Origin of the sequence: Klebsiella sp. AqSCr (assembly GCF_008452795.1) — a bacterium.
Classification (GTDB): domain Bacteria; phylum Pseudomonadota; class Gammaproteobacteria; order Enterobacterales; family Enterobacteriaceae; genus Klebsiella; species Klebsiella pneumoniae.
In genome coordinates this window covers 2,355,704-2,581,028 of the sequence record NZ_MJDM01000005.1, presented here as the reverse complement: position 1 = coordinate 2,581,028, position 225,325 = coordinate 2,355,704, and the positions used below count along the sequence as shown (strand labels likewise).

At 56.6% G+C, this 225,325-nt stretch carries 236 protein-coding genes, 3 tRNA genes, 1 other RNA gene and 1 pseudogene (1 of these 241 only partly in view); 132 read left to right on the top strand and 109 right to left on the bottom strand.

The window, feature by feature from the left end; genetic code table 11:
* The 7 genes from panF to msrP form a co-directional block, all read right to left on the bottom strand.
* A protein-coding gene (gene panF, locus BHE81_RS16685) for a sodium/pantothenate symporter (RefSeq protein WP_004185876.1) crosses the window boundary here: on the bottom strand, positions 1-200 show its beginning. 1,252 nt of this gene lie to the left of the window's left edge; the window shows 200 of its 1,452 coding nt (coding positions 1-200); the start codon lies at positions 198-200; its stop codon lies beyond the left edge, outside the window.
* Positions 190-432, bottom strand: coding sequence for a YhdT family protein (locus BHE81_RS16680; protein WP_002918740.1), 243 nt, complete (start codon positions 430-432; stop codon positions 190-192). Before BHE81_RS16680 ends, panF begins: the two co-directional genes overlap by 11 nt.
* A 110-nt stretch (positions 433-542) precedes the next feature.
* Entirely contained in the window at positions 543-1,892 is a 1,350-nt protein-coding gene (gene accC / locus BHE81_RS16675) for an acetyl-CoA carboxylase biotin carboxylase subunit (protein ID WP_004174096.1), read from the bottom strand.
* 10 nt (positions 1,893-1,902) lie between these two features.
* Positions 1,903-2,370, bottom strand: coding sequence for an acetyl-CoA carboxylase biotin carboxyl carrier protein (gene accB, locus BHE81_RS16670; RefSeq protein WP_002918736.1), 468 nt, complete (start codon positions 2,368-2,370; stop codon positions 1,903-1,905).
* 22 nt (positions 2,371-2,392) lie between these two features.
* Positions 2,393-2,845: a type II 3-dehydroquinate dehydratase gene (gene aroQ, locus BHE81_RS16665; RefSeq protein ID WP_004174104.1), complete on the bottom strand. Its 453-nt coding sequence runs from the start codon at positions 2,843-2,845 to the stop codon at positions 2,393-2,395.
* A 223-nt stretch (positions 2,846-3,068) separates the two neighbouring features.
* The gene (msrQ, locus tag BHE81_RS16660; RefSeq protein WP_004889547.1) at positions 3,069-3,677 is read right to left on the bottom strand and encodes a protein-methionine-sulfoxide reductase heme-binding subunit MsrQ; all 609 of its coding nucleotides are present in this window, start codon (positions 3,675-3,677) and stop codon (positions 3,069-3,071) included.
* Positions 3,677-4,678 carry a protein-methionine-sulfoxide reductase catalytic subunit MsrP gene (gene msrP / locus BHE81_RS16655; protein ID WP_004174108.1) on the bottom strand — a complete coding sequence of 334 codons (1,002 nt, stop codon included), beginning with the start codon at positions 4,676-4,678 and terminating at the stop codon, positions 3,677-3,679. Before msrP ends, msrQ begins: the two co-directional genes overlap by 1 nt.
* A 229-nt stretch (positions 4,679-4,907) precedes the next feature.
* Here msrP and BHE81_RS16650 point away from each other — a divergent pair, with 229 nt between their 5' ends.
* From BHE81_RS16650 to tldD, 9 genes are all read left to right on the top strand, one after another.
* Positions 4,908-5,099: a hypothetical protein gene (locus BHE81_RS16650; RefSeq protein WP_004211674.1), complete on the top strand. Its 192-nt coding sequence runs from the start codon at positions 4,908-4,910 to the stop codon at positions 5,097-5,099.
* A gap of 79 nt (positions 5,100-5,178) precedes the next feature.
* Positions 5,179-7,119, top strand: coding sequence for an RNase E specificity factor CsrD (gene csrD / locus BHE81_RS16645; protein WP_004181432.1), 1,941 nt, complete (start codon positions 5,179-5,181; stop codon positions 7,117-7,119).
* A 305-nt stretch (positions 7,120-7,424) separates the two neighbouring features.
* Positions 7,425-8,468, top strand: coding sequence for a rod shape-determining protein MreB (gene mreB, locus BHE81_RS16640; protein ID WP_002918653.1), 1,044 nt, complete (start codon positions 7,425-7,427; stop codon positions 8,466-8,468).
* 70 nt (positions 8,469-8,538) lie between these two features.
* On the top strand, positions 8,539-9,531 hold the full coding sequence (mreC, locus tag BHE81_RS16635; RefSeq protein WP_004149974.1) for a rod shape-determining protein MreC: 993 nt from the start codon (positions 8,539-8,541) through the stop codon (positions 9,529-9,531).
* A complete protein-coding gene (mreD, locus tag BHE81_RS16630) occupies positions 9,531-10,019 on the top strand; it encodes a rod shape-determining protein MreD (RefSeq protein ID WP_002918648.1) in 489 nt (162 codons plus the stop codon). Before mreC ends, mreD begins: the two co-directional genes overlap by 1 nt.
* 7 nt (positions 10,020-10,026) lie before the next feature.
* On the top strand, positions 10,027-10,608 hold the full coding sequence (locus BHE81_RS16625) for a Maf family protein (protein WP_002918646.1): 582 nt from the start codon (positions 10,027-10,029) through the stop codon (positions 10,606-10,608).
* 2 nt (positions 10,609-10,610) lie between these two features.
* The gene (gene rng / locus BHE81_RS16620; RefSeq protein ID WP_002918644.1) at positions 10,611-12,080 is read left to right on the top strand and encodes a ribonuclease G; all 1,470 of its coding nucleotides are present in this window, start codon (positions 10,611-10,613) and stop codon (positions 12,078-12,080) included.
* 37 nt (positions 12,081-12,117) lie between these two features.
* Entirely contained in the window at positions 12,118-15,915 is a 3,798-nt protein-coding gene (gene yhdP / locus BHE81_RS16615) for an AsmA2 domain-containing protein YhdP (protein WP_023301468.1), read from the top strand.
* 88 nt (positions 15,916-16,003) lie between these two features.
* The gene (gene tldD / locus BHE81_RS16610; RefSeq protein ID WP_149888812.1) at positions 16,004-17,440 is read left to right on the top strand and encodes a metalloprotease TldD; all 1,437 of its coding nucleotides are present in this window, start codon (positions 16,004-16,006) and stop codon (positions 17,438-17,440) included.
* 35 nt (positions 17,441-17,475) lie between these two features.
* Here the strand turns inward: tldD and aaeR are convergent, their stop codons facing one another.
* Positions 17,476-18,405: an HTH-type transcriptional activator AaeR gene (aaeR, locus tag BHE81_RS16605; RefSeq protein ID WP_002918641.1), complete on the bottom strand. Its 930-nt coding sequence runs from the start codon at positions 18,403-18,405 to the stop codon at positions 17,476-17,478.
* Positions 18,406-18,536: 131 nt separating this feature from the next.
* Between aaeR and aaeX the strand changes: the two genes are divergently transcribed.
* The 4 genes from aaeX to BHE81_RS16585 all read left to right on the top strand — a co-directional run bounded on the left by aaeX (position 18,537) and on the right by BHE81_RS16585 (position 22,008).
* Complete coding sequence (gene aaeX / locus BHE81_RS16600) at positions 18,537-18,740, top strand: p-hydroxybenzoic acid efflux pump operon protein AaeX (protein ID WP_002918640.1); 204 nt, start codon at positions 18,537-18,539, stop codon at positions 18,738-18,740.
* Positions 18,741-18,747: 7 nt separating this feature from the next.
* Positions 18,748-19,680: a p-hydroxybenzoic acid efflux pump subunit AaeA gene (gene aaeA, locus BHE81_RS16595; RefSeq protein ID WP_002918639.1), complete on the top strand. Its 933-nt coding sequence runs from the start codon at positions 18,748-18,750 to the stop codon at positions 19,678-19,680.
* Positions 19,681-19,685: 5 nt separating this feature from the next.
* The gene (gene aaeB / locus BHE81_RS16590; protein WP_002918632.1) at positions 19,686-21,653 is read left to right on the top strand and encodes a p-hydroxybenzoic acid efflux pump subunit AaeB; all 1,968 of its coding nucleotides are present in this window, start codon (positions 19,686-19,688) and stop codon (positions 21,651-21,653) included.
* A 79-nt stretch (positions 21,654-21,732) separates the two neighbouring features.
* Entirely contained in the window at positions 21,733-22,008 is a 276-nt protein-coding gene (locus BHE81_RS16585; RefSeq protein WP_002918629.1) for a barstar family protein, read from the top strand.
* Between the two features lie 50 nt (positions 22,009-22,058).
* On the opposite strand, the gene yhcN-B is transcribed toward BHE81_RS16585, so the two are convergent.
* The 3 genes from yhcN-B to argR all read right to left on the bottom strand — a co-directional run bounded on the left by yhcN-B (position 22,059) and on the right by argR (position 23,533).
* On the bottom strand, positions 22,059-22,325 hold the full coding sequence (gene yhcN-B, locus BHE81_RS16580; protein WP_002918627.1) for a DUF1471 family stress response protein YhcN-B: 267 nt from the start codon (positions 22,323-22,325) through the stop codon (positions 22,059-22,061).
* 98 nt (positions 22,326-22,423) lie between these two features.
* Positions 22,424-22,687 (bottom strand): peroxide/acid stress response protein YhcN, encoded by a 264-nt coding sequence (gene yhcN / locus BHE81_RS16575; protein WP_149888811.1) that lies wholly within the window; start codon positions 22,685-22,687, stop codon positions 22,424-22,426.
* Positions 22,688-23,062: 375 nt separating this feature from the next.
* Positions 23,063-23,533, bottom strand: a complete 471-nt coding sequence (gene argR, locus BHE81_RS16570) for a transcriptional regulator ArgR (RefSeq protein WP_002918625.1) — start codon at positions 23,531-23,533, stop codon at positions 23,063-23,065.
* A gap of 414 nt (positions 23,534-23,947) precedes the next feature.
* Here argR and mdh point away from each other — a divergent pair, with 414 nt between their 5' ends.
* Complete coding sequence (gene mdh / locus BHE81_RS16565) at positions 23,948-24,886, top strand: malate dehydrogenase (RefSeq protein WP_002918570.1); 939 nt, start codon at positions 23,948-23,950, stop codon at positions 24,884-24,886.
* A gap of 136 nt (positions 24,887-25,022) precedes the next feature.
* On the opposite strand, the gene degS is transcribed toward mdh, so the two are convergent.
* From degS to zapG, 3 genes are all read right to left on the bottom strand, one after another.
* Entirely contained in the window at positions 25,023-26,081 is a 1,059-nt protein-coding gene (degS, locus tag BHE81_RS16560; protein WP_002918568.1) for an outer membrane-stress sensor serine endopeptidase DegS, read from the bottom strand.
* Between the two features lie 87 nt (positions 26,082-26,168).
* A complete protein-coding gene (gene degQ, locus BHE81_RS16555) occupies positions 26,169-27,536 on the bottom strand; it encodes a serine endoprotease DegQ (protein ID WP_004174125.1) in 1,368 nt (455 codons plus the stop codon).
* A 173-nt stretch (positions 27,537-27,709) separates the two neighbouring features.
* A complete protein-coding gene (zapG, locus tag BHE81_RS16550; protein WP_002918565.1) occupies positions 27,710-28,108 on the bottom strand; it encodes a Z-ring associated protein ZapG in 399 nt (132 codons plus the stop codon).
* 190 nt (positions 28,109-28,298) lie between these two features.
* On the opposite strand from zapG, the gene zapE reads away from it, so the two are divergent.
* From zapE to BHE81_RS16520, 7 genes are all read left to right on the top strand, one after another.
* The gene (zapE, locus tag BHE81_RS16545) at positions 28,299-29,426 is read left to right on the top strand and encodes a cell division protein ZapE (protein ID WP_004144945.1); all 1,128 of its coding nucleotides are present in this window, start codon (positions 28,299-28,301) and stop codon (positions 29,424-29,426) included.
* Between the two features lie 265 nt (positions 29,427-29,691).
* Entirely contained in the window at positions 29,692-30,120 is a 429-nt protein-coding gene (gene rplM, locus BHE81_RS16540) for a 50S ribosomal protein L13 (RefSeq protein WP_002918559.1), read from the top strand.
* Between the two features lie 15 nt (positions 30,121-30,135).
* Entirely contained in the window at positions 30,136-30,528 is a 393-nt protein-coding gene (rpsI, locus tag BHE81_RS16535) for a 30S ribosomal protein S9 (RefSeq protein ID WP_000829818.1), read from the top strand.
* A 57-nt stretch (positions 30,529-30,585) separates the two neighbouring features.
* Positions 30,586-30,870 (top strand): hypothetical protein, encoded by a 285-nt coding sequence (locus BHE81_RS28285; RefSeq protein WP_135801240.1) that lies wholly within the window; start codon positions 30,586-30,588, stop codon positions 30,868-30,870.
* Complete coding sequence (gene sspA, locus BHE81_RS16530; protein WP_002918467.1) at positions 30,840-31,478, top strand: stringent starvation protein SspA; 639 nt, start codon at positions 30,840-30,842, stop codon at positions 31,476-31,478. The genes BHE81_RS28285 and sspA overlap by 31 nt, the downstream gene beginning before the upstream one ends.
* A gap of 3 nt (positions 31,479-31,481) precedes the next feature.
* A complete protein-coding gene (gene sspB, locus BHE81_RS16525; protein ID WP_002918465.1) occupies positions 31,482-31,976 on the top strand; it encodes a ClpXP protease specificity-enhancing factor in 495 nt (164 codons plus the stop codon).
* Positions 31,977-32,100: 124 nt separating this feature from the next.
* Positions 32,101-32,805, top strand: a complete 705-nt coding sequence (locus tag BHE81_RS16520) for an N-acetylmannosamine-6-phosphate 2-epimerase (RefSeq protein WP_004174129.1) — start codon at positions 32,101-32,103, stop codon at positions 32,803-32,805.
* Positions 32,806-32,859: 54 nt separating this feature from the next.
* Here BHE81_RS16520 and BHE81_RS16515 read toward each other — a convergent pair whose 3' ends face one another.
* A complete protein-coding gene (locus BHE81_RS16515) occupies positions 32,860-34,278 on the bottom strand; it encodes a glutamate synthase small subunit (RefSeq protein WP_002918461.1) in 1,419 nt (472 codons plus the stop codon).
* Positions 34,279-34,287: 9 nt separating this feature from the next.
* Positions 34,288-38,748 carry a glutamate synthase large subunit gene (gltB, locus tag BHE81_RS16510; RefSeq protein WP_004144939.1) on the bottom strand — a complete coding sequence of 1,487 codons (4,461 nt, stop codon included), beginning with the start codon at positions 38,746-38,748 and terminating at the stop codon, positions 34,288-34,290.
* Between the two features lie 673 nt (positions 38,749-39,421).
* On the opposite strand from gltB, the gene BHE81_RS16505 reads away from it, so the two are divergent.
* Entirely contained in the window at positions 39,422-40,354 is a 933-nt protein-coding gene (locus BHE81_RS16505; protein WP_002918455.1) for a TIGR01212 family radical SAM protein, read from the top strand.
* A 51-nt stretch (positions 40,355-40,405) separates the two neighbouring features.
* Here BHE81_RS16505 and BHE81_RS16500 read toward each other — a convergent pair whose 3' ends face one another.
* A complete protein-coding gene (locus BHE81_RS16500) occupies positions 40,406-41,689 on the bottom strand; it encodes an MFS transporter (protein WP_002918453.1) in 1,284 nt (427 codons plus the stop codon).
* 85 nt (positions 41,690-41,774) lie between these two features.
* Positions 41,775-42,791 carry a Zn-dependent oxidoreductase gene (locus BHE81_RS16495; protein ID WP_002918451.1) on the bottom strand — a complete coding sequence of 339 codons (1,017 nt, stop codon included), beginning with the start codon at positions 42,789-42,791 and terminating at the stop codon, positions 41,775-41,777.
* Between the two features lie 296 nt (positions 42,792-43,087).
* On the opposite strand from BHE81_RS16495, the gene uxuA reads away from it, so the two are divergent.
* The 4 genes from uxuA to mtgA all read left to right on the top strand — a co-directional run bounded on the left by uxuA (position 43,088) and on the right by mtgA (position 48,247).
* A complete protein-coding gene (uxuA, locus tag BHE81_RS16490; protein ID WP_023342587.1) occupies positions 43,088-44,152 on the top strand; it encodes a mannonate dehydratase in 1,065 nt (354 codons plus the stop codon).
* Positions 44,153-44,298: 146 nt separating this feature from the next.
* Positions 44,299-46,638, top strand: coding sequence for an aerobic respiration two-component sensor histidine kinase ArcB (gene arcB / locus BHE81_RS16485; RefSeq protein ID WP_002918444.1), 2,340 nt, complete (start codon positions 44,299-44,301; stop codon positions 46,636-46,638).
* Positions 46,639-46,871: 233 nt separating this feature from the next.
* Entirely contained in the window at positions 46,872-47,525 is a 654-nt protein-coding gene (gene elbB, locus BHE81_RS16480) for an isoprenoid biosynthesis glyoxalase ElbB (protein ID WP_004181418.1), read from the top strand.
* The gene (mtgA, locus tag BHE81_RS16475) at positions 47,522-48,247 is read left to right on the top strand and encodes a monofunctional biosynthetic peptidoglycan transglycosylase (protein ID WP_004174135.1); all 726 of its coding nucleotides are present in this window, start codon (positions 47,522-47,524) and stop codon (positions 48,245-48,247) included. The genes elbB and mtgA overlap by 4 nt, the downstream gene beginning before the upstream one ends.
* A 63-nt stretch (positions 48,248-48,310) precedes the next feature.
* Here the strand turns inward: mtgA and npr are convergent, their stop codons facing one another.
* From npr to BHE81_RS16420, 11 genes are all read right to left on the bottom strand, one after another.
* Positions 48,311-48,583 (bottom strand): PTS phosphocarrier protein NPr, encoded by a 273-nt coding sequence (gene npr, locus BHE81_RS16470; protein WP_002918431.1) that lies wholly within the window; start codon positions 48,581-48,583, stop codon positions 48,311-48,313.
* The gene (rapZ, locus tag BHE81_RS16465; protein ID WP_002918428.1) at positions 48,580-49,434 is read right to left on the bottom strand and encodes an RNase adapter RapZ; all 855 of its coding nucleotides are present in this window, start codon (positions 49,432-49,434) and stop codon (positions 48,580-48,582) included. The genes npr and rapZ overlap by 4 nt, the downstream gene beginning before the upstream one ends.
* Positions 49,435-49,479: 45 nt before the next feature.
* A complete protein-coding gene (gene ptsN, locus BHE81_RS16460) occupies positions 49,480-49,968 on the bottom strand; it encodes a PTS IIA-like nitrogen regulatory protein PtsN (RefSeq protein WP_004144926.1) in 489 nt (162 codons plus the stop codon).
* A 70-nt stretch (positions 49,969-50,038) separates the two neighbouring features.
* Positions 50,039-50,326: a ribosome hibernation promoting factor gene (gene hpf / locus BHE81_RS16455; RefSeq protein WP_110246561.1), complete on the bottom strand. Its 288-nt coding sequence runs from the start codon at positions 50,324-50,326 to the stop codon at positions 50,039-50,041.
* A 22-nt stretch (positions 50,327-50,348) separates the two neighbouring features.
* Positions 50,349-51,782, bottom strand: coding sequence for an RNA polymerase factor sigma-54 (rpoN, locus tag BHE81_RS16450; protein ID WP_004149952.1), 1,434 nt, complete (start codon positions 51,780-51,782; stop codon positions 50,349-50,351).
* 47 nt (positions 51,783-51,829) lie between these two features.
* Positions 51,830-52,555 (bottom strand): LPS export ABC transporter ATP-binding protein, encoded by a 726-nt coding sequence (gene lptB / locus BHE81_RS16445; protein ID WP_002918417.1) that lies wholly within the window; start codon positions 52,553-52,555, stop codon positions 51,830-51,832.
* A gap of 6 nt (positions 52,556-52,561) precedes the next feature.
* The gene (lptA, locus tag BHE81_RS16440) at positions 52,562-53,107 is read right to left on the bottom strand and encodes a lipopolysaccharide ABC transporter substrate-binding protein LptA (RefSeq protein ID WP_002918415.1); all 546 of its coding nucleotides are present in this window, start codon (positions 53,105-53,107) and stop codon (positions 52,562-52,564) included.
* Positions 53,076-53,651, bottom strand: a complete 576-nt coding sequence (gene lptC, locus BHE81_RS16435; protein ID WP_002918413.1) for an LPS export ABC transporter periplasmic protein LptC — start codon at positions 53,649-53,651, stop codon at positions 53,076-53,078. Before lptC ends, lptA begins: the two co-directional genes overlap by 32 nt.
* Complete coding sequence (gene kdsC, locus BHE81_RS16430) at positions 53,648-54,214, bottom strand: 3-deoxy-manno-octulosonate-8-phosphatase KdsC (RefSeq protein ID WP_002918405.1); 567 nt, start codon at positions 54,212-54,214, stop codon at positions 53,648-53,650. Before kdsC ends, lptC begins: the two co-directional genes overlap by 4 nt.
* Positions 54,215-54,228: 14 nt before the next feature.
* Positions 54,229-55,233: an arabinose-5-phosphate isomerase KdsD gene (gene kdsD, locus BHE81_RS16425; RefSeq protein WP_004144922.1), complete on the bottom strand. Its 1,005-nt coding sequence runs from the start codon at positions 55,231-55,233 to the stop codon at positions 54,229-54,231.
* Complete coding sequence (locus BHE81_RS16420) at positions 55,230-56,207, bottom strand: calcium/sodium antiporter (RefSeq protein WP_002918397.1); 978 nt, start codon at positions 56,205-56,207, stop codon at positions 55,230-55,232. Before BHE81_RS16420 ends, kdsD begins: the two co-directional genes overlap by 4 nt.
* A gap of 209 nt (positions 56,208-56,416) precedes the next feature.
* Here BHE81_RS16420 and mlaF point away from each other — a divergent pair, with 209 nt between their 5' ends.
* The 7 genes from mlaF to murA all read left to right on the top strand — a co-directional run bounded on the left by mlaF (position 56,417) and on the right by murA (position 61,223).
* Positions 56,417-57,229 carry a phospholipid ABC transporter ATP-binding protein MlaF gene (gene mlaF / locus BHE81_RS16410; RefSeq protein ID WP_004150950.1) on the top strand — a complete coding sequence of 271 codons (813 nt, stop codon included), beginning with the start codon at positions 56,417-56,419 and terminating at the stop codon, positions 57,227-57,229.
* 7 nt (positions 57,230-57,236) lie between these two features.
* A complete protein-coding gene (gene mlaE, locus BHE81_RS16405; protein WP_004150949.1) occupies positions 57,237-58,019 on the top strand; it encodes a lipid asymmetry maintenance ABC transporter permease subunit MlaE in 783 nt (260 codons plus the stop codon).
* Between the two features lie 4 nt (positions 58,020-58,023).
* Positions 58,024-58,575: an outer membrane lipid asymmetry maintenance protein MlaD gene (gene mlaD, locus BHE81_RS16400; RefSeq protein ID WP_002918387.1), complete on the top strand. Its 552-nt coding sequence runs from the start codon at positions 58,024-58,026 to the stop codon at positions 58,573-58,575.
* A gap of 18 nt (positions 58,576-58,593) precedes the next feature.
* The gene (mlaC, locus tag BHE81_RS16395) at positions 58,594-59,229 is read left to right on the top strand and encodes a phospholipid-binding protein MlaC (protein WP_002918386.1); all 636 of its coding nucleotides are present in this window, start codon (positions 58,594-58,596) and stop codon (positions 59,227-59,229) included.
* Positions 59,229-59,519 (top strand): lipid asymmetry maintenance protein MlaB, encoded by a 291-nt coding sequence (gene mlaB, locus BHE81_RS16390; RefSeq protein ID WP_023301470.1) that lies wholly within the window; start codon positions 59,229-59,231, stop codon positions 59,517-59,519. The genes mlaC and mlaB overlap by 1 nt, the downstream gene beginning before the upstream one ends.
* A gap of 136 nt (positions 59,520-59,655) precedes the next feature.
* Positions 59,656-59,910, top strand: a complete 255-nt coding sequence (ibaG, locus tag BHE81_RS16385) for a BolA family iron metabolism protein IbaG (protein ID WP_004144910.1) — start codon at positions 59,656-59,658, stop codon at positions 59,908-59,910.
* 53 nt (positions 59,911-59,963) lie between these two features.
* Positions 59,964-61,223, top strand: a complete 1,260-nt coding sequence (murA, locus tag BHE81_RS16380) for a UDP-N-acetylglucosamine 1-carboxyvinyltransferase (protein ID WP_002918382.1) — start codon at positions 59,964-59,966, stop codon at positions 61,221-61,223.
* 55 nt (positions 61,224-61,278) lie between these two features.
* Here the strand turns inward: murA and sfsB are convergent, their stop codons facing one another.
* Positions 61,279-61,551 carry a DNA-binding transcriptional regulator SfsB gene (sfsB, locus tag BHE81_RS16375; protein ID WP_002918381.1) on the bottom strand — a complete coding sequence of 91 codons (273 nt, stop codon included), beginning with the start codon at positions 61,549-61,551 and terminating at the stop codon, positions 61,279-61,281.
* A gap of 197 nt (positions 61,552-61,748) precedes the next feature.
* Complete coding sequence (gene ispB / locus BHE81_RS16370; RefSeq protein ID WP_004144907.1) at positions 61,749-62,720, bottom strand: octaprenyl diphosphate synthase; 972 nt, start codon at positions 62,718-62,720, stop codon at positions 61,749-61,751.
* A 260-nt stretch (positions 62,721-62,980) separates the two neighbouring features.
* On the opposite strand from ispB, the gene rplU reads away from it, so the two are divergent.
* The 4 genes from rplU (at position 62,981) to cgtA (ending at position 65,823) form a co-directional block, all read left to right on the top strand.
* Complete coding sequence (rplU, locus tag BHE81_RS16365) at positions 62,981-63,292, top strand: 50S ribosomal protein L21 (protein ID WP_002918379.1); 312 nt, start codon at positions 62,981-62,983, stop codon at positions 63,290-63,292.
* A 20-nt stretch (positions 63,293-63,312) separates the two neighbouring features.
* Positions 63,313-63,570 carry a 50S ribosomal protein L27 gene (gene rpmA / locus BHE81_RS16360; RefSeq protein ID WP_002434222.1) on the top strand — a complete coding sequence of 86 codons (258 nt, stop codon included), beginning with the start codon at positions 63,313-63,315 and terminating at the stop codon, positions 63,568-63,570.
* 93 nt (positions 63,571-63,663) lie between these two features.
* On the top strand, positions 63,664-64,629 hold the full coding sequence (locus BHE81_RS16355) for a DMT family transporter (RefSeq protein ID WP_004149938.1): 966 nt from the start codon (positions 63,664-63,666) through the stop codon (positions 64,627-64,629).
* 15 nt (positions 64,630-64,644) lie between these two features.
* On the top strand, positions 64,645-65,823 hold the full coding sequence (gene cgtA, locus BHE81_RS16350; protein ID WP_002918377.1) for an Obg family GTPase CgtA: 1,179 nt from the start codon (positions 64,645-64,647) through the stop codon (positions 65,821-65,823).
* Positions 65,824-65,874: 51 nt separating this feature from the next.
* On the opposite strand, the gene dacB is transcribed toward cgtA, so the two are convergent.
* Positions 65,875-67,308, bottom strand: coding sequence for a serine-type D-Ala-D-Ala carboxypeptidase (gene dacB, locus BHE81_RS16345; RefSeq protein WP_004149937.1), 1,434 nt, complete (start codon positions 67,306-67,308; stop codon positions 65,875-65,877).
* Between the two features lie 235 nt (positions 67,309-67,543).
* Here dacB and greA point away from each other — a divergent pair, with 235 nt between their 5' ends.
* Positions 67,544-68,020 carry a transcription elongation factor GreA gene (gene greA, locus BHE81_RS16340; RefSeq protein ID WP_002918375.1) on the top strand — a complete coding sequence of 159 codons (477 nt, stop codon included), beginning with the start codon at positions 67,544-67,546 and terminating at the stop codon, positions 68,018-68,020.
* Between the two features lie 152 nt (positions 68,021-68,172).
* Here the strand turns inward: greA and yhbY are convergent, their stop codons facing one another.
* The gene (yhbY, locus tag BHE81_RS16335; protein ID WP_002918374.1) at positions 68,173-68,466 is read right to left on the bottom strand and encodes a ribosome assembly RNA-binding protein YhbY; all 294 of its coding nucleotides are present in this window, start codon (positions 68,464-68,466) and stop codon (positions 68,173-68,175) included.
* 123 nt (positions 68,467-68,589) lie between these two features.
* Here yhbY and rlmE point away from each other — a divergent pair, with 123 nt between their 5' ends.
* The 7 genes from rlmE to BHE81_RS28280 all read left to right on the top strand — a co-directional run bounded on the left by rlmE (position 68,590) and on the right by BHE81_RS28280 (position 74,726).
* Positions 68,590-69,219: a 23S rRNA (uridine(2552)-2'-O)-methyltransferase RlmE gene (rlmE, locus tag BHE81_RS16330; protein WP_002918373.1), complete on the top strand. Its 630-nt coding sequence runs from the start codon at positions 68,590-68,592 to the stop codon at positions 69,217-69,219.
* Positions 69,220-69,318: 99 nt separating this feature from the next.
* The gene (gene ftsH, locus BHE81_RS16325) at positions 69,319-71,253 is read left to right on the top strand and encodes an ATP-dependent zinc metalloprotease FtsH (RefSeq protein WP_002918372.1); all 1,935 of its coding nucleotides are present in this window, start codon (positions 69,319-69,321) and stop codon (positions 71,251-71,253) included.
* A gap of 93 nt (positions 71,254-71,346) precedes the next feature.
* Complete coding sequence (gene folP, locus BHE81_RS16320) at positions 71,347-72,195, top strand: dihydropteroate synthase (protein ID WP_002918371.1); 849 nt, start codon at positions 71,347-71,349, stop codon at positions 72,193-72,195.
* A complete protein-coding gene (glmM, locus tag BHE81_RS16315) occupies positions 72,188-73,525 on the top strand; it encodes a phosphoglucosamine mutase (protein ID WP_002918370.1) in 1,338 nt (445 codons plus the stop codon). Before folP ends, glmM begins: the two co-directional genes overlap by 8 nt.
* A 229-nt stretch (positions 73,526-73,754) precedes the next feature.
* Positions 73,755-74,084, top strand: coding sequence for a preprotein translocase subunit SecG (gene secG, locus BHE81_RS16310; protein ID WP_002918369.1), 330 nt, complete (start codon positions 73,755-73,757; stop codon positions 74,082-74,084).
* 9 nt (positions 74,085-74,093) lie between these two features.
* Positions 74,094-74,180: transfer RNA gene (locus tag BHE81_RS16305), tRNA-Leu, on the top strand.
* A 297-nt stretch (positions 74,181-74,477) separates the two neighbouring features.
* Positions 74,478-74,726: a hypothetical protein gene (locus BHE81_RS28280; protein ID WP_024623067.1), complete on the top strand. Its 249-nt coding sequence runs from the start codon at positions 74,478-74,480 to the stop codon at positions 74,724-74,726.
* 41 nt (positions 74,727-74,767) lie between these two features.
* On the opposite strand, the gene BHE81_RS16295 is transcribed toward BHE81_RS28280, so the two are convergent.
* The 3 genes from BHE81_RS16295 to argG all read right to left on the bottom strand — a co-directional run bounded on the left by BHE81_RS16295 (position 74,768) and on the right by argG (position 77,802).
* Positions 74,768-75,319 carry a YfaZ family outer membrane protein gene (locus BHE81_RS16295; protein WP_002918367.1) on the bottom strand — a complete coding sequence of 184 codons (552 nt, stop codon included), beginning with the start codon at positions 75,317-75,319 and terminating at the stop codon, positions 74,768-74,770.
* A 341-nt stretch (positions 75,320-75,660) separates the two neighbouring features.
* Entirely contained in the window at positions 75,661-76,290 is a 630-nt protein-coding gene (locus BHE81_RS16290) for a winged helix-turn-helix transcriptional regulator (RefSeq protein ID WP_004174150.1), read from the bottom strand.
* Positions 76,291-76,458: 168 nt separating this feature from the next.
* On the bottom strand, positions 76,459-77,802 hold the full coding sequence (gene argG, locus BHE81_RS16285; RefSeq protein ID WP_004144895.1) for an argininosuccinate synthase: 1,344 nt from the start codon (positions 77,800-77,802) through the stop codon (positions 76,459-76,461).
* Between the two features lie 307 nt (positions 77,803-78,109).
* Between argG and BHE81_RS16280 the strand changes: the two genes are divergently transcribed.
* The 13 genes from BHE81_RS16280 to BHE81_RS16220 all read left to right on the top strand — a co-directional run bounded on the left by BHE81_RS16280 (position 78,110) and on the right by BHE81_RS16220 (position 92,857).
* Positions 78,110-78,186, top strand: a tRNA-Met gene (locus BHE81_RS16280).
* A 208-nt stretch (positions 78,187-78,394) separates the two neighbouring features.
* Positions 78,395-78,847 (top strand): ribosome maturation factor RimP, encoded by a 453-nt coding sequence (rimP, locus tag BHE81_RS16275; protein ID WP_002918364.1) that lies wholly within the window; start codon positions 78,395-78,397, stop codon positions 78,845-78,847.
* 27 nt (positions 78,848-78,874) lie between these two features.
* Positions 78,875-80,362: a transcription termination factor NusA gene (gene nusA, locus BHE81_RS16270; protein ID WP_002918252.1), complete on the top strand. Its 1,488-nt coding sequence runs from the start codon at positions 78,875-78,877 to the stop codon at positions 80,360-80,362.
* Between the two features lie 24 nt (positions 80,363-80,386).
* Positions 80,387-83,077 carry a translation initiation factor IF-2 gene (gene infB, locus BHE81_RS16265; RefSeq protein ID WP_002918250.1) on the top strand — a complete coding sequence of 897 codons (2,691 nt, stop codon included), beginning with the start codon at positions 80,387-80,389 and terminating at the stop codon, positions 83,075-83,077.
* Between the two features lie 102 nt (positions 83,078-83,179).
* A complete protein-coding gene (gene rbfA / locus BHE81_RS16260) occupies positions 83,180-83,581 on the top strand; it encodes a 30S ribosome-binding factor RbfA (RefSeq protein WP_002918248.1) in 402 nt (133 codons plus the stop codon).
* Positions 83,581-84,525: a tRNA pseudouridine(55) synthase TruB gene (truB, locus tag BHE81_RS16255; RefSeq protein ID WP_004144892.1), complete on the top strand. Its 945-nt coding sequence runs from the start codon at positions 83,581-83,583 to the stop codon at positions 84,523-84,525. Before rbfA ends, truB begins: the two co-directional genes overlap by 1 nt.
* A gap of 148 nt (positions 84,526-84,673) precedes the next feature.
* Positions 84,674-84,943: a 30S ribosomal protein S15 gene (rpsO, locus tag BHE81_RS16250; RefSeq protein WP_002918244.1), complete on the top strand. Its 270-nt coding sequence runs from the start codon at positions 84,674-84,676 to the stop codon at positions 84,941-84,943.
* Between the two features lie 242 nt (positions 84,944-85,185).
* The gene (pnp, locus tag BHE81_RS16245) at positions 85,186-87,321 is read left to right on the top strand and encodes a polyribonucleotide nucleotidyltransferase (protein ID WP_023342588.1); all 2,136 of its coding nucleotides are present in this window, start codon (positions 85,186-85,188) and stop codon (positions 87,319-87,321) included.
* A 108-nt stretch (positions 87,322-87,429) separates the two neighbouring features.
* A complete protein-coding gene (gene nlpI, locus BHE81_RS16240) occupies positions 87,430-88,314 on the top strand; it encodes a lipoprotein NlpI (protein WP_002918241.1) in 885 nt (294 codons plus the stop codon).
* Positions 88,315-88,418: 104 nt separating this feature from the next.
* The gene (gene yrbN, locus BHE81_RS16235; protein WP_085903200.1) at positions 88,419-88,499 is read left to right on the top strand and encodes a protein YrbN; all 81 of its coding nucleotides are present in this window, start codon (positions 88,419-88,421) and stop codon (positions 88,497-88,499) included.
* The gene (gene deaD / locus BHE81_RS16230) at positions 88,492-90,423 is read left to right on the top strand and encodes an ATP-dependent RNA helicase DeaD (protein WP_023342589.1); all 1,932 of its coding nucleotides are present in this window, start codon (positions 88,492-88,494) and stop codon (positions 90,421-90,423) included. Before yrbN ends, deaD begins: the two co-directional genes overlap by 8 nt.
* A gap of 144 nt (positions 90,424-90,567) precedes the next feature.
* A complete protein-coding gene (gene mtr / locus BHE81_RS16225) occupies positions 90,568-91,812 on the top strand; it encodes a tryptophan permease (protein ID WP_002918235.1) in 1,245 nt (414 codons plus the stop codon).
* A 103-nt stretch (positions 91,813-91,915) separates the two neighbouring features.
* Positions 91,916-92,857: a LysR family transcriptional regulator gene (locus BHE81_RS16220; protein ID WP_020804359.1), complete on the top strand. Its 942-nt coding sequence runs from the start codon at positions 91,916-91,918 to the stop codon at positions 92,855-92,857.
* On the opposite strand, the gene BHE81_RS16215 is transcribed toward BHE81_RS16220, so the two are convergent.
* The 15 genes from BHE81_RS16215 to ubiU form a co-directional block, all read right to left on the bottom strand.
* Positions 92,820-93,251 carry a HutP family protein gene (locus BHE81_RS16215; protein ID WP_004174155.1) on the bottom strand — a complete coding sequence of 144 codons (432 nt, stop codon included), beginning with the start codon at positions 93,249-93,251 and terminating at the stop codon, positions 92,820-92,822. The two genes, BHE81_RS16220 and BHE81_RS16215, sit on opposite strands and share 38 nt — an antisense overlap.
* Positions 93,252-93,295: 44 nt before the next feature.
* Entirely contained in the window at positions 93,296-94,066 is a 771-nt protein-coding gene (gene madM / locus BHE81_RS16210) for a malonate transporter subunit MadM (RefSeq protein WP_020804360.1), read from the bottom strand.
* Between the two features lie 19 nt (positions 94,067-94,085).
* Positions 94,086-94,466 (bottom strand): malonate transporter subunit MadL, encoded by a 381-nt coding sequence (gene madL / locus BHE81_RS16205; protein WP_004174157.1) that lies wholly within the window; start codon positions 94,464-94,466, stop codon positions 94,086-94,088.
* A gap of 246 nt (positions 94,467-94,712) precedes the next feature.
* On the bottom strand, positions 94,713-94,931 hold the full coding sequence (locus BHE81_RS16200; RefSeq protein WP_020804368.1) for an acetyl-CoA carboxylase biotin carboxyl carrier protein subunit: 219 nt from the start codon (positions 94,929-94,931) through the stop codon (positions 94,713-94,715).
* Position 94,932: 1 nt separating this feature from the next.
* Positions 94,933-95,637, bottom strand: a complete 705-nt coding sequence (gene mdcG, locus BHE81_RS16195; protein WP_023342590.1) for a malonate decarboxylase holo-[acyl-carrier-protein] synthase — start codon at positions 95,635-95,637, stop codon at positions 94,933-94,935.
* Positions 95,634-96,737 carry a hypothetical protein gene (locus BHE81_RS16190; protein WP_019725233.1) on the bottom strand — a complete coding sequence of 368 codons (1,104 nt, stop codon included), beginning with the start codon at positions 96,735-96,737 and terminating at the stop codon, positions 95,634-95,636. Before BHE81_RS16190 ends, mdcG begins: the two co-directional genes overlap by 4 nt.
* A 16-nt stretch (positions 96,738-96,753) precedes the next feature.
* Positions 96,754-97,635 carry a biotin-independent malonate decarboxylase subunit gamma gene (gene mdcE, locus BHE81_RS16185; protein WP_004174178.1) on the bottom strand — a complete coding sequence of 294 codons (882 nt, stop codon included), beginning with the start codon at positions 97,633-97,635 and terminating at the stop codon, positions 96,754-96,756.
* Positions 97,635-98,564 (bottom strand): biotin-independent malonate decarboxylase subunit beta, encoded by a 930-nt coding sequence (locus BHE81_RS16180; RefSeq protein ID WP_019725231.1) that lies wholly within the window; start codon positions 98,562-98,564, stop codon positions 97,635-97,637. The genes mdcE and BHE81_RS16180 overlap by 1 nt, the downstream gene beginning before the upstream one ends.
* Complete coding sequence (gene mdcC / locus BHE81_RS16175) at positions 98,557-98,889, bottom strand: malonate decarboxylase acyl carrier protein (RefSeq protein WP_004174180.1); 333 nt, start codon at positions 98,887-98,889, stop codon at positions 98,557-98,559. Before mdcC ends, BHE81_RS16180 begins: the two co-directional genes overlap by 8 nt.
* 11 nt (positions 98,890-98,900) lie before the next feature.
* Positions 98,901-100,568 (bottom strand): malonate decarboxylase subunit alpha, encoded by a 1,668-nt coding sequence (mdcA, locus tag BHE81_RS16170; RefSeq protein WP_110246560.1) that lies wholly within the window; start codon positions 100,566-100,568, stop codon positions 98,901-98,903.
* Positions 100,569-100,580: 12 nt separating this feature from the next.
* On the bottom strand, positions 100,581-101,789 hold the full coding sequence (gene madB / locus BHE81_RS16165) for a Na+-transporting malonate decarboxylase, carboxybiotin decarboxylase subunit (RefSeq protein WP_004174184.1): 1,209 nt from the start codon (positions 101,787-101,789) through the stop codon (positions 100,581-100,583).
* Positions 101,790-101,956: 167 nt separating this feature from the next.
* Complete coding sequence (citG, locus tag BHE81_RS16160) at positions 101,957-102,835, bottom strand: triphosphoribosyl-dephospho-CoA synthase CitG (RefSeq protein WP_004174187.1); 879 nt, start codon at positions 102,833-102,835, stop codon at positions 101,957-101,959.
* A 203-nt stretch (positions 102,836-103,038) separates the two neighbouring features.
* Positions 103,039-104,046, bottom strand: a complete 1,008-nt coding sequence (locus tag BHE81_RS16155) for a luciferase-like monooxygenase (protein WP_002918234.1) — start codon at positions 104,044-104,046, stop codon at positions 103,039-103,041.
* 143 nt (positions 104,047-104,189) lie between these two features.
* Positions 104,190-105,068 carry a U32 family peptidase gene (locus BHE81_RS16150; RefSeq protein ID WP_002918233.1) on the bottom strand — a complete coding sequence of 293 codons (879 nt, stop codon included), beginning with the start codon at positions 105,066-105,068 and terminating at the stop codon, positions 104,190-104,192.
* A gap of 5 nt (positions 105,069-105,073) precedes the next feature.
* Positions 105,074-106,069 (bottom strand): ubiquinone anaerobic biosynthesis protein UbiU, encoded by a 996-nt coding sequence (gene ubiU / locus BHE81_RS16145; RefSeq protein WP_002918232.1) that lies wholly within the window; start codon positions 106,067-106,069, stop codon positions 105,074-105,076.
* Between the two features lie 221 nt (positions 106,070-106,290).
* Here ubiU and ubiT point away from each other — a divergent pair, with 221 nt between their 5' ends.
* Together ubiT and BHE81_RS16135 are read left to right on the top strand one after the other, a co-directional pair.
* Entirely contained in the window at positions 106,291-106,815 is a 525-nt protein-coding gene (gene ubiT / locus BHE81_RS16140) for a ubiquinone anaerobic biosynthesis accessory factor UbiT (protein WP_002918231.1), read from the top strand.
* Positions 106,809-107,312, top strand: a complete 504-nt coding sequence (locus BHE81_RS16135) for a GNAT family N-acetyltransferase (RefSeq protein WP_002918229.1) — start codon at positions 106,809-106,811, stop codon at positions 107,310-107,312. Before ubiT ends, BHE81_RS16135 begins: the two co-directional genes overlap by 7 nt.
* Here the strand turns inward: BHE81_RS16135 and BHE81_RS16130 are convergent.
* A complete protein-coding gene (locus BHE81_RS16130; RefSeq protein ID WP_002918226.1) occupies positions 107,299-107,589 on the bottom strand; it encodes a GIY-YIG nuclease family protein in 291 nt (96 codons plus the stop codon). The two genes, BHE81_RS16135 and BHE81_RS16130, sit on opposite strands and share 14 nt — an antisense overlap.
* 49 nt (positions 107,590-107,638) lie before the next feature.
* On the opposite strand from BHE81_RS16130, the gene BHE81_RS16125 reads away from it, so the two are divergent.
* Positions 107,639-108,082, top strand: coding sequence for a YhbP family protein (locus BHE81_RS16125; protein WP_002918223.1), 444 nt, complete (start codon positions 107,639-107,641; stop codon positions 108,080-108,082).
* Here the strand turns inward: BHE81_RS16125 and BHE81_RS16120 are convergent.
* Positions 108,044-108,580: a type 1 glutamine amidotransferase domain-containing protein gene (locus BHE81_RS16120; RefSeq protein ID WP_002918221.1), complete on the bottom strand. Its 537-nt coding sequence runs from the start codon at positions 108,578-108,580 to the stop codon at positions 108,044-108,046. The two genes, BHE81_RS16125 and BHE81_RS16120, sit on opposite strands and share 39 nt — an antisense overlap.
* Before the next feature lie 128 nt (positions 108,581-108,708).
* On the opposite strand from BHE81_RS16120, the gene BHE81_RS16115 reads away from it, so the two are divergent.
* Both BHE81_RS16115 and BHE81_RS16110 read left to right on the top strand, forming a co-directional pair.
* Entirely contained in the window at positions 108,709-109,356 is a 648-nt protein-coding gene (locus BHE81_RS16115; protein WP_004181410.1) for an NAD(P)H-binding protein, read from the top strand.
* 75 nt (positions 109,357-109,431) lie between these two features.
* Positions 109,432-110,472 carry a permease gene (locus tag BHE81_RS16110; protein ID WP_004149921.1) on the top strand — a complete coding sequence of 347 codons (1,041 nt, stop codon included), beginning with the start codon at positions 109,432-109,434 and terminating at the stop codon, positions 110,470-110,472.
* Between the two features lie 121 nt (positions 110,473-110,593).
* Here the strand turns inward: BHE81_RS16110 and dolP are convergent, their stop codons facing one another.
* Genes dolP through BHE81_RS16090 form a run of 4 tightly spaced genes read right to left on the bottom strand, consistent with a single transcriptional unit; the run spans position 110,594 to position 114,247 of the window.
* Positions 110,594-111,169: a division/outer membrane stress-associated lipid-binding lipoprotein gene (gene dolP / locus BHE81_RS16105; RefSeq protein ID WP_002918214.1), complete on the bottom strand. Its 576-nt coding sequence runs from the start codon at positions 111,167-111,169 to the stop codon at positions 110,594-110,596.
* Between the two features lie 9 nt (positions 111,170-111,178).
* On the bottom strand, positions 111,179-111,769 hold the full coding sequence (gene diaA, locus BHE81_RS16100; protein ID WP_002918211.1) for a DnaA initiator-associating protein DiaA: 591 nt from the start codon (positions 111,767-111,769) through the stop codon (positions 111,179-111,181).
* A 25-nt stretch (positions 111,770-111,794) separates the two neighbouring features.
* Positions 111,795-112,181, bottom strand: a complete 387-nt coding sequence (locus tag BHE81_RS16095; RefSeq protein ID WP_002918206.1) for a YraN family protein — start codon at positions 112,179-112,181, stop codon at positions 111,795-111,797.
* A complete protein-coding gene (locus tag BHE81_RS16090; protein WP_020802042.1) occupies positions 112,139-114,247 on the bottom strand; it encodes a penicillin-binding protein activator in 2,109 nt (702 codons plus the stop codon). Before BHE81_RS16090 ends, BHE81_RS16095 begins: the two co-directional genes overlap by 43 nt.
* Before the next feature lie 63 nt (positions 114,248-114,310).
* Between BHE81_RS16090 and rsmI the strand changes: the two genes are divergently transcribed.
* Positions 114,311-115,174: a 16S rRNA (cytidine(1402)-2'-O)-methyltransferase gene (rsmI, locus tag BHE81_RS16085; RefSeq protein ID WP_004144878.1), complete on the top strand. Its 864-nt coding sequence runs from the start codon at positions 114,311-114,313 to the stop codon at positions 115,172-115,174.
* Between the two features lie 200 nt (positions 115,175-115,374).
* On the opposite strand, the gene garD is transcribed toward rsmI, so the two are convergent.
* Positions 115,375-116,946, bottom strand: coding sequence for a galactarate dehydratase (gene garD, locus BHE81_RS16080; RefSeq protein ID WP_002917960.1), 1,572 nt, complete (start codon positions 116,944-116,946; stop codon positions 115,375-115,377).
* Between the two features lie 392 nt (positions 116,947-117,338).
* Between garD and BHE81_RS16070 the strand changes: the two genes are divergently transcribed.
* The 5 genes from BHE81_RS16070 to rnpB all read left to right on the top strand — a co-directional run bounded on the left by BHE81_RS16070 (position 117,339) and on the right by rnpB (position 122,009).
* Positions 117,339-118,670, top strand: coding sequence for an MFS transporter (locus tag BHE81_RS16070; protein WP_004149911.1), 1,332 nt, complete (start codon positions 117,339-117,341; stop codon positions 118,668-118,670).
* A gap of 26 nt (positions 118,671-118,696) precedes the next feature.
* Entirely contained in the window at positions 118,697-119,467 is a 771-nt protein-coding gene (gene garL / locus BHE81_RS16065) for a 2-dehydro-3-deoxyglucarate aldolase (protein WP_004144873.1), read from the top strand.
* 26 nt (positions 119,468-119,493) lie between these two features.
* Positions 119,494-120,384 carry a 2-hydroxy-3-oxopropionate reductase gene (gene garR / locus BHE81_RS16060; RefSeq protein ID WP_002917952.1) on the top strand — a complete coding sequence of 297 codons (891 nt, stop codon included), beginning with the start codon at positions 119,494-119,496 and terminating at the stop codon, positions 120,382-120,384.
* A gap of 64 nt (positions 120,385-120,448) precedes the next feature.
* Positions 120,449-121,594 carry a glycerate 2-kinase gene (garK, locus tag BHE81_RS16055; protein WP_023342595.1) on the top strand — a complete coding sequence of 382 codons (1,146 nt, stop codon included), beginning with the start codon at positions 120,449-120,451 and terminating at the stop codon, positions 121,592-121,594.
* A gap of 32 nt (positions 121,595-121,626) precedes the next feature.
* Positions 121,627-122,009, top strand: an RNA gene (gene rnpB, locus BHE81_RS16050) — RNase P RNA component class A.
* Positions 122,010-122,122: 113 nt separating this feature from the next.
* Here the strand turns inward: rnpB and BHE81_RS16045 are convergent.
* A complete protein-coding gene (locus BHE81_RS16045) occupies positions 122,123-122,587 on the bottom strand; it encodes an OB-fold putative lipoprotein (protein ID WP_004150939.1) in 465 nt (154 codons plus the stop codon).
* Between the two features lie 307 nt (positions 122,588-122,894).
* Here BHE81_RS16045 and BHE81_RS16040 point away from each other — a divergent pair, with 307 nt between their 5' ends.
* Entirely contained in the window at positions 122,895-123,305 is a 411-nt protein-coding gene (locus tag BHE81_RS16040) for a Spy/CpxP family protein refolding chaperone (protein ID WP_004149907.1), read from the top strand.
* 73 nt (positions 123,306-123,378) lie between these two features.
* Here the strand turns inward: BHE81_RS16040 and BHE81_RS28275 are convergent, their stop codons facing one another.
* On the bottom strand, positions 123,379-123,546 hold the full coding sequence (locus tag BHE81_RS28275) for a hypothetical protein (protein ID WP_002917926.1): 168 nt from the start codon (positions 123,544-123,546) through the stop codon (positions 123,379-123,381).
* Between the two features lie 24 nt (positions 123,547-123,570).
* On the bottom strand, positions 123,571-124,272 hold the full coding sequence (locus BHE81_RS16035; RefSeq protein WP_002917925.1) for a pirin family protein: 702 nt from the start codon (positions 124,270-124,272) through the stop codon (positions 123,571-123,573).
* Positions 124,273-124,376: 104 nt separating this feature from the next.
* Between BHE81_RS16035 and BHE81_RS16030 the strand changes: the two genes are divergently transcribed.
* Positions 124,377-125,273, top strand: coding sequence for a LysR family transcriptional regulator (locus BHE81_RS16030; RefSeq protein ID WP_004144865.1), 897 nt, complete (start codon positions 124,377-124,379; stop codon positions 125,271-125,273).
* Between the two features lie 41 nt (positions 125,274-125,314).
* On the opposite strand, the gene BHE81_RS16025 is transcribed toward BHE81_RS16030, so the two are convergent.
* The 11 genes from BHE81_RS16025 to BHE81_RS15975 all read right to left on the bottom strand — a co-directional run bounded on the left by BHE81_RS16025 (position 125,315) and on the right by BHE81_RS15975 (position 132,772).
* Positions 125,315-125,683: a DUF805 domain-containing protein gene (locus tag BHE81_RS16025; RefSeq protein ID WP_002917923.1), complete on the bottom strand. Its 369-nt coding sequence runs from the start codon at positions 125,681-125,683 to the stop codon at positions 125,315-125,317.
* Positions 125,684-125,809: 126 nt separating this feature from the next.
* Positions 125,810-126,796, bottom strand: coding sequence for a glutathione S-transferase family protein (locus BHE81_RS16020; protein ID WP_002917922.1), 987 nt, complete (start codon positions 126,794-126,796; stop codon positions 125,810-125,812).
* 80 nt (positions 126,797-126,876) lie between these two features.
* A complete protein-coding gene (locus BHE81_RS16015; protein ID WP_002917920.1) occupies positions 126,877-127,269 on the bottom strand; it encodes a DoxX family protein in 393 nt (130 codons plus the stop codon).
* A 345-nt stretch (positions 127,270-127,614) separates the two neighbouring features.
* Complete coding sequence (locus BHE81_RS16010; protein ID WP_002917918.1) at positions 127,615-127,911, bottom strand: YqjK-like family protein; 297 nt, start codon at positions 127,909-127,911, stop codon at positions 127,615-127,617.
* Entirely contained in the window at positions 127,908-128,306 is a 399-nt protein-coding gene (locus BHE81_RS16005; protein WP_002917917.1) for a phage holin family protein, read from the bottom strand. The genes BHE81_RS16010 and BHE81_RS16005 overlap by 4 nt, the downstream gene beginning before the upstream one ends.
* A gap of 2 nt (positions 128,307-128,308) precedes the next feature.
* Complete coding sequence (locus BHE81_RS16000; RefSeq protein WP_002917916.1) at positions 128,309-128,614, bottom strand: DUF883 family protein; 306 nt, start codon at positions 128,612-128,614, stop codon at positions 128,309-128,311.
* A gap of 45 nt (positions 128,615-128,659) precedes the next feature.
* Positions 128,660-129,028 (bottom strand): DUF1090 domain-containing protein, encoded by a 369-nt coding sequence (locus BHE81_RS15995; RefSeq protein ID WP_004144860.1) that lies wholly within the window; start codon positions 129,026-129,028, stop codon positions 128,660-128,662.
* Between the two features lie 149 nt (positions 129,029-129,177).
* Entirely contained in the window at positions 129,178-129,555 is a 378-nt protein-coding gene (gene mzrA / locus BHE81_RS15990) for an EnvZ/OmpR regulon moderator MzrA (RefSeq protein WP_004218213.1), read from the bottom strand.
* 8 nt (positions 129,556-129,563) lie between these two features.
* Entirely contained in the window at positions 129,564-130,226 is a 663-nt protein-coding gene (gene yqjA / locus BHE81_RS15985) for a DedA family general envelope maintenance protein YqjA (protein ID WP_002917909.1), read from the bottom strand.
* Positions 130,227-130,566: 340 nt separating this feature from the next.
* On the bottom strand, positions 130,567-131,343 hold the full coding sequence (gene exuR / locus BHE81_RS15980) for a transcriptional regulator ExuR (RefSeq protein ID WP_002917907.1): 777 nt from the start codon (positions 131,341-131,343) through the stop codon (positions 130,567-130,569).
* A gap of 127 nt (positions 131,344-131,470) precedes the next feature.
* Positions 131,471-132,772: an MFS transporter gene (locus BHE81_RS15975; protein ID WP_002917905.1), complete on the bottom strand. Its 1,302-nt coding sequence runs from the start codon at positions 132,770-132,772 to the stop codon at positions 131,471-131,473.
* Positions 132,773-133,252: 480 nt separating this feature from the next.
* Between BHE81_RS15975 and uxaC the strand changes: the two genes are divergently transcribed.
* From uxaC to BHE81_RS15960, 3 genes are all read left to right on the top strand, one after another.
* A complete protein-coding gene (gene uxaC / locus BHE81_RS15970) occupies positions 133,253-134,665 on the top strand; it encodes a glucuronate isomerase (RefSeq protein WP_110246558.1) in 1,413 nt (470 codons plus the stop codon).
* A gap of 18 nt (positions 134,666-134,683) precedes the next feature.
* Positions 134,684-136,171 (top strand): UxaA family hydrolase, encoded by a 1,488-nt coding sequence (locus BHE81_RS15965; protein WP_002917898.1) that lies wholly within the window; start codon positions 134,684-134,686, stop codon positions 136,169-136,171.
* A 129-nt stretch (positions 136,172-136,300) separates the two neighbouring features.
* Positions 136,301-136,855 (top strand): YgjV family protein, encoded by a 555-nt coding sequence (locus BHE81_RS15960; protein ID WP_002917897.1) that lies wholly within the window; start codon positions 136,301-136,303, stop codon positions 136,853-136,855.
* A gap of 15 nt (positions 136,856-136,870) precedes the next feature.
* Here the strand turns inward: BHE81_RS15960 and sstT are convergent, their stop codons facing one another.
* The 5 genes from sstT to BHE81_RS15935 all read right to left on the bottom strand — a co-directional run bounded on the left by sstT (position 136,871) and on the right by BHE81_RS15935 (position 141,813).
* Positions 136,871-138,118 (bottom strand): serine/threonine transporter SstT, encoded by a 1,248-nt coding sequence (sstT, locus tag BHE81_RS15955; RefSeq protein WP_002917895.1) that lies wholly within the window; start codon positions 138,116-138,118, stop codon positions 136,871-136,873.
* Positions 138,119-138,384: 266 nt separating this feature from the next.
* Positions 138,385-139,356 (bottom strand): TerC family protein, encoded by a 972-nt coding sequence (locus tag BHE81_RS15950; protein WP_004144845.1) that lies wholly within the window; start codon positions 139,354-139,356, stop codon positions 138,385-138,387.
* 271 nt (positions 139,357-139,627) lie between these two features.
* Complete coding sequence (locus tag BHE81_RS15945) at positions 139,628-140,617, bottom strand: Gfo/Idh/MocA family protein (protein WP_004181399.1); 990 nt, start codon at positions 140,615-140,617, stop codon at positions 139,628-139,630.
* A gap of 73 nt (positions 140,618-140,690) precedes the next feature.
* On the bottom strand, positions 140,691-141,191 hold the full coding sequence (locus tag BHE81_RS15940) for a M48 family metallopeptidase (RefSeq protein ID WP_004144843.1): 501 nt from the start codon (positions 141,189-141,191) through the stop codon (positions 140,691-140,693).
* Between the two features lie 19 nt (positions 141,192-141,210).
* Entirely contained in the window at positions 141,211-141,813 is a 603-nt protein-coding gene (locus BHE81_RS15935) for a helix-turn-helix domain-containing protein (RefSeq protein ID WP_023342598.1), read from the bottom strand.
* A 43-nt stretch (positions 141,814-141,856) separates the two neighbouring features.
* Between BHE81_RS15935 and BHE81_RS15930 the strand changes: the two genes are divergently transcribed.
* Positions 141,857-142,564 (top strand): B3/4 domain-containing protein, encoded by a 708-nt coding sequence (locus BHE81_RS15930; RefSeq protein WP_023342599.1) that lies wholly within the window; start codon positions 141,857-141,859, stop codon positions 142,562-142,564.
* An 85-nt stretch (positions 142,565-142,649) separates the two neighbouring features.
* Positions 142,650-143,780, top strand: a complete 1,131-nt coding sequence (rlmG, locus tag BHE81_RS15925) for a 23S rRNA (guanine(1835)-N(2))-methyltransferase RlmG (protein ID WP_004181396.1) — start codon at positions 142,650-142,652, stop codon at positions 143,778-143,780.
* A gap of 108 nt (positions 143,781-143,888) precedes the next feature.
* Here rlmG and BHE81_RS15920 read toward each other — a convergent pair whose 3' ends face one another.
* From BHE81_RS15920 to lsrR, 3 genes are all read right to left on the bottom strand, one after another.
* On the bottom strand, positions 143,889-145,910 hold the full coding sequence (locus BHE81_RS15920; protein WP_004900808.1) for an NADPH-dependent 2,4-dienoyl-CoA reductase: 2,022 nt from the start codon (positions 145,908-145,910) through the stop codon (positions 143,889-143,891).
* A gap of 183 nt (positions 145,911-146,093) precedes the next feature.
* Entirely contained in the window at positions 146,094-147,692 is a 1,599-nt protein-coding gene (gene lsrK / locus BHE81_RS15915; protein ID WP_004149900.1) for an autoinducer-2 kinase, read from the bottom strand.
* 37 nt (positions 147,693-147,729) lie between these two features.
* Positions 147,730-148,701 carry a transcriptional regulator LsrR gene (gene lsrR / locus BHE81_RS15910; protein ID WP_004150933.1) on the bottom strand — a complete coding sequence of 324 codons (972 nt, stop codon included), beginning with the start codon at positions 148,699-148,701 and terminating at the stop codon, positions 147,730-147,732.
* A gap of 218 nt (positions 148,702-148,919) precedes the next feature.
* On the opposite strand from lsrR, the pseudogene lsrA reads away from it, so the two are divergent.
* The 6 genes and pseudogenes from lsrA (at position 148,920) to lsrG (ending at position 154,657) form a co-directional block, all read left to right on the top strand.
* Positions 148,920-150,432, top strand: a pseudogene (lsrA, locus tag BHE81_RS15905) (autoinducer 2 ABC transporter ATP-binding protein LsrA).
* Entirely contained in the window at positions 150,429-151,463 is a 1,035-nt protein-coding gene (gene lsrC, locus BHE81_RS15900) for an autoinducer 2 ABC transporter permease LsrC (RefSeq protein WP_004174225.1), read from the top strand. Before lsrA ends, lsrC begins: the two are co-directional and overlap by 4 nt.
* Complete coding sequence (gene lsrD, locus BHE81_RS15895; RefSeq protein ID WP_002917727.1) at positions 151,464-152,462, top strand: autoinducer 2 ABC transporter permease LsrD; 999 nt, start codon at positions 151,464-151,466, stop codon at positions 152,460-152,462.
* Position 152,463: 1 nt separating this feature from the next.
* Entirely contained in the window at positions 152,464-153,465 is a 1,002-nt protein-coding gene (gene lsrB, locus BHE81_RS15890) for an autoinducer 2 ABC transporter substrate-binding protein LsrB (RefSeq protein WP_023342601.1), read from the top strand.
* Between the two features lie 11 nt (positions 153,466-153,476).
* Positions 153,477-154,364, top strand: a complete 888-nt coding sequence (gene lsrF, locus BHE81_RS15885) for a 3-hydroxy-5-phosphonooxypentane-2,4-dione thiolase (protein ID WP_002917724.1) — start codon at positions 153,477-153,479, stop codon at positions 154,362-154,364.
* A complete protein-coding gene (lsrG, locus tag BHE81_RS15880) occupies positions 154,361-154,657 on the top strand; it encodes a (4S)-4-hydroxy-5-phosphonooxypentane-2,3-dione isomerase (RefSeq protein WP_002917723.1) in 297 nt (98 codons plus the stop codon). Before lsrF ends, lsrG begins: the two co-directional genes overlap by 4 nt.
* A 46-nt stretch (positions 154,658-154,703) precedes the next feature.
* On the opposite strand, the gene ygjG is transcribed toward lsrG, so the two are convergent.
* Together ygjG and BHE81_RS15870 are read right to left on the bottom strand one after the other, a co-directional pair.
* The gene (ygjG, locus tag BHE81_RS15875) at positions 154,704-156,083 is read right to left on the bottom strand and encodes a putrescine aminotransferase (RefSeq protein WP_004174227.1); all 1,380 of its coding nucleotides are present in this window, start codon (positions 156,081-156,083) and stop codon (positions 154,704-154,706) included.
* A gap of 257 nt (positions 156,084-156,340) precedes the next feature.
* The gene (locus tag BHE81_RS15870) at positions 156,341-156,895 is read right to left on the bottom strand and encodes a PadR family transcriptional regulator (protein WP_002917718.1); all 555 of its coding nucleotides are present in this window, start codon (positions 156,893-156,895) and stop codon (positions 156,341-156,343) included.
* Between the two features lie 237 nt (positions 156,896-157,132).
* Between BHE81_RS15870 and BHE81_RS15865 the strand changes: the two genes are divergently transcribed.
* Positions 157,133-157,909, top strand: a complete 777-nt coding sequence (locus BHE81_RS15865) for a siderophore-interacting protein (RefSeq protein WP_004144829.1) — start codon at positions 157,133-157,135, stop codon at positions 157,907-157,909.
* Positions 157,910-158,064: 155 nt separating this feature from the next.
* Here the strand turns inward: BHE81_RS15865 and BHE81_RS15860 are convergent, their stop codons facing one another.
* The 5 genes from BHE81_RS15860 to BHE81_RS15840 all read right to left on the bottom strand — a co-directional run bounded on the left by BHE81_RS15860 (position 158,065) and on the right by BHE81_RS15840 (position 163,276).
* The gene (locus BHE81_RS15860; protein ID WP_004185760.1) at positions 158,065-159,714 is read right to left on the bottom strand and encodes a glycerone kinase; all 1,650 of its coding nucleotides are present in this window, start codon (positions 159,712-159,714) and stop codon (positions 158,065-158,067) included.
* 75 nt (positions 159,715-159,789) lie between these two features.
* Positions 159,790-161,211, bottom strand: coding sequence for a dihydroxyacetone kinase phosphoryl donor subunit DhaM (gene dhaM / locus BHE81_RS15855; RefSeq protein WP_004185754.1), 1,422 nt, complete (start codon positions 161,209-161,211; stop codon positions 159,790-159,792).
* Between the two features lie 10 nt (positions 161,212-161,221).
* The gene (gene dhaL, locus BHE81_RS15850) at positions 161,222-161,854 is read right to left on the bottom strand and encodes a dihydroxyacetone kinase subunit DhaL (protein ID WP_004181378.1); all 633 of its coding nucleotides are present in this window, start codon (positions 161,852-161,854) and stop codon (positions 161,222-161,224) included.
* Between the two features lie 10 nt (positions 161,855-161,864).
* Complete coding sequence (gene dhaK / locus BHE81_RS15845; protein ID WP_002917682.1) at positions 161,865-162,935, bottom strand: dihydroxyacetone kinase subunit DhaK; 1,071 nt, start codon at positions 162,933-162,935, stop codon at positions 161,865-161,867.
* 155 nt (positions 162,936-163,090) lie between these two features.
* Positions 163,091-163,276, bottom strand: a complete 186-nt coding sequence (locus BHE81_RS15840; RefSeq protein ID WP_032410174.1) for a hypothetical protein — start codon at positions 163,274-163,276, stop codon at positions 163,091-163,093.
* 269 nt (positions 163,277-163,545) lie between these two features.
* On the opposite strand from BHE81_RS15840, the gene BHE81_RS15835 reads away from it, so the two are divergent.
* Both BHE81_RS15835 and dhaR read left to right on the top strand, forming a co-directional pair.
* Entirely contained in the window at positions 163,546-164,643 is a 1,098-nt protein-coding gene (locus BHE81_RS15835; RefSeq protein WP_002917681.1) for a glycerol dehydrogenase, read from the top strand.
* Between the two features lie 101 nt (positions 164,644-164,744).
* A complete protein-coding gene (gene dhaR / locus BHE81_RS15830) occupies positions 164,745-166,670 on the top strand; it encodes a dihydroxyacetone kinase operon transcriptional regulator DhaR (protein WP_002917680.1) in 1,926 nt (641 codons plus the stop codon).
* Here the strand turns inward: dhaR and BHE81_RS15825 are convergent.
* The 4 genes from BHE81_RS15825 to BHE81_RS15810 are packed head-to-tail and all read right to left on the bottom strand — an operon-like array spanning position 166,648 to position 169,166.
* Entirely contained in the window at positions 166,648-167,178 is a 531-nt protein-coding gene (locus BHE81_RS15825; protein WP_004210508.1) for a cob(I)yrinic acid a,c-diamide adenosyltransferase, read from the bottom strand. The two genes, dhaR and BHE81_RS15825, sit on opposite strands and share 23 nt — an antisense overlap.
* Positions 167,179-167,532, bottom strand: coding sequence for a glycerol dehydratase reactivase beta/small subunit family protein (locus BHE81_RS15820; protein WP_002917678.1), 354 nt, complete (start codon positions 167,530-167,532; stop codon positions 167,179-167,181).
* 20 nt (positions 167,533-167,552) lie between these two features.
* Positions 167,553-168,716 (bottom strand): 1,3-propanediol dehydrogenase, encoded by a 1,164-nt coding sequence (dhaT, locus tag BHE81_RS15815; RefSeq protein ID WP_023301484.1) that lies wholly within the window; start codon positions 168,714-168,716, stop codon positions 167,553-167,555.
* 21 nt (positions 168,717-168,737) lie between these two features.
* Positions 168,738-169,166, bottom strand: coding sequence for a GlcG/HbpS family heme-binding protein (locus BHE81_RS15810; protein ID WP_023283004.1), 429 nt, complete (start codon positions 169,164-169,166; stop codon positions 168,738-168,740).
* A gap of 413 nt (positions 169,167-169,579) precedes the next feature.
* On the opposite strand from BHE81_RS15810, the gene BHE81_RS15805 reads away from it, so the two are divergent.
* From BHE81_RS15805 to BHE81_RS15785, 5 genes are read left to right on the top strand one after another with little or no spacing between them, the layout of a single operon-like run.
* Entirely contained in the window at positions 169,580-171,247 is a 1,668-nt protein-coding gene (locus tag BHE81_RS15805) for a propanediol/glycerol family dehydratase large subunit (RefSeq protein ID WP_023301485.1), read from the top strand.
* 12 nt (positions 171,248-171,259) lie between these two features.
* On the top strand, positions 171,260-171,844 hold the full coding sequence (locus BHE81_RS15800; RefSeq protein ID WP_002917672.1) for a propanediol/glycerol family dehydratase medium subunit: 585 nt from the start codon (positions 171,260-171,262) through the stop codon (positions 171,842-171,844).
* A gap of 2 nt (positions 171,845-171,846) precedes the next feature.
* Positions 171,847-172,272, top strand: a complete 426-nt coding sequence (locus BHE81_RS15795) for a glycerol dehydratase small subunit DhaB3 (RefSeq protein ID WP_002917670.1) — start codon at positions 171,847-171,849, stop codon at positions 172,270-172,272.
* Positions 172,273-172,284: 12 nt separating this feature from the next.
* Positions 172,285-174,108 carry a diol dehydratase reactivase subunit alpha gene (locus BHE81_RS15790; RefSeq protein WP_004174234.1) on the top strand — a complete coding sequence of 608 codons (1,824 nt, stop codon included), beginning with the start codon at positions 172,285-172,287 and terminating at the stop codon, positions 174,106-174,108.
* A gap of 53 nt (positions 174,109-174,161) precedes the next feature.
* On the top strand, positions 174,162-174,965 hold the full coding sequence (locus BHE81_RS15785) for an MIP/aquaporin family protein (protein WP_110246557.1): 804 nt from the start codon (positions 174,162-174,164) through the stop codon (positions 174,963-174,965).
* A gap of 51 nt (positions 174,966-175,016) precedes the next feature.
* Here the strand turns inward: BHE81_RS15785 and hdeB are convergent, their stop codons facing one another.
* The gene (gene hdeB / locus BHE81_RS15780) at positions 175,017-175,322 is read right to left on the bottom strand and encodes an acid-activated periplasmic chaperone HdeB (RefSeq protein WP_002917655.1); all 306 of its coding nucleotides are present in this window, start codon (positions 175,320-175,322) and stop codon (positions 175,017-175,019) included.
* Between the two features lie 26 nt (positions 175,323-175,348).
* Positions 175,349-175,924, bottom strand: coding sequence for an HdeD family acid-resistance protein (locus tag BHE81_RS15775; RefSeq protein ID WP_023342602.1), 576 nt, complete (start codon positions 175,922-175,924; stop codon positions 175,349-175,351).
* A 240-nt stretch (positions 175,925-176,164) separates the two neighbouring features.
* Between BHE81_RS15775 and BHE81_RS15770 the strand changes: the two genes are divergently transcribed.
* A complete protein-coding gene (locus tag BHE81_RS15770) occupies positions 176,165-176,827 on the top strand; it encodes a YfdX family protein (RefSeq protein WP_004144810.1) in 663 nt (220 codons plus the stop codon).
* A 90-nt stretch (positions 176,828-176,917) separates the two neighbouring features.
* Here BHE81_RS15770 and BHE81_RS15765 read toward each other — a convergent pair whose 3' ends face one another.
* Positions 176,918-180,160 carry an ATP-binding protein gene (locus BHE81_RS15765; RefSeq protein WP_023342603.1) on the bottom strand — a complete coding sequence of 1,081 codons (3,243 nt, stop codon included), beginning with the start codon at positions 180,158-180,160 and terminating at the stop codon, positions 176,918-176,920.
* Between the two features lie 4 nt (positions 180,161-180,164).
* A complete protein-coding gene (gene evgA, locus BHE81_RS15760) occupies positions 180,165-180,779 on the bottom strand; it encodes an acid-sensing system DNA-binding response regulator EvgA (protein ID WP_004185745.1) in 615 nt (204 codons plus the stop codon).
* A 300-nt stretch (positions 180,780-181,079) separates the two neighbouring features.
* Between evgA and BHE81_RS15755 the strand changes: the two genes are divergently transcribed.
* Positions 181,080-181,445 carry an HdeA/HdeB family chaperone gene (locus tag BHE81_RS15755; protein WP_004900718.1) on the top strand — a complete coding sequence of 122 codons (366 nt, stop codon included), beginning with the start codon at positions 181,080-181,082 and terminating at the stop codon, positions 181,443-181,445.
* Positions 181,446-181,513: 68 nt separating this feature from the next.
* On the opposite strand, the gene BHE81_RS15750 is transcribed toward BHE81_RS15755, so the two are convergent.
* The 3 genes from BHE81_RS15750 to BHE81_RS15740 all read right to left on the bottom strand — a co-directional run bounded on the left by BHE81_RS15750 (position 181,514) and on the right by BHE81_RS15740 (position 184,089).
* On the bottom strand, positions 181,514-181,786 hold the full coding sequence (locus BHE81_RS15750) for a hypothetical protein (RefSeq protein WP_004889691.1): 273 nt from the start codon (positions 181,784-181,786) through the stop codon (positions 181,514-181,516).
* A 671-nt stretch (positions 181,787-182,457) separates the two neighbouring features.
* Positions 182,458-183,495, bottom strand: a complete 1,038-nt coding sequence (locus tag BHE81_RS15745; protein WP_110246555.1) for a tyrosine-type recombinase/integrase — start codon at positions 183,493-183,495, stop codon at positions 182,458-182,460.
* Positions 183,496-183,501: 6 nt separating this feature from the next.
* Complete coding sequence (locus BHE81_RS15740) at positions 183,502-184,089, bottom strand: phage repressor protein CI (RefSeq protein ID WP_110246554.1); 588 nt, start codon at positions 184,087-184,089, stop codon at positions 183,502-183,504.
* A 120-nt stretch (positions 184,090-184,209) separates the two neighbouring features.
* Here BHE81_RS15740 and BHE81_RS15735 point away from each other — a divergent pair, with 120 nt between their 5' ends.
* From BHE81_RS15735 to BHE81_RS15675, 13 genes are all read left to right on the top strand, one after another.
* On the top strand, positions 184,210-184,431 hold the full coding sequence (locus BHE81_RS15735) for a hypothetical protein (RefSeq protein WP_004195891.1): 222 nt from the start codon (positions 184,210-184,212) through the stop codon (positions 184,429-184,431).
* 30 nt (positions 184,432-184,461) lie between these two features.
* Entirely contained in the window at positions 184,462-184,971 is a 510-nt protein-coding gene (locus BHE81_RS15730) for a phage regulatory CII family protein (protein WP_023317766.1), read from the top strand.
* Positions 184,972-184,978: 7 nt separating this feature from the next.
* A complete protein-coding gene (locus tag BHE81_RS15725; RefSeq protein ID WP_110246553.1) occupies positions 184,979-185,179 on the top strand; it encodes a phage filamentation protein Fil family protein in 201 nt (66 codons plus the stop codon).
* An 80-nt stretch (positions 185,180-185,259) separates the two neighbouring features.
* Positions 185,260-185,547, top strand: coding sequence for a hypothetical protein (locus BHE81_RS15720; protein ID WP_049123877.1), 288 nt, complete (start codon positions 185,260-185,262; stop codon positions 185,545-185,547).
* Positions 185,548-185,612: 65 nt separating this feature from the next.
* Complete coding sequence (locus tag BHE81_RS15715; RefSeq protein WP_110246552.1) at positions 185,613-185,837, top strand: DUF2732 family protein; 225 nt, start codon at positions 185,613-185,615, stop codon at positions 185,835-185,837.
* Positions 185,837-186,064 carry a TraR/DksA family transcriptional regulator gene (locus tag BHE81_RS15710; protein ID WP_110246551.1) on the top strand — a complete coding sequence of 76 codons (228 nt, stop codon included), beginning with the start codon at positions 185,837-185,839 and terminating at the stop codon, positions 186,062-186,064. The genes BHE81_RS15715 and BHE81_RS15710 overlap by 1 nt, the downstream gene beginning before the upstream one ends.
* On the top strand, positions 186,061-186,642 hold the full coding sequence (locus tag BHE81_RS15705; RefSeq protein WP_057222570.1) for a 3'-5' exonuclease: 582 nt from the start codon (positions 186,061-186,063) through the stop codon (positions 186,640-186,642). The genes BHE81_RS15710 and BHE81_RS15705 overlap by 4 nt, the downstream gene beginning before the upstream one ends.
* On the top strand, positions 186,639-186,911 hold the full coding sequence (locus BHE81_RS15700) for a DUF5405 family protein (RefSeq protein WP_057222569.1): 273 nt from the start codon (positions 186,639-186,641) through the stop codon (positions 186,909-186,911). Before BHE81_RS15705 ends, BHE81_RS15700 begins: the two co-directional genes overlap by 4 nt.
* Positions 186,908-187,189, top strand: coding sequence for a DUF3850 domain-containing protein (locus BHE81_RS15695; RefSeq protein WP_057222568.1), 282 nt, complete (start codon positions 186,908-186,910; stop codon positions 187,187-187,189). The genes BHE81_RS15700 and BHE81_RS15695 overlap by 4 nt, the downstream gene beginning before the upstream one ends.
* 143 nt (positions 187,190-187,332) lie before the next feature.
* A complete protein-coding gene (locus tag BHE81_RS15690) occupies positions 187,333-189,402 on the top strand; it encodes a replication endonuclease (protein WP_172622149.1) in 2,070 nt (689 codons plus the stop codon).
* A gap of 118 nt (positions 189,403-189,520) precedes the next feature.
* The gene (locus BHE81_RS15685) at positions 189,521-189,961 is read left to right on the top strand and encodes a DinI-like family protein (RefSeq protein ID WP_110246549.1); all 441 of its coding nucleotides are present in this window, start codon (positions 189,521-189,523) and stop codon (positions 189,959-189,961) included.
* Positions 189,962-190,042: 81 nt separating this feature from the next.
* Complete coding sequence (locus BHE81_RS15680; protein WP_110246548.1) at positions 190,043-190,774, top strand: hypothetical protein; 732 nt, start codon at positions 190,043-190,045, stop codon at positions 190,772-190,774.
* A 117-nt stretch (positions 190,775-190,891) separates the two neighbouring features.
* Positions 190,892-191,692, top strand: coding sequence for a hypothetical protein (locus BHE81_RS15675; RefSeq protein ID WP_110246547.1), 801 nt, complete (start codon positions 190,892-190,894; stop codon positions 191,690-191,692).
* A gap of 369 nt (positions 191,693-192,061) precedes the next feature.
* Here BHE81_RS15675 and BHE81_RS15670 read toward each other — a convergent pair whose 3' ends face one another.
* On the bottom strand, positions 192,062-193,105 hold the full coding sequence (locus tag BHE81_RS15670; RefSeq protein ID WP_110246546.1) for a phage portal protein: 1,044 nt from the start codon (positions 193,103-193,105) through the stop codon (positions 192,062-192,064).
* Positions 193,105-194,874, bottom strand: a complete 1,770-nt coding sequence (locus tag BHE81_RS15665) for a terminase ATPase subunit family protein (protein ID WP_064184062.1) — start codon at positions 194,872-194,874, stop codon at positions 193,105-193,107. The genes BHE81_RS15670 and BHE81_RS15665 overlap by 1 nt, the downstream gene beginning before the upstream one ends.
* Before the next feature lie 165 nt (positions 194,875-195,039).
* Here BHE81_RS15665 and BHE81_RS15660 point away from each other — a divergent pair, with 165 nt between their 5' ends.
* The 25 genes from BHE81_RS15660 to BHE81_RS15540 all read left to right on the top strand — a co-directional run bounded on the left by BHE81_RS15660 (position 195,040) and on the right by BHE81_RS15540 (position 214,460).
* Positions 195,040-195,894: a GPO family capsid scaffolding protein gene (locus BHE81_RS15660; RefSeq protein ID WP_110246545.1), complete on the top strand. Its 855-nt coding sequence runs from the start codon at positions 195,040-195,042 to the stop codon at positions 195,892-195,894.
* Between the two features lie 73 nt (positions 195,895-195,967).
* Entirely contained in the window at positions 195,968-197,026 is a 1,059-nt protein-coding gene (locus tag BHE81_RS15655; RefSeq protein ID WP_064184060.1) for a phage major capsid protein, P2 family, read from the top strand.
* 3 nt (positions 197,027-197,029) lie between these two features.
* On the top strand, positions 197,030-197,773 hold the full coding sequence (locus BHE81_RS15650; RefSeq protein ID WP_101987951.1) for a terminase endonuclease subunit: 744 nt from the start codon (positions 197,030-197,032) through the stop codon (positions 197,771-197,773).
* A 96-nt stretch (positions 197,774-197,869) separates the two neighbouring features.
* Positions 197,870-198,376, top strand: a complete 507-nt coding sequence (locus BHE81_RS15645; RefSeq protein ID WP_009309691.1) for a head completion/stabilization protein — start codon at positions 197,870-197,872, stop codon at positions 198,374-198,376.
* On the top strand, positions 198,376-198,579 hold the full coding sequence (locus BHE81_RS15640) for a tail protein X (RefSeq protein WP_004175163.1): 204 nt from the start codon (positions 198,376-198,378) through the stop codon (positions 198,577-198,579). Before BHE81_RS15645 ends, BHE81_RS15640 begins: the two co-directional genes overlap by 1 nt.
* Before the next feature lie 4 nt (positions 198,580-198,583).
* On the top strand, positions 198,584-198,874 hold the full coding sequence (locus BHE81_RS15635; protein ID WP_049157366.1) for a phage holin family protein: 291 nt from the start codon (positions 198,584-198,586) through the stop codon (positions 198,872-198,874).
* Complete coding sequence (locus BHE81_RS15630; RefSeq protein ID WP_110246543.1) at positions 198,861-199,358, top strand: glycoside hydrolase family protein; 498 nt, start codon at positions 198,861-198,863, stop codon at positions 199,356-199,358. The genes BHE81_RS15635 and BHE81_RS15630 overlap by 14 nt, the downstream gene beginning before the upstream one ends.
* On the top strand, positions 199,355-199,786 hold the full coding sequence (gene lysB / locus BHE81_RS15625; protein WP_110246542.1) for an Rz-like lysis system protein LysB: 432 nt from the start codon (positions 199,355-199,357) through the stop codon (positions 199,784-199,786). The genes BHE81_RS15630 and lysB overlap by 4 nt, the downstream gene beginning before the upstream one ends.
* The gene (lysC, locus tag BHE81_RS28805) at positions 199,668-199,919 is read left to right on the top strand and encodes an Rz1-like lysis system protein LysC (protein WP_142484729.1); all 252 of its coding nucleotides are present in this window, start codon (positions 199,668-199,670) and stop codon (positions 199,917-199,919) included. Before lysB ends, lysC begins: the two co-directional genes overlap by 119 nt.
* Entirely contained in the window at positions 199,882-200,349 is a 468-nt protein-coding gene (locus BHE81_RS15615; RefSeq protein WP_110246541.1) for a phage tail protein, read from the top strand. Before lysC ends, BHE81_RS15615 begins: the two co-directional genes overlap by 38 nt.
* Positions 200,342-200,791: a phage virion morphogenesis protein gene (locus BHE81_RS15610; protein ID WP_110246540.1), complete on the top strand. Its 450-nt coding sequence runs from the start codon at positions 200,342-200,344 to the stop codon at positions 200,789-200,791. The genes BHE81_RS15615 and BHE81_RS15610 overlap by 8 nt, the downstream gene beginning before the upstream one ends.
* A 116-nt stretch (positions 200,792-200,907) precedes the next feature.
* Positions 200,908-201,501 carry a phage baseplate assembly protein V gene (locus BHE81_RS15605; protein ID WP_258316346.1) on the top strand — a complete coding sequence of 198 codons (594 nt, stop codon included), beginning with the start codon at positions 200,908-200,910 and terminating at the stop codon, positions 201,499-201,501.
* On the top strand, positions 201,498-201,845 hold the full coding sequence (locus tag BHE81_RS15600) for a GPW/gp25 family protein (protein WP_023327805.1): 348 nt from the start codon (positions 201,498-201,500) through the stop codon (positions 201,843-201,845). The genes BHE81_RS15605 and BHE81_RS15600 overlap by 4 nt, the downstream gene beginning before the upstream one ends.
* Positions 201,846-201,849: 4 nt before the next feature.
* Positions 201,850-202,758: a baseplate assembly protein gene (locus BHE81_RS15595; protein WP_110246538.1), complete on the top strand. Its 909-nt coding sequence runs from the start codon at positions 201,850-201,852 to the stop codon at positions 202,756-202,758.
* A gap of 7 nt (positions 202,759-202,765) precedes the next feature.
* Complete coding sequence (locus BHE81_RS15590; RefSeq protein ID WP_172622148.1) at positions 202,766-203,353, top strand: phage tail protein I; 588 nt, start codon at positions 202,766-202,768, stop codon at positions 203,351-203,353.
* A gap of 2 nt (positions 203,354-203,355) precedes the next feature.
* Positions 203,356-206,685 (top strand): SGNH/GDSL hydrolase family protein, encoded by a 3,330-nt coding sequence (locus tag BHE81_RS15585; protein ID WP_149888810.1) that lies wholly within the window; start codon positions 203,356-203,358, stop codon positions 206,683-206,685.
* A gap of 14 nt (positions 206,686-206,699) precedes the next feature.
* Complete coding sequence (locus BHE81_RS15580) at positions 206,700-207,773, top strand: phage tail protein (protein ID WP_110246535.1); 1,074 nt, start codon at positions 206,700-206,702, stop codon at positions 207,771-207,773.
* Between the two features lie 109 nt (positions 207,774-207,882).
* A complete protein-coding gene (locus BHE81_RS15575; protein ID WP_020316736.1) occupies positions 207,883-209,064 on the top strand; it encodes a phage tail sheath protein in 1,182 nt (393 codons plus the stop codon).
* Between the two features lie 13 nt (positions 209,065-209,077).
* On the top strand, positions 209,078-209,593 hold the full coding sequence (locus BHE81_RS15570; protein WP_032697532.1) for a phage major tail tube protein: 516 nt from the start codon (positions 209,078-209,080) through the stop codon (positions 209,591-209,593).
* Positions 209,594-209,653: 60 nt separating this feature from the next.
* Complete coding sequence (locus tag BHE81_RS15565) at positions 209,654-209,929, top strand: phage tail assembly protein (protein WP_047934997.1); 276 nt, start codon at positions 209,654-209,656, stop codon at positions 209,927-209,929.
* Between the two features lie 32 nt (positions 209,930-209,961).
* On the top strand, positions 209,962-210,081 hold the full coding sequence (locus BHE81_RS15560) for a GpE family phage tail protein (RefSeq protein WP_014343413.1): 120 nt from the start codon (positions 209,962-209,964) through the stop codon (positions 210,079-210,081).
* Positions 210,074-212,515 carry a phage tail tape measure protein gene (locus BHE81_RS15555; protein WP_110246534.1) on the top strand — a complete coding sequence of 814 codons (2,442 nt, stop codon included), beginning with the start codon at positions 210,074-210,076 and terminating at the stop codon, positions 212,513-212,515. The genes BHE81_RS15560 and BHE81_RS15555 overlap by 8 nt, the downstream gene beginning before the upstream one ends.
* Before the next feature lie 13 nt (positions 212,516-212,528).
* Complete coding sequence (locus BHE81_RS15550; RefSeq protein ID WP_110246533.1) at positions 212,529-213,008, top strand: phage tail protein; 480 nt, start codon at positions 212,529-212,531, stop codon at positions 213,006-213,008.
* Positions 213,008-214,174, top strand: a complete 1,167-nt coding sequence (locus BHE81_RS15545) for a phage late control D family protein (RefSeq protein WP_110246532.1) — start codon at positions 213,008-213,010, stop codon at positions 214,172-214,174. Before BHE81_RS15550 ends, BHE81_RS15545 begins: the two co-directional genes overlap by 1 nt.
* Positions 214,175-214,241: 67 nt before the next feature.
* Positions 214,242-214,460 carry a DNA-binding transcriptional regulator gene (locus BHE81_RS15540; RefSeq protein WP_032454093.1) on the top strand — a complete coding sequence of 73 codons (219 nt, stop codon included), beginning with the start codon at positions 214,242-214,244 and terminating at the stop codon, positions 214,458-214,460.
* Between the two features lie 167 nt (positions 214,461-214,627).
* Here the strand turns inward: BHE81_RS15540 and BHE81_RS15535 are convergent.
* Positions 214,628-214,703, bottom strand: a tRNA-Ile gene (locus BHE81_RS15535).
* A 124-nt stretch (positions 214,704-214,827) separates the two neighbouring features.
* Between BHE81_RS15535 and mug the strand changes: the two genes are divergently transcribed.
* A complete protein-coding gene (gene mug / locus BHE81_RS15530) occupies positions 214,828-215,334 on the top strand; it encodes a G/U mismatch-specific DNA glycosylase (protein ID WP_002917636.1) in 507 nt (168 codons plus the stop codon).
* A 98-nt stretch (positions 215,335-215,432) separates the two neighbouring features.
* Here the strand turns inward: mug and rpoD are convergent, their stop codons facing one another.
* The 3 genes from rpoD to rpsU form a co-directional block, all read right to left on the bottom strand.
* Positions 215,433-217,274: an RNA polymerase sigma factor RpoD gene (gene rpoD / locus BHE81_RS15525; protein ID WP_004174339.1), complete on the bottom strand. Its 1,842-nt coding sequence runs from the start codon at positions 217,272-217,274 to the stop codon at positions 215,433-215,435.
* A gap of 218 nt (positions 217,275-217,492) precedes the next feature.
* A complete protein-coding gene (dnaG, locus tag BHE81_RS15520; protein ID WP_023342604.1) occupies positions 217,493-219,238 on the bottom strand; it encodes a DNA primase in 1,746 nt (581 codons plus the stop codon).
* 111 nt (positions 219,239-219,349) lie between these two features.
* Entirely contained in the window at positions 219,350-219,565 is a 216-nt protein-coding gene (gene rpsU / locus BHE81_RS15515) for a 30S ribosomal protein S21 (RefSeq protein WP_001144069.1), read from the bottom strand.
* A gap of 237 nt (positions 219,566-219,802) precedes the next feature.
* Here rpsU and tsaD point away from each other — a divergent pair, with 237 nt between their 5' ends.
* Entirely contained in the window at positions 219,803-220,816 is a 1,014-nt protein-coding gene (gene tsaD, locus BHE81_RS15510; protein WP_004900709.1) for a tRNA (adenosine(37)-N6)-threonylcarbamoyltransferase complex transferase subunit TsaD, read from the top strand.
* Positions 220,817-220,860: 44 nt separating this feature from the next.
* Here tsaD and BHE81_RS15505 read toward each other — a convergent pair whose 3' ends face one another.
* From BHE81_RS15505 to BHE81_RS28800, 5 genes are all read right to left on the bottom strand, one after another.
* Positions 220,861-222,468, bottom strand: a complete 1,608-nt coding sequence (locus BHE81_RS15505) for a purine-cytosine permease family protein (RefSeq protein ID WP_023283001.1) — start codon at positions 222,466-222,468, stop codon at positions 220,861-220,863.
* A gap of 153 nt (positions 222,469-222,621) precedes the next feature.
* Positions 222,622-223,239, bottom strand: a complete 618-nt coding sequence (gene ureG, locus BHE81_RS15500) for an urease accessory protein UreG (RefSeq protein ID WP_002916877.1) — start codon at positions 223,237-223,239, stop codon at positions 222,622-222,624.
* Positions 223,240-223,247: 8 nt separating this feature from the next.
* Positions 223,248-223,922 carry an urease accessory protein UreF gene (locus BHE81_RS15495; RefSeq protein WP_004150924.1) on the bottom strand — a complete coding sequence of 225 codons (675 nt, stop codon included), beginning with the start codon at positions 223,920-223,922 and terminating at the stop codon, positions 223,248-223,250.
* Position 223,923: 1 nt separating this feature from the next.
* Positions 223,924-224,400 (bottom strand): urease accessory protein UreE, encoded by a 477-nt coding sequence (gene ureE / locus BHE81_RS15490; RefSeq protein WP_004215466.1) that lies wholly within the window; start codon positions 224,398-224,400, stop codon positions 223,924-223,926.
* 9 nt (positions 224,401-224,409) lie between these two features.
* Positions 224,410-225,325, bottom strand: a 916-nt coding sequence (locus BHE81_RS28800; protein ID WP_228268720.1) for an urease subunit alpha, incomplete at its 5' end; no start/stop codon positions are given.

Sequence of the window (225,325 nt, the reverse complement as noted above, 5' to 3'; positions counted from 1 at the left end):
CCGGGTCCGCCGATAAATGAGCTGGCGCTGATATAGGTGGCGGTTAGCGTCATGGCCAGCACGAAGCCGCCCATCGAGCGGCTGCCGAGAAAGTACTCATTAAGAAAGCTACCTGAGGCGCGTTTTCTCATGGCGTAGAGGGATAAACCGAACACCACCACCAGGTAGGCGATCAGGGGAATAATGACCTCAAACTGCATCATCGTCCTCCAGAGAAATATCGCGGAAAATCAGTTTGACCATCGCCCAGCACAGCAGAATGAACAGCAGCGGTACCAGCAGGCAGGCCATTTCAAACCAGTGTGGCAGGCCGGTAAAGCCAATAGCCACCCCCGGCAGATAGGCGGCGGCCAGCCAGGCGGCAAGGTAGAGAAGGGTCAGCCACAGCGCCCAGCGCGCTTCTTTGTGGGCCTGAACAAAGCGTTTGTCCATTTTTTGTCCCTTGAGGATGAAGAAAGCGGGGATTGTACCGCATGGTATAGATGAGGAGAGAGAAAAAGAAAAAAGGCCGGTTTACCCGGCCTTTTGCTGAGAGAGCAGAATTATTTTTCCTGCAAGCCGAGTTTTTTCTCCAGATAGTGGATATTGGTGCCACCATGCTGGAAATTCTCGTCGCTCATAATGCGCATCTGCAGATCGACGTTGGTTTTGATGCCATCGATGATCAGCTCCTGCAGCGCATTCTTCATGCGGGCAATCGCCACGTCACGGCTTTCGCCGTAGCAGATCAGTTTACCGATCATGGAGTCATAGTACGGCGGTACGGTGTAACCGGCGTAAATATGTGACTCCCAGCGCACGCCAAAGCCACCCGGCGCGTGGAAACGGGTGATTTTGCCCGGGCTCGGCAGGAAGGTGTTCGGGTCTTCGGCGTTGATACGGCATTCCACCGCATGGCCGCGAACTACCACTTCATCCTGCTTGATGGACAGCGGCTGGCCGGCTGCGATACGCAGCTGCTCTTTGATCAGGTCAACGCCGGTGATCATTTCAGTTACCGGATGCTCTACCTGGATACGGGTGTTCATTTCAATGAAGTAGAACTCGCCGTTTTCGAACAGGAACTCAAAGGTACCCGCCCCGCGGTAGCCGATATCCACACAGGCTTTCGCGCAACGCTCGCCGATGTAGCGACGCAGTTCCGGGGTGATGCCCGGCGCCGGCGCTTCTTCGACCACTTTCTGATGACGGCGCTGCATGGAGCAGTCACGTTCAGCCAGATAGATAGCGTTACCCTGACCATCCGCCAGCACCTGAATTTCAATGTGGCGTGGGTTTTCCAGGTATTTCTCCATGTAGACCATGTCGTTGTTGAAAGCCGCTTTGGCTTCCGCTTTGGTCATGGAGATGGATTGCGCCAGTTCAGCGTCGCTACGTACAACGCGCATACCGCGACCGCCGCCGCCGCCGGAGGCTTTGATGATAACCGGGTAGCCGATGCGTTTGGCATGGGCGCGGTTAGCGTCCATGTCGTCGGTCAGCGGGCCGTCAGAACCCGGAACGGTCGGGACGCCGGCTTTCTTCATGGCGGTGATCGCGGACACTTTGTCGCCCATCAGGCGGATAGTGTCGGCTTTCGGGCCGATGAAGATAAAGCCGGAACGCTCAACCTGCTCAGCAAAATTAGCGTTCTCAGAGAGGAAGCCATAACCCGGGTGAATCGCTACCGCGCCAGTGATCTCAGCGGCGCTGATAATGGCCGGAATGTTCAGATAGCTTTTTACGGACGGAGCCGGACCGATGCAGACCGTCTCATCCGCTAACAATACGTGTTTTAGATCGCGATCCGCAGTGGAGTGCACAGCGACAGTCTTGATGCCCAGTTCTTTACAGGCACGCAGGATGCGCAGTGCGATCTCGCCACGGTTAGCGATGACAATTTTATCCAGCATGTTCGCCTCGTTACTCGATAACTACCAGCGGCTCGTCGAATTCTACCGGTTGGCCGCTTTCGATCAGAATGGCTTTCACCACGCCGGCTTTGTCGGCTTCGATCTGGTTCATCATTTTCATCGCTTCGACGATGCACAGGGTGTCGCCCACGTTAACTTTCTGGCCAACTTCCACAAACGCTTTCGCGTCCGGGCTCGGCGTACGATAGAAAGTACCAACCATCGGGGAACGTACGATGTGACCACTGATTTCCGCTTTCGCCGGCGCTTCAGCCGCAGCAGCTGGTGCGGCAGTCGCGGCGGCAGGCGCCTGAGGCTGCATCATCGGCGCAGCATAAGCCTGCTGCATAACCGGATAGCTTGCGGCCGGTGCAGAGCGGCTGATGCGAACAGACTCTTCGCCTTCAGAAATTTCCAGTTCGGAGATACCTGATTCTTCAACCAGCTCGATCAGTTTTTTAATCTTACGAATATCCATGAGTGGGTTCCGTACTCTTTGTTTAGTGTGATTGTGACAGGCGTTTTACCGCCGTCTGTAAAGCGTATGAATAACCATCCGCCCCCAGCCCGCAAATGACGCCAGCGGCGACATCTGACAGATACGAGTGCTGGCGGAAGGGTTCGCGTGCATGCACATTGCTCAGGTGAATCTCGATAAACGGGATGTTCACGGCGAGCAAAGCGTCACGGATTGCTACGCTGGTATGCGTGAACGCGGCCGGATTAATCAGGATATAGTCCACGTTGTCTTTAGCCTGATGAATTCGGTCGATTAACGCATGCTCCGCGTTGGACTGCAGGTGATCCAGACTCACATTCAGCGCCGCCGCTTCAGATGTTAAACGGTTAACAATTTCAGCCAGCGTGAGAGGGCCATACTTCTCAGGCTCGCGGGTACCGAGCATGTTAATGTTTGGACCATTCAAAAGCAAAATGTGAAACTTCACTGCCATTGTGTGGCGATCTCCTGCCATTTTCGGGTAAAAAACAACATATACCTTCAATGCGCCCTTGTCACCTTTTCAGGGTCAGAAAACCCCGTCAGGAAAACCAAAGTCGCACATTATAACGATTTCGTAGCAATTGGCAGCTAAATACTGGTCTTATCAGGGAAGATTATCAACCGCTATCTGAAAAAGAGTCGCGGTTGATAAAGGATCTGCGGGAAACTGCACATTACCGGATTGAGCGCCACCACTGGCGGAACTTCTTGTAACGCCATGTCAATAGCCCCGCTGCCAGCAGGGCATATATAACGGGCTGCGGCGAGACGATCTTCACTGACCACAGGTAGTGTATCGGCGCGAGGATCGCCACCAGATAGACGAAGTTGTGTAAAAGTTGCCAGCGACGCCCCAGTTTTCGCTGCATCGCTTGCGTGGAGGTCACCGCCAGCGCCAGCAGAATCGCCCAGCTGATCATGCCCAATGTCAGATAGGGGCGGGTGATAATCTCCGAGCCCAGCAGAGCCAGATTGTTAATGCCCAGCTCCAGTAGGGTATAGCTGGTCAGGTGCAGCGTCGCCCAGGCAAAACACCATAAACCTAACAGCCGACGAACGCGAATCAATAATGGCTGCTTCGCATAGCGCGCCAGCGGAGAGACCAGCAGCGTCGCCAGCAGAAACTTAAGCGCCATTCTGCCGGTAAAGTGCTGGATATCCTTGGCTGGATCGGCGCTAAAGTAGCCCTGGTGCCCGGCCCAGAATAACCAGACCAGCGGCAAAAACCCCGCAAGGTGAAGTAAAACCTTCAGCCAGACGATCTGTTTGACGGTGAAACGCACTAGAAGTTCTCCCGCAGATTCATGCCGCGATACAGCGACGCCACTTCGTCGGCATAGCCATTAAACAGCAACGTCGGTTGACGCTTCACATCGAGCACGCCGCCGGCGCCGATAAACCGCTCGCTAGCCTGCGACCAGCGGGGGTGATCGACGTGCGGATTGACGTTAGCGAAGAAGCCGTATTCGTCCGGCGCCGCCAGGTTCCAGGTGGTTGGCGGCCGCTCGCGGGTCAGCTCGATACTAACAATGGATTTTATGCCTTTAAAACCGTACTTCCACGGCACGGTCAGGCGGACCGGCGCGCCGTTTTGCGGCGGCAGCGCTTTGCCATACACCCCGACGGTGAGTAGCGTCAGCGGGTGCATCGCTTCATCCAGCCGTAGCCCCTCCACGTAAGGGTAAGCGAGCCCCCCGCCGATAAACCGGTCTTTCTGGCCGGGCATTTGATCCGGAGCATAGAGGGTTTTGAAGGCCACATAGCGCGCGCTGCTGGTGGGCTCCACCAGCGCCAGCAGTTTATGCAGCGGGAAGCCGACCCAGGGGACCACCATCGACCAGGCTTCCACACAGCGCATACGATAAATGCGCTCTTCCAGCGGGAAGCGTTTGGTCAGATCGTCATGGTCAAGGGTCAGAGGTTTCGCCACTTCGCCACCGATGGTGAGCGTCCAGGGATCGGTGCGCAGGCTACCCGCGTTCGCCGCCGGATCGGCTTTATCGAGGCCGAATTCATAAAAATTATTGTAACCGGCGACCTTATCTTCCGGGGTAAGCGTCAGATTAGCCTGCCACTCGGCGGGTTTAGCAAACTCCAGGGCCTTGCCCGCCGGGGCCGGCGGGCGGTCGTGGCCTTTAAACCAGTCCAGCAGATCGGCCTGCGCGGCGGCGGGAAGCGAAAGCGCCGTCGCGCTGATACCCAGCATTTTCAGCACCTGGCGCCGCTTGAGCATAAAAACGGATTCGGCCGTGACGTCGGCTTCCGTCAGTTTTTTTCTTTTCATGGTGTCCTCCGTCATGCGTTTTCCTAAGCATGACGGAGACGGCGATGAATGGCGAATATGTCACGAAAAATTGCACATTAGGATGAGGAGCCGCCGCCGAAGCAGAGGCGCGGTCGTCCAGGAATCATCGGAAAGTGGCGCAAGACGTTTCCTTTACCGCGCATGACCCGGCATCTTTAGCAGGGAAAAAGAGGGCGGCAAGCAGGCCAAACGGTAAACCGGTAATAATTTGCGCCGCCGGCGCGGGTTTGCCATCCTGCGTCTAAAATTAAAGCGCTTCTGGCGCAGGCCGCAGGCGGGCGACGATTGGCAAATTTTTTCTGCAAACTATACTCGCTATCGGCATACTTTTACCGATAATACGCATTCCATTGCCAGACTCGCCATCTTTGATAGTATGCGTCGCGCTTTAAAAGGTTAATGCTTGCGGCAAGGTGCGCGCCGGCACGGGAGCCTGATGGTTCATCGGGTAGTCATTCACTCGCGGAGTTAACACAGGGATGCGATTAACGACGAAGTTCTCAGCCTTTATTACGCTGCTAACTAGCCTGACCATCTTTGTCACGCTGATTGGCGCTTCGCTGAGTTTTTATAACGGCATTGAGAACAAGGTCGAAAACCGCGTTCAGGCGGTGGCGACCATGCTGGATAACCGGCTCATCACCACCTCTTTCGATAAGCTTGAACCGCAGTTGGATGAGCTGATGACGCCGATCGAGATCGTGCATATCGATTTCATGCTCAACGGCAAACCGCTCTACAGCCATTCCCGACCCGATAGCTATCGCCCGCTCGGCAGCCATGAGCAATTCCGTGAGATCACGGTTCCGTCGCTTAAACATCCTGGTATTACGCTGCATCTGGTCTACGTTGACCCGATGGTGAACTATTTCCGTTCGCTGTCGATCACTGCCCCGCTGTCGATCTCCATTGGCTTCATGGTGGTGATTATTTTCTTCGCCGTCCGCTGGATCCGCCGCCAGCTGGCCGGCCAGGAGCTGCTGGAGCTGCGTTCCACGCGTATCCTGAGCGGCGAGCGCGGGCCGCAGGTGCGCGGGTCGGTCTATGAATGGCCGGCCAGCACCAGTAGCGCGCTGGATATGCTGCTGTCGGAGCTGCAGTTCGCCAGCGATCAGCGCAGCCGGATGGATACGCTTATTCGCTCCTACGCGGCGCAGGATTCGAAAACCGGACTGAATAACCGCCTGTTTTTTGACAATCAGCTGGCCACGCTGCTGGAAGACCAGGAGAAGGTGGGAGCCTACGGCATCGTGATGATGATCCGTCTGCCGGAGTTTGATCTGCTACGGGACAACTGGGGACGGGCGGCGGCCGAAGAACATTACTTTACGCTTATCAACCTGCTCTCTACCTTTATTATGCGTTACCCCGGCGCGCTGTTGGCGCGCTATCACCGTAGCGACTTCGCCGTGCTGCTGCCGCACCGTACGTTGAAAGAGGCGGATAGTATCGCCGGCCTGTTGCTGAAGGCGATGGATGCGCTGCCTCCAACGCGTATCCTCGATCGCGACGATATGATGCATATCGGCATCTGTTCTTTCCGCAGCGGGCAATCGGCGGCGCAGGTGATGGAACATGCGGAAGCGGCGACGCGCAACGCGGTGCTGCAGGGCAGCAACAGCTGGTCGGTCTATGATGACACCCTCCCGGAGAAAGGTCGCGGCAACGTTCGCTGGCGAACGCTGATCGAACAGATGCTGAGCCGCGGCGGGCCGCGGTTGTACCAAAAACCAGCTGTCACCCGCGACGGGCGGGTACATCATCGTGAACTGATGTCGCGGATGTACGACGGTAAAGAAGAGGTGATTGCAGCGGAATACATGCCGATGGTGCTGCAGTTTGGCCTGGCGGAGGAGTATGACCGCCTGCAGGTAACGCGCCTGCTGCCGTTTTTAGGCTTCTGGCCCGAGGAGAATCTGGCGCTCCAGCTGTCGGTGGAGTCGCTGATCCGTCCGCGTTTCCAGCGCTGGCTGCGCGATGCCTTGATGCAGTGTGAAAAATCGCAGCGTCAGCGGATTATTTTTGAACTTGCAGAGGCAGATGTTTGTCAATATATCGGCCGTCTGCAGCCGGTTATGCGATTGGTTAACGCTCTGGGCGTTCGGGTGGCAGTGGTTCAGGCGGGGTTAACCCTGGTTGGAACCAGCTGGATCAAGCAGCTGGATGCGGAGCTGATCAAACTGCATCCGGGTCTGGCGCGCAACATCGAAAAGCGCAGCGAGAACCAACTGCTGGTGCAAAGCCTGGTGGAAGCCTGTAAAGGCATGCCTATGCAAGTTTTTGCGACGGGCGTACGCAGCCGCAGCGAGTGGTTGGTACTGTCCCAATGCGGTGTCACGGGCGGGCAGGGGGAATTTTTTGCCGCCTCACAGCCACTTGACACAAATGTGAAAAAATATTCGCAAAGATACTCGGTTTGATCTGCCGTTTAGCGTGATTTCACGTAGAATAACGCGCGCCATCGTGAAGGGGGTGTGCTTGTCTACCTGCCGGATCATCGCAATGTAAATGCCAGTGACCCTCCTTTGACAGGTTACAAATTCAGGCGTGGAGCGCTGCTGAAGATTTCAGCAATGAACGGAGTCGGGAAAATTTGTAACAAAGGAAATGAACTGCACTAATTTTCACCGCAGCAGGTGATTTTTGCGCCTTGTCGCTGCTGCGTGTGGTTGGTAAAGTAAGCGGATTTTGTTTTCCGCCCCAGCTTTCAGGATTATCCCTTAGTATGTTAAAAAAATTTCGTGGCATGTTTTCCAATGACCTGTCCATTGACCTGGGTACCGCGAATACCCTTATTTACGTAAAAGGACAAGGCATCGTATTGAATGAGCCTTCCGTGGTGGCCATTCGTCAGGATCGTGCCGGATCGCCGAAAAGCGTCGCCGCCGTGGGTCATGAAGCGAAGCAGATGCTCGGCCGTACCCCGGGTAATATCGCGGCGATTCGCCCGATGAAGGACGGCGTTATCGCTGACTTCTTCGTGACGGAAAAGATGCTGCAGCACTTTATCAAACAAGTGCACAGCAACAGCTTTATGCGCCCGAGCCCGCGCGTGCTGGTGTGTGTACCGGTTGGCGCAACCCAGGTCGAACGTCGCGCTATTCGTGAATCCGCGCAGGGCGCAGGCGCCCGTGAAGTCTTCCTGATCGAAGAGCCGATGGCGGCAGCGATTGGCGCAGGCTTACCGGTTTCTGAAGCGACCGGCTCCATGGTGGTGGATATCGGTGGCGGTACCACTGAGGTGGCGGTTATCTCCCTGAACGGCGTGGTCTATTCCTCTTCTGTACGTATCGGCGGTGACCGCTTCGACGAAGCCGTTATCAATTACGTGCGTCGTAACTACGGCTCCCTGATCGGTGAAGCGACCGCTGAACGTATCAAGCATGAAATCGGTTCGGCTTACCCGGGCGATGAAGTGCGCGAAATTGAAGTGCGCGGTCGTAACCTGGCGGAAGGCGTGCCACGCGGCTTCACCCTGAACTCAAACGAAATTCTTGAAGCGCTGCAGGAGCCTCTGACCGGCATCGTGAGTGCGGTCATGGTTGCCCTTGAGCAGTGCCCGCCGGAACTGGCGTCTGATATCTCTGAACGCGGGATGGTTCTCACCGGCGGTGGTGCGCTGCTGCGCAACCTGGACCGTCTGTTAATGGAAGAAACCGGTATTCCAGTCGTGGTTGCTGAAGATCCGCTGACCTGCGTAGCGCGTGGCGGCGGCAAGGCGCTGGAGATGATCGACATGCACGGCGGCGACCTGTTTAGCGAAGAGTAGTCAGCCTGAAGGTCCGGGGCGGCATACGAGCTGCCCCTGGTCTTTACTGACACGAGAATACGCATAGCCTATGAAGCCAATTTTTAGCCGTGGCCCCTCGCTACAGATTCGCCTTATTCTGGCGGTGCTGGTGGCGCTTGGCGTGATTATCGCCGACAGCCGCCTGGGTACGTTCAGCCAAATCAGAACGTACATGGATACAGCCGTCAGCCCTTTCTACTTTGTCTCTAATGGTCCCCGGGAACTGCTCGACAGCGTATCGCAGACGCTAGCTACCCGCGACCAGCTCGAACTGGAAAACCGTGCGCTGCGCCAGGAGCTGTTGCTGAAAAACAGCGATCTGCTGATGCTGGGCCAGTACAAGCAGGAGAACGCGCGCCTGCGTGAACTGCTTGGCTCGCCGCTGCGCCAGGACGAGCAAAAAATGGTGACGCAGGTCATCTCAACGGTCAACGACCCTTACAGCGATCAGGTGGTTATTGACAAAGGCAGCGTGAACGGCGTCTATGAAGGCCAGCCGGTTATCAGCGATAAAGGCGTCGTGGGGCAGGTCGTGGCCGTGGCGAAAATGACCAGCCGGGTGCTGCTGATCTGCGATGCCACTCATGCGCTGCCGATCCAGGTTCTGCGTAACGACATTCGCGTCATTGCCGCCGGTAACGGCTGCACGGACGATCTCCAGCTTGAGCATCTGCCGGCAAATACCGATATTCGCGTCGGCGACGTGCTGGTGACCTCCGGTCTCGGCGGTCGTTTCCCTGAAGGGTATCCGGTCGGGGTAGTCTCCTCGGTGAAACTGGACACCCAGCGCGCCTATACCGTGATTCAGGCGCGTCCGACGGCCGGGCTGCAGCGCTTGCGCTATCTGTTGCTGCTGTGGGGCGCCGATCGTAATGGCGCTAACCCGATGACCCCGGAAGAGGTTCATCGGGTGGCTAACGAACGTCTGATGCAGATGATGCCGCAGGTACTGCCTGCGCCGGATGCTATGGGGCCGCAGATGCCGGCGCCCGCCACCGGGTTGACGCCGCCTCAGCCGTCGCAGCCTGCAGGGGGGCAATAGTGGCAAGTTACCGTAGCCAGGGACGCTGGGTTATCTGGCTCTCGTTTCTTATCGCGCTATTGCTGCAAATTATGCCCTGGCCGGCGGACATCAGCGTTTTCCGGCCCAACTGGGTATTATTGATCCTGCTGTACTGGATCCTCGCGTTGCCGCACCGGGTAAACGTGGGGACGGGTTTCGTGATGGGGGCTATTCTTGATCTCATCAGCGGTTCAACGCTCGGCGTTCGCGCGCTGTCTTTAAGCATCGTCGCCTATCTGGTCGCGCTGAAGTATCAGCTGTTCCGTAACCTGGCGCTGTGGCAACAGGCGCTGGTGGTAATGCTGTTATCCCTGGCCGTGGATATCATTGTTTTCTGGGCAGAGTTTTTAGTGATCAACGTCTCTTTCCGTCCGGAAGTATTCTGGAGTAGTGTAGTAAACGGCATCCTCTGGCCATGGCTCTTCCTGCTGATGCGTAAAGTGCGTCAGCAATTTGCAGTGCAATAAGGTTGATATGACAACTCTGTATCTCGCTTCTGGTTCCCCGCGTCGGCAGGAACTGCTGACTCAGCTTGGTCTCGCTTTCGAGCGTCTGGTTCCTGGTATCGAGGAGCAGCGCCAGCCGCAGGAGAGCGCCCAGCACTATGTCGTCCGCCTGGCGCGCGAAAAAGCGCAGGCCGGGGTGGCGATGGCCACCCGCGATTTGCCGGTGCTGGGAGCGGATACGATTGTCATTTTGAACGGCGAAGTGCTGGAAAAACCGCGCGACGCCGAACACGCTGCAGCGATGCTGCGTTTGCTTTCCGGCCACACCCATCAGGTCATGACCGCGGTGGCGCTGGCGGATAAGCAGCAAACGCTGGACTGTCTGGTGGTCACGGAAGTGACCTTCCGGCGGCTCAGCGAGCAGGATATCGCCGATTATGTGGCCAGCGGCGAGCCTTTAGATAAAGCAGGTGCATACGGTATTCAAGGGTTGGGTGGTTGCTTCGTCAGGAAGATTAATGGCAGCTATCACGCCGTAGTCGGCTTACCGCTGGTGGAAACGTATGAGTTGCTCAGTAACTTTAACTCACTGCGTAAAGGAAAGGGATAAAGATGACGGCTGAATTATTAGTTAACGTAACGCCATCCGAAACGCGCGTTGCGTATATTGATGGCGGTATTCTGCAGGAAATCCATATTGAGCGTGAAGCGCGACGCGGAATAGTAGGCAATATCTACAAAGGTCGTGTTAGCCGAGTGCTGCCGGGAATGCAGGCGGCTTTTGTAGATATTGGTCTGGATAAGGCGGCGTTCCTTCACGCCTCCGATATCATGCCGCATACCGAGTGCGTCGCCGGTGAGGAGCAAAAGCAGTTTACCGTGCGCGATATTTCGGAGCTGGTGCGCCAGGGCCAGGACCTGATGGTCCAGGTGGTTAAAGATCCGCTGGGTACCAAAGGCGCGCGTCTGACCACCGATATTACCCTGCCTTCCCGCTATCTGGTCTTTATGCCAGGCGCCTCCCACGTGGGGGTCTCTCAGCGGATTGAAAGCGAAGCCGAGCGCGAGCGCCTAAAAAAGGTCGTCGCAGAATATTGCGATGAGCAGGGCGGGTTTATCATTCGCACCGCTGCGGAAGGCGTTCACGAGCAGGAGATGGCCGCCGATGCCGCTTATCTTAAGCGCGTATGGACCAAGGTGATGGAGCGCAAAAAGCGCAACCAGACCCGCTATCAGCTGTATGGCGAGCTGGCTCTGGCCCAGCGCGTGCTGCGTGATTTTGCCGATGCGCAACTGGATCGCATTCGCGTCGACTCGCGTCTGACCTATGAGGCGTTGCTCGAATTCACCGCCGAATATATCCCGGAAATGACCAGCAAGCTGGAACACTACAGCGGCCGTCAGCCGATATTCGATCTCTTTGACGTTGAGAACGAAATTCAGCGCGCGCTGGAGCGTAAAGTCGAGCTCAAATCGGGGGGCTATCTGATCATCGACCAGACCGAGGCGATGACCACCATCGATATCAACACCGGGGCCTTTGTCGGGCACCGCAATCTTGACGATACGATCTTCAATACCAACATCGAAGCCACCCAGGCGATAGCCCGCCAGCTACGTTTGCGTAATCTCGGCGGCATTATCATCATTGATTTCATAGACATGAACAATGAAGATCACCGTCGACGGGTGTTGCACTCTTTAGAGCAGGCGCTGAGTAAAGATCGGGTGAAGACCAGCATTAACGGCTTCTCCCAGCTGGGCCTGGTGGAGATGACCCGTAAACGCACCCGTGAAAGCGTGGAGCATGTGCTGTGCAACGAGTGCCCAACCTGCCACGGACGTGGAACGGTAAAGTCGGTGGAAACGGTGTGCTATGAGATTATGCGTGAGATCGTCCGCGTACATCATGCTTATGATTCCGATCGCTTCCTGGTCTATGCTTCCCCTGCGGTGGCGGAAACCCTGAAAGGGGAAGAGTCGCATGCGCTGGCGGAAGTGGAAATCTTTGTCGGCAAACAGGTGAAGGTACAAATTGAGCCGCTCTATAATCAAGAGCAGTTCGATGTGGTTATGATGTAAGACACCGCGTCATTGTGCGGCTGACAAGGAGAGAGGCGTGAGGCGACTGCCCGGGATTTTATTGCTCACCGTGGCAACATTGATTGTTATCGTCGCGCTGCTGGTGAGTGGCTTGCGTCTCGTGTTGCCACAGCTCGACGCCTGGCGTCCGCAGCTGCTGGAGAAGATCTCCACCCTCACCGGTACGCCGGTGGACGCCTCGCAGATCACCGCCAGCTGGCAGACTTTTGGTCCGACGTTAGACGCCCGCGATATCCATGTCGGGCTGAAAGATGGCGGCACAATGGCGGTCAAGCGCGTAACCCTGGCGCTGGATGTCTGGCAGAGCCTGCTGCATATGCGCTGGCAGTTCCGCGACCTCACCTTCTGGCAGCTGCAGGTCCATACCAATACCCCTATTCAGACCAATGACGGTGGCGAAAGCCTGAAAACCGACCGCATCAGCGATCTCTTTTTACGTCAGTTCGATCACTTTACTCTGCGCGACAGCCATCTGAGCTTCCTGACCCTTTCCGGTCAGCGGGCGGAGCTGGCGGTTCCGCAACTGACATGGCTTAACGGCAGGAACCGTCATCGCGCCGAGGGGCAGCTCAGCCTCTCCAGCCTCACCGGCCAGCATGGCGTCATGCAGGTGCGGATGGATCTTCGCGATGAGGATGGCCTGCTGAATAAAGGCCGGGTCTGGCTACAGGCGGATGATATCGACGTCAAACCGTGGCTGGGACGCTGGATGCAGGACAATATCGCCCTGAAAAGCGCCCGCTTCAGCCTCGAAGGCTGGATGACCATTGAAAAAGGCGATGTGGCCAGCGGCGACGTATGGCTGAAAAAAGGGGGCGCCAGCTGGCAGGGCGATAACGAAGTCCATCATTTGTCGGTGGATAACCTGACGGCGCATCTCTCCCATGATAAGCAAAGCTGGGCCTTTTATATTCCCGATACGCGGATCGCTATCGATGATAAACCCTGGCCAAGCGGAGCCCTGGCGATGGCGTGGATCCCGGCGCAGGACGTTGGTGGCGACGATCGTCAGCGTAGCGATGAGTTACGTATTCGCGCCAGCAATTTGGCCCTCAGCGGCCTGAGCGGGTTACAGCCGTTTGCTGATAAGCTGGCGCCTTCTCTGGGCGAACTCTGGCGAACCACGCAGCCTGGCGGCAAAATCAATTTGCTGGCTCTCGATATCCCCCTGCAGGCGACGGAGAAAACGCGTTTTCAGGCGCAGTGGAGCGATCTGGCGTGGAAGCAGTGGAAACTCCTGCCGGGGGCAGAGCACTTCTCCGGCAGTCTGAATGGCAGCGTTGAGCACGGGGAATTACGCGCTCATATGGCGAAGGCGCTGATGCCGTATGCCGGCGTCTTCCGCGCGCCGCTGGAGATAGCCGCTGGCGAAGCCACGCTCAGTTGGGTGAAAAACGACAAAGGGTTTATGCTTGATGGCCGCGATATAGACGTGCAGGCGACAGGCGTACGCGCCCGCGGCGGCTTCCGCTATCTGCAACCGCAGGGGGACGATCCCTGGCTGGGTATTCTGGCGGGCATCAGCACCAATGACGGTGGCCAGGCATGGCGTTATTTCCCGGAAAATCTGATGGGCAAAGCGCTGGTGGACTATCTCAGCGGCGCGATTAAAGCGGGGCAAGCCAGCGATGCGACGCTGGTGTATGGCGGCAATCCGCATCTATTCCCTTATCCGCATAATGAAGGCCAGTTCCAGGTTTATGTTCCGCTGAAGAACGCCACTTTTGCCTTCCAACCGGACTGGCCGGCGCTAACCGGGCTGAACATCGATCTCAATTTTATCAACAACGGCCTGTGGATGCGGGCGGATAAAGCGATGCTTGGCAACGTGACCGCCAGCAATCTCGATGCCGCGATCCCGGACTATGCGCAGGAAAAACTGCTGATTGATGCCGATATCAAAGGCCCGGGCAAAGAGGTTGGACCTTACTTTAATACTACGCCGCTGAAAGAGTCGCTCGGGGCGGCGCTGGATTCCCTGCAGCTGGATGGGGATGTGAGCGCTCGCTTACATCTGAATATCCCCCTCGACGGCGAGATGACCACCGCGAAAGGCGATGTGCGCCTGCAGAATAATAGCCTGTTTATCAAACCGTTAGATACTACGCTGCAGAACCTGAGCGGTAATTTCAGCTTTGTGAATGGCGATCTCAATAGTCAAACGTTGAGCGCGACCTGGTTTAATCAGCCGCTGAACCTCAATTTTTCCACCCGCGAAGGTGAAAAAGCGTTTCTGGTGGATGTCGGGATGAATGCCAACTGGCAGCCGTCGCGCACCGGGCTGCTGCCGAAAGCCGTGAGTGAGGCGTTGAGCGGTAGCGTCCCGTGGGATGGCAAGGTCGCCATCGAACTGCCGTACCATGGCAATGCCAGCTATAAGGTCGATATCAACGGCGATCTGAAGAATGTGAGCAGTCGCTTACCTTCGCCAGTCAGTAAGCCCGCCGGCGAACCCCTTCCGGTCAAAATTAACGTCGCCGGCGGCCTGAGCAGCTTCGACCTGACCGGCTCCGTCGGGGCGAAGAATCATATTAACAGCCGCTGGTTGCTCAATCATAAGCTGACGCTGGATAGAGCGATCCTTACCACTGACAGCAAAGGGCACTCTCCGCTGCCCGATCAGCCCGGTATCGAGCTCAATCTGCCGCCGATGGATGGCGCGCAGTGGCTGGCGCTCTTCGAGAACGGCGCGGCAAATGAAGTGAGCAGCAGCGTGCTCTTTCCACCGCGCATTGTGCTGCGTACGCCGTCGCTGGCCCTTGCGGGGCAACAGTGGAACAACGTCAGTCTGATGTCCCAGCCGGTCGCCGGCGGCTCGCAGGTTGAGGCGCAGGGGCGTGAGATCAATGCCACATTGACGATGCGCGACAACGCTCCGTGGCTGGCAAATGTGCGTTATCTCTATTTCAATCCGGCCAGCGCCAGCGGCCAGAACGCAACAGAGAATGTGGCCCCCCAGACGGCGACGCGGCTGGATTTCCATGGCTGGCCCGATCTGCAGCTACGCTGCGCGGAATGCTGGCTGTGGGGACAAAAATATGGCCGCATCGATGGGGATGTGGCGATCAAAGGGGATACCTTAACGCTCTCCAACGGTCTGGTGGATACCGGGTTTGGCCGGCTGACGACCAACGGCGTGTGGGTGAACGCCCCTTCAGGGGTTCGAACCTCGCTGAAAGGCAGACTGCACGGCAATAAGACGGATGCATTTGCGGATTTCTTTGGCGTCTCCACGCCGGTGAAGGATTCGCCGTTTGATATCGACTACGATCTGCACTGGCGCGCGCCGCCCTGGTCACCGGATGTCGCGTCGCTCAATGGCATCATTAAAAGCCACCTGGGCAAGGGGCAGTTTACCGACCTGAGTACCGGGCACGCTGGCCAGCTGCTGCGTCTGCTGAGTGTGGATGCCCTGCTGCGTAAACTGCGTTTCGATTTCAGCGATACCTTCAGCGAAGGCTTTTACTTCGATTCGATTAACAGTACGGCATGGATTAAGGATGGCGTACTGCATACCGATGATACGCTGGTGGATGGCCTTGAAGCGGATATTGCTATGAAAGGGTCGGTCGATCTGGTGCGTCGCCAGCTGGATCTGCAGGCGGTGGTGGCGCCGGAGATCTCCGCGACCGTCGGCGTGGCGGCGGCCTTTGCCGTCAACCCCATCGTCGGCGCGGCGGTATTTGCCGCCAGCAAAGTGCTGGGTCCGCTGTGGAATAAAGTTTCGATTCTGCGCTACCGCATCACCGGCCCGATTGACCAGCCGCAGATCAATGAAGTGCTGCGCCAGGCGCGCAGCAATAAAAAGCAATGATTTGACGATTGCCGGGAATTGCCGCAATCTCAATAGATAGCCTTCTGTATTTCCGCCTGTCAGGCGGCAACAAACGAGTAGCATAACGATGAGTCTGAACCTGGTAAGTGAACAATTACTGTCGGCAAATGGCCTGAATCATCAGGACCTGTTTGCCATTCTTGGTCAACTGACCGAGCGCCGCCTCGATTACGGTGATCTCTATTTTCAGTCGAGCTATCACGAATCCTGGGTTCTGGAAGACAGCATCATTAAAGATGGGTCGTACAATATCGACCAGGGCGTAGGCGTGCGCGCCGTCAGCGGCGAAAAAACGGGCTTTGCCTACGCCGATCAGATCAGCAAACTGGCGCTGGAGCAGAGCGCCCAGGCGGCGCGGACCATTGTGCGCGACACCGGCAATGGCAAAGTGCAGACCCTCGGCGCCGTAGAGCATCGTGCCCTGTACACCAGCATCGACCCGCTGCAGAGTATGACCCGGGAAGAGAAGCTGGATATTCTGCGCCGGGTAGACAAAGTCGCCCGGGCGGCGGACCAGCGGGTGCAGGAGGTTTCAGCCAGCCTGAGCGGGGTGTATGAGCTGATCCTGGTCGCCGCCACCGATGGCACTCTGGCCGCCGACGTTCGTCCGCTGGTTCGTCTTTCCGTCAGCGTGCTGGTGGAAGAGGATGGCAAGCGTGAGCGCGGCAGTAGCGGCGGTGGCGGGCGTTTTGGTTATGACTATTTCCTCGCCTCCCAGGAGGGCGACGTGCGGGCCGATGCCTGGGCGAAAGAAGCGGTGCGCATGGCGCTGGTCAACCTCTCGGCGGTCGCGGGGATGCTGCCGGTGGTGCTCGGCGCCGGCTGGCCTGGCGTCCTGCTGCATGAAGCGGTCGGCCATGGGCTGGAAGGCGATTTCAACCGGCGTGGCACCTCGGTCTTTAGCGGCCATATGGGGGAATTAGTCGCCTCTGAGCTGTGCACCGTAGTGGATGACGGCACCATCGCCGATCGCCGTGGCTCGGTGGCCATTGATGACGAAGGGACGCCGGGGCAATACAACGTGCTAATCGAAAACGGCATTCTGAAAGGCTATATGCAGGATAAACTCAACGCGCGCCTGATGGGCGTCGCACCGACCGGCAATGGCCGACGTGAGTCGTATGCCCATCTGCCGATGCCGCGTATGACCAACACCTATATGCTGGCGGGCCAGTCGACGCCACAGGAGATTATCGAATCGGTCGACTACGGTATCTTTGCGCCTAACTTCGGCGGCGGGCAGGTGGATATCACCTCCGGTAAATTCGTCTTTTCCACTTCCGAGGCCTATCTGATCGAAAAAGGGAAGGTCACGAAGGCGGTGAAAGGGGCCACGCTGATTGGCTCCGGCATTGAGACCATGCAGCAGATTTCGATGGTGGGCAACGACCTGCGCCTGGATAACGGCGTCGGCGTCTGTGGCAAAGAGGGCCAGAGCGTGCCGGTGGGCGTCGGCCAGCCGACCCTGAAGGTCGATAACCTTACTGTCGGCGGCACCGCCTGATCCTGACCTGGTTCCCGGCGCTGCCGGGAACCGCTTCACCGGGCGATCCCGCGCCCGTGCATGCCCTGATAGATCTTCGCCACGTCGACAAAATACTCCGTCAGATAGTTGATACAGACCTGCACTTTCAGCGGCAGTTTATCCTTTTCCGTATACAGGGCGTAGACCGGTCGCGGATCGGACTGATAGCTGGGCAGCAGGATCTCAAGCTCACCGCGGTTGATCTCTTCGATCGCCCACATTAAGGGTACATAGGCGATACCCACCCCGGCGGTCAGCCAGCGCACCAGCGTCATAGGGTCGTTGGTCACGAAGCGCCCCTGCGGGGTCAGGCGGGTCGAGATCCCTTCCGGCGCGATAATGACAAACTCATTGTCCGGCCGCACGCTATATTCCAGCCAGGCATGTCCGGCAAGGTCGGCCGGTTTCTCTGGATTGCCAGCCTGCGCCAGATAGCTTTTAGCGGCGCATAATACCATCGGCATTGAGCCCAGGCGGCGGGAAAAAAGGCTGGAATCCTGCAGGGCGCCCACGCGGATCACCACGTCAAGGCCGTCGGCGATCAGGTCTGGCGCAGGTATGCCGGTGACCAGATTAACAGAGAGCCCGGGGTATTCTTTGAGCATTTTCGCCGTTATGCGCGCCAGAACATTCTGTGCCATAGTTGAAGAGCAGCCGATGCGCAGCGTCCCGATGGGGGTATTGTTAAATGCGTATAATTGCTCATGGACATCCTGCGCTTCAAACAGCATCCTACGGCAGCCCTGGTAATAGATTTTACCTGCTTCAGTTAAGCCAAGGCTGCGGGTGCTGCGGTTGAGCAGCTTTACCTGCAGCTCATCTTCCAGTTTGGCGACGGTCTGACTGATCGAGGAAACGCTCATCTGAAGCTGGCGGGCCGCTGCGGTGAATGAACCTAATTCGACCACTTTGGCGAAAACGGACATGCGTTTTAATCGTTCCATTATTCACTCTGGCTTAAAAGTGATTTAGATCACACATTGTAGATAATGCGGCAATCGTTACGTTAATATATTGTTAGCTACATAATAAACGCATCTGCTCACTACCTGTACGCTTCTTATTCAAGGTCATCATGAGTCTGTTTCCTGTCATCGTGATTTTCGGCTTATCGTTTCCGCCGATCTTCTTCGAGTTGCTTTTGTCGCTGGCTATCTTTTGGCTGGTGCACCGACTGCTGGTTCCGACCGGCATTTACGATTTTGTCTGGCACCCAGCACTGTTTAATACGGCGCTCTATTGCTGCCTTTTTTATTTGATATCGCGCTTGTTCGTTTGAGGTTGATGTGAAAACACTAACAAGAAATATCCTCCGTACTGCCATTACCGTGATACTGGTCATTCTGGCCTTCGTGGCGATTTTCCGCGCCTGGGTTTATTACACCGCCTCGCCGTGGACGCGTGATGCGCGCTTTAGCGCCGACATTGTGGCGATTGCCCCCGACGTCTCCGGGCTGATTTCTCAGGTAAACGTCAAGGATAACCAACTGGTTAAGAAAGACCAGGTATTGTTCGTTATTGACCAACCTCGTTACCAAAAAGCGCTGGCGCAGGCGGAAGCTGATGTCGCCTATTATCAGACGTTAGCTCAGGAAAAACGTGTCGAAGCCGGTCGGCGTAATAAGCTTGGCGTACAGGCGATGTCGCGGGAAGAGATTGATCAGGCGAACAACGTACTGCAAACCGTTGAACATCAGCTGGCGAAAGCGGTCGCTAGTCGCGACCTGGCCAGGCTAGATCTGGAGCGGACGGTCATTCGCGCCCCTGCGGATGGCTGGGTGACTAACCTTAACGTCTACACTGGGGAATTTATCACCCGTGGCTCCACGGCGGTGGCGCTGGTGAAAGAGAATACGTTTTACGTCATGGCCTATCTGGAAGAGACCAAACTGGAGGGCGTCCGTCCAGGCTATCGTGCGGAGATTACCCCGCTGGGCAGCAGCAAAACCATTAAAGGGACGGTGGACAGTATCGCTGCGGGGGTGACCAACGCCAGCAGCAGCAGCGACTCGAAAGGGATGGCCTCGGTCGACTCCAACCTTGAGTGGGTGCGTCTGGCGCAGCGTGTGCCGGTGCGTATTCGCCTCGATCACCAGCAGGGGAATCTGTGGCCATCGGGCACCACGGCGACGGTAGTGATCACCGGTCAAGAAGATCGTGATACCAGCCAGGCCAACTTCTTCCAGAAACTGGCTATGCGCCTGCGCGAATTTGGTTAATCGCTATGGGGACATATACCATTGCTCCCCGGCATCTCCGCTTTGCCATTAAGCTTGCATGCGCGGTGGTGCTGGCGCTGTTTGTCGGTTTCCATTTTCAGCTCGAAACGCCGCGCTGGGCGGTACTGACGGCAGCGATCGTCGCCGCCGGGCCGGCCTTTGCTGCTGGCGGCGAACCGTACTCTGGCGCGATCCGCTATCGCGGTATGTTGCGTATTGCCGGGACCTTTATTGGCTGTATTGCGGCGCTGGTTATCATCATCCTGATGATCCGCGCGCCTCTGCTGATGATGCTGGTCTGCTGTCTGTGGGCCGGGTTTTGTACCTGGGTTTCGTCGCTGGTCAAGGTCGAAAACTCCTATGCCTGGGGGCTGGCCGGGTACACCGCGCTGATTATCATTATTACCATCCATACCAATCCGATGCTGGCGCCGCAGTTTGCTGTCGAACGCTGCAGCGAAATTGTCATCGGTATTGTCAGCGCCATCGTCGCCGATCTCCTGTTTTCGCCGCGTTCGATTAAAAAAGAGATCGACCTCGAGCTCGATAATCTGCTAATTGCACAGTATAAGCTGATGCAGTTATGCGTCGCGCACGGTGAAAAAGAGGAAGTGGATCAAGCCTGGGGAGCGCTGGTACGCCGCACTACGGCGCTGGAAGGTATGCGTAGTAACCTGATTATGGAATCCTCACGCTGGGCAAAGGCCAATCAGCGCCTGAAGGCGATCAACACCCTTTCGCTAACCCTTATCACCCAGGCTTGCGAAACCTATCTGATTCAGAACTCACGCCCGGAAATGGTCACGGACGACTATCGCGAGCTGTTCGCCGAGCCGGTTGAGACGGTGCAGGATGTTCACCAGCAGCTGAAGCGCATGCGCCGCTTCCTGACCTGGAAAGGCGAGCATAATACCCCGGTCACGATTTATAGCTGGGTGGGCGCCGCCACGCGTTACCTGCTGCTTAAGCGCGGCGTGGTGGGGAATACTAAAATCAGCCGTATCGAGGATGGCGTGTTGCGCGGCGAAACGGTGGTTAAAGTGGAGTCCGCCGAACGTCATCACGCGATGGTGAACTTCTGGCGCACCTCTGTCTCCTGTATTCTCGGAACGCTATTCTGGCTGTGGACGGGCTGGACCTCAGGCAGCGGCGCGATGGTAATGATCGCCGTGGTTACCGCGCTGGCGATGCGCCTGCCAAACCCGCGTATGGTGGCGATAGACTTCCTCTATGGCACCCTGGCGGCGTTACCGTTGGGCACCTTGTACTTCCTGGTGATCATGCCGGCGACGCAGCAGAGCATGCTGTTGCTTTGCATCAGCCTGGCGGCGATGGCGTTCTTTATCGGGATCGAAGTGCAAAAAAGGCGTCTCGGATCGCTGGGGGCGCTGGCGAGCACCATCAACATTCTGGTGCTGGATAACCCGATGCAGTTCCAGTTCAGCCAGTTCCTCGATAGCGCGCTGGGGCAGATCGTCGGCTGTTTCCTCGCTCTGATGGTTATTCTTATTGTCAGGGATAACTCCCGGGCCAGAACCGGTCGGGTGCTGCTGAACCAGTTTGTCTCCGCGGCGGTCTCTTCGCTGACCACCAACTCGGCGCGTCGCAAAGAGAATCATCTGCCCGCGCTCTATCAGCAGCTGTTTTTATTACTCAATAAATTCCCAGGTGACGTCGCCCGTTTCCGTCTGGCCTTGACGTTAATCATCGCCCATCAGCGCTTGCGCGATGCGCCCGTGCCGGTGAACGACGATCTCTCCGCCTTCCATCGTCAGCTGCGACGTACCGCGGACCATGTGATCTCCGCTGGCAGCGATGATAAGCGTCGGCGCTATTTTACCCAGCTGCTGGCGGAGCTTGATGTCTATCAGGAGAAGCTGCGGGTCTGGGAGGCCTCGCCGCAGGTCACCGAGCCGGTACGGCGACTGGTTGAGATGTTGCATAAGTACCAGCATGTGCTGACCAGCAGCTAACCCATAAACCGACGCCCAGGCGTCGGTTTTTTTATCGCTATACTTAACGGCGACAGAAAGAGAAGCGGGAGGGGCTGTCATGACCACCTATACGTTTGATTTTGACGAAATCGCCGAACAACAGGATTTCTACCGGGAGTTTTCCCGAACCTTCGAGCTGGCTCAGGATAAGGTCAACAACCTGGATTCGCTATGGGACGCAGTGACCGGTGGCCTGCTACCGCTGCCGCTGGATATTGAGTTCATCCATTTAAATGACAAGCAGCGCCGGCGCTTTGGCGCATTGATTTTATTGTTTGATGAAGCAGAGGAAGAGCTGGAGGGGGAGTTGCGTTTTAATGCCCGACAAGCATAAAAAAGCCCCCGGCAGGCGGGGGCAAGTCGTCGAAATAAGACGACGAGGGTTTATTTGTACAGCTCAGCGGTGGCGTGCCAGCTATCGCCGGTACGTGCTTCAATAATACGGTAGCTGCTGGCGCCTTCTTTCTCGGCTTTAGCCGCCAGTTCCTGACGCATGTCCATTGGCGCACTACCTACCTGGGATACGGAGATGGTGCCCATGGATTGCAGATTTTGGGCTTGCTCTGCGTTCACTTGCTGGACAGCCGCGCTGGCACCGAAAGAGAGAAGGGAAGCCAGGCCAAGGGATGCGATGATCATTGCGCGTTTCATAATCTTTACTCCAGTCTTTGTTTTGCCGCGGCGGGGCGATGTATGTCGCCGGGCCGCGGTAGAGAATTTTTGTCAGGTTAATCGTTGACGTCTAAAACTTATTTATACAGCTCAGCAGTGGCATGCCAGTGGTCGCCAGTGCGGGCTTCAATAATGCGGTAAGAAGAAGCCCCTTCTTCCTGCGCTTTTTTGTTCAGCATTCCATGCATATCCATCGGGGAAGATGCTACCGCGCCGACGGAAACCGTGCCGATGGCCTCGCGGCCCTGGGCCTGCTCGCTGTTGATAATATCAGCGGCGAAAGCGCCAAACGACACGACGGACAGGATGCTGATAGCAGCTACAGTGGTTTTGATTTTCATGATGTTCACCTCGTCGAATCTTTTTGTTGGGGGTCTTTGTTTCGTGACCCTCATCACAAAACCAAGTATACACTAATCACCAAAAATATTAATACCATGCTAATTGTTTTGTGCGTTAATAGTTACAATAGATTGCGCTTTTTATAACGGATAAGAATTAAAAATGACACGTTAGCGACAGCGATAAGATTTATTTCTAATAAATTCATAAAGGTATACGAATTTGATCTTTTGTGCGTTTTACGATTTTCGCGTTAGTAAAAGAACGTATAGACGGCGTAAATGACACTAAGTGTTAAATAGTTGTTGTGCCAGAAGGGGGGAGAGGCAAAAGAAAGGGGAGTCGCCCTCTGACGGTAGCCAGAGGGGAATTACTCAGAGTTCCTGCTCAAACAGAACCAGAATGGCGTCGTGCAGATCTTTCACCGTAAAACCGCGCGCAGGCGTGGTAAAGATGGTGTCATCCCCGGCGATACTGCCAAGAATGCCTTCCGCTTTGCCCAGCGAGTCGAGAAGACGGGCGATCAGCTGCGCGGCGCCGGGGCTCGTATGAATCACCACTACGGCATCGTTATAGTCGATATCCAGCACCAAATTCTTCAGCGGGCTGGAGGTGGTCGGTACCCCAAGCTCGGCAGGCAAGCAATAGACCATTTCCATTTTGGCGTTACGGGTACGCACCGCACCAAATTTGGTGAGCATGCGGGAAACCTTCGATTGGTTGATATTCTCGAAGCCCTCTTCCTGCAGCGCCTGGACGATCTCTCCCTGCGAGCTGAATTTCTCTTCTTTAAGCAGCGCTTTAAACGCTTTAACCAGTTCTTCTTGTTTTGCCGAACTTCGCATAAGTCACCCAGATTATGGTGGTAAAATCAACATCATTATGCATAACCATGAATTTTTATGCAAATAATCCGCGAAAGGATAGGTCAATAATGTTATGAAGGGGGCATATTTTAGCAAAAAAACCGTATAAGGAACATGTTCTCATCACAACGCTTAAAGCCATGTAAAAGTAAATGAAATGTTATTGAGTTGGTGTTGTTTTGCGCAACTGGCTGGGTGTATTGTAACCAATAGTCGATCCGGTACTTCGCTTTGCTGGATGGTCAGTCAGGAAGCATAAAGTGCGCCGCTGTTCTATTGCTACGCACAATAATGCATTCTTCAGCCATAATCATTGTAATTGTTCATCTTGTGAATTAAGGTCCAGGCGACGGAATAACGAAAGACTAAATTAACCATAATAAGGAGTTTAGGATGAAAGTTGCAGTCCTTGGCGCTGCCGGTGGTATCGGCCAGGCGCTTGCCCTACTACTTAAGACCCAACTGCCTTCAGGTTCAGAGCTCTCGTTGTACGACATCGCTCCGGTTACGCCGGGCGTGGCGGTAGATCTAAGTCATATCCCCACAGATGTAAAAATTAAAGGATTTTCCGGTGAAGACGCTACTCCGGCGCTGGAAGGCGCGGATGTAGTGCTGATCTCCGCGGGCGTGGCGCGTAAGCCCGGCATGGATCGTTCCGACCTGTTTAATGTGAATGCGGGTATCGTGAAGAACCTCGTGCAGCAGATTGCCAAAACCTGCCCGCAGGCCTGCATCGGCATTATCACCAACCCGGTGAATACCACCGTGGCTATCGCCGCCGAAGTACTGAAAAAAGCCGGCGTGTACGATAAAAACAAACTGTTCGGCGTTACCACGCTGGACATCATCCGTTCCAATACCTTTGTGGCGGAGCTGAAAGGTAAATCGGCAACCGAGGTGGAAGTCCCGGTCATTGGTGGTCACTCCGGGGTCACCATTCTGCCTTTACTGTCGCAGATCCCCGGCGTCAGCTTTAGCGATCAGGAAATTGCCGACCTGACTAAACGTATTCAGAACGCCGGTACCGAAGTCGTGGAAGCGAAAGCGGGCGGCGGGTCGGCGACCTTGTCGATGGGCCAGGCGGCTGCCCGTTTTGGTCTCTCTCTGGTTCGCGCCATGCAGGGGGAAAAAGGCGTGGTGGAGTGCGCCTACGTGGAAGGCGACGGCCACTATGCGCGTTTCTTCTCCCAGCCGCTGCTGCTGGGGAAAAACGGCGTGGAAGAGCGACAGTCTATCGGCAAACTCAGCGCCTTTGAACAGCAGGCGCTGGAGGGCATGCTGGACACCCTGAAGAAAGATATCGCGCTCGGCGAAGACTTCGTCAACAAGTAATCTCGCCCTAACAGAAGAGCCGGAACCGCAGTTCCGGCTTTTTATTGTCCAGCATTCATGGAAACCGGGTTTCTGGTCAGATTCCCGGCCGGTCCGGTATTTAGCGATTAACGTGGCTCCCCAAACGGGGAGCCGTTTAGTTGGTGGCCGGGTATTCCTGGACGGCGATATGGAGCGTGATTTTCTTATCATCACGCATGATGACCACCGGAATTTCCGATCCCGGGCGGATCTCGGCCACCTGATCCATCGTCTCCAGTGCCGAGACGGCGGGTTTGTCATTCACGGAGATGATTACGTCGTTGGCGCGGATCCCGGCTTGCGCCGCTGGACCGTCCGGGGCGACATCGTTAACGACGATCCCCTGAATCTGATCGATCCCTCCGCCCTGCGCGTGCAGCGGGGCGATCTCCCGGCCGCTAATGCCGATATAGCCGCGGATCACCCGGCCATCGCGGATCAGTTTATCCATAATTTTGGTCGCTAACTGGAACGGGATCGCAAAGCCAATGCCTTCCGGCGTTTCGCCGTCATTGCTCTTGTCAAAGGAGAGGGTGTTAATCCCCATCAGCTCGCCGAGAGAGTTCACCAGCGCCCCGCCGGAGTTACCGTGGTTGATCGAGGCGTCAGTCTGCAGGAAGTTCTGGCGGCCGGTCGGATTGAGGCCAATGCGCCCTGTGGCGCTGATAATCCCCTGGGTGATGGTCTGCCCCAGGTTATAAGGGTTGCCAATCGCCAGCACCACGTCGCCGATGTGCGGCGTGCGTTTCGGATTGATCGGGATCACCGGCAGCCCGCCGGTAGCATTGATCTTGAGCACGGCGAGATCGGTGAGGGAATCGGATCCTACCAGCAGCGCTTCGAAGACGCGGCCGTCCTGCAGGGCGACGATAATCTGATCGGCATCGTTGATAACATGCTTGTTGGTCAGGATATAGCCGCGCTGATCCATAATCACCCCTGAGCCAAGCGTCAGCTGATTATGGCTGGTGCTGTTCAGGGCGCGGTTATAGACGTTCACCACGGCGGGCGCCGCGCGGCGCACCGCGGCGTTATAGCTCGCCGGGGAGTCGTCTGCCGTATCGTTCTGGGTAGTCGGCGCCAACTGCCACTGGCGCAGCGAGGGCATCAGGGCCAGCAGCAGACCCCCGACAAGCAAACCGATGAGTACTGAACGTAATAACTTTCCAGGCATGATGCAGATATCGTTAATGAATGGTCAGGCGCAGCATAGCATGAGTTGTCCGGACATCGCACATGGCGGCGATGCCCGGAGAGACAATCAGCGCAGCAGCAGATAGATGCTTTCGTTGCCGCGGATCACGTTCAGGGCGATGACCGGCGGTTTACCTTCGAGCGCTTTGCGCAGTTCGGCAATTGAGTGAATACGCTGCCGGTTAAGGCCAATGATAATGTCATCCTTATGCAGACCGACCTGGGCGGCGGCGCTGCCTTTATCCACATTATCGATCACCACTCCTTTGGTGCCATCTTTCATCTGGCCGTCGCTGAACGAGGCCCCCTGCAGCGCCGGGATAATCAGTTCCGCGCTGGCGGTTGAGGAGGTGCTCTTATCCAGGGTCACTTCGACATCGACCGGCTTTCCATCGCGCAGCAGGCCCAGTTTGACCTTGGTACCCGGCTCGGTGGTGGCGATCCGCGAACGCAGTTCGGCGAAACTGTTCAGCGGTTTGCCGTTCAGACTCACGATGACGTCCCCGGATTTAATCCCCGCTTTGGCGGAGCCGGAGTTTGGCAGGACTTCACTGACGAAGGCGCCGCGCTGAACGTTGAGATTCATCGCTTTGGCGATGTCGGCGCTCATTTCCATGCCTTTAATGCCCAACAGGCCGCGCTTGATTTCGCCAAACTGAATAAGCTGGTCGGCGAGGGTTTTCGCCATATTGCTTGGAATGGCAAAGCCGATGCCGATGCTGCCGCCGCCCGGCGCGAGGATCGCGGTGTTGATCCCGATAAGCTCGCCGTTGAGGTTCAGCAGCGCGCCGCCGGAGTTGCCGCGGTTAATCGAGGCGTCGGTCTGAATGAAATTCTCCAGCCCTTCAAGGTTCAAGCCGCTGCGGCCAAGGGCAGAGATAATGCCGGAGGTGGCGGTCTGGCCAAGGCCGAACGGGTTGCCGACGGCGACGGCGAAGTCGCCGACGCGAAGTTTATCAGAGTCAGCAATGGCGATTTGCGTCAGGTGGTCTGGCTTAATCAGTTGCAGCAGAGCGATATCGCTCTGTTCATCGCTCCCGACCAGTTTGGCATCGAACTCACGGCCATCGTTCAGCTGGACGCTGATCTTCTGCGCCTGATTGATGACGTGGTTATTGGTCAGCACATAGCCTTTCGCCGCGTCGATGATAACGCCGGAGCCGAGCCCTTCAAACGGCTGCGCCTGCTCCTGCGGGGCGTTATCGCCAAAATATTTTTTCAGCTCTTCCGGCATATTGAGCGTCGGCGAGGCGGTGCCTTCCACCTGTACGCTAACTACCGCCGGCAGAACCTTTTCCAGCATCGGCGCCAGGCTTGGTAACGCGCCCTGGCCGGGCACCTGAGTCGGTAAGGATGCCGCTGCCGGAGGCAGGACCGACAACGATAACCCAATGCTTAACGCTAACGCACTCAACAGCAAAGTCTGTTTCTTCATTAGATGCTGGCTCTCGTAACCTGAGGTGTATGGAAAAATGTCCTGAATAACCTGATGTTATTGAATTTTTGCACAGGTAACAACGTGGGGACTGGTTTAAATTGTAGCCGGGAAGTGGGGGAAGGAGCGGGCGCGACGGGCGCGCCCGGAGAATATTTTAATCGCAGCGAGGCTTAATCGCGTTTTGCGCCTCCGCGCAGTAAACCGGATGCGCCCTCGGAGTAGTCGCGCGGCATCTGGACCGGCGCCTGATCGTTGCTGGCTTCAGACTCTTCCAGACGGTTGCGGAACGGGTTGGCGTCTGCCATCGAGTCCGGCAGCAGGTTGTTAGAGCTTTTCGCCATATGCTGATATAGCTGACGATAGTCGTGCGCCATGTTATCCAGCAGTTCGGCGCTACGCGCAAAGTGGCTCACCAGCTCTTCACGGTACTCTTCAAGCTCGGCTTTATTCTTTTCCAGTTCGTACTGCAGCGCCTGCTGTTGGCGCAGTTTGCGGTTGCCGAAACGCATGGCGACGGCACCAATGATGATACCGACGACTAACCCAATTAGCGCGTATTCCCAGGTCATGAACATCTCCCGTTGTATTGTGGTTCCGTAGGGTGGCTCTTAGGCTCTCCGCCTGCGCCCGATAGTGCCACTATAACCGCTAATTCCACAGAAGTGGAATCCTGGCGTATCATCGCGTAGTGTAGAACGGCCTTTTTTTCGTCAATCGTGAGCTTCGGCATTACGGTTTTCAAGGAATAACAATTAGATCATGCAAAGCCTGTCTCCAACATCGCGTTACCTTTTAGCCCTGAAAGAGGGCAGCCATCAACCCGACGACGTCCAGCAAGAAGCGGTGAGCCGCCTTGATACCATTTACCAGGAACTGCAGACGCAGCCCGCGCCGGTCGCGTCAGGCGGCGGTTTGCGCGCGAAATTCGGCAAACTGCTGGGTAAGCGCGAGCCGGCTGCCGGGACGGCACCTGTCCGCGGCCTGTATATGTGGGGCGGCGTGGGGCGAGGCAAAACCTGGCTGATGGACCTGTTTTACCAGAGCCTGCCGGGCGAGCGTAAACAGCGCCTGCATTTCCATCGTTTCATGCTGCGCGTACACGAAGAGCTGACCACCCTGCAGGGACATAGCGACCCGCTGGAGATCGTCGCCGACCGCTTTAAAGCGGAAACCGACGTGCTCTGTTTCGACGAGTTTTTTGTCTCCGATATTACCGACGCCATGCTGTTGGGCGGGCTGATGAAAGCCCTGTTCGCCCGCGGCATCACCCTGGTGGCGACCTCCAATATTCCGCCGGATGAACTCTATCGCAATGGCCTGCAGCGGGCCCGTTTTCTACCGGCGATCGACGCCATCAAGCAGCATTGCGATATTATGAACGTCGATGCCGGCATCGATTATCGGCTGCGTACCCTGACGCAGGCGCACCTGTGGCTGTCGCCGCTGAATAACGACACCCGCGAACAGATGGATAAATTGTGGCTCGCGCTGGCGGGCGCGCCGCGCGCTGCCGGGCCGACGCTGGAGATTAACCATCGCGAGCTGCCTACCCTCGGCGTAGAAAACCAGACGCTGGCGGCGTCATTCGCCACGCTATGCGTGGATGCGCGCAGCCAGCATGACTATATCGCGCTCTCCCGACTGTTCCATACGGTGATGCTGTTCGACGTGCCGGTGATGACCGCGCAGCTGGAGAGCGAGGCCCGCCGCTTTATCGCTCTGGTGGATGAGTTCTACGAGCGCCATGTAAAGCTGGTGGTCAGCGCGGCAGTGCCGCTGTACGACATTTACCAGGGCGAGCGGCTGAAGTTTGAGTTCCAGCGCTGTCTCTCTCGTCTGCAGGAGATGCAGAGCGAAGAGTACCTCAAACGTCCGCATATGCCCTGACAGGGGACTTTTTCAGGCGGATTCAGGGCCGCAAGGCCGCCCCGGGCGCGGCCTGAAAAATCTCATAAAGGGGTCGATCTTTGACCCCGACTTCTCTATAATCTTGCGACCCCACGTTACGAGAAGGTTTTTTTCCCGAAACTTTCTATGCGCCGGCATAGGCTATTCGAAGGGGTAGGTTTGCTGGACAATGTCGTGTGAACCTCAACTGACTAAACGTTTGGGTGTTCACCAACGTGTAACTTATTATTTGGGTAAGCTTTTAATGAAAACTTTTACAGCTAAACCAGAAACCGTAAAACGCGACTGGTATGTTGTTGACGCGACCGGTAAAACTCTGGGCCGTCTGGCTACTGAACTGGCTCGTCGCCTGCGCGGTAAGCACAAAGCGGAATACACTCCGCACGTTGATACCGGTGATTACATCATCGTTCTGAACGCAGAAAAAGTTGCTGTTACCGGCAACAAGCGCGAAGACAAAATGTACTACCACCACACCGGCCACATCGGTGGTATCAAAGAAGCGACCTTTGAAGAGATGATTGCCCGCCGTCCTGAGCGTGTGATTGAAATCGCGGTTAAAGGCATGCTGCCAAAAGGCCCGCTGGGTCGTGCTATGTACCGTAAACTGAAAGTTTACGCGGGTAACGAGCACAACCACGCGGCACAGCAACCGCAAGTTCTTGACATCTAATCGGGATTATAGGCAATGGCTGAAAATCAATACTACGGCACTGGTCGCCGCAAAAGTTCCGCAGCTCGCGTTTTCATCAAACCGGGCAACGGTAAAATCGTTATCAACCAGCGTTCTCTGGAACAGTACTTCGGTCGTGAAACTGCCCGCATGGTAGTTCGTCAGCCGCTGGAACTGGTCGACATGGTTGAGAAACTGGATCTGTACATCACTGTTAAAGGTGGTGGTATCTCTGGTCAGGCTGGTGCGATCCGTCACGGTATCACCCGCGCTCTGATGGAGTACGACGAGTCCCTGCGTTCCGAACTGCGTAAAGCTGGCTTCGTTACTCGTGACGCTCGTCAGGTTGAACGTAAGAAAGTCGGTCTGCGTAAAGCACGTCGTCGTCCGCAGTTCTCCAAGCGTTAATTGTTTTCTGCTCACGCAGAACAATTTGCGAAAAAACCCGCTTCGGCGGGTTTTTTTATGGATAAAACGGCTGTTATCCACAAGCATAGCGCCGGTTCTCGCCACTTTTTCAGCATTTCCAGAATCCCCTCACCACAACGTCTTCAAAATCTGGTAAACTATCATCCAATTTTCTGCCCAAATGCTGGTGATTGTTCATTTTTTGTTTTATTCGTGAACGAAGGTGACATCGCGCTAATGGGGTTTTTACATCTGGCTGGTCATGAGTGGCCGGCAGCAGTACAAAATTCTGAATATACCTGGAGGTTTTCATGGCTGTCGCTGCCAACAAACGTTCGGTAATGACGCTGTTTTCTGGTCCTACTGACATCTATAGCCATCAGGTCCGCATTGTGCTGGCCGAGAAGGGTGTCAGTTTTGAGATAGAGCACGTGGAGAAGGATAACCCGCCTCAGGATCTGATTGACCTCAACCCGAATCAAAGCGTACCGACGCTGGTGGATCGTGAGCTCACTCTGTGGGAATCCCGCATCATTATGGAGTATCTGGATGAGCGTTTCCCGCACCCGCCGTTAATGCCGGTTTATCCGGTGGCGCGTGGTGAAAGCCGCCTGTATATGCAACGTATCGAGAAGGACTGGTATTCGCTGATGAACACCATCCAGAGCGGTACCGCAGCGCAAGCTGATGCTGCGCGTAAGCAGCTGCGTGAAGAATTGCTGGCCATCGCGCCGGTCTTCACCCAGAAACCTTACTTCCTGAGCGATGAGTTCAGCCTGGTGGACTGCTACCTGGCGCCGCTGCTGTGGCGTCTGCCGGTTCTTGGTGTGGAGCTGGTTGGCGCTGGCGCGAAAGAGCTCAAAGGCTATATGACTCGCGTATTTGAGCGTGATTCCTTCCTCGCTTCTTTAACTGAAGCCGAGCGTGAAATGCGCCTCGGTCGGGGCTAAATAATGGATGTATCACAGCTGACGCCGCGTCGCCCGTATCTGTTACGGGCGTTTTATGACTGGCTGCTGGATAACCAGCTGACGCCGCACCTGGTGGTGGATGTGACGCTGCCGGGCGTGCTCGTGCCGATGGAGTACGCGCGCGATGGGCAAATCGTTCTCAATATTGCCCCGCGTGCGGTAGGCAATCTCGAGCTGGCGAACGACGAAGTGCGCTTCAACGCGCGCTTTGGCGGCGTACCACGCAACGTGTCTGTCCCGCTGGCTGCGGTACTCGCCATCTACGCCCGTGAGAACGGCGCTGGTACGATGTTCGAACCGGAAGCGGCCTATGACGAAGACGTCAGCAGCCTCAACGATGATGACGTCGCGCCGGAGAGTGAAAGCGAAACGGTGATGTCGGTGATCGATGGCGATAAGCCGGATAATCACGACGACGATCCTGACGACACGCCGCCGCCGCGCGGTGGTCGCCCGGCGCTGCGCGTGGTGAAGTAAATCCCTTCTCTGACAGGCCCTGCGGGGCCTGTTTTTTTGTCTGTCCGCTTTGTTAACTCTGCCACAAACGAGGCGTCCCATGGCTGGTATCGTCATCGCCACAGGTAGTTTTTAGGGAGCAGACATGTCTTTACTCGCACAACTGGACCAGCGTATCCGTCATCATGGCGGATTAATTGTCTCCTGCCAGCCGGTGCCGGGCAGTCCGCTGGATAATCCCGCTATCGTCGCGGCAATGGCGCTGGCGGCTGAGCAGGCGGGAGCGGTAGCGCTGCGCATCGAAGGCCAGGCCAACCTGCAGGCCGTTCGTCCGTTAGTGACGGTGCCCGTTATTGGGTTGATCAAACGCGATTTGCCCGATAGCCCGGTGCGTATTACGCCGTGGCTGGAAGATATCGACGCGCTGGCGCAGGGCGGAGCGGATATTATTGCTATTGACGGCACCCAGCGTCAGCGTCCGGCGTCAGTGTCGGCGCTATTAGCAGAAATTCATCGGCTGGGAAAAGTGGCGATGGCCGATTGCTCATCTCTCGACGATGCTCTCGAGTGCTGGCAGTTGGGGGCTGAGATTGTCGGCACGACTCTCTCCGGCTATACCGCAGAAGAGACGCCGGATGAGCCGGATCTGGCGCTGGTGCAATGCCTGAGCGTGGCGGGCTGCAGAGTGATTGCCGAAGGGCGCTATAACACGCCTGCCCAGGCGGCGGAGGCGATGCGCTGCGGCGCGTGGGCGGTGACCGTCGGCTCGGCGATTACCCGCCTGGAGCATATCTGCGGCTGGTATAATACGGCGCTGAAAGCGGCGGTTTACCCGGCGAATGAGCAATAAAAAAGCCCGATGACGTTAACCATCGGGCTTTTATGCGTGAGGCTCCGGACCTAATCAGACTTCAAGGTAGTTGAGGATCCCGTCCGCCGCTTTACGACCTTCGGCAATCGCGGTGACCACCAGATCGGAACCGCGAACGATATCGCCACCGGCGAAGATTTTCGGGTTGCTGGTCTGGAAGGCGTTTTCGCTGCCTTCCGGGGCGATAATACGGCCCTGGGAGTCCAGTTCGACGCTGTGCTTCGCCAGCCACTCCATGCTGTGCGGACGGAAGCCAAACGCCATGACTACGGCGTCAGCCGGCACCACGTGCTCAGAGCCGGGGACGATCTCCGCGCGGCGGCGGCCCTTCGCATCCGGCTGGCCCATTTCGGTGCGCGCCATCTTCACGCCGCAAACCTTACCGTTGGCATTCACTTCCACGCCCAGCGGCTGGACGTTAAACTGGAACTCAACGCCTTCTTCGCGCGCGTTTTTCACTTCGCGTTTTGAGCCGGGCATGTTCTCTTCGTCACGGCGATAGGCGCAGATCACGTGCGCCGCATTCTGACGGACGGAGGTGCGTACGCAGTCCATCGCGGTGTCGCCACCGCCGAGCACCACCACGCGTTTGCCTTCCATGCTGACATAGGGCTCATCGGCGGTTTCACCAAAGCCCATGATCTGCTTAGTGTTAGCGATAAGGAACGGCAGCGCGTCGTAAACACCCGGGGCGTCTTCGTTGTCCAGTCCACCGCGCATCGACTGATAGGTCCCGACGCCGAGGAACACCGCATCGTACTCCTTCAGCAGGTCGTCGAGCTGCACGTCGCGGCCCACTTCGGTATTGAGTTTGAACTCAATGCCCATGCCGGTGAAGATCTCCCGGCGGCGGGTCATCACCTCTTTTTCCAGCTTGAACGCTGGGATACCGAAGGTCAGCAGGCCGCCGATTTCCGGATGGCGGTCAAATACCACCGCCTTGACGCCGTTACGGGTCAGCACGTCGGCGCAGGCGAGGCCCGCTGGGCCAGCGCCGATGATCGCGACGGTTTTACCGGTCGGCTTCACGTCGGAGAGATCCGGACGCCAGCCCATCTCGAATGCCTTATCGTTGATATAGCGTTCGATGTTGCCGATGGTCACCGCGCCGAACTCATCGTTCAGCGTACAGGAGCCTTCACACAGGCGGTCCTGCGGGCAGACGCGCCCGCAGACTTCCGGCAGAGTGTTGGTTTGATGCGACAGCTCGGCCGCTTCAAAAATACGCCCCTCGTTGGCCAGCTTCAGCCAGTTCGGGATGTAGTTATGCACCGGGCACTTCCATTCGCAGTACGGGTTGCCACAGGAGAGGCAGCGATCCGCCTGCGCCTTGGCCTGGCCTTCTGAAAACGGCTCGTAAATTTCCACAAACTCAATTTTACGGATCTTCAGCGGTTTCTTTGGCGGATCAACGCGCTGCAGGTCGATAAATTGATAAACGTTCTGACTCATCTTAACCCCTTACTGCGCCTGCACCCGCAGCTCAGCTGCGGAACGACTACGGTGACCCAACAGTGCTTTAACATCGCTGGACTTTGGTTTAACCAGCGCAAACTTCGCGGAGAAGGCCGGCCAGTTGGCGAGGATCTCTTCGCCGCGTTGCGAACCGGTAAGCTGTACGTGCTCGGTGATTAAACCGCGCAGGTGCTCTTCATGGATGGCCAGAGAATCAACGTCCAGTACTTCCACCAGCTCCGGGTTCACGCGTTTGCGGAAGTCGCCATCTTCATCCAGGACATAGGCAAAGCCGCCGGTCATCCCTGCGCCAAAGTTGACGCCGGTTTTTCCGAGCACGCAGACGATGCCGCCGGTCATATATTCGCAGCCGTTGTCGCCGATGCCTTCCACCACGGTGATGGCGCCGGAGTTACGCACGGCGAAACGCTCGCCCGCGCGGCCTGCGGCGTACAGACGACCACCGGTCGCGCCGTACAGGCAGGTGTTGCCGATAATACTGGCTTCATGGCTGCGGAACGCAGAGCCCACCGGCGGACGAATGGCCAGCAGACCGCCCGCCATGCCTTTCCCGACGTAGTCGTTGGCGTCGCCAGTCAGATGCAGTTCCACGCCGCCGGCGTTCCACACGCCGAAGCTCTGGCCCGCGGTGCCGCTAAAGTGAGCGACGATCGGGTCGCCCGCCAGTCCCTGGTCGCCATGGGTCTGGGCGATATACCCGGACAGCGAGGCCCCCACGGAGCGGTCGGTGTTACGGATATCAAACCAGAACGTCTTGCTCTGCTTTTCATCCACGTACGGTTTCGCCTGCTGCAGCAGCTGGGCGTTGAGCACGCCGTTATCGAACGGTGGGTTGTTCTCGGTGCAGTACAGCGCTTTGCCCGGATGCGGCTCTGCGGTCTCCAGCAGTTTACCCAGATCCAGTTTCTGCTGCTTGGCGGTGAACCCATCCAGCTCTTTGAGCAGATCGGTGCGGCCAATCAGATCCACCAGACGCTTGACGCCCAGCTGGGCCATCAGCTCGCGGGTCTCACGGGCGATAAATTCAAAGTAGTTGGTCACTTTGAACGGCAGACCGTGATAGTGATTCTTACGCAGTTTGTCATCCTGGGTCGCCACGCCGGTAGCGCAGTTGTTCAGGTGGCAAATACGCAGGTATTTACAGCCCAGCGCGACCATCGGGCCGGTACCGAAACCGAAGCTCTCCGCGCCGAGGATCGCCGCTTTGATGATATCAAGACCGGTTTTCAGGCCGCCATCCACCTGCAGACGGATCTTATGACGCAGACCGTTAGCGACCAGCGCCTGCTGGGTTTCCACCAGGCCGAGCTCCCACGGACAGCCGGCATATTTCACCGAAGAGAGCGGGCTCGCCCCGGTGCCGCCGTCGTAGCCGGCGATGGTGATCAGGTCGGCATAGGCTTTGGCCACGCCGGTGGCGATGGTGCCAACGCCCGGCTCAGAAACCAGTTTGACCGAAATCATCGCTTTCGGATTGACCTGCTTGAGGTCGAAAATCAGCTGCGCCAGATCCTCGATAGAGTAGATATCGTGGTGCGGCGGCGGGGAAATCAGCGTGACGCCCGGTACCGAATAGCGCAGTTTGGCGATGTACGGGGTGACTTTATCACCCGGCAGCTGGCCACCTTCACCCGGTTTCGCCCCCTGGGCGACTTTGATCTGGATGACGTCGGCATTGACCAGGTAGGCTGGCGTGACGCCGAAGCGGCCGGACGCGACCTGCTTGATGCGCGACACTTTATTAGTGCCGTAGCGCGCCGGGTCTTCACCGCCTTCACCGGAGTTGGAGAAGCCGCCGATGCTGTTCATCGCTTCCGCCAGCGACTCGTGCGCTTCCGGGCTCAGGGCGCCGATCGACATCGCCGCGGTATCGAAGCGTTTAAACAGCTCCTTCGCCGGCTCTACTTCGTCGATGCTGATGGCGTCTTCGCCTGGGTTGAGCGCCAGCAGGTCGCGCAGCGTGGCCGCTGGACGTTCGTTAACCAGTTTCGCGTATTGTTGATAATCGCTGTATTCGCCGCTCTGCACGGCCTGCTGCAGGGTGCGCACCACGTCCGGGTTGTAGGCATGATATTCGCCGCCGTGCACATATTTCAGCAAACCGCCCTGGGCCAGCGGCTTACGCGCCAGCCAGGCGCGTTTCGACAGATTCAGCAGATCCTGCTGGAAGTCGTCGAAGCTGGCGCCGCCGATGCGGCTGACCACGCCCTGGAAGCAGAGATCGGAGACATCGCGATGCAGACCGACCGCTTCGAACAGCTTCGAGCAGCGGTAGGAGGCGATGGTCGAGATCCCCATCTTGGACATGATCTTATACAGACCTTTATTGATACCGTTGCGATAGTTCAGCATCACCGCACGGTACGGTTTATCGATGGCTTTGCTGTCGACCAGCTTCGCCAGCGTTTCGTAGGCGAGGTATGGATAGATAGCCGTCGCCCCAAAGCCGAGCAGCACGGCGAAGTGGTGCGGATCGCGGGCGCTGGCGGTTTCAACGATGATGTTGGCATCGCAGCGCAGGCTTTTATCGACCAGACGGGTCTGGATCGCGCCAACGGCCATCGGCGCCGGTACCGGCAGACGGTCTTTGGCGATGTTGCGGTCAGAGAGCACCAGCAGCACGGTGCCGTCGCGCACCATTTGCTCCGCTTTATCGCACAGCGCTTTCACCGTCTCGCTGAGGGAGGCCTCTGCCGGGTTGAACGTGATATCGAGGACGTCGGCGCGATAGTGCTCTTCTTCCATCGTCGTCAGCTGTTTAAAATCGGAGTACAGCAGGATCGGCGATTTGAAGCTCAGACGATGCGCCTGGCCTTCCGCTTCGCAGAAGACGTTCATTTCGCGGCCGATGCTGGTAGCCAGCGACATGACGTGCGCTTCGCGCAGCGGGTCGATCGGCGGGTTAGTCACCTGGGCGAACTGCTGACGGAAGTAATCGTAGATAATGCGCGGCTGGCTGGAGAGCACGGCGAAAGGCGTGTCATCGCCCATCGAACCGACTGCTTCCTGGCCATTTTCGCCGAGCACGCGCAGGACGGAGTCCAGCTCTTCCGCGCTGTAGTTAAACTGTTTCTGGTAGCTGGCGAGCGTGTCGTCATCCAGCTGGCGACTGCCAACCTCTTCGTCCGGCAGATCTTCGAACGGCACCAGGCGACGAACGTTTTTCTCCATCCACTCTTTATACGGGTGGCGGCTCTTCAGATCGTCATCGGTTTCCGCTGAGTGCAGAATGCGTCCGGCACGGGTATCGATAACCATCAGCTCGCCCGGGCCCACGCGGCCTTTCTCGACCACTTCGTCAGGCTGGTAATCCCAGATGCCGACTTCGGAGGCGCAGGTGATGAGCTTATCTTTGGTAATGACGTAGCGCGCCGGGCGCAGACCGTTACGGTCGAGGTTACAGGCCGCGTAGCGGCCATCGGACATGACGATGCCCGCCGGGCCGTCCCACGGCTCCATATGCATGGAGTTAAAGTCGAAGAATGAACGCAGCTCCGGATCCATATCCGGGTTGTTCTGCCAGGCTGGCGGCACCAGCAGACGCATGGCGCGCACGATGTCCATCCCGCCGGCCAGCAGCAGCTCCAGCATGTTGTCCATGGAACTGGAGTCGGAGCCGGTTTCGTTAACGAACGGCGCGGCGTCGTGCAGGTCAGGGATCAGCGGGGTCTGGAACTTATAGGTACGGGCGCGGGCCCACTGGCGGTTGCCGGTAATGGTGTTAATTTCACCGTTGTGCGCCAGGTAGCGGAACGGCTGCGCCAACGGCCAGCGTGGTACGGTGTTGGTGGAGAAGCGCTGGTGGAACAGGCAGATAGCCGACTCCAGGCGCAGGTCCGCGAGGTCCAGGTAGAAGCGCGGCAAATCCGCCGGCATACACAGACCTTTATAGATGTTGACCAGATTGGACAAGCTACAAACGTAGAAATCTTTGTCTTCCTGCAGGCGTTTTTCAATGCGACGACGCGCAATAAACAGACGGCGCTCCATATCGCGCGGGCGCCAGCCAGCCGGGGCGTTGACAAAGATTTGCTCAATACGGGGCAGCGAGGAGAGGGCGATTTCACCGAGCACGCCTTCGTTGGTCGGCACATCGCGCCAGCCGACAATCGACAGGGTCTCAAGCTGAAGTTCTTCTTCAACGATGCGGCGCGCCGCTTTAGCCAGCTCAGGATCTTTATTCAGGAACAGCATCCCAACGGCGTAGTTTTTGGCTAAACGCCAGCCGCGCTCTTCGGCAACGATGCGGAAGAAACGATCGGGTTTTTGCAGCAGCAGACCGCAACCGTCGCCGGTTTTACCATCGGCAAGGATTGCGCCACGGTGCTGCATGCGGGCCAGTGCGTGTATTGCGGTTCGCACTACCTTGTGGCTAGGTTCGCCTTCTATGTGGGCGATCAGGCCGAAACCACAGTTATCCCTCTCAAGGGATTTGTCGTACAACATATCAGTGAACCTCCCCAGGCTCTACGGACACCCTCCGATACCGATTGCGCACAGGCACAGAAAGAGCATGGCGACGGGGTTTACACCTCGCATTCGCCCTCTTTAAATCCTTTTCGCATCGGTACACAAGTTTGAGGACTTGCTGTTAAGAGGGAATCTCAATTACTGCATAAATATGATGAGCAGAGTGCTCATCCAGAAAGCTTCCAGCGGATTCCCAACTTATCGGGAATCCACACTTACGTCAAATGGCAATCTTATTAATACAAAAATGTGCTATACACAAGTTAACTAATTGTTATTAAAGAAAATAATGGCAATTTTTATGCTTTGAATACGCCTGCTGGTGGTGCGGCTAGTGTGATCTGTCTCACTGTGCACGCGGCTTTGCATTACCAATATGCGCTGAAATATATTTCATTATTAGCATATTTGACTGCAATATTTTTAACTACTGGACATTAATACCGTTTTTTACCAGAAAGCAGATTAGGGCAATGCGAAGATAAAATATAAGGAAAACTCATCACCTGGTGGTTGAATGAAATTGCAGTAATCTTGATTGTTTATGCAATAGGGTTGGTCGCCGCGCTGACGATTGATCCAGGTCATCGCCATCGGTGACGAAAAGTGGCAGGCTTGGCCCCCTTTGTTGAGGGCGGTCTATCAGATTATGCAGTTACAGAAATTAGTCAATATGTTTGGTGGGGATCTTATGCGTCGCTATGGCGAAAAGGTCCATAAGCTAACGCTGCACGGCGGTTTTAGCTGCCCAAACCGCGACGGCACGCTGGGCCGCGGCGGTTGCACTTTCTGTAACGTGGCATCGTTTGCCGATGAGGCGCAGCAGCATCGCTCTATCGCCGAACAGCTCGCTCATCAGGCGCAGCTCGTCAACCGGGCGAAGCGCTATCTGGCCTATTTTCAGGCCTACACCAGCACCTTCGCTGAAGTGCAGGTGCTCCGTTCAATGTATCGTCAGGCCGTCAGTGCCGCAAATATCGTTGGCCTGTGCGTCGGCACCCGCCCGGACTGCGTTCCGCAGGCGGTCCTTGACCTGCTGAGTGAATACCATCAGCAAGGGTATGAGGTATGGCTGGAGCTGGGGCTGCAAACTGCTCATGATAAGACCCTGCATCGCATTAACCGTGGACACGATTTCGCCTGTTATCAGCGTACCGCGCGCCTGGCGCGAGAGCGGGGGCTGAAAGTCTGTGCGCATCTGATCGTCGGTCTGCCCGGAGAGAGCCAGGGGCATTGTCTGCAGACGCTGGAGCAGGTAGTGGCGACCGGCGTGGATGGGATCAAATTGCATCCACTGCATATTGTGAAAGGCAGCATTATGGCCAAAGCGTGGCAGGCCGGGCGTCTCGATGGCATTGAGCTGGAGGCGTATACCGTCACCGCTGGAGAGATGATCCGCCATACGCCGCCGGAGGTGATCTACCACCGTATTTCCGCCAGCGCCCGTCGGCCCACGCTGTTGGCGCCGCTGTGGTGTGAAAATCGCTGGACCGGCATGGTTGAACTGGATCGTTATCTGAATCAGCAGGGCGCTCAGGGCTCGGCGCTGGGCCGTAGCTGGGTTGCTCCCCAGGCTGAGTGAGAAGTACGAGCGCGATGTCCGGAACAATGCCGGACATCGCGCTCCTGCCATTTATGCCTGGCTGGCTTTCATCGTCACACGCGGAGTTTTGATCACGAACAGCACCAGCAGGGCGCCAAGCGCGGCGATAGTGCCGGCGAGAACGAAAGCGCTGTCAAATTTACCAGTAGACTGCACGATATAGCCGGTAACAATCGGCCCCACGATGCCGGAGACGCTGCCGATAAGATGGATAAAGCCGCTGGCGCCGCCGACGCGGGATTTATGCACCACGTCCTGGATAATCGCCCAGTAGATCGCCCCGGTTACATAGAGGAAAAAGATGGAGACCGACATCAGCAGAACGGCAGGCACGACGCTGCTGACGGTACCCGCCAGTCCCACGCAGATAGCGGCCATCAGCAGGCATACCACCAGCACAATTTTGCGCGACAGCAGCAGGCGCCCGGTGAGTTTAAAAATTTTATCGGAAATATAGCCCCCAAGCGCCAGACCGACAAAGCCGACTATCCATGGGATCATAGTGGTAAGGCTCATCTGTTTAATATCCAGATGGTGCTGTTGTACCAGATAGGACGGGAACCAGCTGAGAAAGAAAAACAGAATATAGTTGTAGCAGAAGAAGGCAAAGGCCGTTACCAGAATAATTGGCTGTTTCAAATAATAACCCAGCGAGTGAGCTGTTTGATTTTCTATTGTTTCCAGCGCGACTTCTTCTTCTTTCATTTTATTAATCAGCTTAAGTTCTTCCTGGCTGACTTTTTTATGCTTTTCGGGCGAATTAGCGGCAATGAAAAACCACGCTATCATCCATACAATACCGATAGCGAAAATAATCATAAAAGCCGGGCGCCAGCCGAATGCCAGGGCCAGGTAACCGACGATGGGGCCGGCGACCGCGCCGCCCAGCGGAGAGCCTGCGCTGAGAAAGCCGACGGCGGTAGCCGCTTGCTTTTTAGGAAACCAGCCGTTGATCATCTTGTTCGCCGATGCGCAGATCGGGCCTTCCGCCATCCCGAAAAGCACCCGCAGCACCAGCATGGAATAAAAGCCGGTGGCTACCGCGGTTAAGCCGCAAAACAGCGACCACAGACCGACCGCCAGGCCCATTACCAGCGTTGCGCCAAACTTATCCACGGCCAAACCGCCAATAAAATTAAATACCGCGTAGCCGAAGAAAAAGCTGCCGAAAATAATGCCGAATTGTTCAGCGTTAAGTGCAAGGTCCTTTTCAATCATCGGGACCGTAATGGATAATGCCACCCGGTCCAGATAATTTATCATATATACTAAAAATAATAACAGGACGATAATCCAGCGGATATTTTTTCCCATGATAACACCATGCTCATTATATTATTTATATCAGGCGCGGCGGATACGCAGATATCCGTCGGCCGTTATTCTATACGATGCCGGTTTAACCCAGCTGCAGCAGCACTTTGCAGCAGGTCTTACGGTCGTTAGCAAAAATCTCCATGGCCTCTTTCACCTGCTCCAGCGGCATACAATGGGTGATTAACGCCTCCGGACGAATAAGGCCTTTCTCCATCCAGTCGATGACCAGCGGAAAACGCCCGCTGTTCAGCCGGGAGGAGAAAATAGAAATTTCTTTACTGGTGATGCTTTGCTGAGTGAGGGTCGAGGCCTCGCCGGAGAAACCGAGTATACCGATGCGGGCGGCGGGGGAGGCGAGGAGAATGGCTTCCTGCAGGATCGCCGGGTGGCAGGCGGCATCAATGACCAGCGTGGGGGCAAGCTGCCGCTGCGCCAGCTGTTCCGCGAGCGGCTGGTCAGTGTTATCGAGCGTCAGATCGGCGCCGTTTTCCCGGGCCATCTGCAGACGTTCGGCAATGCGATCCACGACGATCACCTGCTTAACGCCATATACCCCCTTTAGCGCCTGAATGATCGTCAGCCCCATCGGGCCAGCGCCGTAAACCAGGGCAATATCTTGCGCCGTGGGCTGCAGCTGGGCGGTAATATTTGCCGCGATGGTAAAAGGCTCAACCATCGTTGCCTGACGGTCGCTGATAGCCTCGGGGATGCGCCAGGCATTTTTCGCCGGCACGCAGGCATAGTCGCTAAATCCCCCGTCGCGGTGAACTCCTATGACCTGGAGCTGCGTACAGACATTCGGCCTTCCTACCGAGCAAGGATAACAATGGCCGCAGCTGACAACGGGGTCCACCGCGACACGCTCGCCGATGCGTGCCGGAGATACCTGCTCGCCGACGGCGTCGATGATGCCATAGAATTCATGGCCGATGACGCGGGGATATTTCGCGAAAGGGTTGTGGCCGTGATAGATGTGTACATCGGAACCACAGATCCCAGCAAAAGCAATTTTCACCCGTACTTCATGGGCGCCCGGAACTGGAACCGGACGTGATTCAATGTTCAGTTGGCCTGGCTCTTTGACGACGACGCTTCTCATTTTGATTCCTTCCATTGTCTTTTTTCTGAACAAATTACGCTACTTTTATTACCATACAAGTATGCAAAAGATCATAATCAGGCCTGGATCACATTTGAGAAAGCTCGGCAGAAAAAGCCATGGCATGATTAATCTATTGAAATAAATTGAAAAAAATTATGAATGCGCCGACGCATTCACCGCTGGCGAGCCGGTCGGCAGGAATGTGATCGCTATCACGACAGCCAACGCTCAATCATCTATGATTACTGGTATGGTAGTAGGGTAAATTAAACTAAGTTGAGCAGGTGAAGACAATGCAGATGACAATGCGCTGGTTTGGACCAGAGGAAGACAAGATTTCATTAGAACATATTCGCCAGGTGCCTGGCGTTGAGGGGGTGGTCGGCGCGCTCTACGACGTCGCGGTGGGCGAAGTATGGCCGGGGGATAAAATTGAGCGTCTGGTCGGTCAGGCCCATGCCGCAGGCCTGAAAATGGAGGTGATAGAGAGCGTCAACATCCATGACGACATCAAAATCGGCCTACCTACCCGTGAGCGCTATATTGCCAACTACCAGCAGACCATCCGCAACCTTGCCCGCTTTGGCGTTAAAGTCATCTGCTATAACTTCATGCCGGTTTTCGACTGGATGAAGACGGATATGAACTACGTCCTGCCGGATGGCTCGCTGACGATGGCGTTTGAGAAGAAAGATATCGATAAGCGGCTGGAAGACGTGGTGAAGGAGGTGCTTGAGAATTCAAACGGCTTCGCCTTGCCGGGCTGGGAGCCGGAACGGCTGGCGGAGGTGCAGACCCTGTTTGCCAAATATAGCGCGGTGGATGATCAGAAGCTGCGGGAGAACCTGGTTTATTTTCTGCAGGCGGTGATCCCGGTTTGCGAAGAGGTTGGGGTGAAAATGGCGATCCACCCGGACGACCCGCCGTACTCCATTTTTGGCCTGCCGCGGGTGGTCAAAAACCGCGACGATCTGGACTGGATCTGCCGGGCCGTCGATTCACCCGCCAACGGCATTACGCTCTGCACCGGCTCGATTGCCGAAGATCCTGATAATGACGTGTACGCCATCCTGGCCGAATTTACGCGGCGTAAGCGAATTCATTTTGCCCACGTCCGCAATATAAAGCTGATGCAGGATAAAGACTTTTACGAGTGCGCCCATCCGTCAGAGTACGGCTCCCTGGATATGTACAAAGTGATGCAAGCGCTGTATGACAACGGATTCGACGGCTATATTCGCCCGGATCATGGTCGCTTTATCTGGGGAGAGACCGGACGGCCGGGCTATGGCCTGTTCGACCGCGCCCTCGGCGTAACCTACCTGAAAGGACTCTGGGAGGCGTTAAGCAAGCGTTAATCCCTCTTCTGATCCCCCTCTTTTGCGGCTGGTTCGCCTCAGCGGCCGGCCGCCGTATCGACTCCTGCCCGCATTTTTTGCACAACTTACAGCGCATTGCTCAGAATTGAGTATTATTGTGCGGAGTTGTCGTGAAGGAATCCCCTATGAAGCAAATTCGTATGCTGGCGCAGTATTATGTCGACCTGATGATGAAGCTGGGTCTGGTCCGCTTTTCGATGCTGTTGGCTCTTGCGCTGGTGGTGCTGGCCATCGTGGTACAGATGGCGGTTACCATGGTGCTGCATGGCCAGGTTGAAAGTATCGACGTTATCCGCTCTATCTTCTTTGGCCTGCTGATCACGCCTTGGGCGGTCTACTTTCTCTCGGTGGTGGTGGAGCAGCTCGAAGAGTCCCGTCAGCGTCTTTCGCGGCTGGTGGACAAGCTGGAGGAGATGCGTGAGCGCGATCTAAAGCTGAACGTCCAACTGAAAGATAACATCGCGCAGTTGAATCAGGAGATTGGCGAACGTGAAAAAGCGGAAGCCGAGCGCGAGACCACCCTCGAGCAGTTGAAGATTGAGATGAAAGAGCGTGAAGAGACACAGATCCAGCTCGAACAGCAATCCTCCTTTCTGCGCTCTTTCCTTGATGCTTCCCCGGACCTGGTCTTCTATCGCAATGAGGATAAGGAGTTTTCAGGCTGTAACCGGGCGATGGAGCTGCTGACCGGCAAAAGCGAGAAACAGCTGATCCACCTCAAACCGCAGGACGTCTATAGCGAAGAGGCGGCGGAAAAGGTACTGGAGACCGACGAGAAGGTGTTCCGCCATAATGTATCGCTGACCTATGAGCAGTGGCTGGACTATCCCGATGGCCGCAAAGCGTGCTTTGAAATCCGCAAGGTCCCCTACTACGATCGCGTCGGTAAGCGTCGCGGCCTGATGGGCTTCGGCCGCGATATCACCGAACGTAAACGCTATCAGGACGCTCTTGAGCGCGCCAGCCGGGATAAAACCACCTTTATTTCCACCATCAGTCATGAGCTGCGTACCCCGCTAAACGGGATCGTCGGGCTGAGCCGAATTTTGCTGGATACCGAACTGACCAGCGAACAGGAAAAATACCTGAAAACTATCCATGTATCGGCGGTGACGCTGGGGAATATCTTCAATGATATTATCGACATGGACAAAATGGAGCGCCGCAAGGTGCAGCTCGATAACCAGCCGGTGGACTTCACCAGCTTCCTTGCCGACCTTGAAAACCTATCCGGCCTGCAGGCACAGCAGAAGGGGCTGCGCTTTGTGCTGGAGCCGAGCCTGCCGCTGCCGCATAAGGTAATCACGGATGGGACCCGCCTGCGGCAGATCCTGTGGAATCTTATCAGCAACGCCGTGAAGTTTACCCCGCAGGGCGGAGGGGTGAACGTCCGCGTGCGCTATGACGAAGGCGATATCCTGCACTTCGAAGTGGAAGACTCCGGAATTGGTATTCCTGAAGCGGAACAAGACAAAATTTTCGCCATGTATTACCAGGTCAAAGACAGCCACGGCGGCAAACCGGCCACCGGAACCGGGATTGGTCTCGCCGTCTCGCGTCGCCTGGCGCGTAATATGGGCGGTGATATCAGCGTTACCAGCCAGCCGGGTAAAGGGGCGACCTTTACGCTTACCGTCCATGCGCCTGCCATTGCGGAAGAAGTGGAAGATACGCTGGCGGAAGACGACATGCCATTACCGGCGCTCAACGTGCTGCTGGTTGAGGACATTGAGCTCAACGTTATTGTGGCCCGTTCAGTGCTGGAAAAACTGGGTAACAGCGTTGATGTGGCGATGACCGGGAAAGCCGCGCTGGAGATGTTTGAGCCAGGCGAATATGACCTTGTGCTGTTGGATATTCAGTTACCGGACATGACCGGACTGGATATTTCCCGGGAACTGAAACAGCGCTTTGCCGCTGACGAGCTACCGCCGCTGGTCGCCCTGACCGCCAACGTGCTGAAGAATAAGAAAGAGTATCTCGACGCCGGAATGGACGATGTGTTGAGTAAGCCGCTATCGGTGCCAGCGCTGACGGCCATGATCAAGAAATTCTGGGATGCACCGGATGAGGAAGCGCAGGAAGCGCCGGCGGCCGATCTGCATAAAGCCGACGCGGTGCTGGATACCGATATGCTGGAGCAATATATCGAGCTGGTGGGACCGAAGCTTATCAACGATGGTCTCGCGGTGTTTGAGAAGATGATGCCGGGCTACATGTCCGTTCTGGAGTCTAATCTGACCGCCCGCGACCAAAAAGGGATTGTCGAAGAGGGACATAAGATCAAAGGGGCGGCCGGTTCTATCGGACTGCGCCACATCCAGCAGCTGGGCCAGCAGATCCAGACTCCGGATCTGCCTGCCTGGTCTGATAATGTCGCTGAATGGGTTGAAGAGATGAAATCCGAGTGGCAAAACGATGTAGCGGTACTGAAGGCGTGGGTGGCGAAAGCCAGCAAAAAATGACCCCGGACAGACCGGGGTGCGCGAATACTGCGCCAACACCAGGGAACTGGTGGTTGAGCCAGTGTTGTTTGAGTGATGTTGTTACGTGGCGCAACCGAAGAAGTGGATTGCTCGCTCATTAAGATAGCAAAGCTTAACTAATTTGTTACATGAATCAGTAAAATATGTGAAGCATAGCGAGTTAATCGACATTTTTGACTGGTTTCAGCGAGTTGCATGGAGGAGCGAAAGCGATGAAAAAAATTGGTGTGGTACTGGGCGGCTGCGGCGTGTACGACGGCAGTGAAATCCATGAGGCGGTGATTACCCTGCTGGCGATCGCGCGCAACGGCGCGCAGGCAGTGTGCTTTGCGCCCGATAAACCGCAGCGCGATGTCATCAACCATCTAACCGGGGAGGCGATGCCAGAGCAGCGCAATGTGCTGGTGGAAGCAGCGCGTATCGCCCGCGGCGACATCCTGCCGCTGGCGCAGGCGCGTGCGGAGACGCTGGACGCGCTGATCGTCCCTGGCGGCTTCGGCGCGGCGAAAAATCTAAGCAGCTTCGCCGCCGAGGGCAGCGAATGCCAGGTGGATCCCGATCTGCGGGCCCTGGCGCTGGCGATGCATCAGACCGGCAAGCCGCTGGGCTTTATGTGCATTGCCCCGGCGATGCTGCCGAAAATCTTTGCGTTTCCGCTGCGGATAACCATTGGGACCGATCTTGATACCGCCGATGTGGTGGAAGAGATGGGGGCAGAGCACGTGCCTTGCCCGGTCGACGACATCGTGGTGGATGAAGACAACAAAGTGGTCACCACTCCGGCGTATATGCTGGCGGAGGACATTGCGCAAGCCGCCACCGGAATTGAGAAGCTGGTGGCCCGCGTGCTGGCGCTGAGCGCATGAGGCTCCGCGTTGCGCCCCTTGCGCTGCTAAAACGTCTGGCATTGCGTCTGCTGCTGATCGCCGCCGTTTTCTGGGGCGGGGGGATCGCGCTGTTTAGCGTGCTGCCGGTGCCGTTTTCGGCGGTGATGCTTGAGCGGCAGGTGAGCGCCTGGCTGTCCGGCGATTTCCATTATCTGGCGCATTCCGACTGGGTCGCTATGGATAAAATCTCCCCATGGATGGGGCTGGCGGTGATTGCCGCCGAAGATCAGAAGTTCCCGGAACACTGGGGGTTCGACGTGTCGGCGATTGAGAAAGCGCTGGCGCACAATGAACGTCACGAGACCCGCATCCGCGGCGCGTCAACGCTGTCGCAGCAGACGGCGAAAAACCTGTTTTTATGGGATGGCCGCAGCTGGCTGCGTAAGGGGCTGGAAGCCGGGCTGACTGTCGGGATCGAAACCGTGTGGAGTAAAAAGCGGATCCTGACCGTCTACCTGAATATTGCCGAGTTCGGCGATGGGATATTTGGTGTGGAAGCGGCCGCCCAGCGCTATTTTCATAAACCCGCCAGTCAGCTGACGCCGGGGGAAGCGGCTTTGCTGGCCGCGGTGCTGCCGAACCCGATCCGCTATCGCGCCGATGCGCCGTCAGGCTATGTGCGCAGTCGTCAGGCCTGGATCTTACGCCAGATGCGACAGCTGGGCGGGGAAGGGTTCATGCGCGAGCATAAGCTCTATTAGCGGGTTACTCCGGCGCCGGGGCTGGTATAGTCGCCAGTCGTCCGCCGCCGGGAAGCGTCACGTTTAGTCTTCGTCAAAGCCAGCGTTAAACAGGGCAATCACCGCGGCGAGGGCTTCAACTTCCTGCGGACCGCTGGCCTCCACCTCTATCTGTCGCCCTTTCGCCGAGTCCAGCATCAGCAGGGCAATCACGCTGTTGGCTTCCGCCTCCGTGCCTTCATCGTTGCGCAGCAGTACTTCGGCATCGAAATTCTGCATCAGTTCGAACAGCTTCATCGCCGGGCGGGCGTGCATGCCCAGCTTATTGGTGATTTCAACGGTCTGCTTTACGGTCATGATTTACGTTTTTCCAGCGTCCGATGACGAGACTGCACGTTCTTGCCGCGCGAGCGGAAGTAGTCAGCCAGTTGTTCAGCAATATAAACCGAACGATGTTTACCGCCGGTACAGCCAATGGCCACCGTCAGATAGCTGCGATTGTTGGTCTCCAGCATCGGTAACCATAGCTCAAGATAGCTTCGGGTCTGATAAATAAAGTTGTGCACTTCAGTGTGCCGATCGAGGAAGGCGGCCACTGGTTTATCCAGACCGGTCATTGGACGCAGTTTCGGATCCCAGTGCGGGTTGGGCAGAAAGCGCACGTCAAAGACGTAATCGGCATCGATCGGAATACCGTGCTTGAAGCCGAAGGATTCGAAGACCATCGTCAGTTCACGCTCGCGTTTACCCAGCAGTCGGGTACGCAGCATCTCGGCCAGCTCATGCACCGACATTTCTGACGTATCGACGATCAGATCGGCGCGGGAGCGCAGGGGCTCCAGCAGATCGCTCTCTTCGTCGATGGCGCTTTCCAGCGACAGATTCTTGCTGGAGAGCGGGTGCAGACGACGGGTGTCGCTGTACCGGCGGATCAGGGTATTGCGGTCGGCATCAAGGAACAGCAGCTGCGGAGAAAAACATTCCGGCAGATTCTGCATCGCCTGCTCGAAGATCTCCGGGGATTCCGGCATGTTACGCACGTCGATGCTGACGGCCGCGGAGATATTACGGTCAGCCAGCGACCGCGCCAGGTCGGGCAGCAGCACGACCGGCAGGTTATCCACGCAGTAAAAGCCCATATCTTCCAGCGCTCGCAGAGCGACGGATTTCCCCGAGCCCGAGCGGCCGCTGACGATCATCAGTACCATGTACCGTTTCTCCTCAGTACGATAAAGGATAAGGTGCGACTGCCGTTATGCGTCATCGCTGCTTCCTGCTTCGGTGATGATCTCATACAACTCTTCATCGCTCTGCGCCGCGCGCAGGCGACGACAAATCGCTTTGTCCGCCAGCCGTTTGGCCACCAGGGAGAGCGTATGCAGGTGAGTTTTTGTCTGGTCGGCCGGCACCAGCAGCGCGAACAGCAGGTCGACAGGCTGATTGTCGATCGCGTCGAAGGCGATGGGGGTTTCCAGCTGGACAAAAACGCCGACAGCACGCAGCGTATCCTCTTCCAGTTTTCCGTGGGGAATGGCGATACCATTGCCGATCCCGGTACTGCCCATTTTTTCGCGGGTGAGGATCGCTTCGAACACCACCTGCGGCGGCAAACTTAACTGTTTGGCGGCCAGTTCGCTGATGATTTCCAGAGCACGCTTCTTGCTCTGGCAGTGCACCTGGCTACGGGTACATTCCTGGTTCAGGACGTTGCTCAGTTGTAGAGCCGAATCGTTGTTCATCATAATTTCACCTGAGCGCCCCCGCGCCCGTCGCCGATGATATCCAGCGGCGGGCGCAAGGGGGCCCGGACAATTAGTGTTGTTTTAGTTTATCTTTGTGCTTCGTTAACTGTCTTGCCAGCTTGTCGATAAGACCATCGACAGCCGCATACATATCCTGCCCTTCCGCACTGGCCTGGATTTCGCCACCGTTGACATGCAGATTCGCGTCCGCAATTTGCGTCACTTTCTCTACTTTTAACACAATATAGACCTGATTGATCCGGTCGAAAAATTGCTCCAGCTTGCTGAACTTCGCCGTAACGAATTCGCGCATCGCAGGCGTAATTTCGACGTTGTGTCCTGTAATGTTGAGCTGCATAGTGTCTTCCTTATCGGTTATGTCAGACCAGTTGTTTACGCTGGTTTGACGGCGGGATGGATAAAGACTCTCTGTACTTCGCGACAGTGCGGCGCGCCACCATAATACCCTGCTCGGACAGCATGGAGGTGAGCTTACTGTCGCTCAACGGCTTCGCGGGGTTTTCCGCGGCGATGAGCTTCTTCACCAGCGCGCGAATCGCCGTCGACGAGGCTTCGCCTCCGCCTTCGGTATTCACATGGCTGGAGAAGAAATACTTCAGTTCAAAAATACCGCGCGGACTGTGCAGATATTTTTGCGTGGTGACACGGGAAATCGTCGATTCATGCATCTCGACGGCCTGGGCGATATCGGCCAGCACCATCGGCTTCATATACTCTTCACCCTGTTCGAAAAAAGCCTGCTGCTGCTCTACGATGCAGCGGCTGACGCGCAGCAGGGTATCGTTGCGGCTTTCCAGACTTTTAATCAGCCAGCGGGCTTCCTGCAGATTGCTGCGAATGTACTGGCCGTCGGCGTCATTGCGGGCGCTGTTGCCCATTGCCGCATACTGCTGATTTATTTTCAACCGTGGAATGCTGTCGGCGTTGAGCTCGACGGTCCAGCGGCCGCTCACCTTGCGCACCAGCACATCCGGGATGACATATTCCGGTTCGCTGGTCTGAATGGACTGGCCAGGGCGAGGATCCAGGGACTGGATCAGATTGACCGCCTCTTTAAGCACCTCTTCTTTCAGGCGGGTGACTCGCATTAGAGTGCGGAAATCATGGTTGGCCAGCAGATCAAGATGGTCGCTGATAATCAGCCGGGCCTCTTCCAGCCACGGCGTCTCTTTAGCAAATTGCGACAGCTGGATCAGCAGGCAGTCGCGCAGATCTTTCGCTGCGACGCCAACCGGATCAAAACGCTGGATTCGCTTGAGGACCGCTTCCACCTCCTCCAGGCCGATCTCGTCATCGCCGATGCTGTCGACAATATCTTCAATCTGAATCGTGAGGTAGCCCGTATCGTCGACGGCGTCGACGATAGAGGTGGCAATAGCGCGGTCGGTGTCGGTGAAAGGCGTCAGCTCAACCTGCCACATCAGATAGTCCTGCAGCGTCTGGGTGGTCTCGCCTTGATAGACGGGAAGCTCGTCGTCCTGATAGTCGACGCCGTTACCCGACGGCGTGCCAGCGGTATAGATTTCATCCCAGCTGGCATCGAGAGGCAGTTCGTCGGGCATCTCTTTTTGCTCAAGCGCATCGACGGTATCGAGGGACTCGCGGTCCTCCACCTCTTTTGCCTCTACCTCGTCGTGAAGATCGGTTTGCTCAAGCAACGGGTTACTTTCCAGCGCTTGCTGGAGCTCTTGCTGGAGTTCTAACGTGGACAACTGCAGCAAACGAATCGCCTGCTGCAGCTGCGGCGTCATGGCAAGCTGTTGGCTAAGCCTTAATTGCAAACCTTGCTTCATGTTCAGGGTAAATATCTCCGGCTAAAACGTCTGTAACCTCTACCCTATCAGAGTCTGAAGTCTTCCCCAAGATACACGCGCTTAACCTGCTCATCTTCGAGGATCTGCTGCGGTGTACCATGAGCGATAAGGTGTCCCTGACTGACAATATACGCGCGTTCGCAGACCGCGAGGGTCTCACGGACGTTATGGTCGGTAATCAGAACGCCGAGACCGCTGTCGCGCAGGTGCTCAATGATGCGTTTAATATCGATAACGGAGATCGGATCCACGCCGGCAAAGGGTTCATCCAGAAGAATAAATTTCGGATTCGCCGCCAGCGCGCGGGCGATTTCGACGCGGCGGCGTTCACCACCGGAGAGCGCCTGACCGAGGCTGTCGCGCAGGTGCTCAATATGAAACTCTTCCATCAGCTCTTTAGCGCGATCTTCCCGTTGCTCGCTGGTTAAATCGTCACGGATCTGCAGGACCGCCATCAGGTTGTCATAGACGCTGAGGCGACGGAAAATCGACGCTTCCTGCGGCAGATAGCCGATGCCCCGTCGCGCGCGCGCGTGCAGCGGCAGCAGGCTGATGTCTTCGTCATCGATGATGATATTGCCTGCGTCGCGGGGCACAATCCCGACCACCATGTAGAAGGTGGTCGTTTTACCGGCGCCGTTCGGGCCGAGCAAGCCGACAATCTCGCCCGAGTTAACGGTGAGACTGACATCTTCCACCACGCGGCGGCCTTTATACGCTTTAGCGAGATTCTTCGCAGTTAAGGTTGCCATAACGGATTAGTTACTCTTCTTTTGCTGGTTGCCGCTTTTGTCTTGCAGCTCGGACGGCACCAGAACGGTGGTGACGCGTCGACCTTTATCGCTGAAGGCCTGCATTTTTTGCTCTTTCACCAGATAGGTGATCTTGTCGCCCTTGATGTTGCTGTCGAGCTGTTCCAGATAAGCGTTGCCCGTCAGCACGACGTAATCGTTCTGCAGCTCGTAGCGCATTTTCGACGCCCGGCCTTTTACCGGCTTGCCGTTATCCTGCATCTGATAGAAAGTAGCCGGGTTACCGAAACCTTCGATCACCTCTTTGCCTTTCTCGTTGCCTGGACGGGTGACCACCACTTTATCAGCGTTAATCTTGATCGTCCCCTGGGTCACGACCACGTTACCGGTGAAGGTGACGACATTGCCCTGCATGTCCAGCGACTGCTGATCGGACTCGATATGGATCGGCTGATCGGTATCGCCCGTCTTGGCGAGGGCCGGCAGGCTGGCGGCCAGTAACGCGCCGGCGAGCGCAATCTTAAGGCTGAGTTTGTTTGTTCTGAATTTCATAAGAGGTTCTCACCTTTTCAATCAGCTCGGCATTTTTGCTGCGAAGGTTTCCACGCATTTTCAGGCCGCTGGAATTAAATGTGGTGCCGTATAACGTCACCATGTCATCGGAGGTAACGTCCTGCGTTACCAGATTTATCTGGGCGTTATCCGTCGTAATTTTGCGCAGTTGAGAATCTGGCGCGAGCGCATTCACCTCAACGTGCCCGTAAAGATAGAGCATCCGGTCATTCGTCAGCTTCGCTTTGTCTGCTCTGACCGACCAGGTAGGCACCTTGTTAGTATCAAAGGTGGTCATCACCGGTTTGGTAAACCAGGAGACCTCCTGATCGGAAAAATATTCCACGTGCTCGGCAATCAGCCGATAGCTCAGGGCGCCTTCCGGACTGTATACCACGGTGTCGGTATGTTCGCTTTTATACGTAGGGTCGTTAGGATTGACCTCCGGCTGGGCCGTGTCGTCCGTATTCGCCAGATTCAGGCCGATAAGGATCAGCGCGAGCAGCGACAGTAAAATGATAACCCAACGTCTGGTTTTACTCATATTGATTGCCCTTTGGCCTCATCCAACTTGCCCTGCGCCAATAGTAACAAATCGCAGACTTCGCGTACCGCGCCGCGTCCGCCGTTAATTCGCGTGACATAATTCGCCCGCGGTAGCAGCAGCGGATGCGCATCGGCGACGGCGACGCTAAGGCCCACTTCGGCCATCACCGGCCAGTCAATCAGATCGTCGCCGATGTAGGCGACTTCTTCCGGCCGCACGTGCAGTTTGTCCGTCAGATCGCGGAACGCCAGCAGCTTGTCCGACTGCCCCTGGTACAAATGCGTGATGCCCAGCGTCTGACAGCGATCTTCTACCAGTTTAGCTTTTCGCCCGGTAATAATCGCCACTTCAATACCCGAGGTCAGCGCGCAGCGGATACCATAGCCATCGCGGACGTTAAACGCTTTCAGCTCCTCGCCGTGATTACCCATATAGATAAGCCCGTCGGATAATACACCGTCGACATCAAGGATCAGTAGACGGATCTTCGCCGCGCGATCGACAAACGCCTGGCTTACCGGCCCGTAGCAGGTCGCTAACTGAGCATCAGCATTATTCATTATTTTTTCCTTACTTACACTACGCCCGCGCGCAGCAGATCGTGCATATGTACCACACCCAGCAGATGGTCGCCATCGGCAACCAGCACGCAGGTGATATGACGGGATTGCATCAGGTTTAACGCATCCACCGCCAGAGTGCCGGGGCGGATGCGGATACCTCCCCGGGTCATGACGTCGGCAATGCTGGCATCGCGCATATCAACGCCGGTATCGAAGACCCGGCGCAGGTCACCGTCGGTAAAAATACCGATGATGTTCATATCGTCATCGCAGATAGCGGTCATGCCTAAATTTTTACGCGTGATTTCCAGCAGCGCATCGCGCAGGGTCGCCTGCAGGCCGACGTGCGGGATTTCATCACCGGTATGCATAATATCATTGACCCGCAGCAACAGCTTACGGCCGAGTGCGCCGCCCGGATGCGACAGGGCGAAATCCTCAGCGGTAAAGCCGCGGGCTTCCAGCAGGGCGACGGCGAGGGCATCACCCATCACCAGCGCGGCGGTGGTGCTCGACGTGGGCGCCAGTCCTAACGGGCAGGCCTCCTTCGGCACTTTCACGCACAGATGGATATCCGCCGCGCGCGCCATGCTGCTCTCCGGCCGGCTGGTGATACAGATAAGCTTCACCTGCTGGCGCTTGAGGACCGGGATCAGCGCGAGGATTTCATTCGATTCGCCGGAGTTCGACAGCGCAATTACCACATCCTGCGGGGTGACCATACCTAAATCACCGTGCGCCGCTTCGCCGGGGTGGACAAAAAATGCCGAGGTGCCGGTACTGGCGAAGGTTGCCGCCATTTTGCGGCCGATGTGGCCGGATTTGCCCATCCCCATCACCACGACTTTCCCACCGCAGCGGAATATCGTTTCGCAGGCATGGGTAAAGTCTTCATTTATGTATTGATCGAGCTGGGCCAGACCTTCACGTTCAATTTCCAGCACCTGACGGCCTGCCTGTTGAAAGTCAAAATCCGTGGGCAAATCTATTTGCGACATGATGTTATCCCGAATCATTCAACGAAGAGCGGTGCTGTCCAAAACAGCATCGCCAACCAAACCACAAAGCCGCCGACCAGCAACGCGCCAACCAGTCGTCCCGGCTGCTGCTGACGGCGCCAGCACAGCACTGCGAAGATCAGGCTGACCAGCAGCATCACGCCATAATCGCGAGTGAAGGCTTCGGTCGCAAAGCTCCCCGGCGCGATCAGCGCCGGTAAACCCAGCACCAGTGCGATATTAAGGATATTGGCGCCGATGATATTGCCGATGGCAATATCATCTTCCCCTTTCCGCGCCCCGGCGATGGCGGTGGCCAGCTCCGGCAGGCTGGTGCCTATCGCCACCACCGTCAGGCCGACGGTCAGTTCGCTGATGGCGAAATAGTTTGCCAGCACTGTACTGTTATCCACCACCATGCGGGTCGCCATCGGCATGACGATCATCGCTACCCCTAACCAGAGCAGGGCGACCGGCAGCGACCCTTCGCGTGGCAGCTCCGCCAGCTGTTCGCGGGTCAGGCTATCGCTTCCCTGGCGCTCCGCCAGGCGAGCGATTTTGATGGTGAACAGCAGCCACAGAAGCGCTAACGCCAGTAAAAATAGCCCGTCGAGACGGGTCAGTTGTCCATCGTAGAGCACCAGTCCCGCCAGCACGCTGACCAGCAACATTAGCGGTAATTCGCGGCGCAGAATATCAGAATGCACGGTAAATGGCCTGAGTAAGGCGGCGAGACCGAGGATCAATAAGATATTGGTGATATTAGATCCGAGCGCGGTGCCGACCGCCAGATCGGTCTGCCCGTGCAGCGAGGCCGCGGTGGCGACCATGATCTCAGGCAGGCTGGTGCCGATACTGACCACTGTCATGCCGATGATCAGCGGCGGGATCCCCAACATACGACACAGGATGGAGGCGGCATAGACCAGACGATCGGCGCTGTAGACAACCAGCAATAAACCAATAATTAACAGAGCCGTCGCTAAGAGCATCTAAAGTCCTTTCTTCAGGTATAATCGTCGCCTCGCTGGGTTATCCCTACGCAGCGTAACGAATTCTTAATTTTGACTTTATGTGTGCCAAAAGTAAAACAAATGCCAGCTTTCGCTAACCTGTGCAGGTAAGATTCTGTAAAAATGTTGTGATTGTGGCGCAAGAAAGGGCCATGCTTGCCCGTCAGGTGTTTAGTAAGGATGATTTTATGAGCCAAACTCAGGCGAATTTAGTTGAAGTGCGCGGTATCCGCTTTTCACGCGGCGATCGTGTGATCTTCGACGACATCTCGCTGTCGGTGCCGCGCGGTAAAATTACTGCGATCATGGGACCTTCGGGGATCGGCAAGACTACCCTGTTACGCCTGATCGGCGGCCAGATCCCGCCGGACAGGGGAGAGATCCTGTTTGATGGCGAGAACGTGCCGCAGATGACGCGTTCGCGTCTTTATACGGTGCGTAAGCGGATGAGCATGCTGTTCCAGTCCGGCGCGCTGTTCACCGATCTCAATGTCTTTGACAACGTTGCCTATCCGCTGCGCGAACATACGCATTTGCCGCCTGCGCTGCTGCATACGACGGTGATGATGAAGCTGGAAGCGGTGGGGCTACGCGGTGCGGCGAAGTTAATGCCTTCTGAGCTTTCCGGTGGGATGGCGCGCCGCGCCGCCCTGGCGAGAGCCATTGCCCTGGAGCCGGATCTGATTATGTTCGACGAACCGTTCGTCGGGCAGGATCCCATCACTATGGGCGTGCTGGTGAAGCTGATTTCTGAACTCAACAGCACGCTGGGTGTCACTTGCATCGTGGTTTCGCACGATGTGCCCGAGGTGCTTAGCATCGCGGACTACGCGTATATCGTGGCGGATAAAAAGATTGTCGCCCACGGTAGCGCCCAGTCGCTACGGGAGAATACCGATCCTCGGGTTCGTCAGTTCATTGATGGTATTGCCGACGGTCCGGTACCGTTCCGTTATCCCGCTGGCGACTATCACCATGATTTATTAGGCATAGGGAGTTGAGCGACTCATGCTGTTTAATGCGCTGGCCGCGCTAGGTCATCGCGGTATTAAAACCACCGCGACGTTTGGACGCGCCGGATTAATGCTTTTCAACGCCGTTGTCGGCAAACCAGAGTTTCGCAAGCACGCGCCGCTGCTGGTTCGTCAACTCTATAACGTCGGCGTCCTGTCGATGCTGATTATCATTGTATCGGGCTTGTTTATCGGTATGGTGCTCGGGCTGCAGGGGTATCTGGTGTTAACCACCTACAGCGCAGAGACCAGTCTTGGCATGCTGGTGGCGCTGTCGCTGCTGCGTGAGCTGGGGCCGGTGGTCGCCGCGCTGCTGTTTGCCGGCCGCGCCGGGTCGGCGCTGACCGCCGAGATTGGCCTGATGCGGGCCACGGAACAGCTCTCCAGTATGGAGATGATGGCGGTGGATCCGCTGCGTCGCGTCATTTCCCCACGCTTCTGGGCCGGTGTCATTTCGCTGCCGCTGCTGACGATTATCTTCGTCGCGGTAGGGATCTGGGGCGGTGCGCTGGTGGGTGTGAGCTGGAAAGGCATTGACGGTGGTTTTTTCTGGACCGCGATGCAAAATGCCGTCGACTGGCGAATGGATCTGGTGAACTGCCTGATTAAGAGTCTGGTGTTCGCTATTACGGTAACTTGGATTGCGTTATTTAATGGTTATGACGCTATCCCCACTTCCGCCGGGATTAGCCGGGCGACAACGCGTACCGTGGTGCATGCGTCGCTGGCGGTTCTGGGGCTGGATTTTGTGCTGACTGCGCTGATGTTTGGGAATTGAGTTCATGCAAACGAAAAAAACTGAAATCTGGGTAGGGGTGTTCTTACTGGTGGCGCTGCTGGCGGCGCTGTTTGTCTGCCTGAAGGCGGCGAACGTCACCTCGCTACGCACCGAGCCGACTTATCGCCTTTATGCGACTTTCGATAACATCGGCGGCCTGAAGGCGCGTTCGCCGGTGCGCATCGGCGGCGTGGTAGTGGGGCGGGTAGCGGACATTACGCTCGATCCGAAAACCTATCTGCCACGCGTGGAGCTCGATATCGATGAGCGCTACAACCATATCCCGGATACCAGTTCGTTGGCGATCCGCACCTCTGGCCTGCTGGGCGAGCAGTACCTGGCGCTGAACGTCGGTTTTGAAGACCCGGACCTCGGGACGACTATCCTTAAAGACGGCGGCACTATCCAGGACACCAAGTCCGCCATGGTGCTGGAAGATCTGATTGGTCAGTTCCTTTATAACAGTAAGGGCGGCGACAATCAGAATTCTGGCAATGATAAGGCCGAGGCAGAAGGTCATACTGACGCGACGCCGGCAGCCGGCACGACGCATTAATTTCAGGAGAAATACGATATGTTTAAACGCTTACTCATGGTCGCCATGCTGGTGATTGCCCCGCTGACCGCCGTCCAGGCCGCAGATCAGTCCAATCCGTATAAGCTGATGAATGAAGCGGCGCAGAAAACCTTCGATCGCCTGAAGAATGAACAGCCGAAGATTAAAGCTAATCCTAACTATCTGCGCGACATCGTCGACCAGGAGTTATTGCCGTATGTACAGGTGAAATATGCCGGCGCGCTGGTGCTGGGCCGCTATTACAAAGAAGCGACCCCTGCGCAGCGTGAGGCCTATTTTGCCGCCTTCCGTGAATACCTGAAGCAGGCCTACGGTCAGGCGCTGGCGATGTACCATGGGCAGACTTACCAGATTGCTCCGGAGCAGCCGCTGGGCAGCGCAACCATCGTTCCGATCCGCGTCACTATCATCGACCCGAACGGTCGTCCGCCGGTACGTCTTGACTTCCAGTGGCGTAAAAATACCCAGACCGGCAACTGGCAGGCCTACGATATGATCGCGGAAGGGGTGAGCATGATCACCACCAAACAGAATGAGTGGAGCGATCTGCTGCGCACCAAGGGCGTTGATGGCCTGACCGCGCAGCTGAAAGCGATCTCTGCGCAGCCGATCACCCTGGAACAGAAAAAATAATGAGCGGGCAGCTGAGCTGGACTCGCGAGGGCGAGACGCTGGCGCTGCACGGGGAACTGGATCAGGATCTGCTGGTCCCGCTCTGGGAGGCGCGCGCACAGGCGACGGCGGGAACGGCGATCATCGATCTCAGTCAGACCACGCGCGTGGACACCGCGGGCCTGGCGCTGTTAGTGCATTTTGTGGCGCTGATTCGCCGTCAGGGCCGGAAAGCGCAGCTGGTCGGCAAGAGCGAAAACCTGCAAACGCTGATCGGTCTTTACAACCTGCCTGCCGATCTGATCTCATAATCTTTTCAGTGCCTTAGCACTGAAGCTATTCCGAAAGCCCTGGCAATCTTTTCGCCGGGGCTTTTTGCTTGTTTAAGACCGCGCCACTTTCCTCTAAGATGTTGGGCTGTTTTCACTATCAGATAAATTTGAGCCCATGGAAAATCATGAAATTCAGACCGTGCTGATGAACGCACTCCCCCTCCAGGAAGTCCACGTCTCTGGCGATGGCAGCCACTTTCAGGTTATTGCTGTGGGTGAGATGTTCGATGGCATGAGTCGGGTGAAAAAGCAGCAGAGCGTCTACGCGCCGCTGATGGAATATATTGCCGACAACCGCATCCATGCGCTGTCGATCAAGGCCTTTACTCCGCAGGAGTGGGCGCGAGACCGCAAACTCAATGGCTTCTAAGCTGTGGGGGATCCCCTGCAGCGTATGTGAATTTTTAATAGAGAACAGAATCAATGGATAAATTCCGTGTTCAGGGGCCGACTCGCCTTCAGGGTGAAGTCACCATCTCCGGGGCAAAAAACGCCGCCCTGCCAATCCTCTTTTCCGCGCTGCTTGCCGAAGAGCCGGTAGAGATCCAAAACGTACCTAAGCTGAAAGACATCGATACCACCATGAAGCTGCTGAGCCAGCTGGGCGCGAAGGTCGAGCGCAATGGTTCGGTATGGATTGACGCCGGCCCGGTCGATGTATTCTGTGCTCCGTACGATCTGGTGAAAACCATGCGCGCCTCTATCTGGGCGCTGGGCCCGTTGGTGGCACGTTTCGGTCAGGGGCAAGTTTCTCTGCCTGGCGGCTGCGCTATCGGCGCGCGTCCGGTCGATCTGCATATTAGCGGTCTGGAGCAGCTGGGCGCCGAGATCAAACTGGAAGAAGGTTATGTCAAAGCCTCGGTCAGCGGTCGCCTGAAAGGCGCGCATATTGTGATGGATAAGGTGAGCGTCGGCGCCACCGTAACCATCATGAGCGCAGCGACGCTTGCGGAGGGAACGACGATTATTGAAAACGCCGCTCGCGAGCCGGAGATTGTCGATACCGCCAACTTCCTGAACGCGCTGGGCGCAAAAATCACAGGCCAGGGTAGCGATCGCATTACCATCGAAGGCGTGCAGCGCCTGGGCGGCGGCGTCTACCGTGTGCTGCCTGACCGTATTGAAACCGGGACTTTCCTGGTGGCCGCGGCGATTTCCGGCGGCAAGATCCTCTGCCGTAACGCGCAGCCGGATACCCTGGATGCCGTACTGGCGAAGCTGCGCGACGCCGGGGCTGACATCGAAACGGGCGAAGACTGGATCAGCCTCGATATGCACGGCAACCGTCCGAAAGCGGTCAACGTGCGTACCGCGCCGCACCCGGGCTTCCCGACCGATATGCAGGCCCAGTTCACGCTGCTTAACCTGGTAGCGGAAGGGACCGGCGTGATCACCGAAACGATCTTTGAAAACCGCTTCATGCACATTCCGGAGCTGATCCGTATGGGCGCGCACGCGGAGATCGAGAGCAATACCGCTATCTGTCACGGCGTGAAGCAGCTTTCTGGCGCGCAGGTGATGGCGACCGATTTGCGCGCGTCGGCGAGCCTGGTGCTGGCCGGCTGTATCGCTGAAGGGACCACCATCGTCGATCGCATCTATCATATCGATCGCGGCTATGAGCGTATCGAAGATAAACTGCAGGCCCTGGGCGCCAATATTCAACGCGTGAAGGGCGAGTAACCGCGTCCTGACAGCGCCCCGGGACGTTGTTCCGGGGCGCTGTCGAGCAATCACATCACTTGTCGATCTTCTTCTGACGCATCATCTGCGTTCTGTCGATAAATTCATGAGTCACCGGGTCGTGGTAGCGTGACGGCCAGATGACCCACGGCTGCGTTTCCAGCGCTGTGGCGATAATCAATTCGCCTTTCGGCCAGGGGCGGGTCAGGGCGTTCGCCAGCGTTGAAGAACTTAGTCCGTGCCGTCGCGACTCTGCCGCCAGCGATGTTCCCCGTTTACGTAATCCCGCAACAATATCTGCGGGATGCCAGTCGATGAACTTATCCATAAATTCTCCTGGTGTTAAAGGTCCAGATCGTCCCACATGGGCGATAGAGACACTATACCCGCGTACTATGTAGGGTTCTAACAAGTTCTGTTAAAGCGCCGGAATATTCAGAATCTATCAAGATATTCGGAAGTTTAGGGAGAGAAATGGCATTTTACTGGAACTTTCCCGCGCGTCGCGCGGGAAAGGAGGGGGGATTAATGATCGCGCTGGACTGCAATATGCGCCAGCCCAATCAAGGCTTCGCGCCAGGGCGTGTCCGGGAGGATCTGCAGCGCGGCAATGGCTTTGTCAGCTTCTTCTTCGGCACGCTTCTGCGTCCATTCCAGCGAACCGCAGGTCGCCATCGTTTCCAGCACAGCATCCAGTAGATGGCGGCCGTTGCCTTGCTCGATCGCACCGCGGATCATCGCTGATTGATCGGGTGTGCCATGGTGCATGGCGTGCAGCAGCGGTAGCGTGGGTTTACCTTCGTTCAGGTCGTCACCGACGTTTTTACCGAGCCGCTCGCCGTCAGAGCTATAATCGAGTAAATCGTCGATTAGCTGGAAAGCGGTGCCGAGATAGCGGCCATAATCCTGCAACGCGCGCTCTTCTTCCGCAGTGCAGTCGGCCAGCAGTCCCGCACACTGCGAGGCAGCTTCAAACAGGCGCGCCGTCTTACTGTAGATAACGCGCATGTAGTTCTCTTCGGTGATATCCGGGTCATTGACGTTCATCAGCTGCAGCACTTCGCCTTCGGCAATGACGTTCACCGCTTCCGACATGACCTCAAGGATCTTCAGCGAGCCCAGCTGGGTCATCATCTGAAAGGCGCGGGTATAGATAAAATCGCCGACCAGCACGCTGGCGGCATTGCCAAACGCCGCATTGGCCGTGGCTTTGCCGCGACGCATATCAGACTCATCGACGACGTCGTCATGCAGCAGGGTGGCGGTATGAATAAATTCAATCAGCGCGGCAATGGTGACATGCGCGCTCCCCTGATAGCCCACCGCGCGTGCGGCGAGCACAGCAATCATCGGGCGAATGCGTTTGCCGCCGCCGCTGACGATGTAATAGCCTAACTGATTGATAAGCTGAACATCGGAGTTGAGTTGCTCAAGAATCGTCGCATTGACACCCGCCATATCTTGCGCGGTTAACTCATTGATTTTTTCTAAATTCATCGCAAAAGCCGGGCCAAATGTCCTGTTACCATGAATCCAGGTGGGATCACAGAAGGATTAAGACAGAATTAAAAGAAGATATGATTGTACTGAAAAATTGCCGTAGATAAACGTTGTCGTGAAAGTTGTGTTTTTTTTCTGCATTGATCGCTAATCGCTCTTGTCAAAGGCTCGCGTTTTGCGTAATATTCGCGCCCTATTGTGAATATTTATAGCGCACTCTGAATCACATAAAGAGGTGCGCGGAAGCGGAGTTTTATATGTACGCGGTTTTCCAAAGTGGTGGTAAACAACACCGAGTAAGCGAAGGTCAGACCGTTCGCCTGGAAAAGCTGGACATCGCAACTGGCGAAGCTGTTGAATTCGCTGAAGTGCTGATGATCGCAAACGGTGAAGAAATCAAGATCGGCGTTCCTTTCGTTGAGGGCGGCGTAATCAAAGCTGAAGTTGTTGCTCACGGTCGTGGCGAGAAAGTTAAAATCGTTAAGTTTCGTCGTCGTAAACACTATCGTAAGCAGCAGGGCCATCGTCAGTGGTTCACTGATGTGAAAATCACTGGCATCAGCGCCTAAGACCTGAGGAGTAGATTTAAATGGCACATAAAAAGGCTGGCGGCTCGACTCGTAACGGTCGCGATTCAGAAGCTAAACGTCTGGGCGTAAAACGTTTCGGCGGTGAAGCAGTTCTGGCAGGTAGCATCATCGTTCGTCAACGTGGTACTAAATTCCACGCTGGTACCAACGTTGGTTGCGGCCGTGACCACACTCTGTTCGCTTTGACTGACGGTAAAGTCAAGTTCGAAGTTAAAGGCCCGAAAAACCGTAAATTCATCAGCATCGTTGCTGAATAAGTTTTTCGCGTCCCGGTAACGGATGAAAGCCCCGCAACACGTTGCGGGGCTTTTTACATTCGTCTACCGGAAAATTTTTGCAGGGAAACAGGCATGAAGCAGCAGGCTGGGATTGGCATTATTCTGGCGCTTACCACCGCAATGTGTTGGGGAGCGTTGCCGATTGCAATGAAACAGGTTCTCGAGGTGATGGCGCCGCCTACGGTGGTCTTTTATCGCTTTCTGATGGCCAGCATTGGGCTTGGCGCGATCCTCGCGATCAAAGGCAAACTGCCGCCGATGCGAATTTTTCGCAAGCCGCGCTGGCTGGTGTTATTAGCGATTGCCACCGGCGGTCTGTTCGGTAACTTCATCCTGTTTAGTTCTTCCCTGCAATACCTCAGCCCCACGGCTTCTCAGGTCATCGGCCAGCTATCGCCGGTGGGGATGATGGTGGCTAGCGTCGTAATTCTGAAAGAGCGCATGCGCGGCACCCAGGTGGTGGGCGCGTTGATGCTGCTCAGCGGGCTGGTGATGTTCTTCAATACCAGTCTGATTGAAATCTTTACCCGCCTGACGGACTACACGTGGGGGGTAATTTTCGGCGTTGCTGCCGCTACGGTGTGGGTAAGCTACGGCGTCGCGCAAAAGGTGTTATTGCGCCGTCTGGCATCACAGCAGATACTGTTTTTGCTGTACACTTTGTGTACGATTGCATTACTGCCGCTTGCTGAGCCCGGAGTGATTTCCCGGTTAAGCAGTTGGCAACTGGCATGCCTGATTTTTTGCGGGCTGAATACCCTGGTCGGCTACGGGGCGCTGGCGGAAGCCATGGCGCGCTGGCAGGCGGCGCAGGTCAGCGCGTTAATCACCTTGACGCCACTGTTTACGCTACTGTTTTCTGATTTATTATCAATGGCCTGGCCCGATGTTTTCGCCAGACCGATGTTAAACCTGATTGGTTATCTCGGTGCGTTTGTCGTGGTTGCGGGCGCGATGTATTCCGCCATCGGCCATCGTCTTTGGGGACGTTGGCGTAAGCGAGAGGCGGTAGTACCGCTGCCCCGCTCAGGCGAATGATTTACGGAGAGTAAAATGAAGTTTGTAGATGAAGCAACGATCCTGGTCGTAGCAGGTGACGGCGGCAATGGTTGCGTAAGCTTCCGCCGCGAAAAGTATATTCCGAAAGGCGGTCCGGATGGCGGCGATGGCGGCGATGGCGGCGATGTCTGGCTGGAAGCGGACGAGAACCTGAACACCCTGATCGACTACCGTTTTGAAAAATCGTTCCGCGCCGAACGTGGGCAGAATGGTCAAAGCCGCGACTGTACCGGTAAGCGCGGTAAAGACGTGACGGTAAAAGTGCCGGTCGGCACCCGGGTTATCGATCAGGGCACCGGCGAGACCATGGGCGATATGACCAAACACGGTCAGCGTCTGATGGTGGCGAAAGGCGGCTGGCACGGTTTGGGCAACACCCGTTTCAAATCGTCCGTTAACCGTACGCCGCGTCAGAAAACCATGGGTACCCCGGGTGATAAACGCGACCTGCAGCTGGAGCTGATGCTGTTGGCCGATGTCGGGATGCTGGGCATGCCGAACGCCGGCAAATCCACCTTCATCCGTGCGGTCTCCGCCGCCAAGCCGAAAGTGGCTGACTATCCGTTTACCACCCTGGTGCCAAGCCTGGGCGTGGTGCGTATGGACAATGAAAAGAGCTTCGTAGTTGCCGATATCCCGGGGCTGATTGAAGGCGCAGCGGAAGGGGCAGGCCTCGGTATCCGCTTCCTCAAGCACCTCGAGCGCTGCCGCGTACTGCTGCACCTCATCGATATCGATCCGATCGACGGCTCCGATCCGGTTGAGAATGCGCGCATTATCATCGGCGAGCTGGAGAAATACAGCGAGAAGCTAGCCTCCAAACCACGCTGGTTAGTTTTCAACAAGATTGACCTGATGGACAAGGCCGAAGCCGAAGCCAAAGCCAAAGCGATTGCCGAAGCGCTGGGTTGGGAAGAGAAATTCTACCTGATCTCCGCGGCCAGCCAGCAGGGCGTGAAAGAGCTATGCTGGGACGTGATGACCTTCATCATCGAAAACCCGATCGTGCAGGCGGAAGAAGAGCAGAAGCCGGAGAAAGTCGAGTTTATGTGGGACGACTATCACCGTCAGCAGCTTGAAGAGGCCGAAGCCGAAGCAGAAGATGACGAAGACTGGGATGACGACTGGGATGAGGACGACGAAGAAGGCGTCGAATTCATCTACAAACGCTAATCCTGACTTCTCTGGATCAAAAAGGGCCGCATCTGATGCGGCCCTTTTGTTTTAATTGTTCTGGTACAAATCTTTATACAAGCGGCTTTCAAAGCGGACCAGTGGGATGCGGCGATTGCGCTGATCAGCTGGCTCCACGGCGTATCCGGAGAGATATTGCACGAAGGCCACCTTTTGTCCGCTGGCGGTAGTGATGAAGCCTGCGAGGTTGTAAACCCCCTGGAGCGACCCGGTTTTCGCCGAGACTTTACCATCGACGCCCGCCTGATGAAGACCGGCGCGATACTGCAGCGATCCGTCATGGCCCGCCAGCGGCAGCATGGAGATGAAGTTGAGCTCGGTATCGTGCTGGGCGATATACTGCAGCACCTGCATCATGGTCGCCGGGGCGATCAGGTTGTGGCGCGACAGGCCAGAGCCGTCGGCGATGATAGTGTTGCCGAGATCGACCCCAGCCTGTTGACGCAGGATCTGCCGTACGGCATCGGAGCCCGCCCGCCAGGTGCCAGGTACGCCGAACCGGGCGTGGCCGATGGTGCGAAAGACGGTGTCGGCAATCATGTTGTCTGACTTCTTCAGCATGATCCGCAGCAGATCGTGCAGCGGAGCCGACTGGCTGGTTGCCAGCACGGTGCCGGGCTCATTGGCCAGCGTCTGGCGCAGCAGCGTGCCGCTGTAGGTGATCCCCGCCTGGGCCAGCTCCGCTTTGAGGATCGCTCCGGCGTAGCTGGCGCCATCCTGAATGGCGAAGGCCAGAGGCAGCGGCTCGCTACGCTGCGGCAGGCAGCCGGTGAGAGTATAGCGATTGAGATCGCCCGGCACCACGTCGAGCTCGCAATACTGCGCTTCCGATGAGCCACGCGCCAGCGTTCGCACCTGGCTGAACATGGTGACCGGATAATAGGATGCAACGCGAATGAAGGCGACATCGCCCGGTTTCTGCGCGCTATACAGCGAGACAGAGAAGCAGTTACGGTCGACAATCGCCGCCGCCGGCGGGGCGCTGAAGCACTGCGTCAGGTCGTTCCACGGCCAGCCGGGCGCTTTGTCATGGCTGGCGAAGACCGACGTATCGATGAGCACATTGCCTTCGATACGCTGCACGCCGGCTTTTTTCAGCGTCGCCACCATATTGCGAATATCCTGCCGTTTAAGCGTCGGATCGCCGCCGAAGCGTGCAATCAGGTCGCCTTTCAGCACGCCGCCGTCAAGGGAACCTTTGGTTTCCAGCGTGGTGGTAAAGCGAAAATCGGGCCCCAGTTGCAGCAGCGCCGCCAGCGCGGTGATGACCTTTTGCGTACTGGCCGGGAGCGCCATTTGCTGGCTGTGATAGTCGATTTCCGGCGTCGATGCGCCGACCTTTTGCGCCATAAAGGCAAGGTTCGCACCGGCGGGAAGCTGGTTGATGTACTCGTCAATATTCGCCGCCTGAGCGCTAAGCGCTATACCGGCGGTCAATCCGATGATAAATCTGGGAAATCGCATAATCTCGCGCTAACAACCTGAAGCCAGGCCGTCATACTACGGTGCAACGCCCAGTAAAGTAAACGATGACCCATAATGAACTTCGGGGTAAAATACCCATCAAATGAAAAATTGCTGCTGACCTGGGGAGTGTTTCCCGGGTCGGTTTCTTTTTGCTCGTGTCCTGCCCGTGGGCAGGACAGGTGGCGGAGCGGAGCTATCCGTTCCCTGAAGGAATGATAAAGAGGTATAACTAATGCAAGCGATTCCGATGACCTTACGTGGCGCTGAAAAACTGCGCGAAGAACTGGATTATCTGAAGTCTGTGCGTCGTCCTGAAATCATTGCCGCTATTGCTGAGGCCCGTGAACACGGCGATCTGAAAGAGAATGCCGAGTATCACGCCGCGCGTGAGCAGCAGGGTTTCTGCGAAGGGCGTATCAAGGATATCGAAGCGAAGCTGTCTAATGCGCAGGTTATCGATATCACCAAAATGCCGAACAACGGCCGGGTGATTTTTGGTTCTACCGTCAGCGTGCTGAACCTCGATACCGACGAGGAACAGACCTACCGCATCGTGGGCGATGACGAAGCTGATTTTAAGCAGAATCTGATCTCCGTGAACTCGCCGATCGCCCGCGGTCTGATCGGCAAAGAGCAGGATGACGTCGTGACTATCCGTACCCCGGGTGGGGAAGTGGAATACGAAATTACCAAGGTTGAATACCTGTAAGGCGTATTTCCCGCTACGATGTTTATAGATTGTAAAGAAAGGAAAAAGGCCGCATAGCGGCCTTTTATCAACGTCAGGAGCATGGCATTTTGCTCGCCTGGCCGCAGAAATCCCTCGTTTTACACAAAGTTGTGTCGAGATTCAGGATATTCTTAGCGTGGCAGCGAGATTTTACGCTCTGGTGTTGGGCGGTACAGAACCAGCGTTTTACCGATGACCTGTACGTTACAGGCGCCGGTTTCGCGTACGATGGCTTCCACGATCAAGGCTTTTGTTTCGCGATCTTCTGAGGCGATCTTCACCTTGATGAGTTCATGGTGCCCTAACGCTTGTTCGATCTCGGCCAGTACCCCTTCGGTCAAACCATTGTTGCCAAGCATAACTACCGGCTTGAGCGGATGTGCCAGACCTTTCAGGTGCTGTTTTTGTTTAGTACTCAGATTCATCGTATTTTTTTGCTTACGTTGGGATTGAAAACGGGTCATTCTACCGCCATCTCCCATATATCGCCAAACTACCGCGTCGATTTTTACGCAGTAAAGTACGATGAACCCGAACGGGAATGTTAAATGACAGGTAAAAAGCGTTCTGCCAGCTCAAGCCGCTGGCTTCAGGAACACTTTAGCGATAAATATGTTCAACAGGCACAGAAAAAGGGGTTACGTTCCCGTGCCTGGTTTAAACTTGATGAAATACAGCAAAGTGACAAAATTTTTAAGCCGGGGATGACGGTAGTCGACCTCGGTGCTGCTCCCGGTGGCTGGTCGCAGTATGCGGTCACGCAGATCGGCAACAGCGGCCGCATCATCGCTTGCGATCTTTTACCAATGGATCCAATCGTTGGTGTGGACTTCCTTCAGGGCGATTTTCGTGATGAATTAGTCCTGAAAGCGTTACTTGAGCGAGTGGGCGACAGTAAAGTCCAAGTTGTCATGTCCGATATGGCGCCGAATATGTGCGGAACACCGGCGGTGGATATTCCCCGGGCTATGTATCTGGTAGAACTGGCGCTTGAAATGTCTCGTGATGTATTAGCGCCAGGTGGTAGTTTTGTAGTGAAGGTGTTCCAGGGCGAAGGCTTCGATGAGTATCTTCGAGAAATTCGCTCCCTGTTTACGAAGGTCAAAGTTCGTAAGCCGGACTCTTCCCGCGCTCGTTCGCGTGAAGTGTATATTGTAGCGACCGGGCGTAAACCATAACCGGCAGATTTCAAACGAAAGTTTGAAAGAAACTGGATATAGAGTATCCTGACGCTGTTTTTAACACAGTTGTAATAAGAGGTTAATCCCTTGAGTGACATGGCGAAAAACCTAATACTCTGGCTGGTCATTGCCGTTGTGCTGATGTCAGTATTCCAGAGCTTTGGGCCCAGCGAGTCGAATGGCCGCAAGGTGGATTATTCTACCTTCCTGCAAGAGGTCAATCAGGACCAGGTTCGCGAAGCGCGTATCAACGGACGTGAGATCAACGTTACCAAGAAAGATAGTAACCGTTACACGACTTACATTCCGGTTAACGATCCGAAGCTGCTCGATAACCTGTTGACTAAAAACGTCAAAGTTGTTGGCGAACCACCAGAAGAGCCGAGCCTGCTGGCTTCCATCTTCATCTCCTGGTTCCCAATGCTGCTGCTGATCGGCGTCTGGATCTTCTTTATGCGGCAAATGCAGGGCGGCGGCGGGAAGGGCGCGATGTCCTTCGGCAAAAGCAAAGCCCGTATGTTGACGGAAGACCAGATCAAAACCACTTTTGCAGACGTTGCCGGGTGTGACGAAGCGAAAGAGGAAGTCGGCGAGCTGGTAGAATACCTGCGTGAGCCGAGCCGCTTCCAGAAACTGGGCGGTAAAATCCCGAAAGGCGTCCTGATGGTCGGCCCTCCGGGTACCGGTAAAACGCTGCTGGCGAAAGCGATCGCTGGTGAAGCGAAGGTACCGTTCTTTACCATTTCCGGTTCTGACTTCGTCGAAATGTTCGTCGGTGTGGGCGCTTCTCGTGTGCGTGACATGTTCGAACAGGCTAAGAAAGCCGCGCCTTGCATCATCTTCATCGATGAAATCGACGCCGTCGGCCGCCAGCGTGGCGCAGGCCTGGGCGGTGGTCACGATGAACGTGAGCAGACCCTGAACCAGATGCTGGTTGAGATGGACGGCTTCGAAGGTAACGAAGGTATCATCGTTATCGCGGCGACTAACCGTCCGGACGTTCTTGACCCCGCGCTGTTGCGTCCGGGCCGTTTTGACCGCCAGGTGGTGGTTGGCCTGCCGGATGTTCGCGGTCGTGAGCAGATCCTGAAAGTGCATATGCGTCGCGTTCCGCTGGCGCCGGATATCGATGCGGCAATCATTGCGCGCGGTACCCCGGGCTTCTCCGGTGCGGATCTAGCCAACCTGGTCAACGAAGCGGCACTGTTTGCTGCCCGCGGCAACAAACGCGTTGTGTCGATGGTTGAGTTCGAGAAAGCGAAAGACAAAATCATGATGGGTGCGGAACGTCGCTCCATGGTGATGACGGAAGCGCAGAAAGAGTCTACTGCTTATCATGAAGCGGGCCACGCGATTATTGGTCGCCTGGTGCCGGAGCACGATCCGGTGCACAAAGTGACGATTATCCCGCGCGGTCGTGCGCTGGGTGTGACCTTCTTCCTGCCGGAAGGCGATGCAATCAGCGCCAGCCGTCAGAAACTGGAAAGCCAGATCTCCACCCTGTACGGCGGTCGTCTGGCGGAAGAGATTATCTACGGTCCGGAACATGTTTCTACCGGTGCGTCCAACGATATTAAAGTGGCGACGAACCTGGCGCGTAACATGGTGACCCAGTGGGGCTTCTCCGACAAACTCGGTCCGCTGCTGTATGCGGAAGAAGAGGGTGAAGTCTTCCTCGGCCGTAGCGTCGCGAAAGCGAAGCATATGTCCGATGAAACCGCGCGTATCATCGACCAGGAAGTGAAATCGCTGATTGAGCGTAACTACGGTCGTGCTCGCCAGCTGCTGAACGACAACATGGATATTCTGCACGCGATGAAAGATGCGCTCATGAAGTATGAGACCATCGATGCGCCGCAGATTGACGACCTGATGGCTCGTCGCGAAGTTCGTCCGCCAGCGGGTTGGGAAGAACCTGGTTCTTCTAACAACTCTGACAACAATGGCACGCCTCGTGCGCCGCGTCCGGTTGATGAACCGCGTACGCCGAACCCGGGCAACACCATGTCAGAGCAGCTGGGCGACAAGTAAGCTACCGCTGTTGATGCTTGTTTAACCTTAAAACCCCGGGCGTCCGCTCCGGGGTTTTTCTTTTTTAACCTCTTCAGTCTCAGGGATTTTGTGATGAAACTTGTAGCCCAGGGCTCAACCCTCGATCTCTCTCACCCCCACGTGATGGGTATTCTAAATGTGACGCCTGACTCCTTCTCCGATGGCGGCGCCCATAATTCGCTGATTGAAGCGGTGAAGCATGCCAATCTGATGATCAACGCCGGCGCGACCATCATTGATATCGGCGGTGAATCGACGCGGCCAGGGGCGGCTGAGGTTAGTGTGGAAGAGGAGCTTGCGCGGGTGATACCGGTGGTTGAAGCCATTGCCCAGCGCTTTGAGGTATGGATCTCAGTGGATACCTCCAAGGCGGAGGTTATTCGCCAATCGGCCAGGGCCGGGGCGCATATCATCAACGATATTCGTTCGCTGACCGAGCCCGGCGCGCTGCAGGCTGCCGCGGAAACCGGACTGCCAGTGTGTCTGATGCATATGCAGGGACAACCAAAAACCATGCAGGAGGCGCCGAAGTATGAGGACGTCTTCGCCGATGTTGAGCGTTTTTTTAATGAGCACATTGTGCGCTGCGAACAGGCGGGGATCGCAAAAGAAAAATTGCTGCTCGACCCGGGATTCGGTTTCGGTAAAAATCTCTCCCACAATTACCAACTGTTGGCCAGGCTTGGGGAGTTTCATCACTTTGGTCTGCCGCTGCTGGTCGGTATGTCACGTAAGTCGATGGTAGGTCAGTTGCTGAACGTCGGGCCGTCGGAGCGGCTGAACGGCAGCCTGGCGTGTGCCGTCATTGCAGCAATGCAGGGCGCGCAGATTATCCGCGTCCATGATGTCAAAGAAACGGTAGAAGCGCTGCGCGTGGTGGAAGCCACCCTCGCCGCTAAGGGAAAAAAACGTTATGAGTAACCGCAAGTATTTTGGCACCGATGGTATTCGTGGCCGCGTCGGCGATGCGCCGATCACTCCGGAGTTTGTGCTCAAGCTGGGCTGGGCGGCGGGCAAAGTGTTAGCGCGTCACGGTTCGCGTAAAATTATCATCGGCAAGGATACCCGTATTTCGGGCTATATGCTGGAATCGGCGCTGGAAGCTGGACTGGCGGCAGCGGGGCTCTCTGCGTCGTTCACCGGGCCTATGCCGACACCGGCCATCGCCTACCTGACGCGCGCCTTCCGCGCCGAGGCGGGGATTGTTATCTCTGCTTCACATAACCCTTTCTACGACAACGGCATTAAATTCTTCTCCATTGAGGGCACCAAGCTGCCGGATGATGTCGAAGAGGCGATTGAAGCCGAAATGGAGAAAGAGCTCACCTGCGTGGATTCGGCTGAGCTGGGCAAAGCCAGCCGTATCGTCGATGCGGCGGGGCGCTACATTGAATTTTGTAAGGGTACCTTTCCCAACGAACTGAGCCTGGGCACGCTGAAAGTGGTGGTGGATTGCGCGCACGGCGCGACCTATCACATCGCCCCTAATGTCTTCCGCGAGCTGGGAGCCCAGGTTATCGCGATGGGCTGCGAGCCAGACGGTCTCAACATCAACGAAGAGGTCGGCGCCACTGACGTGCGGGCGCTGCAGGCGCGCGTGCTGGCGGAAAAAGCCGATCTGGGTATTGCCTACGACGGCGATGGCGATCGGGTGATTATGGTTGACCACGAAGGCAATAAAGTCGATGGCGACCAGATCCTCTATATCATAGCCCGGGAAGGATTGCGTCAGGGGCAGCTGCGCGGCGGCGCCGTCGGCACGCTGATGAGTAATATGGGGCTGGAGCTGGCGCTCAAGCAGTTAGGCATCCCGTTTGCCCGCGCGAAGGTCGGTGACCGCTATGTACTGGAGATGCTCCAGGAAAAAGGCTGGCGCATCGGTGCGGAAAACTCCGGCCATGTGATCCTGCTGGATAAAACCACCACCGGCGATGGCATTGTTGCCAGCCTGCAGGTGGTCGCGGCGATGGTCCGCAACCACATGAGCCTGCATGACCTGTGCAGCGGGATGAAAATGTTCCCTCAGCTGCTGGTGAATGTCCGCTTTACCGAGGGCAGCGGTAACCCGCTGGAGAATGAGCATGTCAAAGCGGTGACCGCGGAAGTGGAGGCGGCGTTAGGAAAACGCGGCCGTGTCCTGCTGCGTAAATCGGGTACGGAGCCGCTGATCCGCGTGATGGTGGAGGGCGAGCATGAAGATCAGGTGCACGAGTTTGCGCACCGCATCGCTGAGGCGGTAAAAAGCGTTTAGCTTTGCCGGCTAAGTGGTTAAAAAGGCGGCGCTTGCCGCCTTTTTTATGATCGAAAATTGGCTTTTTGCTGTTTTTTTCTGCAGTTGATACAATGTGTCGAAATTGCCCTTGCGAAGGTCATTCGCTTTGGTTAGTATTCACACCCGCTTCAGTGGGAAACGTTAAAACGTCCCGCTTTATTGGTCGAAGCACTTGGTATGCGGCGAATCCGCAAGGAACAGGTTGATTATGTACGAAGCTCTTTTGGTTGTTTTCCTTATTGTAGCGATTGGCCTTGTAGGTCTGGTTATGCTGCAGCAAGGTAAAGGCGCTGATATGGGAGCCTCCTTCGGTGCAGGCGCTTCCGGCACACTGTTTGGGTCCAGCGGTTCTGGCAACTTTATGACCCGTATGACCGGCATCCTGGCTGCGCTGTTCTTCATCATCAGTCTGGCGCTGGGTAATATCAACAGCAACAAGACCAGTAAAGGAAGTGAGTGGGATAATCTGAGCGCGCCGAAAACGGAGCAAACTCAGCCAACTGCGCCGGCTCAGCCGACCAGCGATATCCCGCACTAAGTATTCTGTACCGAGGTGGTGGAATTGGTAGACACGCTACCTTGAGGTGGTAGTGCCCTAACGGGCTTGTGGGTTCGAGTCCCATCCTCGGTACCAATATTCCAGAAAAAAGACGCTGAAAAGCGTCTTTTTTTGTTTTTGTCCCCGCTGGACATTTATTTATAAACATCTCTTCGCTGGTTGCCTCCTTTTACTGTCGTTAAAGTCGCCTCGTCAAATTAACAGAGGTGAAGTGACACAATGAACAAGATCGGGTTGCTTATCGTCGCCGGCGTGCTCGGTTTAGCTGGGTGCAGTTCAACATCGCCCTCCCAAACGGTGGAGACGATTAATGCGCTAACCGTACCGGTATCGCCCAGTGAGTCTGGGACTACAGCGAATCATGCCCAGGCGGTGAGGCGCTATTTCCAGGACAATACGGCACTGATTAGTCGCCTTAACCATTTGTTGAAAAGTCATTATCTGCAGGACGTGGAGCGCCGCGATGTGTTCGACAGACACAGCGAGGCGTATAAAGTGTATGGCGCCCTGACCCGCCTGGAGCAGATGGCGTCCATGAATGAGGTTTACCGCAAAGAGAATAATGTTGCGGGCCTACAAGAGATCAACCGCGTACTGAAAAGCGTGCCGCTGACCAGCTGAGAATGAAACAGGGACTGCTGACCGGCAATCCCTGTGAAGAGTTAAAAGCGGAAGTTAACCCCGGCGTAAGCGCCGTCGGCCAGCGTGTTATCGCGATTGCCATCTTTCCCTGCCATATCAATATAGCGATAGCCAGCTTCGATATTCAGAGATGGGAGCACGTTAAGGCGTACCCCGGCATTGGCCTCCACATAATCCTCAACGCCGCTGGACATTGAGTCCGGTGAGTAATAGCCCTCGCCGAAAAGCGTGAAATACTGACCAAGGGGGAGTTCAGCGCCACCACCGGCGGCGATGGCGTAACCTTCATCACCATCTTTTGGATTCAGATAGACCGCCTTACCGCCCAGGGTCATCAGAAAAGGGCCAAGGTTAAAGTTATAACCCATTCCCAGTCCTACACTATCTCCGTCGTTGTCGCTATGAGCCCACTGAGAACTGAACGTCATACCCGGTTCCCCGGCGCCAAAGCTGGCGGACAGATTGGTAAACTCGGCGCCAGCTTCTCCATGCAGGTTAACGGCTGCGCAGGCAGCGCTGCTGGCTCCCAAAGCGATCGTTACGGCAACCATTTTTGCAGCAATAGACTTCATTATTAAATTCCTTCAGATAAAAAAAAGCCCGATATGGGCGTTCGGGCATAATTAACGGGTTCGTGCATCTCATTGTTATGGTCGCGGCAGGCGAGGGGGCAACTCTCGCTACCGCCGCACACGTCTGGCCGATTTCCGCTGGCATATCCTGAGCCGGTGCAGGCCCGGCGGTTAACGCCGTTTGTGGTCGTCTGCTGGCGAACTCAGGAATAGATTGTCTTCCGGGAAACCCAGGCGCTTAGCATAAAATTTTTGTTCTTTTAGCGGTAACAGTTATTGGTTTAAATTTAAACATCTTCCCCGCTGCAGCAAATAACAATAAATGATAGGAGGAGTGCAGGTCAGAATTTTTCAGGAAGTGAGACGATATTTTGTAAATAACCGCCGCGGGCAAAGGCAATATAACCGCCTTTCTTTAATGCTGACAATACATTGAGAATACTGCTACGCGACAGAAGGGTCCTGTCCTGAATATACTCAAGAATAGATACCCGCTGTCGGGTCTCTTCGCTTAATAGCATCATCTCCAGCAGATGGTTACGGATGACCGAATAGGTACGCTGCTGCAGGACCAGATCGTCACGATACACCATATACGAGGTATGATAAGCCAACAGGCTGGTCACCTCTTCCCACAGGTTATGCTGACGAAAAAGCGCCGAAGCCAGGTCGTGGTCGATCCGTAGCAGTTCGCATGATACCTCGGCTCGCAGGCTGTGGCTGCGGCTGGGCTGCAGCATTTCCGCCACGCCGAAAAGATGCGGCTCATAGACGGTCACCATCAGTAGCCTGTCGGAATTACGAATAATCGACAGCTCGCCTTTTTTAAAAATAAAGAGCTGGGTTTTGCCTTTATATTCCCATGTCAGTCTTTTTCTGGCGATCGCGTTAACGGGGGTCGCGTGTGGCTCAAGTACATCGATCAGTCGGTCAATGGTCTTTTGCGGCCTGATCGGCGGTTTAATATTCATGATGTGTATCACCAGATATGAATTAATCAATTGAGGCTATTATAGTCAACAGTTTTGCTGGTCTGGCGATAAGGAAAAAATGCGTCATGGCATTTTTTTAAGTTGGTGGGTCATTCAAAATAAAAAGCCGGCGGTGATCCGCCGGCGGAAAGTAACATTGTCAGGCGATTATTTGCCTTTGTTTTCCAGATTTTCAACCTGCGGTAAACCGGTTGCCGAGGAGGCGCTCAGCAGGCCAGACTGGGCATAGCCGAACAGCTTCTCGCGGGTATCGGTGATGTCCAGATTACGCATGGTCAGCTGGCCGATACGGTCTTCGGCAGTAAACATGGAATCGCCTTTTTCCATGGTCAGACGCTCCGCTTTATAGGTCAGGTTGTCTGATACCGTATTAAGGATCGAGTAGTCGTTACCGCGACGCAGTTCGAGGGTGACTTCGCCGGTGATCTGGCTGGCGACCCAGCGCTGCAGCGAATCACGCAGCATCAGCGCCTGGGAATCAAACCAGCGGCCCTGATACAGCAGGCGGCCCAACTGGCGACCGTGGGCGTGATATTGCTCAATCGTATCTTCGTTATGGATACCGGTCAGCAAACGCTCGTAGGCAATATGCAGCAGCGCCATCCCCGGAGCTTCATAAATGCCGCGGCTTTTCGCTTCGATAATCCGGTTTTCAATCTGGTCGCTCATGCCCAGGCCGTGACGACCGCCGATGCGGTTGGCTTCCAGCATCATCTCGACGTCATCGGCAAAGGTTTTACCATTCAGCGCCACCGGATGGCCCTGCTCAAAGCGTACGGTGACCTCTTCCGCAGGGATCTTCACGTTTTCGTCCCAGAACTTCACGCCCATAATCGGGTTGACGATCTTGACGCTGGAGTTCAGGAATTCGAGATCTTTCGCTTCATGGGTCGCGCCGAGCATATTGGAGTCGGTGGAGTAGGCTTTCTCGACCGACATCTTGTAATCAAAGCCGCAGGCGATCATAAATTCGGACATTTCGTGACGACCGCCGAGCTCATTGATAAAGTCGCTGTCCAGCCACGGTTTGTAAATCTGCAGTTCAGCGTTGGTCAGCAGGCCGTAACGATAGAAACGTTCGATATCGTTGCCTTTATAGGTGCTGCCATCGCCCCAAATGTTAACGCCGTCTTCTTTCATCGCCGCCACCAGCATGGTGCCGGTGACCGCGCGGCCTAGCGGCGTGGTGTTGAAGTAGGTCAACCCACCGGTGGTGTTATGGAAAGCGCCACACTGAATCGCGGCGATCCCTTCTGCGACCAGCTGTTTGCGGCAGTCGATCAGACGGGCGCCTTCAGCGCCGTACTCTTTCGCGCGGCGCGGGATAGCATCGTAGTCGTCTTCGTCCGGTTGACCCAGGTTAGCGGTATATGCATAAGGCACGGCGCCTTTTTTGCGCATCCATAACAGCGCGGCGCTGGTATCCAGTCCACCAGAGAAAGCGATACCAATACGTTGACCAACCGGGAGATGCTTGAGAATCGTCGTCATAAAATAAAACCCTGCTCGATAGACTGTGGTGAGTTCGACCCAACAACCTTAACTGCATTTTTATGCATTAATTGTGAGTATTCATTTAACCATCTTTTACTGGCGACAGGAAGTGCTTCATCATCTTTTTGCTAAAAAAGCCTGAAATACCAGCACAAACGGCAATCGGGGGCGCTAAAAAGCATGTTGACAAAATATACTAATCGCCGTTACAATTCATCTCGATTTTATGTCCCGTCTTCGGTACCAAATCCCAGCAGTATTTGCGTCTTTTGCTCAAAAAGAGTAAAATATGCCACGTTTCAGGCGCGGGGTGGAGCAGCCTGGTAGCTCGTCGGGCTCATAACCCGAAGGTCGTCGGTTCAAATCCGGCCCCCGCAACCACTTTCCCATTAAGTACTTTTTCAAATATACTGTGAGGACTAGGTGTCCTTCGTAGCCGAATTTGAAAGAATTCTTGCGGAAGGTGTTCCAGATCGCCATGGCGATCTCAGGGTTCAGTTATCTAAAGCCCCGATTTATCGGGGTTTTTTGTTATCTGACTTCAGAATAACTGGGCTATACGCCCTTTTTTTATGTCTTGGGGGTGGGTTTGTCCACATTAGAGCAAAAATTGACAGAGATGCTCACTGCGCCGGTTGAAGCGCTTGGCTTTGAGCTGGTCGGCATCGAATTTATTCGCGGTCGCACATCCACACTGCGCATCTATATTGATAGTGAAGATGGCATCAACGTTGATGATTGTGCTGATGTGAGCCACCAGGTAAGCGCCGTCATGGATGTCGAAGACCCGATCACTGTCGCTTACAACCTGGAAGTCTCTTCGCCTGGTCTTGACCGTCCGATGTTCACCGCCGAACACTATCAACGTTTCACCGGCGAAGAAGTTGCGCTGGTGCTGCGCATGGCGGTTCAGAACCGCCGCAAATGGCAGGGCATTATCAAAGCGGTAGACGGTGAGATGATCACGGTAACCGTCGAAGGCAAAGATGAAGTGTTCGCGCTGAGTAACATCCAGAAGGCGAACCTGGTTCCCCACTTTTAACAGTCTGGATTGAGGTGAAAGGCCCCGATGAACAAAGAAATTTTGGCTGTTGTTGAAGCCGTTTCCAACGAAAAAGCGCTGCCGCGTGAGAAAATTTTCGAAGCGCTGGAAAGCGCGCTGGCAACGGCCACCAAGAAAAAATACGAACAAGAGATCGACGTTCGCGTTGAAATCGACCGCAAGAGCGGCGATTTCGATACCTTCCGTCGTTGGCTGGTTGTAGAAGAAGTCACCCAGCCAACGCGCGAGATCACGCTGGAAGCAGCGCGTTTCGAAGATGAAAGCATGAACGTCGGCGACTATGTCGAAGATCAGATCGAATCTGTTACCTTCGACCGTATCACCACCCAGACCGCTAAGCAGGTTATCGTGCAGAAAGTCCGCGAAGCCGAGCGCGCGATGGTGGTCGATCAGTTCCGCGAGCACGAAGGTGAGATCATCACCGGCGTGGTGAAAAAAGTGAACCGCGACAATATCACACTGGATCTGGGTAACAACGCTGAAGCCGTGATCCTGCGTGAAGATATGCTGCCGCGTGAAAACTTCCGTCCGGGCGACCGCATTCGCGGCGTACTGTACGCTGTCCGTCCGGAAGCGCGTGGCGCCCAGCTGTTCGTCACCCGTTCCAAACCTGAGATGCTGATCGAACTGTTCCGCATCGAAGTGCCGGAAATCGGTGAAGAAGTGCTGGAGATCAAAGCGGCGGCTCGCGATCCGGGCTCTCGTGCCAAAATCGCGGTGAAAACCAACGACAAGCGCATCGACCCGGTTGGCGCTTGCGTCGGTATGCGCGGTGCGCGTGTGCAGGCCGTGTCGACTGAGCTGGGTGGTGAACGCATCGATATCGTCCTGTGGGATGATAACCCGGCGCAGTTCGTGATTAACGCTATGGCGCCGGCAGACGTCGCGTCCATCGTGGTGGATGAAGATAAACACACCATGGATATCGCGGTAGAAGCGGGCAACCTGGCGCAGGCGATCGGCCGTAACGGTCAGAACGTCCGCCTGGCTTCACAGCTCAGCGGCTGGGAACTCAACGTCATGACCGTTGACGATCTGCAGGCTAAGCACCAGGCGGAAGCGCATGCCGCTATCGATACCTTCACCAAATATCTTGATATTGATGAAGATTTCGCGACAGTGCTGGTTGAAGAAGGCTTCTCCTCGCTGGAAGAGCTGGCCTATGTGCCGATGAAAGAACTGCTGGAAATCGACGGTCTGGATGAAGCCACCGTTGAAGCACTTCGTGAGCGTGCGAAAAACGCACTGACTACGCTGGCGCTGGCTCAGGAAGAAAGCCTGGGAGATAACAAACCTGCCGATGATCTGTTGAATCTCGAAGGTCTGGACCGTGCCCTGGCATTCAAACTGGCTGCCCGTGGTGTTTGTACGCTGGAAGATCTCGCCGAGCAGGGCGTTGATGACCTGGCTGATATCGAAGGGATGACCGACGAGAAAGCTGGCGAGCTCATCATGGCCGCTCGCAACATTTGTTGGTTCGGCGACGAAGCGTAATAAACTGTAGCAGGAAGGAACAGCATGACAGATGTGACTATTAAAGCGCTGGCCTCAGAGATTCAGACCTCTGTGGATCGCCTGATACAGCAATTTGCTGACGCAGGCATCCGCAAATCGGCTGATGATTCTGTGACCTCGCAAGAGAAACAAACTTTGTTGACGCACCTGAACCGTGAACACGGCTCGGCGCCAGACAAGCTGACGTTACAGCGTAAGACGCGCAGTACGTTGAATATTCCAGGTACCGGTGGAAAGAGTAAATCGGTACAAATCGAAGTCCGCAAGAAACGCACCTTTGTGAAACGCGATCCGCAAGAGGCTGAACGCCTGGCCGCGGAAGAGCAGGCGCAGCGTGAAGCGGAAGAGCAGGCCCGTCGTGAAGCTGAAGAAGCAGCGAAACGCGAGGCGCAATTAAAAGCTGAACGTGAGGCCGCAGAACAAGCTAAACGTGAAGTCGCTGATAAAGCGAAACGTGAAGCTGCGGAAAAAGACAAAGTGAGCAATCAACATACCGACGAAATGACCAAAACCGCCCAGGCTGAAAAGATCCGTCGCGAGAACGAAGCCGCGGAATTGAAGCGCAAATCGGAAGAAGAAGCACGCCGCAAACTTGAAGAAGAAGCGCGCCGTGTAGCGGAAGAAGCACGCCGTATGGCTGAAGAAAACGAAAAAAATTGGTCTGAAACCTCAGACAGCCCGGAAGATAGCAGCGACTATCACGTCACCACATCACAGCATGCTCGTCAGGCTGAAGATGATAACGATCGTGAAGTCGAAGGCGGTCGCGGCCGTAGCCGTAGCAGCAAAGCGGCTCGTCCGGCGAAGAAAGGCAACAAACACGCTGAATCGAAAGCTGATCGTGAAGAAGCCCGCGCGGCCGTTCGCGGCGGTAAAGGCGGTAAGCACCGTAAAGGTTCCGCTCTGCAGCAGGGCTTCCAGAAGCCAGCGCAGGCCGTTAACCGTGACGTCGTAATCGGCGAAACCATCACCGTTGGCGAACTGGCTAACAAGATGGCGGTGAAAGGTTCTCAGGTCATCAAAGCGATGATGAAGCTGGGCGCCATGGCGACCATCAACCAGGTCATCGATCAGGAAACCGCACAGCTGGTTGCCGAAGAGATGGGCCACAAAGTTATCCTGCGTCGTGAAAACGAACTGGAAGAAGCCGTAATGAGCGACCGTGACACCGGCGCGGCGGCTGAACCGCGCGCACCGGTCGTGACCATTATGGGTCACGTTGACCACGGTAAAACCTCGCTGCTGGACTACATTCGTTCTACCAAGGTTGCCTCCGGCGAAGCGGGTGGTATTACCCAGCACATCGGTGCTTACCACGTCGAAACCGACAACGGCATGATCACCTTCCTGGATACCCCGGGCCACGCCGCGTTTACCTCCATGCGTGCTCGTGGCGCGCAGGCGACGGATATCGTGGTTCTGGTGGTGGCGGCAGACGACGGCGTGATGCCGCAGACTATCGAAGCTATCCAGCACGCTAAAGCGGCGCAGGTACCGGTGGTAGTGGCGGTGAACAAGATCGATAAGCCAGAAGCCGATCCGGATCGCGTGAAGAACGAACTGTCCCAGTACGGCATCCTGCCGGAAGAGTGGGGCGGCGAGAGCCAGTTTGTCCACGTTTCCGCGAAAGCGGGTACCGGCATCGACGACCTGCTGGACGCGATCCTGCTGCAGGCTGAAGTTCTTGAGCTGAAAGCGGTCCGCAACGGTATGGCGAGCGGCGCGGTCATCGAATCCTTCCTTGATAAAGGTCGTGGTCCGGTAGCTACCGTTCTGGTTCGCGAAGGTACTCTGCACAAGGGCGACATTGTTCTGTGCGGCTTCGAATATGGCCGTGTGCGCGCGATGCGTGACGAACTGGGTCGCGAAGTGCTGGAAGCGGGTCCGTCCATTCCGGTGGAAATCCTCGGCCTGTCCGGTGTGCCGGCTGCCGGTGATGAAGTGACCGTAGTGCGTGACGAGAAAAAAGCGCGTGAAGTGGCGCTGTATCGTCAGGGCAAATTCCGTGAAGTTAAGCTGGCGCGTCAGCAGAAATCTAAACTGGAAAACATGTTCGCTAACATGACCGAAGGCGAAGTTCACGAAGTGAACATCGTACTGAAGGCGGACGTACAGGGCTCTGTCGAAGCGATTTCCGATTCCTTACTGAAACTGTCTACCGACGAAGTGAAAGTGAAGATCATCGGCTCCGGCGTAGGTGGTATCACCGAAACCGACGCTACCCTGGCAGCAGCATCCAACGCGATTCTGGTTGGCTTCAACGTTCGTGCCGATGCCTCTGCGCGTAAAGTTATCGAAGCGGAAAGCCTGGATCTGCGTTACTACTCCGTCATCTATAACCTGATCGACGAAGTGAAAGCGGCGATGAGCGGCATGCTGTCTCCGGAACTGAAACAGCAGATCATCGGTCTGGCTGAAGTGCGTGATGTCTTCAAATCGCCGAAATTCGGCGCCATCGCGGGCTGTATGGTTACCGAAGGGACGATCAAACGTCACAACCCAATCCGCGTTCTGCGTGACAACGTGGTTATCTATGAAGGCGAGCTGGAATCCCTGCGCCGCTTCAAAGATGACGTTAACGAAGTCCGTAACGGCATGGAATGTGGTATCGGCGTGAAGAACTACAACGACGTTCGCGTTGGCGATATGATCGAAGTGTTCGAAATCATCGAAATCCAGCGTAGCATCGATTAATCATTTGATGGCTAAGCAGCCGGGGAAGCGAAGCGCCACCCGGCAATCATTTTAAAAAGGGGCTTTTGGCCCCTTTTTTGTCTTTATTCTGGAGAACTTATTATGGCGAAAGAATTTGGTCGCCCGCAGCGTGTGGCCCAGGAGATGCAAAAAGAGATTGCCATCATCCTGCAGCGTGAAATTAAAGATCCGCGTCTGGGCATGATGACCACCGTTTCCGGTGTGGAAATGTCCCGTGACCTGGCCTATGCCAAGGTGTATGTCACCTTCCTTAACGACAAAGATGAAGCCGCGGTGAAAGCGGGCATCAAAGCGCTGCAGGAAGCTTCTGGCTTTATCCGCTCTCTGCTGGGGAAAGCGATGCGTCTGCGCATCGTACCGGAACTGACTTTCTTCTACGACAACTCACTGGTGGAAGGGATGCGTATGTCCAACCTGGTCACCAGCGTGGTGAAACACGACGATGAGCGTCGTGTGAACCCGGACGACAGCAAGGAGGACTGATGAGTCGTCCTCGTCGTCGCGGCCGCGACGTGCATGGCGTATTGTTGCTGGACAAGCCTCAGGGCGCCTCCAGTAACGATGTGCTGCAGAAAGTAAAACGTATTTATAACGCCAACCGCGCCGGGCATACCGGCGCGCTGGATCCGCTGGCGACCGGTATGCTGCCGATCTGCCTTGGCGAAGCGACCAAGTTTTCCCAGTATCTGCTGGACTCCGATAAGCGTTACCGCGTGATCGCCAAACTTGGCCAGCGCACGGATACCTCCGATGCCGACGGTCAGGTGGTGGAAGAGCGCCCGCTGACCTTTAGCGACGAACAGCTGGCGGCGGCGCTGGACAGCTTCCGTGGCGAGACGCAGCAGGTGCCGTCGATGTATTCGGCGCTGAAATATCAGGGCAAGAAGCTATACGAATATGCTCGCCAGGGTATTGAAGTTCCGCGGGAAGCCCGGCCGATAACCGTCTATGAGCTGCTGTTTATTCGCCGCGAAGGCGATGAGCTGGAGCTGGAGATCCACTGCTCGAAAGGCACCTACATCCGGACGATTATCGATGATTTAGGTGAGAAGCTCGGCTGCGGCGCGCACGTGATTTTCCTGCGTCGCCTGGCGGTAAGCAAATACCCGGTCGAGCGGATGGTGACCCTCGAGCAGCTGCAGGCGCTGGTCGATGAGGCGGCGGCGCAGGATATTCCTGCCGCTCAGTTGCTTGATCCGCTGCTGATGCCGATGGACAGCCCGGCCTCGGATTACCCGCTGGTTAATATTCCAGAAACCTCCGCAGTCTACTTTAAGAACGGCAACCCGGTACGTCAGTCAGGCGCGCCGCTTAACGGGCTGGTGCGAGTGATGGAGAGCGAGTCCGGCAAGTTTCTCGGCATGGGCGAAATTGACGATGAAGGCCGCGTGGCCCCGCGTCGTCTGGTGGTGGAATACCCGGCGTAAGCGCTTTTCTTGCGATAAAAGCCTGCTACGAGTAGAATATCGCCGCTTAACGTCCGCTAACGTGTTTTAACATTTTCGGGCGTTGCATCAGGGGTCGCTGAATTAGAGATCGGCACCCTTTCTTTCTTTTAATTTTTGGAGTTATAAAATGTCTCTAAGCGTTGAAGCTAAAGCAAAAATCGTTTCTGAGTTTGGTCGTGGCGAAAACGACAGCGGTTCTACCGAAGTTCAGGTTGCACTGCTGACCGCACAGATCAACCACCTGCAGGGCCACTTTGCAGAGCACAAAAAAGATCACCACAGCCGTCGTGGTCTGCTGCGCATGGTTTCTCAGCGTCGTAAACTGCTCGACTACCTGAAACGTAAAGATGTTGCCCGTTACTCTGCGCTGATTGAGCGTCTGGGTCTGCGTCGCTAATTCTGCGAGTTTCAGAAAAAGGGGCCTGACGGCCCCTTTTTTCGACCGGGCGGCAGCAATTCATTCAAAACTCATGTATTGTTGCTAGTAATGATCTTCATGCAGAGGTTCGCGCGGCTAATGAGAGGCTTCATCCGCAGGGGCGGGTAAAGGTTGTCATTAGTCGCGAGGATGCAGAAGATCGGGTCAATAGACGCTATGTCGTGGATATGGCGTGATTTATAGATAAAAAGGATAGAATTTTGCTTAATCCGATCGTTCGTAAATTCCAGTACGGCCAGCATACCGTGACCCTGGAAACCGGCATGATGGCGCGCCAGGCAACGGCCGCTGTGATGGTTAGCATGGATGACACTGCGGTATTCGTTACCGTTGTGGGTCAGAAAAAAGCGAAGCCAGGCCAGGACTTTTTCCCGCTGACCGTTAACTACCAGGAGCGTACCTACGCTGCCGGTAAAATCCCGGGTGGTTTCTTCCGTCGTGAAGGCCGTCCAAGCGAAGGCGAAACCCTGATCGCGCGTCTGATTGACCGCCCGGTTCGCCCGCTGTTCCCGGAAGGCTTCGTTAACGAAGTTCAGGTTATCGCCACCGTCGTTTCCGTTAACCCGCAGGTTAACCCAGACATCGTCGCGATGATTGGTGCTTCCGCTGCGCTGTCGCTGTCTGGTATTCCGTTCAATGGCCCAATCGGCGCTGCGCGCGTGGGTTACATCAACGACCAGTACGTACTGAACCCAACCCAGGAAGAACTGAAGTCCAGCAAACTGGACCTGGTGGTTGCCGGTACCGAAGCGGCCGTGCTGATGGTGGAATCCGAAGCGGAACTGCTGAGCGAAGACCAGATGCTGGGCGCGGTGGTCTTCGGCCACGAGCAGCAGCAGATTGTTATTCAGAACATCAACGACCTGGTGAAAGAAGCCGGTAAACCGCGTTGGGACTGGCAGCCGGAAGCGGTCAACGAAGCGCTGAACGCGCGCGTGGCTGCGCTGGCTGAATCCCGTCTGAGCGATGCTTACCGTATCACCGACAAACAAGAGCGTTACGCTCAGGTTGACGTGATCAAATCTGAAACCATCGCCACGCTGGTTGCTGAAGATGAAACCCTGGACGCTAACGAGCTGGGTGAAATCCTGCACGCCATCGAGAAAAACGTGGTTCGTAGCCGCGTACTGGCCGGCGAGCCGCGTATCGATGGCCGTGAAAAAGATATGATCCGTGGTCTGGACGTTCGTACCGGCGTTCTGCCGCGTACTCACGGTTCCGCGCTGTTCACCCGTGGTGAAACGCAGGCGCTGGTTACCGCGACTCTGGGTACCGCACGCGATGCGCAGAACATCGACGAACTGATGGGCGAGCGCACCGACTCCTTCCTGTTCCACTACAACTTCCCTCCGTACTCCGTAGGCGAAACTGGCATGGTGGGGTCTCCGAAGCGTCGTGAAATCGGTCACGGTCGTCTGGCGAAGCGCGGCGTACTGGCCGTGATGCCGACTATTGAAGAATTCCCGTACACCGTGCGCGTGGTATCGGAAATCACCGAATCTAACGGTTCCTCTTCCATGGCTTCCGTCTGCGGCGCCTCTCTGGCGCTGATGGACGCGGGCGTGCCGGTAAAAGCCGCTGTGGCGGGTATCGCAATGGGTCTGGTGAAAGAAGGCGACAACTTCGTCGTGCTGTCTGACATCCTCGGTGACGAAGACCACCTCGGCGATATGGACTTCAAAGTTGCGGGTTCCCGCGACGGTATCTCTGCGCTGCAGATGGATATCAAAATTGAAGGTATCACCAAAGAAATCATGCAGGTTGCATTGAACCAGGCTAAAGGTGCGCGTCTGCACATCCTGGGCGTGATGGAGCAGGCGATTAACGCGCCGCGCGGCGATATCTCTGAATTCGCACCGCGTATCTACACCATCAAGATCAACCCGGACAAGATCAAAGACGTTATCGGTAAAGGCGGTTCTGTTATCCGTGCCCTGACCGAAGAGACCGGTACTACCATCGAGATCGAAGATGACGGTACCGTGAAGATCGCAGCGACCGACGGCGACAGAGCGCAGCATGCTATCCGTCGTATCGAAGAGATCACCGCTGAGATCGAAGTTGGCCGCATCTACAATGGTAAAGTGACCCGTATCGTTGACTTTGGCGCATTCGTTGCCATCGGCGGCGGTAAAGAAGGTCTGGTTCACATCTCGCAGATCGCTGACAAGCGCGTTGAGAAAGTGACTGACTACCTGCAGATGGGTCAGGAAGTACCGGTTAAGGTTCTGGAAGTTGACCGCCAGGGCCGTGTCCGTCTGAGCATTAAAGAAGCAACTGAACAGACTCCGTCTGCCGCAGCGCCGGAAGCTCCGGCTGCCGAGCAGGGCGAGTAAGGTTGCCGTTAGCCCTCCGCTTTTGCGGAGGGCGTTTTACGGGCAGGACGCCTCGTTTGCAGCCGGGGAACAGGACGTTCATCCAATCGTTGTCTTCGGGAGTGGGAAATGAAGCCTTTTTTGCGCTGGTGTTTCGTGGCGACAGCTCTCACGCTGGCAGGATGCAGTAGCACCGCCTGGCGTAAGGACGCCGTCCTCGCAGTACCATTGCAACCGACTTTACAGCAAGAAGTGATTCTGGCACGCATGGAACAAATTCTTGCCAGTCGGGCTTTATCCGATGACGAACGCGCACAGCTTTTATATGAGCGCGGAGTGTTGTATGATAGTCTCGGTCTGAGGGCACTTGCGCGAAATGATTTTTCACAAGCGCTGGCAATACGACCCGATATGCCGGAAGTATTCAATTACTTAGGCATTTACTTAACGCAGGCAGGCAATTTTGATGCTGCCTATGAAGCGTTTGATTCTGTACTTGAGCTTGATCCAACTTACAACTACGCGCACTTGAACCGCGGTATCGCCCTGTATTACGGCGGCCGGGCTAAGTTAGCGCAAGATGATCTGCTGGCGTTTTATCAAGACGATCCCAATGATCCTTTCCGTAGCCTGTGGCTTTATATCGCCGAGCGTAAACTCGACGAGAAGCGGGCGCTTGAAGCACTCAGAGAGCGCTTAAACAAGTCGGATAAAGAGCAATGGGGATGGAACATTGTCGAGTTCTACCTTGGCGACATTAGCGAAAAAGAGCTGATGACTCGTCTGAAGGCAGACGCAACGGATAACACCTCGCTCGCTGAGCATCTCAGTGAAACCAACTTCTATTTAGGTAAGTACTACCTAAGTCTGGGGGACAAGGACAGCGCTACGGCACTGTTCAAACTGGCGGTCGCCAACAACGTACATAACTACGTTGAGCACCGATACGCATTGTTGGAATTATCGCTCTTGGGCCAGGAGCAAGATGACCTGGCAGAATCGGACCAGCAATAGCTGACGAACACATCAGCCCATAGTTTTTTGCTTGCCATCACCTTCGCGGGTGAGGGCGTTGTTGTTCGTTAATACACCTACTTTGAGCCGGTTCACACTTTTCAATGAAAATTACCGTAAATTTTCACGATGAGTTATGTAGACTGGCCGCCATTAATTTTGAGGCACACGTACTACATGGCTGAATTCGAAACCACTTTTGCAGATCTGGGCCTTAAGGCTCCTATCCTTGAAGCGCTCACCGATCTGGGTTACGAAAAACCATCTCCGATCCAGGCTGAGTGCATTCCGCATCTGCTGGACGGCCGCGACGTTCTGGGTATGGCCCAGACCGGTAGCGGTAAAACCGCAGCATTCTCTTTACCGCTGCTGAACAACATCGATCCTGAGCTGAGAGCACCGCAGATTCTGGTGCTGGCGCCGACCCGCGAACTGGCGGTACAGGTTGCTGAAGCAATGACGGAATTCTCTAAACATATGCGCGGCGTGAACGTGGTTGCCCTGTACGGCGGCCAGCGTTATGACGTGCAGCTGCGCGCCCTGCGTCAGGGTCCGCAGATCGTCGTCGGTACCCCGGGTCGTCTGCTGGACCACCTGAAGCGCGGCACCCTGGACCTCTCCAAACTGAGCGGCCTGGTACTGGATGAAGCAGATGAAATGCTGCGCATGGGCTTTATCGAAGACGTAGAAACCATTATGGCGCAGATCCCGGAAGGGCATCAGACCGCGCTGTTCTCCGCCACCATGCCGGAAGCTATCCGTCGCATTACCCGTCGCTTTATGAAAGAGCCGCAGGAAGTGCGCATTCAGTCCAGCGTGACGACTCGCCCGGATATCAGCCAGAGCTACTGGACTGCCTACGGCATGCGTAAAAACGAAGCGCTGGTGCGTTTCCTGGAAGCGGAAGACTTTGATGCGGCGATTATCTTCGTCCGTACCAAAAACGCGACCCTGGAAGTAGCTGAAGCGCTGGAGCGTAATGGCTACAACAGCGCGGCGCTGAACGGCGACATGAACCAGGCGCTGCGTGAGCAGACTCTGGAACGCCTGAAAGATGGTCGTCTGGATATCCTGATTGCGACTGACGTTGCGGCCCGTGGCCTGGACGTTGAGCGTATCAGCCTGGTGGTGAACTACGACATCCCAATGGATTCTGAATCCTACGTTCACCGTATCGGCCGTACTGGTCGTGCCGGTCGTGCTGGCCGCGCGCTGCTGTTCGTTGAGAACCGCGAGCGTCGTCTGCTGCGCAACATCGAACGCACCATGAAGCTGACCATTCCTGAAGTGGAACTGCCTAACGCGGAGCTGCTGAGCAAGCGTCGTCTGGAAAAATTCGCCGCGAAAGTTCAGCAGCAGCTGGAAAGCAGCGATCTGGATCAGTACCGTGCACTGCTGGCGAAAATCCAGCCGACGGCGGAAGGTGAAGAGCTGGACGTGGAAACGCTGGCTGCTGCGCTGCTGAAGATGGCTCAGGGCGAACGTTCGCTGATCGTTCCGCCGGACGCGCCGATGCGTCCACGTCGTGAATTCCGCGATCGTGACGATCGTTTCGACCGTCGTGGCGACCGTAATGATCGCGGCCCGCGCGGCGATCGCGAAGATCGTCCGAAGCGTGAGCGTCGTGACGTGGGTGACATGGAGCTGTATCGCATTGAAGTGGGTCGCGATGACGGCGTTGAAGTGCGTCATATCGTTGGCGCGATCGCCAATGAAGGCGATATCAGCAGCCGTTACATCGGTAACATCAAGCTGTTCGCTTCTCACTCCACCATTGAGCTGCCGAAAGGGATGCCGGGCGAAGTGCTGCAGCACTTTACTCGTACCCGTATCCTGAACAAGCCGATGAACATGCAGCTGCTGGGCGATGCGCAGCCGCGCACCGAACGTCGTGGCGGCGGTGAGCGTCGCGAAGGCGGCCGTGGCTTCGGCGGCGAGCGTCGTGAAGGTAGCCGTGGCTTCGGTGGCGAACGTCGTGAAGGCGGTCGTGGTGAAGGACGTCGTTTCAGCGGCGAACGTCGTGAAGGCCGTGCGCCGCGTCGTGACGATGCATCCGCGCCGCGCCGCGATGACTCAGCCGGTCGCCGTCGCTTCGGTGGCGATGCGTAATCAACGCCGCCCGCTAGCGTAAACTAAATAATACAGCCCCGATCGTCATGATTGGGGCTTTTTTTATTCCCTTTGTACTCGTGTACTGGTACAGTGCGTCATGCTCAACGTGAGCGAAGTATTTTCGACTGGAGAATTCGGTAAATGGCGACACTAACCACTACGGCAACCCGTCCGTCTCTGTTTGGCGGCGTGGTGATTATCGGCGGCACGATTATCGGCGCGGGCATGTTCTCGCTGCCGGTGGTGATGTCCGGCGCGTGGTTTTTCTGGTCGCTGGCGGCGCTGGTCTTCACCTGGTTCTGCATGCTGCACTCCGGTTTGATGATCCTCGAGGCCAATCTTAACTACCGCATCGGCTCCAGCTTCGACACCATTACCAAAGACCTGCTCGGCAAGGGCTGGAACCTGGTGAACGGTGTATCAATCGCCTTTGTGCTCTATATCCTGACCTACGCCTATATTTCGGCGAGCGGTTCGATCCTCCACCACACCTTCAGTGAACTGTCGCTGAAGGTGCCGGCGCGCGCGGCGGGCTTCGGCTTTGCGCTGCTGGTGGCGTTTATCGTCTGGATGAGCACCAAAGCGGTGAGCCGCATGACGGCTATCGTACTGGGCGCTAAGGTGATCACCTTCTTCCTGACCTTCGGTAGCCTGCTCGGGCACGTCGAGCCGACGACGCTATTTAACGTTGCGGAGAAGAATGCCTCCTATGCGCCATACCTGCTGATGACGCTCCCGTTCTGCCTGGCCTCGTTTGGCTATCACGGCAACGTGCCGAGCCTGATGAAATACTACGGAAAAGATCCGCGCACCATCATCCGCTGCTTAACCTACGGTACGCTGCTGGCGCTGGGTCTGTATGTCGTTTGGCTGCTGGTGACGATGGGTAACATCCCTCGTCCGCAGTTTATCGACATTGCGCAGAAGGGCGGCAACATTGATGTACTGGTGCAGGCGTTGAGCGGCGTGCTGAATAGTCGGAGTCTGGATCTGCTGCTGGTGGTGTTCTCGAACTTTGCTGTCGCCAGTTCGTTCCTCGGCGTGACGCTGGGGCTGTTCGACTACCTGGCGGATCTGTTTGGCTTTGACGATAGCGCGATGGGACGCTTTAAAACCGCGCTGCTGACCTTTATCCCGCCGATGATTGGCGGACTGGTGAAACCCGATGGTTTCCTCTACGCCATCGGCTATGCTGGCCTGGCGGCGACGATCTGGGCGGCGATTGTACCGGCGCTGCTGGCTCACGCCTCACGCAAACGCTTCGGCAGCCCACAGTTCCGCGTTTGGGGCGGAACGCCAATGATTGTGCTGATCCTGCTCTTTGGCCTCGGCAATGCGGTTGTACATATCCTGTCGAGCGTCAATCTGCTGCCGGTTTATCAGTAAGTTTTATTTTATCTGAGCCAGAATTACCGATCTGGCTCAATATATATATGCATACATTCTCTTATTATCAGATAAAGGTTATTTTAAATAAGGGAATGTTTATATGCCTGAGCAGGACATAACTTTGCGCAAACTGGAGATTTTTCTGGGATATATGGATACCATGAATATTTCTAAGACGGCAGAAATCATGCATATTTCTCCGGTTAGCGTACATCGTGCCTTGCATTCTTTGGAGGATAATTTACGCTGCGATCTTTTCACACACAATGGCCGGAATTTACATCCCCTCCCCGGCGCATGGGTAATGCAAAAGCAGGCCCGCGAGGTGATCAATGCAATGGAACGCTGTATTTATCTGACGCGTGAGGCTTCAGGATACCATTCTCCTGCATTACGCTTAGGCCTACTCTATTCACTAGTATTAAAAACGGCACCGCAGATAGTACAGGGATTGAAGAAGCGGCGCCCTGAGCTTTCAATTGAGTTTATCATGAACTCTAATAAGAAATTATTAGAAGCGCTAAATGAAGGCAATATCGATGCGGCATTAATCTCTACGCCCGATGAGTATAATTCAAATTTATTTGAAACCTGGACGATATTTTCGGATTCGATTTATTTAGCGGTTCCTGTACAGGATGCGGATACGCTACAAACCCCCGTTGATCTCTCTCGTTTACAGAGTAAAAAATTTATTGCCTTGAGTGAAGGGTTCGCAACCTGGAGAGGTTTTCAGCAGGCCTTCCGTATCGCTGGCTTTGAGCCGGATATTGCGGTTCGGGTACACGATATTTTTTCGTTAATGAGCATGGTTAATGCTGGAGTGGGGTACACTCTCATACCCGGACGCATGCGCGGGCTTTTTCGGAGTGGGATACGCCTGCTACCTTTGCAGGAAGCCTATCGCATGGAACAAGAAATTTCGCTCGTTTTTCCCCGTAGTCAGGAAAATCATCCTGGACTGCTATCTCTTCTCGCAGAATGCCGTATGTATGCCAGGCAGCTTATGCGGGAGGATAACGATGTAGACAAAGTCCCATGATTTCCTGAGTAATCCGCTGATAAACCTGAGCTTCGCCGTACATGGCGACGGCGAGCCATCGGGAGGTACTAACTAAGGCGATTTTCAGACGGATATGATCGCCGGTGATGGTGTTGGTTAACGCGTGGGTCAGAGCCTGGCGGCTAAGTGAGCATAAGGTGAAAATGGCCGACTCCTGCCTAGTGATGATCTGATTCTTCAACGCACATCCGATGACGCAGCGCTGCAGCTTGTTTCGCAGTTCGTCAGAGGTGCCGCTGATAAACGCAAAGCCGATTCGGTGTTCGGGTTTATCACCCAGTAGCTTTTGCCGGAAAACCTCCTCTTCCTCCTGGGTGCACAGTGAGGCCTGTATCGCGATTTGCCCGGGCTTCATACGTTGAAATGAATACATAAGTCTCCCTGGCGCCTGTTGCATAAAACAACAGGCGCATGCGGTTAAAAGAACGGGGCTAAAGAGATATAGAGCGCAGACGGCGCCAACAGGCAGCCCAGGCCGGTATAGAAGGTGGCTGTCATTGCGCCATAAGGTACAAGTTTCGGGTCAGTCGCCGCCAGCCCTGCCGCCACGCCGCTAGTAGATCCCATCAGCCCGCCATATACAATGGCTGCAGCGGGAGAGTTCAGTCCGGCGGCTTTCGCCACCAGCGGCGTGACAATCATGATGGCGATAGATTTAATCACCCCGGCAGCGATACTGAGCGCGATAACATCGGAACTTGCGCCAAGCGCCGCACCGGTAACCGGGCCGACGATAAAGGTCACCGCGCCGCCGCCGATAGTCGCCATGCTGACCGCATCGGTATAGCCGAAGGCCCAGGCGACAATCGCTCCCAGGTAAAAGGAGAGCACGGTGGAGACGACCAGCGCCAGCGCGCCCGCGAGGCCCGCTTTTTTCAGCTCGTCAAGCTTCACGCCAAAGGCGGTGGCGATAATGGCAAAATCACGGAACATGCCGCCGCCCATCAGCGCAATACCGCTAAAAAGCGTGATGTCGGAAAGCCCTTTTTTGCCGCCGGTGAGTTCGCCGCCGAGCCAGGCCAGCAGCAGGCCTGCGGCAATGGCGATCGCCGAACTGTGAATTTTACCGCGAAAGACGTGGGTCGAGATCCAAGCCGCGACCCAGCAGACAATGCCAACCACCACAAAAGCGGTGATCAGGGCATTGCTGGTGAAGTTACTGGTAAGAATCTTTGTAAGTTGTTCCATTCTTTATGCTCTCCACCGGTTAGTCTGCTGAACGTGTCATCGTGCTTTTGCTGCCGATTTTGCTCAGTGGTTTAATCAGCAGAAAACCAATCACGACTGCGCCAAGGCCTGCAATAAGCGCCACCGGGCCTCCTTTGAGCGCGGCCACAACGTTCTGGTTCGCGGACATGGCGACAACAATAGGGATATACATCGCATTCCAGAATCCAACCCCCTGTTCGGCGGGTTTAGACAACAGCCCCTTTTCCGTCAACTTCTGGGAAATAACGACTAAAAACAGCATGGCAAAGCCGACGCCGCCGATATTGGCGGAAATTCCAAGCAGCAAACCCAAAAGATCGCCGACAATTAACCCGGCGAACATGCACAATCCCATTAACATCAATCCGTAAATAATCATGATGTTTCTCTTTCTATAACCACACTAAAAGCATAAGAGACTACCCGAACCGGGAAATGACAATAAAGTAAGACAAGGGCTTTTAGCACAGTATGTTTTTATGATGCGGACAGTCAACAGTAAATTTATTCGTACACACCCTGCCTGTCATATCAGCGAAATGTTTATCGCTGATATGACTGAGGCATAATGGTTATATCACAAAGGAATGCCGCACTATTTATTTAGTATTAAAAACGTGACGTTCTACTCAGCGGCAATTTCGAATAAGACCATGCCTGGGTTTACGCGATCGCCTGCGTTCACCTCCAATGACTTTAATACGCCAGCCTCCGGTGAGGCGACAGGCATTTTCATTTTCATGGCTTCAAGAATAACAATCGGCTGGCCTTTTTCAATTTTGTCGCCTACGGCGGCTTTAACTTCATCGACCACACCCGGTACTTTTGATTTAACTTCAGACATATTAATTTCCTTTAATATATATCATTGAAAGATGTTTTATTAACCCGTCGACGTCTTGTCGCGTCATTAATTCGACATCGGTCTCACCTTTAGCCAGCAGGGTCAGACTCCTGCTAAACCACTCTTTGATATTGATAGAAAAACCGTTTGGTAAATTAATTTCTCCATCAATACGTACTGAATATTGCTGGGCAATATCTGTCAGAACAGAGTAACAATCGCTTAACGCCATTTCGTGCCAGGGCGTTATGCGAATATCTAAATCGGAGCGACTGTCCGTCCATAGCCAGGGCGTCGTCATCTCCAGCGCCACCGACCCCCACACGCCAAGCCCGGTTTCCGGCCCACGCCACGCCTGACGCAGGGCGCTAAAGGCGCGTATCGCGCTGGTACGGTTGACGGCAGGCAGGATGGCCGTTTGTTCCGGTGTTGACACGCGCGTGACGGCCTGTAATGAAGCAACCGTCGCCAGCCGTAGACGCTGCCCTTGCCAGCGCTGCGGAAAGCAAAAGCCCAGGGAAATACTCGCTTCATCACGGATGCCCCTGCGCACGATGCCGGGGAGATATCCGGAAAGCAGATAGTTCCGCAACTCTTCCCGCAATGAGGCGGGTAGGGCACTAAACGCGCCGTTCAACTGCCTCGCAATCAGCCGCAGTTCAGCGCTCTCCAGCCAGCACAAAGTATGGCGTTGCAGGGCGCTCATCGCTGTTTGCTCCATGCCGGATCGTTTTTCGCTTGTTGCTGTAAATCCCGCTGTGCTGCAAGCAGGGCGTCAAACTGCGAGGTGGCCTGCGGACCGATAATATCGACCGGCGCGGCTTTTGCCGCTTCCTCCCCTGGAACAGTAACGGGGTAGAGGCGGATATGGGTGGCGCTGGCTTGGGTTTGTAGCTGCGTACTGACCCGGCAAACTCGCCCCTTGATACGTAAAATCGTCCGTGCCGTCCGCTCCACAATTTCCCGGTGATGGGCGGTAGTCGCCATCACCACCATGTCATATTCCGGCGTGGTGCGCCGACGCTTCCAGGTCTGGATTTTGCCCTGCAAATTACACAGGTGGCCGTTCGTTGCCACGGGAAAGCTGTCGCCGGTTGGCAGGCCGCCGACGATAACTTCCCGCCAGTCACCGCCCTGCGGCGCGGCGACCAGCGAGATATCTTCCCGCAGCGGAAGGCCGTCCAGGATCAGCCAACCGAACTCCTGGCAACCGTAGACATCATGCAGCCCATATCCCAGTGAAGCGCACAGCGGAACCAGCGCTTCATCAAGGGGGGTGCCTGCGGTAATCAGCATCAGCGTTTTTGGTAAATACGCCTGCAGGTTCATCTTTAGCGCCTGTTCCAGCGTGGCGCGTAAAAATGAGGACTCTCCCACCACCACATCCGGCTGCTGGCGACACAGGGCAATGAGCAGCGCGTCCCGGCATGAGCGGGATAAAAACGACCAGTGCAGACCACTCTCATCCAGCGCCTGACGCGTGAACACATTCACCAGCGGCGCGTAGGTCACCACCATATGCTGCCCAGCGGTTACGCCGCATTCCGCCAGCACACGCTTACCCGCCGCGGAACGCAACAGCAGTTCGTTCTGCGTTACGCCGACGATGTTCTGAAATGCGCTACTGCCGGTGGTAAAGGTAACCAGCGCAAGATTTAACGGCGTGTGAATCTCCTCGATAACGTGAGCCGCCGTGGGGCCAGCGATACCTTTATCGCTAAGCGTACGGCGCGGCATTTCCGCTAACGTGGGGATACCCTGCTGGGCGTCAACCAGCCATTCGAGCATTGCAATGGGATCGTTCATCGCGCGCACTCCTGAATCAGGCCGGCAAGTAACGCGCCGCGACCGCCCGATACTCCTCGCGCATCTGCGCCAGAATCACATTGCGCATTTTTCTGCCGCCGCGATCTTCGCCTGCGCTCCCACGTCCCTGCGGGCCTGTCGACGTCACGCCAGCCGCTTGTTTCTGTTGGCGCACCTCTGCGATATGGCGAACGATCGCCTCTTTCATCTCCGGGATCGCCTTGATCAGTTCTTCCACCCCGCCCAGTTGCCAGAAGAACTCCGGTCCGGCCGCGAAGACCGGATTAGTGCGGGAAAGCTCGCTCAGACGCTCCACGTCCTGGCGGGTAATGCGCGCGATGCTGCTCAGCGGCATTACGTGGATCATGGTGCCAAATTCCGATGTCAGGCTCAGGATATGGTCGGCTTGCAAACCGTGGCAGAGGAACGCGCCGCTAATGGCGCGGCCGATGACCATCGCGATAATCGGATGCCCGGCATGGCGCGCCTCAGCCAGCGCCAGTTGATAGGCACCGGTCGCTTTATTCATACCAATTATCTCTTCCAGTTTGCCCGGTCCGTTGCCGGGAGTGTCAACAATCAGCACCAGCGGACGTTTCTCGCCGACGGGCTTGTCTTTATCCATCGCCAGCGTGCGATACACCGCCAGCGCCATTTTATATCCCTCTTCCAGCCCGATAACTCCGGCGTACACCACCGGAAAACGCGGGTTAAAGGTCATGGCGTCGTTAGCAATAACGGTGCAGATTTCACCGTTAATGCGGGCGCTGCCGACGACGGCTCCCGGTCCATAATCTTCATAAGGCAGCTTGAGATCCGCCAACGCGTTCTCTTCGAAGCTATTTTCGTCAACAAGCAGATCGATAGCGGCGCGGCCCTGGCCGAGTAAATTTTCCATTATGCTTCCTCCACCGGCAGGCGTTTAACGTTGCTCAGGAACGTCTCGAGATCCATATCCACCAGCGACTGGGGCGCGGTATTGCCTGCCATAGCCCAGACATCCCGTGCATCTGATGGCTCTGACTCGCTGATTTTTTTCGTGAGCGCCATCTGGGCGCGTACTTTCGCTTCGCTGCCGATGCGGCGCATGGCTTCAATCTGCGGCCAGGGCAGGTCGGCAATCAGCGCGGCCTGCTGGTGGAAAGCCGTTAGCGAGTCGGCAATCAGGTAGTTACAGTCTCCGACGATGTACTTATGCTTACCGCCGGTGGTGCGGAACACCAGCGCGCGGTCCGAGGCGTCAAACTCGCTGCGGCCCATCTCCTGTTCAATGACCTCCGGCCCGGTCAGCCCCAGGCGGCCCGATTCACTCATCACGATGATGTCGGTGGCGGCGGCGACAAAACCCATCCCGCCAAAGCAGCCGATCTTGCTGCCGATCATCGCCACGACCGGGACGCGACCGCGCAGGGTTTGCAGCATGTCCATACACTCGGCGTGGGCCAGTAGCCCGGCGTTAGCCTCATGCAGGCGCACGCCGCCGGTTTCAAAGGAGATGAGAACGATCGGGCGGCGGGCCGGGTCGGTGGTCTGCGCCGCCAGTTCGTCCGCCAGCATCAGCGCGCCGACCATTTTTGCGCCGCCCACCTCGCCCACCGCACCGCCGATAAAGCGTCCTTCCTGGGAGATGACAATGGCCGGGTGCTGGCCGAGCAGGCCGATGCCGGTAACGATGCCGTCGTCAAACTCCACCGCTTCATTCAGCACGGGCAGGTGCGGGCTGGTTCGTTTGTCCGCCGGGCCGATCAGTTCAGTAAAGGTGCCTTTATCCACCAGCGAGCTGGCGCGAACGCGGGCGCTGGCTTCCAGAAAACGCAGATCATTCATGATGGGTTTCTCCCGGCATAGCCTGCTGTAACGCTTGCTGAATTCTTAACGCGACGACCGCAGGCGTGGCGTTGTTGTCATTGATGCTGACCTGCATGTTGCCCAGGGGGCCGCTGTCCAGAAATCGTTTCAGTACGATTTCCCAGATATGATCGAAACCGGTCACCGGCGTGCAGATGCTGACTTCAATCCCGCCCGCCAGCGCTTTCGGCTCCAGCAGGATCTCCAGATCGCCGGAGCCAACAACGCCGCAGTGCACGGTTTGCTGCAGAGATGCTCTTTCGTGGGTGCCGCTGAAATGATGTGATATTTGATGTAGAGCCATGTCCTTTTCCCCTACCAGTTACGGAATCGAGTGGGCGGGTTATAGAGTCCGCCAGACCAGTCAACCAGATCGCGAATGCTTTTCGCCGCCAGCATCTGACGGTTGGCACGGCGACGGTCAATGCCTAAATCTTCCGGCGTTTTGACAATGCCTGCCTCCCGCAGCTGTGCGGTCTGTTCCGGATCGGCGGCAAGGCCAATTCCGGTGTAGCCCGCCACGGCGCGAATGGCCGCCATGCGCTGTTCCAGCCCTTCGCAGCGGTGCAGATAGGCGATGCCCTCTTCGGTCAGTACGTGGGTGACGTCATCGGCGTAGACCATCACCGGCGGCAGGGCGAGGTTGGCTTTTTCCGCCAGTTCCCAGGCGTCCAGCTTGTCGACGAAAGCGGGCTGGCGCTTCTCGCGGAAGGTTTCCTGCATCTGCACCACCAGACGTTTGCCGCGCGGCATATCGCCAATTAGCTGCTTTTGGGTGGCGTTAAACTCTTCGCCGCATTTCAGCCAGGATTGCGTTGCATGACGGCGGCCTTTGGCGTCGCAGCCCATATTCGGCGCGCCGCCAAAGCCCGAAACGCGGCTGGCGGTGGCGGTGCTACTGTTTCCGTACTTATCGATCTGCAAAGTGCCGCCGATAAACATGTCCAGCGCGTAGTGACCCGCAGCCTGGGCGAAGGCGCGGTTGGAGCGTAGCGTGCCGTCCTGGCCGATATAAAAGATATCCGGGCGTTCGGCGACATATTTTTCCATGCCCAGTTCGCCGCCGAAGCAGTGCACCGACTGGATCCAGCCGCTTTCGATCGCCGGGATCAGCGTCGGATGCGGGTTGAGTACCATATGGGTACAGACTTTGCCTTTCAGCCCAAGCTCCTCGCCGTAGGTGGGTAGCAGTAGCTCAATGGCGGCGGTGAAGAAGCCAATACCGTGGTTAATGCGCTCAACGCCGTATTCGGCATAAATACCTTTCAGCGCCATCATTGCCATCAGCACATGGGTGTCAGTAATAAGTCCCGGATCGCGGGTAAACAGCGGCTCGACATAGAACGGACGCGGCGCTTCAATCACCGCATTTACCCAGTCGCCGGGGATATCCACGCGCGGCACTTTATCGACAATCTTGTTGACCTGCGCGATCACAATTCCCTGGCGGAAGTGGGTGGCTTCGGTAATAACAGGAGTATCTTCGGTGTTAAAGCCGGTGTAGAGATTGCCGTCTTTATCCGCTTCAAAGGCGGTGATTAGCGACACGCGCGGCGTGAGGTCGACAAAGTAGCGGCTGAACAGCTCCAGATAGGTATGGATGGCCCCGAGCTTGATCTTACCGTCTTGGATCAGCTTCGCCAGACGTCCATCCTGCGGCCCGGCATAGGCGAAATCGAGCTTTTCAGCGATGCCCTTTTCAAACAAATCCAGATGGCTGGACAACGGTACGGATGACTGCACCATATGCAGGCCGGAGATCTTTTGCGGATCAAGCTGGCACAGGCATTCGGAGAGAAAATCCGCCTGTTTCTGGTTATTACCCTCGATATTGACGCGATCGAAGCTTCGAATAATGGCTTCCAGCGCGGCGACAGTATCTTTGGCGTCGATAATTTTGCCGTCACGAAAATACGGGGCCAGCTGATTCAGGCGCTGCGCCGTATCGTCCTTGAGTTGATGCCAGTTGTGCTCTTTTAGCATGGGTTGACTCCATTAATTCAGCAGGAATAGCGTGGAGATAAAGATCCCGGTGGCGATAGCCGAGACGATCAGACCGCTCACGCCCGCACCCATCGCTAGCGGCAGGATGATGGCGTAGGGGTTCTCATGGTTAACCTCTTTCTGCGCGATTTTTGCCGTCGTCGGCAGGCAGGAGACGCCCGCAATACCGATAGCCGGGTTATAACGCCCCTTCGAGATAAACCAGATAAACCAGCCGCCCAGCAGAGCGCCGACGGCGGAAATGGCCAGCGCGCCGATACCAAGGATCAGGATGATGGCAACTTTCGGGTCGAGAATAGTTTGCGCTTCACACAGCGTGCCCAGCAGCAGGCCGAGAAACAGCGTTGCGGTATAGGTCAGCGTGGATTCCAGTAATTTCTGAAACGGTTCGATCTCCGCCTCTTTAATAGCGATGCCGAGGAAGAACGAGAGGATCAGTGGCGCGGCGACCGGCAGCAGCAGGCACAACAGCAGGCAGGCGCAGACGGTAAAGATGAATTTCGCTTTCTTCGATACGGTGGGGTAGTCAATTTCAACTTCCATGCCACGGTATTTTTTCGGCACCAGCAGACGCACCAGGTACGGATAACCGGCATATGTCAGGCTCAGGTAGAGATAAGCGATAATGGCGATGGGGACGAACAGGTTCGGTGCCAGGATAAGGGAGGCAAAGAGCACCATCGGCCCATCTGCGCCGCCGATAGTGGCAATCGACGCGGCTTCGTTGGCGGGCAGGCCGAATACTTCAATACCCAGCAGCAGCGCGGCGAAGGTTCCCGCCTCGGCGAACAGAGCGACAACAATGCTGGCCCAGGGGCGGAGCAAAATAAAGCTGATGTCGCTCATTGCGCCAATGCCGAAGAAAACGATACAGGCGATGAGGCCATTGCTAAAGGTGAAATTATAGACCGGCTGCAGGAAGTTTACCTGCATTAGGTTTACCAGCTCGTTAGGTTCGCTGACCATCGGGTCGAGAATTAAGGTCCCGGTTTGTCCGCCTGCCAGAAACAGTACCCCGGCGTTAACTGCAATCATACCAAGGCCCATCGGCACCATAATTAACGGTTCAAGCTTCCGGCGGAATCCCATCCAGGCCAATATAAAGCCGAGAACAATTAACAGAAAACGTGCAATGGCTATTTTCGGGTCTTCAATAAAAAAAGTGCCAATGCCCGAAAAGAGCTTAACAAAGATATCCATAACTATATTCCTGATGGCAAAAGTAAAGTTCGCAAATTAATCGTCGGTGATATTTAACTTATTCATCATCTTGTTGACGCCAACGATGATGCCGACAACCGCAAATGAAATTACAATCGTTAAGCCATACGTTAATAAAGTATAAAAATAGATGTTCATATTCTTCCTTATGTCATATCTCCTTGCGGCTGGCGGCAAAGAAAATACATCGCCAGACACAGCGCTAATAAATCGGCCGAACCGCCAGGGCTGACCCACTTATCCATGCACCATGAATTAAAATCAGCCAGTTGCTGCTCGATCGCAGGGTTAAACATTCCGCCCTGCGTCACAAGACGCCGGGCATACTGCTTCATTTCCGCCAGCGCCTGCTGGCCGCCGCGAAACAGCACGGTAGTGTCATCGCAATGGGCCATTAAGGTGAGCAACGTATGAATAAGCGCTTCCCGCCAGGCCAGCCCGTTGTCCAGCGCCTGATGCAGCGCGGGTAAGCCAATCTGGCAAACTAGTGGGAAACCTTGCTCTGCCTCTCCGCGCACGCCGGTAATGCCGAATCCGACATACAATTTCTCACCGTGGGTTTGCGCCGGGCGTTCGGCCAGGGCGGCAAAATCCCTACGGCAGAGATCGCGGCAGAGTTCAGCGACGCACTGGCTTAAGGCGTTATATGAGAGGGTTTCTCCGCGCCCGGAAAGCCATCCTGCCGCTGTCGCCAGAACCGTGCCGGAAAAAAGAATGCCGCGCTGGGTATTAACCTGCTGTGTTGCCCGCAGCAGCGTATTTTCATAATGAATGCCAATGGCACGTATTTTTGTAAAGAGTTCCCACGGCGATCCTTGATGATTTTCCCCTGCATGGGCGCAGGCGCTAAAACAGGGGGCAATAGCCGATGAACTGGTAATAAATAACCAGATATCCATATCTTTATGCGCCCCTTGTGAATGAGGTGTAACAAGGCCAGGTTTAGGCCAGGCGGAGACCTCCATTAACAGCGCTTTTAATAAGCACTCGCCGATCCACATAGCACGGGCAGTTGGTTGGCTCATGAGTATTCTCTTTTACCAGACTCAGGATTGAAAAATAAAACAGAGGAAAACTAACACCGTTGAAAGAGGGGGGCAATTACGCCAGAGGTAATGTAATTACGCTCAACGTAATAAGGCGGGGATTATGTGAAAATATGAATGAAGACGATCACAAAATGGTTTAGCGGAGGAAAAGAAATGCGGCAAAAATGCCGCATAGCTCACTACCCCAACAGCTCCTCTTTCACCTGCATCGCTAAATCGAAAGAATGCAGACGCGCCTGGTGGTCGAAGATCTGGCCATTGACCATGATTTCGTCCGCCTCGGTTTCACGCAGAATCGACTCTAGCCCATGGCGGACTTTAGTTTTATCGCCGACCAGCGACATGCTCAGTGCCTGCTGCACACCATACTGCTCGGATGCTGACCACAGCTGATGCATATTTTCCACCGGCGGCGGCAACTGCCCGGTCTCGCCGCGACGCAGCTTCACAAACGCCTGCTGCATGGAGGTGAAGAGAAACTCCGCATCGCGGTTGCTGTCGGCGGCGATGATATTGATACACACCATCGCGTACGGTTTTTCCAGCCGCGCCGAAGGTTTGAAATTGCTGCGATACAGATGCAGGGCCTGGAACAACATATCCGGCGCGAAGTGCGAGGCGAAGGCAAACGGCAGGCCGAGCTGCGCCGCCAGTTGCGCGCTATAGAGGCTTGAGCCCAGCAGCCATACTGGAATGCGCTCCCCGTAGCCGGGAACCGGGCGCACGTGCGGGTTCGGATCGCGGGCGTCAAACCAGTCCACCAGTTCCGCTACATCGCGCGGGAAATTATCGACATCGCCGCTCATATGGCGACGCAGGGCGCGCATGGTCGGCTGATCGCTGCCCGGCGCGCGGCCAAGGCCGAGGTCGATCCGGCCGGGGTAAAGGGTGTTCAGGGTGCCGAACTGCTCAGCTATCACCAGTGGAGAGTGGTTAGGCAGCATCACGCCGCCGGACCCGAGATGCAGGGTGGTGGTGTTGGCGGCGAGATAGCCAATCAGCACCGAGGTCGCTGCGCTGGCAATGCCGACCATATTATGGTGCTCCGCCAGCCAGTAGCGATGATAGCCGCGCGATTCGGCCAGCCGGGCGAGATCCAGAGAGTGGGTAAAGGCTTCTTTGGCAGAAGATCCTTGCGGGATCGGCGCCAGATCGAGCACCGAGAATGGAACAGATTTGTCAGTCATAAAGGCTCACTTTGCTACAGCATCGTCATCAGATTGAAGGTCTTCTTCCAGCCTGGCGCATCCTGGACGCGCCAGCCAGAAAAGCTGCATCTTTAATAATGCATTAAAATCTGAGCACTGTTGTTAACAAAGTGAGCGGTTTATCAGGCCTGAAGCACCAGTCCTGGCAATCGTTTCCAGTAGCCGTTGCAATCGCTATTGCTGGTGAGATCCAGCGGCGCAGCGCCGTTTTCGTTGGCGCGGAAGGCCTCGAGCATGGCGAAGGTCTCGTTGCCCATCGGCGACAGGCGCACCATATCCACCAGGCCGTGCATGGAGGTCAGCTCATTGCCCAGGTTATAGACGTAGCCGCTCATGGTCTGAATACCATTGAGCACGAACACCTGCTGGTTCTCCTGCGACAGCATGCTGCGCCCGGTTGGGTACTTGATGCAGCAGGTTTCGCACTCGTCCTTTGGCCGGTCTTCCGAGCGGGCGGTAAAGCAGCGCGCGGAATAAGCCAGCGGCAGATGGCCGTAGCTCAGCACTTCGACTTCAAACTGGTTGCGGATACCCAGCTCTTCGCACTGGGTCAGTAAATTAGCCAGCCAGTCGCGGGAGAGTTCCACCGGCATGCACCAGCGCACCATGCCCTGTTTCCGCAGCAGGCGCAGGGTGACGGCGTTGTAGCAGTTCAGCGCATGCCCGGCGACGAACGGTAGCTTGCGTTCGGCGCAGAGATTTACCACGCCCAAATCACTAGCCTCAATCAGAAATTCGCCGTTATCGACATAGCGCTTCAGCTCGCCCAGTTCAGAAGAGGCCTGCACCAGCGCGAGGGTGGAGAGCACCACCTGCTTGCCGCTAGCGGCCAGCGTTTTCGCCATTTCGATCCAGTCGCCAACTTTGGTGGCGCGGCGTTTGCTGCATACCGCTTCGCCGAGATAAATGGTGTCGGCGCTGCAGTTTGCCGCCTGCTGGTAAAAATCTTCCAGCGTCTCTTTTGGCCAGTAGTACAGCACCGGCCCTAATGAATATTTCATGTTTCTCACTGCCATTTACGGTGATAAGCGCCAAGGGTAGTTTGTGTCCCCTCGGACATGGCGCCCAGGGTCTCCATCCAGGCGGACTGCGGTACGAAATTCTGCGGATCGGCTTTGCAGCGATCGATCGCCTGGCGCCAGACTTTCGCCACCTGGGTCACGTAAGCCGGGCTGCGCTGACGGCCTTCGATTTTCACCGAGGCGATATTGGCGGCCATCAATTCCGGCAACAGTTCCAGGGTGTTGAGGCTGGTGGGCTCCTCCAGCGCGTGATAGCGCTCGCCATCAACCAGGTAGCGGCCTTTGCACAGCGTCGGATAACCGGCATTCTCGCCATCCTGATAACGGTCAATCAGCACTTCATTGAGACGCGATTCCAGCCCCTGCGGCGTTTGCTGCCAGCGTACGAAGCGGGCAGGCGAACAGGCGCCGACGGTGTTGGGCGATTCGCCGGTCAGGTAGGAAGAGAGATAGCAGCGGCCTTCCGCCATGATGCACAGGCTGCCGAAGGCGAAGACTTCCAGCGGCACCGGCGTGGCGCGGGCCAACTGTTTCACCTGATGAATAGACAACACGCGCGGCAGTACGACGCGCGCGACGTCGAAGTTGCGATGATAGAAGCGAATGGCCTCTTCATTGGTGGCGGAAGCCTGCACCGAAACGTGACGCTCAATGTGTGGGTAACGCTCCGCAGCGTACTCCAGCATGGCGATATCGGCCAGAATGAGCGCATCGGCGCCCAGTTGAGCGGCCATATCCACTGCTCGCTGCCAGCGGGCGTAGCCGTCGGGATGAGCGAAGGTATTGATGGCGATATGCAGCTTACGACGGTGCTGATGCACAAAGCTGACGGCTTCCTGCAGTTTCTTTTCGGTGAAATTAAGGCCGGCAAAGTGGCGGGCGTTGGTGTCATCTTTCAGCCCGATATAGACGGCATCGGCGCCGTTTTCGATGGCCGCCTTAAGCGCCGGAAGGTTACCGGCTGGGCAGAGCAGCTCCATAATTTTTCCTGAAAAATGCGGCCCGTCAGGGACGCTGAATGGTTAACGAGCAGGGATTTTAGTTAACCTTCTGGTGACAATTTTTGATTTGAGGCAGTTAAAAGTGTATTGGCGGCGCCAATAACTGGCGGCCGTCATCGCGTTTTTGTTGATTTACGCCGCTATGTTGTTTATGTGATATGGCACAATAGCGGAACTATTGCATTCATGGAGTAAAGCTTGTGTTGGATAAACTGCGTTCCCGGCTGGTCCACTTTGGCCCGTCTTTAATGAGCGTGCCGGTTAAGCTGGCGCCTTTTGCCCTCAAGCGCCAGGTGCTGGAGCAAGTGCTGAGCTGGCAGTTTCGCCAGGCGCTGGCGGAGGGGGAGCTGGAGTTTCTTGAGGGGCGTTGGTTAAGTATTCATGTGCGTGACATCGGTCTGCTGTGGTATACCTCGGTAGTCGATGGTCGACTGGTGGTCAGCCAGCAGGCCGACGCCGACGTCAGCTTCAGCGCCGACGCCAGCGATCTGTTAATGATCGCCGCGCGCAAGCAGGATCCGGATACGCTATTCTTCCAGCGTCGTCTGGTCATTGAAGGCGATACGGAGCTGGGGCTGTATGTAAAAAATTTGATGGACGCCATTGAGCTCGAGCAGATGCCAAAAGCGCTGCGCGTGATGTTGCTGCAACTGGCGGATTTTGTCGAAGCTGGACTGAAGAGCCCGCAGAAACCTGAACAGACATCGGTAGGTGAGGCATGCTGATTCGAGTGGAGATTGGGATTGATGCACCGGGAATCGACGCGCTGCTGCGTCGTACCTTCGGCCGCGATGCCGAAGCGCAGCTGGTGCACGATCTGCGTGAAGATGGACTGATCACGCTGGGGGTAGTGGCGACGGATGATGAAGGCCAGGTGATCGGCTACGTTGCCTTCAGCCCGGTGGCGGTGGAAGGTGAAGAGCTGCAGTGGGTCGGCCTGGCGCCGCTGGCGGTAGATGAACGCTACCGCGGACAGGGCATTGGTCGGCAGCTGGTTTATGAAGGGCTGGACTCGCTGAATGAGTTTGGCTACGCCGCGGTGGTGACGCTGGGCGACCCGGATTTATACCGTCGCTTCGGCTTTGAACCGGCCGCGCGCTTCGATCTCCGCTGCCGCTGGCCGGACAGCGCCGAGGCGTTCCAGGTTCACCGTCTGGCGGATGACGCCCTCGACGGCGTCCATGGCCAGGTAGAATACAGCGAGCACTTTAATCGTCTTTAAGCCTTGCCAGCAGGGTTTCGAAGGCATCCTCTCCGGCAACGAGGCGCTCTTTTTCGCGCTTCGTTAGCTGCTTGACGCGATATTCCAGTCGCAATGCAAGTGAGTGTTCACCAACTTCGTGGCTAAAGGCCAGCTGCAGGTCGCCTTTGCCGCGCAACGCCTTTGCGCCTTTTCCCGCCTGATGCTGGCGAAAGCGGCGTGGCACGTCGGTGGTGATGCCGGTATAAAGGCGATTATCCGCGGTTCGAATGAGATACAGAAACCAGCACACGGTCAAAAAGTCACTATGGTAAGGTGTGTGCACCATAGCATAATGGAGAAGAAAGATGGATACGCTTGCCGCCATTGGTCGCTGGCTGAGTAAACAGCACGTCGTCACCTGGTGCGTCTCCCGTGAAGACGAGCTGTGGTGCGCGAATGCCTTTTACGTCTATGACCCGGATACCGTGGCCTTTTATCTGCTCAGCGAGGAGCACACCCGCCATGGCCAGATGACCGGACAGAGGGCGAAGGTGGCCGGCACGGTTAACGGCCAGCCAAAAACGGTGGCCCTGATCCGCGGCGTGCAGTTCAAAGGCGAGATCCGTCGTCTGAGCGGTGACGAAGAGGCGCGAATGCGCCAGCGCTACGTCAAGCGCTTCCCGGTGGCCCGCATGCTGTCGGCGCCGGTATGGGAGATTCGTCCGGACGAAATCAAATTTACCGACAACACGCTGGGTTTCGGGAAAAAATTACACTGGCGGCGTGATGCCGGCGCCGAGCAGGCGTAGCGCTTCGCGATTGAAGGCCGGTAGATCGTCCGGCGTTCTGCTGGTGACCAGCTGTTCGTTATCGACCACCACCTCCTGGTCGTAAAACTCGCCCCCGGCGTTTTTCACATCCACCACAATCGGTTTCACCGCCGTGAGCTTACGTCCGCGGATCACATCGGCGCTGATCAGCAGCTGCGGGCCGTGGCAGATGGCAAACACCGGCTTACCGCCGTTGACAAAATCGCGGGTAAAGGTGACGAAGCGTTCATCACCACGCAGCTGGTCGGGAGAGTAGCCCCCGGGCAGCAATAAGGCATCAAATTCACCCGGTGTGACGTCATCGATGGCTCTGTCGATGGCGACCTCGGCTTCTCCCTGCTTACCCTTCACCGTTTTGCCAGCCTGCTTTTCGATCGTGATGACCTGATGCCCGGCGAGCTTAAAGGCTTCGGCGGGAGAGGTAAATTCAGAATCTTCAAAGTCGTCGGTAATGAGGACGGCTATCTTTTTACTCATGCTTCCTCCACTGTCTGGATGGTCAATGAGGTAATTCCATGATGATGGTGGATACTTACCTTGTAAGGTATTAAGCCTGGAACATGAGCCCGAAAGTGCAAGGCGGAGAATTCTGTAAAGGAGAACCAATGAGTCAGGTATTATTAACCGGCGCGACCGGGTTAGTTGGCGGTCACTTACTCCGGCTGCTGCAGAATGAGCCCCGTATAAGCACCATCGCCGCGCCGACGCGTCGCCCGCTGGCGCCAGCGGAAGGTGTCTTTAATCCTCACGATCCCCAGCTGACCGATGCCCTGGCGCAGGTGGTTGACCCGGTGGATATCGTCTTCTGTTGCCTGGGAACGACGCGCCGGGAGGCCGGGAGCAAAGAGGCCTTCGTCCATGCTGACTACACGCTGGTGGTTGATACCGCGCTGACCGGCAAACGACTGGGTGCGCAACATATGCTGGTGGTTAGCGCGATGGGCGCCAACGCCCACTCGCCGTTTTTCTACAATCGGGTGAAGGGGGAAATGGAGGCGGCGCTGATTGAGCAAGACTGGCCGCGGCTGACCATCGCCAGGCCGTCGATGCTGTCAGGCGAGCGGGAAAAAAAGCGGGCCAATGAGACCTTCCTCGCACCATTGTTCCGGCTCTTGCCGGGGAACTGGAAATCCATTGCGGCCCGCGATGTGGCGATCGCCCTGCTGGCGGAGGCGCTGTCGCCCACCCACGAAGGGGTGCGAATTCTGTCATCATCGGAACTACGGGAGCGCGCCGCGCGGCAGGCTGAATAGCGGTTTGCAAACGCAGGCTTCCGGCGTAGTATTCACGGCTTCAATTCATATCCACATTTCTTGCTGGGGAATGCTATGGCTGGTCAGTCTTCATCTCAGGCGGCGTCACCATTTCAATGGTGGAAACCCGCGCTTTTCTTTCTCGTCGTGATTGTTGGTCTGTGGTACGTCAAATGGCAGCCGTACTACGGGAAAGCCTTCACCGCTGCGGAAACCCACAGTATCGGTAAATCTATTCTCGCCCAGGCCGACGCTAACCCGCTGATGGCGGCGTGGGACTATGCGATGGTTTACTTTCTTGCCGTCTGGAAAGCGGCGGTGCTCGGCGTGCTGCTCGGGTCGTTGATTCAAGTACTCATTCCGCGCGACTGGCTGCTACGCACCCTGGGACAATCGCGGTTTCAGGGCACGCTGCTGGGAGCGATTTTCTCGCTGCCCGGCATGATGTGCACCTGCTGCGCCGCGCCGGTCACGGCCGGGATGCGCAAACAGCAGGTGTCGATGGGCGGGGCGCTGGCGTTCTGGATGGGGAACCCGCTGCTCAATCCGGCGACGCTGGTGTTTATGGGTTTTGTTCTGGGCTGGCAGTTTGCGCTGGTTCGCCTGGTGGCGGGTCTGGCGACAGTATTAACTGTGGCGACGCTGGTGCAGAAATGGGTGAAAGAGGCGGCGACGCAGCCGGTAGCGGTGCCTGCTGCACCGTCGGAAGCGACTCAGGGCGGCTTCTTTAGCCGCTGGCTTCAGGCGCTGTGGACGCTGTTCTGGAACACGATCCCGGTTTATATCCTCGCGGTGCTGGTGCTGGGAGCGGCGCGCGTCTGGCTGTTCCCGCACGCCGATGGCGTGGTGGATAATACGTTGTTCTGGGTTATCGCGATGGCGATCGCCGGCTGCCTGTTTGTGATCCCTACCGCGGCGGAAATTCCGATTGTGCAGACAATGATGCTGGCGGGTATGGGGACGGCGCCCGCGCTGGCGCTGCTCATCACACTGCCGGCAGTGAGCGTGCCGTCGCTGATTATGCTGCGTAAAGCCTTCCCGGCCAAAGCGCTGTGGCTGACGGGCGGACTGGTGGCGCTGTGCGGGGCGATTGTCGGTGCGCTGGCGCTGGTGTAGTTTGCCGTAAACGTACGCATAGCCGGATTGGATGCCGGGTGGCGGCTACGCCTTACCCGGCACACAACGTACAGGGGGCGGTAGCCCGGCTAAGCGCAGCGCCAGCCGGGAAACTGCAGCTTTATTTAATGTAGGTAAAGGCGGTGGTCACCCGGGATACGCCGCTTACCCGGCTGGCAATATCCGCCGCCGCCCGGCCTTCGCGGTCGGTCACCAGCCCCATCAGGAAGACTTCGCTGTTTTCCGTGGTTACTTTCACGTTCGAGGATTTGACCTGATCGGTGCTCAGGAGCTGCGAACGCACCTTGGTGGTAATCCAGGTATCAGACGAGGCGGTGCCTAAACCAATCGGCTGGCCCTGGCGCACTTCATTAAACACTTCCGTGGTCCCTTCCACGCCCATGGCGATTTGCTTGGCGCGCGCGGAGAGGTCCGGCGTCGGCGACTGGCCGGTCAGCAGGACTTTGCCCTGATAAGCGGTGACGTTGATACGGGCCTGTTTCTTAATCTGTTCATCTTTCGACAAGGCGCTATTGACGCGCAGTTCCAGGGTGCTGTCATCGACCTGGGTTCCCACCGTACGCGGGTCCGTTGCGGCTTTGGTGCCGACTGCTGCCGTTCCGACTACCGCGGCGGCAACGCAGCCCTGCAGCAGTAGTGCAGAAAGCAGGATGGCGAGGGGCGAGAGAGCCTTCATGTGTTCTCCTTAATCGTCCTGGTGTGGAAAAAGAGTGTTATCTATCAAATCGCACAGACAGTTGACGGTCAGCATGTGCATCTCCTGGATACGCGCGCTGCGATGGGAGGGGATGCGGATTTCGACATCCTGTTGACCTAACAGGCCCGCCAGCTCACCGCCGTCATAGCCGGTTAACGCGACGATGGTCATGTCGCGGGTCACGGCGGCTTCCACCGCCTTGACGATGTCCCGACTGTTTCCGCGCGTAGAGATCGCCAGCAGCACATCGCCGGCGTGTCCCAGGGCGCGCACCTGCTTGGCGTAGATCTCGTCATGCAAGCGATCGTTAGCGATGGCGGTTAAGACCACATTATCGGTATTTAGTGCAATGGCAGGTAAACCAGGGCGTTCCGTTTCAAAGCGATTAATCATGCTGGCAGCAAAATGCTGTGCGTTGGCGGCGGAGGTGCCATTACCACAACAGAGGATTTTGTTGCCGTTTAGCAGGGACTGGACGAGCGTCATCGCCGCCCGGGAGATGGCGTCCGGGAGTGCTTCCGCTGCGGCAATTTGGGTTTGAATGCTTTCGGTAAAGCAGGCTTTGATTCTGTCGAGCACGGGATCCCTTACTTCTGGTATTACGCTATTCGCCAAAGGCGTTTTTTAGCCATTGGATGTCGTTTCCGGTGAAGGCTACCACATCGAAACGGCAATCCACAGTCTCAAAGCTCCCATTCTGTCGGCAGAGCCACAAACGGGCGGCTTTAAGCAGTCGTTGTTGTTTTTGCGGAGTGACGCTGGCTGCCGCATCACCGTACCGGGCGCTACGGCGGTAGCGCACTTCGATAAAAACGGTGACCGTGCCGTCGCGCATGATAAGGTCAATTTCGCCGCCACGCTCGCGGGCATTGGCGGCGATAAAACGCAGGCCCTGGCCTTCCAGCCAGCGGCGAGCCTGGTTTTCCCAGGCATCGCCGGTCTGTTTGCTTAGCTGGCCGGAACGATTTTTCCCTGCTGGTACTTGAGCCATGACAGTTTCCTGTTAATCACGCAATCCTGGTTGGCCGTCAGATCGCCGGTATTGCCGTTCAGCTCGAAGCCAGGCGTCTGGCGCATTTGCGTGAAGTGATTTGCCAGTGACCAGGCGTCAGCGCCCATGGCATACAGGCGCGCCAGCGAGTAGTCATTACGCACCGCGGACAGCGCCTGCTGCATTAGCGACGGATTGCTGCCGGCCAGCATTGGGATCTCACTATACTGCAAGCCTTCCATCTCCAGACGGAAATCCGGCCCCGCGGTGCCCTGGGCGCTGCGCGAGCTGGCGTACAGGGTGACATTGCTCTGGCTGCCGTTGCGCATGGCGATCATCGGTTTGATATAGGCAATCTGTTCCGGGGTGGCGAGGATATAGGCCGCATCGACGCTGCCGCCGCTGCTTACCGGCATCTCATCCGCACTGCCGAGGATGCTGTTCTGCGCTGATGGCAGGGTGGAGACCGGGGTGCCGCTCAGCGCAATGCCCCCGCCGCCGTTCACGCCGGCGCGCAGTTCGGCCGTGGATCCAAAACGTTGCTGCAGGACGCTGGCGCCGCCCAGCTTCAGCCACTCGTCGGCAAAAGCGCTAACCACACGATCGCCCAGCGCGCCGCGCGGAACCAGCAGCAGTGGGGTCTGTTTCCCCTGTTGGTGGATATGTCGGGCGGCGTCACGCGCTTCGTCTTCCGGAGAAAGCGCGAAATAGCAGAGGTTAGCGCGGCTTTCGACTTTTTCCGGCTGGTTGAGGGCCAGCACATTGAGCGGCGTGTTGCTCTTGATAACCTCTTCAACGTTTTCTTTCAGCAACGGCCCAACCACCAGGGTGGCGCCATCCTGCTGCGCCTGGGCGAGCAGCTGGCTTATCGGCTGGCTGGTGGTGTCGTAAATTTTCAGTTCCGCAGAAGGGTTGGCGGCGGTTGCGACCACGGGCTGCGGCTGTGCGGCCGGCGCGGTAACCGGCTGGGTGGCCGGGGAAGCGGTAGTCTGCGGCGTGGTGGATGTTGCCGGCGCCTGGGCTGCCGGTTCCGCAGCAGGCGCTGCCTGGTCCTGCGTCGGGGCCTGAACCGGATCAGCGCGGCTTCCGGTGGCGGTAAGATCGCTGATTTCTGCCTGCGACGGACTCACCACATCATCATTACCGGAGACATTCGCCGCCTGGGCGACCTGGGCGGGAACCGCGCTGCCCGTCACCGACGGCGCGCCGTTTTTAGCGGCTTCAAAGCCCTGCTGGATAGTGCGGCCGAAGATCGACGCCTGACCGTTCAGCGGCAGAAAAAGCGCAATCTTGTTGATGGACGCAGGCTTATAGTTTTGCATATTCACAAGCGCCGTCGGCAGCATTTTAGCGCCCGGGTTTTGCGGATAGCGCGTCTGCCAGTCTTTAACGCCCGCTTTCAGTAGCGTCGGATCGTTGCGGTTGTCAAACCACATCCGCTGCAGATCCAGCCAGCCCTGGAGGATATTTTCATCGGCGTTGATCACCAGCGCATTGGCCTGGTCCTGGGGCATCGAGGTGAGCGCTTGCCAGGTCGCATCAATATTTTTCTGGCGCTGTTTGGCGTCACTCAGCAGCGGCTGCTGGGCGATTAAGGCGCGCAGCAGGGTCAGCGATGGTTTGCCCTGGCTGGCATCGATTTGCGCCTGCCAGTAGCGCGCCTGCTGAGGCTGCTCAAGGTTTGTCGGATCGATCTTAGCCAGCAGATTACGGGCGGCCTGATAATCGTTCTGCGCCAGCTTCACTTCCACCGCCAGCAGCGACTGTTCACGGGCCTGAGTGCTGTTCAGGTTCGCCGGCAGCTGGTTAAACAGGTCGATAGCCTGCTGCTTCTTCCCTTCCTGCAGTAGTGCACGAATGGCGAGTAATTGCCAGTTGGTCTTGCTATCATTCGTGCTTTGCTGCATCTGCTGTAAGTAGAAACTGGAGTTGGCCTGCGACGTACCCTGCATAAACGCCGCGCTTTGATCCTGCGTGTGGGTGCCGCAGCCAGCAAAAATAAGAGTCGCCAGCAATACGGGCAGGCAGCGCGCGGGCTTAGAACGAAGAAATGTTGACGGTACCATAAGTGTCCAGTGATATTTTTTTGGCTCAATGCTCAATATTAAATCGGCAATACGGACGAGACAATGAAACAACACGAATCAGCGGATAATTCTCAGGGGCAGCTCTATATTGTGCCCACTCCGATAGGAAATCTGTCTGATATCACGCAGCGTGCACTGGAAGTGCTGCAAGCCGTTGATTTAATTGCAGCGGAAGATACCCGTCATACCGGTTTGCTGCTGCAACATTTTGCGATAAACGCCCGTTTGTTTGCGCTTCACGACCATAATGAGCAGCAAAAGGCGGAAACCCTGCTTGCCAAACTGAAAGAAGGGCAAAACATCGCGCTGGTTTCCGATGCCGGCACGCCGCTGATTAACGATCCTGGTTACCATCTGGTGCGCACCTGCCGCGAAGCGAATATTCGCGTGGTGCCGCTGCCGGGCCCCTGTGCGGCTATCGCCGCCCTGAGCGCCGCCGGCCTGCCTTCCGACCGTTTCTGTTATGAAGGCTTCCTGCCGGCGAAATCGAAAGGCCGCCGCGATACCCTGAAAGCGCTGGAAGAAGAGCCGCGCACCCTTATTTTCTATGAGTCGACCCACCGTCTGGTGGAGAGTCTGGAGGATATCTGCGCGGTACTGGGAGAATCCCGCTATGTGGTGCTGGCTCGTGAGCTGACCAAAACCTGGGAGTCGATCCATGGCGCGCCGATTGGTGAGCTGGTGGCGTGGGTGAAGGAAGATGAAAACCGTCGCAAAGGCGAGATGGTGCTGATCGTCGAAGGTTTCAAGGCTCAGGAAGAGGCGCTGCCGGCGGCCGCGCTGCGTACTCTGGCGCTGCTGCAGGCGGAGCTGCCGCTGAAGAAAGCCGCCGCGCTGGCCGCGGAAATCCACGGCGTGAAGAAAAACGCGTTGTATAAGTACGCCCTGGAGCAGCAGGGGGAGTGATCCTGTAAACCCAATTGAAGCCTGGCAAGCAGCCCTTCAGATAGTGAAGAGCTGCTTGAGCGTCCTCCCACATGTCGGAAGAAATGTCGGAAAAAATGTCGGAAGAAAAGGGCAGAATCGCTTTTCTTGCCGCCCAGCATCCCTAACCAACAAGCCCGGATAGATCCGGGCTAAAAGTGGTTAAATCCTTACGCTCTCGATCAGGTTACCGGCGCCGGGTTAAATACCGCCAGCTGGTTGTGCAGGCCCCATTGATCGGAGAAGGTTTTTTTGCGTCCGCTGGCGACGTCGAGAATAAATTCGAACAGCTTCCGCCCGACATCCTCAATCGTCTCTTCGCCAGTGGCGATGGTCCCGGCGTTAATGTCCATTAAGTCATACCAGCGGTTGGCCAGCTCGGTACGGGTCGCCATTTTTATCACCGGTACCGCCATCAGTCCGTACGGCGTACCGCGACCGGTGGTGAATACCTGCACCGTGATGCCAGAGGCTACCTGCTGGGTGCCGCAGACAAAATCGCTGGCGGGGGTTGCGGCGTAAATGAGGCCGCGTTTGGTCGGACGCTGCCCCGGAGAGAGCACCTCAACGATGGCGCTTTTCCCTGATTTGGCAATCGACCCCAGCGCTTTTTCCACCACGTTGGCCAGACCGCCTTTCTTGTTGCCGGGGGAGGGGTTGGCGCTGCGGTCGGTTTTGCCCATATCAAGATAGTTATCGTACCAGGCCATCTCTTCCAGCAGACGTTTACCGACCTCTTCGTTAATCGCCCGCGGCGTCAACAGATGAATGGCGTCGCGTACTTCGGTCACTTCTGAGAACATCACCGTCGCGCCGCAGCGCACCAGCAGGTCGGACGCGTAACCTACCGCCGGGTTGGCGGTCACGCCTGAAAAGGCGTCGCTGCCGCCGCACTGCATCCCGACCACCAGCTCAGAGGCCGGGCAGGTTTCCCGCTGGCGCTGGTTCAGTTTCGCCAGGTGGCGCTCGGCGACCTGCAGAATGTCATCGACCATCGATTTAAAACCAACATGCTTTTCATCCTGCAGGCTGACGATGCTGGCGCTGTCCACCGGGATACTTTTGACGTCTTCCGTGCCCTGCAGCAGGCGTTCCGGCTGCAGCTTCTCACAGCCGAGGCCAATGACCATCACCTCGCCGCCGAAGTTTGGGTTGAGGGCGATATTATGAATGGTGCGAATCGGCACTACCGCCGCCGGCGCATTAATCGCCACGCCGCAGCCGTAGAGATGATTCAGGCCCACCACGCCATCGACGTTGGGATAGTTTGGCAGCAGGTCGCGTTCAATGATTTTCACCACGTAATCGACCACGCCAGCGACGCAGTGCACGCTGGTGGTAATACCCAGCAGATTCTTGGTACCCACGCTGCCGTCAGCATTGCGGTAGCCTTCGAAGGTGTAACCTTCCAGCGGCGGTAGCGGTTCAGGCACTTTAGTGGCCAGCGGCAGGGTATTCAGCGGCGGGGCGGTGGGCAGCTCCACCAGCGACTCGTCAATCCAGCTTCCCTGCGGGATATCGCGTACGGCATAGCCAATGACTTCGCCGTAGCGGATGATTTCACCATGGGCGGGGATATCCACCAGGGCAACTTTGTGACCCTGCGGGATATGCTCGACGAGCGTCAGGCCGTCCGGGAAACGCGTTCCGGCGGTTAAGCCGCGATCGTTGACAATAATCGCCACATTATCTGTCGGGTCAACTTTAATATAAAACGCGGTCGGCGATTGTTGTCGAATTGCAATGTCAGCCATTGTCCAGTCATCTCCAAACAGGTGCTAATAATAAAATAAAACGTTAATTCATTTGCTACGTATCAGTATGATGGAATAAAGGATGTCAGCTGAGTTGATTTTAAAATGTGATCGGCATCACTCCTTTTTATGACGCTAACCTCTGCAGGGCAGGCAATCGTAAGAAGTGTGGATTAGCGCCCATGACTTATGGCATAAGCACAATTATGGCTTTAAATAATAACTTTATATTGTGGGTATGCATAGTGTCTGGCGGGGGCGTGCTGATTATACTGAGTCATGTTTTTGAGGTGATCGATATGCGAATAGACAGTTTCAATATCGTCTTTTAAATAAATCAGAAGCCACTTAAAACAATTATAAAAGGTGTTCTGTGCCCGAGGAATGTCTAAATGATTCTGGATTCTACATTAGATGAAAAAAAAGGAATACCGACCCGCTATTTAATTCTGTTGATGATATTTGTGGTGACGGCAGTGAACTATGGCGACCGCGCGACCTTGTCTATCGCCGGTACTGAAGTTGCGAAAGAGCTGGGGCTCAGCGCGGTGTCGATGGGATACATTTTTTCCGCCTTCGGCTGGGCTTATCTGCTGATGCAGATCCCTGGCGGCTGGCTGCTGGATAAATTTGGCTCGAAAAAGGTTTATTCATACAGTCTGTTTTTCTGGTCACTGTTTACCTTCCTGCAAGGCTTTATTGATGTGTTCCCGCTCGCCTGGGCCGGGGTCTCCATGTTCTTTATGCGTTTTATGCTGGGCTTTTCCGAAGCGCCCTCGTTTCCCGCCAACGCCCGCATTGTGGCGGCCTGGTTTCCGGCCAAAGAGCGGGGTACGGCTTCAGCTATCTTTAATGCCGCTCAGTACTTCTCGCTGGCTCTGTTCTCGCCGCTGCTCGGCTGGCTGACCTTCGCGCTGGGCTGGGAACATGTCTTTACCGTGATGGGGATAATAGGGTTTGTGCTCACCATCATCTGGGTGAAGTTTGTGCATAACCCCACCGATCATCCGCGAATGTCCGCCGCGGAGCTGAAATATATCTCAGAAGGCGGCGCAGTGGTCGATATGGACCATAAAAAAGAGGCCACCCCGGCGGCCGGGCCGAAGATGGACTATATCCGCCAGTTGCTGACTAACCGAATGATGTTAGGCGTATTTTTCGGTCAGTATTTCCTGAATACCATTACATGGTTCTTCCTGACGTGGTTTCCGATCTACCTCGTGCAGGACAAGGGAATGTCGATTCTGAAAGTGGGGTTTGTGGCTTCGATTCCGGCGCTGTTTGGCTTTGCTGGCGGCGTACTGGGCGGGCTGTTTTCGGATTATCTGATTGGCCGCGGCTGCACGCTGACTTTTGCGCGTAAGCTGCCCATTGTGCTGGGAATGCTGCTGGCGTCGTCCATCATCCTGTGTAACTACACGGCCAGCACGCCGCTGGTCATTACGCTGATGGCGCTGGCGTTCTTTGGCAAAGGCTTTGGCGCGCTGGGCTGGCCGGTCATCTCGGATGTCGCGCCGAAGGAGATTGTTGGCCTGTGCGGCGGGGTATTCAACGTCTTTGGCAATGTGGCCTCGATCGCCACGCCGCTGGTTATTGGCTACATCGTGAGCGAACTGCACTCATTTAATGGCGCACTGATTTTTGTTGGCGGCTCCGCGCTGATGATGATGGTCTGCTACCTGTTTGTGGTTGGCGATATCAAACGTATGGAATTGCAGAAGTAAGCAACGATTAACGCAAGGTAAAAATCATGGATAACGCAATTTTTCCGAACAAATTTAAGGCCGCGCTGGCGGCGCATCAGGTGCAGATTGGCTGCTGGTGCGCTTTGGCTAACCCGATTAGCACCGAGGTGCTGGGTCTGGCGGGGTTCGACTGGCTGGTGCTGGATGCGGAACACGCGCCAAACGACGTCACCACGCTCATTCCGCAGCTGATGGCCCTGAAAGGTAGCTCCAGCGCGCAGGTAGTCCGTGTGCCGACCAATGAACCCATCATCATCAAGCGCATGCTGGACATCGGCTTCTATAACTTCCTGGTGCCGTTTGTCGAGACGGCTGAACAGGCGGCGCAGGCGGTGGCTTCGACCCGTTATCCGCCGGAAGGGATCCGCGGGGTCTCCGTTTCCCACCGCGGCAATATGTTTGGCACCGTGCCGGACTACTTCGCCCAGTCCAACAAGAACATTTCCATTCTGGTGCAGATTGAGAGCCAGACCGGAGTGGACAACGTCGAGGCGATTGCCGCGACCGAGGGCGTGGACGGTGTGTTTGTCGGCCCGAGCGACCTGGCCGCCGCCTTAGGCCATTTGGGCAATGCCTCCCATCCTGAGGTGCAGCGCGCTATCCAACATATCTTCGCCAGCGCGAAGAAGCACGGTAAGCCAAGCGGCATTCTGGCGCCAGTGGAAGCCGATGCGCGCCGCTATCTGGAATGGGGCGCGACCTTCGTCGCCGTTGGCAGCGATCTGGGCGTCTTCCGTTCTGCAACCCAGAAACTTGCCGACGCGTTTAAAAAATAATCACCAGGATGAAGAGAGAGAACATTATGACAATCAAAGTAGGTTTTATCGGTCTTGGCATTATGGGCAAACCGATGAGCAAAAATTTGCTGAAAGCGGGTTACTCGCTGGTGGTGTCTGACCGTAACCCGGAAGCGATTGCCGACGTGATCGCCGCTGGCGCTGAGACCGCGACGACGCCGAAAGCGATTGCCGAACAGTGCGAGGTGATCATCACCATGCTGCCGAACTCTCCGCATGTTAAAGAGGTGGCGCTGGGTGAAAACGGCATTATTGAAGGGGCGAAACCGGGCACCGTGGTGATCGATATGAGCTCCATTGCGCCGCTGGCGAGTCGGGAAATCAGCGAAGCGCTGAAAGCCAAAGGTATTGATATGCTGGATGCGCCGGTGAGCGGCGGCGAACCGAAAGCCATCGACGGCACGCTGTCGGTCATGGTCGGCGGCGATAAAGCGATCTTCGATAAATACTACGATCTGATGAAAGCGATGGCCGGCTCCGTAGTGCATACCGGCGATATTGGCGCGGGCAACGTCACCAAACTGGCTAACCAGGTGATTGTCGCGCTGAACATCGCGGCGATGTCTGAAGCGCTGACCCTGGCGACTAAAGCCGGCGTCAATCCGGATCTGGTTTATCAGGCTATTCGCGGCGGTCTGGCGGGCAGTACCGTGCTGGATGCCAAAGCCCCGATGGTGATGGACCGTAACTTCAAACCGGGTTTCCGTATCGACCTGCATATTAAAGATCTGGCCAATGCGTTGGATACCTCACACGGCGTGGGCGCCCAACTGCCGCTGACGGCGGCGGTGATGGAGATGATGCAGGCGCTGCGCGCGGACGGTCTCGGCACTGCAGACCATAGCGCGCTGGCGTGCTATTACGAAAAACTGGCGAAAGTGGAAGTCACTCGCTAACAAGAAGGGCGCCCTGCGCGCCCTGTTATGCTTGCCTTGCGCGGCACTGTCAGGCTACAAAATTATGAAAATCGTCATTGCCCCAGACTCTTACAAAGAAAGCCTTTCTGCCAGCGAGGTAGCTCAGGCGATAGAAAAAGGATTTCGGGAAATTTTCCCTGATGCACAGTATGTTTCCCTGCCCGTCGCCGACGGCGGCGAGGGGACGGTGGAAGCCATGATTGCCGCCACGCAGGGAAAGGAACATTTCGCATGGGTAACGGGTCCGCTGGGTGAGAGAGTGAAGGCCTGCTGGGGCATGTCCGGCGACGGCGTCACCGCGTTTATTGAGATGGCGGCAGCCAGCGGTCTGGGGCTCGTTCCGCCCGACAAACGTAACCCGCTCATCACCACTTCACGGGGTACCGGGGAGCTAATATTACAGGCGCTGGAGCATGGTGCGGAACGGATCATTATCGGCATCGGCGGTAGTGCGACCAACGACGGTGGGGCGGGTATGATGCAGGCGCTAGGCGCCCGCCTCTGTGACGCCGAGGGACAAGAGATCGGCCATGGCGGGGGCAGTTTGAGCCGTCTGAGCCGGATCGATCTTTCCGCCATCGATCCGCGCTTACGTGACAGGATGATCCACGTGGCCTGCGATGTTACCAATCCGCTGGTGGGCGAGCGTGGGGCGTCGCGGATCTTTGGCCCACAGAAAGGGGCGACCGAGGCGATGATCGTCGAGCTGGATCGTAATCTGGCGCATTATGCCGACGTCATTAAGACGTCGCTGCAGGTGGACGTGAAGTCGATCCCCGGCGCGGGAGCGGCCGGCGGCATGGGCGCGGCGCTGATGGCCTTTCTCAATGCGGAGCTGCGCAGCGGGATTGAGATCGTTACCGAGGCGCTGAAGCTGGAAGAGCAGATCCATGACTGCTCACTGGTGGTCACCGGGGAAGGGCGGCTCGATAGCCAGTCTGTTCACGGTAAGGTGCCGGTGGGGGTGGCCCAGGTGGCGAAGAAATACCGTAAGCCGGTGATCGGTATTGCTGGCAGCCTGACTCACGATGTCGGCGTGGTTCACCAGCACGGTATCGATGCCGTATTCAGCGTGTTAACTTCCGTTTCGACGCTGGAAGAGGCATTTCGCGGGGCGTTTGATAATATTTACCGCGCGTCGCGTAATATTGCTGCCACCCTGCAGGTTGGGATGACCACTGAGGGATGACAACGGGCGGTAAACCCTCTATACTGCGCGCCGAAGCTGACCAGACAGTCGCCGCTTCGTCGTCGTCCTCCTTCGGGGGGAGACGGGCGGAGGGGAGGAAAGTCCGGGCTCCATAGGGCAAGGTGCCAGGTAACGCCTGGGGGGTGTCACAGCCCACGACCAGTGCAACAGAGAGCAAACCGCCGATGGCCCGCGCAAGCGGGATCAGGTAAGGGTGAAAGGGTGCGGTAAGAGCGCACCGCGCGGCTGGTAACAGTCCGCGGCACGGTAAACTCCACCCGGAGCAAGGCCAAATAGGGGTTCATAAGGTACGGCCCGTACTGAACCCGGGTAGGCTGCTTGAGCCAGTGAGCGATTGCTGGCCTAGATGAATGACTGTCCACGACAGAACCCGGCTTATCGGTCAGTTTCACCTTTTACGCAAAAACCCCGCTCCGGCGGGGTTTTTGCTATTCGAATAGCGGAGAAAGGATGAATGACTGTCCACGACGCTATACCAAAAGAACGCGGCTTATCTGTCAGCTACCGTTATTTAACCACCTTAGGATTCTGTAGCGTCGGGATCGTGGAATCTTGCACCTGATGAACCTGGCCGACGATCGTAGCGACGCTGCCGTTGCTTAAAGCCTCTACGTCTGCGCTGTTATGCGAGCCAAAATTAAAGGTAAGACGTTTATCCGTTTTATTCTGTTCATCTCGCATGGTCACGATAAAATAGTAGCTGCCGGCGATACCGCTCTTCCGACGAATGTCGACAATCACCCCGCGTACCTTGACCCATTTACCCAGATAATCGCTGCTGGCCTTCGCCGGGTTGAGAGTAAACGGCTGCAGGAACTGAGCCACTGAATACGTCTGCATCGAAGCGACGGCGTCATCTCCGGGTTGAAATAATTTGTCTCCCGCGGAATAAAAGGCTTTAGAAGCCAGGCCGCAGCCGCTTAACAGCGAGATGACAAAAACCAGCGGTAATACGCGAAAACGTAATAACATCTCAATTTCCTTATCTATTTTTAAATGATATCCTTGATGCGCTGGATAACGTAATATGCGCTAATTAAATTAAAGGAAAAGTCACCACTGTCAAATATTTTGCCTGCTGTTGAAATTAAAATAAAACCTGGTGATGTTAGGGCGTCAACTATATAAGTTAACACGGTATTCATATTTTATATGTTTTAGTGAAGTATATTAGTGCTGTGGATATATATAATGTTTGGCTATCATTTTTTACATTTATTCACTGCGCCCTGTAAAATAATAATCCGCTATTTCTGCCACCTTTACTTCAGGAAAAAAAATGAAATTGATAACCCGTATTGCCTTTGCCACGCTGTTGACCACCGGTTTCTCTATCACGGCTCAGGCCGCAGACGTTAAGGCGGCGCCAGCACCGGCGCAGGATCCTATTGTTCAGCACTTAAAACTTACCAACGATCAGGTCGCGAAAATTAAAAGCCTGCATCAGCAGTTGGAGAGTAATGTCCAGCAGATTTCCCAACAGGAAATTAAAGACGGGGCTCTGATAAACGTAATTGATTCCGGTAAATGGGATGAAAAAGCGGTCAACGATCAGCTGGCGGCCTTCAGCAAGATTGATCAGCAGGTGCGTTATTACCGCGTGAAGTACTATTTTGAGGTGAATAAGGTACTGACGCCGGAGCAGCGCACGCAGGTGAAAAAAGATCTTGCCGACGCGCTGAGTGAATAATGCCATCGGCCCCTCGCGGGGCCGATATCTTCTTCAGGCCATTAATGAAAATCAACCCAGCCATTTTGCCGTTTCAGGCGAGACTTTCTTCATCCCGCAGGCGGATCTCCGCTTCGGCAACAATGGCTTCCAGTTCGCTAAGCATCTCATCATAACCAAAGCTGGCGGCCCCGGCGACTTGCGGTTGCACCGGGGCTAACGGCGTTGGTGACGCCTTTTTTCTGTTTTTCTTCTTACTCACTGACAGACTCCATCACTTCCGTTGTTACACCGGTAAATCTATCAGCAAAGCGCGCAGCGGCGTATCGGCGACGAGGGTAATGTTAGCTTCGTCACGAATAAATGCGCCGTCACCGCAGGTGAGAGCCTGCTTTTGCTGTTCCTGTGCGACGGCATGGACGGAGCCGTGAATCGACTGCAGGTAGGCGCGTGGACCATGTAATTGCACGTTGATCTGCTCACCTTTCTCCAGCGCGATATGGTAGACCCAGGCCTGTTGGCGAAGCTGGAGGCTGTTATCCCCGCCCTCCGGAGAGGCCAGCAGCTGCAGCGTCGCGTCTGCGACATTGATTTTCTGCTGCAGCGGGTTTTCCCGCTGCGGGCAGGCATCAAGCCAAAGTTGCATTCGCGTTAACGACTGCTCTTTACTCAGATTATGCTCGCTATAGCTCACGCCAGGCTGGGTGGCGATCAGCAGCGCTTCACCGGCTTTGGCCTGCACGTGGTTGCCGTCGCTGTCGCGATACTCCGCTTCGCCTTCCAGAATCAGGTTCAGGATATCGACTTTTGGGTACGTTCTGGCCTGGAAGGAAGCGCCGGGCGCCAGCACTTCCTGGTTGAGGACGCGCAAGGATGCGAAGCCCAGTAATTTCGGGTCGAAGTAGTGGCCAAAGGAGAAGGTGTAGCGGGCCTGCAGCCAGCCGAAGTCTGCTTGTCCGCATTGTTTGGCTGTTCGGGTAGTAATCATGTTCTTGACCTCTCTTTACACTAAATCAATGGTAAAGGTATGGACGCTGTATTGTTAGCCAGATATTCTGCCCGGTATGTTCAAATTTCCTGAATGAGAAAGCGATGGCCAAAGAGAGAGCATTAACGCTGGAAGCGTTACGCGTGATGGATGCGATCGACCGGCGCGGAAGCTTCGCTGCCGCGGCTGATGAGCTGGGACGCGTGCCTTCCGCCCTGAGCTACACCATGCAAAAACTGGAGGAGGAACTGGACGTGGTGCTGTTTGACCGCTCAGGTCATCGCACGAAGTTCACTAACGTTGGAAGAATGCTGCTGGAGCGCGGGCGCGTGCTGCTTGAAGCGGCGGATAAACTCACCACCGATGCTGAAGCCCTGTCGCGTGGTTGGGAAACCCACCTGACGATCGTTACCGAAGCGCTGGTGCCCACTCCGGATCTGTTTCCGCTGATTGAGAAACTGGCGACTAAATCAAACACCCAGCTGTCGATTATCACTGAGGTGCTGGCCGGCGCCTGGGAGCGGCTGGAGCAGGGGCGGGCGGATATCGTTGTCGCACCGGATATGCATTTTCGTTCCTCTTCGGAGATTAACTCGCGCAAACTCTATTCGGTGCTCAGTGTGTACGTCGCGGCGCCGGATCACCCGATCCATCAGGAGCCGGAGCCGCTCTCTGAGGTTACCCGCGTGAAATACCGCGGCGTCGCGGTGGCGGATACCGCGCGCGAGCGGCCCGTCCTCACCGTTCAACTGCTGGATAAACAGCCGCGTTTAACGGTGAGTACGATAGAAGATAAACGTCAGGCGCTACTGGCCGGACTGGGCGTGGCGACTATGCCCTATCCGCTGGTGGAGAAGGATATTGCCGAAGGTCGCCTGCGGGTCGTCAGCCCGGAATACACCAATGAAATTGACATTATCATGGCCTGGCGACGGGACAGTATGGGCGAAGCGAAGTCCTGGTGTCTGCGTGAGATCCCCAAGCTGTTTGCCGGCAGATAGTGATGAAGACGCTCCTCCCGCTAGCGGGAGGAGCAGGAAGATTAGTAGGAAAAGGGTTTCGGATCGGGCCCGAAGCGATTATTGCCTTCGGTGCCGCGCTGGCAGTTAAAGATCAGGATCACCAGCCAGCCGATGACCGGGATCAACAGCAGCAATAGCCACCAGGCCGAACGATCGGTGTCATGCAGACGGCGAAATTGCACCGCCCACCACGGTAAAAAGACCAGTACGCCATAGATAGTGGTCAGAATGCCTTCGCCGCCAGCCCGCTGCCAGCCCAGCATTTTATCGATGATGCTCAATACGCCGGTCAGGATGAGGTTGACCAGAATAAACATCCAGTACTCTTTGCGCCGCGCACGGCCGCCAAATCCTATATAGTTTTTTAATACCTTGAGATACCAGTCCATTTCTACGCCTCAATTAACCGTCAATCACTTGTTTTTTAAGCGATCGCAATAAGAATAGACGTGAATGAATGGTGGGTAAATATCTGTTTTCTGAATTATTGGGCGCCATCACTGGCGCCCGACAGATCAACGGAAGCGCTGATCGCGACCGTGCGGTTCGTTGAGATCCTGCTGCGGCCCAATGGAAATAATACCGGTAGGGTTAATGGTTTTATGGCTGCGGTAATAGTGGTGACGGATATGCGGAAAACTCACCGTCTCGGCGATACCCGGCATCTGGTAGATGTCGCGCAGGAAACCATACAGATTGAGGTAATCACTGATGCGCCGTTTATCGCATTTAAAATGGGTCACATATACCGGGTCGAAGCGTACCAGCGTTGTCCACAGGCGAATGTCGGCTTCCGTTAGCTGATTGCCCGTCAGATAGCGATGCTGGCCGAGGATCTGCTCCAGCCGCTCCAGCGAGGTAAAGACCGCATCCACCGCTTCGTCGTAAGCTTGCTGGCTGGTGGCAAAGCCGGCTTTATACACGCCGTTGTTGACGTTGTCATAGATCCAGCCGTTCAGCTCATCGATTTGTTCCCGCAGCGCTGGCGGGTAGTAATCCCCGGCCCGGGCGCCAAGGCCATCGAAGGCGGTATTAAACATGCGGATGATTTCTGCCGACTCATTGCTGACGATGGTCTGCTGTTTTTTATCCCACAGCACCGGCACGGTCACGCGTCCGGTGTAGTGCGGGTCGGCGTGCAGATACAGCTGATAAAGAAAGTCATGCTGGTAGAGGGTATCGCCGGTGGCTTCCGGGAAGCTATCGTCAAAGGTCCAGCCGTTTTCCAGCATCAGCGGATTGACCACGGATACGGGGAGAAAAGGCTCCAGACCTTTTAATTTACGCATAATTAACGTGCGATGCGCCCACGGGCAGGCGAGAGAAACATACAAATGATAGCGATCCTTTTCCGCTGCAAAACCGCCTTCACCGCTGGGGCCAGCCGCGCCGTCGGCGGTCAGCCAGTTACGGAAGGCGGAAACGGAACGTTTAAAACGCCCACCGGTGGATTTTGTGTCATACCAGGTATCCTGCCAGACGCCGTCGACTAATTGTCCCATCTTTGCTCCTCCTTCAGACTACAGATAGCAAAAGCGAGGAGTGGTCTCCTCGCTTTTTTCATTCATTCAGTATAGTGCGCTTACCATTTCTTATTCAGTACACGGTCAATACTGAAGGCGCCCGGTCCGGTAATGGCCAGCAGCAGGTAACCGCCCGCAATGGTCAGGTTTTTCATGAACATCAGGGAGTTCACGCCTTCCGCAAAGTTGCTATGGAACAGGAACGCGGTCAGCAGCGTAAAGCCCGCAGTGAACAGCGCGGTGGTCCGGGTCAGGAAACCGAACAGAATCGCCAGACCGCCGCCGAACTCAAGGAGGATGGTCAGCGGCAGCAGCGCGCCCGGGACGCCCATGGCTTCCATATACTGCTGGGTTCCCGCATAACCGGTGATTTTGCCCCATCCTGCAGTGATAAACAGAATCGGCATCAGAATACGCGCTACCAATACACCAACATCTTCTAATTTTTTCATTTGTTACTCCAGAAAACCCAAAGGGCGGCGGTTTTGTTTTTTAGTGCAATCCCGCGTAGTTACGCGGTGTTGCTGTCGATGGAGAGGATAGTAGCGAGGCGGAGAGGGAATTGTTAGCAAGGAAAACTGTAGATCTATTTCAAAGTTTCTGAGCAATCAGTACGAGGAGGCGAAAGTGTACCGAACGCGATGGGCCACCACCGGTCCTGGTATGGCGTGAGGTAAAGGGCGTCGTAGAGAAGGGCGCGCTACGGAAAAGGCGCATGTTGCTGCGAACAGGGTGCGGTAACGGACAGGGAAATGGCAGAGCGTGGGCGCCAGGGAAAGCGCTCACGCTCAGGGCCGCTAGCGAACTGCCGACTGGCGCAGGATCCCGCGCACCAGGCGCCAGGTGCTCCACAGTCCGAGTCCGCGTTTGGTCCAGCGCATTAAAAAATGCGGATGTCGTACGGACCATACGGCCATCAGACCGCTGCCAACCATCAGCCACGAACGTAAACTCAGCAGCGTATGCCAGCCGCGGTCGAGGGGCGCAGTCGCCTCGTGCCAGTGACGGCGGCAGGCGCTGAGCTCCAGCCGTTGCTGCTGGATCTGGCGCAGCAGCTGCGTCTTTTGCCGTTCACGCTCCTGTCGGCCATTCACGATTTATCCTCCTCCAGAAGGGCACGGTCGTTCTCCAGCTCTTTACGCGTTAGACGCAGCAGCGTGGAGCGGCGCGCCTTACGTAGGGTTAGGATACCCACGATCGCGGCGGCAAGGAGCAGCACAACGGTGGTGGCGATCATCACGTGCAGGCGGTACTGAGCGTCAACGGCCCAGATAACCAGCACCAGCAGACTCATGAGGCCAAACGCGGCAAACAGCAGCGTCAGTCCGGTCATGATCAGCAGCTGGAAGAGGTTGGCTTTCTCCTCCTCCAGCTCCACGACGACCAGACGCAGCCGCGTTTCCACCATTTCGACCAGCAGCGTGACGATGCGCTGACCAATGGAGAAAACGCGCTGACCCGGTCCCTGCGTGTGTTGAGTATTCGCCATAATCAGCGACGCGACAGCAGGACACCCAGCACCAGCCCGACGGCGGCGCCAATTCCTACCCCAGTCCACGGATTTTCGCGAACATAATCATCCGCTCGCGCGGCGGTCTCACGAGTTTGACGAAGAATCGCTTCGCTGGTTTCACCCAAACGAGCGCGGCTCTCTTTCAGCGCGCTCTCGGCTTTACTGCGCAGTTTACCCATCTCTTCTTTCGACTTGTCCGCCGAGGAATTTAGTACTTCCTCCAGGGTATCCGCCAGCGTTTTCAGTTCTGCACGAAGGTCGTCAGTCACATTCTCTTTAGCCATGTCGTTCTCCTGTAGCGTGGTCCGTGTTGCGAAAGTTAATGGTGATTAGTAATCCCGAGACTCCAGCGTTTTTAACTCCTGTTGCGCTTCATTGAGTTTATGCTGGCGTTTGTTAATTTTGTCCGCATCGCCTTTCTTCCGGGCTTCCTGCAGATCGCGCTGACGTTCAGCGATCTCTTCCCGCTGTTTGGCAATTTTTTGCTGATGATCGGCTTTGAGTTTACTGTCGCTACAGTTTTCCCGAACCTGACGTAGCGCGGTATTTAGCCCATCAATGCGACTTTGATTATGATGCTTTTCGGCGTAGCTGATCTCTCGTTGAATATCCTGCTCTTTTTCCTGGCAGGGAGAGGCGGCTAGGGCGCTGGCGCTAAGTGAAGTCAGGACCAGAAGCAGAGCGATGCGGTGTTTCATGGATAGTACCTTCCATTGTCTGAGGGGATACCCGGAGGATATACCCGTTCCCGTTGGTGAACGTGAATGCGTTGATTCCCGCAGGTTTAAGCATAGTAACAAATGCGGGAAACCACCAGACTGGGTTAAAAACGCAGTCTGGCGGCAGCTTACCCGAGGCGATGCGGCGCGTCGCGCAGGCGGGATAGCCAGGCGGTGGGCGAGTTATCGTCCTCCAGAAGGGCAATAATATAACCATGTGGCAGAGCGCGGCCGAGAACTTCTTTCGCCGCCGCGCCCTGGGCGGTGGAATCGAACTTAATCAGCAGACCATCCTTCTGTGGCGTGATGCTTTTAAAGCGGATGCCGTTGGCATCGAGATGATGCCAGACGGAGAAACCGTCCGGCATTCCGATACCCTGGCCAACCGGGCGTATCGCCAGCGTGGCCTCCTGCTGCTGCACCGCCAGCCAAAGCCAGAACAGGGCGCCGAGCAGAAGAGAACCACCCAGCAGCCAGCTGAACTGGCGCAGGGAAGGGCGTTTCATGACCATCATTAGCCCCGGCTTCTGTATTTTTTCTTCCACAGCACCACCAGCGAGCCGATCAGTCCGAAGACCAACAGGGCAACCGGCAGGAGCATCAGGCAGGACATCAGCTGATCTTCATACTTGAGGAATACCGGGGTTTTACCCAGCAGATAGCCAAGCGAGGTCAGGATGAGCACCCACAGCAGGCCGCTCATCCAGTTGAAAAACTGAAAACGGGCGTTATTAAGGCCGGAAAGCCCGGCGATGGTGGGCAGCAGCGTGCGTACGAAGGCGATAAAGCGGCCGATCAGCAGCGCGGAGAGCCCATGCTTATGAAACAAGTGATGCGCACGCTGGTGATAGTGCGAAGGCAGGTGTGACAGCCAGTTTTGCACGATCCGCGTATTACCCAGCCAACGCCCCTGAATATAGCTTAGCCAGCAGCCGAGGCTGGCGGCGGCGGTGAGCAGCAGCAAGGTTTCCGGAAAACCCATCGCCCCTTTGGCGATCAGCACGCCCACGAGCACGAGCAGACTATCCCCCGGTAAAAACGCGGCAGGCAATAACCCGTTCTCAAGGAACAAAATCATAAACAAGACAAAATACAGCATGCCTATCATGGAGGGATTCGCGAGCGTTTCGTAATCCTGAGCCCACAAGGCATTCAATAACTGGGTAAATAGTTCCATTCACGATTCCTGGTACATCGGTTAACGGCACGTCTGAGCGCGCGGCATATAGGGCGACAAGATTTTTATGAGATTATGGTCGCTGCTTAGGCGCTCTGAACGCTTCCCTGTATAAGACTGAAGTAAGTAAATACCTACCCCCAGAACGACAAAATGCATCTAATTGTAACAAATCACCTGACTTTCCGTCAGAGAAATTGCAAGGTGTTGCTCGTTGATTTTGCTGATTGCGGAGATGGGTGGCGAGAGGATTTACACAGGCTGACACTATATATGACTTGCTTACTCCAGCCTCACTGTCAGACAGGCGCGCAGGGGGGCGCGCCGGAGGGATAAGGCCTTATTTCGCGCCGTTGACTGCGGTATCGAGATGAACGACTGGGTTTTCGGCAAATAAGTAGCGATCGGCATTAAATTCAAAGTCATCGCTGGTTTCGTTGAACAACATTTGCTTGGTATTTTCCAGATGCTGCCACATCGCCAGCTTGGCGGCGTTGGGATCTTTTCGCAGCAGAGCTTTCAGGATCTGATCGTGGTCGTCGCACCAGTTATCGACCGTACGCAGGTCGATATGCTCATGCAGCTTTTTCCAGTAGGGGTTATGCACGCGCTGGGTCCACATCTTTTCCACGATCGCCGCCAGCGCGCTGTTCTGCGTCGCCAGCGCCACCTGGACGTGAAACTGCAGGTCCCACTCGGAGTCGCGGAAACATTTCTCGTTACGCGCTTTCTCCTGAATCTCCATCAGCTTCATGATGTCCTGTTTGGTCACCTGAGTCGCCGCGAATTCGGCAATATTGCTTTCAATTAGCTGCCGCGCCTGCAGCAGTTCAAAGGGGCCATAGTTGGCGAACTCAAGGCTTTCATCAGCCACCTGCTGGTATTTCGGATGGTTGGAGATAACGTGGATACCCGACCCTTTGCGGACTTCGACATACCCTTCCACTTCCAGCATGATAATGGCTTCACGAACCACGGTGCGGCTGACGTTTTTTTCATCGGCGATGAAGCGCTCGGCGGGCAGCTTATCCCCTACAAGGTAGACACCTTGTTCGATGCGCGTCTTCAGCTCAGCGGCAAGCTGCTGATATAGACGGCGTGGTTCAATGATTTCCATATTCGCTCCCGGAAGATGGCGACAATATTCGATTTGTTATACCACTTTTACGCGCTTTCCACCACTGGCAGGCATGAAAAAGCCGCCTGAGAAGGCGGCTTGATCGGCGATTACCTTGCCATTCGATCTAACTCTGCGTGACCGGTTTGCGGCTGCTAAGCGGCGTCGAGTCATCGTCAGCCGGTTTGTTTTTCAGCACCGTCCAGATAACCAGCGCGCCCAGCAGGTCAAAGACGGCCAGTACCGCAAACAGCGGGCTAAAGCCGATGGTGTCTGCCAGCGCGCCGACGACCAGGGCGAACATGGTGCTCGCCAGCCAGGCGGCCATCCCGGTCAGACCGTTGGCGGTAGCGACTTCGTTACGGCCAAAGACGTCGGAAGAGAGGGTAATCAGCGCCCCGGACAGCGCCTGGTGAGCGAACCCGCCGATGCACAGCAGGGCAATCGCCACGTACGGGCTGGTGAACAGGCCGATCATCCCCGGGCCAATCATCAGCAGGGCGCCCATGGTGACCACCATTTTACGCGACACGATCAGGTTGACGCCAAACCAGCGCTGGAACAGCGGCGGCAGATATCCGCCGACGATGCAGCCGAGGTCGGCGAACAGCATCGGCATCCAGGCGAACATGGCGATCTCTTTCAGGTTAAAACCGTAAACTTTGAACATGAACAGCGGGATCCAGGCGTTAAAGGTCCCCCAGGCCGGCTCGGCGAGGAAGCGCGGCAGGGCGATACCCCAGAACTGACGGTTGCGCAGGATTTGCCACGGCGACATTTTCTTCGCGTTATTGGTCTGATGCTGAGACTCCTGACCGCCAATGATGTAGTCACGTTCTTCGTCAGATAATTTTTTCTGGTCGCGCGGGTGTTTGTAGAAGATAAGCCAGGCGATGGCCCAGGCGAAGCTCAATACCCCGGAGATGATGAACGCCATCTGCCAGCTGTGCATGACAATCGCCCACACCACCAACGGCGGCGCGATCATGGCGCCAATAGAGGAACCCACGTTGAAGTAGCCCACCGCGATAGAGCGCTCTTTTGCCGGGAACCACTCTGAGCTGGCCTTCAGGCCGGCGGGGATCATTGCGGCTTCCGCTGCGCCGACTGCGCCACGGGCCAGCGCCAGTCCACCCCAGCTGCCGGCCAGCGCCGTTGAGCCGCAGAATACCGCCCAGGCGATGGCGAAGAAGGCATAGCCAATTTTGGTCCCCAGAATATCAAGGACATACCCCGCGACGGGCTGCATAACGGTATAGGCAGCGGAATAGGCTGCAATGATATAGGAGTACTGTTGGGTCGAAATGTGTAACTCTTCCATCAGCGTCGGCGCGGCCGCCGCTACGGTGTTACGGGTCAGGTAGCCCAGCACGGTGCCCAGCGTCACCAGCGCGATCATGTACCAACGTAACCCTTTAATTTTACGCATGTAAACCTCATCGTCTGTTATCTTTCCGCATCATGTGCGGCCTTTACCGAGCGCAATAAGCGGCCGGGAAAGCGAAACGGAGGATTCAGGAGGGTAGTCCCCTCTGGCCTGAACCTTACCATCAGTTGTTATGTTGAAAGTCGGTATCCATTCCGTATAAGCCGATGCCATAAGCACCGGTAATGCATTCCGTCGGTTTATATGTTGCGACGGCAGAAAGATAACTTGTCATACAACTTTAAAAGTTGAGAGCTGTCACAAAAGTGGGAAAGTTAGTGTGGTCTTTATCCCTTGCCTGGAAAGCCAGAGATGGCGCGCTCTGGCGAGGTGTTTTGCTCCAGGGCGGTCATTTTTTTATCGACGTTTATTGATCTAACTCACGAAAAACAGTTCGGTCTGTAGAAATTGGTGTGATAACTTTGTCAGCATTGTAGTCAATCATCTGAAAGGCTCCCGCACTGGAGCGAAGAGGACACGCGAATGACATCGTTTATGACTGAAGATTTTCTACTTGATACCGAGTTTGCCCGCCGTCTGTACCATGATTACGCCAAAGATCAGCCGATTTTCGACTACCACTGCCACCTTCCGCCGCAGCAGGTTGCCGAAAACTATCGCTTTAAAAACCTGTATGACATCTGGCTGAAAGGCGATCACTATAAATGGCGCGCAATGCGCACTAACGGCGTGCCGGAGCGTCTGTGTACCGGTGATGCGTCCGATCGCGAGAAATTTGACGCCTGGGCGGCCACGGTTCCGCACACTATTGGCAACCCGTTATACCACTGGACCCATTTAGAGCTGCGTCGACCTTTTGGTATTACAGGTAAGCTGTTGTCGCCATCCACCGCCGATGAGATCTGGGACCAGTGTAATGATTTGCTGTCTCAGGATGCCTTCTCCGCCCGCGGAATCATGAAACAGATGAATGTGAAGATGGTCGGTACCACCGACGATCCGATTGATTCTCTTGAGCACCACGCGGCTGTCGCCAAAGACAACTCCTTTGACATCAAAGTGCTGCCGAGCTGGCGCCCGGATAAAGACTTCAACATCGAGTTGGCGACCTTCAATGATTATATGGCTAAGCTGGGCGAGGTATCCGATACCGATATTCGCCGCTTCGCTGACCTGCAAAGCGCCCTGACCAAACGTCTGGATCATTTTGCCGCACACGGCTGCAAAGTCTCCGATCATGCGCTGGACGTGGTGCTGTTTGCCGAAGCGACCGACGCCGAGCTGGATGACATTCTGGCGCGCCGCCTGGCTGGCGAGACCCTTAGCGAACACGAAGTGGCGCAGTTCAAAACCGCGGTGCTGGTGTTCCTCGGCGCAGAGTATGCCCGTCGCGGCTGGGTCCAGCAGTACCACATTGGCGCGCTGCGTAACAACAACCTCCGTCAGTTCAAACTGTTAGGGCCAGACGTCGGCTTCGACTCGATCAACGATCGTCCGATGGCGGAAGAGCTGTCTAAGCTGCTGAGCAAGCAGAACGAAGAAAACCTGCTGCCGAAAACGATTCTCTACTGCCTGAACCCGCGTGATAACGAAGTGCTGGGCACCATGATCGGTAACTTCCAGGGTGAAGGCATGCCAGGCAAGATGCAGTTCGGCTCCGGCTGGTGGTTCAACGATCAGAAAGACGGTATGGAGCGGCAGATGACCCAGCTGGCGCAGCTCGGGCTGCTGAGCCGCTTCGTCGGGATGTTGACCGACAGTCGCAGCTTCCTCTCCTACACGCGTCACGAATACTTCCGCCGCATTCTGTGCCAGATGATCGGCCGTTGGGTGGCTGCCGGCGAAGCGCCTGCGGATATCGCGCTGCTGGGCGAGATGGTGAAAAACATTTGCTTTAACAATGCGCGTGACTATTTCGCCATTGAACTGAACTAAGGCCAGAGGTCGGTTGATATGCAATACATCAAAATCCATTCGCAGGATAACGTCGCGGTCGCGCTGACGGATATCGCTGCCGGTAGCGTGGTGACGATTGATAATGACTCGGTCACCCTCGGCCAGGATATCGTTCGCGGCCACAAGTTTGCACTGCGCGCTATCGCGAAAGGGGAAAACGTCGTTAAGTACGGATTGCCGATTGGCCATGCGCTGGCGGATATCGCGCCGGGCGAGCATGTTCATGCGCACAATACGCGCACCAATCTCAGCGACCTTGACGCGTATCGCTATCAACCGGACCTGGTTGCCCAACCGCCACAGCCTGCGGATCGCGAAGTACAGATTTATCGTCGCGCCAACGGTGACGTCGGCGTGCGCAATGAGCTGTGGATCCTGCCGACCGTCGGCTGCGTCAACGCGATGGCCAGACAAATGCAGAACCGTTTCCTGAAAGAGACGTATGGCGCTGAGGATATCGATGGGGTACATCTCTTCAGCCACACCTATGGCTGCTCGCAGCTTGGGGACGATCACATCAACACTCGCACCATGCTGCAAAATATGGTTCGTCACCCGAACGCCGGGGCGGTGCTGGTGGTTGGCCTTGGCTGTGAAAACAACCAGGTGGAGGCCTTTCGCGAGACGCTGGGCGAGTTTGACCCGCAGCGCGTGCACTTTATGGTTTGCCAGCATCAGGACGATGAAGTGGAGGCGGGGGTTGAGCATCTGCATCAGCTGTATGAAGTGATGCGTCAGGATAAACGCCAGCCGGGCAAGCTCAGCGAGCTGAAGTTTGGCCTCGAGTGCGGGGGATCGGACGGCCTGTCGGGCATTACCGCTAATCCGATGCTAGGCCGCTTCTCAGACTATGTGATCGCCAACGGCGGCACTACCGTGCTGACCGAAGTGCCGGAGATGTTCGGCGCTGAACAGTTGCTGATGAGCCACTGCCGCGACGAAGCGACCTTCGACAAGCTGGTGACCATGGTCAATGACTTTAAGCAGTACTTTATTGCTCACGACCAGCCTATTTACGAAAACCCCTCGCCGGGTAATAAGGCCGGAGGGATCACTACCCTCGAAGATAAGTCGCTGGGCTGTACTCAGAAAGCGGGCTCCAGCCAGGTGGTGGATGTTCTGCGCTACGGCGAGCGCCTGAAGGTTCATGGTCTGAATTTACTGAGCGCGCCGGGCAACGACGCGGTCGCCACCAGCGCGCTGGCCGGCGCCGGCTGCCATATGGTGCTGTTCAGCACCGGTCGCGGCACGCCGTACGGCGGCTTTGTGCCAACGGTGAAGATCGCCACCAACAGCGAGCTGGCGGCGAAGAAAAAGCACTGGATCGACTTTGATGCCGGGCAGCTGCTCCACGGCAAAACGATGCCGCAGCTGCTGGAAGAGTTTGTGGATGCCATTGTAGCCTTCGCCAACGGTAAACCGACCTGTAATGAGCAGAATGACTTCCGCGAGCTGGCCATCTTTAAAAGCGGTGTTACCCTGTAAAGGCGTATTTGCGTTGGCGCCCAGAGGCTTGGTTTGTGTATCGGCCTGATAGCGTAGCGCCATCGGGCTCGTAACAGCGGCGTTTCAGCCAGTGAAGCGCCGTTTGTTTTTTTCAGTCAGGGAGCTTACATGACCGCGTATTGGCTGGCCCAGGGGGTCGGCGTCATCGCCTTTCTTATCGGCATTACCACCTTTATCAACCGCGATGAACGCCGTTTCAGGCTACAGCTGGCGGTCTATAGCGCTATTATCGGCGTTCATTTTTTCCTGATGGGCGCCGGGCCGGCTGGAATGAGCGCCGGGCTCAATGCGCTTCGCACGGTCATTTCCTTACGCACCCGTAGTCTGTGGGTGATGACAGTCTTTATCCTCCTGACGTTGATTCTCGGCCTGGGTAAACTGCAGCATGCCATGGAGCTGCTGCCGATCATTGGCACCGTCGCCAGCACCTGGGCGCTGTTTCGCTGCAAAGGGCTAACCGTCCGCTGCGTGATGTGGTGCTCCACCGCCTGCTGGGTCACGCATAATCTGTGGTTGGGTTCCATTGGCGGGACGCTGATAGAAGGCAGTTTCCTGATCGTCAACGGGCTGAACATCATTCGCTTCCGCCGGATGCAAAAGCGCGGTATCGATCCGTTTAAGGTTGAAAACGCAGTACAGGAAGAGAGCCCCTCCGCCCGATAGCGGAGGGGAAAGGCGTTATCCGCGCAGGGCGTTTTTCGCCAGCTGGTCGTCTTCCGCCATGCAGGCCGCGGCGGTAAACAGGGCGTCGGTGGAGGAGTTCAGCGCGGTTTCGCAGGAGTCCTGCAGCACGCCGATAATAAAGCCAACGGCAACCACTTGCATCGCCACATCGTTCGGGATCCCAAACATATTACAGGCCAGCGGGATCAGCAGCAGCGAGCCGCCCGCCACGCCGGAGGCGCCGCAGGCGCACAGCGAAGCGACCACGCTCAGCAGCAGCGCCGTCGGCAGATCCACCGGAATATTCAGCGTATGCACCGCCGCCAGCGTCAGCACGGTGATGGTGATTGCCGCGCCTGCCATATTGATGGTCGCCCCCAGTGGAATAGAGACCGAATAGGTGTCGCGATCCAGATTCAGCTTCTCGCACAGCGCCATATTCACTGGAATGTTGGCGGCGGAGCTGCGGGTGAAGAACGCGTAAACGCCGCTTTCGCGCAGGCAGGTGAGCACCAGCGGATAGGGGTTGCGGCGGATCTTCCAGAACACCAGCAGCGGGTTAATCACTAGCGCTACCAGCAGCATACAGCCCACCAGCACCAGCAGCAGCTGGGCATAGCCCCACAGGGTCTCGAAACCGGTGGTCGCCAGGGTGGAAGATACCAGGCCGAAGATCCCCAGCGGCGCAAAGCGGATCACCACTTTAACGATAAAGGTCACCGCGTGGGAGACGTCGTTGATCAGGTTTTTGGTGGTGTCGTTACCATGACGCAGGGCGAAGCCCAGCCCCACCGCCCACACCAGAATGCCGATATAGTTGGCGTTCAGCAGAGCGTCGATCGGGTTGGACACCATGCTCATCAGCAGGCCGCGCAGCACCTCAACAATCCCCGACGGCGGCGTGATGCTGTCGGCGGCGGTGGTTAAGTGCAGGGTCGAGGGAAAGAGAAAACTGAACAACACCGCGGTCAGCGCCGCGCTAAAGGTGCCCAGCAGATAGAGAAACAGAATGGGGCGTATACTGGTTTTTTGTCCGTGCTGATGGTTGGCGATCGAGGCCATGACAAGCATCAATACCAGCACCGGCGCTACCGCTTTTAACGCGCCGACGAACAGGGTCCCCAGCAGACCGACGGCGATAGCCGCAGGCTTAGAGACCAGCGCCAACAGTACGCCAAGCACCAGGCCGATTAAAATTTGTTTCACCAGGCTGCCTTGCGCCAGGCGGGAGAGCCACCCTGATGAGGGAGTGCGTGTTGTCATAATTCATTCCTTCCAGTGATGTAGCAAGCCATCCCAGCCACGTATTATTTTTTACGTTTATGTCAGGATGTAAGTAGATGTTTGCATAGTCGAGTATACGGAAAGAAAGACTGGCGGGAAGCGTAAAATACTGTGATTTTAATATGGATCTTATTTTTTAACTGCGTAGCAACATAATTGTGACATGAGCAGGTATTCTCGTTACGAGAACGTCTGCTATAGCTGATTACCGCGCCGCCAGCGAGGGCCGACGGCGCGGTAGCAGATTACTCTGGCAGTTTGCGCTGCTTGTCGTGCTGCCTGTTGACCCAGGCGTTAATCAGCAGCGTGACGGCCAGGATGCCGCCCACCACGCCCAGCGAGATGGCAACCGGGATATGGTAGAAGTCGACGATCAGCATCTTCACGCCAATAAACACCAGGATCACCGACAGACCGTATTTGAGCATCGAGAAGCGCTCAGCGACCCCCGCCAGCAGGAAGTACATGGCGCGAAGGCCGAGGATGGCGAACAGGTTCGAGGTCAGCACGATAAACGGATCGGTGGTGACCGCGAAGATTGCCGGGATACTGTCGACGGCGAAAATCACGTCGCTCAGTTCCACCAGAATCAGCACCAGCAGCAGCGGGGTGGCGAACAGCACCCCGTTTTTACGGGTGAAGAAGCGCTCGCTCTCGATTTTATCGGTCATCCGCAGATGGCTGCGGATCCAGCGCACCAGCGGTTTATCGCCGATGCCGGAGTCGTCCTCTTTCGCCAGCGCCATCTTCACGCCGGTAAACAGCAGGAAGGCGCCAAAGACGTACAGCAGCCAGTCGAACTGCGAAATCAGCCAGCTGCCGGCGAAGATCATAATGGTACGCAGAACGATCGCGCCCAGTACGCCATACACCAACACCCGGCGCTGCAGAGCAGGCGGTACGGCGAAATAGCTGAACAGCATCAACCAGACGAAGACGTTATCGACCGCCAGCGCTTTTTCAATCAGATAACCGGTGAGGAAGGCTAAGGCCTGCGGATCGGCGACGGCCCGGCCCTGGGTTTGCACCAGATACCACCAGAAGGCGGCGTTGAACAGCAGAGAAAGCGTGACCCAGAGGATTGACCAGCCAGCGGCCTGCTTCATGGTCATGCTATGCGAACCGCGTCGTCCCTGAAGCAGCAGGTCGATTGCCAACATGATCGCGACAACGACAGCGAATCCACCCCATAGCAACGGCGTGCCGACAGTATTCATTTGATATTCCTTACATAAAAACAAAACGGCTGACGTCGGAAGACGGCAGCCGCTGCGCTTTTATGCATAGACCTCGCCTTCCGGCAAGGTCTCACTTACAACAACCAAAGTACATCGCGATGGGCTTTGGTTATTGCCCGGCGACCGGATGCGGTATTGCACGCATCGTAATGACGATCAACCGGCAAGGAAGTTACTCCCCTTTGCACGTAACAAAATATGTCACAGGGCGGTTTTCGTCAATGGCGGCCGGTCGGGCCTTTACACTCTTTTACGCCAGCGGCTGCGTATCGGCCGGGAAGATCACCCCGGTCTGGCGACGAATTTCGCTGGACAGTTTGGCGGTGATCCGGCTCACCGCCAGGCCCGGGTGATCCACATCCTGTGTCTCCACCAGCCGCGCAAAGGTCTCTGCCTCATACAGCATGGTATTAATGTGCTGGGGCTGCGTCAGGTCCTGGGCTTTACCGCCGCGCGGCACAAACGCCAGCTTCTGACATTCGGAGATTTTTTCGATCACTAACGCGCCGTCTTCGCCCTGAATTTCACTGGGGATCGCGGAATCGCTAACTTTGGAGTGATGCAGCGTCACGTCGAAGTCGCCATAGCTCAGCACCACGGTGCCCTGGGCGTCTACGCCGCTGTCCAGCAGGCTGGCGGTGGCAAGAACGGCCTGCGGCTCGCCCCACAGCGCCACAGCGGACGCCAGGCAATAGAAGCCGATATCCATAATCGAACCGTTAGAGAACGCCGGGTTAAAGGTGTTGGGGTTTTCGCCGTCAAGGTAGCGCTGATAGCGCGAGGAGTACTGACAGTAGTTGATAAAGGCTTTGCGTAGTTTGCCCACTTTAGCGAGCGTTTCTTTCAGTAGGAGAAAGTTAGGCAGACTGGCGGTTTTAAAGGCTTCAAACAGCACCACGTTATTTTCTTTCGCCAGCGCTATCGCCGCCTCGACTTCCTGCAGGTTCGACGCCAGCGGCTTTTCGCAAATGACGTGCTTCTTATGGCTCAGGAACAGCCGGGTCTGCGGAAAGTGCAGCGAGTTCGGGCTGGCAATATAGACCGCGTCAACGTCAGGGCTCTGTGCCAGTTCATCGAGCGAGGTAAACAGATGCTCGACCGGATAGTCTTTGGCGAAGGCTTGCGCCTGTTCGAGGCTGCGGGAGTAGATTGCGGTAAGTTTATATTTGCCGGTTTCATGGGCGGCATCGACAAACTGCTTGGTGATCCAGTTTGTGCCAACAACTGCGAAACGTATCATAAACGTTGACGAACTCCGTTAAAGGGAACCTGCCGCCACTCTATCATGCCGTCATGACAAAACCAGTGCGTCACTACGCAGAACGATTTAACGAAAGGTGCGTCAGCCACAGGCGGGTGTCGAACTCCAGCTGGTGGTACTGCGGCTCCATATGGCAGCACAGCTGATAGAAAGCCTTGTTGTGATCCTTCTCTTTCAGATGCGCCAGTTCATGAACCACGATCATCCGCAGAAAGGCTTCCGGCGCGTCGCGAAATACCGTCGCCACGCGAATTTCCGCTTTAGCTTTCAGCTTACCGCCCTGCACGCGGGAAATGGCGGTATGCAGGCCGAGCGCATTGTTCAGCACGTGGATCTTACTGTCATACATCACTTTGTTGATCGGCGCCGCGCCGCGCAGAAAGCGGTTTTTCAAGTCCTGGGTGTACTGATACAGCGCTTTATCGCTGTTAACGTCGTGCCCTTGCGGATAGCGCTTTTGCAGCACCTCGCCGAGGCGGCCTTGCTCGATTAACGTGGTCACCTGCGCCAGCAGCGATTCAGGATAGCCCTGTAAATAAATGAGTTTTGTCATCGTCTTATCGTTATGTCTGTCAGGAGGGCAGTTCAGCCACGGTCATGGTAAAGACCAGCGGCGCGGTACCCTCATTGCGGTAACCGTGCTCTATTTCGGTGCGGGCCACCGCCGATTCCCCGGCCGCCACCGTGCGGCAGGTCTCGCCAAGCGTCAGCGTCAGCGCGCCGGCTTCCACGTGCAGCAGCTCGAAGGTTGTTGCCGGGTGGCCGGGCGAGGCAAAGGCTTCGCCGGGCTGCATCTCCCAGCGCCACAGCTCAATCATATTCGGCCCGGCGGTGCCGGCGAGGAGCCTGGCGCTGCCCCCCAGCGGGCCTTGCCAGAGGGTGGGGATCTGCTCGGCGGGAATAATATGCAACGCGGGTTCGCTTGCCACATTGACAATATCCGCTACCGATACGCCCAGCGCGGCGGCGAGTTTGCAGAGGATCGCAATGCTGGGATTGGCGGCCTCTTTTTCCATCTCGACCAGCATACCTTTGCTGATGCTGGCCCGGCGCGACAGCTCGTCCAGCGACATTTTTTTCGCTTTACGGTAGGCCTTCAGCCGCGTGGCGACGGCGCGACTTACCTGGTCGACATCAGCTCCTGAATCGGTCGTTATATTGACTTTTACGTTCATTGGTCACTATGATGAAACAAATTGGTCATTACAGGATTATCGAATGCGTAGCGTAACGCCGTCAATCGAATCTGCGGTCAGCCGCCTGGCGCCGGGCTTTCGGGCATTAAGTATTGTGGTGGAGAGCGCGCCGGTGGCCGATCCCGCCGTCGCGGAGCAGGCGCTGGCCGAGGCCTGCCTGGCGGTGCTGCAGGATGATGTGCCCTGGGCGCAAGCGCACCTGGCGGCATGGGATGAAGCGTTCAGCGCCTTCGGCGCGAAGGCGAAACGTACCCCCTGTTCGGCGCAGGCGCTGCGCAAGCGGGTGCTGAAAGAGGGGAGCCTGCCGGCCATCGATCCGGTGGTGGATATCTACAACGCGATCAGCATTCGCTATGCCGTCCCGGTCGGTGGGGAAAATCTGGCCGCCTACCGTGGCGAACCGCGGCTGGCCATTGCCCGCGGCGATGAGCCATTCGATACGCTAAAATCGGCAGAGCCGGTAGTGGAATATCCGGAGCCGGGCGAAGTCATCTGGCGGGATGATATAGGCGTAACCTGCCGACGCTGGAACTGGCGACAGGGCGTGCGCACCCGGCTGGACAGCGGCGCGCAGACGATGTGGTTTATTCTCGAAAGCCTGCCGGCGATGCCGTTGTCGGCCCTGCATGAGGCGGGAGAGCGGCTGGTAGGTTATCTGCAGCAGCTGATGCCCGGCGCCCGCGCGTCGATAACGCTGCTGCGAGCCGATGACGAGGGCGATCTACGCTGAGCGGCGATGATCAGCGATCTCTCTTCAACTGGACAGGATTTGCGTATAAACTCGCGGGTTTTACTATTCCGGAGGCGGAGAGGCGATGAGCCAGGCAGAGTTAAACGGTGAGTTATTCACATTAGAGCGGTTCCCACCTAACGCTGAAGAAGAAGCGCTTCAGGCATGGGAAGCGGCGGATGAATATCTGCTGCAACAGGTGAATGACGTCGACGGCCTGACGCTCATCTTCAACGACGGCTTCGGCGCGCTCGCCTGCGCGCTGGCGGATCGCAACCCGGTCAGCATCAACGACTCCTTTATTTCCGAGCTGGCGACCCGCCACAACCTGCGGATGAACGGTATCGATGAAGAGAGCGTGCGCTTTCAGGATAGCCTGAGCCCGCTACCGGCCGCGCCGGCGCTGGTGCTGATTAAGGTGCCAAAACAGCTGGCGCTGCTGGAACAGCAGCTGCGCGCCCTGCGCGAAGTAGTTACGCCGGAAACCCGCATCATCGCCGCGGCGAAAGCCCGTGATGTGCACAACTCGACGCTGGCGCTGTTTGAAAAAATCCTCGGCACCACCACCACCTCGCTGGCCTGGAAAAAAGCGCGTCTGATCCACTGCGTTTTCACCGCTCCTGAGCTTGCCGATGCGCCGCAAACCTACAGCTGGAAGCTGGACGGCACGCCGTGGACCATCCATAACCACGCCAACGTTTTTGCCCGCAGCGGGCTGGATATCGGCGCGCGTTTCTTCCTGCAGCATTTACCGTCTGATCTGGAAGGCGAGATCGCCGATCTCGGCTGCGGCAATGGGGTGATTGGCCTGCAGGCGCTGGCGCAAAATCCAAACGCCAGCGTGATGTTCACCGATGAGTCGCACATGGCGGTGGCTTCAAGCCGGTTGAACGTCGAGCGCAATCTGCCGGACGATATCGCACGCTGTGAATTCATGGTCAACAACTCGCTCTCCGGCATTGAGCCCGACCGCTTTACGGCGATTCTGTGTAATCCGCCGTTCCATCAGCAGCACGCCATTACCGACCATATCGCCTGGCAGATGTTTAACGATGCCCGCCGCAGCCTGAAATACGGCGGCGAGCTGTACGTCGTCGGCAACCGCCACCTCGATTACTTCCGTAAGCTGAAGCGCGCGTTTGGTAATTGCACGACGATTGCGACGAACAATAAGTTTGTCATTTTGAAAGCAACCAAGGTGCGTAAGCAGCGCTGATTCTTGTCGCGGTTTCCCCCGGCTCGCGGCTGTCGCCTTAGCCGGGCTAGCGTGCGGGATTATCGTGGTAGCCCGGGGAAGGCGCATCGCGCCGCCCCCGGGACAGGGCTAAATCGCCAGCGCCAGTTTAGTGCCCTGGGCAATCGCCCGACGCGCATCCAGCTCCGCCGCCACGTCGCAACCGCCGATGAGATGCACCGTTTTCCCCGCCGCGCGCAGCGGATCCGCCAGCTCGCGGCGCGGCTCCTGACCGGCGCAGATCACCACCTGATCGACCGCCAGCAGTTGGCGCTCGCCGCCGATAGTGACATGTAACCCTTCATCATCGATCTTTTCATAGCTGACCGCCGGGATCATTTTCACCCCGCGCGCCAGCAGCGTCGCGCGGTGGATCCAGCCGGTGGTTTTGCCGAGCCCTTCGCCCGGTTTGCTGGCTTTGCGCTGCAGCATCACAATCTGTCGCGGGCTTTTACTCAGTTGCGGGCCTTCAGCACTCAGCCCTCCCGCCGTTTGCAGGCTGGTATCGATACCCCATTCGCGGCAGAACTCGCCGATATCCTGGCTGGTGGCCACGCCCGACTGGCTTAAAAACATCGCGGTGTCGAAGCCGATACCGCCGCAGCCGATAATCGCCACCTTCGCGCCAACCGGTGCTTTATCGCGCAAGACATCAAGATAGCTCAGCACTTTTGGATGATCGATCCCGTCGATCGCCGGCAGGCGCGGGGCGATACCGGTGGCGAGGATCGTCTCATCGAACGCCAGCAGATCGTCTGTCGTGACGCGGGTGTTCAGGCGTAGATCGACACCATGAAGATCGAGCATGGTGCGGTAGTAACGCAGCGTCTCGTGAAACTCCTCTTTGCCGGGGATCTGTTTGGCGATATTAAACTGACCGCCGATCTCCGGGAGCGCATCAAACAACGTGACGTGATGACCGCGGGCGGCAGCGTTTACGGCGAAGGCCAGACCGGCAGGCCCGGCGCCGACCACCGCCAGCCGTTTAGGCGCGTTGGCCGGCAGGACCGGCATCAGGGTTTCATGACACGCGCGCGGGTTGACCAGACAGGAGGTGACTTTGCCGACGAAGATCCGATCGAGACACGCCTGATTGCAGCCGATGCAGGTGTTGATCTGATCGGCGCGATCGTCCTGCGCTTTTGATATAAATTCGGCGTCGGCAAGGAACGGGCGGGCCATCGATACCATATCGGCATCGCCGCGGGCGAGAATATCCTCCGCGACCTGCGGATCGTTAATGCGGTTGGTGGTGATCAACGGGATCGACACCGCGCCCTTCAGCTTGCGAGTGACCCAGCTGAAAGCTCCGCGCGGTACCGGCGTGGCGATGGTCGGAATGCGCGCTTCGTGCCAGCCAATCCCGGTGTTGATGATGGTCGCTCCCGCCGCTTCAATCGCTTTGGCCAGTTCGGTGACTTCCGCCAGCGTGCTGCCGTCGTTGACCAGATCGAGCATCGACAGACGGTAAATGATAATGAAATCGTGGCCGGCGCGCTGGCGTACCGCCTTAACCACCTCTACGGCGAAACGCATGCGCCTGGCATAATCACCGCCCCATTGGTCGTCGCGCTGGTTGGTGCGCGCGGCGAGAAATTCGTTAATCAGATAGCCCTCAGAGCCCATCACCTCGACGCCGTCATATCCCGCTTCACGCGCCAGTTGGGCGCAGTGGGCAAAATCATCGATCAGCGTCAGGATCTCATCGTGGCTCAGTTCATGGGGGGTAAAACGGTTGATCGGCGCCTGTAGCGCCGAGGGGGCCACCAGCGCGGGCTGGTAGCTGTAACGGCCGGTGTGCAGGATCTGCAGAGCGATTTTGCCGCCTTCCTGATGTACCGCGTCGGTAATATGGCGATGATGCGCCAGATGGCTGGCGTCGTTGAGTACCGCGCCGCCGGCCATGGTGACGCCAGAGGGCGCCGGAGCGATGCCGCCGGTGACGATCAGCGCCACGCCGTGACGGGCGCGTTCGGCGTAAAAGGCCGCCAGCCGTTGCGCGCCGTCCGGCAGCTCTTCCAGCCCGGTGTGCATCGAGCCCATCAACACGCGGTTTTTGAGCGTTGTGAAGCCCAGCTCAAGCGGGGCGAAAAGCGACGGATAGCGGCTCATAGTGGCTTCCAATGTAAAATTATTGTTATGTGGTCGGATGAGTTACTAATTTAGCCATCGTGGAGAAAAAGGGAAAAGGGGAGTGCGGTGATTGTGATGGGATTCAAAGAACGGCGAAGCGTTGCCCCACACCCCGGCCCTCTCCCAAAGGGAGAGGGGGGAAAGGCGGAGCGGCACCGGTAGTTAGGGTGAGGGGGAAGACGCAACGCGCTGGCGGCGTTCCAGACCCGGCGCCTGCCACATCGACGTTGTCAGTCCGCTATCGACAAGGCCAAGCTGATCGGCGTACACCGTCTGCCATTTGCTCATCATCTCCTGATACAGCTCGCGATGCTGCGGATTTGGGGTGAACTCGCGGTGCCAGCTCACTAACCGCTCTCCGGTGCTGGCCATATCGTCATACAGCCCGGCGCCGGTTCCGGCGGCGATGGCGCAGCCCAGCGCGGTGGCTTCGCGGACCACCGGCACCCGCACCGGCAGGCCGGTGACGTCGCTGAGGATTTGGCTCCACAGCGCGCCTTTAGAGCCGCCGCCGGCAAACACCAGGCTGTCGAATGTCACCCCGGAGAACTGCGAGATCTGCGCGAGGTTGCAGGCGGAGACAATCGCCGCGTTCTCTTCCAGCGCGCGGAACAGGGTCGCTTTATTGCACTTTTCCGGATCGATGGAGAGGTTAATAAACGACGGCGCGGCGTGGTACCACTGCTTAAAGTGCATTGCGTCGGAAAAAATAGGCATCACGCCGTGGGAACCGGCGGGGACGCGGCTGGCCATCTCCTCCAGCAGCGAATAGGCATCGACGCCGAGCCGCTCGGCAATCAGTTTTTCTTCAGCGCAGAAGGCGTCGCGAAACCAGCGCATGGTCAGGCCGGTAAAGAAGCTGATCGATTCCGCCTGCGCCATGCCGGGAATCACGTGAGGATTAACGCGAATATTCATCTGCGGATCGGTGCGCACCTGCGGCAGGTTGACCACCTGCTGCCAGAAAGTGCCGCCGAGTACCGCGGTTTGCCCGGCGCGCACCACCCCAAGGCCCAGGCAGCCGAGCTGGACGTCGCCGCCGCCCATCACCACCGGCGTCCCGGCGCGCAGGCCGCTCTGCTGCGCCGCCGCTTCGGTGACGGCGCCCAGCAGGGTACCGGTCTCTTTGACCGGCGACAGCATATCGGCGCGCAGCCCGGCCATATCCAGCAGCGCCGGACGCCAGTCGCGGCTGAACAGATCGAGCATGCCGGTGGTGCCGGCGTTTGACGGGTCGACCGCCAGCTCGCCGGAAAGCTTCGCCGCCAGCCAGTCGCTGATCATGGTGATGGTTGCCGCTTTGCGGTAGATATCGGGGCGGTGGTGCGCCAGCCACAGCAGGCGCGGCATGGCGCTGAGCGCCAGGGTTTGTCCCGAGACCTCGTATACCTCGGATTCGAAGCGATAGTCGTGGATCTCCTTAAGCTCCGCCACTTCGCGGCTGGCGCGGGCATCGACGTTGGCGCAGGCCCAGATGGCCTCGCCGTTGCGGTCATAGAGAACGATGCCTTCGCGCATCGAACAGCAGGCGACGGACTGAATATCGGCGGCAGAGAGCCGAGCGGCGTCGAGCGCCTGGCGAATGCACTGGCAGGCCAGCTGCCAGTTGGTGGTAAGGTCGAACTCCATCGAGCCGGGGACGTTATCAACGCTCAGGTGTTTCCATTCGGCCTGGCCTACCGCCAGCTGACGGCCATTAAGATCGAAAATGACCGCCCGAATGCTGCCGGTCCCGGCATCTAACGCTAACAGGTAACTCATGACATGCGCCTCGCTGTGGTCGCGCGGCGCCTGGCCGTCAGGAGGCCAGCGCGAGTACCGCGCGTGCTGTTGTCTCTTCCGTTACCAGGCCATTAATGCGCTTGCCAATCAGAGCGGCATAAATCGCCTGCGCTTTTTCTTCTCCCCCGGCGACGCCAACGATGGTCGGCAGCTGCGCCAGCTCATCAAGGGTCACGCCGAGCAGTTCCCGATGGATCTCCAGTCCTTCTACCGGCCTGCCGTCGGCCTGCAGGAAATAACCTAAAATGTCGCCGACCGCGCCTTTGCGGGCGTACATCAGCTGTTCGCCCTCGCTGATATAGCCGGAGCGCAGAATGGTCGCGTCGCGCCGCTGATCGATAGCGCCAATGCCGACTACCGCCGCGTCCGCCGCCGTCGCCGCGAGGATCACGTCGCGCACGCTCGACTCGCGGCGCAGGATCTCGGCGACCTCCGCCGAAGAGACCCGCAGCGGCGCCGGGATAATGCTGACGCTGCAGGCGGCATCCAGCTGGCCAATACCGGTCATATACGGGCCGACGCCGCCGGAGAGGGTCACCAGCCGCACCTGCTGCGAGCCAATAAATCCGCTGAGATGCTGCAGGCAGCTCATGGTGGCTTCGCCGAAACCGACTGCCAATAATTGCCCCGGTTGCAGAATACCCATCAGCGATTGCGCCGCGCCGATCCCCAGCCGGGTATTCATCGGCGGGGTGTTGAGCGCCGGCAGCACGCGGGCAATCTTGAGTCCAAAGCGCTGCTGGAGTTCACTTTCCAGCGCCAGACAGCCCTCATAGCGCGAGTTGATCTGCACGCGGATCACCCCGGACTGACGGCCTTTCTCCAGCAGGCGGGAAATCTTCAGCCGCGGCAGCCCCAAACGCTCGCCGATGTCATTTTGCGTCAGGCCGTCGTGGTAGTAGCACCACGCCACCCGCGCCACCAGCTCTTCCTCGGCTAACGCCAGCCCGGCGTAGCGGTTCTCTTCCGTAATGCGTTTTTCGCTCATAAATTGAACTCTTATAAAAATTTAGATCATATGTTCGCTATTGCGCGGCCGGAAAGTGTGAGCCGACTGGCAAAACGGATCTTTCATCGCTGGCCCATTTTTTCCTGAGGATCTAAAGCGCCAAACTGTGATCTTCGCACGGTTGTAAATATAGTTCACCGTCTACGCTTTTGAACATTATTAAATTTAAAAATCATTTGTTCAAACGAGGCGCGACGATGAAGCCACTGCTGGAAGCTCGCCAGATCCGCAAACAGTTCTCCGGCGTTGCCGTGCTGAAGGGCATCGACTTTACGCTATGCGCGGGCCAGGTGCATGCCCTGATGGGAGGCAATGGCGCGGGTAAATCGACGCTGATGAAGATCATCGCCGGCGTCGAAACCCCGGATAGCGGTGAACTGACGATCGGCGACCGCGCGTTTGCGCGCCTCAGCCCGGCGCTGGCCCACCAGCTGGGCATCTATCTGGTGCCGCAGGAGCCGATGCTGTTTCCCAACCTCAGCGTGCGCGAGAACATTCTCTTTCGTTTGCCGAAGCGGGCGGATACCGCCGCGCGACTGCAGGAAAAACTGCAACAGTTGAACTGCCAGATCAACCTCGATGCCAGCGCCAGCACGCTCGAGGTAGCCGATCAACAGATGGTCGAGATCCTGCGCGGCCTGATGCGCGAAGCGCGGATCCTGATCCTTGATGAACCCACCGCCTCTTTAACCCCGGGGGAAACGGAGAGGTTGTTTAGCCAGATCCGCGCGTTACAGGCGCTGGACGTGGGGATCGTGTTTATCTCGCACAAACTGCCCGAAATCCGCCAGCTTGCCAGCCATATTTCGGTGATGCGCGACGGGGCGGTAGTGCTGAGCGGCGAGACTGCAACTTACCGCGATGAGCAACTGATTAGCGCTATGACGCCGGCCAGCCGCGACCATACGCTGAGCGACACGCAAAAGCTGTGGCTGGCGCTGCCGGGCAACCGCCGGATATTGCCTGCCGGGCAACCGCCGTACCCAGGCGCAGGATTTTCCCGTGCTGCGGGTGGAGGATCTTACCGGAGAAGGCTTTATCGATCTCAATCTGGAGATCCGCGCCGGGGAGATCGTCGGCCTCGCCGGGCTGGTGGGATCCGGGCGCACCGAATTTGCCGAAACCTTATACGGCCTGCGTCCACCGCGCGCCGGGCGGATCTGGCTGGAGAATCGCGAGATTAGCAATGACAGCACCCGCGCCCGGCTGGCCAGTGGGCTGGTCTATCTGCCGGAAGACCGCCAGGTCTCGGGGCTGTTTCTCGATGCGCCGGTGCGCTGGAACACGGTGATGTTCAATCAGCCATCGTGGTGGCAGCAGGGGAAACGGGAGGCGGCGGTGGTTGAGCGCTATCACCGGGCGCTGGGGATCAAGCTGGCCGATGGCGATCAGCCGGTGCGCACTCTCTCTGGCGGCAACCAGCAGAAGGTGCTGCTGGCGCGCTGTCTGGAGGCCAACCCGCTGCTGCTAATTGTCGATGAGCCGACGCGCGGCGTGGATGTCTCCGCCCGCGCCGATATCTATCAGCTGCTGAAAAGCGTCGCCGCGCAAAATGTGGCAGTGCTGATGATCTCCTCCGATCTGGATGAGTTCATCGACCTGGCCGACCGGGTGCTGGTGATGCATCAGGGCCGCTACAGCGGCGAGCTGGCGCGGCAGGCGGTCACCGTCGATCGCATGATGACCCTGGCCTTTGGAGGGCAGGCATGAAAACGTTACTCAAGAATCGCGAACTGAGCGCCTTCTTTGCCATCGTGGCGCTCTTTGTTGTGCTGGTGGCGCTCAATCCGGCCTATTTCAGCCTGCAGACCCTGGCGATGATTTTCGCCAGCTCGCAAATCCTCTGCCTGCTGGCATTGGGCGCGACCCTGGTGATGCTGACCCGCAATATTGACGTGTCGGTAGGCTCCACCGTTGGGCTATGCGCCATCGCCGTCGGCGTGGCGCTGAACAACGGCTACGGGTTGGCGACGGCCATCGCCTTCGCGCTGGCGATTGGCGCGCTGGCCGGGGCGTTTAACGGCCTGCTGGTGGTGGGGCTGCGCATTCCGGCGATCGTCGCGACGCTCGGCACGCTGGGGTTGTATCGCGGGGTGATGTTGCTGTGGACCGGCGGGAAATGGATCGAAGGCTTGCCCGACAGCCTGAAATCGCTCTCGGAGCCTGCGTTTATCGGCGTGTCGCCGCTGGGCTGGCTGGTGCTGGCGCTGCTGCTGGCGGGCGGCTGGCTGCTGTCGCGCACCGCCTTTGGTCGTGATTTTTACGCCGTTGGCGATAACCTCGCCGCCGCGCGCCAGTTGGGCGTGGCGGTCAACCGCACGCGGATGCTGGCCTTTACCCTCAACGGTATGCTGGCGGCCTGCGCCGGGATCGTCTTCGCCGCGCAGATTGGTTTTGTGCCTAATCAGACCGGCAGCGGCCTGGAGATGAAAGCCATCGCCGCCTGCGTACTGGGCGGGATCTCGCTGCTTGGCGGCACCGGTACGCTGCTCGGCGCGTTTCTCGGCGCCTTTTTCCTTACCCAAATCGACACCGTACTGGTGCTGTTCCGCCTTCCCGCCTGGTGGAATGACTTTATCGCCGGTCTGGTGCTGCTCGGCGTGCTGGTGCTCGATGGCCGCCTGCGCCAGGCGCTGGCCCGCCATCAGCGGGCGCTAAAGTACAGCCGTTTCCAGCCCGGTAACAAAGGGGGGAAACAGGTTGCCCGCTTTCCCGAACGCAAAAGCAAAGAGGTGGCTTAAATGAAGCTGAAGCTTAACTGGGAAAGCGCGCTGCTGGCGTTGCTGATCGTGGAGATCCTGCTGTTCGGCGCGCTGAATCCGCGCATGCTGGATCTCAATATGCTGCTCTTTAGCACCAGCGACTTTATCTGCATCGGCATCGTCGCGCTGCCGCTGACGCTGGTGATCATCAGCGGCGGGATCGATATTTCGCTGGGCTCGACCATCGGCCTGTGCGCCATCGCCCTCGGGGTGATGACCCAGGCGGGCTGGCCGCTGTGGCTCGCGGTATCGCTGACGTTGCTCTTGGGACTGCTGTGCGGGTTATTCAACGCCGCGCTGATCCACTACACCGGCATCAGCCCGCTGGTGATCACGCTTGGTACGCTGTATCTGTACGGCGGCGGCGCGCTGCTGCTTTCCGGGATGGCCGGCGCGACCGGTTACGAGGGGATTGGCGGTTTTCCCGATAGCTTCACCGCCTTCGCCAATTTAACCCTCGCCGGACTGCCGCTGCCGCTGGTGCTGTTCGCGATTATCACCTTTTTCTTCTGGCTGCTGACCCATCGCGGGCGCTTTGGCCGCCACCTCTTTTTACTCGGGCAAAACCCGCGCGCCGCGCGCTATGCCGCGCTGTCGGTGAACGGCATCCCGTACGTGCTGTATGGCCTGGTTGGCGTCGCCTCGGCGGTCGCGGCGCTGGTGATGGTCTCCTATTTCGGCTCGGCACGTTCGGATTTAGGCCGCGACCTGCTGATGCCGGCGCTGACCGCGGCGGTGCTCGGCGGGGCCAATATTTACGGCGGCTCGGGATCGATACTGGGTACCGCGCTGGCGGCATTGCTGGTGGGGTATCTGCAACAGGGTTTACAGATGGTCGGCATCCCCAACCAGGTGTCGAGCGCGCTGTCAGGGGCGCTGTTGGTTGTGGTGGTGATGGGGCGTTCGCTGAGCCTGCACCGTGAATGGGTGCGCGCGACCTGGCGGCGTCTTTTCTCGCATAAAACAATCGGAGCATAAAATGAAATTAAAACTGATCGTGCTGGCGCTGGCGATGAGCGTGGTTACCGCGCAGGCGGCGGACCGCATCGCCTTTATTCCTAAGCTGGTCGGCGTCGGCTTCTTTACCAGCGGCGGCAACGGCGCGAAAGAGGCGGGGAAAGCGCTGGGCGTGGATGTCACCTATGACGGCCCAACCGAGCCCAGCGTCTCCGGCCAGGTGCAGCTTATCAACAACTTCGTCAACCAGGGCTACAACGCGATTATCGTTTCCGCTGTCTCGCCGGACGGCCTGTGTCCGGCGCTGAAGCGGGCGATGCAGCGCGGGGTGAAAGTCCTGACCTGGGATTCCGATACCAGGCCGGAGTGCCGCAGCATCTATATCAATCAGGGCACGCCGCAGCAGCTTGGCGGCCTGCTGGTCGAGATGGCGGAAAAGCAGGTGACGAAGCCTACTGCCAAGGTAGCGTTTTTCTACTCCAGCCCGACGGTGACCGACCAGAACCAGTGGGTGAAGGAAGCCAAAGCCAAAATCGAAAAAGAACATCCGCAGTGGCAAATCGTCACCACCCAGTTTGGCTATAACGATGCCACCAAATCGCTACAAACCGCCGAGGGGATCTTAAAAGCCTATCCGGATCTCGACGTCATTATCGCGCCGGATGCCAATGCGCTGCCGGCGGCGGCGCAGGCGGCAGAGAACCTCAAGCGTCAGGGCGTGGCGATTGTCGGCTTTAGTACGCCGAACGTGATGCGTCCGTACGTTGAGCGCGGCACGGTGAAAGCGTTCGGCCTGTGGGATGTGGTTCAGCAGGGCAAAATTGCGGTTAACGTCGCCGATCGATTACTGAAAAAGGGCGATCTTAACGTAGGCGACAGCGTTGAGGTGAAAGATATCGGCTCGCTGAAGGTCGAACCGAACAGCGTGCAGGGCTACCAGTATGAGGCGAAGGGCAACGGTATCGTGCTGCTGCCGGAGCGCGTGGTGTTCAGCAAAGAGAACATCAACAACTACGACTTCTGACGGAGGATGAGATGGCAGATTTAGACGATATCAAAGAGGGGAAGGACTTCGGCATCGACCGCCCGCAGCAGAATACGCTGTATACCCTGAAAGGCTGCGGCTCGCTGGATTGGGGCATGCAGTCGCGGCTGGCGCGCATTTTTAATCCGCACAGCAACCGCACGGTGATGCTGGCCTTCGATCACGGCTACTTCCAGGGGCCAACGACCGGGCTTGAGCGTATCGACCTGTCGATTGCGCCGCTGTTTGCCGACACCGACGTGCTGATGTGCACCCGCGGCGTACTGCGCAGCCAGGTACCGGCGGCCACCAATAAGCCGGTGGTGCTCCGCGCCTCCGGCGGCAATTCGATTTTGAGCGAACTCTCCAACGAATGCGTGGCGGTGGCGATGGAAGACGCGCTGCGGCTCAACGTATGCGCGGTGGCGGCGCAGGTCTATATCGGCAGCGAATACGAACATCAGTCGATCAATAACATCATCAAACTGGTGGACGCCGGCAATCGCTACGGTATGCCGGTCCTGGCGGTTACCGGCGTCGGCAAAGAGATGACCCGCGATGCGCGCTACTTCTCGCTGGCCAGCCGGATTGCCGCCGAAATGGGGGCGCAGTTTGTGAAGACCTATTTCGTTGAGGAAGGCTTTGAAAAAGTGACCGCCAGCTGTCCGGTGCCGATCGTTATCGCCGGCGGTAAAAAACTGCCGGAGCATGAGGCGCTGGAGATGTGCTGGCGGGCGATCGACCAGGGGGCTTCCGGGGTGGATATGGGGCGCAATATCTTCCAGTCCAGCGCCCCGCGCGCGATGCTGAAGGCGGTGAAAAAGGTGGTGCATGAGAATCTGAACGCGCGGGAAGCGTATCAGTTCTGGCAGGAAGAGAAACAGGGAGAGCTGAAATGAACGTCACGCTAGTGGAGATCAATATTAAACCCGAGCGGGTGGATGAGTTTCTCGAGGTGTTTCGCGCCAACCACGAGGGCGCGCTGCAGGAGCCAGGCAACCTGCGCTTTGATGTCCTGCAGGATCCTGAGGTGAAAACCCGCTTTTTTATCTACGAAGCCTATAAAGACGATGAGGCGGTGCTGGCGCATAAGAAGACGCCGCACTATTTAGCCTGCGTCGAAAAGCTGGAGGAGATGATGTCGCAGCCGCGGCAGAAGCGCAGCTTTATCGGCCTGTTACCGCAGGTGTGAGGGTTATCCTTCACCCTCTCAGAGGGAGAGGGTGAAGGACACTTTATTACGCTTCTTCGACCGAAACGCGCAGGGCCGCCAGCGCCTTGCGCGCCGCCTTCAGCACCTGTTCGCACTGCTCAAGGGTGAGCGTCAGCGGCGGTTCAATGCGGATCGTCTTGGCGTTGTTTAACGTCCCGGCGACCAGCACCCGCTGTCTGAACATCTCGCTGGCAAAGTCGTAGCCAATCTCGTTATCAACAAACTCGATAGCCATCAGCATGCCTTTCCCGCGCACTTCATTCACCAGGTCCGGATACTCCTGCGCCAGCAGGCGGAAACCGTCCAGCAGCATATCGCCTTTCTGCGCCGCCTGCGCCGGCAGGTTTTGCGTCAGCAGCACGTTGATCGTCGCCAGCGCCGCCGCACAGGCCAACGGGTTGCCGCCGAAGGTGGTGGTGTGCAGGAACGGGTTATCGAAGAGCACCGAGAAGACCTCTTCCGTCGCCACCGTCGCGCCGATCGGCATCACACCGCCGCCGAGCGCTTTCGCCAGACACAGAATGTCCGGCTGGACGTTCTCATGCTCGCAGGCGAACATCTTGCCGGTGCGGCCCATGCCGGTCTGCACTTCGTCGAGGATCAGCAACGCGCCAAACTCGTCGCACAGTTTACGCACCGCCGGCAAATACCCCGTTGGCGGGAGGATCACGCCCCCTTCGCCCTGAATCGGCTCGAGGATCACCGCCGCGACGTCGTCGCCGGTTTTCTTGCACTCGCTCAGCATGGTGCGCATGGCGTTGATATCGCCGAACGGCACGTGGCGGAAGCCCGGCAGCAGCGGCATAAAGGGTTTGCGGAAGGTCGATTTCGCGGTGGCCGACAGCGCGCCCAGCGATTTACCGTGGAAGGCGCCGCTGGTGGCGATGAAGGTAAATTTACCGCGCGGCGACTGATAGGCTTTCGCCAGCTTGATGGCCGCCTCTACCGATTCGGTACCGCTGTTGCAGAAGAAACTGTACTTTAGTTTCCCGGGCGTTAAGGCTGCCAGGGTTTTCGCCAGCATCGCGCGTAGCGGGTCCAGCAGCTCCTGACTGTGAAGCGGTTGTTTCGCGAGTTGATTCTCGACGGCGGATACCACAACTGGATTACGGTGCCCTACATTGAAGATGCCAAACCCACCAAGGCAGTCGATAAACTCCTGTCCCTGGGTGTCGACAAGCGTATTTAACCCTCCCGCTTGCCACTCTACGGCTCCGTAATCCCCGCCGGCTGTGACCGATTTTCGATACTCTAAAAACCCCGGATTCACATGCTCTTTAAAGTATTCTCTCACCTCCTGGTTAAGTGCTTTCATTTCCTCATGATCAAGCGTGCGCTTTTCAATGAGATTCAGTGCGTGTGCGCTGCAGGCCAGAGCCGATGCGCTGGAAGGTAACCTGTTCAAAATGTGCTCCTGGGGCGGACGTATCACACGATACTGGATTAAGTATTGCAGGGATTACGCCAGTTCGGCAGAAGCGGTGAAAATCGGGATAAATGCAAAGTAAAAGACGAATTGTGTAAAATTTAATCTCATTGCGCCACTATTGGCACGTTTTATTCCTGAGCTGACGAGATTTTCTGCCTGGAGGCAATAGACGGGGCGATCCGCCGTGGTGCGGGCTGCCCCAGCGCGGGGCAGCCGGTGGTGAAAAAAGAGGCTTAGTCGAGCTGAGAGATCTCCATCGCCGCCCGGTCAATAATGCCGATGATCTGCTTGAGCTGGGCGGCACTGCTGGCCTGCTGGTTCACTTTCAGGTCGAGGACCGCTTTGAAGTTTTCCAGCGCGCGCTTCATCTGCGGATCGCGGCGCAGCTCGCAGCCGACCATCCGCGCCTGCAGGCGCTCCTGGATATGGGCCAGGTGCTCCTGGTTCTCGGCGTGCAGCTGTTTTCCTTCCTCGCTGATAAGGATTTTCTTGCGTCCGTTGTCGTCTTCCACGCTGATAAGGCCCTGGTCCTGGAGCAGATCCAGCGTCGGATAGATCACCCCCGGGCTGGGGCTGTAGTTCCCCTGGGTAAGCGTTTCGATCTCTTTGATCAGCTCATAGCCATGGCTGGCGCTGCGGCTGAGGATATCCAGAATGATCAGCCGCAGTTCGCCGTGGCCAAAGAAACGCTGGCGACGTCCGCCGCCGCGGCGGCCATGGTCGCCGTGTTCGCTGGGATCACCGTGGCGCCCGCGTGGCCCACGCCCTTCTTCATGATGATGTCGCATGGTTACCTCCTGCTGTTTTTGATATATCTAATTTATATCTAAAAAATGAATGTTCGCAATGCTGGTTGCTATTTATTTTTTAAGATGTTGATATATATGTGATTGTTTTCTGGATGTGGATTTTGATGCGGTTTGTTTTGACTATATCAAAAAAAGACTTGCATTCTTTTTAGTTGGCAATCATTATCATTTGCATCAAGTTTAGATATATCTATTTACCGTTCACGAAGGCAATCGATGATGACAAAAACCAAAGCAGACAAGTACCCGCAGCGTGTCCGCAATGAGCTGCGTTTCCGTGAGCTGACGGTGCTGCGCGTGGAGCGCGCAGGCGCGGCGTTCCAGCGTATCGTGCTGGGAGGCGAGGCGCTGGAAGGCTTCGCCTCTCACGGCTTTGACGACCATACCAAGCTTTTTTTCCCCGAGCCGGGCGCGGCATTTACCCCGCCGCAGGTGACCGAGGAGGGGATTGACTGGGGGGAAGGCGTGCGGCCTGCCACCCGCGACTATACGCCGCTGTACGATGCCGAACGTCACGAGCTGGCTTACGATTTCTATATCCACGATGGCGGTATCGCCAGCCGTTGGGCGCTGGAAGCAAAAGTGGGCGATAAGCTGGTGATCGGCGGCCCGCGCGGCTCGCTGGTGGTGCCGGAAGATTATGCCTGGCAGCTGTATGTTTGCGATGAGTCCGGCATGCCGGCGCTGCGCCGTCGTCTGCTGGGATTACGCCAGCTGCCGGCGAGGCCGCAGGTGACGGCCATCGTTACTATCGCCGATGCGTCGTATAAAGATTATCTGGCGGATCTCGACGGCTTTAACATCGAGTGGGTGGTGGGCCACAATCCGGCCTTCGTCGCCGAGCGTCTGGCGCAGGTGAAGGTGCCGGCGGAGGATTATTTTATCTGGCTGACCGGCGAAGGCGCGGTGGTGAAATCGCTGCTGGCGCGCTTTGAAGACGAGAGCATCGATCAGCAGCTGGTGCGTTCCCAGGCGTACTGGCACAGCAAGTAAAAAGCCATCGTGGTAAAACCCGGATAGCGGCGCGTCGCGCCTTATCCGGGCTACCGGCGGTGCCGTTTTTTGTCGGGTGGCGGCTTACGCCTTACCCGACCTGCTATTCGGCGGTGTTACATCGCCCCGGTAAGCGCAGCGCCACCGGGGAAGGCTTAGCGTTCCGCCAGCGCCTTAAACACCATCGCCACCGCGTGGGCGCCGGGGTCCATGTTGCCGAGCAGGCTATCGCTGTTGAGATAGGACGCGCGTCCGGCGCCGGCTTTGCTTGACTGGCAGGTGCGATCCGCCCCGGCCTGCGCCGCGGCGAAAGCGGCCTGCAGATTCTCCGGTTCGGCCAGCAGCGCCGCCAGGGCCGGCTGCAGAGCGTCGATCATCGTCCGGTCTCCCTCATCGGCGCCGCCGTAAAACTTCATCTGTTCCAGACCGGCGTTCAGCGCCTCGGCCACGCTGGCGCCTTGCCCCAGCTTCTGCCCGGCAGCGGTGAAGAAGATAGACATCAATACCCCGCTGGAGCCGCCCATCACCACCGTCAGGCGTTCGCCGATCAGCGCGAAGAGCGTTGGCAGATCGTTCAGGGGCAGCTGCTGACGCTCGAGCCGCTCGGCAATCTCGCGCGCCCCGGCGGCGAAGGTGGAGCCGGTATCGCCGTCGCCTACTTTGGCATCCAGCGCGTTGAGATGTTCTTCAAGATCGATGAGGGCGCCGGTCACCTGCGCCACGTAATCGCCCACCTGTGGGTTGGCCGAGGGCGTAAAATCCACTCGGGCGCTGTCGAGGGTGGACGGCACGACGTTGATAGTCCGCGGCTGCACCGGCTTCTGCCAGCTGGCGGTTTCCACATCCGAAAGCAGCGCTTTCTCAATACTCTCCTCCAGCACGATGGCGGTCAGCGAGAAGCCTTTCATATCCAGCGCCGTCACCAGCGAGGCCGGGCCTATTAACCAGTCAATGCGCGCCTGCAGCGGGGTGTTGGCCAGCTCGCGGGTCAGAATCGCCATCTCAGCCACCGACACGCCGCCGAGGTTATTGAGCATCACCGCCAGGCGGCCGGTTTCCGGTAGGGCGGCGGTCAGTTTTTCCACCATCAGGTTAACGATCTCCGCACTGTTTTGCGTGGCGATCGTCGAGGCGCCCGGCTCACCGTGGATGCCCATTCCCAGCTCGGCGTGACCGGCCTGATGGCGCGGCGCGCTGTCGGCTTCCTGCGGCAGGTGGCAGCTGGCCAGCGCCACCCCGATGCTGGCGGTATGGCTGGCGGCGTATTGCGCTTCGCGCAGGACGGTGGCGAGGTTGAAGCCGCGCTCGGCGAAATAGCCAGCCACTTTATGCACCAGAATGGTCCCGGCGATGCCGCGCGGCTGTTTGTTATCCGGCAGCGAAATATCGTCGCCGACGATCAGCATCTCCACGTTGTAGCCGAGTCGGCGCGCTTTCTCCGCCGCCAGACCGAAGTTAAGCCGATCGCCGGTGTAGTTTTTGACGATCAGCAGGCAGCCCGCCTCGCCGGTCACTGCCTGAATGGCGGTGAGCACCGCGTCGACGCTCGGCGAGGCGAACAGATCGCCGCAGACCGCGGCGGTCAGCATGCCTTTACCAATAAAGCCGACGTGCGCCGGTTCATGGCCGGCGCCGCCGCCGGAGATCACCGCCACGTTGTTTTTATTCAGATCGCGACGGACCACCACCCGGATCGCCGGGTCGCTCTCCAGACGGGCGAGGTTATTCCACGGGCTGGCGATAATGGTACCCTCAATCACATCGTTGACGAGGCTGGCGCGCTGGTTAAAAAAGAATTGAGACATAGTGGTTCCTGAAGAGTAAGCGAAAACTCACCCTCCGGAGGCAGGCCCCCGGAGCGGTAACGGTCAACGTGAATTTTAGTCACGGATAAGGCGCTGGTGGCGCATATCGAGCACGATAGTCTCGCCAGGCTGCACGCTGTTCAGCGCCTCGCCCTGCTGGCTCAGCCAGGCGATCCCCGCCGCGCGGGCGATAATCGCGCCGTGAGCCTGTTCGCTGCCATCGCGCAGGCACAGGCCTTTAACGAAGCTGGCATCCAGCTGTAAGACGGTTGAGGGATAAATGTTGTCGGCAATAATAATTGTTGGCTCGCCGGGCGTCGGCACTCTCTCCTGAACGCCCTGCAGATGGCGCAGGGTGCGCTGCAAAATATCTTCGATATCGATATAGCGCGCCTGCAGGTAGGGGTCATCCAGCTGGCGATACTGCTGGCTGAGCTCCATCAACACCTGATGCCATGCCCATTCCGCCGTGCATTGTTCGGTGAGCAGACGATCGTTGGCGGCATCAAACAGATCGTCATCGTCGAGCAGGGTGTGGTGCCCGGCGAAGATCGCCGCGATATCGGCGTGAAATTTATTTTCCGCCAGCTCGGTCAGGGCGATAAGATCCGCCAGCGTCTGGTCAATGGCCTGGCGCAGGCGCTGCTGCTCGCGGGCGGCATCGGCGGCAGCCGGGCGGAGCGGCTGGATCAGGGCAAGCGGATAGCGCAGGGCAGCGCCTTCGACGCGCTCGGGCGTTGCCGGAGCCGCTGCCGGTTTCGCCGCAGGCGATTCACCGAAGTTATCGGCGGCCAGCGCCTGAAACGCCGCCAGCGCCGCGTCGGCATCCGGACCGCGGGCCAGCAGGCGCAGCTTATCGTTGCGGCGGACCTGCAATAGCGCGATTTGGTTGAGGCTGTCCGGTTTGACGCACTTCCCGTTTTTCTCCAGCAGCAGATCGGCGTTAAAGCCCGCCAGCGCGGCGACCAGCTTCGACGCCGGACGCACGTGCAGGCCGTTATGATTGTTAATAATGACTGACACCGATTTTGTGTCGCCGTCGTCGGCAAGCATCGGCGCCGGCGCGGCGTCAGAAGTTGGCGAAGGTAAACCCAGCTGAACCCGCTTGGCCTCCAGGGCGCTCATGGCGTCGGCGATCACCTTGTCGATCCCGGCGCCGGAGGCAGCGCTGACGGTGGCCGCCAGCGTCCCTTCCACCAGCGGCGCGGCGCACAGTCGCACCTTCGCGGCAATCGCCGGATCGAGCAGATCGAGGGCGGTTTCGGCGCTGAGCAACGCGCTGCCGATATCCATCATCACCAGCACGTGATCGGTATCGGCCACGGATTCGATCGCCTCCATGACTTTAAGCGGATCGGTGCCGATCGGGCTGTCGGGATCGTCGATCCCGGCGGCGATCGCCAGTTTGCAGCCATCGTTGATTAACATCTGCCGGGCCAGTTCTCCGACACCTTCGCCCAGCCGGGCGCTATGAGAAACAATAACCAGGTTTACCATCGCGATTTCCTTACTCTTTGGCGGCGGCGGCCAGCATCTGAACCATAAACAGCACCGAGGTCGCGCCGGGATCCTGATGTCCGATGCTACGCTCGCCGAGATAGCTGGCGCGGCCTTTACGCGCCTGCATAGTGATGGTGGCGTGGGCCGCACGCTCGGCCACTTCGCAGGCGGCATCCAGCGCGGCGGCGATCGACAGGTGCTGCTCGCTGGACTGGCGCAGGGAGTCCACCACCGGCAGCCAGACGTCGCACATGGTTTTATCCCCTGGCTCCGCTTTGCCGCGGTTGACGACACCGTCCGCACCTTCGCGGATCATCAGGTACAGCTCGTCGAGCGTCAGGCTCTGGTGGGCCTGGGTCACCTGCGCGGCGCGAATGAAGAAGGTGCCGAACAGCGGGCCGCTGGCGCCGCCGACGTTGGAGAGCAGCGTCATGCCGGTGTTTTTGAGGATAAAGCCAATATCTTTATCGGCAATCGACGGCAGCTTTTCGACCACTTTACTGAAACCGCGGTGCATATTGAGACCGTGGTCGGCGTCGCCAATCTCTTTATCGAGGCCGGTGAGAAAATCGCTCTCTTTGGTGAAAATATCGCCGCAGCGGTACAGCCAGTCGACGATTTGCGTTCTGTTCAGTGACATGTCGTGCTCCTTAGTTTCCCCAGTTCAGCGCCGGGGTGTGAACCGGGGCGTCCCATAGCGTCAGCGTCTCGTCATCCACTTTCAGCAGAGTGATGGAGAAGCCCGCCATATCCAGCGAAGTACAGTAGCTGCCGATGAGGTTGCGTTCGATGATGATGCCGGACGCTTCGCAGCGCTGGGCAAGGCGGTTATACACGCCATACAGTTCGGAAAGCGGAGTGGCGCCGAGGTTATTAACCAGCGCGATAACCCGGTCGCCGTTTTGCAGCGCGGTTTTGCTCTGCTGCACTTCCTGCCACGCGCCCTTGACGGTATCCCACTGGCGCAGCGTGCGGCTGTAAGCGCCGTTTTCCAGCAGGGTATCGAACATCTCATCGACGGTTTGGTCCAGCGAGCTGAAGCGGCGGCGGTCGATGCCCGGCTCGCCGTGAATGCCGACGCCGAACTCCATCTCGTCATCTTTCAGCGTAAAGGATGGCTGGCCGGCAGCCGGTACGGTGCAGGCGCCGAGGGCGATACCAATCGAGTGGCCGAGATTGTTCAGGCGGCGGCCCAGTTCAGCGCAGGCTTCCAGCGAGTCGCCGCGCTCGGCGGCGGCGCCGACCAGTTTTTCGATCAGTACGGTGTTGGCGACGCCGCGACGACCGGCGGTATAGAGGCTGTCTTTCACCGCCACGTCGTCGTCGACCACCACGGTGGTGACTTTAATGCCGCTCTCATGCAGCAGCTCGGTGGCGGTCTCAAAATTCAGGATGTCGCCGGTATAGTTTTTGATAATCAGCAAGACGCCTTCGCCGCCGTCAATTTGCATCGCGCATTCAAACATTTTGTCCGGCGTCGGCGAGGTGAAGATTTCCCCCGGACAGGCGCCGGAGAGCATGCCCTGGCCGATATAGCCGCAGTGCATCGGTTCATGTCCGCTGCCGCCGCCGGAGAGCAGGGCCACCTTGCCAGCCACCGGCGCGTCGGTGCGGGTCACATACAGCGGGTCCTGATGCAGGGTCAGCTGCGGATGGGCTTTAGCCAGCCCCTGTAATTGTTCATTCAGTACATCTTCAACACGGTTAATCAGCTTTTTCATTATTCAGTGCTCCGTTGGAGAAGGTTCGATGCCGCCTCTCTGCTGGCGGAGGCAGTCATCGCGTAGGGGTATCGTCTGACGGTGGAGCATGCCTGGCGATATGATGATTCTGGCTGAGCGGGCGAAAAAAAGAATGCCCCGACGATCGGGTTTCATTACGAAACATTGCCTCCTTGTTTTGTTTCTTTATGGAACGTTTTTGCTGAGGATATGGTGAAAATGCGAGCTGGCGCGCTTTTTTTCTTCTGCCATAAGCGGCGGTCAGGACAGCTGGCGAAGCGGGTGGGAAAAAATTTCTTGCTGATTTTCTGCCGACTGCGGGACAAAAGGCGGTCAAACACGGAGGATTGTAAGGGCATTATGCGGCAAAGGAGCGGATCGGGATCGCAATCCTGACAGAGACTAGGGTTTTTTGTTCCAATATGGAACGTAAAAAATTAACCTGTGTTTCATATCAGAACAAAAAGGCGAAAGATTTTTTTGTTCCCTGCCGGCCCTACAGTGATCGCACTGCTCCGGTACGCTCCGTTCAGGCCGCGCTTCACTGGCCGGCGCGGATAACGCCAGGGCTCATCATGTTTACATGCGCACTTATTTGAGGGTGAAAGGAATGCTAAAAGTTATTCAATCTCCAGCCAAATATCTTCAGGGTCCTGATGCTGCTGTTCTGTTCGGTCAATATGCCAAAAACCTGGCGGAGAGCTTCTTCGTCATCGCCGACGATTTCGTAATGAAGCTGGCGGGAGAGAAAGTGGTGAATGGCCTGCAGAGCCACGATATTCGCTGCCATGCGGAACGGTTTAACGGCGAATGCAGCCATGCGGAAATCAACCGTCTGATGGCGATTTTGCAAAAACAGGGCTGCCGCGGCGTGGTCGGGATCGGCGGTGGTAAAACTCTCGATACCGCGAAGGCGATCGGTTACTACCAGAAACTGCCGGTGGTGGTGATCCCGACCATCGCCTCGACCGATGCGCCGACCAGCGCGCTGTCGGTGATCTACACCGAAGCGGGCGAGTTTGAAGAGTATCTGATCTATCCGAAAAACCCGGATATGGTGGTGATGGACACGGCGATTATCGCCAAAGCGCCGGTACGCCTGCTGGTCTCCGGCATGGGCGATGCGCTCTCCACCTGGTTCGAGGCCAAAGCTTGCTACGATGCGCGCGCCACCAGCATGGCCGGAGGACAGTCCACCGAGGCGGCGCTGAGCCTCGCCCGCCTGTGCTATGATACGCTGCTGGCGGAGGGCGAAAAGGCCCGTCTGGCGGCGCAGGCCGGGGTAGTGACCGAAGCGCTGGAGCGCATCATCGAGGCGAACACTTACCTCAGCGGCATTGGCTTTGAAAGCAGTGGCCTGGCCGCTGCCCATGCAATCCACAACGGTTTCACCATTCTTGAAGAGTGCCATCACCTGTATCACGGTGAGAAAGTGGCCTTCGGTACCCTGGCGCAGCTGGTGCTGCAGAACAGCCCGATGGACGAGATTGAAACGGTGCTGGGCTTCTGCCAGCGCGTCGGCCTGCCGGTGACGCTCGCGCAGATGGGCGTCAAAGAGGGGATCGACGAGAAAATCGCCGCGGTGGCGAAAGCTACCTGCGCGGAAGGGGAAACCATCCATAATATGCCGTTTGCGGTGACCCCGGAGAGCGTCCATGCCGCTATCCTCACCGCCGATCTGTTAGGCCAGCAGTGGCTGGCGCGTTAATTCGCGGTGGCTAAACCGCTGGCCCAGGTCAGCGGTTTTTCTTTCTCCCCTCCGGCAGTCGCTGCCGGAGGGGTTCTCTATGGTACAACGCGGAAAAGGATATGACTGTTCAGACTCAGGATACCGGGAAGGCGGTCTCTTCCGTCATTGCCCAGTCATGGCACCGCTGCAGCAAGTTTATGCAGCGCGAAACCTGGCAAACGCCGCACCAGGCCCAGGGCCTGACCTTCGACTCCATCTGTCGGCGTAAAACCGCGCTGCTGACCATCGGCCAGGCGGCTCTGGAAGACGCCTGGGAGTTTATGGACGGTCGCCCCTGCGCGCTGTTTATTCTTGATGAGTCCGCCTGCATCCTGAGCCGTTGCGGCGAGCCGCAAACCCTGGCCCAGCTGGCTGCCCTGGGATTTCGCGACGGCAGCTATTGTGCGGAAAGCATTATCGGCACCTGCGCGCTGTCGCTGGCCGCGATGCAGGGCCAGCCGATCAACACCGCCGGCGATCGGCATTTTAAGCAGGCGCTACAGCCATGGAGTTTTTGCTCGACGCCGGTGTTTGATAACCACGGGCGGCTGTTCGGCTCTATCTCGCTTTGCTGTCTGGTCGAGCACCAGTCCAGCGCCGACCTCTCCCTGACGCTGGCCATCGCCCGCGAGGTGGGTAACTCCCTGCTTACCGACAGCCTGCTGGCGGAATCCAACCGTCACCTTAATCAGATGTACGGCCTGCTGGAGAGCATGGACGATGGGGTGATGGCGTGGAACGAACAGGGCGTGCTGCAGTTTCTCAATGTTCAGGCGGCGAGACTGCTGCATCTTGATGCTCAGGCCAGCCAGGGGAAAAATATCGCCGATCTGGTGACCCTCCCGGCGCTGCTGCGCCGCGCCATCAAACACGCCCGCGGCCTGAATCACGTCGAAGTCACCTTTGAAAGTCAGCATCAGTTTGTCGACGCGGTGATCACCTTAAAACCGATTGTCGAGGCGCAAGGCAACAGTTTTATTCTGCTGCTGCACCCGGTGGAGCAGATGCGGCAGCTGATGACCAGCCAGCTCGGTAAAGTCAGCCACACCTTTGAACAGATGTCTGCCGACGATCCGGAAACCCGACGCCTGATCCACTTTGGCCGCCAGGCGGCGCGCGGCGGCTTCCCGGTGCTACTGTGCGGCGAAGAGGGGGTCGGGAAAGAGCTGCTGAGCCAGGCTATTCACAATGAAAGCGAACGGGCGGGCGGCCCCTACATCGCCGTCAACTGCCAGCTATATGCCGACAGCGTGCTGGGCCAGGATTTTATGGGCAGCGCCCCTACCGACGATGAAAATGGTCGCCTGAGCCGCCTTGAGCTGGCCAACGGCGGCACCCTGTTTCTGGAAAAGATCGAGTATCTGGCGCCGGAGCTGCAGTCGGCCCTGCTGCAGGTAATTAAGCAGGGCGTGCTCACCCGCCTCGACGCCCGGCGCCTGATCCCGGTGGATGTGAAGGTGATTGCCACCACCACCGTCGATCTGGCCAATCTGGTGGAACAGAACCGCTTTAGCCGCCAGCTGTACTATGCGCTGCACTCCTTTGAGATCGTCATCCCGCCGCTGCGCGCCCGACGCAACAGTATTCCGTCGCTGGTGCATAACCGGTTGAAGAGCCTGGAGAAGCGTTTCTCTTCGCGACTGAAAGTGGACGATGACGCGCTGGCGCAGCTGGTGGCCTACTCGTGGCCGGGGAATGATTTTGAGCTCAACAGCGTCATTGAGAATATCGCCATCAGCAGCGACAACGGCCACATTCGCCTGAGTAATCTGCCGGAATATCTCTTTTCCGAGCGGCCGGGCGGGGATAGCGCGTCATCGCTGCTGCCGGCCAGCCTGACTTTTAGCGCCATCGAAAAGGAAGCTATTATTCACGCCGCCCGGGTGACCAGCGGGCGGGTGCAGGAGATGTCGCAGCTGCTCAATATCGGCCGCACCACCCTGTGGCGCAAAATGAAGCAGTACGATATTGACGCCAGCCAGTTCAAGCGCAAGCATCAGGCCTAGTCTCCTCGATACGCGCCATGGAGAACAGGGCATCCGACAGGCGATTGCTGTAGCGTTTGAGCGCGTCGCGCAGCGGATGCGCGCGGTCCATGGCCGTCAGCAGGCGTTCGAGCCGACGGGACTGGGTGCGCGCCACGTGCAGCTGGGCAGAGGCGAGATTCCTCCCCGGGATCACGAACTGTTTTAACGGGCCGCTCTCGGCCATATTGCGGTCGATAAGCCGCTCCAGGGCGGTGATCTCCTCTTCGCCGACCGTCTGGCTCAGGCGGGTCAGGCCCCGCGCATCGCTGGCCAGTTCAGCCCCCAGCACGAACAGCGTCTGCTGAATATGGTGCAGGCTTTCCCGCAGCCCGGCGTCGCGGGTCGTGGCGTAGCAGACGCCCAGTTGGGATATCAGTTCATCGACGGTGCCGTAGGCCTCGACGCGAATATGGTCTTTCTCGATGCGGCTGCCGCCGTACAGGGCGGTGGTGCCTTTATCCCCGGTGCGGGTATAGATACGATACATTCAGTTTCTCTCACTTAACGGCAGGACTTTAACCAGCTGCCCGGCGTTGGCGCCGAGCGTACGCAGATGATCGTCGCTATCGGTGACGTGTCCGGTAGCCAGCGGCGCGTCCGCCGGCAGCTGGGCATGAGTGAGGGCTATCTCGCCGGACGCGCTGAGCCCGATACCCACCCGCAGGGGCGAGCTTCTGGCCGCCAGGGCGCCCAGCGCAGCGGCGTCACCGCCTCCGTCATAGGTTATGGTCTGGCAGGGGACCCCCTGCTCCTCCAGCCCCCAGCACAGCTCATTGATGGCGCCGGCATGGTGCCCGCGCGGATCGTAAAACAGGCGTACGCCTGGCGGTGAAAGCGACATGACGGTCCCCTCGTTAACACTCAGAATGCCTGGCGGAAAATCGCGGCAATCTCCTGCTCGTTGCCTTTACGCGGGTTCGAGAACGCATTGCCGTCTTTCAGAGCCATCTCCGCCATGTAGGGGAAGTCGGCCTCTTTTACCCCCAGATCGCGCAGATGCTGCGGAATACCGATATCCATCGACAGACGCGTGATAGCGGCGATGGCTATTTCTGCCGCGTCGAGGGTGGACAGACCGGTGATATTTTCGCCCATCAGTTCAGCGATATCGGCGAATTTCTCCGGGTTGGCGATCAGGTTGTAGCGCGCCACATGCGGCAGCAGGACAGCGTTGGCCACGCCGTGCGGCATGTCATACAGGCCGCCCAGCTGGTGCGCCATGGCGTGCACGTAGCCGAGGTTGGCGTTATTGAAAGCCATCCCGGCCAGCAGAGAGGCATAGGCCATGTTTTCCCGCGCCTGCAGATTGCTGCCGAGGGCCACGGCCTGGCGCAGGTTGCGGGCGATGAGGCGGATCGCCTGCATGGCGGCGGCGTCCGTCACCGGGTTAGCGTCTTTGGAGATATAGGCCTCTACGGCGTGGGTCAGGGCATCCATCCCGGTCGCCGCGGTCAGGGCGGCCGGTTTACCGATCATCAGCAGCGGATCGTTGATAGAGACCGACGGCAGGTTGCGCCAGCTGACGATCACAAACTTCACTTTGGTTTCGGTGTTGGTCAGGACGCAGTGGCGGGTGACCTCGCTGGCGGTGCCGGCGGTGGTATTGACCGCGACGATAGGCGGCAGCGGGTTGGTCAGGGTCTCGATTCCGGCATACTGGTACAGATCGCCCTCATGGGTGGCGGCGATGCCGATGCCTTTGCCGCAATCGTGCGGGCTGCCGCCGCCCACGGTGACGATGATGTCGCACTGTTCGCGGCGAAACACGGCGAGGCCGTCGCGCACGTTGGTGTCTTTCGGGTTCGGCTCGACGCCGTCAAAGATCGCCACCTCGATCCCGGCCTCCCGCAGATAATGCAGGGTTTTGTCCACCGCGCCATCTTTAATTGCCCGCAGGCCTTTGTCGGTGACCAGCAGGGCTTTTTTCCCCCCCAGCAGCTGGCAGCGTTCGCCGACTACGGAAATGGCGTTGGGGCCAAAAAAGTTAACGTTTGGCACCAGATAATCAAACATACGATAGCTCATAATATACCTTCTCGCTTCAGGTTATAATGCGGAAAAACAATCCAGGGCGCACTGGGCTAATAATTGATCCTGCTCGACCGTACCGCCGCTAACGCCGACGGCGCCAATTACCTGCTCATTAAAAATAACTGGCAGGCCGCCGCCAAAAATAATAATTCGCTGTTGGTTGGTAAGCTGCAGACCGTACAGAGATTGTCCTGGCTGGACCGCTGACGTAATTTCATGGGTACCTTGCTTCAGGCTGCAGGCGCTCCAGGCTTTATTCAGGGAAATATCGCAGCTGGAGACGAAGGCCTCGTCCATCCGCTGAATAAGCAGCGTGTTGCCTCCGTGGTCAACCACGGAAAACACTACCGCCACCTTGATCTCAGTGGCTTTTTTTTCCACCGCCGCCGCCATTTGCTGGGCGGCAGCCAGGGTGATTGTCTGAACTTGTTGGCTCTTGTTCATCATTCTCTCCCGCACCAGGATAACGCTGGCGCGAATAGTCAGTAGGGGGCGATAGTAAAAAACTATTACCATTCGGTTGGCTTGCTTTATTTTTGTCAGCGTTATTTTGTCGCCCGCCATGATTTAGTCAATAGGGTTAAAATAGCGTCGGCAAAACGTAATTAAGGGCGTTTTTTATTAATTGATTTATATCATTGCGGGCGATCACATTTTTTATTTTTGCCGGCGGAGTAAAGTTTCATAGTGAAACTGTCGGTAGATTTCGTGTGCCAAATTGAAACGAAATTAAATTTATTTTTTTCACCACTGGCTCATTTAAAGTTCCGCTATTGCCGGTAATGGCCGGGCGGCAACGACGCTCGCCCGGCGTATTCGCTACCGTCTGCGGATTTCACCTTTTGAGCCGATGAACAATGAAAAGATCAAAACGATTTGCAGTACTGGCCCAGCGCCCCGTCAATCAGGACGGGCTGATTGGCGAGTGGCCTGAAGAGGGGCTGATCGCCATGGACAGCCCCTTTGACCCGGTCTCTTCAGTAAAAGTGGACAACGATCTGATCGTCGAGCTGGACGGCAAACGCCGGGACCAGTTTGACATGATCGACCGGTTTATCGCCGATTACGCGATCAACGTTGAGCGCACAGAGCAGGCAATGCGCCTGGAGGCGGTGGAAATAGCCCGCATGCTGGTGGATATTCACGTCAGCCGGGAGGAGATCATTGCCATCACTACCGCCATCACGCCGGCCAAAGCGGTCGAGGTGATGGCGCAGATGAACGTGGTGGAGATGATGATGGCGCTGCAGAAGATGCGTGCCCGCCGGACCCCCTCCAACCAGTGCCACGTCACCAATCTCAAAGATAATCCGGTGCAGATTGCCGCTGACGCCGCCGAGGCCGGGATCCGCGGCTTCTCAGAACAGGAGACCACGGTCGGTATCGCGCGCTACGCGCCGTTTAACGCCCTGGCGCTGTTGGTCGGTTCGCAGTGCGGCCGCCCCGGCGTGTTGACGCAGTGCTCGGTGGAAGAGGCCACCGAGCTGGAGCTGGGCATGCGTGGCTTAACCAGCTACGCCGAGACGGTGTCGGTCTACGGCACGGAAGCGGTATTTACCGATGGCGATGATACGCCGTGGTCAAAGGCGTTCCTCGCCTCGGCTTACGCCTCCCGCGGGTTGAAAATGCGCTACACCTCCGGCACCGGATCCGAAGCGCTGATGGGCTATTCGGAGAGCAAGTCGATGCTCTACCTCGAATCGCGCTGCATCTTCATTACCAAAGGCGCCGGGGTTCAGGGACTGCAAAACGGCGCGGTGAGCTGTATCGGCATGACCGGCGCTGTGCCGTCGGGCATTCGGGCGGTGCTGGCGGAAAACCTGATCGCCTCTATGCTCGACCTCGAAGTGGCGTCCGCCAACGACCAGACTTTCTCCCACTCGGATATTCGCCGCACCGCGCGCACCCTGATGCAGATGCTGCCGGGCACCGACTTTATTTTCTCCGGCTACAGCGCGGTGCCGAACTACGACAACATGTTCGCCGGCTCGAACTTCGATGCGGAAGATTTTGATGATTACAACATCCTGCAGCGTGACCTGATGGTTGACGGCGGCCTGCGTCCGGTGACCGAGGCGGAAACCATTGCCATTCGCCAGAAAGCGGCGCGGGCGATCCAGGCGGTTTTCCGCGAGCTGGGGCTGCCGCCAATCGCCGACGAGGAGGTGGAGGCCGCCACCTACGCGCACGGCAGCAACGAGATGCCGCCGCGTAACGTGGTGGAGGATCTGAGTGCGGTGGAAGAGATGATGAAGCGCAACATCACCGGCCTCGATATTGTCGGCGCGCTGAGCCGCAGCGGCTTTGAGGATATCGCCAGCAATATTCTCAATATGCTGCGCCAGCGGGTCACCGGCGATTACCTGCAGACCTCGGCCATTCTCGATCGGCAGTTCGAGGTGGTGAGTGCGGTCAACGACATCAATGACTATCAGGGGCCGGGCACCGGCTATCGCATCTCTGCCGAACGCTGGGCGGAGATCAAAAATATTCCGGGCGTGGTTCAGCCTGACACCATTGAATAAGGCGGTATTCCTGTGCAACAGACAACCCAAATTCAGCCCTCTTTTACCCTGAAAACCCGCGAGGGCGGGGTAGCTTCTGCCGATGAACGTGCCGATGAAGTGGTGATCGGCGTCGGCCCTGCCTTCGATAAACACCAGCATCACACTCTGATCGATATGCCCCATGGCGCGATCCTCAAAGAGCTGATTGCCGGGGTGGAAGAAGAGGGGCTTCACGCCCGGGTGGTGCGCATTCTGCGCACGTCCGACGTCTCCTTTATGGCCTGGGATGCGGCCAACCTGAGCGGCTCGGGGATCGGCATCGGTATCCAGTCGAAGGGGACCACGGTCATCCATCAGCGCGATCTGCTGCCGCTCAGCAACCTGGAGCTGTTCTCCCAGGCGCCGCTGCTGACGCTGGAGACCTACCGGCAGATTGGCAAAAACGCCGCGCGCTATGCGCGCAAAGAGTCACCTTCGCCGGTGCCGGTGGTGAACGACCAGATGGTGCGGCCGAAATTTATGGCCAAAGCCGCGCTATTTCATATCAAAGAGACCAAACATGTGGTGCAGGACGCCGAGCCCGTCACCCTGCACGTCGACTTAGTAAGGGAGTGACCATGAGCGAGAAAACCATGCGTGTGCAGGATTATCCGTTAGCCACCCGCTGCCCGGAGCATATCCTGACGCCTACCGGCAAACCATTGACCGATATTACCCTCGAGAAGGTGCTCTCTGGCGAGGTGGGCCCGCAGGATGTGCGGATCTCCCGCCAGACCCTTGAGTACCAGGCGCAGATTGCCGAGCAGATGCAGCGCCATGCGGTGGCGCGCAATTTCCGCCGCGCGGCGGAGCTTATCGCCATTCCTGACGAGCGCATTCTGGCTATCTATAACGCGCTGCGCCCGTTCCGCTCCTCGCAGGCGGAGCTGCTGGCGATCGCCGACGAGCTGGAGCACACCTGGCATGCGACAGTGAATGCCGCCTTTGTCCGGGAGTCGGCGGAAGTGTATCAGCAGCGGCATAAGCTGCGTAAAGGAAGCTAAGCGGAGGTCAGCATGCCGTTAATAGCCGGGATTGATATCGGCAACGCCACCACCGAGGTGGCGCTGGCGTCCGACGACCCGCAGGCGAGGGCGTTTGTTGCCAGCGGGATCGTCGCGACGACGGGCATGAAAGGGACGCGGGACAATATCGCCGGGACCCTCGCCGCGCTGGAGCAGGCCCTGGCGAAAACACCGTGGTCGATGAGCGATGTCTCTCGCATCTATCTTAACGAAGCCGCGCCGGTGATTGGCGATGTGGCGATGGAGACCATCACCGAGACCATTATCACCGAATCGACCATGATCGGTCATAACCCGCAGACGCCGGGCGGGGTGGGCGTTGGCGTGGGGACGACTATCGCCCTCGGGCGGCTGGCGACGCTGCCGGCGGCGCAGTATGCCGAGGGGTGGATCGTACTGATTGACGACGCCGTCGATTTCCTTGACGCCGTGTGGTGGCTCAATGAGGCGCTCGACCGGGGGATCAACGTGGTGGCGGCGATCCTCAAAAAGGACGACGGCGTGCTGGTGAACAACCGCCTGCGTAAAACCCTGCCGGTGGTGGATGAAGTGACGCTGCTGGAGCAGGTCCCCGAGGGGGTGATGGCGGCGGTGGAAGTGGCCGCGCCGGGCCAGGTGGTGCGGATCCTGTCGAATCCCTACGGGATCGCCACCTTCTTCGGGCTAAGCCCGGAAGAGACCCAGGCCATCGTCCCCATCGCCCGCGCCCTGATTGGCAACCGTTCCGCGGTGGTGCTCAAGACCCCGCAGGGGGACGTGCAGTCGCGGGTGATCCCGGCGGGCAACCTCTACATTAGCGGCGAAAAGCGCCGCGGAGAGGCCGATGTCGCCGAGGGCGCGGAAGCCATCATGCAGGCGATGAGCGCCTGTGCTCCGGTACGCGACATCCGCGGCGAACCGGGCACTCACGCCGGCGGCATGCTTGAGCGGGTGCGCAAGGTAATGGCGTCCCTGACCGACCATGAGATGAGCGCGATATACATCCAGGATCTGCTGGCGGTGGATACGTTTATTCCGCGCAAGGTGCAGGGCGGGATGGCCGGCGAGTGCGCCATGGAAAATGCCGTCGGGATGGCGGCGATGGTGAAAGCGGATCGTCTGCAAATGCAGGTTATCGCCCGCGAACTGAGCGCCCGACTGCAGACCGAGGTGGTGGTGGGCGGCGTGGAGGCCAACATGGCCATCGCCGGGGCGTTAACCACTCCCGGCTGCGCGGCGCCGCTGGCGATCCTCGATCTCGGCGCCGGCTCGACGGATGCGGCGATCGTCAACGCGGAGGGGCAGATAACGGCGGTCCATCTCGCCGGGGCGGGGAATATGGTCAGCCTGTTGATTAAAACCGAGCTGGGCCTCGAGGATCTTTCGCTGGCGGAAGCGATAAAAAAATACCCGCTGGCCAAAGTGGAAAGCCTGTTCAGTATTCGTCACGAGAATGGCGCGGTGGAGTTCTTTCGGGAAGCCCTCAGCCCGGCGGTGTTCGCCAAAGTGGTGTACATCAAGGAGGGCGAACTGGTGCCGATCGATAACGCCAGCCCGCTGGAAAAAATTCGTCTCGTGCGCCGGCAGGCGAAAGAGAAAGTGTTTGTCACCAACTGCCTGCGCGCGCTGCGCCAGGTCTCACCCGGCGGTTCCATTCGCGATATCGCCTTTGTGGTGCTGGTGGGCGGCTCATCGCTGGACTTTGAGATCCCGCAGCTTATCACGGAAGCCTTGTCGCACTATGGCGTGGTCGCCGGGCAGGGCAATATTCGGGGAACAGAAGGGCCGCGCAATGCGGTCGCCACCGGGCTGCTACTGGCCGGTCAGGCGAATTAAACGGGCGCTCGCGCCAGCCTCTCTCTTTAACGTGCTATTTCAGGATGCCGATAATGAACCAGACTTCTACCTTAACCTGGCAGTGCGTGGCCGAGTTTCTTGGCACCGGATTGCTCATTTTCTTCGGCGCGGGCTGCGTCGCTGCGCTGCGGGTCGCCGGGGCCAGCTTTGGTCAGTGGGAGATCAGTATTATCTGGGGCCTTGGCGTCGCCATGGCCATCTACCTGACGGCCGGTGTCTCCGGCGCGCACCTTAATCCGGCGGTGACCATTGCCCTGTGGCTGTTCGCCTGTTTTGAACGCCGCAAGGTGCTGCCGTTTATTGTTGCCCAGACGGCCGGGGCCTTCTGCGCCGCCGCGCTGGTGTATGGGCTCTATCGCCAGCTGTTTCTCGATCTTGAACAGAGTCAGCATATCGTGCGCGGCACTGCCGCCAGTCTTAACCTGGCCGGGGTCTTTTCCACGTACCCGCATCCACATATCACTTTTATACAAGCGTTTGCCGTGGAGACCACCATCACGGCAATCCTGATGGCGATGATCATGGCCCTGACCGACGACGGCAACGGAATTCCGCGCGGGCCGCTGGCGCCGTTGCTGATTGGCTTGCTGATCGCCGTGATCGGCGCGTCGATGGGGCCGCTAACCGGCTTTGCGCTGAATCCGGCGCGCGACTTCGGCCCAAAACTGTTTACCAGTCTGGCCGGGTGGGGCTCGATCGCCTTTACCGGTGGGCTGGCGATCCCTTACTTTCTGGTGCCGCTGCTGGCGCCGGTGGTGGGGGCGATTATCGGGGCGTTTTTGTATCGCAAGCTTATCGGCCGCCATCTGCCGTGCGAATGCGGTATCGATGAGTAAAGCGGGACCCGCCGCAGCGCGGCGGGTTTCCCCGGCCTGATGCCGGGGGGGTTATTTTTTGATGACCGCGCTGAGATCGCCAAGTTTAGCGGCGGGGTTCTTGTGGCACTCCTGCAGCATTTTCGGTACCGAAACGGTCTCGACTTCATGCCAGTCAACATAGTCGCCGCCGCTAAAGTCGGTGTTGCGATTCACTACCCAGAAGGCCACCGGGGTCATGCTTTTTGGGTTCATATCCATAAATTCCTGACAGGTCATATTCTGCGGCGTGGTTTCCTCAACCGCGAACGCCGGGCTGGTCATCAGACAGAATGTGGTAGCCGCCACGGTCAATACGAGTGCTTTAGGTAAATTCATTTTCTTCTCCAGTGACAAAATAGGGCTTAAGCCTGAGCGTGCTTCATTTTATTGCGCAGGACCAACAAGCCGATGGCGCTAAATATCATTTCAACGCCGATAAAGGCGGTAATAAATAACCAGCTTTGCTGCGGGTTCATGGCCAGCCACAGGCAGGCGATAAGTAAATCCAACAGGCCGATAAAAATATTCCAGCCAGCGCCGCTTTGTTTGCGGGTTTGACATCCGTTAACGATGCGGGAAATACCGCCGAGAACAAATAAAAAGCCAAATAAAATGGCCAGACTGCTCATACCGTTGAGAGGATTGACGACAAAGCTCAGGCCGAGCACGATCCAGGCGATGGCGAAGATCAGCGCCACCAGGTGTGATTTCCAGTGCTGCTGGCGGAAGACAATCAGGCTGTACAGCGAATAGAAGCCGCAGATCATCAATAACATGCCGGTTACTGTGGCGAGATACCAGCCGGCGACCAACGGCCAGGCCAGACAACAGGCTCCGCAGATAAACAGCAATACCGCCATCAGGCAGGCATGCCGTTTATATCGAATGAAGACGCGTGGGCTAAACGCATTTAAGGTGTAATGGCTAAACATAAACATAATTGCTCCGCAGATCCCGGTTGGCGGCCTGACGCTGAATAAAAAGCGTGAGGGTTTATTCAGCGGGCCAAAAGAAAGGTCTGAGGAAAATAGTAGGCCGCGCGATCGGCAGGCGTAAATAAGAGCGCCGAGGTCACTTTATACGCCTGGTCTGACAGCTGTCAGACCAGGCCCGCAATATTACTTCCGGGCTCTGATTCTCAATGCCCGCGATATTTTTTAAGCTGGCTGCGTTTGGTGATGCTTACCGATTTTAATCAGGAGTCAACGATGAAAAAAGTCATTCTGGCGAGCCTGCTGGCAACCATGATGAGTACCTCTCCGGTATGGGCAACAGATAGCGCGACGGCAGCGCCAGCCGCGGCAGCCACGACGCAGGTACAGAAAGAAGCCGCCGATGTGCTGCAGGTGGCGGTGCAGGGCGCGAATGCGATGCGCGACATCCAGTTCGCCCGTCTGGCGCTGTTCCATGGCCAGCCGGATAGCGCCAAAAAACTGACAGACGACGCCGCCGCGCTGCTGGCCGCCGATGATGCCAGCTGGGCGAAGTTTGTGAAAACTGATGCTAAAGCCAAAATGATCGCCGATCGCTATGTGATCATTAACGCCTCTATCGCCCTGTCTGAAGACTATGTGGCCACGCCGGAAAAAGAGAGCGCTATCCAATCCGCCAACGAAAAGCTGGCGAAAGGCGATCAGAAAGGGGCTATCGATACCCTGCGCCTGGCCGGTATTGGCGTGATTGAGAACCAGTATCTGATGCCGCTTAACCAGACCCGTAAGGCGGTAGCGCAGGCGCAAGAACTGCTGAAAGCCGGTAAATATTACGAAGCGAATCTGGTGCTGAAGGGCGCTGAAGAGGGCATTGTGGTGGATAGCGAGATGCTGGTGGCAGGCAACTGATACTTGTTCCACCCTGAGAGAGCGCAGAGGAAAAAACTGACAAGGATGTCCCCTTAACGCTCGGGCAGGCGGACTGCCCGAGCGGAACGGCTAGCGGCCGATCAGGGCGTCGATTTCGCCATCGATCTCGCGCATGACGCCGGTGATGCGCTGTACCACCTCCAGACAGCTTGCCGGCGTCAGCGAATCAGGCCGCTTTGCCTCAAAAGGGACGCACAGTTGTTGTAGCGCAGTAATCCCCAGAATTTGTGCTGAACCGTGCAGACGGTGCAGCGCCCGCAGAAAGATCTGCGGCTCATGCCGGGCGATTGCCTGTCCGGCAGCCTGTAAATCCGCGGCCGACGCATCGCGGAACGTCTCCAGCATCTCATTCATCAGCGCCTGGTCTCCCCCCGTATTCTCGCTCAGCACGCTGAGCTTCAGGTGCCGGGTAGCGTGAGGTGATGCGCGGCCCACCGCTAAACGGCTGAGCTCATGACTCAGCGTCTGGACCGACACCGGCTTAAACAGACACATATTCATGCCGCTGGCCAGACACGCCTCCCGCGACTGCGGCAGCGCGCTGGCAGTCACGCCCCAAATTACCAGGCCCGGATAGCGACGGCGTAGCGAGGCCGCCAGCTCCAGGCCATCTTTCTTCGGCATATTGAGGTCCGTTATCAGCAGATCGTAATGTTTGCTGGCGAGCTTATTCTCTGCCTCTTCACCGTCGCAGGCTTCATCGACGCTATAGCCGATAGTGCTGAGCTGGCGCTTGAGCAGTAGCCGGTTGGTGGGGTGATCGTCCGCTATCAGTATCGCCAGCCCGGGTAGAGCCTGCGGTCTGGCGGGCGACGACTGCGGCGCGTGGATCGCGCAGCGGCTCGCCTTGACCGGCAGCGTGATGGTGAAAGTGGTCCCCACGCCCGGACGGCTGACCATCTCCAGGCGACCCTGCATCAGCGCAACCAGCTCTTTGCAAATGACCAGCCCCAGTCCGGAGCCGGTCTGCTGGCGTCCCTGGCGCGCCTGGGCATAGCGGTGGAAGAGGGTGGCCTGCTCTGCTTCACTGATCCCGCAGCCGCTGTCGCTAACCATGAGGGCCAACTCTCCCTGTGTCTCATTCGCCGGCGTCAGCCGGCAGGAGACCTGAATTGCGCCTTCGACGGTAAACTTCAGCGCATTGCCGATGAGATTATTGAGGATTTGCCGTAGCGCCTGCGGGTCGACCCACAGCATGGTCCCTTCCTGCAGCGCGTTATGGTAGTGCAGATCGATGCCCTTTTGCTGCGCCAGTGCGTCGAAGGTATGACACTGCTGCGACACTAACTGTGCGACATCGCTCCACTGCGGGGTAACCTGGTATTTTCCCGATTCAATCTTGTCGATATCAAGAATATTGCCGATAAGTCCCAGCAGGGTTTGCGCCGTCGATCCCGCCAGCTCGATCGCCTCTTTACGCTGGCCGCCGTTCAGCTCCGGTTTCGCCAGCAGCTCCAGAAAGCCGACGATGGCGCTCACCGGCGTGCGCAGCTCGTGGCTCATGCTGGCCAGAAAGCGGCTCTTGGCTTTTGTCGCCTGAATCGCTTTGTCTTTTTCGCGCTCCAGCGCACAGGAGAGGGCCTCCTTCTGCGCCAGCTCCTCCTCGAGCCGCTGCTGGGAGTCTTTACGTTTGCGCACTTCCCGACACAGAGAGAGTCCCCAGCCGAGGCTGATGGCGATCAGCACCAGCGCAAAGGCGATCAGCTGGTAAAACTGGCGGCTGTACTGGCTCCAGTTCTCTATTTGCTGACTGGAGATTTTCGACCACTTCTCGGTCATCTGCAGAATATCCCGTGGCGGAATAACCTGCAGCGCTTTGTTAAGAATGGCGGCCAGCACCGGTTCATCGCGCGGGATGGCCAGCCGAATGGCCGCGACGGGGAGTCCATCAATGCGGGTGTAGTGCAGACCCTGTGGATAGTAGTGGTCGATCATATAGCGGGCGGAAAGCTCCGAGGCTACGGCGGCATCCACTTCGCCTTCCTCTACCATCTTCATGGCGACGCCAACGTTATCCGTTTCCACCCAGTTAATCAGCGGAAAACGCGCTTTCAGATCATGGGCGGCGATAGGCCCGACCGGCAGGGCGATCCGCGCCGAGCGCGTCAGCAGATGCTGGTCGGGGGCGCTGCCGCGGGCGACCAGCACAAAGGCCACGTTAATGAGCGGATCGCTGAGGGTGACGTAGGCCTGCGGCTGTGGGATCAGGGTGGCGGCGGGCATGATCGCCCAGTCCTCTTTTTCCATGCGCTTTGCCAGAGCCTGACGGTTGCGCACCAGAATAGGGTCAAACTGCAGGCCGGTCTGGAGTGAGACAATATTCAGCATATCGGCCATGATGCCGCGCAGTTCATCCTCGTTATCCACCAGGGTAAATGGCGGGAAATAGGGGTTCACCAGCAGGCGGACGCGACGATGCTTCTGCAGCCAGCGCTGCTCTTCGGGGCTAAAGGTAAGCGGGGTATTGAGAAACGACAGATCGCCACGGTTGAGCCAGTTTTGCATGATCCGCATCGCGGTGTCGCTGTCGACGGCATGGATAAAACGGTCGAGGAGTTGATGCAGCTCTGGCCGATCGTCACGGGTGACAAAGCGGTTGTGTTGCTCCTGCTGACGAAAATAGTGCGCGATAACCAGCGATTGCGAGAAATATTTCGAGATGCAGTGGCCAGTGGTGATGTTGTTGCCGATAAAATACTGATTCTCGCCGCTGACCACCGAGGCGAGAGCCTGATAGTCGCTATCATAAAGGGTGATTTTGGCGTTGGGAAACGCCTGCTGAATAATATCGAAAAAAGCGCAATCGCGGGTGCAGGCCAGCGTGACGCGGCGGTCAGTGGTCAGCGGCGGCAGAGGGGATTTCAGCGAGGTGACCAGCGTCGGCCAGGTTTTAAGCAGCGGCGCGGATTGATCCAGGCCCGGGGCGAGCGCATCCCGGTGCGCCACCTGAGTGAGCAGGGTATCCACCTGGCGGTCGGCCAGGGCGGTGAGCGCCTGCTGCTCGGTGTCATACTGGCGGATAATCACCTTCAGTCCGAGGCTGTGCGCCATCAGCGCCAGATAGTCGGCGTTAATGCCCTGATAACTTTTCTCGTCGCCGTCATAGACGATGGGTGTCCTCTCGGGAAGCCAGGTCCCGACGGTCAGCGTAGGCTGCGCCGCCAGCCATGCTTTCTCCTTACCGCTAAGCGGGATATCGATCGCCGCGATATGAGAATGGCTCTTCAGCTCCAGCTGTTTCATGGCATACGCGGCAGGCGAGAGGCTCAGCGCCAGCCCGACAACGACGGATAAAATAAGACGAACCGCCATGCCATCACCCTATTTTATTGCGTTGCGCAAAGTCATATAGCTCAAGCAGGGTGCTGCAGCCTAATTTATCCATCAGACGGACCTTATAGGTACTTACCGTTTTATTGCTGATATTCATTTTGCTGCCGATGGTGGTGTAGTCGACGCCGCTGAGAATATAGCGGAACACCTTCATCTCCTGCGTTGACAGCGTATCCAGCCGGTCCTGATCGGTGATGCCGTGGGTGCAGAAGCGTTCCAGTGAAAAGGGGAAATAGCTGTAGCCATTATTGGCTGCGTCGATTGCGGCGAGGATATTATTCATTCCCTCTTTTTTACTCACAAAACCATTTGCTCCGCAGTCGGCGCTGCGTTTGCCGTAGAACAGTTCATTCTTAGCGGAAATGATGATGATTGTTCTCTGGTAGCGGCGTTTGCGCAGCTGCTCCAGCACCTCGATACCGCTGAGCTCCGGAATATCGACGTCGACGATGAGCAGGTCAGGCTGCATGCTTTCCGCGGTCTGCACGGCATGAGCGCCGCTGTCGAGCTCTGCCGCGACGGTAATACCGTTGCTGTCGAGTAGGTTGCGAATGGCGATACGTGCCAATGGATGATCGTCAATGATTATCGCATTCATGGGGGCGTAAATCCTGATATGAAAAAAGAAGGGCGATGCCTGGTGCAGGTGCGGCGGGGGTTATTTTTATCGATGCCGTTATAAGGCGTAATTGTAACACAAATCGTTTTGGGCCAGGGAAATATTGTGGAGCTGAGCCAGACGAATATATTTGCATAGCTGGATGACAGCTGTAGGAACGGGCGTTCACTTGCTTCAGCGCGGTCTGCTGTTAAAAAAAATGCAAACGATTAATCTGCTCTTATTAAGGTGAGTTCTCGGAATATCGTCCGGCGACAACTGGCAGGTAAAATAATAACAATGGCGAAAGAAAAACGCGCCTTCTGGCGAAAATGGGTTTGGAAACATCTGCTGGCAGGAATAACAGTACTGGCAATGAGTAGCGCCGCGGTGGGAAAGGATGTCGTCCCCGATGAGGCGCGGACCCGAGATATGATGCGCTGTCAGGATTATCTGCAACTGGATCCGCGCGCCTGGACGCCGATGGTGATTTGGCTGATGAACGATCCTTTTTCACTGGAGCCGCCGGAGTGGACCGACTTCCATGAAGCCGAGCTGGTGCTGACGCCGATCCTCACCGAAATCTGCCGTCAGGAGCCGGATGTCTGGCTCACCTCGCTGCGGGAACGGCTCAATTCTTATCAGCAGGTGCGGTCACTGAACTAAGCGACCGCGGTAAAACGGCAGAAAAAGTGACTAAATGGGCAGTTAGCGGCCTTCTTCTGCGCAAAGGCTCAGCAGCGGCCCGCTTTTTGCGACAGGGCGTCGCAGGTTTTGCTCGCTAGCGTCGGGTTGGCGCCGGCGCAGATGGCATCTGAGACGGTGCTACCGCCGCCCAGCGGGATCAGCCCGTAAAGCTTCGGCTCGGCGGCCTTCGTCACATAGCAGCGATGGCTGGTTTTGCCGATGGTGGCCACAAAGTTGGTTTTCACATCCTGCTGCCTCGCATCGGAAATTGTCACCTGCGAAGCATCGACATTAAAAGCAAACGCGGCGGCCTCTTTCATTTCATTTTCCGTCGCCATGGGTGGTTTAGCTACGCAACCCATTAATAACAGTGCCAGACAGGTACTGATTGATATATCCCGTATTTTCATCATTTCATCCTTTTTGTAAGTCAGCGGGTTATATATAAGAGCGGGGGGAGGAACGCGTTGATTTCGAACAGCTGGCGCAGGCTATGGTTATTATTCGGAAATTGACCTGTGTTGTTACATTTATCGTGAGTAGTATGAATTCCAGCATTGCAGGAATGAAAGATATTTTAAGACTACGTTGCGTAGTTAGACAGAAGTCAACAGGAGTGCGGCGGTTATGGGCTGCCCGAGATGCTCTGAGCAATATTTTGCTAAGGCAGAATGCTATCTGTTTTAGCGTAAGCGCAAATTTTCCCTGCGTTATAACGGACTTTTTATCCTCTTAATGGGATAGCGACAACACGCTAAGCCATGCGCGCTGCTCAGCGGTTTGTGGTGCCATTTTAAAATTCAGGAACAAAAAAGCCACTCTTTCGAGTGGCTTAATTATATGATTTTAAATCTAAAATTTGGTGGCCCCTGTTGGGTTTGAACCAACGACCAAGCGATTATGAGAATCATGAAGGCCAAACGAAAAACAATAACTTATTTAATAATCATACCGTTAATAAAAATATATAAGGCAATATAGGGCAATAATTCTAAGTTGCTGCGACACTTTTGCGACAATCTAAAGGGTTGAGTCTGACTGCATCCTCAAGATGGTTGGGGGCGAAGTGTGCATATCTCATTGTCATTTTTATATCGGTGTGCCCCAGTATCTTTTGCAATACGAGGATGTTCCCGCCGTTCATCATAAAGTGGCTGGCGAACGTATGCCGCAAGACATGAGTTAACTGGCCTGGAGGAAGCTCTATCCCTGCGCGATCCAGGGCATTTCTAAAGGCGTAGTAGCACGGGGTAAATAGTGTGCCATTCTTTTTAGGAAGTTCCCCCATTAGCTCGGCCGATATGGGTATTGTTCGATTCTTTTTACCCTTAGTCTTGATATAAGTGATCTTCCCCGAGGAAACCTGAGAACGCTTTAGGCTTTCTGCTTCACTCCATCTCGCTCCAGTTGCAAGGCAAATCTTAACGATTATCTCCAAGTCTTCAGCAGAACTGTTGCGGCACTCTTTTAACAGCAATTCAATCTGCTCAGCTGTGAGATACGACATCTCGCTTTCTTCAGTACGAAATTGCCTGACATTTTCCAGGGGATTGGGTGGCGCCCACTCACCTAATCGTTTAAGTTCATTAAAGACAGCTAAAAAGTAAGCGTGTTCAAGGTTCATCGTCCGTGGCGATACCTGGCTAATTCTCTTTGTGCGAGCGAAATGCCCTTCAAGCCTTTTTGCGCGGTATGCGGTAAATAGCTGGGCGCTAAATTCGCTAGCAAGTGGGGAGCCCATGCACTCAGCCGCCCATAGCATGGATTTCTTTCTTTTCTCGCCATCTTTTAAGGTAATCCCGTGACGGTCAAACCAAAGGTGAACGAGGTCGGAAAGACGACGGCGATCTTTCCCATCACCTAGCCAGGGGGAGTCATCAACCTTTTGCATTGTGAAGTTTTCGAATGCAAGAGCTTCCCCTTTAGTAGAGAATTTTTTACGGACTCTTTTACCCTGCTTACCATCGCTACGATTGACTGTATAAAAGTCAGCGACCCATTGCCCGTCGCTCAGCTTACGCACTGCCATCGCTATTTATCCATTTGCTATGGTTAAAATAACTCTTCCGATTACGCGGATGTCATCGATTCCGCAATCAAAAGCAGCGCTGCCATTTCCGCTGACTCGGACTCTTTTAACAGGGATTCTTGTAAGTGATTTGATGCTGGTTTTGCCTTCAATCTCTACCAGCCACTCCCCATCAAAAATCTCTTGAAAATCGCATTCCACAACGTAGGTAACGGAGCCCTCAATTACACATTTTGGCTTCGAGGGTGAAGGTCTACCAGGCAAAATTGTTGCTTTGTCTAGCTTCAAATGGTCGGAGTCATATAAAAGACCGTCGACAATCTTTTGTCTGGGGATTCGAAGCATATCGATTTCATCGGCATTAAATTTTGAGCCGAAACCAGTGGCTAACCATTCCAAAGTTGCACCTGTCTCTGCCATGCACCGGACAACAATGTCAGAAGGGAAATAATCTCGACGGTAACGCATGGCTAGGCTGCTACTTGCGATGCCTAAATGATCAGCAAGTGCTATTTTTGTTTTAAATCCGTAAGCCTCAATAACCCTATCAAGTACTTCTCCGCCACCTTCTGTAAAGTTTATTTGTAGACTCAAGGTAAAAATCCTCTTGCAGCACGCACTAAGTCGAGTGTAGGATTCGCTTTGTAGATTTAAGCGAATATTGCCTTATATAGCCCTGTATTGCCGTACAGGTTAACCAGCGGAGTTTGCCTTATGCGACCAAACATTACAATCGTCATCCCTGAGCCTTACCTGCCACTTGATGAGTATTGCCGCCGTACTGGCACTAACAAAGAAACAGCTAAGAACCTGATTGAATACGGAAAGTTACCAATCAAACCAAAGGGTAAACAGACTAAGGGCCTGGTTGAAGTCAACATGGCAGCTCTGACTATTCAAGCTCTGAGTGAATGCGACATTTCACTTAACGTGTAAATCATCATAGTGATTAGAGGGAGTCTAAACATGTTAGATTTTCGCGTTTCGTCACATGCACACTTTGATGATGCATGCAGAAAATTCGCGGCCACGCATAACGTGAAAGAGCTGGCGGATAAAGCCGGTATCAAGCCGCATACGCTTTACAACAAGCTCAACCCGGAACAACCACACCAGTTAACGCCGCGCGAAATCTGGACGCTGACAGACCTGACCGAAGATTCGACCCTCGTCGATGGTTTTCTGGCGCAGATCCATTGTCTGCCATGCGTGCCGGTCAACGAACTGGCAAAAGAGAAACTGCAATCCTACGTCATGCGCGCCATGAGTGAACTCGGCGAGCTGGCGAGCGGTGCCGTTTCAGGCGACCGCCTTACCCCGGCCCGTAAGCAAAACATGATTGCGAGCGTAAACGCAGGTATTCGCATGCTGTCGCTGTCGGCAATGGCATTGCAGGCCCGGCTCCAGGCTAACCCGGCAATGACGAGTGTCGTCGATACCGTCAGCGGCATCGGCGCGTCATTCGGTTTGATTTGAGGTGCTTATGTTGACTAACGAACCGTCATTCGCCTCTCTGCTAAAAAAACGTAGCCCATCTATGCACTACGGGCACGGCTGGATAATGGGTAGCGACGGCCAGCGCTGGCACCCTTCCTGCTCTCAGTCCGAATTGTTGAACAGCTTAACAGCAAAAAAAGTCTCTGCGGTTAAGCGGATTTTAAATGCATTAATGGGGGCAAAATGAACGAAAGAATTTCAGCTCATGACACCCAGGCGAGCAAGCTTTTTAGCAATGCTGATTGTACTACTGAGCAACCGAAGACCATGACCGGCGAAGAGTGTTTCGCACGGTTTCATCAAAAACTGAAAGCAACAGAAAATAAGGCGCTGCGTAATTTCAATAAGCTTGATGAAGATTTTAAGTTTGTGGTTTTAACGCTTGCTAACAGAAATAATCCGGGCGTGTTTCGCTCTGATGAAGTCGGTAAGCCATATGAGTATTTTGATATGGAACGCCGCAAGCTGATTATTGCGTCAATGAATAAGATTTCCCGCTGGGGTGGGATTTTGCCCCGGCATATTTCCATCCATGAATGCTTTTTAGCTAATTAAACAAACCCGTAATTAATGGCGTAAACCCGCCGGGCTTCTTATTGCCCGAAATCAGGAGATTAAGAATGCATAAGCAATCTTCAGTACCTAAAGAAAATGCCGACCTGCTTCTTGAGGTTATCGGTGTTGCAAAACGTGAAGAGCGTAAAGGTCGAGCGCTCGCTGTTTCCATTCGCCTTGAGGCGCTGGCAACCCATATCGCTAACAAGGGTATGAGCGCCATAGAAGCGGCTGAACTGCTGCGCCGCGAAGCCACCCGCTACGAAAACGAATCTCAGGAGCTGCACTAATGGCCGACGCTATGGATATCGCACAACAGCGCGAGCAGGCAGAACGCGAACGCCTTATCAACAACGCGCGCAGCCATATCGCTGCGCCTTCTCGTTTTACCTGCGAAGAGTGTGAAGCCCCAATCCCGGAGGAACGCCGCATTGCAATTCAGGGCGTTGCGCTATGTGTCACCTGTAAGGAAATCGCAGATCTTAAAGGTAAACACTATAACGGAGGTGCTGTATGAGCATTATTAATACGACAATTAGTCAGCATGCCAAACGTTGGCTTAATGATGGATACTTATTTATTGATACCGAAACTACTGGGTTGGGTGACGATGCGGAAATCGTTGAAATCTGCATTATAGATAAAAATGGTTTTATTATGCTTAATACGCTAATTAAACCTACTAAGCCTATCCCTGATGAGGTTATTGCTATTCACGGCATTACCAATGAAATGGTTGCTCATGCTCCAACTTGGAAAGATGTTCACGGTGCGGTAGCCAATCTGTTCTTTAATTATGGTTTCGTTATTTATAATGCTGATTATGATACTCGCCTGATACGTCAAACAGCGGAATTAAATGGATTAGGGACTGACGGGCTATCTTCATTTATAGATCACTCCCTGTGCGCCATGATGTTATATGCAGAATATCGTGGCGAGCCGGGGAGATATCACGGTTATAAATGGCATAAGTTAGTCGATGCAGCCGCGCATGAAGGGGTTGTGGTTGAAGGGCGGGCACACCGTGCTTTAGCAGATTGCAAAATGACATTAGGTGTCATTAAAGCTTTAGCGCAAGGCGGTGCAGCATGAGCCTCCGCATCGAAATCGGCGACAAATGGATTATTAACAGCGACCAGTATCAATTCATTTTGAGCGAGAAAAAGGTCGCGAAAAGCGGCCGTAAAGCTGGCGAGGAGTGGCTTGATACTATCGGCTACTATCCGAAAATCGAACAGCTTATTTCCGGCCTGATTCATCATCACATCCAGCAGTCGACCATCACCTCAATTGAGGAAATGGCCGCTGAGATTAAGCGTATCGGAGAAATGTGCGCCTCCTCAATCAAGGCGGCGGCATGAGAAAAACACATCAACTAAAAATTCGGCCTGAGTTTTTTCAGGCTGTCATCAATGGAACGAAAAAAGCAGAGTTTCGTCTTGCTGACCGTGCGTTTGCTGTAGGGGACTTACTTTGCTTAAACGAGTACGGCCCCTGCGAGTATGAACCGCAAAAGGTCGGGTTTACAGGCGCGTTTGTCTACGTACTGGTGACTCATGTAGCTGACCTTAACGAGTGGGCTCCTGGCTATGTGATGCTAAGCATACAGCGTAGGCAAATGGGGGAGCTATGCAGGTAAGCGTTAACTATGCTTACCCGTGGAACGCTCCACGGTCGGCAATAGCCAGCCCATATCTTACCTATGACCAACAGCATCGCCGCGACCGTATGTTCGCGGCTCTGCTGCATGCGAGAAAGGTGCTTTCTCTCCAGCCCGAGTGCGTGCGCTTTGACGTCTATCGCACCGCTGCGGTGCTGGAGCAAAATCAGGGCAGTCAACGAGCCAATGCTTTTTTAATCAGCTTCTGCAAAAAGGCATTGCCACGTCTTGAACTGGTCGCAAAAAAATACGAGTGCGTGGGTATCAATAGCAACGTATCAGCCGCCGTTTTTGGTGGTCATTTTGATACCCGGCTTATGCAATATCTGGCGTCACGCATGGTCAATATGGTTGCCAGATATAACCGACTCCCGGACATGTCACGCGCCGATATCGACCTTTTGGCCGCTGATGTCGCTAATTTCATTCGCTCTGAGCTGGCCGACATTGATGACACCGGATTTAGCGAGCTTAAAACGTTGTACACCTGGTACATGCGCGCTGGTTTAATTTCCCTGCAATTCAACGTTACCCCGCCGCATTGGGAGCGGGTGACAAAGAAATATGTCGGTGAGGATGAAATCGCCCCATCCATCACCCGTATGTTTAATGAGGTTTGGTGGCGTGGCCGTTTGCGTCGTATTGCTGCTGCATGGCGCGAACACTTGCAAATTGCCGTTGGCAACGTCAGCAAGAAAAGACACGCCTACGCGAGTAAAAACTGCGTGACTGACTGGCGCGAGCAGAAGCGCCGCACGCGTGAATTTCTCAAGGGACTGGATCTCGAAGACGAAGACGGCAACCGCATCAGCCTTATAGAAAAATATGACGGTTCAGTCGCTAACCCTGCAATACGCCGCTGTGAGCTGATGACCCGCATCCGTGGATTTGAAAATATCTGCAATGAACTCGGTTATGTAGGGGAGTTTTACACCCTGACCGCGCCGTCTAAATACCACGCCACCACCAAAGCGGGCTACCGTAACAGCAAATGGAACGGCTCCAGCCCGTCGGACACGCAGAGTTACCTTACTGGCTTATGGGCGCGCATCCGCGCGAAGCTGCACCGTGAAGAGATACGTATTTTCGGCATACGTGTTGCCGAGCCCCATCACGACGGAACGCCGCATTGGCACATGCTTATGTTCATGTTGCCGGAAGACGTCGAGCGCGTGCGTCTCATCATCCGTGATTATGCGTGGGAGGAAGATCGCCACGAACTGAGAAGCGATAAAGCCAAAAAGGCGCGCTTTCATGCCGAGGCCATCGACCCAGAAAAGGGCAGCGCTACCGGCTATGTCGCTAAATACATTTCCAAAAATATTGACGGTTATGCACTTGATGGCGAGCTCGACGACGAAAGCGGCGAACTGTTGAAAGAGACCGCGCCTGCCGTTTCTGCCTGGGCCGCGCGCTGGCATATTCGTCAGTTTCAGTTTATCGGTGGCGCACCGGTGACGGTCTACCGTGAGTTACGTCGTCTTGCTGATACCGAGACCGCGCACGGCCTGAGCGTCGAGTTTGCCGCCGTTCATGATGCCGCTGACGCCGGTGATTGGGCTGGTTATGTTAATGCGCAAGGTGGCCCGTTTGTGCGTCGTGATGATTTGCAGGTGCGCACGCTGTATGAACCGCGCGCCGAGTTTAACCAGTATGGTGAGGAAACCGTCTGCATCCGTGGCGTATACGATTCCACTGTAGGCGTAGACACCCCGATTTTAACCCGGCTAACGCAGTGGAAAATTGTGCCGAAGCGTGCCGTTGATTTGGCCGTTGACATTAAGGGCGCTCCTGCGCCCTCTCGGAGTTCTGTCAATAACTGTACGGGAAGCGAAAGCGATCCACCGGCGCTCGATTTAACAAAACCTCTAAGTCGACGTGAAAGACGGGAGCTAACGAACCGACTGAGAAAGCAAAAGCCAGCAATACGGCGAAAATTCGCCCACGGAACGGATGAGCAAAGCGCCGCTATGGAGAAAACTATCGACGAGATACATCTGACAACTGGCATCACCATCAGCCGAGGCGAAGCCATGCACCTGATGGCGGGTGGTAAAAGCTGTTTTGATGGAAAGTGGTTGCGAGGAACAGTCAGGGGAGAAATATTCCCCGCAGCACCATCGCACCAAGCTAAAGCTAAGAAAATCCTCAATCGTGTTGCAGTTTTAGCAGAAATGACATCGAAACTGTAAGCGGCAATGTTCATCCATATCATGTACATACAGTGTATTTCTTTGCGATTTTTTTCTTCACACCATTTATCGATACGTGATACTGTATGTTTGTACAGTATCTCGTTATGGGGGTTGTGTGGATAGAGAGTTGAGAGAGCACGTCATGATTGAACGTGTCGAAATGATTGCGCGTCTGACGACTGAGGGTACTTGTCAAGAGCGAGACCGCGAAATTGCCTTAAATTTGATAGCGGAAATAGCAAAAGGCAACCTAATGAAAAACAATAATTTTTCCGTTGTTTTTTCCGCGCCGCCTTTAGACGAACCTTTTGAAAGGGATAACAAAGTGAAGGTGAACATAACGCTAGATAAAGACCAAAAGATAGGTCAACCGGTAATTGATGCTTTTCAAAGTGAATTGACGAGGCGAATACGGTGTGTTTTCCCCTCAACGCGCGTAACTGTTAAAAAGGGATCCATGACGGGTGTTGAGTTGATGGGGTTTGATAAGGATTCAGACCGGGAGGCTTTGGATAGTATCCTCCAAGAAGTATGGGAAGATGAGAGCTGGCGTTAACTGCTGAAAAATGTACAAGCCATGACCTCATGTTTGATAGCATGGGGTTGTTTTTTATGGGATTGCACAAAAAGGAAAATCATGGATACCGTCATAGCATTTTTATCTCTGGCTCTATTTCTGGCCTTTATCGTGGGTCTAATCAAACCGTCGCTGGTTAAGATGCCAAACCGTAAACGCTCCAGCGCAATTTATCTCGGCGGCTGTCTGGCACTGGCTATCATTGGCTCAATTTTATGGCCGACTGAACAAAGCCAAACAGAAGTAAAAACAGACGTACCGGCAGTTGCAGCAGAGCCGGTTAAACCAACCTTTGAGTATGCAGATAAAACCCTCAAAGAATATCGCAATGAACCTAAAGAAACCCGGCACGATATCGTTAAAAGCTATGTTGGCTACAAAGGTGCACCGGCCAGCTCTGCTGATGCTTTTTATGCCTGTATGAGCGAGTACACTTTTACTAAAGATGATGCGTTAAAGCTCGGTGATGTGTTGGGGTGGTGCTTCAACGACTTCGAGAAGGATCCGCAATCTCTGAATAATAAAATCAACCTTGACGTATTTCAGGGTAATTTTAGCGGTTGGGATGGCTCGTATCGCCCGTTAGAGAAGCTGATAAAAGCCAGGATGAATGATGATTCCTCTTATAAACACGTTTCAACGGTCTACCATCTAATTTTGAATAAAGACCCGCATGCCGTTGTAAAAACAACGTTTCGAGGCGCAAATGCTTATGGTGGCGTGGTCAAGCAGACCGTAGCGGCACGCGTCAACGTGCGAACGGGCGAGGTCGATTCGATACTCGACAATTAATCTGTATAGCAACAAACGCCGCTGGTGCTGAAACTTGCTTTCAGTGCTGGCGGGGTTGAACAACGAGCCCCGTGAGGCGTTAGCCATTTAGTATTGAGCGGCTAGCGCAAAGGAGGAATGATGAACAAAACCAGCAATGCTGTCACAAAATATCTTGAATTGTTTGAAGAGAAACGAACTCCAGATAATGGCAGAATTAGTTTAATTTATGAAAATGCTATAAAGTACGATATGTACTCTGTTTACATTAAAGATGAATATGGTGATGACTATCTTTTTGATAGGTACACCAACGGGGAAGTAAAGGCAAGAAAATGGGATTCTCAAGATAATAGATTTTCCATTGATTCAACGCTCAATCCTTCGCAGCTAAAGAACGAGTCTTTCTCTGGTATTTATTATTATCATGCGCACGAATTAAAATTCAATTCATTAGATGACCTAAGATTTCTTAAAAGGTTGAAATTTAGATGGGATGCCGACAATGAAAACCGTAAATTTAGTCGCGCAAAATATTTATACCGGCAAAGTAAACAGGAAATTACTGATGTGATGACTGTTTTGGCTTCTGTTGTCAGACTTTATCGGGAGCAGCAAGGTGATGGTCCGTTTAGTCAATTTCTTATATTAACTGATATCGCCGGTAAGTTGTGGATTTACCACGATGACAGGTCAAGGCTCGAAAAAGAGCTTCGTTTATGCCTTGACTCTCTAGTAGAAAATGGAGATCTGTCAAAGAGCGTAGATGGTTATAGGCCCACAGGTAAAGCCATTAATACATTAGCGGCATTCAATAAGTCTGAAGAGCGTTATAAAGAGAACGCACGAACTCAAAAAATCATGGTATGGGCAACTGGTTTTGCAGCTTTGGGAGGATTGGGGAGCATGGTTGCTGCCTTTCTCACGCTGTTTAAATAGCCCATATCAGCTTGCTAACTAGCATACCTGATAGAGAACATGTTCGTTTGCAGAGTGTGCATGCAACGGGTGCATGGTTTTGCATGCGCCTAGGTTGCCCGTTCTGGCCATGCGCCGTCAGAGCTAGCGCGGATCCTGAGTGGTCATGCAACTGCATTAAAACCGATTCATAAAGCGGGCAGGCGAGGCGGGGAAAGCACTGCGCGCCAGCGTACTTTTGCGCATTTATTTTCGCAGCCTGAGCGCGTCGCTGTGCCGCGCAGGTTCGCGAGGGTGTCGGTGGGTGGTGCGGGGGTGTTTGAGGGCGTGGCGGGCTTCTGAGGCGGTCAGGCGTGGGGGTAAGAAAAAGCCGCCCGGAGGCGGCGGAAATCAGTCACTTTCGGTGTCGAGGGTGTAACTTTTGAACCGGATCACCTCCTGACCGGCCCACTCGTTGACCTCGCGCATTCTGTCCTGTAGCGGGATGAGCTCGTTACGCACAAATACCTTTGCCACCTTCTCGATGTCACCGAGCGAACCGACGTTTTCCGGCTTGCCGCCCATCAGTTGGAACGGGATGCGGTGAGCGTCGAGCAGGTCGGCGGCGCTGACTTTTTTGATATTGAAAAAATCGTCTTTCGTTGCCACCTCGCTGAGCGGCACAATTTTAATGCCGTCTGGTTTTCCGTGCGGTGCGTAGAAAAACAGATTTTTGAAGTTACCGAGCCCCTTCGAACTGCGCATCGCATCGCGCAGCGCCTCAACATCGGTACCGCTTTGCGCGGCGTCCGTCACATACATGATGTAACCAGCATGCGCCCCGTTCTGGTAATACTTGCGACGGAACAGCGTCGCCGCTTCATTCAGCCAGGCGGAGTTTAGCGCGCTGAGATATTCCGGCATGCCGTACAGCTCCTGGTTGATGTCAGGCTCCAGCAGGTGGAATACGGATCCCGGCGCGAACGGATGCGGCTGGTCGAATGACGGCACCCACCAGTAGACATCCTCCTCAATACCACGACGCGTGTATTTCGCCGGTGATGCTTCCAGTTTCAGTGGGCGACCAGTGACACTCTTTCGGAGCTCTAAAAACGCGTTGCCAAACACCAGAAAATCAAGCGCGAAGCGGCTGAAGTCCTGTTGTGACAGTAGCGGGTGCGGAATAAACGTTGAGGCCAGAATGTTGCGCTTAACGTAAATCGGCGAGCTGTGATGAACGGCGGCGCGCAGGCTTTTCGCCAGCCCGTTAAAGCTGACCGGCGGTTCGAACCAGCGGCCATTATTGACGCATTCCACGTAATCCAGAATATCGCGGCGGTCGAGCACGGCGCTCGGTTCACCAAAGGTAAACGCCTCCATTTTTTGGGGCGCGCTGTCTTTCATGTTGCGCGGGCGCTTTTGTGGCTGTGGCTTGCGGCCTTTGTATTTACTCATCAGTTGAACTCCAGAATAGATGATGTGGCCTGGCCGCTGCCAGCGGTCAGCGGTTCGTTTAACAGCGCGTGCATGGTCGCCCAGGCGACGTCCGCATGACTGGCCTCCTCGGTGCGGCTGGCCTCATAGGTGGCACTGCGCCCGCTGCTGGTCATGGTCTTGCGGATAGCCATAAACGAGGTGGTGATATCAGTGGCGCTGACGTCGTATTCGAGACAGCCACGGCGAATAACGTCTTTTGCCTTCAGCACCATCGCGGTTTTCATTTCCGGCGTGTAGCGGATATCGCGGGCGGCGGGATAAAACGAGCGAACCAGCTGGAAGACGCCAATACCGAGGCCGGTCGCATCGATACCGATGTACTCGACGTTGTATTTTTCGGTGAGCTGGCGAATGGATTCGGCCTGCGTCGCAAAGTCCATCCCTTTCCACTGGTGGCGCTCCAGAATGCGGAACTTGCCACCGGCGACAACCGGCGGCGCGAGCACCACACACCCGGCGCTGTCGCCACTGTGAGACGGGTCGTATCCCACCCACACCGGGCGGGAGCCGAACGGGTTGTCTGCGAACGGCGCAAAGTCTTCCCACTCTTCCAGGCTGTCGACCATGCAGCGTTGCAAATCCTCGAACGGGAACACCGACGCCTTGTCGTCAACGAACTCGCACATAAACAGATTGCGGAAGTCGTCGACGCTGTTTTCGCGCTGGAGCTGCTCCAGGTTGAACAGCGTACAGCCCCCGGCGAGCGCATCCTCAATGGTGACAATCTGCCGCCACTGACCATCAGGACACGCCACGCCAGCGGCGAGCGCGTCATGACTGATATCGATGTCGACCCGCTCGCTGGCGCGGGCGCGCCCACGGTTGAACAACTCTCCCGACCAGAACGGGTAAGCGCCGTGCGCCAGGGTGGAAGGCGTCGAAAAATAGGTGCTGCGCAGGTGGCTTTGTGAGGCCATGCCCGACGACACTTTGCGCAGTTTCTGGAAGTTGGGGATCCAGAATATCTCATCGACATACAGGTCGCCGTTATGACTCTGCGCGGTGTTTGAGTTGGTGCCGAGAAAAATCAGCTTTGCGCCGTTGTTGCCGATCACAATCGGGTCGCCGGTCAGGTCGACATCGACCAGGCGCGCAAACTGGATGATGTACTCGCGAAAAACATACGCCTGCGTCTTACTCGCTGACAGAAAAATTTGGTTATGGCCGGTTTTCAGCGCATGCAGCAGCGCCTCGCGGGAAAAGTAGAACGTTGCCCCAATCTGGCGCGATTTCAGAATGTCGCGAATACGGTGCTCAAGCCCGGCTCGGTGCCAGCGGAGCTGATACTCGAAAGACTCTGCAAAGAAAATCTCTTCCAGTTTCTCGATAGCCTCGTCGCTGAAAAAGTTCTTTGTCGGCTTTTTGCGGTCGCCTTTGTTGCGGTTGGCCACGTTGGGATTAAGGTCAACCTCGTTTCCGGTCTGGCCATAGCGATTAATGCGTGCAAAGCGCTCCATCTGCCGGGCCAGAAAATCCGCCACCTTGAAATCGTGGGGTGTGAGGTTGGGCTTTGCGTAGAGCTGAATCAGCCGGGCCTCTAAGGTGCTTTCGACCCGATTCAGCGGTGCCGTTTCGTCCCACTGGTCGCGCTGTTTCCAGCTCTGCACCGTCGGGCGTTTGGTCTGCAACATTTCGGCAATCTGCGGCACGGAAAACCCCTGCCAGTACAGCAAAGCCGCCTGGCGTCGCGGGTCGTTTAACAAAGTGGTGTCGGTGGTGATGGTCATGGATGCCTCGCCGTGATTGATACAGGGCAAGGCTAAAGAAACGGGTGATGCGAATCGCTAAGGTGCTGTTGTGTGAGGGATAAGCCATCCGGGACAGATGGCGGGTGGACGGCGACGTCGGGAAACTAACCCCGACCCGTTAACCCGATATCAGGACTCCTGACAATGGCAAAAAAAGTTTCAAAATGGTTTCGCATCGGCGTCGAAGGCGATACCTGTGACGGCCGCGTTATCAGCGCGACGGATATTCAGGAAATGGCCGAGACCTTTGACCCCCGCGTCTACGGTTGCCGCATTAACCTCGAACACCTGAAAGGCATCCTGCCGGATGGCCCGTTCAGCCGTTATGGCGATGTAGTCGAACTGAAGTCTGAAAAGATTGACGACGATTCGGTACTGAAAGGTAAGCTGGCGCTGTTCGCCAAAATCACCCCGACCGATGACCTGATCGCAATGAATAAAAAATTGCAGAAGGTCTACACCTCAATGGAAATTCAGCCGAATTTTGCCAATACCGGCAAATGCTACCTGGTCGGCCTGGCGGTGACCGATGACCCTGCCAGCCTCGGCACCGAATACCTCGAATTTTGCCGGGGTGCCAAATTTAACCCCCTCAACCGCTTCAAAGCCGAGCCGGGCAACCTGATTTCCGTCGCCACCCTCGCCGAGCTGGAGTTTGAAGACCAGACAGAAAATGTCTTTACCGCCCTGAGCGACAAAGTGAAAGCGATCTTCAGCCGCAAACAGGCCAGCGATGACGCCCGCTTTCATGATGTGCATGAGGCCGTGACGACCGTAAGTGAACATGTGCAGGAAAACCTCACCGCCACTGAGCAGCGTCTTGCCACGCTGGAAAATGCCTTTGCGACCCTGAAAAAGGACGTCACCACGAAGGCCGACCAGACCAGCCAGGCATTCAGCCAGTTAAAAACGTCGCTGGATAAAACCGAAAGCACCACGCAGCCACGCCGCAAGCTCTCCACCGGTGGCGGTGGCGATGAGCTGCTGACCGACTGCTAAACGGTCGTGAATTTATCGCCGGGCGACAGGCTTGCCCGGTCAGACAACCCGATTTAACCCAACAGGAAAGACTATGCGTCAGGAAACCCGTTTTAAATTCAATGCCTACCTGTCCCGCGTTGCCGAGCTGAACGGCATCGACCCGGACGACGTGAGTAAAAAATTCTCCGTCGAGCCGTCCGTCACACAAACCATGATGAACACCGTGCAGATGTCCTCTGCCTTTTTGCAGAAAATTAATATCGTGCCGGTGGATGAGCTGAAAGGTGAAAAAATTGGCGTCGGCGTCAATGGCACCATCGCCAGCACCACGGACACCAACAGCGGCCAGGAGCGTAAAACCGCCGACTTTACCGCGCTGGAGTCCAAAAAATACGAGTGCGATCAGGTCAACTTTGACTTCCACTTCAAATATAAAAAGCTGGATTTGTGGGCGCGCTTCCAGGACTTCCAGCGCCGTATTCGCGATGCCATCATCCAGCGGCAGGCGCTCGATTTCATCATGGCCGGGTTCAACGGCGTTGAGCGCGCCGAAACCTCTGACCGCGCCACTCATCCAATGTTGCAGGATGTCGCCGTGGGCTGGCCGCAGAAATACCGCAATGAAGCGCCGACCCGTGTGATGAGCAAAATCGTCGACGAGGAAGGGAATGTGGTTTCCGCTGTTATCCGCGTGGGTAAAAACGGCGATTACGTTAACCTCGATGCGCTGGTCATGGATGCCACCGACAACCTGATTGACGAGATTTATCAGGAAGATTCGGAGCTCGTCGCAATTGTGGGCCGTAAGCTGCTGGCCGACAAATATTTCCCGATCGTCAACAAAGACCAGCCGAACAGCGAAGCGCTCGCGGCTGACATCATCATCAGCCAGAAACGCATCGGCAACCTGCCCGCCGTCCGTGTGCCGTACTTCCCGGCGAACGCGATTATGGTGACGCGTCTCGATAACCTGTCCATCTATTTCATGGATGAAAGTCACCGCCGCTCCATCATCGAAAACCCGAAACTCGACCAGGTGGAAAACTACGAATCGATGAACATCGATTACGTGGTCGAAACCTACGCCGCCGGGTGCTTCATTGAAAATATCAAGCTGGGCGATTTCTCTGCCGCGCAACCGGAGGGCTAACCGATGACGAGCCCCGCACAGCGTCACATGATGCGGGTCTCGGCCATTGAAACCGCGCAGCGGGAAAACAACCCGCTGCGACATGCCACTGCCTACGAGCAGATGCTGGTTAAGCTGGCCGCAGACCAACGCACGTTAAAAGCCATCTTTGGTAAAGAGCTGAAAGCCACGAAAAAGCGCGAGCTGCTGCCGTTCTATCTGCCGTGGGTCAGTGGCGTGCTGGAACAGGGAAAAGGTGCGCAGGATGACATCGTGATGACCGTCATGCTGTGGCGTCTCGATGTCGGCGATATCGGCGGCGCGATGGATATTGCCCGCTACGCGTTTAAGTACGGTCTGACCATGCCAGGCAAACACCGCCGCCCGCCGCAGTACATGTTTACCGAAGAGGTGGCGCTCGCCGCCATGCGCGCCCATGCCGCCGGTGAACCGGTCGTCATCAGCCAGCTGCTCGACACGCTGGCGCTGACCGCCGCCGCCGATATGCCTGATGAAGTGCGCGCAAAACTGCACAAAATCACCGGTCAGGTGTTACGGGACAACAAACAGCCCGCCGACGCGCTGGCCCACCTCAAGCGAGCGATGCAGCTCGATTGTCAGGCAGGCGTCAAAAAAGACATTGAACGGCTTGAGCGTGAGCTGAAGCCCAAACCGGCAACGGTCGTTAAAGCCCCGGTAAGAGCGCCGCGCGCCGTGAAAACCACGGCACCGGCTAAACGTGGCCGCCCGAAAAAGACCGTCGGTTAACAGAATGCGCCCCGCGCCAGGGCGGCACGCCGGTCGATGAGGGTGTTTTACCCGACCTGAGACCGGCGTCCACCGCCCACCTATTCAGAGGTAGTCATGACGACGCTGATTATTAAAAAGAACGATGAGCCGCAGCCGGGTGGCGTGGTGGTCATCCCGCCGCCTGCCAGCGATGAGCCGGTGATAAAAAATACGTTTTTCTTTCCTGACATCGACCCGAAACGCGTGCGTGAAGGGATGCGCCTTGAGCAGACCGTCGCCCCGGCCCGGCTGCGAGAGGCCATCAAAACCGGCATCGCCGAAACCAATGCCGAGCTTTTTTTGTGGCGGGAACAGCAGATTGCCGGGGGTTTTAGCAAGCTGGCCGACGTGCCGGCTGACGATCTCGACGGCGAAAGCGTGCGCGTTTTCTATTACCTGCGCGCCGTCACCTCAATGGCGACCGCCACGCTCTATGAGCGTTATCGCGGTGTGGATGCCAGCGCCAAAGGCGACAAGAAAGCCGACAGCATCGATACCACTGTCGACGAGCTGTGGCGGGACATGCGCTGGGCCGTATCACGCGTCCAGGACAAACCCCGCTGCATCGTGAGCCAAATCTGATGCAGGCCATCGCGCAACAGGGCGACACGCTCGACATGATTTGCGCCCGGTATTACGGGCGCACTGAGGGGGTATTCGAGTCGGTGCTCGCCGCCAATCCGGGGTTGGCCGAGCTCGGCGCAGTTCTGCCACATGGCACGGTGGTCGAACTGCCCGACGTCCAGTCATCCCCCGTAACTGAAACAATTAATCTGTGGGAGTAAACACATGACGGAAGGTGAAAAAAGCGTCCTGTCACTGTTTTTGATCGGCGTGCTGATTGTCGTCGGGAAAGTGCTGGCCGGTGGCGAGCCCATCACCGCCCGGCTTTTTATTGGCCGTATGCTGTTGGGCGGCTTTGTCTCGATGGTAGCCGGGGTGGCACTGGTGCAGTTTCCTGACCTGCCGCCCGCTGCCGTGTGCGGATTTGGCTCCATGCTGGGTATCGCCGGTTATCAGGCGGTGGAAATTGCGATTCAGCGCAGGATTAAAAAAGGGGAAAACGATGGCGGTCATTAAGACACACCCCAACGTCGCGGCATTCCTCGACACGCTGGCATTTTCAGAGGGTACCGCGACGCACCCGCTGACGAAAAACAACGGGTACGACGTCATTGTCACCGGCCTCGATGGCAAGCCGGAGATTTTTACCGACTATCGCGATCACCCGTTTGCCGATGGACGCCCGGCGAAGGTCTTCAATCGTCGCGGGGAAAAATCCACGGCATCGGGGCGTTACCAGCAGCTTTATCTGTTCTGGCCGCATTACAAAAAGCAGCTCGCTTTGCCGGATTTCAGCCCGGCATCACAGGACAGGCTCGCCATTCAGCTGATTCGTGAGCGCGGCGCGCTGGAAGATTTGCAGCAGGGGCGCATCGAGCGCGCTATTTCCCGTTGTCGCAACATATGGGCCTCATTGCCGGGCGCGGGGTATGGTCAGCGTGAGCACAGCCTCGACAAACTGGTCGCAGTGTGGCGCAAGGCCGGAGGGGTATCCGCATGAAAATAGTCATTATCCTGCTGGCACTGGCTTGCGCGGGTCTGCTGTGGATGCGACACGATAACAGCAATTTGCGCGCCTCTTTTGAACGTGCGAACCGGGTCGCCGGTACGCAGAAGACCACGATCGCCATGCTGAAAAATCAGCTCAACGTTGCCGCAGAGCAGTCGCAGCGCAAAGAGCTGGCGCAGGTTGCAATGAGGGATAAGCTCACCGCCGCTAACCTGCTGGCCTTCCGGCGTGAACAAACCATCACGAGGTTACTCAATGAAAATGACGCGTTTCGCCGCTGGTATCGCGCTGATTTACCTGATGCTGTGCGCCGGTTGCACCAGCGCGCCGCCTGTACCAACGCCGCCGCCGGTGATTGTTTACAACGCCTGCCCGAAGGTCAGCCCCTGCCCGATGCCGGGCAGCGACCCGCTGACTAATGGCGACCTGAGTGCGGATATACGCCAGCTCGAAAACGCGCTGACAAGCTGCGCAATCCAGGTCGATACGGTGAGACAATGTCAGGATGAAATCGATGCTAAAGCCCAACAGTCTGCGAAAAGCCTTAACTGATGCGGTGCCGGTACTGCGTACCAACCCCGATATGCTTTGTCTTCGCCTGGATGATGGCAACAATACGGCGACGCTGGCGCGCTCCCTGTCGTTTGAAAAGCGGTACACGCTTAATATCGTGGTCACGGATTTTACCGACGATATTGACCTGTTGTTTGTGCCGATTATGGCCTGGCTACGGGTCAATCAGCCGGACATCATGACAACCGACGAGGGGAGAAAAAAAGGATTTGCCTGGTACGCTGACATCAATAACGACAGCAGCCTCGATGTCAGCATCAGCCTGTTGCTGACCGAGCGCACGCTGGTCGAAGAAGTCGACGGCGCGATGTATGTTGAGAACATCCCGGAGCCGCCACCGCCGGAACCGGTGACGCCGCCTGTCGAGATGTGGAGTAATGGCGAACTGGTGAGTAAATGGGATGAATGACTTCAAACCCTTTGAGGACAAGCTCGCCGGATTGATAGCGGCCCTTTCCCCTGCCGGGCGACGTCGGATGACCGCCGACATTGCGAAGAAACTGCGCCAGCGGCAACAACAGCGCATTAAATCGCAGAAAGCGCCGGACGGTTCGCCCTTTGCCCCGCGTAAGCGCCAGCCCGTCAGGGCAAAGAAAGGCCGTATTAAGCGCGAGATGTTCGCGAAACTGCGAACCAACCGCTATATGAAAGCGAGCGGTGGCGACAGCGCGGCGGTGGTGGAATTTACCGGGAAAGTGCAGCGCATCGCCCGCGTACATCAGCTCGGGCTCAAGGATAAACCATCCCCCAAAAGCGCCGCCGTCGAGTACCCACAGCGCCAGCTCATGGGATTTACCGAAGATGACCGGCAGCTTGTGGAAAGCGTCATTATCGACTACCTCGCCGGTTAACGTTGTGCCAGCCAAGGCAAAACGCCCGCAGATTGCCGCCGGAACACCCCGGCGGCATCCTTTCTCCTATGAATACTCTCGCATCTATCCAGGAACTCGCCCGCGCGATACGCAACATGATACGCACCGGCATCGTCGTCGAAACTGACCTCGACGCCGGGCGCTGTCGCGTGCAGACAGGCGGCATTTATACCGACTGGCTCCAGTGGCTGACGCACCGGGCCGGGCGCTCGCGCACCTGGTGGGCTCCCTCTGTTGGTGAGCAGGTGATGATTCTGGCCGTAGGCGGTGAACTCGATACCGCCTTTGTGCTGCCGGGTATTTATTCCGACGACAACCCCGCGCCGTCGGCCTCGGCGGATGCCTGGCACGGTGAGTTTCCCGACGGTGCCGTTATGAGTTATGAGCCGGAAACCGGCGCGCTGACCGTCACCGGCATTAAAACCGCCGATGTGACCGCATCCGATTCGGTTGCCGTCAGCGTGCCGGTGGTGCTGGTAAAAGCCGAGACCCGCGTCACCCTCGATACGCCGGAGGTGGTCTGCACCAACAAGCTGACGACCGGCACGCTGGAGGTGAAGAACGGCGGAAAGATGTCAGGTGATATCGAGCACAGCGGCGGCGCTTTCACTTCCAACGGTGTTCAGGTGGATGAGCACGGCCACGGCGGCATCAGGCGCGGCGATGAATGGACGGAGGGAACCAAATGACGGCGCGTTATCTCGGCATGAACCGCACGACAGGTGAAAGCATTTCAGATGTTGACCATATCAGCCAGAGCATCGGGGATATTCTGCGCACGCCCGTCGGCTCCCGCGTCATGCGTCGTGAATACGGCTCGCTGTTGTCGCAGATGATTGACCAGCCTCAGACCCCGGCGCTTGAGCTGCAAATTATGGCCGCGTGCTACATGGCGATCCTGAAGTGGGAACCGCGCGTCAGGCTGACCAGCATCACCACCGAGCGGCAGTTTAACGGGCAGATGGTCGTCGATGTGACCGGCCAAATCACCGATACCGGCGAGAGCCTTTCCTTAACCATCCCTGTGAGTTGAACCTATGGCAGTTATCGACCTGAGCCAGCTCCCCGCGCCTGATGTGGTGGAAACGCTGGATTTTGAAGCCATCCTCGCCGAGCGCAAAGCGACGCTGATTTCACTGTACCCGGAAGACGAGCAGGAAGCGATCGCCAGGACGCTGACGCTGGAGTCAGACCCACTGGTTAAATATCTGGAAGAGAATGCTTATCGGGAGGTGATTTTACGCCAGCGTATCAACGAGGCGGCAAAAGCCGGAATGGTGGCCTATGCCATCAAAAACGACCTTGACCAGCTCGCGGCAAATAATAACGTTGAGCGCCTGGTTATTACCCCCGCAGATGATATCCAAATCCCGCCGGTGGTGGCGGTCATGGAATCCGACAGCGATTTACGCCAGCGCATCCCGGCCGCATTTGAGGGCATGAGTGTTGCCGGGCCAACGGGTGCCTATGAATTTCACGCCCTGAGCGCCGACGGACGTGTCGCGGATGCTTCGGCGAACAGCCCGGCCCCGGCAGAGGTCACCATCGCGGTGCTGTCGCGTGAGGGTGATGGCACGGCATCGGATGATTTATTGCTGGCCGTCAGTACCGCGCTGAATGATGAGAGTGTGCGACCGGTCGGTGACCGCCTGACAGTCGTCTCCGCTGAAATTGTCAGTTATGCGGTCGATGCGGTGTTGTACGTATACCCCGGCCCGGCGACGGAGCCGATTCTTGCCGCTGCCAAAGCGCAGTTAACCGCCTATATCACCGAACAGCGCCGCCTCGGTCGGGATATTCGTATGTCTGCAATCTATGCCGCTCTGCATGTTCAGGGTGTCCAGCGCGTCGAACTGCGCGAGCCACTGGCCGACGTCGTGCTCGATAAAACCCAGGCCGCGTACTGCACCGAAACCAGTGTCGTGATCGGGGGCTCCGATGAGTAACTCGCTGATGGCGACCGGGTCGTCGGTGCTTGAGCAGCGAGCCGCCGCAGCGTGCGCCGTCATCAGCGATTTATCTGTCCCGCTGCGTGATTTGTGGAACCCCTGGCGATGCCCCGTCAAATTTCTGCCGTATCTGGCGTGGGCGTTTTCTGTCGACCGCTGGGAAGAAACCTGGTCGGAAACAGAGAAACGCCAGGCGGTAAGTGATGCTTTCTGGATCCACCAACGCAAAGGCACCGTTGCCGCCGTTCGCCGGGTGATTGAAACGCTGGGCTACAGCATGACGCTCCAGGAGTGGTGGGAGGTGGCCGACCCTGCCGGGACATTCCGCCTTGAGATTGACCTCAATGATATTGGCATCACTGAGCCAATGATTAAAGAGCTGGAGCGGATTATCGGTGATGCAAAACCGGTCAGCCGCCATATATCACAGCTGACACTCTCGGCATCTGTACGAGGGACGGCTTACACGGGTTCTGCGTTGGTTGATGGTGAGGTAATCGCGGTTTATCCGCCGGATTATAAACCAGATGACGGAATTATTTACGACGGCATGGCGCAATTTAGCGGTAATTATTATTTTTCAGGTGAGTAAAAATGACAAACATCATTGAACAATCGGTATGGGAAGGCAGCATTCACCTGTTATCGCGTGCTGAAAAAGTGGAAGGTGGTCTGACAGGCTCCGCAAATATTCAGGCTAAACAACTGGCAAACCGAACCCGTTATCTGATGGACAGTATGGATGTAATTAAATCAGGTGAGTCGCCGTACTGGTCTGAAGATGCGGCAAAGGCTGCCATTCAGCAGGGTGTCATCCAGGAAGGCGCGCTATTTTCTGTAAGGAGCCAGAACGGGCTGGCGTGGGTAGATGAATACCGAAATGTGAACGGCGTCCCTGTCGCTACTGGCAAATCCCTGCCGGATGCCTCGGCTATTATTCCGTTTGTAGTGCCGAATGAAACCGACCCGACCGGCGAGATTACCGGGCTGTCACTAACGCGCGCCGGTCAGTATTTCATGGTGCGCCGTGATGACAGTAAATATCCGATAACGTATTACCTGAATGCCAATGGTGTAGCTGAAGTGGTTGACCGTGTACCGGGTATGTCAACGATTAATCAGCTGGGTAGTGATATCCGAAAAACAAATGTCTACCTGCCAGGCAAGAATCTTTTTAATAAAGACGCGGTAACAGCCGGGTATTATTTATTTGAAGGAACTGGCGAGCCGCGGATTAACCCGGATTACTGTTATTCAGATTATATTAGTGTAAAAACCGGTGGTGTATACAGCTCAGATAAGCGTATTCGAATCGTTACGTTTTACGATGAAAATTACAATTATCTCAGCGATATTATTAAAGTGTATTCGTTTACTGTACCCGCTAACGCCGCGTTGGTGCGCCTGTCCGTTTCGCTCCCCTTGATTGATACTTTTCAGCTGTCGTTTGGTGCCGGGGTGCTTCCTTACGAACGTTATCAGATGGTGCTGCCGCCGAATGTTCAGACTGCCAGAATGAACGTGATTGAGGCGCTGGACTTTGCGCCAGGTAAAAACCTGTTTGACCCGGCGGGTGTGATGGATGGTGTACATCTGTCATCCATCGGGACGATTTTCACCGATGGTGATTACACCATGTCTGTTTCTGCGTATATCGCCGTTACGCCAGGAGAAAACCTTTGTATTAATCAGCAGTGGAAAGCAGCAACATGGTATGACAAAAGCGGTGTATTCATCAGCAGGCAGTATGATGAATCCTATTTGGCCAAACCCATTGGCGTATTTATCATCCCGGAAAATGCCGCATTTTTACGCGTTGAAGTGCCTAAAGCGGTTGTCACGGCGACGATGGTAGAGCGTGGCACTGTTGCAACGGAATTTGAACCGTTTTGCCTGGCATCCCCGGAGGATTATGCAGGCCGGAAGGTGCAGTATGCCCCCGAGCCCCGGAATGATAATCCGGTGATTTTCGGTGCGGGCACTAATCTGTTTAATAAAAACACGGTCAGCACGGGATATATAAACGAGTACGGTTCATTGTACCCGGTACAGGGTTCATCCGGGACGGCGTATGTCTATTCCGAATATATCCCTGTAAAGACAGGCGTAAAATATAAATCAAATCTTCAGCTGCGATTTGTGGAGTTTTCCGACGCGGAAAAGAAATTTATATCGACGGTTGTCCGGGTGACTGATTTCACCCCACCCGCCGGGGCGGAATATGTGCGTGTCACGGTAGCTCAGACCAGCGCGGCGTCACTGTTTCTGGCCGAGGGAGACCAGCTGACTCAACAAGCTGATTACGTTCATGTGATGGCACCGAAAGCCAGCGACGGCACGCCGGTACGTATTCCGGGTGAAATGGTGCTTGCGGATGGGCTGGATATTAATTTTGTGCAGCATGGCCTGCTGGTATCCGGTAAAAATATTTACAACAGATACACGCGAAAATCAGGGTATATCGATGAAGGCGGGGTCATTCGTGAGCCGGATGAGCGTTATGACTATTCTGATTATATTCCTGTGACCCCGGGTGAAACCTACGCATTAAATCCGGGGGCCAGATTTGTCGCGCTGTATGCAAAGAATAAAGCGTTTATCAGAGCGGTGGCGGATTCCAGTCAGAATATTAAATCAATTACGCCGGACGCCGATTGTTATTTTGTCCGCGTAACAGTCAGCGTGGCATTTAGTGACACGTTCCAGATGGAGGAAGGTGATGTATCGACGGCTTACGAACCGTTTGCATATTCGCTACTTTCCGCTATGCCCGATGGCACGCCGGTAGCCGGTGGAGGAAGCCAGCCGGAGCCGGAAACGGTGATTGTCCCGGACGTTTACGGGATGGAGCGACTGCGTGAAACCCGTATGCGAATGACTAAAATGACCTTCGCCCAGGCGGTTCGGCTGGTCGTGGCGATGCTGGGCGATAGCTACACCAGAACGTCAGCGCGTTATGTGCTGAAAGTGGCGCAGATATTATGGCGCTATTTCAACAATGCAGGCACGGCCGCCATAGTGCCACCCATCGGGTACGGCTGGCGCTCGTTTGGTTTTGACCCTAACGGCGATAACACTGATGTTATCGGGACGAAGGTCAACCGCAGCGGCTTCACCTGCGCTTATAACACCGGCCACGGCCCGGATATTTCGTCAGTGACGGCAGCGGCCAGCGGCGCGACGATTTCATATAGCCAGGATTTTTCGCAGGGATTTGATTCGTTCCTGTTCGCGGAGGGTGGTTCAGGTGTGATTCAGTATCAGGCTACGGGGGGAGAGCCGGTCACAATTGACCTTTCGACCTATCCGGCCGGGATGCAGATTTTTCCGCTCGCGCTTCCGATTACCGGAAACGGTACTGTGACGTATACGGTCATCACCGCGCCGGTAACGCTTTACGGCGTCAACATCCTCAATAAAACCGCATCGGGTGTGCTTATCCACAAAATGGGCGGTAGCGGTTCGAACTCCCGTCACTGGGTGACGGCGATGGATGCACGCTGGCTTGCGGCATTTGAAAGTCTTGGGGCGGATCTGGTTACCATCATGCTGGGTACGAATGACCAGGGGGCGAAGCTGTCTGCATCGACGTTCAGGGATAACATTCTGACGATGATTGATAACGTCCGTTCAGTTCGCCCCACGGCTGATATTTTGCTGATTTGTCCGGCGGAAAATAACCGCGACGGCGGAAACAGTATTCCCATGACCACTTACGCGGAGGTGATGTACAAAATCGCACGTGATGACAGGGATGTGGCGTTTTTAAATATGCAGGCATCATTTGGTGAAAGGCATGAGGATTATGCAGCCGGTTCAGCGAGACCGTGGATGATTGGCGACGGGCTTCACCCTGACCCGAATACCGGCGGTTACGCGATTGCCGGTGCGATTACCCGCGCGATCGGTCTGCCAGTCGTTTAAGCCAGGGGGAGAGTATGGAAAAAGTATATCAGGCCATTCTGACCGAAAAAGGCCGCGACAAACTGGCGGCTGCGGCTATCACTGGTGAACAGGTCGGGTTTACCATGATGGGCGTGGGGGATGGTGGCGGGCAATCTGCTGTGCCATTCTCCGCGCAGGACTCGCTGATTAACGAGCTGTACCGCGCATCATTAAACCGGCTGGTCATCGCTGACCAGGCCGCAAATGTGATCCGTGCTGAAATGGTCATGCAGCCGCAGGTCGGCGGGTTCTGGTTGCGGGAAGCCGGATTATACGATGATGCAGGCGACTGTCTGGCAGTAGCGAACCTGCCGCCCTCTTATAAACCGATGCTTGCGGAGGGCGCGGGCCGGTTGCAGGCAATCAATCTGTGGATAGCGGTCAGTAATACCGCCGATGTGCAGTTAATGACTGACCCGACAGTGATGATTGCCAGCGTGGATGAGGTGGAACGCGCAAAAAATGAGGCAAAAGATTATACCGATGAGGTGTTAGGCGACCTCGATACGAACATTAAGCAGATTATTGCCGAAGCCGTCAAAACGGCGGTAAGCGATGCCTGGGAGCTGGATAATCCAGTCGGCACCACGCGATTTTTTAATCAGAATATTAACCCTAATGAGCGCTGGCCATGGTCGCAATGGGTATACACCGGCGAAAATAAAACGATTAGGGTAGCAAAATCCGATGGCTCAAACGTAGGCGTGACCGGCGGCAGCGATACCGTCACGCTCCAGCAGGCCAACCTGCCCGCCGTTCAGATTGATGTGAGCGGTGAAACCAGCGAGCAGATAGAGCAAAAGCTGACAACCACGAAAAACGGTGAACACAATCATGGTGGCGTGGCCGGTAAGGATGACCCCTGGGAGATTGGCGGCGATGTGCGGCAGCTCTTTAACCCGAAAGAGCTGGGCGTGACCGATGACGCCGGAGAGCACGACCACGAAGTCACGGTACCGGCGCACAAACACACGACAAGCGGCAAAACCGCCAACCTCGGCGAAGGTAAATCGTTCAGCGTGGTGGAAGCCCACACCATGCTGATGTGCTGGAGCCGCGTTGCCTGACCTGTGACGGTCATTCCTGTTGTACTGTCCCTGTTACAGCGGGGATGACTCGTCACCCCTTCCCCCACGATTGAAAATAATGCTCACCCTTAACCACGGAGTTAAACGGATGAGCGATTTTCATCACGGCGTCCAGGTTGTCGAGATTAACGACGGCACCCGCGTCATTTCCACCGTATCAACAGCGATTATCGGCATGGTCTGTACGGCCAGCGATGCCGATGCCGCCACCTTCCCACTCAATAAGCCCGTACTGATTACCAGCGTGCAAAGCGCCATTGCGAAAGCGGGTACAAAAGGCACCCTGGCCGCATCCCTCCAGGCAATCGCCGACCAGTCGAAACCGGTCATTGTCGTTGTGCGCGTTGCCGAAGGTACCGGCGATGATGCCGAAGCGCAGACTATTTCCAACATCATCGGCGGCACCGACGAAAGCGGCAATTACACCGGGCTGAAAGCGCTGCTCACGGCGGAGGCCGTCACCGGCGTAAAACCGCGCATCCTCGGCGTGCCAGGTCTCGATTCCCTTGAGGTTGCGACCGCGCTCGCGCCGATTTGCCAGAAGCTGCGCGCCTTTGGCTACGTCAGCGCCTGGGATTGCCAGAACATTTCCGAGGCGATGCTCTATCGCGAGAATTTCAGCCAGCGTGAGCTGATGGTTATCTGGCCCGATTTTCTGGCATGGGATACCACGGCGAACGCGACCGAAACCGCCTGGGCGACTGCCCGCGCGCTGGGCCTGCGCGCCAAAATCGACCAGGACACCGGCTGGCATAAAACCCTGTCAAACGTTGGCGTGAATGGCGTCACCGGCATCAGCGCGTCGGTCTTCTGGGATTTGCAGGAATCCGGCACCGATGCCGACCTGCTTAACGAGGCTGGCGTCACCACGCTGATTCGCAAAGACGGGTTTCGATTTTGGGGTAACCGCTGCTGTTCAGATGACCCCCTGTTCCTGTTTGAGAACTACACCCGCACCGCGCAGGTTATCGCTGACACAATGGCCGCTGGTCACATGTGGGCGGTCGATAAGCCCATCACCGCCACTCTGATTCGGGACATCGTTGCGGGTATCAATGCGAAATTCCGCGAGATGAAAACGGCGGGCTATATCGTCGATGCGACCTGCTGGTTTGATGAATCGGCCAACGACGCGGCGACCCTCAAAGCCGGGAAACTGTATATCGATTACGACTATACGCCGGTTCCCCCTCTCGAAAACCTGACGCTACGCCAGCGCATTACCGATAAATACCTGGCGAATCTGGTGTCATCGGTTAACAGCAATTAAGGAGCCCTGACCAATGGCAATGCCGCGCAAGCTCAAATACCTGAACACGTTTTTAGATGGCGTCAGCTATCTCGGCGTTATCGAGTCCGTCACCCTGCCAAAGCTGACCCGTAAGCTGGAAAACTACCGGGGCGGCGGGATGTCAGGCTCGGCCCCGGTCGATTTCGGCCTCGACGATGACGCGCTGGCGATGGAGATTTCCCTCGGCGGCTTCCCTGATGATGCGATCTGGTCGCTTTATGGTGCCGTCGGTACCGGGACGCTACTGCGCTATGCAGGCTCTTACCAGCGGGACGATACCGGCGAAACCGTGGCGGTGGAAGTTGAGACCCGTTTCAAGGTGAAGGAAGTCGATAACGGCGAGAGCAAACAGGGCGAGGATACCAGCAGCAAATTATCGCTGGTCTGCTCGTACTACAAGCTGACCATGAACGGTAAAGAGCTGGTAGAAATCGACGTCCTCAACATGATTGAGAAGGTGAACGGCGTCGACCGACTCGACCAGCACCGCCGCAATATCGGCCTGTAATTTTTCCCCGGCCAGCACGCCTGGCCGGTTAACCCCGAATCCGTAAACAGCGAGAAACTCATGAGCAAAGAAAACATCGTCACCCTGGAAAACCCCATTAAACGCGGCGATCAGGTCATCGAAAAAATCACCCTGATGAAGCCCAACGCCGGAACCCTGCGCGGTGTCAGCCTGGCCGACGTTGCGCGCTCTGAAGTGGATGCCCTGATTAAAGTGCTGCCGCGTATGACCAGCCCATCACTCACCGAATCAGATGTCGTCATGATGGATTTACCCGACCTGATGGCGCTGGCAACAAAGGTGATCGGTTTTTTGTCGCCGAATTTGGCGGATTAAATTTCCCGAAAGACCTGTCGGTCGATGACCTGATGGCGGATATCGCGGTGATTTTTCACTGGCCGCCATCAGAGTTATATCCCATGAGCCTGACCGAGCTCACCACCTGGCGCGAAAAGGCGCTACAGCGAAGCGGAAACACGAATGAGTAACGACGTTAAATTGCAGGTATTACTCAAGGCTGTTGACCAGGCGACCCGCCCGTTTAAATCCATCCAGACAGCGAGCAAAACGCTGTCTGGTGATATCCGGGACACTCAAAAATCACTGCGTGAACTGAACGGCCAGGCATCCCGTATTGACGGGTTTCGCAAGGCCAGCGCGCAACTTGCCGTTACCGGTCAGGAGCTGAAGAAAGCGAAACAGGAAGCCGCTGCGCTGGCGATCCAGTTTAGAAATACCGAACAGCCGACGCGCGCGCAGGCGCAGGCAATGGATGCCGCCCGTAAAAGTGCCGCCGCGCTCCAGCTCAAACACAACAGCTTGCGGCAGGCAGTACAACGCCAGAGGCAGGAGCTCAGTCAGGCGGGAATTAATACCCGCACCCTGGCGGCAGACGAGCGCCGGTTAAAAACCAGCATCAGCGAAACGACTGCGCAGCTCAATCGCCAGCGTGAAGCACTGGCGCGCGTCAGCGCGCAACAGGCAAAGCTCAACGCGGTTAAGCAACGATATCAGGCCGGTAAGGAGCTGGCCGGAAATGCGGCCGCAATGGGTGCCGCCGGTGTCGGTATGGCGACGACCGGCACGCTGGCCGGTGTGGCGCTGATGAAACCGGGTTATGATTTTGCGCAGAAAAATTCCGAGTTACAGGCTGTACTCGGCGTGGCGAAAGACTCCGCAGAAATGACGGCTTTGCGAAAGCAGGCCCGACTGCTGGGTGACAATACAGCCGCCTCTGCCGATGATGCGGCCGGTGCTCAGATTATCATTGCAAAAGCAGGCGGAGACGCGGCGGCGATTCAGGCGGCGACGCCCGTCACACTTAATATGGCGCTTGCTAACCGTCGAACAATGGAAGAGAACGCCGGTTTGCTGATGGGGATGAAATCAGCTTTCCAGCTCACTAACGATCAGGTCTCTCACATCGGTGATGTCCTGTCGATGACAATGAATAAAACCGCCGCAGATTTTGACGGGCTTAGTGATGCGCTGACATATGCTGCGCCGGTGGCGAAAAATGCCGGTGTCAGTATTGAGGAAGCCGCTGCAATGGTTGGCGCCCTACATGATGCGAAAATTACGGGGTCAATGGCTGGTACGGGTAGCCGCGCTATTTTAAGTCGATTACAGGCACCGACCGGGCAAGCCTACGCGGCGATTAAAGAGCTTGGGGTTAAAACGGCAGACAGTAAGGGGAATACCCGCCCGATATTTACCATCCTGAAGGAAATGCAGGCCAGTTTTGAAAAAAATAAGCTGGGTACCGGTCAGCGCGCTGAATACATGAAAACGATCTTCGGTGAAGAGGCCAGCTCTGCCGCCGCTGTTTTGATGAACGCGGCTCAATCAGGAAAGCTGGACAATCTCACTGCTGCATTTAAAGCCTCTGACGGTAAGACGGAGGAACTAGTTAAGGTTATGCAGGACAATCTCGGCGGCGACTTTAAAGAGTTTCAGTCGGCATATGAGGCTGTAGGTACTGACCTTTTTGACCAGCAGGAATCCTCCTTACGAAAACTGGTGCAAACAGCTACCGGCTACGTGCTCAAACTTGATAAATGGATCCAGCAAAATAAAGAGCTCGCGCAGACGCTGGGGGTGATTACCGCTGTGGCGATCGGGGTCGTGGGGATGATTGGTGCTATTGGGCTGATTGCCTGGCCGGTGATAACCGGTGTAAATGCCATCATCGCCGCTGCGACGGCGCTCGGTACCGTATTTACTACGGTGGCCGGTGGCGTCGTTACTGCAATTGGCGCGATCTCCTGGCCGGTTGTTGCTGTCGTGGCTGCAATAGTGGCCGGGGCATTGCTCATCCGTAAATATTGGGAGCCCATCAGCGCATTTTTCGGCGGAGTGATTGAAGGGATGCGGGCCGCATTTGCGCCAGTAGCTGAACTGTTTGCGCCGCTTAAACCGATGTTTGACTGGCTGGGCGGAAAGCTTAAAGCCGCATGGGACTGGTTCAGCAACCTGATTGCGCCGGTCAAATCATCGCAGGAAACCTTAAACAGTTTTCGTGATGCCGGTGTGTTGTTTGGTCAGCGCCTGGCTGACGCTCTTACGTTACCGCTTACAGCATTCAATAAGCTGCGCAGCGGTATTGATTGGGTGCTTGAAAAGCTCGGCATTATCAACAAAGAGTCCAGCACGCTTGACCAGACTGCCGCAAAAGCAAATGCAGCCACCCGGGGTAACTCTTATATCCCGGCTACCAGTACTTATAGCGGCTATCAGGCATATCAACCCGTCACTGCACCCGCCGGACGTTCTTACATCGATCAGAGTAAAAGCGAGTATCACATTTCCGTTGATGGTGGCGGTAACGGCACGCAGCTCGATCGTCAGTTACAGGATGCGCTCGAAAAATTTGAGCGTGAAAAACGCGCCCGCCAGCGTGCCAGCATGAACCACGATGGATAGGAGGTGAAGAAAAATGATGCTCGCACTCGGTATGTTTGTTTTTATGCGCCAGACATTGCCACACCAGACGATGCAACGCGACGCCGAATATCGGTGGCCATCAAACTCCCGCGTAGGTAAGCGGGATTCTTTCCAGTATCTGGGGCCGGGGGATGAAAAAATTACCCTGGCCGGTGTGTTGTACCCGGAGCTCACCGGCGGAAAGTTGACGATGACGGCCATTCGTTTAATGGCTGACGAGGGGCGCGCCTGGCCGTTACTGGATGGTACCGGCACGATTTACGGTATGTACGTCATCAATAATATCAGCGAGATAGGAAGCCTGTTTTTTGCCGACGGAACGGCACGCAAAATTGATTTTACGTTGACGCTCACCCGCGTGGATGAATCTCTGGCGGCGCTGTATGGCGATATCGGCGAACAGGCCAAATCGCTGATTGGCAAGGCGGGAAATATGGCCTCGTCAGTGGCTAGCATGGTGGGGATTAGCTGATGCTTGATATGCTGAATCTGAATGCGGGTGGTGTACTGACGCCCGATTTTATGCTGATGCTCGACAGCAAAGATATTACCGGCAACATCAGTAATCGGTTGATGAGCCTGACCATGACAGACAATCGCGGATTCGAAGCCGACCAGCTCGACATCGAGCTTGATGATGCTGACGGGCTGGTCGAGCTGCCGTTACGCGGTGCCGTACTGACGCTTTACCTCGGGTGGAAAGGCTTTGCGTTGATTGGTAAGGGAAGTTTTACCGTCGATGAGGTTGAACATCATGGCACGCCGGACACGGTTACAATCCGCGCCCGTAGCGCCGATTTTCGGGGGACGCTTAACTCACGTCGGGAAGAGTCCTGGCATGACAAGACGCTCGGCGAAATCGTGGCAGCGATAGCGACCCGTAACAAACTGGCGTCGAGCGTTTTACCGGAGCTGGCCGGAATAAAAATTCCACATATCGACCAGTCACAGGAATCGGACGCAAAATTCTTGACACGCCTCGCCGAGCGAAACGGCGGTGAGGTTTCTGTAAAAGCGGGAAAATTGCTGTTCCTCAAAGCCGGTCGCGGGGTTACAGCCAGCGGAAAAGCCATTCCGCAGGTCACGATCACCCGCAGCGATGGCGACCGCCATCAGTTTTCCATTGCTGACCGTGGGGCATATACCGGCGTTACGGCAAAATGGTTGCACACCAAAGACCCGAAACCACAAAAGCAAAAGGTTGCGTTAAAACGCAAACCCAAAGAACAGCATTTACGCGCACTACAGCACCCGAAAGCAAAACCGGTAACGAGGAAAAAAACGGTGAAGACGCCGGAAGCCAGGGAGGGTGAATACATGGTCGGCGAGGATGACAACGTGTTTGCCCTGACTACAATTTTTTCAACCAAAGCGCAGGCCATGCGAGCCGCCCAGGCTAAATGGGACAAACTGCAACGTGGTGTTGCTGAGTTTTCTATCAGGCTTGCGACAGGGCGCGCCGACCTCTACCCGGAGACACCAGTGCAGGTTTCAGGCTTTAAGCGCGTCATAGACGAGCAATCATGGACAATCACTAAGGTGATGCACTCTATGAGCAATAGCGGCTTCACGACGAGTTTAGAGCTTGAGGTGAAATTGTTGGATGTAGAGTACGGTTCTGAAGAGGAGGAAGAATAAAAATATTCTCAAATGGTGAAAACGTGAGTATCATTTACTCACTTTATGTGAATTGTTGGGGTGTGAAATGTTCCATTGTCCAAAATGCCAGCACGCGGCACATGCGCGCACCAGTCGCTATCTAAGTGAGAATACCAAAGAGCGTTACCATCAATGCACTAACATCAATTGCAGTTGCACATTTGTGACAATGGAATCAGTTGAGCGATTTATTGTAACTCCTGGGGTGATTATACCCGCACCTCCACACCCCTCAACTGGAGGGCAAAGAACATTGTGGCTGTAGATATGACCCGCTTAGTGCGGGTTTTTTTATAGGTGAAAAAGAGCGGGTAGGTTCTATACAAAGCCATAATCATAAAACAACGCGACACTTTTGCGACACAAGGATGGCACCAAACAAAAAAGCCACTCGCTAGAGTGGCTTAATCATATGATTATAAAGCTAAAATTTGGTGGCCCCTGCTGGGTTTGAACCAGCGACCAAGCGATTATGAGTCGCCTGCTCTAACCACTGAGCTAAGGGGCCGTGGCGAGGGATTATAAAGTAACTGGCGATTGCAATCCAGCGTAAAGCGCGCAGCTGCTGTTTTTATAAACAATGCATTTTCAATCCTTTATAATCATGTTTTAGCCATACAGCCGGAGAAAACATGATTAGCGATATCCTTGCGCCGGGCCTGCGCGTTGTCTTTTGCGGTATCAACCCGGGGAAGTCCTCCGCCCATACCGGCTTTCATTTTGCCCATCCTGGCAATCGCTTCTGGAAGGTCATCCATCAGGCCGGGTTCACCGATCGGCAGCTCAGGCCGGAAGAGGAGCTGCAGCTGCTGGATACGCGCTGCGGCATCACCATGCTGGTAGAGCGTCCGACGGTGCAGGCCAGCGAGGTCGCCTTGCAGGAGCTGCGCAGCGGCGGCCGTGAGCTGGTGCGGAAAATTGAAGAGTATCAGCCGCAGGCGCTGGCGGTGCTCGGCAAGCAGGCCTTCGAGCTGGCCTTTAACCAGCGCGGCGCGAAGTGGGGGAAACAGGCCATGACCATCGGGACGACCCAGGTGTGGGTGCTGCCTAATCCCAGCGGCTTAAACCGGGCGACGCTCGATAAGCTGGTGGCGGCCTATCGTGAACTGGACGATGCCCTGGCAACCCGCGGCCAGTAGCGGAGAGAGGCGACTTTCCCGGGATGGCCACCTGAACGCCATAAAAAAGCTCCCCGCAGGGAGCTTTTTAACAGGCTGTAGACGATGCCCCGCGACGATTAATCGTCGAGGAAGCTACGCAGCACTTCAGAACGGCTCGGGTGGCGCAGTTTACGCAGCGCCTTCGCTTCGATCTGACGGATACGTTCGCGGGTAACGTCGAACTGTTTACCCACTTCTTCCAGCGTGTGGTCGGTGTTCATGTCGATACCGAAACGCATACGCAGCACTTTCGCTTCACGAGCGGTGAGGCCGGCCAGCACGTCATGCGTTGCCGCGCGCAGGCTCTCGGTGGTCGCAGAATCCAGCGGCAGCTCGAGGGTGGTATCCTCGATGAAATCCCCCAGATGCGAATCTTCATCGTCGCCGATCGGCGTTTCCATGGAGATAGGCTCTTTGGCGATCTTCAGCACTTTACGGATTTTGTCTTCCGGCATCAGCATACGCTCAGCCAGCTCTTCCGGGGTCGGTTCACGGCCCATCTCCTGCAGCATCTGACGGGAGATACGGTTGAGCTTGTTGATAGTCTCAATCATATGCACCGGAATACGGATGGTGCGCGCCTGATCCGCGATAGAGCGGGTGATGGCCTGACGGATCCACCAGGTGGCGTAGGTCGAGAACTTGTAGCCGCGACGGTATTCGAACTTATCGACCGCTTTCATCAGACCGATGTTGCCTTCCTGAATCAGGTCGAGGAACTGCAGACCGCGGTTGGTGTATTTCTTGGCGATAGAGATAACCAGACGCAGGTTCGCTTCAACCATCTCTTTCTTCGCACGACGGGCTTTCGCTTCGCCGATGGACATGCGACGGTTGATATCTTTAACCTGCTCGATGGTCAGGCCGGTCTCTTCTTCAATCTGCTGCAGTTTCTGCAGGCCGCGCTGCACATCTTCTTTCACTTCCAGCAGCTTCTCAGACCACGGCTTGTTCATTGCCACCGCGGCGTTGAACCAGGTTTCGCTGGTTTCGTTGCCGGTGAACAGGGTGATGAAGTTTTTCTTCGGCATTTTGCACTGCTCAACGCACAGCTTCATGATGATACGTTCCTGAGTACGAACGCGATCCATCATGCTGCGCATGCTGTTGACCAGGTAATCGAACTGCTTCGGCACCAGGCGGAACTGCTTGAAAACTTCAGACAGCTTCAGGATCTCTTCCTGGGCGGCGGCATGGCTACGACCTTTGGCTTTGATGGTGTCGCGCGTCAGCTCGTACTGGGTACGCAGCTCGGCGAATTTCTCACGGGCCAGCTCTGGGTCGATGCTGTTGTCGTCATCGCTGTTGTCGTCGGCGTCTTCATCTTCGTCTTCGTCTTCGTCGTCATCCATCTCTTCCTGAGACAGCTCGGAGCCAACGTGGGTGGCGGTTGGCGCCATATCTTCTTCGGCGTTCGGATCGACGAAACCGGTGATCAGATCGGACAGACGGGCTTCTTCCGCTTCAACGCGGTCGTACTGCTCAAGCAGGTAGGTGATCGCTTCCGGATATTCGGCAACGGAGCACTGCACCTGATTGATGCCGTCTTCGATGCGTTTGGCGATGTCAATTTCGCCTTCACGGGTCAGCAGCTCTACGGTACCCATTTCACGCATGTACATACGCACCGGGTCGGTCGTGCGCCCGATTTCGGATTCCACGCTGGAGAGCACCTGCGCGGCGGCTTCGGCAGCATCTTCATCCGCGGTGTTTTCGGCAAGCATCAGATCATCGGCATCCGGTGCTTCTTCCATCACCTGAATACCCATGTCGTTGATCATTTGGATGATGTCTTCGATCTGATCGGAATCGACGATATCTTCCGGCAGATGGTCATTGACCTCGGCATAGGTCAGATAGCCTTGCTCCTTACCACGTTGGACAAGAAGCTTCAGCTGTGACTGCGGGTTTTGCTCCATAAGACGGTATCCACACTTAATTCGTTTGATTGGTGTCGGCAGACGGGCTGTCGACATTTAAAGCGAGGGCGTACTTATATTATTGCCGCTGCGCCTCTGCGCGGCTGTCGGGGGCTTCCCGATCGATACTCGGCACTTAAGCCGTTAAATACTTTTCCTTCACGTTGTTCTGCGCTTTCTTACTGCTTTGATACAACGTGAAGGATATTGTCTGTCATTTATTTTTTCGCCAGCTCCTGGCTGATGGTCCAGAGCTCCCGGCGTTCTTCACTGCTTAAACCGTGTGTGCGATCGCGAGCTATCAACTCTTCCTGTCGCAGTTCCAGCAGTGAATCAAACATATGGTTGAGCGAGTCGGTGAAGGTTTGTTCAGCGATGTCTTTATCTGCTATATCGTCCCACATCGACAGTTTTTCAAGGGTTGCCGCCTCTTTTGTGCCGCGATATTGCTCTAAAAGTTGCCCGGTTGTCAGACCAGGCTGCGCCAGACAGCTCTTCACCAGTTCGCTGAACAGGCTCAGTCCCGGTATTTTGCGCGAGTCCAGTCCCTCCAGCGGCGGGACTAACGGCGCCAGATCCGGGTTTTGCACCAGCAGTCCTATCAGTATACGCATGGTCGTGCGTTTTAGCTGCGGTGCGGGACGCGGCGCGCCATTTTCCGCCTGTTTTGGCATTAATCGTTCAAGCTGCGCGTCATCTAAAATGCCCAGCTTATTGCCCAACTCCTGACGCAAATAGATGCGCAGCGTTTCGCCCGGGACCTGGGTTATCAGCGGCAGCGCCAGCGTGCTCAACTGCGCGCGCCCGTCCGGAGTACTCAGATCGACCTGCGGCAGCAGGCTGTTAAACAAGAACGTGGAGAGCGGCTGAGCCTGCTCCATCCGCGCCTCGAACGCCGCTTTGCCCTCTTTACGCACCAGCGTATCCGGGTCTTCGCCGTCAGGCAGAAACATAAAGCGTAGCTGGCGACCATCGGTCATGTACGGCAGCGCCGTCTCCAGCGCGCGCCAGGCGGCATCGCGGCCGGCCCGGTCGCCGTCGTAGCAGCAGATGACGTTATTCGTCACCCGGAACAGCAGCTGGATATGGTCGGCCGTGGTCGAGGTACCCAGCGAGGCCACGGCATAATTAATGTCGTACTGCGCCAGCGCCACGACGTCCATATACCCTTCGACAACCAGCAAACGCGGTGGTTCGGGGTTATCCTGCTGCGCTTCATACAGGCCATACAGCTGGCGGCCTTTATGGAATATGTCGGTTTCCGGGGAGTTCAGATACTTCGGCAGGGCATCGCCCAGCACCCGTCCGCCAAACCCAATCACCCGGCCTCGCTTATCGCGGATGGGGAACATCACCCGTTCGCGGAAGCGGTCGTAACTGCGTCCCTGATCGTTGGTGACCAGCATGCCGGCATCAATAAGCGACTGGCGGTTTTCCTGATTGCCGCCAAACCGTTTTAAAACGTTATCCCAACCTGGGGGAGCATAGCCGATGGCAAAGCGCGTAATCACCTCGCTGCTTAACCCCCGTTTCGCCAGGTACTGGCGCGCAGGATCGGCGGCGGGCTGCATCAGAGACTGTTGATAAAACGCATTCAGACCATCCAGTAACTGGTAGAGGTTCTGCCGTTGATGGCGCTCTATCTGGCTGGGTCCGTTGCCTGCTTCATAAGGTACTTCGAGGTTGTGCATGGCGGCCAGCTCTTCGACCGTTTCCACGAACTCGAGCTTGTCGTAGTTCATCAGGAAGTCGATAGCATTGCCGTGCGCCCCGCAGCCGAAGCAGTGGTAAAACTGTTTTTCACCGTTGACGGTGAAAGAGGGGGTTTTTTCGTTATGGAACGGACAGCACGCGTGAAAATTTTTGCCCTGCTTTTTCAGCTTTACCCGCGCATCGATCAGATCGACGATGTCGGTTCTGGCAAGCAGATCGCTAATAAATACACGTGGAATTCGTCCAGCCATAAGCCCCGTTATTTCTGATGACTATAAACGAAAATAAGCCGCGCATTCCTTTCGGAAGCACGGCCTTACAACTACAACTCGGTCTGAATTGAGAGCGTCGCTCTCAACAGATTAGTACAGACGAGTACGGCGTGCGTTTTCGCGAGCCAGTTTCTTCGCGTGACGTTTCACTGCAGAAGCTTTAGCGCGCTTACGTTCGGTAGTCGGTTTTTCATAGAACTCACGACGACGAACTTCCGCCAGAACACCTGCTTTTTCGCAGGAACGCTTGAAGCGACGCAGAGCTACGTCGAACGGCTCGTTTTCACGTACTTTAATTACCGGCATGTGCCTCTCACCTTTGATTAATTCGGTTTGCCGCTGGCCGCAATGCCAGCTTATTTCAAAATGGTGCGGAATTTTACTGCAACTACTGCTGCTTTGTAAAGCACCGGCGCCTTTTTTGAAAGGGACTTTTATAAGGGTGAGGAGTATACACGAAGAGAGCACCAGGGGTGAGCAAAGTTTTACATCGCCGGTCATTGGACCTACACTGCGCGGTATTGAAGCGAGGTAAAACAACTCATGCGTGTACTGGGCATTGAAACATCCTGCGATGAAACCGGCATCGCGATTTATGACGACCAGCAAGGTCTGTTAGCCAACCAATTGTATAGTCAGGTGAAACTGCATGCGGATTACGGAGGCGTGGTGCCGGAGCTGGCATCGCGCGACCACGTGCGCAAAACGGTGCCGCTGATCCAGGCGGCGCTGAAAGAAGCCGGTCTGACGGCGAAAGATATCGACGCCGTCGCCTATACGGCGGGTCCAGGCCTGGTCGGCGCGCTGCTGGTCGGGGCGACCGTTGGCCGGGCGCTGGCCTTCGCCTGGAACGTGCCGGCGATCCCGGTACACCATATGGAAGGGCATCTGCTGGCGCCGATGCTGGAAGATAATCCGCCGGCGTTCCCGTTCGTCGCGCTGCTGGTTTCCGGCGGCCACACCCAGTTGATTAGCGTCACCGGTATTGGTCAGTATGAACTGCTGGGCGAGTCGATTGACGATGCGGCGGGCGAAGCCTTTGATAAGACGGCGAAGCTGCTGGGATTGGATTATCCCGGCGGGCCGATGCTGTCGAAAATGGCGTCCCAGGGCACCGAAGGCCGCTTTGTCTTCCCGCGGCCGATGACCGACCGTCCGGGGCTGGACTTTAGCTTCTCCGGCCTGAAGACCTTCGCCGCCAACACCATTCGCAGCAACGGCGACGATGAGCAAACCCGCGCCGACATCGCCCGGGCGTTTGAGGATGCGGTCGTCGATACGCTGATGATTAAATGTCGCCGCGCGCTGGAGCAAACCGGCTTTAAGCGTCTGGTGATGGCGGGAGGCGTGAGCGCCAACCGTACCCTGCGGGCGAAGCTGGCGGAGATGATGCAAAAACGCGGCGGCGAGGTGTTCTACGCCCGCCCTGAGTTCTGTACTGACAACGGCGCGATGATCGCCTACGCCGGCATGGTGCGTCTGCAAACCGGCGCCAAAGCCGAGCTCGGCGTGACGGTTCGCCCGCGCTGGCCGCTGGCCGAGCTGCCTGCCGCCTAACGCATCCTGAAACAGGCCGACGTCACGTCGGCCTGCCTTCCTGACTACTCCATACTTTTACACAGCGAGCAGATGGCTCCCTGATGCTTGTGCGAGTGCATCACGTCCGGGCGCTCGTACTCTTCCTCACAGCTAACGCATTGATACACGGTGCTGGAGGCGTTCCCCGCCGCGTCATAGCGCGGCTCGGCGATGCCGTCATCCACCTGCTTAATATAGTAGCGCCCGCGGGTAAGGAGCCCCATCAGCGGGGTCATGACAAAGGCAACGACCAGCGCAATCAGCGGCGAGAACGGCGCCAGCGTCGCCCCTAACAGACCGAAGAAGGCGCAGATCGACAGCCCGGCGGCCAGACCAAAGGAGACCACGCCCACCGGGTTAACGTTGTAGATCATGCCGCGACGATACTCCGGCTGCGCCGGCGCCAGCTTGAGCAAGCCTTTATTAAAGGTGATGTCGGTCGCCACCACCACGACCCAGGCGATGGCGAAGTTGGAGTAAAAGCCGAGGATCCACGACAGGGCGCTGAACATATCGCCCTCCATCAGCGCCAGGGCAATCGCCAGGTTGACCACCACAAAAATAATCCGTCCCGGATAGCGTTTGGTGGTGCGGGTCCAGGCGCTGGTCCACGCCAGCGAGCCGGAGTAGGCATTGGTGACGTTAATTTTGATCTGCGAGATCACCACCAGCACCACCGCCAGCGTCAGGGCCAGCCAGCCGGGCACCAGGTTATCGAAGACGCTGACGAACTGCTGCACCGGTTCGGTATTGTGCACCGCCGGGAAACGGGTCAACAGATAGAAGCCGAGGAAGGCGCCGATGATCTGTTTGATCGCCCCTAACACCACCCAGCCCGGGCCGGCGGAAAAGACCGCCAGCCACCAGCTTTTACGGTTCTCCGCGGTCTTAGGCGGCATAAAGCGCAGGTAATCAATTTGCTCGCCAATCTGCATGATCAGCGACAGGCATACCCCGGCGCCGAGCATGATGGCGGTGATATCCACCGTCGACGCGCTGTTTTTACCGGCGAAATGCAGGAAGCCGTCCACCAGCTGCGGATCTTTGACAATCAGCCACACCACCGGCACCACCATCAGCACCAGCCACAGCGGCGTGGTCCACACCTGCAGTCGGGTCAGAGCTTTCATGCCATAGACCACCAGCGGGAGCACCATCAGGGTGGCGATCAGATACCCCATCCACAGCGGGATCCCGAGGCCCACCAGCAGCCCCTGGGCCATGATCGAGCCTTCGAGGGCGAAGAAGATAAAGGTGAAGCCGGCAAAAATAATGCTGGTGATCACCGAGCCGAAATAGCCGAAGCCGGCGCTGCGGGTGATCAGGTCAAGGTCAATGTTGTAGCGCGCGGCGGTGATCGCCAGCGGAATGCCGGTGAGGAAGATCACCAGCGCCGCCACCAGGATCGAATAGATGGCGTTGCTGGTGCCCCAGGCCATACCGATGCTGGCGCCGATGGAAAAGTCGGCCAGATAGGCGATGCCGCCCAGCGCGGTGACCGCGACGACGCCCGGACCCCAGCGGCGAAAGCTCAGCGGGGCGTAACGTAAGGTGTAATCTTCTAAGGTTTCCCGGGTACCGGAAGTCCGCGTTGTCGCGGGTAATTCAGGGTTAAGATCCAGTGATGACATAGTCATTCCTTAATGGTTAGGCATGACTTGAATTAGCAAACCTTATGCCATATTGCAGGGCAGGCGTGGCGCGGAGGTGGAGGCAGGATGATATAAAGAGAGAGCAGAGGCTGCACCATCCGGACGCGCTTGCGCCCGGCTGGTGCAACAGGCCTATTTGCCAAGCATGCCTTTGTCTTCGAGGAAGGCGATAATGGTGCTCAGGCCGTCGCCCTGCTTCAGATTGGTGAAGGTCCATGGGCGATCGCCGCGCATACGCTGGGTATCGCTCGCCATCACCTCCAGCGACGCGCCCACATAGGGGGCAAGGTCGGTTTTATTGATCACTAGGAAATCGGATTTGGTGATCCCCGGTCCGCCTTTGCGCGGGATCTTCTCCCCTTCGGCCACATCGATGACGTAGATGGTCAGATCCGCCAGCTCCGGGCTGAAGGTGGCGCTCAGGTTATCGCCGCCGCTTTCCACGAAGATAAGGTCGAGGTTACCGAACTTTTCACTCAGCGCTTCCACGGCGGCGAGGTTCATTGAGGCATCTTCGCGGATCGCCGTATGCGGGCAGCCGCCGGTTTCCACACCGACGATGCGTTCAGGCGCCAGCGCGCCCGCTTCGGTGAGGATGCGCTGATCTTCTTTGGTATAGATGTCGTTAGTGACCACCGCCAGCTGCCAGGTATCGCGCATCGCTTTACACAGTGCTTCCAGCAGAGCGGTTTTACCGGAGCCGACCGGGCCGCCGACGCCGACGCGCAGCGGGTGTTTATAAGAGTTCATGGCTTCTCCTAGGAACGGAATAATCGAGAGTATTGGGTTTCATGCCGGGCAGAGGCGATAGCGGCGAGCGGGGTGGCCGATCCGATATCGCCGTCCGGCGCGGCCAGCGCGCGGGGCATCTCGGCCGCGTAGTGGTCACAAAGACGTAAAATCAGCTGCTGGGCGGCCTGCTGGCCGAAGGGGACCAGCTTGACGCCGGCCATCACGGCGCTCTCAATCCAGCTATAGCCCAGGCTGAGGGCCATCTCGGGCAGGGCGATACGCCAGCGCACGCCGAGCCAGGCCATCCCGGCGAGCTGACTTTGCTGGCACAGGGAGCGCCACGGCGGCGGACAGTCCGGCTGCCAGTCGCTCAGCAGACGGGCAAACGCCGCGCCGCGGTTGCGCTCTTCCTCCCGCAGTTCACGAGTTTCCCGGCAGGCCAGCAGATAGGCGGTCCAGCGCTGGGCCGCAGCGATATCGCCTTGTTCGCAGGCGCGGTACAGGCGGGCGAACAGCGGCAGGTCAACGGTAAAAAAGCCTTCCGTCATCTGGCGTCGCTGCCAGCGCTCGAAGGCCGCGACGTCCAGCACCCAGCCGGCTTCCACAGCCCACTCCAGCCCCTGGGACCAGCTGTAACCCCCTACCGGCAGGTTGCTGCTGGCCAGCTGCATCAGCCGCAGGCGTTGTTCCGCTGTCGACATGCTAGTGGCTGTGAGCGTGGTGGTCATGATGAGCATGATGATGACCGTGGCTCTCGCTGGCGTAAGCGCCGGCTTCCGGCTCGAACGGCAGCTGGCCAAAGGTCACCGTCAGGCCGAACTGGCGCAGCATATCGTCCAGCACGTGATCGTGATGGTAGCGCAGCTCGCCCGGCATGATCTGCAGCGGCACGTGACGGTTGCCGAGGTGGTAGCAGGCCTTCGCCAGCATAAAGGGATCGTCGCAGCGCACTACCGACACCCCTTCATCAGCGGCAATCACCTGCACAAACTCGGTGCCTTCTTCGTTGCTGAGCACATCGCCGCCGCGCAGCAGCAGGCCGCGGGGCAGCAGCAGGCCGGCTTCCCGGCCATCGTTGAGGGTGACCTTAACCCGGCTTTTGACGCGAACATCAATCGGCAGCGTAACGCTGGCGGTCGCGGCGCTGGGGATCTCCAGACGTTGAGTTAAATAAAGCATCCGCTCTCCTTAAAACAGAAAATATCGTTGCGCCATCGGCAGAACGTCTGCCGGCTCGCTGGTGATAAGTTCGCCATCCACCCGCACCTCATAGGTCTGGGCGTCGACGGTGATGTTAGGCTGCAGGCTGTTGTGCACCATGTCGGCTTTCTGCACCGTACGGCAGCCTTTCACCACGGCGATCGCGCTGCGCAGGTTCAGCCGCTCGGCAACGCCATTGGCTGCCGCCGCCTGCGACAGGAAGGTGAGGCGGCAGTGATGGCGGGCGCTGCCCAGCGCGCCAAACATCGGGCGGTAGTGCACCGGCTGCGGGGTCGGAATAGAGGCATTGATATCGCCCATCGGCGCGATGGCGATCATGCCGCCTTTGATCACGGTGGCCGGTTTCACGCCGAAGAAGGCTGGTGACCAGACCACGAGGTCAGCCAGCTTACCCACCTCAATGGATCCGACTTCGTGTGCGATGCCGTGGGTCAGCGCTGGGTTGATGGTGTATTTGGCGATGTAGCGCTTCACGCGGAAGTTGTCGTTATCCCCGGTCTCCTCCGCCAGCGCGCCGCGCTGCACCTTCATGCGATGCGCCACCTGCCAGGTGCGGAGAATCACTTCTCCGACGCGGCCCATGGCCTGCGAATCGGAGGAGGTGAGCGAGAAGGCGCCGAGATCGTGCAGCACGTCTTCCGCAGCGATGGTTTCCCGGCGAATGCGCGACTCGGCAAAGGCCACGTCCTCGGCGATGTCCGGGTCCAGATGGTGGCAGACCATCAGCATATCGAGATGTTCATCGATGGTGTTGAGGGTGTAGGGCAGCGTTGGGTTGGTGGACGACGGCAAAATGTTCGGGTGGGCGCAGGCGGTGATGATGTCCGGCGCATGGCCGCCGCCGGCCCCTTCGGTATGGAAGGTGTGGATGGTGTGGCCCCCC

Coding starts and splice junctions, on each gene's coding strand:
- BHE81_RS16680 (WP_002918740.1), bottom strand. CDS start 432: ATGGACAAACGCTTTGTTCAGGCCCACAAAGAAGCGCGCTGGGCGCTG.
- accC (WP_004174096.1), bottom strand. CDS start 1,892: ATGCTGGATAAAATTGTCATCGCTAACCGTGGCGAGATCGCACTGCGC.
- accB (WP_002918736.1), bottom strand. CDS start 2,370: ATGGATATTCGTAAGATTAAAAAACTGATCGAGCTGGTTGAAGAATCA.
- aroQ (WP_004174104.1), bottom strand. CDS start 2,845: ATGGCAGTGAAGTTTCACATTTTGCTTTTGAATGGTCCAAACATTAAC.
- msrP (WP_004174108.1), bottom strand. CDS start 4,678: ATGAAAAGAAAAAAACTGACGGAAGCCGACGTCACGGCCGAATCCGTT.
- csrD (WP_004181432.1), top strand. CDS start 5,179: ATGCGATTAACGACGAAGTTCTCAGCCTTTATTACGCTGCTAACTAGC.
- mreB (WP_002918653.1), top strand. CDS start 7,425: ATGTTAAAAAAATTTCGTGGCATGTTTTCCAATGACCTGTCCATTGAC.
- mreC (WP_004149974.1), top strand. CDS start 8,539: ATGAAGCCAATTTTTAGCCGTGGCCCCTCGCTACAGATTCGCCTTATT.
- BHE81_RS16625 (WP_002918646.1), top strand. CDS start 10,027: ATGACAACTCTGTATCTCGCTTCTGGTTCCCCGCGTCGGCAGGAACTG.
- rng (WP_002918644.1), top strand. CDS start 10,611: ATGACGGCTGAATTATTAGTTAACGTAACGCCATCCGAAACGCGCGTT.
- tldD (WP_149888812.1), top strand. CDS start 16,004: ATGAGTCTGAACCTGGTAAGTGAACAATTACTGTCGGCAAATGGCCTG.
- aaeR (WP_002918641.1), bottom strand. CDS start 18,405: ATGGAACGATTAAAACGCATGTCCGTTTTCGCCAAAGTGGTCGAATTA.
- aaeX (WP_002918640.1), top strand. CDS start 18,537: ATGAGTCTGTTTCCTGTCATCGTGATTTTCGGCTTATCGTTTCCGCCG.
- aaeB (WP_002918632.1), top strand. CDS start 19,686: ATGGGGACATATACCATTGCTCCCCGGCATCTCCGCTTTGCCATTAAG.
- BHE81_RS16585 (WP_002918629.1), top strand. CDS start 21,733: ATGACCACCTATACGTTTGATTTTGACGAAATCGCCGAACAACAGGAT.
- yhcN-B (WP_002918627.1), bottom strand. CDS start 22,325: ATGAAACGCGCAATGATCATCGCATCCCTTGGCCTGGCTTCCCTTCTC.
- yhcN (WP_149888811.1), bottom strand. CDS start 22,687: ATGAAAATCAAAACCACTGTAGCTGCTATCAGCATCCTGTCCGTCGTG.
- argR (WP_002918625.1), bottom strand. CDS start 23,533: ATGCGAAGTTCGGCAAAACAAGAAGAACTGGTTAAAGCGTTTAAAGCG.
- mdh (WP_002918570.1), top strand. CDS start 23,948: ATGAAAGTTGCAGTCCTTGGCGCTGCCGGTGGTATCGGCCAGGCGCTT.
- degS (WP_002918568.1), bottom strand. CDS start 26,081: ATGCCTGGAAAGTTATTACGTTCAGTACTCATCGGTTTGCTTGTCGGG.
- degQ (WP_004174125.1), bottom strand. CDS start 27,536: ATGAAGAAACAGACTTTGCTGTTGAGTGCGTTAGCGTTAAGCATTGGG.
- zapG (WP_002918565.1), bottom strand. CDS start 28,108: ATGACCTGGGAATACGCGCTAATTGGGTTAGTCGTCGGTATCATCATT.
- zapE (WP_004144945.1), top strand. CDS start 28,299: ATGCAAAGCCTGTCTCCAACATCGCGTTACCTTTTAGCCCTGAAAGAG.
- rplM (WP_002918559.1), top strand. CDS start 29,692: ATGAAAACTTTTACAGCTAAACCAGAAACCGTAAAACGCGACTGGTAT.
- rpsI (WP_000829818.1), top strand. CDS start 30,136: ATGGCTGAAAATCAATACTACGGCACTGGTCGCCGCAAAAGTTCCGCA.
- BHE81_RS28285 (WP_135801240.1), top strand. CDS start 30,586: ATGGATAAAACGGCTGTTATCCACAAGCATAGCGCCGGTTCTCGCCAC.
- sspA (WP_002918467.1), top strand. CDS start 30,840: ATGGCTGTCGCTGCCAACAAACGTTCGGTAATGACGCTGTTTTCTGGT.
- sspB (WP_002918465.1), top strand. CDS start 31,482: ATGGATGTATCACAGCTGACGCCGCGTCGCCCGTATCTGTTACGGGCG.
- BHE81_RS16520 (WP_004174129.1), top strand. CDS start 32,101: ATGTCTTTACTCGCACAACTGGACCAGCGTATCCGTCATCATGGCGGA.
- BHE81_RS16515 (WP_002918461.1), bottom strand. CDS start 34,278: ATGAGTCAGAACGTTTATCAATTTATCGACCTGCAGCGCGTTGATCCG.
- gltB (WP_004144939.1), bottom strand. CDS start 38,748: ATGTTGTACGACAAATCCCTTGAGAGGGATAACTGTGGTTTCGGCCTG.
- BHE81_RS16505 (WP_002918455.1), top strand. CDS start 39,422: ATGCAGTTACAGAAATTAGTCAATATGTTTGGTGGGGATCTTATGCGT.
- BHE81_RS16500 (WP_002918453.1), bottom strand. CDS start 41,689: ATGGGAAAAAATATCCGCTGGATTATCGTCCTGTTATTATTTTTAGTA.
- BHE81_RS16495 (WP_002918451.1), bottom strand. CDS start 42,791: ATGAGAAGCGTCGTCGTCAAAGAGCCAGGCCAACTGAACATTGAATCA.
- uxuA (WP_023342587.1), top strand. CDS start 43,088: ATGCAGATGACAATGCGCTGGTTTGGACCAGAGGAAGACAAGATTTCA.
- arcB (WP_002918444.1), top strand. CDS start 44,299: ATGAAGCAAATTCGTATGCTGGCGCAGTATTATGTCGACCTGATGATG.
- elbB (WP_004181418.1), top strand. CDS start 46,872: ATGAAAAAAATTGGTGTGGTACTGGGCGGCTGCGGCGTGTACGACGGC.
- mtgA (WP_004174135.1), top strand. CDS start 47,522: ATGAGGCTCCGCGTTGCGCCCCTTGCGCTGCTAAAACGTCTGGCATTG.
- npr (WP_002918431.1), bottom strand. CDS start 48,583: ATGACCGTAAAGCAGACCGTTGAAATCACCAATAAGCTGGGCATGCAC.
- rapZ (WP_002918428.1), bottom strand. CDS start 49,434: ATGGTACTGATGATCGTCAGCGGCCGCTCGGGCTCGGGGAAATCCGTC.
- ptsN (WP_004144926.1), bottom strand. CDS start 49,968: ATGATGAACAACGATTCGGCTCTACAACTGAGCAACGTCCTGAACCAG.
- hpf (WP_110246561.1), bottom strand. CDS start 50,326: ATGCAGCTCAACATTACAGGACACAACGTCGAAATTACGCCTGCGATG.
- rpoN (WP_004149952.1), bottom strand. CDS start 51,782: ATGAAGCAAGGTTTGCAATTAAGGCTTAGCCAACAGCTTGCCATGACG.
- lptB (WP_002918417.1), bottom strand. CDS start 52,555: ATGGCAACCTTAACTGCGAAGAATCTCGCTAAAGCGTATAAAGGCCGC.
- lptA (WP_002918415.1), bottom strand. CDS start 53,107: ATGAAATTCAGAACAAACAAACTCAGCCTTAAGATTGCGCTCGCCGGC.
- lptC (WP_002918413.1), bottom strand. CDS start 53,651: ATGAGTAAAACCAGACGTTGGGTTATCATTTTACTGTCGCTGCTCGCG.
- kdsC (WP_002918405.1), bottom strand. CDS start 54,214: ATGAATAATGCTGATGCTCAGTTAGCGACCTGCTACGGGCCGGTAAGC.
- kdsD (WP_004144922.1), bottom strand. CDS start 55,233: ATGATTCGGGATAACATCATGTCGCAAATAGATTTGCCCACGGATTTT.
- BHE81_RS16420 (WP_002918397.1), bottom strand. CDS start 56,207: ATGCTCTTAGCGACGGCTCTGTTAATTATTGGTTTATTGCTGGTTGTC.
- mlaF (WP_004150950.1), top strand. CDS start 56,417: ATGAGCCAAACTCAGGCGAATTTAGTTGAAGTGCGCGGTATCCGCTTT.
- mlaE (WP_004150949.1), top strand. CDS start 57,237: ATGCTGTTTAATGCGCTGGCCGCGCTAGGTCATCGCGGTATTAAAACC.
- mlaD (WP_002918387.1), top strand. CDS start 58,024: ATGCAAACGAAAAAAACTGAAATCTGGGTAGGGGTGTTCTTACTGGTG.
- mlaC (WP_002918386.1), top strand. CDS start 58,594: ATGTTTAAACGCTTACTCATGGTCGCCATGCTGGTGATTGCCCCGCTG.
- mlaB (WP_023301470.1), top strand. CDS start 59,229: ATGAGCGGGCAGCTGAGCTGGACTCGCGAGGGCGAGACGCTGGCGCTG.
- ibaG (WP_004144910.1), top strand. CDS start 59,656: ATGGAAAATCATGAAATTCAGACCGTGCTGATGAACGCACTCCCCCTC.
- murA (WP_002918382.1), top strand. CDS start 59,964: ATGGATAAATTCCGTGTTCAGGGGCCGACTCGCCTTCAGGGTGAAGTC.
- sfsB (WP_002918381.1), bottom strand. CDS start 61,551: ATGGATAAGTTCATCGACTGGCATCCCGCAGATATTGTTGCGGGATTA.
- ispB (WP_004144907.1), bottom strand. CDS start 62,720: ATGAATTTAGAAAAAATCAATGAGTTAACCGCGCAAGATATGGCGGGT.
- rplU (WP_002918379.1), top strand. CDS start 62,981: ATGTACGCGGTTTTCCAAAGTGGTGGTAAACAACACCGAGTAAGCGAA.
- rpmA (WP_002434222.1), top strand. CDS start 63,313: ATGGCACATAAAAAGGCTGGCGGCTCGACTCGTAACGGTCGCGATTCA.
- BHE81_RS16355 (WP_004149938.1), top strand. CDS start 63,664: ATGAAGCAGCAGGCTGGGATTGGCATTATTCTGGCGCTTACCACCGCA.
- cgtA (WP_002918377.1), top strand. CDS start 64,645: ATGAAGTTTGTAGATGAAGCAACGATCCTGGTCGTAGCAGGTGACGGC.
- dacB (WP_004149937.1), bottom strand. CDS start 67,308: ATGCGATTTCCCAGATTTATCATCGGATTGACCGCCGGTATAGCGCTT.
- greA (WP_002918375.1), top strand. CDS start 67,544: ATGCAAGCGATTCCGATGACCTTACGTGGCGCTGAAAAACTGCGCGAA.
- yhbY (WP_002918374.1), bottom strand. CDS start 68,466: ATGAATCTGAGTACTAAACAAAAACAGCACCTGAAAGGTCTGGCACAT.
- rlmE (WP_002918373.1), top strand. CDS start 68,590: ATGACAGGTAAAAAGCGTTCTGCCAGCTCAAGCCGCTGGCTTCAGGAA.
- ftsH (WP_002918372.1), top strand. CDS start 69,319: ATGGCGAAAAACCTAATACTCTGGCTGGTCATTGCCGTTGTGCTGATG.
- folP (WP_002918371.1), top strand. CDS start 71,347: ATGAAACTTGTAGCCCAGGGCTCAACCCTCGATCTCTCTCACCCCCAC.
- glmM (WP_002918370.1), top strand. CDS start 72,188: ATGAGTAACCGCAAGTATTTTGGCACCGATGGTATTCGTGGCCGCGTC.
- secG (WP_002918369.1), top strand. CDS start 73,755: ATGTACGAAGCTCTTTTGGTTGTTTTCCTTATTGTAGCGATTGGCCTT.
- BHE81_RS16295 (WP_002918367.1), bottom strand. CDS start 75,319: ATGAAGTCTATTGCTGCAAAAATGGTTGCCGTAACGATCGCTTTGGGA.
- BHE81_RS16290 (WP_004174150.1), bottom strand. CDS start 76,290: ATGAATATTAAACCGCCGATCAGGCCGCAAAAGACCATTGACCGACTG.
- argG (WP_004144895.1), bottom strand. CDS start 77,802: ATGACGACGATTCTCAAGCATCTCCCGGTTGGTCAACGTATTGGTATC.
- nusA (WP_002918252.1), top strand. CDS start 78,875: ATGAACAAAGAAATTTTGGCTGTTGTTGAAGCCGTTTCCAACGAAAAA.
- infB (WP_002918250.1), top strand. CDS start 80,387: ATGACAGATGTGACTATTAAAGCGCTGGCCTCAGAGATTCAGACCTCT.
- rbfA (WP_002918248.1), top strand. CDS start 83,180: ATGGCGAAAGAATTTGGTCGCCCGCAGCGTGTGGCCCAGGAGATGCAA.
- truB (WP_004144892.1), top strand. CDS start 83,581: ATGAGTCGTCCTCGTCGTCGCGGCCGCGACGTGCATGGCGTATTGTTG.
- rpsO (WP_002918244.1), top strand. CDS start 84,674: ATGTCTCTAAGCGTTGAAGCTAAAGCAAAAATCGTTTCTGAGTTTGGT.
- nlpI (WP_002918241.1), top strand. CDS start 87,430: ATGAAGCCTTTTTTGCGCTGGTGTTTCGTGGCGACAGCTCTCACGCTG.
- yrbN (WP_085903200.1), top strand. CDS start 88,419: ATGAAAATTACCGTAAATTTTCACGATGAGTTATGTAGACTGGCCGCC.
- deaD (WP_023342589.1), top strand. CDS start 88,492: ATGGCTGAATTCGAAACCACTTTTGCAGATCTGGGCCTTAAGGCTCCT.
- mtr (WP_002918235.1), top strand. CDS start 90,568: ATGGCGACACTAACCACTACGGCAACCCGTCCGTCTCTGTTTGGCGGC.
- BHE81_RS16220 (WP_020804359.1), top strand. CDS start 91,916: ATGCCTGAGCAGGACATAACTTTGCGCAAACTGGAGATTTTTCTGGGA.
- BHE81_RS16215 (WP_004174155.1), bottom strand. CDS start 93,251: ATGTATTCATTTCAACGTATGAAGCCCGGGCAAATCGCGATACAGGCC.
- madM (WP_020804360.1), bottom strand. CDS start 94,066: ATGGAACAACTTACAAAGATTCTTACCAGTAACTTCACCAGCAATGCC.
- madL (WP_004174157.1), bottom strand. CDS start 94,466: ATGATTATTTACGGATTGATGTTAATGGGATTGTGCATGTTCGCCGGG.
- BHE81_RS16200 (WP_020804368.1), bottom strand. CDS start 94,931: ATGTCTGAAGTTAAATCAAAAGTACCGGGTGTGGTCGATGAAGTTAAA.
- mdcG (WP_023342590.1), bottom strand. CDS start 95,637: ATGAGCGCCCTGCAACGCCATACTTTGTGCTGGCTGGAGAGCGCTGAA.
- BHE81_RS16190 (WP_019725233.1), bottom strand. CDS start 96,737: ATGAACGATCCCATTGCAATGCTCGAATGGCTGGTTGACGCCCAGCAG.
- mdcE (WP_004174178.1), bottom strand. CDS start 97,635: ATGGAAAATTTACTCGGCCAGGGCCGCGCCGCTATCGATCTGCTTGTT.
- BHE81_RS16180 (WP_019725231.1), bottom strand. CDS start 98,564: ATGAATGATCTGCGTTTTCTGGAAGCCAGCGCCCGCGTTCGCGCCAGC.
- mdcC (WP_004174180.1), bottom strand. CDS start 98,889: ATGGCTCTACATCAAATATCACATCATTTCAGCGGCACCCACGAAAGA.
- mdcA (WP_110246560.1), bottom strand. CDS start 100,568: ATGCTAAAAGAGCACAACTGGCATCAACTCAAGGACGATACGGCGCAG.
- madB (WP_004174184.1), bottom strand. CDS start 101,789: ATGGATATCTTTGTTAAGCTCTTTTCGGGCATTGGCACTTTTTTTATT.
- citG (WP_004174187.1), bottom strand. CDS start 102,835: ATGAGCCAACCAACTGCCCGTGCTATGTGGATCGGCGAGTGCTTATTA.
- BHE81_RS16155 (WP_002918234.1), bottom strand. CDS start 104,046: ATGACTGACAAATCTGTTCCATTCTCGGTGCTCGATCTGGCGCCGATC.
- BHE81_RS16150 (WP_002918233.1), bottom strand. CDS start 105,068: ATGAAATATTCATTAGGGCCGGTGCTGTACTACTGGCCAAAAGAGACG.
- ubiU (WP_002918232.1), bottom strand. CDS start 106,069: ATGGAGCTGCTCTGCCCAGCCGGTAACCTTCCGGCGCTTAAGGCGGCC.
- BHE81_RS16135 (WP_002918229.1), top strand. CDS start 106,809: ATGCTGATTCGAGTGGAGATTGGGATTGATGCACCGGGAATCGACGCG.
- BHE81_RS16125 (WP_002918223.1), top strand. CDS start 107,639: ATGGATACGCTTGCCGCCATTGGTCGCTGGCTGAGTAAACAGCACGTC.
- BHE81_RS16120 (WP_002918221.1), bottom strand. CDS start 108,580: ATGAGTAAAAAGATAGCCGTCCTCATTACCGACGACTTTGAAGATTCT.
- BHE81_RS16115 (WP_004181410.1), top strand. CDS start 108,709: ATGAGTCAGGTATTATTAACCGGCGCGACCGGGTTAGTTGGCGGTCAC.
- BHE81_RS16110 (WP_004149921.1), top strand. CDS start 109,432: ATGGCTGGTCAGTCTTCATCTCAGGCGGCGTCACCATTTCAATGGTGG.
- dolP (WP_002918214.1), bottom strand. CDS start 111,169: ATGAAGGCTCTCTCGCCCCTCGCCATCCTGCTTTCTGCACTACTGCTG.
- BHE81_RS16095 (WP_002918206.1), bottom strand. CDS start 112,181: ATGGCTCAAGTACCAGCAGGGAAAAATCGTTCCGGCCAGCTAAGCAAA.
- BHE81_RS16090 (WP_020802042.1), bottom strand. CDS start 114,247: ATGGTACCGTCAACATTTCTTCGTTCTAAGCCCGCGCGCTGCCTGCCC.
- rsmI (WP_004144878.1), top strand. CDS start 114,311: ATGAAACAACACGAATCAGCGGATAATTCTCAGGGGCAGCTCTATATT.
- garD (WP_002917960.1), bottom strand. CDS start 116,946: ATGGCTGACATTGCAATTCGACAACAATCGCCGACCGCGTTTTATATT.
- BHE81_RS16070 (WP_004149911.1), top strand. CDS start 117,339: ATGATTCTGGATTCTACATTAGATGAAAAAAAAGGAATACCGACCCGC.
- garL (WP_004144873.1), top strand. CDS start 118,697: ATGGATAACGCAATTTTTCCGAACAAATTTAAGGCCGCGCTGGCGGCG.
- garR (WP_002917952.1), top strand. CDS start 119,494: ATGACAATCAAAGTAGGTTTTATCGGTCTTGGCATTATGGGCAAACCG.
- garK (WP_023342595.1), top strand. CDS start 120,449: ATGAAAATCGTCATTGCCCCAGACTCTTACAAAGAAAGCCTTTCTGCC.
- BHE81_RS16045 (WP_004150939.1), bottom strand. CDS start 122,587: ATGTTATTACGTTTTCGCGTATTACCGCTGGTTTTTGTCATCTCGCTG.
- BHE81_RS16040 (WP_004149907.1), top strand. CDS start 122,895: ATGAAATTGATAACCCGTATTGCCTTTGCCACGCTGTTGACCACCGGT.
- BHE81_RS16035 (WP_002917925.1), bottom strand. CDS start 124,272: ATGATTACTACCCGAACAGCCAAACAATGCGGACAAGCAGACTTCGGC.
- BHE81_RS16030 (WP_004144865.1), top strand. CDS start 124,377: ATGGCCAAAGAGAGAGCATTAACGCTGGAAGCGTTACGCGTGATGGAT.
- BHE81_RS16025 (WP_002917923.1), bottom strand. CDS start 125,683: ATGGACTGGTATCTCAAGGTATTAAAAAACTATATAGGATTTGGCGGC.
- BHE81_RS16020 (WP_002917922.1), bottom strand. CDS start 126,796: ATGGGACAATTAGTCGACGGCGTCTGGCAGGATACCTGGTATGACACA.
- BHE81_RS16015 (WP_002917920.1), bottom strand. CDS start 127,269: ATGAAAAAATTAGAAGATGTTGGTGTATTGGTAGCGCGTATTCTGATG.
- BHE81_RS16005 (WP_002917917.1), bottom strand. CDS start 128,306: ATGGCGAATACTCAACACACGCAGGGACCGGGTCAGCGCGTTTTCTCC.
- BHE81_RS16000 (WP_002917916.1), bottom strand. CDS start 128,614: ATGGCTAAAGAGAATGTGACTGACGACCTTCGTGCAGAACTGAAAACG.
- BHE81_RS15995 (WP_004144860.1), bottom strand. CDS start 129,028: ATGAAACACCGCATCGCTCTGCTTCTGGTCCTGACTTCACTTAGCGCC.
- mzrA (WP_004218213.1), bottom strand. CDS start 129,555: ATGAAACGCCCTTCCCTGCGCCAGTTCAGCTGGCTGCTGGGTGGTTCT.
- yqjA (WP_002917909.1), bottom strand. CDS start 130,226: ATGGAACTATTTACCCAGTTATTGAATGCCTTGTGGGCTCAGGATTAC.
- exuR (WP_002917907.1), bottom strand. CDS start 131,343: ATGGAAATCATTGAACCACGCCGTCTATATCAGCAGCTTGCCGCTGAG.
- BHE81_RS15975 (WP_002917905.1), bottom strand. CDS start 132,772: ATGCGTAAAATTAAAGGGTTACGTTGGTACATGATCGCGCTGGTGACG.
- uxaC (WP_110246558.1), top strand. CDS start 133,253: ATGACATCGTTTATGACTGAAGATTTTCTACTTGATACCGAGTTTGCC.
- BHE81_RS15965 (WP_002917898.1), top strand. CDS start 134,684: ATGCAATACATCAAAATCCATTCGCAGGATAACGTCGCGGTCGCGCTG.
- BHE81_RS15960 (WP_002917897.1), top strand. CDS start 136,301: ATGACCGCGTATTGGCTGGCCCAGGGGGTCGGCGTCATCGCCTTTCTT.
- sstT (WP_002917895.1), bottom strand. CDS start 138,118: ATGACAACACGCACTCCCTCATCAGGGTGGCTCTCCCGCCTGGCGCAA.
- BHE81_RS15950 (WP_004144845.1), bottom strand. CDS start 139,356: ATGAATACTGTCGGCACGCCGTTGCTATGGGGTGGATTCGCTGTCGTT.
- BHE81_RS15945 (WP_004181399.1), bottom strand. CDS start 140,617: ATGATACGTTTCGCAGTTGTTGGCACAAACTGGATCACCAAGCAGTTT.
- BHE81_RS15940 (WP_004144843.1), bottom strand. CDS start 141,191: ATGACAAAACTCATTTATTTACAGGGCTATCCTGAATCGCTGCTGGCG.
- BHE81_RS15935 (WP_023342598.1), bottom strand. CDS start 141,813: ATGAACGTAAAAGTCAATATAACGACCGATTCAGGAGCTGATGTCGAC.
- BHE81_RS15930 (WP_023342599.1), top strand. CDS start 141,857: ATGCGTAGCGTAACGCCGTCAATCGAATCTGCGGTCAGCCGCCTGGCG.
- rlmG (WP_004181396.1), top strand. CDS start 142,650: ATGAGCCAGGCAGAGTTAAACGGTGAGTTATTCACATTAGAGCGGTTC.
- BHE81_RS15920 (WP_004900808.1), bottom strand. CDS start 145,910: ATGAGCCGCTATCCGTCGCTTTTCGCCCCGCTTGAGCTGGGCTTCACA.
- lsrK (WP_004149900.1), bottom strand. CDS start 147,692: ATGAGTTACCTGTTAGCGTTAGATGCCGGGACCGGCAGCATTCGGGCG.
- lsrR (WP_004150933.1), bottom strand. CDS start 148,701: ATGAGCGAAAAACGCATTACGGAAGAGAACCGCTACGCCGGGCTGGCG.
- lsrC (WP_004174225.1), top strand. CDS start 150,429: ATGAAAACGTTACTCAAGAATCGCGAACTGAGCGCCTTCTTTGCCATC.
- lsrD (WP_002917727.1), top strand. CDS start 151,464: ATGAAGCTGAAGCTTAACTGGGAAAGCGCGCTGCTGGCGTTGCTGATC.
- lsrB (WP_023342601.1), top strand. CDS start 152,464: ATGAAATTAAAACTGATCGTGCTGGCGCTGGCGATGAGCGTGGTTACC.
- lsrF (WP_002917724.1), top strand. CDS start 153,477: ATGGCAGATTTAGACGATATCAAAGAGGGGAAGGACTTCGGCATCGAC.
- lsrG (WP_002917723.1), top strand. CDS start 154,361: ATGAACGTCACGCTAGTGGAGATCAATATTAAACCCGAGCGGGTGGAT.
- BHE81_RS15870 (WP_002917718.1), bottom strand. CDS start 156,895: ATGCGACATCATCATGAAGAAGGGCGTGGGCCACGCGGGCGCCACGGT.
- BHE81_RS15865 (WP_004144829.1), top strand. CDS start 157,133: ATGATGACAAAAACCAAAGCAGACAAGTACCCGCAGCGTGTCCGCAAT.
- BHE81_RS15860 (WP_004185760.1), bottom strand. CDS start 159,714: ATGTCTCAATTCTTTTTTAACCAGCGCGCCAGCCTCGTCAACGATGTG.
- dhaM (WP_004185754.1), bottom strand. CDS start 161,211: ATGGTAAACCTGGTTATTGTTTCTCATAGCGCCCGGCTGGGCGAAGGT.
- dhaL (WP_004181378.1), bottom strand. CDS start 161,854: ATGTCACTGAACAGAACGCAAATCGTCGACTGGCTGTACCGCTGCGGC.
- dhaK (WP_002917682.1), bottom strand. CDS start 162,935: ATGAAAAAGCTGATTAACCGTGTTGAAGATGTACTGAATGAACAATTA.
- BHE81_RS15835 (WP_002917681.1), top strand. CDS start 163,546: ATGCTAAAAGTTATTCAATCTCCAGCCAAATATCTTCAGGGTCCTGAT.
- dhaR (WP_002917680.1), top strand. CDS start 164,745: ATGACTGTTCAGACTCAGGATACCGGGAAGGCGGTCTCTTCCGTCATT.
- BHE81_RS15825 (WP_004210508.1), bottom strand. CDS start 167,178: ATGTATCGTATCTATACCCGCACCGGGGATAAAGGCACCACCGCCCTG.
- BHE81_RS15820 (WP_002917678.1), bottom strand. CDS start 167,532: ATGTCGCTTTCACCGCCAGGCGTACGCCTGTTTTACGATCCGCGCGGG.
- dhaT (WP_023301484.1), bottom strand. CDS start 168,716: ATGAGCTATCGTATGTTTGATTATCTGGTGCCAAACGTTAACTTTTTT.
- BHE81_RS15810 (WP_023283004.1), bottom strand. CDS start 169,166: ATGAACAAGAGCCAACAAGTTCAGACAATCACCCTGGCTGCCGCCCAG.
- BHE81_RS15805 (WP_023301485.1), top strand. CDS start 169,580: ATGAAAAGATCAAAACGATTTGCAGTACTGGCCCAGCGCCCCGTCAAT.
- BHE81_RS15795 (WP_002917670.1), top strand. CDS start 171,847: ATGAGCGAGAAAACCATGCGTGTGCAGGATTATCCGTTAGCCACCCGC.
- BHE81_RS15790 (WP_004174234.1), top strand. CDS start 172,285: ATGCCGTTAATAGCCGGGATTGATATCGGCAACGCCACCACCGAGGTG.
- BHE81_RS15785 (WP_110246557.1), top strand. CDS start 174,162: ATGAACCAGACTTCTACCTTAACCTGGCAGTGCGTGGCCGAGTTTCTT.
- hdeB (WP_002917655.1), bottom strand. CDS start 175,322: ATGAATTTACCTAAAGCACTCGTATTGACCGTGGCGGCTACCACATTC.
- BHE81_RS15775 (WP_023342602.1), bottom strand. CDS start 175,924: ATGTTTATGTTTAGCCATTACACCTTAAATGCGTTTAGCCCACGCGTC.
- BHE81_RS15770 (WP_004144810.1), top strand. CDS start 176,165: ATGCTTACCGATTTTAATCAGGAGTCAACGATGAAAAAAGTCATTCTG.
- BHE81_RS15765 (WP_023342603.1), bottom strand. CDS start 180,160: ATGGCGGTTCGTCTTATTTTATCCGTCGTTGTCGGGCTGGCGCTGAGC.
- evgA (WP_004185745.1), bottom strand. CDS start 180,779: ATGAATGCGATAATCATTGACGATCATCCATTGGCACGTATCGCCATT.
- BHE81_RS15755 (WP_004900718.1), top strand. CDS start 181,080: ATGGCGAAAGAAAAACGCGCCTTCTGGCGAAAATGGGTTTGGAAACAT.
- BHE81_RS15750 (WP_004889691.1), bottom strand. CDS start 181,786: ATGAAAGAGGCCGCCGCGTTTGCTTTTAATGTCGATGCTTCGCAGGTG.
- BHE81_RS15745 (WP_110246555.1), bottom strand. CDS start 183,495: ATGGCAGTGCGTAAGCTGAGCGACGGGCAATGGGTCGCTGACTTTTAT.
- BHE81_RS15735 (WP_004195891.1), top strand. CDS start 184,210: ATGCGACCAAACATTACAATCGTCATCCCTGAGCCTTACCTGCCACTT.
- BHE81_RS15730 (WP_023317766.1), top strand. CDS start 184,462: ATGTTAGATTTTCGCGTTTCGTCACATGCACACTTTGATGATGCATGC.
- BHE81_RS15725 (WP_110246553.1), top strand. CDS start 184,979: ATGTTGACTAACGAACCGTCATTCGCCTCTCTGCTAAAAAAACGTAGC.
- BHE81_RS15720 (WP_049123877.1), top strand. CDS start 185,260: ATGACCGGCGAAGAGTGTTTCGCACGGTTTCATCAAAAACTGAAAGCA.
- BHE81_RS15715 (WP_110246552.1), top strand. CDS start 185,613: ATGCATAAGCAATCTTCAGTACCTAAAGAAAATGCCGACCTGCTTCTT.
- BHE81_RS15710 (WP_110246551.1), top strand. CDS start 185,837: ATGGCCGACGCTATGGATATCGCACAACAGCGCGAGCAGGCAGAACGC.
- BHE81_RS15705 (WP_057222570.1), top strand. CDS start 186,061: ATGAGCATTATTAATACGACAATTAGTCAGCATGCCAAACGTTGGCTT.
- BHE81_RS15700 (WP_057222569.1), top strand. CDS start 186,639: ATGAGCCTCCGCATCGAAATCGGCGACAAATGGATTATTAACAGCGAC.
- BHE81_RS15695 (WP_057222568.1), top strand. CDS start 186,908: ATGAGAAAAACACATCAACTAAAAATTCGGCCTGAGTTTTTTCAGGCT.
- BHE81_RS15680 (WP_110246548.1), top strand. CDS start 190,043: ATGGATACCGTCATAGCATTTTTATCTCTGGCTCTATTTCTGGCCTTT.
- BHE81_RS15675 (WP_110246547.1), top strand. CDS start 190,892: ATGATGAACAAAACCAGCAATGCTGTCACAAAATATCTTGAATTGTTT.
- BHE81_RS15670 (WP_110246546.1), bottom strand. CDS start 193,105: ATGAGTAAATACAAAGGCCGCAAGCCACAGCCACAAAAGCGCCCGCGC.
- BHE81_RS15665 (WP_064184062.1), bottom strand. CDS start 194,874: ATGACCATCACCACCGACACCACTTTGTTAAACGACCCGCGACGCCAG.
- BHE81_RS15660 (WP_110246545.1), top strand. CDS start 195,040: ATGGCAAAAAAAGTTTCAAAATGGTTTCGCATCGGCGTCGAAGGCGAT.
- BHE81_RS15655 (WP_064184060.1), top strand. CDS start 195,968: ATGCGTCAGGAAACCCGTTTTAAATTCAATGCCTACCTGTCCCGCGTT.
- BHE81_RS15650 (WP_101987951.1), top strand. CDS start 197,030: ATGACGAGCCCCGCACAGCGTCACATGATGCGGGTCTCGGCCATTGAA.
- BHE81_RS15645 (WP_009309691.1), top strand. CDS start 197,870: ATGACGACGCTGATTATTAAAAAGAACGATGAGCCGCAGCCGGGTGGC.
- BHE81_RS15640 (WP_004175163.1), top strand. CDS start 198,376: ATGCAGGCCATCGCGCAACAGGGCGACACGCTCGACATGATTTGCGCC.
- BHE81_RS15635 (WP_049157366.1), top strand. CDS start 198,584: ATGACGGAAGGTGAAAAAAGCGTCCTGTCACTGTTTTTGATCGGCGTG.
- BHE81_RS15630 (WP_110246543.1), top strand. CDS start 198,861: ATGGCGGTCATTAAGACACACCCCAACGTCGCGGCATTCCTCGACACG.
- lysB (WP_110246542.1), top strand. CDS start 199,355: ATGAAAATAGTCATTATCCTGCTGGCACTGGCTTGCGCGGGTCTGCTG.
- lysC (WP_142484729.1), top strand. CDS start 199,668: ATGCTGTGCGCCGGTTGCACCAGCGCGCCGCCTGTACCAACGCCGCCG.
- BHE81_RS15615 (WP_110246541.1), top strand. CDS start 199,882: ATGCTAAAGCCCAACAGTCTGCGAAAAGCCTTAACTGATGCGGTGCCG.
- BHE81_RS15610 (WP_110246540.1), top strand. CDS start 200,342: ATGAATGACTTCAAACCCTTTGAGGACAAGCTCGCCGGATTGATAGCG.
- BHE81_RS15605 (WP_258316346.1), top strand. CDS start 200,908: ATGATACGCACCGGCATCGTCGTCGAAACTGACCTCGACGCCGGGCGC.
- BHE81_RS15600 (WP_023327805.1), top strand. CDS start 201,498: ATGACGGCGCGTTATCTCGGCATGAACCGCACGACAGGTGAAAGCATT.
- BHE81_RS15595 (WP_110246538.1), top strand. CDS start 201,850: ATGGCAGTTATCGACCTGAGCCAGCTCCCCGCGCCTGATGTGGTGGAA.
- BHE81_RS15590 (WP_172622148.1), top strand. CDS start 202,766: ATGGCGACCGGGTCGTCGGTGCTTGAGCAGCGAGCCGCCGCAGCGTGC.
- BHE81_RS15585 (WP_149888810.1), top strand. CDS start 203,356: ATGACAAACATCATTGAACAATCGGTATGGGAAGGCAGCATTCACCTG.
- BHE81_RS15580 (WP_110246535.1), top strand. CDS start 206,700: ATGGAAAAAGTATATCAGGCCATTCTGACCGAAAAAGGCCGCGACAAA.
- BHE81_RS15575 (WP_020316736.1), top strand. CDS start 207,883: ATGAGCGATTTTCATCACGGCGTCCAGGTTGTCGAGATTAACGACGGC.
- BHE81_RS15570 (WP_032697532.1), top strand. CDS start 209,078: ATGGCAATGCCGCGCAAGCTCAAATACCTGAACACGTTTTTAGATGGC.
- BHE81_RS15565 (WP_047934997.1), top strand. CDS start 209,654: ATGAGCAAAGAAAACATCGTCACCCTGGAAAACCCCATTAAACGCGGC.
- BHE81_RS15560 (WP_014343413.1), top strand. CDS start 209,962: ATGGCGGATATCGCGGTGATTTTTCACTGGCCGCCATCAGAGTTATAT.
- BHE81_RS15555 (WP_110246534.1), top strand. CDS start 210,074: ATGAGTAACGACGTTAAATTGCAGGTATTACTCAAGGCTGTTGACCAG.
- BHE81_RS15550 (WP_110246533.1), top strand. CDS start 212,529: ATGATGCTCGCACTCGGTATGTTTGTTTTTATGCGCCAGACATTGCCA.
- BHE81_RS15545 (WP_110246532.1), top strand. CDS start 213,008: ATGCTTGATATGCTGAATCTGAATGCGGGTGGTGTACTGACGCCCGAT.
- BHE81_RS15540 (WP_032454093.1), top strand. CDS start 214,242: ATGTTCCATTGTCCAAAATGCCAGCACGCGGCACATGCGCGCACCAGT.
- mug (WP_002917636.1), top strand. CDS start 214,828: ATGATTAGCGATATCCTTGCGCCGGGCCTGCGCGTTGTCTTTTGCGGT.
- rpoD (WP_004174339.1), bottom strand. CDS start 217,274: ATGGAGCAAAACCCGCAGTCACAGCTGAAGCTTCTTGTCCAACGTGGT.
- dnaG (WP_023342604.1), bottom strand. CDS start 219,238: ATGGCTGGACGAATTCCACGTGTATTTATTAGCGATCTGCTTGCCAGA.
- rpsU (WP_001144069.1), bottom strand. CDS start 219,565: ATGCCGGTAATTAAAGTACGTGAAAACGAGCCGTTCGACGTAGCTCTG.
- tsaD (WP_004900709.1), top strand. CDS start 219,803: ATGCGTGTACTGGGCATTGAAACATCCTGCGATGAAACCGGCATCGCG.
- BHE81_RS15505 (WP_023283001.1), bottom strand. CDS start 222,468: ATGTCATCACTGGATCTTAACCCTGAATTACCCGCGACAACGCGGACT.
- ureG (WP_002916877.1), bottom strand. CDS start 223,239: ATGAACTCTTATAAACACCCGCTGCGCGTCGGCGTCGGCGGCCCGGTC.
- BHE81_RS15495 (WP_004150924.1), bottom strand. CDS start 223,922: ATGTCGACAGCGGAACAACGCCTGCGGCTGATGCAGCTGGCCAGCAGC.
- ureE (WP_004215466.1), bottom strand. CDS start 224,400: ATGCTTTATTTAACTCAACGTCTGGAGATCCCCAGCGCCGCGACCGCC.